214 protein-coding genes, 8 tRNA genes, 3 rRNA genes and 8 pseudogenes (2 of these 233 cut by a window edge) are annotated in these 227,679 nt (G+C 56.7%); 107 read left to right on the top strand and 126 right to left on the bottom strand.

Annotated features, from left to right (window positions below; translation table 11 throughout):
- Positions 1-445: the 5' end (the start) of a uracil-xanthine permease family protein gene (locus CRN80_RS05010; RefSeq protein WP_098949657.1), read on the bottom strand. Its footprint begins 950 nt before the window's first position; only the first 445 of its 1,395 coding nucleotides appear in the window; the start codon lies at positions 443-445; its stop codon lies off the left edge, out of view.
- Between the two features lie 88 nt (positions 446-533).
- Positions 534-1,454 (bottom strand): LysR family transcriptional regulator, encoded by a 921-nt coding sequence (locus CRN80_RS05005; RefSeq protein ID WP_003188270.1) that lies wholly within the window; start codon positions 1,452-1,454, stop codon positions 534-536.
- 126 nt (positions 1,455-1,580) lie between these two features.
- On the opposite strand from CRN80_RS05005, the gene CRN80_RS05000 reads away from it, so the two are divergent.
- The 10 genes from CRN80_RS05000 (at position 1,581) to CRN80_RS04950 (ending at position 14,014) form a co-directional block, all read left to right on the top strand.
- Positions 1,581-2,930, top strand: coding sequence for an aspartate aminotransferase family protein (locus tag CRN80_RS05000; protein WP_003188272.1), 1,350 nt, complete (start codon positions 1,581-1,583; stop codon positions 2,928-2,930).
- A 39-nt stretch (positions 2,931-2,969) separates the two neighbouring features.
- A complete protein-coding gene (locus CRN80_RS04995; RefSeq protein WP_098949656.1) occupies positions 2,970-4,463 on the top strand; it encodes a CoA-acylating methylmalonate-semialdehyde dehydrogenase in 1,494 nt (497 codons plus the stop codon).
- A gap of 571 nt (positions 4,464-5,034) precedes the next feature.
- Positions 5,035-6,571 (top strand): 16S ribosomal RNA (locus CRN80_RS04985).
- 124 nt (positions 6,572-6,695) lie between these two features.
- Positions 6,696-6,772 (top strand) — tRNA-Ile (locus CRN80_RS04980).
- A 10-nt stretch (positions 6,773-6,782) separates the two neighbouring features.
- Positions 6,783-6,858: transfer RNA gene (locus tag CRN80_RS04975), tRNA-Ala, on the top strand.
- 237 nt (positions 6,859-7,095) lie between these two features.
- Positions 7,096-9,986: ribosomal RNA gene (locus tag CRN80_RS04970) — 23S ribosomal RNA — on the top strand.
- 157 nt (positions 9,987-10,143) lie between these two features.
- Positions 10,144-10,259: ribosomal RNA gene (gene rrf / locus CRN80_RS04965) — 5S ribosomal RNA — on the top strand.
- Together the 16S, 23S and 5S rRNA genes with 2 tRNA genes alongside form the textbook arrangement of a ribosomal RNA operon.
- Before the next feature lie 189 nt (positions 10,260-10,448).
- Positions 10,449-11,108 carry a paraquat-inducible protein A gene (locus tag CRN80_RS04960; RefSeq protein ID WP_003188275.1) on the top strand — a complete coding sequence of 220 codons (660 nt, stop codon included), beginning with the start codon at positions 10,449-10,451 and terminating at the stop codon, positions 11,106-11,108.
- A complete protein-coding gene (locus CRN80_RS04955; RefSeq protein WP_032893717.1) occupies positions 11,095-11,718 on the top strand; it encodes a paraquat-inducible protein A in 624 nt (207 codons plus the stop codon). The genes CRN80_RS04960 and CRN80_RS04955 overlap by 14 nt, the downstream gene beginning before the upstream one ends.
- Positions 11,711-14,014: a PqiB family protein gene (locus CRN80_RS04950; protein ID WP_098949655.1), complete on the top strand. Its 2,304-nt coding sequence runs from the start codon at positions 11,711-11,713 to the stop codon at positions 14,012-14,014. The genes CRN80_RS04955 and CRN80_RS04950 overlap by 8 nt, the downstream gene beginning before the upstream one ends.
- 186 nt (positions 14,015-14,200) lie before the next feature.
- On the opposite strand, the gene mksF is transcribed toward CRN80_RS04950, so the two are convergent.
- Genes mksF through mksB form a run of 3 tightly spaced genes read right to left on the bottom strand, consistent with a single transcriptional unit; the run spans position 14,201 to position 19,012 of the window.
- Positions 14,201-17,041, bottom strand: coding sequence for an Mks condensin complex protein MksF (gene mksF, locus CRN80_RS04945; RefSeq protein ID WP_032893715.1), 2,841 nt, complete (start codon positions 17,039-17,041; stop codon positions 14,201-14,203).
- Positions 17,038-17,745: an Mks condensin complex protein MksE gene (gene mksE / locus CRN80_RS04940; RefSeq protein ID WP_003188281.1), complete on the bottom strand. Its 708-nt coding sequence runs from the start codon at positions 17,743-17,745 to the stop codon at positions 17,038-17,040. The genes mksF and mksE overlap by 4 nt, the downstream gene beginning before the upstream one ends.
- Positions 17,735-19,012 carry an Mks condensin complex protein MksB gene (mksB, locus tag CRN80_RS04935; RefSeq protein WP_032893713.1) on the bottom strand — a complete coding sequence of 426 codons (1,278 nt, stop codon included), beginning with the start codon at positions 19,010-19,012 and terminating at the stop codon, positions 17,735-17,737. The genes mksE and mksB overlap by 11 nt, the downstream gene beginning before the upstream one ends.
- A 187-nt stretch (positions 19,013-19,199) precedes the next feature.
- Here mksB and CRN80_RS04930 point away from each other — a divergent pair, with 187 nt between their 5' ends.
- Both CRN80_RS04930 and rimI read left to right on the top strand, forming a co-directional pair.
- Positions 19,200-19,946 (top strand): energy transducer TonB, encoded by a 747-nt coding sequence (locus CRN80_RS04930; protein WP_098949654.1) that lies wholly within the window; start codon positions 19,200-19,202, stop codon positions 19,944-19,946.
- Positions 19,939-20,391, top strand: coding sequence for a ribosomal protein S18-alanine N-acetyltransferase (gene rimI, locus CRN80_RS04925; RefSeq protein ID WP_003188286.1), 453 nt, complete (start codon positions 19,939-19,941; stop codon positions 20,389-20,391). The genes CRN80_RS04930 and rimI overlap by 8 nt, the downstream gene beginning before the upstream one ends.
- A 133-nt stretch (positions 20,392-20,524) precedes the next feature.
- Here the strand turns inward: rimI and CRN80_RS04920 are convergent, their stop codons facing one another.
- Positions 20,525-20,929 (bottom strand): hypothetical protein, encoded by a 405-nt coding sequence (locus tag CRN80_RS04920; RefSeq protein WP_047712514.1) that lies wholly within the window; start codon positions 20,927-20,929, stop codon positions 20,525-20,527.
- 138 nt (positions 20,930-21,067) lie between these two features.
- On the opposite strand from CRN80_RS04920, the gene can reads away from it, so the two are divergent.
- Complete coding sequence (gene can / locus CRN80_RS04915) at positions 21,068-21,712, top strand: carbonate dehydratase (RefSeq protein ID WP_003188288.1); 645 nt, start codon at positions 21,068-21,070, stop codon at positions 21,710-21,712.
- Here the strand turns inward: can and CRN80_RS04910 are convergent.
- The 3 genes from CRN80_RS04910 to acpA form a co-directional block, all read right to left on the bottom strand.
- Positions 21,709-22,233 carry an SET domain-containing protein-lysine N-methyltransferase gene (locus tag CRN80_RS04910; RefSeq protein WP_098949653.1) on the bottom strand — a complete coding sequence of 175 codons (525 nt, stop codon included), beginning with the start codon at positions 22,231-22,233 and terminating at the stop codon, positions 21,709-21,711. The genes can and CRN80_RS04910 overlap by 4 nt on opposite strands.
- 134 nt (positions 22,234-22,367) lie before the next feature.
- Complete coding sequence (locus CRN80_RS04905) at positions 22,368-23,537, bottom strand: hypothetical protein (protein WP_098949652.1); 1,170 nt, start codon at positions 23,535-23,537, stop codon at positions 22,368-22,370.
- 120 nt (positions 23,538-23,657) lie between these two features.
- Positions 23,658-25,358 (bottom strand): acid phosphatase, encoded by a 1,701-nt coding sequence (acpA, locus tag CRN80_RS04900; protein WP_098949651.1) that lies wholly within the window; start codon positions 25,356-25,358, stop codon positions 23,658-23,660.
- A 156-nt stretch (positions 25,359-25,514) separates the two neighbouring features.
- Here acpA and CRN80_RS04895 point away from each other — a divergent pair, with 156 nt between their 5' ends.
- Together CRN80_RS04895 and CRN80_RS04890 are read left to right on the top strand one after the other, a co-directional pair.
- Positions 25,515-25,805 carry a nucleotidyltransferase family protein gene (locus tag CRN80_RS04895; RefSeq protein ID WP_032893707.1) on the top strand — a complete coding sequence of 97 codons (291 nt, stop codon included), beginning with the start codon at positions 25,515-25,517 and terminating at the stop codon, positions 25,803-25,805.
- A complete protein-coding gene (locus CRN80_RS04890) occupies positions 25,802-26,143 on the top strand; it encodes a DUF86 domain-containing protein (RefSeq protein ID WP_032893706.1) in 342 nt (113 codons plus the stop codon). The genes CRN80_RS04895 and CRN80_RS04890 overlap by 4 nt, the downstream gene beginning before the upstream one ends.
- A 38-nt stretch (positions 26,144-26,181) precedes the next feature.
- Here CRN80_RS04890 and CRN80_RS04885 read toward each other — a convergent pair.
- A pseudogene (locus CRN80_RS04885) lies at positions 26,182-27,600 on the bottom strand (short-chain fatty acid transporter).
- A gap of 186 nt (positions 27,601-27,786) precedes the next feature.
- Between CRN80_RS04885 and CRN80_RS04880 the strand changes: the two are divergent.
- Genes CRN80_RS04880 through CRN80_RS04870 form a run of 3 tightly spaced genes read left to right on the top strand, consistent with a single transcriptional unit; the run spans position 27,787 to position 30,791 of the window.
- A complete protein-coding gene (locus CRN80_RS04880) occupies positions 27,787-29,100 on the top strand; it encodes an MFS transporter (RefSeq protein ID WP_044271261.1) in 1,314 nt (437 codons plus the stop codon).
- Positions 29,101-29,160: 60 nt separating this feature from the next.
- Positions 29,161-30,297 carry an XRE family transcriptional regulator gene (locus CRN80_RS04875; RefSeq protein WP_098949650.1) on the top strand — a complete coding sequence of 379 codons (1,137 nt, stop codon included), beginning with the start codon at positions 29,161-29,163 and terminating at the stop codon, positions 30,295-30,297.
- Positions 30,294-30,791 carry a DUF4411 family protein gene (locus CRN80_RS04870; protein ID WP_098949649.1) on the top strand — a complete coding sequence of 166 codons (498 nt, stop codon included), beginning with the start codon at positions 30,294-30,296 and terminating at the stop codon, positions 30,789-30,791. The genes CRN80_RS04875 and CRN80_RS04870 overlap by 4 nt, the downstream gene beginning before the upstream one ends.
- A 37-nt stretch (positions 30,792-30,828) precedes the next feature.
- On the opposite strand, the gene CRN80_RS04865 is transcribed toward CRN80_RS04870, so the two are convergent.
- Positions 30,829-31,308, bottom strand: a complete 480-nt coding sequence (locus CRN80_RS04865) for a hypothetical protein (protein ID WP_098949648.1) — start codon at positions 31,306-31,308, stop codon at positions 30,829-30,831.
- A 217-nt stretch (positions 31,309-31,525) separates the two neighbouring features.
- Here CRN80_RS04865 and CRN80_RS04860 point away from each other — a divergent pair, with 217 nt between their 5' ends.
- From CRN80_RS04860 to CRN80_RS04845, 4 genes are all read left to right on the top strand, one after another.
- The gene (locus CRN80_RS04860; protein WP_098949647.1) at positions 31,526-32,431 is read left to right on the top strand and encodes a cation diffusion facilitator family transporter; all 906 of its coding nucleotides are present in this window, start codon (positions 31,526-31,528) and stop codon (positions 32,429-32,431) included.
- A 109-nt stretch (positions 32,432-32,540) separates the two neighbouring features.
- Positions 32,541-33,767: a TolC family protein gene (locus tag CRN80_RS04855; RefSeq protein WP_098949646.1), complete on the top strand. Its 1,227-nt coding sequence runs from the start codon at positions 32,541-32,543 to the stop codon at positions 33,765-33,767.
- 19 nt (positions 33,768-33,786) lie between these two features.
- Positions 33,787-34,893, top strand: coding sequence for an efflux RND transporter periplasmic adaptor subunit (locus tag CRN80_RS04850; RefSeq protein ID WP_098949645.1), 1,107 nt, complete (start codon positions 33,787-33,789; stop codon positions 34,891-34,893).
- Positions 34,894-34,911: 18 nt separating this feature from the next.
- Positions 34,912-38,055, top strand: coding sequence for a CusA/CzcA family heavy metal efflux RND transporter (locus CRN80_RS04845; protein ID WP_098949644.1), 3,144 nt, complete (start codon positions 34,912-34,914; stop codon positions 38,053-38,055).
- Between the two features lie 136 nt (positions 38,056-38,191).
- Here the strand turns inward: CRN80_RS04845 and CRN80_RS04840 are convergent, their stop codons facing one another.
- The 3 genes from CRN80_RS04840 to CRN80_RS04830 all read right to left on the bottom strand — a co-directional run bounded on the left by CRN80_RS04840 (position 38,192) and on the right by CRN80_RS04830 (position 41,917).
- Positions 38,192-39,589 (bottom strand): heavy metal sensor histidine kinase, encoded by a 1,398-nt coding sequence (locus CRN80_RS04840; protein ID WP_032893696.1) that lies wholly within the window; start codon positions 39,587-39,589, stop codon positions 38,192-38,194.
- The gene (locus tag CRN80_RS04835) at positions 39,586-40,260 is read right to left on the bottom strand and encodes a heavy metal response regulator transcription factor (protein WP_032893695.1); all 675 of its coding nucleotides are present in this window, start codon (positions 40,258-40,260) and stop codon (positions 39,586-39,588) included. Before CRN80_RS04835 ends, CRN80_RS04840 begins: the two co-directional genes overlap by 4 nt.
- Before the next feature lie 337 nt (positions 40,261-40,597).
- Positions 40,598-41,917 (bottom strand): OprD family porin, encoded by a 1,320-nt coding sequence (locus CRN80_RS04830; RefSeq protein ID WP_098949643.1) that lies wholly within the window; start codon positions 41,915-41,917, stop codon positions 40,598-40,600.
- A gap of 226 nt (positions 41,918-42,143) precedes the next feature.
- Here CRN80_RS04830 and CRN80_RS04825 point away from each other — a divergent pair, with 226 nt between their 5' ends.
- The 4 genes and pseudogenes from CRN80_RS04825 (at position 42,144) to CRN80_RS04815 (ending at position 44,525) form a co-directional block, all read left to right on the top strand.
- Positions 42,144-42,476 carry a DUF2790 domain-containing protein gene (locus tag CRN80_RS04825; RefSeq protein ID WP_098949642.1) on the top strand — a complete coding sequence of 111 codons (333 nt, stop codon included), beginning with the start codon at positions 42,144-42,146 and terminating at the stop codon, positions 42,474-42,476.
- Positions 42,477-42,572: 96 nt separating this feature from the next.
- Positions 42,573-43,301 (top strand): annotated as a pseudogene (locus CRN80_RS32060) (PAS domain-containing protein); the annotation flags it as partial.
- A gap of 156 nt (positions 43,302-43,457) precedes the next feature.
- Positions 43,458-43,889 carry a methyl-accepting chemotaxis protein gene (locus CRN80_RS32055; RefSeq protein WP_370712620.1) on the top strand — a complete coding sequence of 144 codons (432 nt, stop codon included), beginning with the start codon at positions 43,458-43,460 and terminating at the stop codon, positions 43,887-43,889.
- Between the two features lie 60 nt (positions 43,890-43,949).
- A complete protein-coding gene (locus CRN80_RS04815; protein WP_032893691.1) occupies positions 43,950-44,525 on the top strand; it encodes a flavin reductase family protein in 576 nt (191 codons plus the stop codon).
- Between the two features lie 533 nt (positions 44,526-45,058).
- Here the strand turns inward: CRN80_RS04815 and CRN80_RS04810 are convergent.
- Together CRN80_RS04810 and CRN80_RS04805 are read right to left on the bottom strand one after the other, a co-directional pair.
- Positions 45,059-45,295, bottom strand: coding sequence for a hypothetical protein (locus tag CRN80_RS04810; RefSeq protein WP_098949640.1), 237 nt, complete (start codon positions 45,293-45,295; stop codon positions 45,059-45,061).
- Positions 45,296-45,742: 447 nt separating this feature from the next.
- Positions 45,743-46,552, bottom strand: coding sequence for an AraC family transcriptional regulator (locus CRN80_RS04805; RefSeq protein ID WP_098949639.1), 810 nt, complete (start codon positions 46,550-46,552; stop codon positions 45,743-45,745).
- Between the two features lie 161 nt (positions 46,553-46,713).
- Between CRN80_RS04805 and ddlA the strand changes: the two genes are divergently transcribed.
- Positions 46,714-47,811 (top strand): D-alanine--D-alanine ligase, encoded by a 1,098-nt coding sequence (gene ddlA, locus CRN80_RS04800; RefSeq protein ID WP_098949638.1) that lies wholly within the window; start codon positions 46,714-46,716, stop codon positions 47,809-47,811.
- 22 nt (positions 47,812-47,833) lie between these two features.
- On the opposite strand, the gene CRN80_RS04795 is transcribed toward ddlA, so the two are convergent.
- From CRN80_RS04795 to CRN80_RS04770, 6 genes are all read right to left on the bottom strand, one after another.
- The gene (locus CRN80_RS04795; RefSeq protein ID WP_019817027.1) at positions 47,834-48,148 is read right to left on the bottom strand and encodes a DNA-binding transcriptional regulator; all 315 of its coding nucleotides are present in this window, start codon (positions 48,146-48,148) and stop codon (positions 47,834-47,836) included.
- A complete protein-coding gene (locus tag CRN80_RS04790; RefSeq protein ID WP_222933213.1) occupies positions 48,135-48,377 on the bottom strand; it encodes a hypothetical protein in 243 nt (80 codons plus the stop codon). The genes CRN80_RS04795 and CRN80_RS04790 overlap by 14 nt, the downstream gene beginning before the upstream one ends.
- A gap of 272 nt (positions 48,378-48,649) precedes the next feature.
- Positions 48,650-50,479: a gamma-glutamyltransferase gene (gene ggt / locus CRN80_RS04785; RefSeq protein WP_098949636.1), complete on the bottom strand. Its 1,830-nt coding sequence runs from the start codon at positions 50,477-50,479 to the stop codon at positions 48,650-48,652.
- Positions 50,480-50,515: 36 nt separating this feature from the next.
- Positions 50,516-51,295, bottom strand: coding sequence for a PhzF family phenazine biosynthesis protein (locus CRN80_RS04780; protein WP_098949635.1), 780 nt, complete (start codon positions 51,293-51,295; stop codon positions 50,516-50,518).
- Between the two features lie 128 nt (positions 51,296-51,423).
- A tRNA-Met gene (locus CRN80_RS04775) sits at positions 51,424-51,500 on the bottom strand.
- Between the two features lie 236 nt (positions 51,501-51,736).
- On the bottom strand, positions 51,737-52,288 hold the full coding sequence (locus CRN80_RS04770) for an RNA polymerase sigma factor (protein ID WP_032893686.1): 552 nt from the start codon (positions 52,286-52,288) through the stop codon (positions 51,737-51,739).
- Between the two features lie 263 nt (positions 52,289-52,551).
- Here CRN80_RS04770 and CRN80_RS04765 point away from each other — a divergent pair, with 263 nt between their 5' ends.
- The 11 genes from CRN80_RS04765 to sctU are packed head-to-tail and all read left to right on the top strand — an operon-like array spanning position 52,552 to position 62,695.
- Positions 52,552-53,607, top strand: a complete 1,056-nt coding sequence (locus CRN80_RS04765; protein ID WP_032893685.1) for a TyeA family type III secretion system gatekeeper subunit — start codon at positions 52,552-52,554, stop codon at positions 53,605-53,607.
- Complete coding sequence (sctV, locus tag CRN80_RS04760; RefSeq protein ID WP_032893684.1) at positions 53,604-55,697, top strand: type III secretion system export apparatus subunit SctV; 2,094 nt, start codon at positions 53,604-53,606, stop codon at positions 55,695-55,697. The genes CRN80_RS04765 and sctV overlap by 4 nt, the downstream gene beginning before the upstream one ends.
- Before the next feature lie 37 nt (positions 55,698-55,734).
- Positions 55,735-56,640, top strand: a complete 906-nt coding sequence (locus CRN80_RS04755) for an FHA domain-containing protein (protein WP_032893683.1) — start codon at positions 55,735-55,737, stop codon at positions 56,638-56,640.
- Complete coding sequence (locus tag CRN80_RS04750; RefSeq protein ID WP_032893682.1) at positions 56,637-57,995, top strand: FliI/YscN family ATPase; 1,359 nt, start codon at positions 56,637-56,639, stop codon at positions 57,993-57,995. Before CRN80_RS04755 ends, CRN80_RS04750 begins: the two co-directional genes overlap by 4 nt.
- Entirely contained in the window at positions 57,982-58,410 is a 429-nt protein-coding gene (locus CRN80_RS04745) for a type III secretion protein (RefSeq protein WP_098949634.1), read from the top strand. The genes CRN80_RS04750 and CRN80_RS04745 overlap by 14 nt, the downstream gene beginning before the upstream one ends.
- A complete protein-coding gene (locus CRN80_RS04740) occupies positions 58,407-58,868 on the top strand; it encodes a type III secretion system HrpP C-terminal domain-containing protein (RefSeq protein ID WP_032893680.1) in 462 nt (153 codons plus the stop codon). The genes CRN80_RS04745 and CRN80_RS04740 overlap by 4 nt, the downstream gene beginning before the upstream one ends.
- Positions 58,865-59,878: a FliM/FliN family flagellar motor switch protein gene (locus CRN80_RS04735; RefSeq protein ID WP_098949633.1), complete on the top strand. Its 1,014-nt coding sequence runs from the start codon at positions 58,865-58,867 to the stop codon at positions 59,876-59,878. The genes CRN80_RS04740 and CRN80_RS04735 overlap by 4 nt, the downstream gene beginning before the upstream one ends.
- Positions 59,875-60,531: a type III secretion system export apparatus subunit SctR gene (sctR, locus tag CRN80_RS04730; RefSeq protein WP_098949632.1), complete on the top strand. Its 657-nt coding sequence runs from the start codon at positions 59,875-59,877 to the stop codon at positions 60,529-60,531. The genes CRN80_RS04735 and sctR overlap by 4 nt, the downstream gene beginning before the upstream one ends.
- Before the next feature lie 7 nt (positions 60,532-60,538).
- The gene (gene sctS / locus CRN80_RS04725; protein ID WP_003188329.1) at positions 60,539-60,802 is read left to right on the top strand and encodes a type III secretion system export apparatus subunit SctS; all 264 of its coding nucleotides are present in this window, start codon (positions 60,539-60,541) and stop codon (positions 60,800-60,802) included.
- Between the two features lie 10 nt (positions 60,803-60,812).
- Positions 60,813-61,601 carry a type III secretion system export apparatus subunit SctT gene (gene sctT / locus CRN80_RS04720; RefSeq protein ID WP_098949631.1) on the top strand — a complete coding sequence of 263 codons (789 nt, stop codon included), beginning with the start codon at positions 60,813-60,815 and terminating at the stop codon, positions 61,599-61,601.
- A complete protein-coding gene (gene sctU, locus CRN80_RS04715) occupies positions 61,598-62,695 on the top strand; it encodes a type III secretion system export apparatus subunit SctU (protein ID WP_098949630.1) in 1,098 nt (365 codons plus the stop codon). The genes sctT and sctU overlap by 4 nt, the downstream gene beginning before the upstream one ends.
- Here the strand turns inward: sctU and CRN80_RS04710 are convergent, their stop codons facing one another.
- The 19 genes from CRN80_RS04710 to CRN80_RS04620 form a co-directional block, all read right to left on the bottom strand.
- Entirely contained in the window at positions 62,696-63,061 is a 366-nt protein-coding gene (locus CRN80_RS04710) for a hypothetical protein (RefSeq protein WP_032893675.1), read from the bottom strand.
- A complete protein-coding gene (hrpT, locus tag CRN80_RS04705; RefSeq protein WP_032893674.1) occupies positions 63,058-63,261 on the bottom strand; it encodes an HrpT family type III secretion system protein in 204 nt (67 codons plus the stop codon). Before hrpT ends, CRN80_RS04710 begins: the two co-directional genes overlap by 4 nt.
- Positions 63,258-65,402 carry a type III secretion system outer membrane ring subunit SctC gene (gene sctC, locus CRN80_RS04700; protein ID WP_098949629.1) on the bottom strand — a complete coding sequence of 715 codons (2,145 nt, stop codon included), beginning with the start codon at positions 65,400-65,402 and terminating at the stop codon, positions 63,258-63,260. Before sctC ends, hrpT begins: the two co-directional genes overlap by 4 nt.
- 14 nt (positions 65,403-65,416) lie before the next feature.
- A complete protein-coding gene (locus tag CRN80_RS04695) occupies positions 65,417-65,806 on the bottom strand; it encodes a type III secretion system chaperone (RefSeq protein ID WP_098949628.1) in 390 nt (129 codons plus the stop codon).
- 1 nt (position 65,807) lies between these two features.
- Entirely contained in the window at positions 65,808-66,026 is a 219-nt protein-coding gene (locus tag CRN80_RS04690) for a hypothetical protein (RefSeq protein WP_032893671.1), read from the bottom strand.
- A gap of 103 nt (positions 66,027-66,129) precedes the next feature.
- Positions 66,130-66,702, bottom strand: a complete 573-nt coding sequence (sctL, locus tag CRN80_RS04685; protein ID WP_098949627.1) for a type III secretion system stator protein SctL — start codon at positions 66,700-66,702, stop codon at positions 66,130-66,132.
- A 24-nt stretch (positions 66,703-66,726) separates the two neighbouring features.
- Positions 66,727-67,269: a hypothetical protein gene (locus CRN80_RS04680; protein WP_084570972.1), complete on the bottom strand. Its 543-nt coding sequence runs from the start codon at positions 67,267-67,269 to the stop codon at positions 66,727-66,729.
- Entirely contained in the window at positions 67,266-68,051 is a 786-nt protein-coding gene (gene sctJ / locus CRN80_RS04675) for a type III secretion system inner membrane ring lipoprotein SctJ (RefSeq protein WP_032893668.1), read from the bottom strand. The genes CRN80_RS04680 and sctJ overlap by 4 nt, the downstream gene beginning before the upstream one ends.
- 6 nt (positions 68,052-68,057) lie before the next feature.
- Positions 68,058-68,420: a hypothetical protein gene (locus tag CRN80_RS31490; protein WP_032893667.1), complete on the bottom strand. Its 363-nt coding sequence runs from the start codon at positions 68,418-68,420 to the stop codon at positions 68,058-68,060.
- Between the two features lie 51 nt (positions 68,421-68,471).
- A complete protein-coding gene (locus tag CRN80_RS04665) occupies positions 68,472-68,648 on the bottom strand; it encodes a hypothetical protein (protein WP_032893666.1) in 177 nt (58 codons plus the stop codon).
- 185 nt (positions 68,649-68,833) lie between these two features.
- On the bottom strand, positions 68,834-69,751 hold the full coding sequence (locus tag CRN80_RS04660) for a sigma 54-interacting transcriptional regulator (protein WP_032893665.1): 918 nt from the start codon (positions 69,749-69,751) through the stop codon (positions 68,834-68,836).
- A gap of 370 nt (positions 69,752-70,121) precedes the next feature.
- Positions 70,122-71,222, bottom strand: coding sequence for a redox-regulated ATPase YchF (ychF, locus tag CRN80_RS04655; protein ID WP_032893664.1), 1,101 nt, complete (start codon positions 71,220-71,222; stop codon positions 70,122-70,124).
- Between the two features lie 21 nt (positions 71,223-71,243).
- The gene (gene pth, locus CRN80_RS04650) at positions 71,244-71,828 is read right to left on the bottom strand and encodes an aminoacyl-tRNA hydrolase (RefSeq protein WP_003188350.1); all 585 of its coding nucleotides are present in this window, start codon (positions 71,826-71,828) and stop codon (positions 71,244-71,246) included.
- A gap of 167 nt (positions 71,829-71,995) precedes the next feature.
- Positions 71,996-72,595, bottom strand: a complete 600-nt coding sequence (locus CRN80_RS04645) for a 50S ribosomal protein L25/general stress protein Ctc (RefSeq protein ID WP_003188351.1) — start codon at positions 72,593-72,595, stop codon at positions 71,996-71,998.
- Between the two features lie 137 nt (positions 72,596-72,732).
- Positions 72,733-73,674, bottom strand: a complete 942-nt coding sequence (locus CRN80_RS04640) for a ribose-phosphate pyrophosphokinase (protein WP_003171603.1) — start codon at positions 73,672-73,674, stop codon at positions 72,733-72,735.
- Between the two features lie 46 nt (positions 73,675-73,720).
- Positions 73,721-73,795, bottom strand: a tRNA-Gln gene (locus CRN80_RS04635).
- Positions 73,796-73,832: 37 nt separating this feature from the next.
- Positions 73,833-74,636: a 4-(cytidine 5'-diphospho)-2-C-methyl-D-erythritol kinase gene (gene ispE, locus CRN80_RS04630; RefSeq protein WP_178110635.1), complete on the bottom strand. Its 804-nt coding sequence runs from the start codon at positions 74,634-74,636 to the stop codon at positions 73,833-73,835.
- Between the two features lie 49 nt (positions 74,637-74,685).
- Positions 74,686-75,303, bottom strand: a complete 618-nt coding sequence (lolB, locus tag CRN80_RS04625; RefSeq protein ID WP_032893661.1) for a lipoprotein insertase outer membrane protein LolB — start codon at positions 75,301-75,303, stop codon at positions 74,686-74,688.
- Between the two features lie 4 nt (positions 75,304-75,307).
- Positions 75,308-77,032, bottom strand: coding sequence for a tetratricopeptide repeat protein (locus tag CRN80_RS04620; protein ID WP_003188355.1), 1,725 nt, complete (start codon positions 77,030-77,032; stop codon positions 75,308-75,310).
- A 317-nt stretch (positions 77,033-77,349) separates the two neighbouring features.
- Between CRN80_RS04620 and hemA the strand changes: the two genes are divergently transcribed.
- The 6 genes from hemA to CRN80_RS04590 all read left to right on the top strand — a co-directional run bounded on the left by hemA (position 77,350) and on the right by CRN80_RS04590 (position 82,715).
- The gene (hemA, locus tag CRN80_RS04615; protein ID WP_003188356.1) at positions 77,350-78,639 is read left to right on the top strand and encodes a glutamyl-tRNA reductase; all 1,290 of its coding nucleotides are present in this window, start codon (positions 77,350-77,352) and stop codon (positions 78,637-78,639) included.
- Positions 78,636-79,718, top strand: a complete 1,083-nt coding sequence (gene prfA, locus CRN80_RS04610) for a peptide chain release factor 1 (RefSeq protein ID WP_044271404.1) — start codon at positions 78,636-78,638, stop codon at positions 79,716-79,718. Before hemA ends, prfA begins: the two co-directional genes overlap by 4 nt.
- Complete coding sequence (prmC, locus tag CRN80_RS04605; RefSeq protein ID WP_003188360.1) at positions 79,719-80,549, top strand: peptide chain release factor N(5)-glutamine methyltransferase; 831 nt, start codon at positions 79,719-79,721, stop codon at positions 80,547-80,549.
- Positions 80,543-81,298, top strand: coding sequence for a molybdopterin-synthase adenylyltransferase MoeB (locus CRN80_RS04600; RefSeq protein WP_098949625.1), 756 nt, complete (start codon positions 80,543-80,545; stop codon positions 81,296-81,298). Before prmC ends, CRN80_RS04600 begins: the two co-directional genes overlap by 7 nt.
- Positions 81,291-82,085, top strand: coding sequence for a glutamate racemase (gene murI / locus CRN80_RS04595; protein ID WP_098949624.1), 795 nt, complete (start codon positions 81,291-81,293; stop codon positions 82,083-82,085). The genes CRN80_RS04600 and murI overlap by 8 nt, the downstream gene beginning before the upstream one ends.
- 111 nt (positions 82,086-82,196) lie before the next feature.
- Positions 82,197-82,715 (top strand): acyloxyacyl hydrolase, encoded by a 519-nt coding sequence (locus tag CRN80_RS04590; protein ID WP_014716838.1) that lies wholly within the window; start codon positions 82,197-82,199, stop codon positions 82,713-82,715.
- 108 nt (positions 82,716-82,823) lie between these two features.
- On the opposite strand, the gene CRN80_RS04585 is transcribed toward CRN80_RS04590, so the two are convergent.
- The 12 genes from CRN80_RS04585 to CRN80_RS04530 all read right to left on the bottom strand — a co-directional run bounded on the left by CRN80_RS04585 (position 82,824) and on the right by CRN80_RS04530 (position 92,813).
- The gene (locus CRN80_RS04585; RefSeq protein ID WP_003188364.1) at positions 82,824-83,126 is read right to left on the bottom strand and encodes a YkgJ family cysteine cluster protein; all 303 of its coding nucleotides are present in this window, start codon (positions 83,124-83,126) and stop codon (positions 82,824-82,826) included.
- A 54-nt stretch (positions 83,127-83,180) separates the two neighbouring features.
- Complete coding sequence (locus CRN80_RS04580; RefSeq protein ID WP_098949623.1) at positions 83,181-83,672, bottom strand: DUF2878 domain-containing protein; 492 nt, start codon at positions 83,670-83,672, stop codon at positions 83,181-83,183.
- Complete coding sequence (locus CRN80_RS04575) at positions 83,665-84,936, bottom strand: cyclopropane-fatty-acyl-phospholipid synthase family protein (RefSeq protein ID WP_020302482.1); 1,272 nt, start codon at positions 84,934-84,936, stop codon at positions 83,665-83,667. Before CRN80_RS04575 ends, CRN80_RS04580 begins: the two co-directional genes overlap by 8 nt.
- On the bottom strand, positions 84,923-85,732 hold the full coding sequence (locus tag CRN80_RS04570) for a DUF1365 domain-containing protein (protein WP_098949622.1): 810 nt from the start codon (positions 85,730-85,732) through the stop codon (positions 84,923-84,925). The genes CRN80_RS04575 and CRN80_RS04570 overlap by 14 nt, the downstream gene beginning before the upstream one ends.
- Positions 85,729-86,976 carry an NAD(P)/FAD-dependent oxidoreductase gene (locus CRN80_RS04565; protein ID WP_032893652.1) on the bottom strand — a complete coding sequence of 416 codons (1,248 nt, stop codon included), beginning with the start codon at positions 86,974-86,976 and terminating at the stop codon, positions 85,729-85,731. Before CRN80_RS04565 ends, CRN80_RS04570 begins: the two co-directional genes overlap by 4 nt.
- Positions 86,973-87,755, bottom strand: coding sequence for an SDR family oxidoreductase (locus CRN80_RS04560; RefSeq protein WP_032893651.1), 783 nt, complete (start codon positions 87,753-87,755; stop codon positions 86,973-86,975). The genes CRN80_RS04565 and CRN80_RS04560 overlap by 4 nt, the downstream gene beginning before the upstream one ends.
- Positions 87,752-88,174 (bottom strand): nuclear transport factor 2 family protein, encoded by a 423-nt coding sequence (locus CRN80_RS04555; RefSeq protein ID WP_098949621.1) that lies wholly within the window; start codon positions 88,172-88,174, stop codon positions 87,752-87,754. The genes CRN80_RS04560 and CRN80_RS04555 overlap by 4 nt, the downstream gene beginning before the upstream one ends.
- A complete protein-coding gene (phrB, locus tag CRN80_RS04550; protein WP_098949620.1) occupies positions 88,167-89,609 on the bottom strand; it encodes a deoxyribodipyrimidine photo-lyase in 1,443 nt (480 codons plus the stop codon). Before phrB ends, CRN80_RS04555 begins: the two co-directional genes overlap by 8 nt.
- On the bottom strand, positions 89,610-90,539 hold the full coding sequence (locus tag CRN80_RS04545) for a MerR family transcriptional regulator (RefSeq protein ID WP_098949619.1): 930 nt from the start codon (positions 90,537-90,539) through the stop codon (positions 89,610-89,612).
- 3 nt (positions 90,540-90,542) lie between these two features.
- Positions 90,543-91,502, bottom strand: a complete 960-nt coding sequence (locus CRN80_RS04540; protein ID WP_098949618.1) for a DUF523 and DUF1722 domain-containing protein — start codon at positions 91,500-91,502, stop codon at positions 90,543-90,545.
- A 112-nt stretch (positions 91,503-91,614) separates the two neighbouring features.
- A complete protein-coding gene (locus tag CRN80_RS04535) occupies positions 91,615-91,830 on the bottom strand; it encodes a TIGR02450 family Trp-rich protein (protein WP_044271430.1) in 216 nt (71 codons plus the stop codon).
- Positions 91,827-92,813 carry an NAD(P)/FAD-dependent oxidoreductase gene (locus CRN80_RS04530; RefSeq protein ID WP_014716849.1) on the bottom strand — a complete coding sequence of 329 codons (987 nt, stop codon included), beginning with the start codon at positions 92,811-92,813 and terminating at the stop codon, positions 91,827-91,829. Before CRN80_RS04530 ends, CRN80_RS04535 begins: the two co-directional genes overlap by 4 nt.
- Positions 92,814-93,025: 212 nt before the next feature.
- On the opposite strand from CRN80_RS04530, the gene CRN80_RS04525 reads away from it, so the two are divergent.
- Complete coding sequence (locus CRN80_RS04525) at positions 93,026-93,925, top strand: TIGR01777 family oxidoreductase (protein WP_032893645.1); 900 nt, start codon at positions 93,026-93,028, stop codon at positions 93,923-93,925.
- 14 nt (positions 93,926-93,939) lie between these two features.
- Complete coding sequence (gene hemH, locus CRN80_RS04520) at positions 93,940-94,965, top strand: ferrochelatase (protein ID WP_032893644.1); 1,026 nt, start codon at positions 93,940-93,942, stop codon at positions 94,963-94,965.
- Positions 94,966-95,574: 609 nt separating this feature from the next.
- Here hemH and CRN80_RS04510 read toward each other — a convergent pair.
- Positions 95,575-97,668 (bottom strand): TonB-dependent siderophore receptor, encoded by a 2,094-nt coding sequence (locus CRN80_RS04510; protein WP_098949617.1) that lies wholly within the window; start codon positions 97,666-97,668, stop codon positions 95,575-95,577.
- A 112-nt stretch (positions 97,669-97,780) separates the two neighbouring features.
- Positions 97,781-98,941 carry a Do family serine endopeptidase AlgW gene (gene algW / locus CRN80_RS04505; protein WP_003188388.1) on the bottom strand — a complete coding sequence of 387 codons (1,161 nt, stop codon included), beginning with the start codon at positions 98,939-98,941 and terminating at the stop codon, positions 97,781-97,783.
- A 101-nt stretch (positions 98,942-99,042) separates the two neighbouring features.
- Here algW and CRN80_RS04500 point away from each other — a divergent pair, with 101 nt between their 5' ends.
- The 3 genes from CRN80_RS04500 to cysN all read left to right on the top strand — a co-directional run bounded on the left by CRN80_RS04500 (position 99,043) and on the right by cysN (position 103,330).
- Complete coding sequence (locus CRN80_RS04500) at positions 99,043-99,801, top strand: Nif3-like dinuclear metal center hexameric protein (protein WP_032893642.1); 759 nt, start codon at positions 99,043-99,045, stop codon at positions 99,799-99,801.
- 703 nt (positions 99,802-100,504) lie between these two features.
- Complete coding sequence (gene cysD / locus CRN80_RS04485; RefSeq protein ID WP_016971196.1) at positions 100,505-101,422, top strand: sulfate adenylyltransferase subunit CysD; 918 nt, start codon at positions 100,505-100,507, stop codon at positions 101,420-101,422.
- A 9-nt stretch (positions 101,423-101,431) separates the two neighbouring features.
- Positions 101,432-103,330, top strand: coding sequence for a sulfate adenylyltransferase subunit CysN (cysN, locus tag CRN80_RS04480; RefSeq protein WP_003188392.1), 1,899 nt, complete (start codon positions 101,432-101,434; stop codon positions 103,328-103,330).
- Between the two features lie 214 nt (positions 103,331-103,544).
- On the opposite strand, the gene CRN80_RS04475 is transcribed toward cysN, so the two are convergent.
- The 3 genes from CRN80_RS04475 to CRN80_RS04465 all read right to left on the bottom strand — a co-directional run bounded on the left by CRN80_RS04475 (position 103,545) and on the right by CRN80_RS04465 (position 106,911).
- Entirely contained in the window at positions 103,545-104,444 is a 900-nt protein-coding gene (locus CRN80_RS04475) for an acyltransferase (RefSeq protein ID WP_098949615.1), read from the bottom strand.
- Entirely contained in the window at positions 104,445-106,544 is a 2,100-nt protein-coding gene (gene pta, locus CRN80_RS04470; RefSeq protein WP_098949614.1) for a phosphate acetyltransferase, read from the bottom strand.
- A gap of 79 nt (positions 106,545-106,623) precedes the next feature.
- A complete protein-coding gene (locus CRN80_RS04465; RefSeq protein WP_102666761.1) occupies positions 106,624-106,911 on the bottom strand; it encodes a DUF3565 domain-containing protein in 288 nt (95 codons plus the stop codon).
- Here CRN80_RS04465 and CRN80_RS04460 point away from each other — a divergent pair.
- Positions 106,910-107,395, top strand: a complete 486-nt coding sequence (locus CRN80_RS04460) for a peptidylprolyl isomerase (RefSeq protein WP_003188398.1) — start codon at positions 106,910-106,912, stop codon at positions 107,393-107,395. The two genes, CRN80_RS04465 and CRN80_RS04460, sit on opposite strands and share 2 nt — an antisense overlap.
- 290 nt (positions 107,396-107,685) lie before the next feature.
- Here the strand turns inward: CRN80_RS04460 and rpsT are convergent, their stop codons facing one another.
- A complete protein-coding gene (gene rpsT / locus CRN80_RS04455) occupies positions 107,686-107,964 on the bottom strand; it encodes a 30S ribosomal protein S20 (protein ID WP_003188401.1) in 279 nt (92 codons plus the stop codon).
- A gap of 253 nt (positions 107,965-108,217) precedes the next feature.
- On the opposite strand from rpsT, the gene murJ reads away from it, so the two are divergent.
- The 6 genes from murJ (at position 108,218) to ispH (ending at position 115,737) form a co-directional block, all read left to right on the top strand.
- Complete coding sequence (murJ, locus tag CRN80_RS04445) at positions 108,218-109,756, top strand: murein biosynthesis integral membrane protein MurJ (protein ID WP_032893640.1); 1,539 nt, start codon at positions 108,218-108,220, stop codon at positions 109,754-109,756.
- 119 nt (positions 109,757-109,875) lie between these two features.
- The gene (ribF, locus tag CRN80_RS04440) at positions 109,876-110,814 is read left to right on the top strand and encodes a bifunctional riboflavin kinase/FAD synthetase (RefSeq protein ID WP_003188404.1); all 939 of its coding nucleotides are present in this window, start codon (positions 109,876-109,878) and stop codon (positions 110,812-110,814) included.
- 14 nt (positions 110,815-110,828) lie between these two features.
- The gene (ileS, locus tag CRN80_RS04435; RefSeq protein WP_032893639.1) at positions 110,829-113,660 is read left to right on the top strand and encodes an isoleucine--tRNA ligase; all 2,832 of its coding nucleotides are present in this window, start codon (positions 110,829-110,831) and stop codon (positions 113,658-113,660) included.
- Positions 113,653-114,165 carry a signal peptidase II gene (lspA, locus tag CRN80_RS04430; protein WP_044270796.1) on the top strand — a complete coding sequence of 171 codons (513 nt, stop codon included), beginning with the start codon at positions 113,653-113,655 and terminating at the stop codon, positions 114,163-114,165. Before ileS ends, lspA begins: the two co-directional genes overlap by 8 nt.
- A 7-nt stretch (positions 114,166-114,172) precedes the next feature.
- Positions 114,173-114,610 (top strand): peptidylprolyl isomerase, encoded by a 438-nt coding sequence (locus CRN80_RS04425; protein ID WP_169918591.1) that lies wholly within the window; start codon positions 114,173-114,175, stop codon positions 114,608-114,610.
- Between the two features lie 179 nt (positions 114,611-114,789).
- Entirely contained in the window at positions 114,790-115,737 is a 948-nt protein-coding gene (ispH, locus tag CRN80_RS04420) for a 4-hydroxy-3-methylbut-2-enyl diphosphate reductase (RefSeq protein ID WP_032893637.1), read from the top strand.
- On the opposite strand, the gene CRN80_RS04415 is transcribed toward ispH, so the two are convergent.
- Positions 115,691-116,272 (bottom strand): GspH/FimT family pseudopilin, encoded by a 582-nt coding sequence (locus CRN80_RS04415; protein WP_098949612.1) that lies wholly within the window; start codon positions 116,270-116,272, stop codon positions 115,691-115,693. The genes ispH and CRN80_RS04415 overlap by 47 nt on opposite strands.
- A gap of 196 nt (positions 116,273-116,468) precedes the next feature.
- On the opposite strand from CRN80_RS04415, the gene pilV (CRN80_RS04410) reads away from it, so the two are divergent.
- The 5 genes from pilV (CRN80_RS04410) to thiO are packed head-to-tail and all read left to right on the top strand — an operon-like array spanning position 116,469 to position 119,779.
- Positions 116,469-116,954: a type IV pilus modification protein PilV gene (gene pilV / locus CRN80_RS04410; protein ID WP_098949611.1), complete on the top strand. Its 486-nt coding sequence runs from the start codon at positions 116,469-116,471 to the stop codon at positions 116,952-116,954.
- A complete protein-coding gene (locus CRN80_RS04405; RefSeq protein WP_098949610.1) occupies positions 116,951-117,658 on the top strand; it encodes a PilW family protein in 708 nt (235 codons plus the stop codon). The genes pilV (CRN80_RS04410) and CRN80_RS04405 overlap by 4 nt, the downstream gene beginning before the upstream one ends.
- A 5-nt stretch (positions 117,659-117,663) precedes the next feature.
- Positions 117,664-118,194 (top strand): PilX N-terminal domain-containing pilus assembly protein, encoded by a 531-nt coding sequence (locus CRN80_RS04400; protein ID WP_098949609.1) that lies wholly within the window; start codon positions 117,664-117,666, stop codon positions 118,192-118,194.
- 11 nt (positions 118,195-118,205) lie between these two features.
- Positions 118,206-118,610 (top strand): type IV pilin protein, encoded by a 405-nt coding sequence (locus tag CRN80_RS04395; protein ID WP_098949608.1) that lies wholly within the window; start codon positions 118,206-118,208, stop codon positions 118,608-118,610.
- A 59-nt stretch (positions 118,611-118,669) separates the two neighbouring features.
- A complete protein-coding gene (thiO, locus tag CRN80_RS04390; protein ID WP_098949607.1) occupies positions 118,670-119,779 on the top strand; it encodes a glycine oxidase ThiO in 1,110 nt (369 codons plus the stop codon).
- Here thiO and CRN80_RS04385 read toward each other — a convergent pair.
- Together CRN80_RS04385 and CRN80_RS04380 are read right to left on the bottom strand one after the other, a co-directional pair.
- Positions 119,766-119,999 carry a PP0621 family protein gene (locus CRN80_RS04385; protein WP_032897621.1) on the bottom strand — a complete coding sequence of 78 codons (234 nt, stop codon included), beginning with the start codon at positions 119,997-119,999 and terminating at the stop codon, positions 119,766-119,768. The two genes, thiO and CRN80_RS04385, sit on opposite strands and share 14 nt — an antisense overlap.
- 127 nt (positions 120,000-120,126) lie before the next feature.
- Positions 120,127-121,152: an outer membrane protein assembly factor BamD gene (locus CRN80_RS04380; RefSeq protein WP_032893630.1), complete on the bottom strand. Its 1,026-nt coding sequence runs from the start codon at positions 121,150-121,152 to the stop codon at positions 120,127-120,129.
- Between the two features lie 149 nt (positions 121,153-121,301).
- Here CRN80_RS04380 and rluD point away from each other — a divergent pair, with 149 nt between their 5' ends.
- From rluD to CRN80_RS04345, 7 genes are all read left to right on the top strand, one after another.
- Entirely contained in the window at positions 121,302-122,264 is a 963-nt protein-coding gene (rluD, locus tag CRN80_RS04375) for a 23S rRNA pseudouridine(1911/1915/1917) synthase RluD (protein WP_003188422.1), read from the top strand.
- Positions 122,261-122,986: a peptidoglycan editing factor PgeF gene (pgeF, locus tag CRN80_RS04370; RefSeq protein WP_098949606.1), complete on the top strand. Its 726-nt coding sequence runs from the start codon at positions 122,261-122,263 to the stop codon at positions 122,984-122,986. The genes rluD and pgeF overlap by 4 nt, the downstream gene beginning before the upstream one ends.
- A 135-nt stretch (positions 122,987-123,121) precedes the next feature.
- Complete coding sequence (clpB, locus tag CRN80_RS04365; protein WP_003188426.1) at positions 123,122-125,686, top strand: ATP-dependent chaperone ClpB; 2,565 nt, start codon at positions 123,122-123,124, stop codon at positions 125,684-125,686.
- Positions 125,687-125,981: 295 nt separating this feature from the next.
- Positions 125,982-126,057, top strand: a tRNA-Asn gene (locus CRN80_RS04360).
- A gap of 9 nt (positions 126,058-126,066) precedes the next feature.
- Positions 126,067-126,143 (top strand) — tRNA-Pro (locus CRN80_RS04355).
- Positions 126,144-126,148: 5 nt separating this feature from the next.
- Positions 126,149-126,224, top strand: a tRNA-Lys gene (locus tag CRN80_RS04350).
- Positions 126,225-126,412: 188 nt separating this feature from the next.
- Positions 126,413-126,489 (top strand) — tRNA-Pro (locus CRN80_RS04345).
- A 169-nt stretch (positions 126,490-126,658) separates the two neighbouring features.
- Here CRN80_RS04345 and xerC read toward each other — a convergent pair.
- A complete protein-coding gene (gene xerC, locus CRN80_RS04340) occupies positions 126,659-127,978 on the bottom strand; it encodes a tyrosine recombinase XerC (RefSeq protein WP_008432853.1) in 1,320 nt (439 codons plus the stop codon).
- Complete coding sequence (gene mobH, locus CRN80_RS04335; protein WP_098949605.1) at positions 127,975-129,861, bottom strand: MobH family relaxase; 1,887 nt, start codon at positions 129,859-129,861, stop codon at positions 127,975-127,977. Before mobH ends, xerC begins: the two co-directional genes overlap by 4 nt.
- A 205-nt stretch (positions 129,862-130,066) precedes the next feature.
- Between mobH and CRN80_RS04330 the strand changes: the two genes are divergently transcribed.
- Together CRN80_RS04330 and CRN80_RS04325 are read left to right on the top strand one after the other, a co-directional pair.
- Positions 130,067-130,555 carry a hypothetical protein gene (locus tag CRN80_RS04330; protein ID WP_019821334.1) on the top strand — a complete coding sequence of 163 codons (489 nt, stop codon included), beginning with the start codon at positions 130,067-130,069 and terminating at the stop codon, positions 130,553-130,555.
- Between the two features lie 235 nt (positions 130,556-130,790).
- Positions 130,791-131,114 (top strand): hypothetical protein, encoded by a 324-nt coding sequence (locus tag CRN80_RS04325; protein ID WP_008432855.1) that lies wholly within the window; start codon positions 130,791-130,793, stop codon positions 131,112-131,114.
- A gap of 32 nt (positions 131,115-131,146) precedes the next feature.
- Here CRN80_RS04325 and CRN80_RS04320 read toward each other — a convergent pair whose 3' ends face one another.
- From CRN80_RS04320 to CRN80_RS04300, 5 genes are read right to left on the bottom strand one after another with little or no spacing between them, the layout of a single operon-like run.
- A complete protein-coding gene (locus CRN80_RS04320; RefSeq protein WP_008432856.1) occupies positions 131,147-132,661 on the bottom strand; it encodes a conjugal transfer protein TraG N-terminal domain-containing protein in 1,515 nt (504 codons plus the stop codon).
- Positions 132,658-133,038, bottom strand: coding sequence for a hypothetical protein (locus tag CRN80_RS04315; protein WP_008432858.1), 381 nt, complete (start codon positions 133,036-133,038; stop codon positions 132,658-132,660). Before CRN80_RS04315 ends, CRN80_RS04320 begins: the two co-directional genes overlap by 4 nt.
- A gap of 8 nt (positions 133,039-133,046) precedes the next feature.
- Positions 133,047-134,408 (bottom strand): integrating conjugative element protein, encoded by a 1,362-nt coding sequence (locus CRN80_RS04310; RefSeq protein WP_024073345.1) that lies wholly within the window; start codon positions 134,406-134,408, stop codon positions 133,047-133,049.
- Positions 134,409-134,428: 20 nt separating this feature from the next.
- Entirely contained in the window at positions 134,429-135,370 is a 942-nt protein-coding gene (locus CRN80_RS04305) for a TIGR03756 family integrating conjugative element protein (RefSeq protein WP_008432863.1), read from the bottom strand.
- A complete protein-coding gene (locus tag CRN80_RS04300; protein ID WP_008432865.1) occupies positions 135,367-135,795 on the bottom strand; it encodes a TIGR03757 family integrating conjugative element protein in 429 nt (142 codons plus the stop codon). The genes CRN80_RS04305 and CRN80_RS04300 overlap by 4 nt, the downstream gene beginning before the upstream one ends.
- A gap of 948 nt (positions 135,796-136,743) precedes the next feature.
- On the opposite strand from CRN80_RS04300, the gene CRN80_RS04290 reads away from it, so the two are divergent.
- From CRN80_RS04290 to CRN80_RS04270, 5 genes are all read left to right on the top strand, one after another.
- The gene (locus CRN80_RS04290) at positions 136,744-137,076 is read left to right on the top strand and encodes a DUF2790 domain-containing protein (protein WP_008432869.1); all 333 of its coding nucleotides are present in this window, start codon (positions 136,744-136,746) and stop codon (positions 137,074-137,076) included.
- Between the two features lie 217 nt (positions 137,077-137,293).
- Entirely contained in the window at positions 137,294-138,619 is a 1,326-nt protein-coding gene (locus tag CRN80_RS04285; RefSeq protein ID WP_008432871.1) for an OprD family porin, read from the top strand.
- Positions 138,620-138,838: 219 nt separating this feature from the next.
- The gene (locus CRN80_RS04280; protein WP_024073346.1) at positions 138,839-139,114 is read left to right on the top strand and encodes a metal/formaldehyde-sensitive transcriptional repressor; all 276 of its coding nucleotides are present in this window, start codon (positions 138,839-138,841) and stop codon (positions 139,112-139,114) included.
- Positions 139,115-139,125: 11 nt separating this feature from the next.
- Positions 139,126-140,091: a CDF family Co(II)/Ni(II) efflux transporter DmeF gene (dmeF, locus tag CRN80_RS04275; protein WP_008437453.1), complete on the top strand. Its 966-nt coding sequence runs from the start codon at positions 139,126-139,128 to the stop codon at positions 140,089-140,091.
- Between the two features lie 43 nt (positions 140,092-140,134).
- Positions 140,135-140,332, top strand: a complete 198-nt coding sequence (locus CRN80_RS04270; RefSeq protein ID WP_008437450.1) for a DUF1289 domain-containing protein — start codon at positions 140,135-140,137, stop codon at positions 140,330-140,332.
- A gap of 303 nt (positions 140,333-140,635) precedes the next feature.
- Here the strand turns inward: CRN80_RS04270 and CRN80_RS04265 are convergent, their stop codons facing one another.
- From CRN80_RS04265 to CRN80_RS04250, 5 genes are all read right to left on the bottom strand, one after another.
- A complete protein-coding gene (locus CRN80_RS04265) occupies positions 140,636-141,103 on the bottom strand; it encodes a DUF411 domain-containing protein (protein WP_008437448.1) in 468 nt (155 codons plus the stop codon).
- Positions 141,104-141,265: 162 nt separating this feature from the next.
- A complete protein-coding gene (locus CRN80_RS04260; protein ID WP_008437443.1) occupies positions 141,266-142,318 on the bottom strand; it encodes a copper resistance protein B in 1,053 nt (350 codons plus the stop codon).
- Positions 142,290-142,535, bottom strand: coding sequence for a hypothetical protein (locus CRN80_RS30420; RefSeq protein ID WP_024073347.1), 246 nt, complete (start codon positions 142,533-142,535; stop codon positions 142,290-142,292). Before CRN80_RS30420 ends, CRN80_RS04260 begins: the two co-directional genes overlap by 29 nt.
- Positions 142,536-142,547: 12 nt before the next feature.
- Complete coding sequence (locus CRN80_RS04255; protein WP_008437439.1) at positions 142,548-144,452, bottom strand: copper resistance system multicopper oxidase; 1,905 nt, start codon at positions 144,450-144,452, stop codon at positions 142,548-142,550.
- Between the two features lie 177 nt (positions 144,453-144,629).
- Positions 144,630-144,836, bottom strand: coding sequence for a co-regulatory protein PtrA N-terminal domain-containing protein (locus CRN80_RS04250; protein WP_019821302.1), 207 nt, complete (start codon positions 144,834-144,836; stop codon positions 144,630-144,632).
- A gap of 386 nt (positions 144,837-145,222) precedes the next feature.
- Here CRN80_RS04250 and flgB point away from each other — a divergent pair, with 386 nt between their 5' ends.
- A complete protein-coding gene (gene flgB, locus CRN80_RS04245) occupies positions 145,223-145,636 on the top strand; it encodes a flagellar basal body rod protein FlgB (RefSeq protein WP_008437437.1) in 414 nt (137 codons plus the stop codon).
- A gap of 30 nt (positions 145,637-145,666) precedes the next feature.
- Here the strand turns inward: flgB and CRN80_RS04240 are convergent, their stop codons facing one another.
- From CRN80_RS04240 to CRN80_RS04220, 5 genes are all read right to left on the bottom strand, one after another.
- On the bottom strand, positions 145,667-145,867 hold the full coding sequence (locus CRN80_RS04240; RefSeq protein WP_008437435.1) for a heavy-metal-associated domain-containing protein: 201 nt from the start codon (positions 145,865-145,867) through the stop codon (positions 145,667-145,669).
- A 111-nt stretch (positions 145,868-145,978) separates the two neighbouring features.
- A complete protein-coding gene (locus tag CRN80_RS04235; RefSeq protein ID WP_024073349.1) occupies positions 145,979-148,336 on the bottom strand; it encodes a heavy metal translocating P-type ATPase in 2,358 nt (785 codons plus the stop codon).
- A gap of 2 nt (positions 148,337-148,338) precedes the next feature.
- Positions 148,339-148,584, bottom strand: coding sequence for a DUF2933 domain-containing protein (locus tag CRN80_RS04230; protein ID WP_032899631.1), 246 nt, complete (start codon positions 148,582-148,584; stop codon positions 148,339-148,341).
- A 94-nt stretch (positions 148,585-148,678) separates the two neighbouring features.
- On the bottom strand, positions 148,679-149,215 hold the full coding sequence (locus CRN80_RS04225) for a plastocyanin/azurin family copper-binding protein (RefSeq protein WP_008437431.1): 537 nt from the start codon (positions 149,213-149,215) through the stop codon (positions 148,679-148,681).
- A gap of 165 nt (positions 149,216-149,380) precedes the next feature.
- A complete protein-coding gene (locus tag CRN80_RS04220) occupies positions 149,381-149,734 on the bottom strand; it encodes a co-regulatory protein PtrA N-terminal domain-containing protein (protein ID WP_008437430.1) in 354 nt (117 codons plus the stop codon).
- Positions 149,735-149,939: 205 nt separating this feature from the next.
- On the opposite strand from CRN80_RS04220, the gene CRN80_RS04215 reads away from it, so the two are divergent.
- The 8 genes from CRN80_RS04215 to CRN80_RS04180 all read left to right on the top strand — a co-directional run bounded on the left by CRN80_RS04215 (position 149,940) and on the right by CRN80_RS04180 (position 160,113).
- Positions 149,940-150,635 (top strand): heavy metal response regulator transcription factor, encoded by a 696-nt coding sequence (locus CRN80_RS04215; protein ID WP_008437429.1) that lies wholly within the window; start codon positions 149,940-149,942, stop codon positions 150,633-150,635.
- Positions 150,632-152,020 carry a copper resistance membrane spanning protein CopS gene (copS, locus tag CRN80_RS04210; protein ID WP_008437425.1) on the top strand — a complete coding sequence of 463 codons (1,389 nt, stop codon included), beginning with the start codon at positions 150,632-150,634 and terminating at the stop codon, positions 152,018-152,020. Before CRN80_RS04215 ends, copS begins: the two co-directional genes overlap by 4 nt.
- Before the next feature lie 359 nt (positions 152,021-152,379).
- Positions 152,380-152,763 carry a copper homeostasis periplasmic binding protein CopC gene (gene copC, locus CRN80_RS04205; protein WP_008437424.1) on the top strand — a complete coding sequence of 128 codons (384 nt, stop codon included), beginning with the start codon at positions 152,380-152,382 and terminating at the stop codon, positions 152,761-152,763.
- A 3-nt stretch (positions 152,764-152,766) separates the two neighbouring features.
- The gene (gene copD / locus CRN80_RS04200; protein ID WP_008437423.1) at positions 152,767-153,705 is read left to right on the top strand and encodes a copper homeostasis membrane protein CopD; all 939 of its coding nucleotides are present in this window, start codon (positions 152,767-152,769) and stop codon (positions 153,703-153,705) included.
- 74 nt (positions 153,706-153,779) lie between these two features.
- Positions 153,780-154,121, top strand: coding sequence for a hypothetical protein (locus tag CRN80_RS31475; protein WP_073844967.1), 342 nt, complete (start codon positions 153,780-153,782; stop codon positions 154,119-154,121).
- A 99-nt stretch (positions 154,122-154,220) separates the two neighbouring features.
- Positions 154,221-155,477, top strand: coding sequence for a TolC family protein (locus CRN80_RS04190; protein ID WP_008437421.1), 1,257 nt, complete (start codon positions 154,221-154,223; stop codon positions 155,475-155,477).
- Positions 155,474-156,958 (top strand): efflux RND transporter periplasmic adaptor subunit, encoded by a 1,485-nt coding sequence (locus CRN80_RS04185; protein WP_008437420.1) that lies wholly within the window; start codon positions 155,474-155,476, stop codon positions 156,956-156,958. Before CRN80_RS04190 ends, CRN80_RS04185 begins: the two co-directional genes overlap by 4 nt.
- Complete coding sequence (locus CRN80_RS04180) at positions 156,955-160,113, top strand: efflux RND transporter permease subunit (protein ID WP_008437418.1); 3,159 nt, start codon at positions 156,955-156,957, stop codon at positions 160,111-160,113. Before CRN80_RS04185 ends, CRN80_RS04180 begins: the two co-directional genes overlap by 4 nt.
- Positions 160,114-160,218: 105 nt before the next feature.
- Here the strand turns inward: CRN80_RS04180 and CRN80_RS04175 are convergent, their stop codons facing one another.
- The 22 genes and pseudogenes from CRN80_RS04175 to CRN80_RS32050 all read right to left on the bottom strand — a co-directional run.
- Positions 160,219-160,902: a DsbA family protein gene (locus CRN80_RS04175; RefSeq protein WP_008437415.1), complete on the bottom strand. Its 684-nt coding sequence runs from the start codon at positions 160,900-160,902 to the stop codon at positions 160,219-160,221.
- Positions 160,899-161,195, bottom strand: a complete 297-nt coding sequence (locus CRN80_RS04170) for a hypothetical protein (RefSeq protein ID WP_008437414.1) — start codon at positions 161,193-161,195, stop codon at positions 160,899-160,901. Before CRN80_RS04170 ends, CRN80_RS04175 begins: the two co-directional genes overlap by 4 nt.
- Positions 161,192-164,155 (bottom strand): conjugative transfer ATPase, encoded by a 2,964-nt coding sequence (locus CRN80_RS04165; protein WP_024073351.1) that lies wholly within the window; start codon positions 164,153-164,155, stop codon positions 161,192-161,194. Before CRN80_RS04165 ends, CRN80_RS04170 begins: the two co-directional genes overlap by 4 nt.
- On the bottom strand, positions 164,155-164,583 hold the full coding sequence (locus CRN80_RS04160) for a TIGR03751 family conjugal transfer lipoprotein (protein WP_008437412.1): 429 nt from the start codon (positions 164,581-164,583) through the stop codon (positions 164,155-164,157). The genes CRN80_RS04165 and CRN80_RS04160 overlap by 1 nt, the downstream gene beginning before the upstream one ends.
- The gene (locus tag CRN80_RS04155) at positions 164,561-166,051 is read right to left on the bottom strand and encodes a TIGR03752 family integrating conjugative element protein (RefSeq protein WP_024073352.1); all 1,491 of its coding nucleotides are present in this window, start codon (positions 166,049-166,051) and stop codon (positions 164,561-164,563) included. Before CRN80_RS04155 ends, CRN80_RS04160 begins: the two co-directional genes overlap by 23 nt.
- Positions 166,041-166,943, bottom strand: coding sequence for a TIGR03749 family integrating conjugative element protein (locus tag CRN80_RS04150; RefSeq protein ID WP_008437410.1), 903 nt, complete (start codon positions 166,941-166,943; stop codon positions 166,041-166,043). Before CRN80_RS04150 ends, CRN80_RS04155 begins: the two co-directional genes overlap by 11 nt.
- Entirely contained in the window at positions 166,943-167,596 is a 654-nt protein-coding gene (locus tag CRN80_RS04145; protein WP_020302977.1) for a PFL_4703 family integrating conjugative element protein, read from the bottom strand. The genes CRN80_RS04150 and CRN80_RS04145 overlap by 1 nt, the downstream gene beginning before the upstream one ends.
- Entirely contained in the window at positions 167,593-167,973 is a 381-nt protein-coding gene (locus CRN80_RS04140; protein WP_008437403.1) for a TIGR03750 family conjugal transfer protein, read from the bottom strand. Before CRN80_RS04140 ends, CRN80_RS04145 begins: the two co-directional genes overlap by 4 nt.
- Before the next feature lie 13 nt (positions 167,974-167,986).
- Complete coding sequence (locus CRN80_RS04135; RefSeq protein WP_008437401.1) at positions 167,987-168,325, bottom strand: TIGR03745 family integrating conjugative element membrane protein; 339 nt, start codon at positions 168,323-168,325, stop codon at positions 167,987-167,989.
- A gap of 18 nt (positions 168,326-168,343) precedes the next feature.
- A complete protein-coding gene (locus CRN80_RS04130) occupies positions 168,344-168,583 on the bottom strand; it encodes a TIGR03758 family integrating conjugative element protein (protein WP_008437400.1) in 240 nt (79 codons plus the stop codon).
- On the bottom strand, positions 168,580-168,888 hold the full coding sequence (locus CRN80_RS04125) for an RAQPRD family integrative conjugative element protein (protein WP_178110642.1): 309 nt from the start codon (positions 168,886-168,888) through the stop codon (positions 168,580-168,582). The genes CRN80_RS04130 and CRN80_RS04125 overlap by 4 nt, the downstream gene beginning before the upstream one ends.
- Positions 168,889-169,045: 157 nt before the next feature.
- Positions 169,046-169,357, bottom strand: a complete 312-nt coding sequence (locus CRN80_RS04120; RefSeq protein WP_008437393.1) for a hypothetical protein — start codon at positions 169,355-169,357, stop codon at positions 169,046-169,048.
- Between the two features lie 75 nt (positions 169,358-169,432).
- Positions 169,433-170,911 (bottom strand): UvrD-helicase domain-containing protein, encoded by a 1,479-nt coding sequence (locus tag CRN80_RS04115; RefSeq protein WP_008437391.1) that lies wholly within the window; start codon positions 170,909-170,911, stop codon positions 169,433-169,435.
- 9 nt (positions 170,912-170,920) lie between these two features.
- Complete coding sequence (locus tag CRN80_RS04110) at positions 170,921-171,676, bottom strand: TIGR03747 family integrating conjugative element membrane protein (RefSeq protein ID WP_008437388.1); 756 nt, start codon at positions 171,674-171,676, stop codon at positions 170,921-170,923.
- Positions 171,677-171,694: 18 nt separating this feature from the next.
- Positions 171,695-173,911, bottom strand: a complete 2,217-nt coding sequence (traD, locus tag CRN80_RS04105; protein WP_098949604.1) for a type IV conjugative transfer system coupling protein TraD — start codon at positions 173,909-173,911, stop codon at positions 171,695-171,697.
- A gap of 3 nt (positions 173,912-173,914) precedes the next feature.
- Complete coding sequence (locus CRN80_RS04100) at positions 173,915-174,325, bottom strand: hypothetical protein (RefSeq protein WP_008437384.1); 411 nt, start codon at positions 174,323-174,325, stop codon at positions 173,915-173,917.
- On the bottom strand, positions 174,285-174,569 hold the full coding sequence (locus CRN80_RS30410) for a hypothetical protein (RefSeq protein ID WP_024073354.1): 285 nt from the start codon (positions 174,567-174,569) through the stop codon (positions 174,285-174,287). The genes CRN80_RS04100 and CRN80_RS30410 overlap by 41 nt, the downstream gene beginning before the upstream one ends.
- 7 nt (positions 174,570-174,576) lie before the next feature.
- Positions 174,577-175,080, bottom strand: coding sequence for an integrating conjugative element protein (locus CRN80_RS04095; protein ID WP_008437383.1), 504 nt, complete (start codon positions 175,078-175,080; stop codon positions 174,577-174,579).
- A complete protein-coding gene (locus CRN80_RS04090) occupies positions 175,077-175,634 on the bottom strand; it encodes a lytic transglycosylase (RefSeq protein ID WP_008437382.1) in 558 nt (185 codons plus the stop codon). The genes CRN80_RS04095 and CRN80_RS04090 overlap by 4 nt, the downstream gene beginning before the upstream one ends.
- Positions 175,619-176,371 (bottom strand): TIGR03759 family integrating conjugative element protein, encoded by a 753-nt coding sequence (locus CRN80_RS04085; protein ID WP_024073355.1) that lies wholly within the window; start codon positions 176,369-176,371, stop codon positions 175,619-175,621. Before CRN80_RS04085 ends, CRN80_RS04090 begins: the two co-directional genes overlap by 16 nt.
- A 40-nt stretch (positions 176,372-176,411) precedes the next feature.
- Positions 176,412-177,128 carry a hypothetical protein gene (locus tag CRN80_RS04080; RefSeq protein WP_024073356.1) on the bottom strand — a complete coding sequence of 239 codons (717 nt, stop codon included), beginning with the start codon at positions 177,126-177,128 and terminating at the stop codon, positions 176,412-176,414.
- Between the two features lie 159 nt (positions 177,129-177,287).
- Positions 177,288-177,519: pseudogene (locus CRN80_RS32050) on the bottom strand (DEAD/DEAH box helicase); the annotation flags it as partial.
- Positions 177,520-177,710: 191 nt separating this feature from the next.
- Between CRN80_RS32050 and CRN80_RS04070 the strand changes: the two are divergent.
- The 5 genes and pseudogenes from CRN80_RS04070 to CRN80_RS04050 form a co-directional block, all read left to right on the top strand.
- The gene (locus CRN80_RS04070; RefSeq protein ID WP_093235877.1) at positions 177,711-178,016 is read left to right on the top strand and encodes a transposase; all 306 of its coding nucleotides are present in this window, start codon (positions 177,711-177,713) and stop codon (positions 178,014-178,016) included.
- Positions 178,013-178,348 carry an IS66 family insertion sequence element accessory protein TnpB gene (tnpB, locus tag CRN80_RS04065; protein ID WP_024073357.1) on the top strand — a complete coding sequence of 112 codons (336 nt, stop codon included), beginning with the start codon at positions 178,013-178,015 and terminating at the stop codon, positions 178,346-178,348. Before CRN80_RS04070 ends, tnpB begins: the two co-directional genes overlap by 4 nt.
- Positions 178,349-178,409: 61 nt before the next feature.
- Positions 178,410-179,717: pseudogene (locus CRN80_RS04060) on the top strand (IS66 family transposase); the annotation flags it as partial.
- A gap of 578 nt (positions 179,718-180,295) precedes the next feature.
- Positions 180,296-181,957, top strand: a complete 1,662-nt coding sequence (gene ltrA, locus CRN80_RS04055; RefSeq protein WP_024073359.1) for a group II intron reverse transcriptase/maturase — start codon at positions 180,296-180,298, stop codon at positions 181,955-181,957.
- Positions 181,958-182,061: 104 nt separating this feature from the next.
- Positions 182,062-182,283, top strand: a pseudogene (locus CRN80_RS04050) (transposase domain-containing protein); the annotation flags it as partial.
- A 38-nt stretch (positions 182,284-182,321) separates the two neighbouring features.
- Here the strand turns inward: CRN80_RS04050 and CRN80_RS04045 are convergent.
- Positions 182,322-183,284: an arsenic resistance protein gene (locus tag CRN80_RS04045; RefSeq protein ID WP_098949603.1), complete on the bottom strand. Its 963-nt coding sequence runs from the start codon at positions 183,282-183,284 to the stop codon at positions 182,322-182,324.
- 93 nt (positions 183,285-183,377) lie between these two features.
- Between CRN80_RS04045 and CRN80_RS04040 the strand changes: the two genes are divergently transcribed.
- From CRN80_RS04040 to CRN80_RS04025, 4 genes are all read left to right on the top strand, one after another.
- Positions 183,378-183,812 (top strand): helix-turn-helix domain-containing protein, encoded by a 435-nt coding sequence (locus CRN80_RS04040; protein WP_024073361.1) that lies wholly within the window; start codon positions 183,378-183,380, stop codon positions 183,810-183,812.
- 265 nt (positions 183,813-184,077) lie between these two features.
- Positions 184,078-184,209 (top strand): hypothetical protein, encoded by a 132-nt coding sequence (locus CRN80_RS31470; RefSeq protein ID WP_024073362.1) that lies wholly within the window; start codon positions 184,078-184,080, stop codon positions 184,207-184,209.
- Positions 184,210-184,723: 514 nt separating this feature from the next.
- Positions 184,724-187,183: a heavy metal translocating P-type ATPase gene (locus tag CRN80_RS04030; RefSeq protein WP_024073364.1), complete on the top strand. Its 2,460-nt coding sequence runs from the start codon at positions 184,724-184,726 to the stop codon at positions 187,181-187,183.
- Between the two features lie 46 nt (positions 187,184-187,229).
- Positions 187,230-187,628 (top strand): zf-TFIIB domain-containing protein, encoded by a 399-nt coding sequence (locus CRN80_RS04025; RefSeq protein WP_073844972.1) that lies wholly within the window; start codon positions 187,230-187,232, stop codon positions 187,626-187,628.
- A 124-nt stretch (positions 187,629-187,752) separates the two neighbouring features.
- On the opposite strand, the gene CRN80_RS04020 is transcribed toward CRN80_RS04025, so the two are convergent.
- A complete protein-coding gene (locus CRN80_RS04020; RefSeq protein WP_181125140.1) occupies positions 187,753-188,034 on the bottom strand; it encodes a DUF411 domain-containing protein in 282 nt (93 codons plus the stop codon).
- 233 nt (positions 188,035-188,267) lie between these two features.
- Between CRN80_RS04020 and CRN80_RS04015 the strand changes: the two are divergent.
- Positions 188,268-189,112, top strand: a pseudogene (locus CRN80_RS04015) (IS66 family transposase); the annotation flags it as partial.
- A 761-nt stretch (positions 189,113-189,873) separates the two neighbouring features.
- On the opposite strand, the gene CRN80_RS04010 reads toward CRN80_RS04015, so the two are convergent.
- Both CRN80_RS04010 and CRN80_RS04005 read right to left on the bottom strand, forming a co-directional pair.
- Positions 189,874-190,548 (bottom strand): heavy metal response regulator transcription factor, encoded by a 675-nt coding sequence (locus CRN80_RS04010; RefSeq protein ID WP_019818115.1) that lies wholly within the window; start codon positions 190,546-190,548, stop codon positions 189,874-189,876.
- 495 nt (positions 190,549-191,043) lie between these two features.
- The gene (locus CRN80_RS04005) at positions 191,044-192,387 is read right to left on the bottom strand and encodes an OprD family porin (protein ID WP_098949602.1); all 1,344 of its coding nucleotides are present in this window, start codon (positions 192,385-192,387) and stop codon (positions 191,044-191,046) included.
- A gap of 392 nt (positions 192,388-192,779) precedes the next feature.
- Here CRN80_RS04005 and CRN80_RS04000 point away from each other — a divergent pair, with 392 nt between their 5' ends.
- The 7 genes from CRN80_RS04000 to CRN80_RS03970 all read left to right on the top strand — a co-directional run bounded on the left by CRN80_RS04000 (position 192,780) and on the right by CRN80_RS03970 (position 202,607).
- Positions 192,780-194,051: a TolC family protein gene (locus CRN80_RS04000; RefSeq protein WP_131672237.1), complete on the top strand. Its 1,272-nt coding sequence runs from the start codon at positions 192,780-192,782 to the stop codon at positions 194,049-194,051.
- Positions 194,052-194,118: 67 nt separating this feature from the next.
- Entirely contained in the window at positions 194,119-195,363 is a 1,245-nt protein-coding gene (locus tag CRN80_RS03995; protein ID WP_024073370.1) for an efflux RND transporter periplasmic adaptor subunit, read from the top strand.
- 24 nt (positions 195,364-195,387) lie between these two features.
- Complete coding sequence (locus CRN80_RS03990) at positions 195,388-198,540, top strand: CusA/CzcA family heavy metal efflux RND transporter (RefSeq protein ID WP_024073371.1); 3,153 nt, start codon at positions 195,388-195,390, stop codon at positions 198,538-198,540.
- Positions 198,541-198,689: 149 nt separating this feature from the next.
- Positions 198,690-199,016, top strand: a complete 327-nt coding sequence (locus CRN80_RS03985; protein WP_019818112.1) for a DUF2790 domain-containing protein — start codon at positions 198,690-198,692, stop codon at positions 199,014-199,016.
- Between the two features lie 789 nt (positions 199,017-199,805).
- A complete protein-coding gene (locus CRN80_RS03980) occupies positions 199,806-200,225 on the top strand; it encodes a GtrA family protein (RefSeq protein ID WP_024073372.1) in 420 nt (139 codons plus the stop codon).
- Positions 200,191-201,174: a glycosyltransferase family 2 protein gene (locus CRN80_RS03975; protein WP_024073373.1), complete on the top strand. Its 984-nt coding sequence runs from the start codon at positions 200,191-200,193 to the stop codon at positions 201,172-201,174. Before CRN80_RS03980 ends, CRN80_RS03975 begins: the two co-directional genes overlap by 35 nt.
- Positions 201,168-202,607, top strand: coding sequence for a glycosyltransferase family 39 protein (locus CRN80_RS03970; protein ID WP_019818109.1), 1,440 nt, complete (start codon positions 201,168-201,170; stop codon positions 202,605-202,607). Before CRN80_RS03975 ends, CRN80_RS03970 begins: the two co-directional genes overlap by 7 nt.
- Before the next feature lie 187 nt (positions 202,608-202,794).
- Here the strand turns inward: CRN80_RS03970 and CRN80_RS03965 are convergent, their stop codons facing one another.
- From CRN80_RS03965 to CRN80_RS03950, 4 genes and pseudogenes are all read right to left on the bottom strand, one after another.
- Positions 202,795-203,025, bottom strand: a complete 231-nt coding sequence (locus CRN80_RS03965; RefSeq protein WP_019818108.1) for a hypothetical protein — start codon at positions 203,023-203,025, stop codon at positions 202,795-202,797.
- Positions 203,026-203,630: 605 nt separating this feature from the next.
- Positions 203,631-205,046 carry a heavy metal sensor histidine kinase gene (locus tag CRN80_RS03960; RefSeq protein WP_019818107.1) on the bottom strand — a complete coding sequence of 472 codons (1,416 nt, stop codon included), beginning with the start codon at positions 205,044-205,046 and terminating at the stop codon, positions 203,631-203,633.
- Complete coding sequence (locus CRN80_RS03955) at positions 205,043-205,717, bottom strand: heavy metal response regulator transcription factor (protein WP_019818106.1); 675 nt, start codon at positions 205,715-205,717, stop codon at positions 205,043-205,045. The genes CRN80_RS03960 and CRN80_RS03955 overlap by 4 nt, the downstream gene beginning before the upstream one ends.
- A 486-nt stretch (positions 205,718-206,203) precedes the next feature.
- Positions 206,204-207,110, bottom strand: a pseudogene (locus CRN80_RS03950) (cation diffusion facilitator family transporter).
- A gap of 854 nt (positions 207,111-207,964) precedes the next feature.
- Between CRN80_RS03950 and CRN80_RS03945 the strand changes: the two are divergent.
- On the top strand, positions 207,965-208,699 hold the full coding sequence (locus CRN80_RS03945; protein WP_032873293.1) for an NADPH-dependent F420 reductase: 735 nt from the start codon (positions 207,965-207,967) through the stop codon (positions 208,697-208,699).
- A gap of 485 nt (positions 208,700-209,184) precedes the next feature.
- Here CRN80_RS03945 and CRN80_RS03940 read toward each other — a convergent pair whose 3' ends face one another.
- From CRN80_RS03940 to CRN80_RS03890, 12 genes and pseudogenes are all read right to left on the bottom strand, one after another.
- On the bottom strand, positions 209,185-209,409 hold the full coding sequence (locus CRN80_RS03940) for a hypothetical protein (protein ID WP_019818103.1): 225 nt from the start codon (positions 209,407-209,409) through the stop codon (positions 209,185-209,187).
- A gap of 83 nt (positions 209,410-209,492) precedes the next feature.
- Complete coding sequence (locus tag CRN80_RS03935) at positions 209,493-210,098, bottom strand: DUF3275 family protein (protein WP_019818102.1); 606 nt, start codon at positions 210,096-210,098, stop codon at positions 209,493-209,495.
- A gap of 77 nt (positions 210,099-210,175) precedes the next feature.
- Positions 210,176-210,511: a hypothetical protein gene (locus CRN80_RS03930; RefSeq protein ID WP_019818101.1), complete on the bottom strand. Its 336-nt coding sequence runs from the start codon at positions 210,509-210,511 to the stop codon at positions 210,176-210,178.
- A gap of 74 nt (positions 210,512-210,585) precedes the next feature.
- The gene (locus tag CRN80_RS32045) at positions 210,586-211,083 is read right to left on the bottom strand and encodes a hypothetical protein (RefSeq protein WP_019818100.1); all 498 of its coding nucleotides are present in this window, start codon (positions 211,081-211,083) and stop codon (positions 210,586-210,588) included.
- 108 nt (positions 211,084-211,191) lie between these two features.
- Positions 211,192-211,728: an STY4534 family ICE replication protein gene (locus CRN80_RS03920; protein WP_019818099.1), complete on the bottom strand. Its 537-nt coding sequence runs from the start codon at positions 211,726-211,728 to the stop codon at positions 211,192-211,194.
- Between the two features lie 95 nt (positions 211,729-211,823).
- Positions 211,824-212,075, bottom strand: a complete 252-nt coding sequence (locus CRN80_RS03915; protein ID WP_008437363.1) for a hypothetical protein — start codon at positions 212,073-212,075, stop codon at positions 211,824-211,826.
- Between the two features lie 304 nt (positions 212,076-212,379).
- Positions 212,380-212,679 carry a hypothetical protein gene (locus tag CRN80_RS03910; RefSeq protein WP_073451708.1) on the bottom strand — a complete coding sequence of 100 codons (300 nt, stop codon included), beginning with the start codon at positions 212,677-212,679 and terminating at the stop codon, positions 212,380-212,382.
- A gap of 931 nt (positions 212,680-213,610) precedes the next feature.
- Complete coding sequence (pilM, locus tag CRN80_RS03905; protein WP_019818097.1) at positions 213,611-214,051, bottom strand: type IV pilus biogenesis protein PilM; 441 nt, start codon at positions 214,049-214,051, stop codon at positions 213,611-213,613.
- A gap of 57 nt (positions 214,052-214,108) precedes the next feature.
- Positions 214,109-214,546, bottom strand: a complete 438-nt coding sequence (locus CRN80_RS30405) for a hypothetical protein (RefSeq protein ID WP_124356003.1) — start codon at positions 214,544-214,546, stop codon at positions 214,109-214,111.
- Positions 214,479-215,795, bottom strand: a complete 1,317-nt coding sequence (gene pilV / locus CRN80_RS03900) for a shufflon system plasmid conjugative transfer pilus tip adhesin PilV (protein ID WP_098949601.1) — start codon at positions 215,793-215,795, stop codon at positions 214,479-214,481. Before pilV (CRN80_RS03900) ends, CRN80_RS30405 begins: the two co-directional genes overlap by 68 nt.
- Entirely contained in the window at positions 215,785-216,507 is a 723-nt protein-coding gene (locus CRN80_RS03895) for an ATPase, T2SS/T4P/T4SS family (RefSeq protein ID WP_256588670.1), read from the bottom strand. Before CRN80_RS03895 ends, pilV (CRN80_RS03900) begins: the two co-directional genes overlap by 11 nt.
- A gap of 86 nt (positions 216,508-216,593) precedes the next feature.
- A pseudogene (locus tag CRN80_RS03890) lies at positions 216,594-217,088 on the bottom strand (PilL N-terminal domain-containing protein); the annotation flags it as partial.
- A gap of 456 nt (positions 217,089-217,544) precedes the next feature.
- On the opposite strand from CRN80_RS03890, the gene CRN80_RS03885 reads away from it, so the two are divergent.
- From CRN80_RS03885 to CRN80_RS03865, 5 genes are read left to right on the top strand one after another with little or no spacing between them, the layout of a single operon-like run.
- Positions 217,545-217,895, top strand: a complete 351-nt coding sequence (locus tag CRN80_RS03885) for a metalloregulator ArsR/SmtB family transcription factor (protein WP_008437351.1) — start codon at positions 217,545-217,547, stop codon at positions 217,893-217,895.
- Positions 217,896-217,917: 22 nt separating this feature from the next.
- Positions 217,918-219,207, top strand: a complete 1,290-nt coding sequence (locus CRN80_RS03880; RefSeq protein ID WP_008437350.1) for an arsenic transporter — start codon at positions 217,918-217,920, stop codon at positions 219,205-219,207.
- Positions 219,208-219,216: 9 nt separating this feature from the next.
- Complete coding sequence (locus CRN80_RS03875) at positions 219,217-219,687, top strand: arsenate reductase ArsC (protein WP_008437349.1); 471 nt, start codon at positions 219,217-219,219, stop codon at positions 219,685-219,687.
- Complete coding sequence (gene arsH, locus CRN80_RS03870) at positions 219,687-220,421, top strand: arsenical resistance protein ArsH (RefSeq protein WP_008437348.1); 735 nt, start codon at positions 219,687-219,689, stop codon at positions 220,419-220,421. Before CRN80_RS03875 ends, arsH begins: the two co-directional genes overlap by 1 nt.
- A gap of 19 nt (positions 220,422-220,440) precedes the next feature.
- On the top strand, positions 220,441-220,989 hold the full coding sequence (locus tag CRN80_RS03865) for an arsinothricin resistance N-acetyltransferase ArsN1 family B (protein ID WP_008437347.1): 549 nt from the start codon (positions 220,441-220,443) through the stop codon (positions 220,987-220,989).
- A gap of 255 nt (positions 220,990-221,244) precedes the next feature.
- Here the strand turns inward: CRN80_RS03865 and CRN80_RS03860 are convergent, their stop codons facing one another.
- The 5 genes from CRN80_RS03860 to CRN80_RS03840 all read right to left on the bottom strand — a co-directional run.
- Positions 221,245-223,200, bottom strand: coding sequence for a DEAD/DEAH box helicase (locus tag CRN80_RS03860; RefSeq protein ID WP_024073377.1), 1,956 nt, complete (start codon positions 223,198-223,200; stop codon positions 221,245-221,247).
- Positions 223,197-225,077: a hypothetical protein gene (locus CRN80_RS03855; RefSeq protein ID WP_019818088.1), complete on the bottom strand. Its 1,881-nt coding sequence runs from the start codon at positions 225,075-225,077 to the stop codon at positions 223,197-223,199. The genes CRN80_RS03860 and CRN80_RS03855 overlap by 4 nt, the downstream gene beginning before the upstream one ends.
- A 110-nt stretch (positions 225,078-225,187) precedes the next feature.
- Positions 225,188-227,092: a type I DNA topoisomerase gene (gene topA, locus CRN80_RS03850; protein ID WP_008437341.1), complete on the bottom strand. Its 1,905-nt coding sequence runs from the start codon at positions 227,090-227,092 to the stop codon at positions 225,188-225,190.
- Positions 227,093-227,191: 99 nt separating this feature from the next.
- Positions 227,192-227,389, bottom strand: coding sequence for a CrpP family ICE-associated protein (locus CRN80_RS03845; RefSeq protein ID WP_073845721.1), 198 nt, complete (start codon positions 227,387-227,389; stop codon positions 227,192-227,194).
- Positions 227,390-227,567: 178 nt separating this feature from the next.
- Positions 227,568-227,679: the end of a hypothetical protein gene (locus CRN80_RS03840; RefSeq protein WP_008437339.1), read on the bottom strand. It continues 314 nt past the right edge of the window; 112 of the gene's 426 nt are visible here — the last part of the coding sequence; its start codon lies beyond the right edge, outside the window; it ends in the stop codon at positions 227,568-227,570.

Here is a 227,679-nt window from a genome sequence, read left to right as displayed (position 1 = left end):
CCAGTGGTGTGATCACGCGGCGCAGTTGGCCGATAAAGCGGCTCAATACAATCTGCACCGCCGCACCGAAGAAGCACACGCCGAAAATCATCGCCAGAATGTCTTCCGGGCTGCCACCGCGTTGTTTCACCAGAAAGCCTGCCGACAAGACTGCGCCGAGAAACGCAAAGCTGGTGCCTTGCAGGCAGATCATGCCGGCACCGATGCCAAACGGCCTGCGTGCCTGGATGAAGGTGCCTACACCGGAAACCATCAACGCCATGCTGATCAGGTAGGGCAAGTGAGCGGTGAGGCCGAGGGTGGAGCCAATGATCAGCGGCGGCGTGATGATGCCGACGAACGCCGCCAATACATGTTGCAAGGCCGCGAGTAGAGCAGGCAGTGGTTTCGGGCGGTCATTGAGGCCGTAGATCAGGTCGCTGGGGCTGGAGGATTCTGGGGGCATGGCGGGTTAACTCAAGGCGAACGGTTCAAGGTCCTTGAGCTCTTGCAAAAAGCTGTCCAGGTGCTCAGCTTTTTGTGTAACGCCCGATTTAGCGGGTGGCGGCCAGGCTTTCGAGGAAACTTTCCAGCACCAAATGAGGGCGACGGCCCTTGCGCGTGACCGATGCCAGGCTCAAATCGTAAAAACGTGTAGCCGGTTTCAGCGCACGCAGTCGGCCTTGTTGTACCCACAGGCTGGCGTAATGATCGGGCAAGTAGCCGATATAGCGTCCGGTGAGAATCAGGAACGCCATGCCCTCACGGTCTGAGGCACTGGCGGTGCAGTTGAGCGCCTGGTAATGGGCCTGGATCTCCGCGGGCAAGCGGAAGGTGGGGGCGATGGCGTCCTGGCTGTCGATGCGTTCGTCGTCCAGTTGCTTGTTGTCGGCGTAAAACAGCGGGTGGCCGACCGCGCAATAGAGCAAGGAGCGTTCGCTGTACAACGGCTGGTATTCCAGGCCCGACAATGCGCTGGCCTGGGGCACCACACCGACGTGCAGGCGACCGTCGAGTACGCCTTGCTCCACTTCATTGGGGGCGATCATGCGGATCTGGATCTGCACGTCCGGGCCGCGTTCCTTCAACTGCGCCAATGCGTGGGTGATACGCATATGGGGCAGAGTGACGAGGTTGTCGGTGAGGCCAATGATCAGTTCGCCGCGCAAATGTTGGTGCAGGCCGTTGACCTCGGTACGAAAACTTTCCAGGGCACTCAGCAGTTGCAGGGCAGACTGATAAACCTCACGGCCTTCTTCCGTCAGAGAGAACCCGGCGCGGCCGCGTTGGCACAGCCTTAGCCCGAGCCGTTGCTCAAGATCGCTCATCTGCTGGCTGATGGCCGAGCGCCCGATGCCAAGGACGGTTTCCGCTGCCGAGAAGCCGCCGCACTCCACCACGCTGCGAAAGATGCGCAGCAGGCGAATATCGAAGTCACTGACTTGCGCCAAAGGGTCGGGACGACGGCTGCTCATAGTTTAGTGAAGTCCTGACTGAAGGTTAGAAGAGTTGGATTTCACCGACTTTATCCCCGTGGCAATTTAGCTGCAACAACGCTTTTTCAATCCCGACGCTGCCTTTTGCCCTGCGAGGTTTTGCTGATGAACATGCCCGAAAACGCCCCATCGTCCCTGGCCAGCCAATTGAAGCTGGATGCGCACTGGATGCCTTACACCGCCAACCGTAACTTCCAGCGCGATCCACGCCTGATCGTGGCCGCCGAAGGTAGTTGGTTGACCGATGACAAGGGGCGCAAGGTCTATGATTCGTTGTCGGGCCTGTGGACCTGTGGCGCCGGGCATACGCGCAAGGAAATCCAGGAAGCGGTCGCCAAGCAATTGGGCACCTTGGACTACTCCCCAGGCTTTCAGTACGGTCATCCGTTGTCGTTCCAGTTGGCGGAAAAGATCACCGACCTGACCCCAGGCAACCTCAATCATGTGTTCTTTACCGACTCGGGCTCTGAATGCGCCGATACAGCGGTGAAAATGGTGCGGGCCTACTGGCGCCTAAAAGGCCAGGCCACCAAGACCAAGATGATTGGTCGCGCCCGGGGTTACCACGGCGTAAACATCGCCGGTACCAGCCTGGGCGGTGTGAACGGTAACCGTAAGCTGTTTGGCCAGGCGATGATGGATGTTGACCATCTGCCTCACACCTTGCTGGCCAGCAACGCCTTCTCCCGGGGCATGCCGGAGCAGGGCGGTATTGCCTTGGCCGATGAGTTGCTCAAGCTGATCGAGCTGCATGACGCGTCGAACATCGCAGCCGTGTTTGTCGAGCCGATGGCCGGTTCCGCTGGCGTATTGGTGCCACCGCAGGGTTATCTCAAGCGCCTGCGCGAAATTTGCGACCAGCACAATATCCTGTTGGTGTTCGACGAAGTGATCACAGGCTTTGGCCGCACCGGCTCGATGTTCGGTGCTGACAGCTTCGGCGTGACCCCGGACCTGATGTGCATCGCCAAGCAAGTCACCAACGGCGCTATCCCGATGGGCGCGGTGATTGCCAGCAGCGAGATCTACCAGACCTTCATGAACCAGGCGACGCCGGAATACGCCGTGGAATTCCCCCACGGCTACACCTACTCGGCGCACCCGGTGGCTTGCGCGGCGGGCCTGGCGGCATTGGACCTGTTGCAGAAAGAAAACCTGGTGCAGAGCGTAGCCGAAGTCGCACCGCACTTTGAGAATGCGCTGCACGGTTTGAAGGGCAGCAAGAATGTGATCGACATTCGCAACTACGGCCTGGCCGGTGCTATCCAGATTGCCCCGCGTGATGGGGATGCCATCGTGCGCCCATTCGAAGCCGGCATGGCGCTGTGGAAAGCCGGTTTCTATGTGCGTTTTGGCGGCGATACCCTGCAGTTCGGGCCAACCTTCAACAGCAAGCCGCAGGACCTGGACCGTCTGTTTGACGCGGTCGGCGAAGTGCTGAACAAGATCGACTGATTTCTCCTTCTATATAGAACAATTTTTCAGGAGCCCTGCATGAGCCTTATCCAGCATTTGATCAACGGTGAGCTGGTCAACGACAGCGGTCGTAGTGCCGACGTCTATAACCCGTCCACTGGCCAGGTGATTCACCAGGTGCCGTTGGCCAGTCGTGAAACCATTCAACAGGCGATTGATTCGGCCAAGGCTGCGTTTCCGGCCTGGCGCAATACGCCGCCAGCCAAGCGTGCCCAAGTGATGTTCCGTTTCAAGCATTTGCTGGAGCAGAACGAAGCACGGATCTCGCAGTTGATCAGCGAAGAACATGGCAAGACCTTGGAAGACGCAGCGGGTGAGCTCAAGCGTGGGATCGAGAACGTGGAGTACGCGTGCTCGGCGCCGGAGATTCTCAAGGGTGAATACAGCCGCAACGTAGGGCCGAACATCGATGCGTGGTCGGACTTCCAGCCGTTGGGCGTGGTGGCGGGTATCACCCCGTTCAACTTCCCGGCGATGGTGCCACTGTGGATGTACCCGTTGGCGATTGTCTGCGGTAACTGTTTCATCCTTAAACCGTCAGAGCGCGACCCGAGTTCGACGCTGTTGATCGCGCAGCTGTTGCAGGAAGCCGGGCTGCCTAAAGGCGTGCTCAGCGTGGTACATGGCGACAAGGGCGCGGTGGATGCGCTGATCGAAGCGCCGGAAGTCAAAGCCTTGAGTTTTGTAGGCTCGACGCCGATTGCCGAGTACATCTACTCCGAAGCGACCAAACGCGGCAAGCGTGTGCAGGCACTGGGCGGGGCGAAGAACCACGCGGTGCTGATGCCGGATGCCGATCTGGATAACGCGGTGAGTGCCCTGATGGGCGCAGCTTATGGTTCCTGCGGTGAGCGTTGCATGGCGATCTCGGTGGCGGTGTGCGTGGGCGACCAGGTAGCGGATGCGTTGATCGCCAAGCTGGTGCCGCAGGTCAAGGCGTTGAAGATTGGTGCGGGCACTTCTTGCGGCCTGGACATGGGCCCGCTGGTGACGGGACAGGCGCGGGATAAAGTCAGTGGCTATATAGAAGACGGTGTGTCGGCGGGTGCAGAACTGGTCGTTGATGGCCGTGGCTTGAGTGTTGCCGGGCATGAGCAAGGTTTTTTCCTCGGCGGTAGCCTGTTTGACCGCGTCACGCCTGAGATGCGTATCTATAAAGAAGAGATCTTTGGGCCGGTACTGTGCGTAGTGCGGGTGGATAGCCTGGAAGCGGCGATGCAGTTGATCAACGATCATGAATACGGCAACGGTACGTGCATCTTCACCCGTGACGGTGAAGCGGCGCGCCTGTTCTGTGATGAGATTGAAGTCGGCATGGTGGGGGTTAACGTGCCGCTGCCAGTGCCGGTTGCGTATCACAGCTTTGGCGGCTGGAAACGTTCGCTGTTTGGCGACTTGCATGCCTATGGGCCGGACGGGGTGCGGTTCTATACCCGTCGCAAGGCAATCACCCAGCGTTGGCCGCAACGGGCCAGCCATGAAGCGTCGCAATTCGCCTTCCCTAGCCTGTAAGGCTGCGTAGGTAGAAGGCCGGCCCCTTGGGGCCGACCTTTGCGTTATTGGGGCTTTTTGACTTATATGACAGAAATGTGAAAAAGAAGGTTGACGGCAGATTCTGGAAGCCTATAATTCGCCCCACTTCCGGCGCAGTCGAAACGGAAAACTCCTTGGTAAACAATGAGTTACGCAGTTATCGACAGCAAGTTGCTTCAGTTCATCGAAGCCAAAAGGAAGTTGAAAAAGAGGTGTTGACAGCAGCGTGTAACGCTGTAGAATTCGCCTCCCGCTTACGAGAGATCGCAAGCGCAAGTGGTTGAAGTTGTTGAAGAAATCTTCGAAAACTTCTGAAAATAACCACTTGACAGCAAATGAGGCTGCTGTAGAATGCGCGCCTCGGTTGAGACGAAAGATCTTAACCAACCGCTCTTTAACAACTGAATCAAGCAATTCGTGTGGGTGCTTGTGGAGTAAGACTGATAGTCAACAAGATTATCAGCATCACAAGTTGCTCCGCGAGAAATCAAAGATGTAACCAACGATTGCTGAGCCAAGTTTAGGGTTTCTTAAAAACCCAAAGATGTTTGAACTGAAGAGTTTGATCATGGCTCAGATTGAACGCTGGCGGCAGGCCTAACACATGCAAGTCGAGCGGTAGAGAGAAGCTTGCTTCTCTTGAGAGCGGCGGACGGGTGAGTAATGCCTAGGAATCTGCCTGGTAGTGGGGGATAACGTTCGGAAACGGACGCTAATACCGCATACGTCCTACGGGAGAAAGCAGGGGACCTTCGGGCCTTGCGCTATCAGATGAGCCTAGGTCGGATTAGCTAGTTGGTGAGGTAATGGCTCACCAAGGCGACGATCCGTAACTGGTCTGAGAGGATGATCAGTCACACTGGAACTGAGACACGGTCCAGACTCCTACGGGAGGCAGCAGTGGGGAATATTGGACAATGGGCGAAAGCCTGATCCAGCCATGCCGCGTGTGTGAAGAAGGTCTTCGGATTGTAAAGCACTTTAAGTTGGGAGGAAGGGTTGTAGATTAATACTCTGCAATTTTGACGTTACCGACAGAATAAGCACCGGCTAACTCTGTGCCAGCAGCCGCGGTAATACAGAGGGTGCAAGCGTTAATCGGAATTACTGGGCGTAAAGCGCGCGTAGGTGGTTTGTTAAGTTGGATGTGAAATCCCCGGGCTCAACCTGGGAACTGCATTCAAAACTGACTGACTAGAGTATGGTAGAGGGTGGTGGAATTTCCTGTGTAGCGGTGAAATGCGTAGATATAGGAAGGAACACCAGTGGCGAAGGCGACCACCTGGACTAATACTGACACTGAGGTGCGAAAGCGTGGGGAGCAAACAGGATTAGATACCCTGGTAGTCCACGCCGTAAACGATGTCAACTAGCCGTTGGAAGCCTTGAGCTTTTAGTGGCGCAGCTAACGCATTAAGTTGACCGCCTGGGGAGTACGGCCGCAAGGTTAAAACTCAAATGAATTGACGGGGGCCCGCACAAGCGGTGGAGCATGTGGTTTAATTCGAAGCAACGCGAAGAACCTTACCAGGCCTTGACATCCAATGAACTTTCTAGAGATAGATTGGTGCCTTCGGGAACATTGAGACAGGTGCTGCATGGCTGTCGTCAGCTCGTGTCGTGAGATGTTGGGTTAAGTCCCGTAACGAGCGCAACCCTTGTCCTTAGTTACCAGCACGTAATGGTGGGCACTCTAAGGAGACTGCCGGTGACAAACCGGAGGAAGGTGGGGATGACGTCAAGTCATCATGGCCCTTACGGCCTGGGCTACACACGTGCTACAATGGTCGGTACAGAGGGTTGCCAAGCCGCGAGGTGGAGCTAATCCCATAAAACCGATCGTAGTCCGGATCGCAGTCTGCAACTCGACTGCGTGAAGTCGGAATCGCTAGTAATCGCGAATCAGAATGTCGCGGTGAATACGTTCCCGGGCCTTGTACACACCGCCCGTCACACCATGGGAGTGGGTTGCACCAGAAGTAGCTAGTCTAACCTTCGGGAGGACGGTTACCACGGTGTGATTCATGACTGGGGTGAAGTCGTAACAAGGTAGCCGTAGGGGAACCTGCGGCTGGATCACCTCCTTAATCGACGACATCAGCTGCTCCATAAGTTCCCACACGAATTGCTTGATTCATTGAAGAAGACGATAGAAGCAGCTTTAAGCTCCAAGCTGATAGCTCTTAGCTAATCAGTTACGCGCTCGAAATTGGGTCTGTAGCTCAGTTGGTTAGAGCGCACCCCTGATAAGGGTGAGGTCGGCAGTTCGAATCTGCCCAGACCCACCAATTTTGTTATGGGGCCATAGCTCAGCTGGGAGAGCGCCTGCCTTGCACGCAGGAGGTCAACGGTTCGATCCCGTTTGGCTCCACCATTAACTGCTTCTGCTGTTAGAGTTTAGAAATGAATATTCTGAAGTGAATATTGATTTCTAGTCTTTGATTAGATCGTTCTTTAAAAATTTGGGTATGTGATAGAAAGATAGACTGAACGTTACTTTCACTGGTAACGGATCAGGCTAAGGTAAAATTTGTGAGTTCTCTTAACTGAGAAATTCGAATTTTCGGCGAATGTCGTCTTCACAGTATAACCAGATTGCTTGGGGTTATATGGTCAAGTGAAGAAGCGCATACGGTGGATGCCTTGGCAGTCAGAGGCGATGAAAGACGTGGTAGCCTGCGAAAAGCTTCGGGGAGTCGGCAAACAGACTTTGATCCGGAGATGTCTGAATGGGGGAACCCAGCCATCATAAGATGGTTATCTTGTACTGAATACATAGGTGCAAGAAGCGAACCAGGGGAACTGAAACATCTAAGTACCCTGAGGAAAAGAAATCAACCGAGATTCCCTTAGTAGTGGCGAGCGAACGGGGACTAGCCCTTAAGTGGCTTTGAGATTAGCGGAACGCTCTGGAAAGTGCGGCCATAGTGGGTGATAGCCCTGTACGCGAAAATCTCTTAGTCATGAAATCGAGTAGGACGGAGCACGAGAAACTTTGTCTGAATATGGGGGGACCATCCTCCAAGGCTAAATACTACTGACTGACCGATAGTGAACTAGTACCGTGAGGGAAAGGCGAAAAGAACCCCGGAGAGGGGAGTGAAATAGATCCTGAAACCGTATGCGTACAAGCAGTGGGAGCCCACTTTGTTGGGTGACTGCGTACCTTTTGTATAATGGGTCAGCGACTTATTTTCAGTGGCGAGCTTAACCGAATAGGGGAGGCGTAGCGAAAGCGAGTCTTAATAGGGCGTCTAGTCGCTGGGAATAGACCCGAAACCGGGCGATCTATCCATGGGCAGGTTGAAGGTTGGGTAACACTAACTGGAGGACCGAACCGACTACCGTTGAAAAGTTAGCGGATGACCTGTGGATCGGAGTGAAAGGCTAATCAAGCTCGGAGATAGCTGGTTCTCCTCGAAAGCTATTTAGGTAGCGCCTCATGTATCACTGTAGGGGGTAGAGCACTGTTTCGGCTAGGGGTCATCCCGACTTACCAAACCGATGCAAACTCCGAATACCTACAAGTGCCGAGCATGGGAGACACACGGCGGGTGCTAACGTCCGTCGTGAAAAGGGAAACAACCCAGACCGTCAGCTAAGGTCCCAAAGTTATGGTTAAGTGGGAAACGATGTGGGAAGGCTTAGACAGCTAGGAGGTTGGCTTAGAAGCAGCCACCCTTTAAAGAAAGCGTAATAGCTCACTAGTCGAGTCGGCCTGCGCGGAAGATGTAACGGGGCTCAAACCATACACCGAAGCTACGGGTATCACGTAAGTGATGCGGTAGAGGAGCGTTCTGTAAGCCTGTGAAGGTGAGTTGAGAAGCTTGCTGGAGGTATCAGAAGTGCGAATGCTGACATGAGTAACGATAATGGGTGTGAAAAACACCCACGCCGAAAGACCAAGGTTTCCTGCGCAACGTTAATCGACGCAGGGTTAGTCGGTCCCTAAGGCGAGGCTGAAAAGCGTAGTCGATGGAAAACAGGTTAATATTCCTGTACTTCTGGTTATTGCGATGGAGGGACGGAGAAGGCTAGGCCAGCTTGGCGTTGGTTGTCCAAGTTTAAGGTGGTAGGCTGGAATCTTAGGTAAATCCGGGATTCTAAGGCCGAGAGCTGATGACGAGTTAACTTTTAGTTAACGAAGTGGTTGATGCCATGCTTCCAAGAAAAGCTTCTAAGCTTCAGGTAACCAGGAACCGTACCCCAAACCGACACAGGTGGTTGGGTAGAGAATACCAAGGCGCTTGAGAGAACTCGGGTGAAGGAACTAGGCAAAATGGCACCGTAACTTCGGGAGAAGGTGCGCCGGTGAGGGTGAAGGACTTGCTCCGTAAGCTCATGCCGGTCGAAGATACCAGGCCGCTGCGACTGTTTATTAAAAACACAGCACTCTGCAAACACGAAAGTGGACGTATAGGGTGTGACGCCTGCCCGGTGCCGGAAGGTTAATTGATGGGGTTAGCTAACGCGAAGCTCTTGATCGAAGCCCCGGTAAACGGCGGCCGTAACTATAACGGTCCTAAGGTAGCGAAATTCCTTGTCGGGTAAGTTCCGACCTGCACGAATGGCGTAACGATGGCGGCGCTGTCTCCACCCGAGACTCAGTGAAATTGAAATCGCTGTGAAGATGCAGTGTATCCGCGGCTAGACGGAAAGACCCCGTGAACCTTTACTATAGCTTTGCACTGGACTTTGAATTTGCTTGTGTAGGATAGGTGGGAGGCTTTGAAGCGTGGACGCCAGTCTGCGTGGAGCCATCCTTGAAATACCACCCTGGCAACTTTGAGGTTCTAACTCAGGTCCGTTATCCGGATCGAGGACAGTGTATGGTGGGTAGTTTGACTGGGGCGGTCTCCTCCTAAAGAGTAACGGAGGAGTACGAAGGTGCGCTCAGACCGGTCGGAAATCGGTCGTAGAGTATAAAGGCAAAAGCGCGCTTGACTGCGAGACAGACACGTCGAGCAGGTACGAAAGTAGGTCTTAGTGATCCGGTGGTTCTGTATGGAAGGGCCATCGCTCAACGGATAAAAGGTACTCCGGGGATAACAGGCTGATACCGCCCAAGAGTTCATATCGACGGCGGTGTTTGGCACCTCGATGTCGGCTCATCACATCCTGGGGCTGAAGCCGGTCCCAAGGGTATGGCTGTTCGCCATTTAAAGTGGTACGCGAGCTGGGTTTAGAACGTCGTGAGACAGTTCGGTCCCTATCTGCCGTGGACGTTTGAGATTTGAGAGGGGCTGCTCCTAGTACGAGAGGACCGGAGTGGACGAACCTCTGGTGTTCCGGTTGTCACGCCAGTGGCATTGCCGGGTAGCTATGTTCGGAATAGATAACCGCTGAAAGCATCTAAGCGGGAAACTAGCCTCAAGATGAGATCTCACTGGAACCTTGAGTTCCCTGAAGGGCCGTCGAAGACTACGACGTTGATAGGTTGGGTGTGTAAGCGCTGTGAGGCGTTGAGCTAACCAATACTAATTGCCCGTGAGGCTTGACCATATAACACCCAAGCAATTTGCGAACTCGAGAGAGACCAGATTGCGGTGTGTGAAGACGAAAATGAACCGAAAGTTCGACGCTCACAAAACACCGAGATCTATCACCTACCCAATTTGCTGAAGCGAGGCCAGCTGGCCACGACTCAGTACCAGAATTTCTTGACGACCATAGAGCATTGGAACCACCTGATCCCATCCCGAACTCAGCAGTGAAACGATGCATCGCCGATGGTAGTGTGGGGTTTCCCCATGTGAGAGTAGGTCATCGTCAAGATTAAATTCCGAAACCCCAATTGCGAAAGCAGTTGGGGTTTTGTTTTGGGCGCTCGAAAAGTGTCCACCTTGTCCCCGTACACTTGTTCCCCCAACCCCAACCTGACTACCCCGACAAATTTGCACAGTTATTTCTGAGCGACACCACTAGAATAGCCACCTAACCATTTTTAGAGTCAGAGCCCTATCTATGCCCGATCCGGTTGACGCCCGCGAGGTGTCGGATTTACCGCTGGACGATCTGGTGGCATGCCATGAGTGCGACTTGCTGATGCGCAAACCAACCCTCGCCCTCGGCGAAAAAGCCCAATGCCCACGCTGTGGCTACGAGCTATACGCTCACCGGCACAATGTGGTCGAGCGCAGCCTCGCCTTGGTACTGGCAGCCCTGCTGCTTTACATCCCCGCGAACTTTTTGCCCATCATGCAGCTCAATCTACTCGGGCAGTCCTCGGAGGACACCGTGTGGAGCGGCGTCGTCGGCCTGTTCGATACCGGCATGCAAGGCGTTGCCGCCGTGGTGTTCCTGTGCAGTATGGGCATCCCCTTGCTAAAGCTCCTGTGCCAATTGGCCGTGTTGCTCAGTATTCGCTGGAACATCGGTCGCAACTACGGGCTGCTGCTATACCGCATCTACCACCACATGAAGGACTGGGGGATGTTGGAGGTCTACTTGATGGGTGTGCTGGTGGCGATCGTAAAGCTCGCCGACATGGCCTCCATCACCATTGGCCTGGGTCTGGTCTGCTTCGTCAGTTTATTAATGGTCCAAGTTCTGCTTGAGGTGGTGATGTCGCCCCATCAGATCTGGCAAGCGCTGTCAGGAGAGGATGACCATGCGGGCGATTGATGCAGGCATTCTGATTTGTACCGAATGCCATGAGTTGAACAAGCAGGACGCGGATACCGATGAGCAACTCTGCACCCGTTGCGGCGCGTTGATCCATGCCCGTCGCCCCAATAGCCTCACACGCACCTGGGCGCTGTTGATCACCGCGGCGATCCTGTATATCCCCGCTAACCTGTTACCCATCATGACGGTCAACTCCCTCGGCCAAGGTGACCCCAGCACCATCATGTCGGGTGTCATCCAACTGGTGCAGCACGGGATGTTCCCGATCGCCGCCGTGGTGTTCATCGCCAGTATCCTGGTACCGACCTTCAAGTTGGTCGGCATTGGCCTGCTGCTGTTCTCGGTGCAGCGTCACCAACCGCTGTCCGCGCAACAACGCATTGTGATGTACCGCTTTATCGAGTTCATTGGGCGTTGGTCCATGCTGGATATCTTCGTGATCGCCATCCTGGTGGCGGTCGTTAACTTTGGGCGACTCGCCAGTGTCGAGGCCAACCTCGGCGCTGCGGCGTTCGCCAGTGTGGTGATCTTGACGATGCTTGCCGCAGTAACTTTCGATCCCCGACTGATTTGGGATAACACGGAGTCGGACGACGACCATGAGTGATTTGCCTAAAGCTAAAACCCGCCCAGCTTCTAACTGGTCGGCCATTTGGGTGTTGCCCCTGATTGCCCTGATCATTGGTGGCTGGCTGGGGTGGCGTGCCTATTCCCAGCAAGGTATCGAGATTCAAGTTCGCTTTGAAAGCGGCGAAGGTATTCAGGTCAACAAGACCGAAGTGGTCTACAAAGGTATGACCGTGGGTAAGGTGAAAACCCTGGCCCTGGATGACGAGGGCAGCAATCGCGGGGTGATCGCCACCATCGAGATGAACAAGGACGTTGAGCAGTACCTCAAGACCAACACCCGCTTCTGGTTGGTCAAGCCCAGCGTCAGCCTTGCCGGTATCACCGGCCTGGAAACCCTGGTCTCAGGTAATTACATTGCCGCCAGCCCGGGTGATGGCGAGCCCACGCGCAAGTTCAAGGCGCTCTCCGAAGAGCCGCCGTTATCCGACGCCAAGCCCGGCTTGCACCTGACCCTCAAGGCCGATCGCCTGGGCTCGTTGAACCGTGGCAGTCCGGTGTTCTACAAGCAGATTCAGGTCGGCCAGGTCAAAAGCTACCTGCTGTCTGAAGACCAGAGCACCGTCGAGATCAAGGTCTATATCGAACCGACTTACGCCAACCTGGTGCGCAAACACACGCGTTTCTGGAACGCCAGCGGCATCAGTATCGACGCCAACCTTTCCGGTTTGAAAGTGCGCAGCGAATCCCTCTCCAGCATTGTCGCCGGTGGTATCGCCTTCGCCACGCCGGAAAACCGCAAAGACAGCCCGCCCACCGACCCGAGCCTGCCTTTCCGCCTATACGAAGATTTCGATGCCGCCGCAGCGGGGATCAAGGTCAAGGTCAAACTCACCGACTTTGAAGGCCTGCAGGCCGGGCGTACCCCGGTCATGTACAAAGGCATCCAGGTCGGCAGCCTGAAAACCCTGAAGATCGACCCGGACCTGTCCAGCGCCAGCGCCGAGCTGACCCTCGACCCATTGGCCGAGGACTACCTGGTCGAGGACACGCAGTTCTGGGTGGTCAAACCGTCCATCTCCCTGGCAGGCATCACCGGCCTGGAGGCCTTGGTCAAGGGCAACTACATCGCGATTCGCCCAGGCGATAAAGGCACCCCGCCACAACGCGAATATGTAGCCCGTGCCAAGGCGCCGCCGTTGGACCTGCGTTCCCCGGGCCTGCACATGGTGTTGCTCACCGACAGCCTGGGCTCGCTGGATGTCGGCAGCCCGATTCTGTACAAGCAGGTCAAAGTCGGTTCGGTGCAGAGCTACCAGTTTTCGCGCAAGAAAAAACAACTGGTGATCGGCGTTCATATCGAGAAGGAATACGAAAGCCTGGTCAACGGCTCGACGCGCTTCTGGAATGCCAGCGGCGTCACCCTCACGGGCGGGCTCACCGGCGGTATCCAGGTCAAAAGCGAATCCCTGGCCAGCCTGATGGCCGGTGGTATCGCCTTCGAAACGCCGGAGCCGAACGTGCCATTGAAACATCGCATCCCGCGCTTCCGCCTGTATGCCGACCGTGATGCCGCCAACCAGCACGGCACGCTGGTGACCATCAAAGTCGAGCGCGCCGACGGCCTGAGCGCCGGCACACCGGTGCGCTTCAAGGGGCTGGATGTGGGCAAGATCGAGAGTGTCGACCTCAGTGCCGACATGCAGTCGGTGCTGCTCAAGGCGCGTATCACTCAGGTCGCGGACCGCATTGCGCGCACCGGCAGTCAGTTCTGGGTGGTCAAGCCGGAACTGGGGCTGATGAAGACAGCTAACCTGGAGACCCTGGTCACCGGCCAATACATCGAAGTGCAGCTGGCCGCAAAAAACGCCGGCCCGCAAAAGAGTTTTGTCGCCCTGCCCCAGCCGCCCGAAGCGGTGCATCAGGAGGCTGGCCTGAGCCTCACACTCAGCGCCGCCCGCCGTGGTTCCTTGAAGGAAGGCGTGCCGGTCACCTACCGTGAAGTGACGGTCGGCAAAGTCACCGGCTATGAGCTGGGCCAGACCGCTGACCGCGTGCTGGTGCACATCCTGATCGAGCCCAAGTACGCGCCGCTGGTACGCAGTGGTAGCCGCTTCTGGAACACCAGCGGCTTTGGCCTCGACTTCGGCTTGTTCAAGGGCGCGACCGTGCGTACCGAATCCCTGGAGACGTTGGTGGCCGGCGGGATCGCCTTTGCCACGCCGGACGGCGAGCGCATGGGCAACCCGGCACGGCCGCAGCAGACGTTCCCGTTGTTCGACAAGTTTGAGGATGAGTGGCTGACCTGGGCGCCCAAGATTCCACTCGGTAAATAAACCGAGGCGCGGCTATCGCGGGCAAGCCCGGCTCCCACAGGGGAATGTATTGTCAGCAAGAATGCATTCCAATTGTGGGAGCCGGGCTTGCCCGCGATGAGGCCCACAAAAACACCACAAAACCCAAGCCGAAAAAAAGGCCGCGATCCAAAAGATCGCGGCCTTTTTGCCTTTCAATACAACCCGTCAGACTTCATCCAGCTCCGGCTCGTCCGCCTGCACATTCATCGTCGCCTTCACCACATCATGGCGACGGATGTACTTCCAGTCCGCCTCATCAATGTAGATCCCGTTCGGCCCGCTGCCGCCTTCCAGGTCGATCGCCACCTGGGCGGACACCTGCGGCTTCACACTGGCCAGGATCGGCACAAAGCCCAGTTGCAGGCTGGTTTCCAACAGCGCTGCCTGGTTCTTCTCATCGATGTCTGCCGCTTCATCCAGGTAGTACGGCAAGCGCACGCGACCGGCCTGGTCGCGGTCCATCAGGTGCAGCAACAAGTACATGTTGGTCAGCGCCTTGATGGTCATGGTGGTGCCGTTGGACGCAGCGCCGTCGATGTCGGTATGGATCACCGGCTGGCCGTGAACCTTGGTGATTTCGAACGCCAACTCGAACAAGTCCTTGAGGCCCAACTGGTTATGGTTGGCGGCCACCAGGCGAGCCAGGTATTCCTTGGCTTCTTCGTTCTTGTTGTCCTGTTCGGCGCTCTGGCTGAGGTCGAACACCGAGAGGGTCTCGCCTTCTTCATACTGACCGGCACTGTGAATGATCTGGTCGATATGCTTGAGCGCTTCCTTGTTCGGTGCCAGCACAATGCGGAAGCTTTGCAGGTTGGAGACCTGGCGCTTGTTGATCTCGCGGTTGAACAGCGCCAGCTGGTGTTCCAGGCTGTCGTAGTCGCTGCGGATATTGCGCAGGGTACGGGCGATATCGGTGACCGCTGCACGGCGCGCCTTGCCGAGGGTCAGCGCTTCGTCGGTACGGTGCGCATAGGCGTTGATCAGCAGTTGCAGGCGACGCTCGACATCATCCTCACTGTCGAACTTGGCCACGCCCTTGAGGCGCACTTGGGCGTACAGCGCTTCGATCTGGCCATCGGCGCGCAGCAAGCCCTGCCAGCTGTCCTGATAGTCATTGAGCAGCGGCAACAGGTTGTCCATGGAGTCGTCGACCGGGTCCATGAACGGCGTGCCGAACGGCAGGTCCGCCGGCAACAGCTGACGACGGCGCAACGCGTCATCCAGCGTGCGCTGCTTGGCTTCCATGTCGCCGATCTGGCGACCGACCAATTGCAGCTTGGCCGACAGTTGCTGGACGCGTTCGGTAAAGGCATCGCTGGAACGCTTCAACTCGTCCTGGGCCGCTTCCATCTGCGCCAGGTTTTCCAGTTTCTCGCCTTCTTCGGCGCTCAGGGTCTGGGTGCGGCGGAAGTCTTCCAGGGCCTTCTGGGCATCCAGTACCTGCTGGTACAGCGCTTCGGTCTGGGTCTTGCTTGCGGCGCGGTCAGAGGCCACGGCCTGCTGGGTTTTCAGTTGCTTGAGTTCTTTTTCCAGGCGCTCTTTCTGGTCACGCAACGCGGCGCGGTCCGCCAGGGCTTGCAGGGCCGGCGGCTCGATGTGCGAGATGTCGATGGACAGCCCCGGCACTTCAAAGCGCTCGCCCTTGAAGCCATCGAGGATCTGCTCCAGGGATTTGACCCACTGGCCGTCTTCGTCCAGCGTGATGCCATGTTCGCCCAGTGGCAGGCTGAACAACGAGCTATTGAACAGGCGCATCAGGCGCTCGACATCCTGTTGCGAGAACTCTTCACGCAGCTTGGCGTAGCTGTTGTTGTCCGCGTGATCGAGCTGTTGCTTGACCGACTTCAAGCGCTTTTCCAGGTCGCGCAGACGCTCTTCCAAGTCTTCGGCGCTGAACTGTCGCGACTGCGCCAAGGCGCCCGCCAGTTCATCGTGGGCGTCTTTGGCGGCGAGCAGTTGTTGCTCCAGCATCTTGACGTCATCCACCAGGGCAAAGCGGTGCTTGAGCACCGACAATTCGCCCAACCAACGCTGGATGCCGCTGATTTCCCGCTCCAGGCGCATCAGCTCCTGGGTGCCGCCGCGCTGGTCGTTCTGCAGCGCGTCCTGCTCGTTGCGGTAGTGTTCGGCCTGGATGGTCAGCTCTTCCTTGCGCGCACTGGCGTAGTCCGACCAGGTGCCCAGCAACGAGTCCAGCAGTGGCGACAGGCGATGCAGTTTGCCGCGCAGGGCGTCGCGCTGTTTCACGCCATTGGCCAAGGCTTCAACCAAGGGGCCGGCTGCCACCAGCGAGTTGTAGTCCTGCTCCATGCGTCGCACATCGCGGAAGGCTTCTTCACAGGCCGCGATGTAATCGACACTGCCCGAACGCAGGCTGTGTTCGAAGGCATCGAGGAACAGTTGCTTGAGCTTGGCCGCGGTGATTTCGCGCATGTGCAGCAGGTTGATAAACAGCGCGCGGAACGTCTTCAAGCTCTGCTCGCTGGTGGAACGCAGCGGAATCAGGGTCAGGTCCAGGGGGATCGACGTATGCCCGCCCACCAGCAAGCGCCGCAGCTCATCGGGCTTGAGTTCGTAGGCTTTCAGGCCCTCGCGCTCAAGGTTGGTGAACAGCTCTTTCTGGCGCAGGCAGGTGTCGTTTTTCTGGTAGTGGGCCAGGTCCAGCTTGCCGGCATAGGCAAAGAACTGGTGACCAAAGCCACCGCCCGGGCCGCGACCGACCACGCCGATGACGTGGGGGCCGTGGGGCAGAGAGACTTCTACCAGGATGTAGCTGGTGTCGGTGGCAAAGTAAAAGCGCCGCGATTGCTCCAGGGTGTACTTGCCGAAGCTCATGTCCGACATGCGTGCCAGGATCGGGAACTGCAAGGCGTTGATCGAGGCGGATTTACCCAGGTTGTTGGCGCCGTACACCGACAGCGGTTCTTCCAGCGGGAACAAACCCAGGCTGTAACCGGCGGTGTTCAATAGGGCGAAGCGGCGGATGCCGTAGCGTTCCTTACTCATGCGTCGGTCTCCTGTTCTTCGGCAATGGCACGGGCCAGGGCATCTTCTTCGCTTTCTTCAGTGAAGGCGCTCAGATCTAGCGGGTCGTCGGTCTTCAGCAGTTTTTCATCGCTGTCTTCGTCGATGATCACCGGCGCCGGCAGCGGTAATACGCTGTGCACGCTGGCGGCCAGGTCGCGGTCTTGCTGCACCGACAGGCACACATCCAGGAAGCGGTGCATCGGCGGCAGGAAGCGGTAGATACCGTTGTCTTCACTGGCAAAACCCAGTTGGGTCATGCGGCGCATGATTTTTTCTTCGAGTTCTTCCTGGGTTTGCACCTCGGCCTGGATAAACAGGTCGCGGTATTTCTCCAGCAGCGAAGGCAATTCATCGCGGCCCAGGCTGCCGCCGTCGAGCACGGCAATCGGGTCGCGACCCTGGTCGGCCAGGTGTTCGACGATGATGAAGGTGAACAGTGCCAGGCGCTGGGCGGTCTTGTTCACCTGTGCGGCGGCCACGGCAGTGTCCGGCACGAAGTAATAGAAGCCGCGGGTATCGCACACCAGCTCAAAACCCAGGGCCTTGAACAGCGTGCGGTACTGGTCCTGGAAGTTCGACAACTGCGCGTACAGCTCCGGGTCGCGACGACTGACGTGGTAACCCTTGAACAGCTCGCGAAAGATCGGCGCCAGCTGGGACAGTTCGGATAGATCAAGATGCATAAGGCGTGCTCGCAGAATTCTCGGTGGCATCGACGCCGGCCGGGAGCAGGGCGAAGGAGCGCAGGCTGACCTGGTGCTCGTGGGTGTGGTAATCGCGACGTTCCAGGCGCTCGCGCTTGAAGCGTTTTTCCCGGGACAGGCGCGAGAACCAGTACAGCAATTCATCGGTGGCGCCGTCCGGTTCCTGCTCCAGCAGCCAGGTCATCAGGTCGGGCATCGGCAGCGCGTCTTCGCAGCGCTCGAGCATTTCCTTGACCGTACGCGGTGCGCGCTGGGCTTCGCCTTTGTGGGACTTGTGCGCCTTGGGGAAACGCGCAGGTTTGGGTTCGAAATTGGCCAGGGCATACACATAGGCTTCGACCTGGCTGGCACTGCCCAGGAAGGTGCTTTGCGGCCGGGTGAACATCGGCATCGCCGCTTGCGGCACCGCATCCAGGCCTTTGCGGCGAATCGCCGACAGGGCCAGCGCCGCGCCGCGAGTCACGGCGTTATGCCGGCGTGCTTCTTCACGCAGCGGCAGCAGCAACTCCCGCGCATGGCGCAAGGTCAGCTGGGCGCTGGTTTGCATTTCGAGGATGCGCGCGTGGGTGCGCAGCAGCATGTCGTCATCCACCAGGTGGCCAAGACGCTGTTGCTCGGTGAGCATGCGCAGCAGCACGTTTTCCACCTTGCGTACGCCTTGCTCGAAGGCGCCGTCGGCGTTCACCAGCTGGATCATCGGCTCGACGTATTCGTCCCAGGTCGCCAATACTTCGGCGTAACGCTGGCGCAACGGGATCTGCCGGTCGCTGGTCTTGGCGCGGTCGGCCACGGCGGCGAGGGCTTGTTCATCGTTGGCGAGCTTTTTGAGCACATCGCGCACGCGCATATCCAACAGGCGCAGTTGCCGGGCCAGGTCGTGGCCGTCGCGGATGTCGAAGGCGTCCTGGATGTAACCGGCCAGGCGCTCTAGGTGGCGCAGGTAGGCTTCGATTTCCAGGCACAGGCCAAGCCGGTGCTCCTTGCGAAGATAGGCGAGGAAGTCGTGGATCTGCGCGTTGAGCTCGAAACGGTTCGGGCTCTTGGCGACAGGCACCAGGATATCCAGGCGAATCCATACGTCCAGCAGGCTGGTGATGTCCTGGGGCGTGCTGTCCAGTTGTTGGGCGGCCAACTGCGCGCGCAGCTCGGCCAGGCTCAGGGTGCCTTGGTCGAAGTGTTCGCACAGAGGCTCAAGTAAGGCCCAGTGTTCGGCGAGGGCGCGCAGGACGCGCTTGGGTTCGATCATGGGAATGGCCGGCTGGTTGGCGATTAAAAGTCGCGATTGTACTGCATCACGCGCGGGATTTATCCACAGCCGGTCAGTGCGCAGTGGGCGATTGTGGCTGAACAGCGGTAGAATCCCCGCTCTTTACTTATCCACAAGTGGCCGAGCTGTGCTTATCGAGTCCCGACGTCGCGCTTACTTGACCGCCATGCAGGTGGTCAACTGGCTGCCCCGCACCGAACTGCCGTTTGCCGCGCCGTCGCGGCCCGAGTTGTTGCAGGCGCTTGAGCCCTATGAGGCGTTCGAGTCGTCGGGAGAAGAGGCGGCCGCGCCTGTGGCGGTAGTCAAGCCTACCCCAGAGACGCGCCCGGCGGTCGAGCGGGCCAAGATCGAAGTGCCGCGCCCTGCGCCGGTGACCAAGGCTGCCAAGGTGATGGAGGAGGCTGCTCCCGTGGCCAAGGCGCCGGTGGTGCCGCCGCCACGCTTTGCCCTGCAATTGCTGCGGGCCGGACGTTGCCTGGTGCTGGTGGAACTGCCGACCGGCGAACTTTTCCAGTCCCGTGACCCGGCCTACCTGTTGCTCAAGGATATGCTGCGCGCCGCCGGCCTGCCCGACAGCCCGCAAATTGTCGGTGAGCCGGTGCGCTGGCCGCTGCTGGTGCGCGGTACCATGGACCAGGGGCCCGAGGCCGCGCGAGATTTCGTCCAAGGGTTTGTCTCGGCGCGCCTGGAAGACGAGCCCTGCGTGTGCCTGTGGCTGATCGGCCTGCCCGCCGTGCGCTTTGCCGGTGAAGCCAACGCCGAGGCCTGGTACCGCGAGCTGCAGGTTGAAGGCCTGGGTTCGGTGTGGGCCCTGCCGGGCCTGGAATTATTAATGGAAGAGCCACAGCGTAAGGCTGATGTCTGGCAAGCCATGCGCCGGCTGATGGCGCGCTGGAAAACAACTGATGAGTGAGGCTTTATCCTTCCGCCCGATGACCGAGGCCGACCTCGACGCCGTGCTGAAAATCGAATACGCAGCGTTCAGCCACCCCTGGACCCGCGGGATTTTCCTCGACGGGCTGGGCAAGTACCAGATCTGGCTGATGTTCGAAGGCGAGCAGCAAGTGGGGCATGGGGTGGTGCAGATCATCCTCGATGAAGCGCACTTGCTGAACATTACCGTGAAGCCGGAAAACCAGGGCCGGGGCCTGGGCCTGGCGCTGCTGGAACACTTGATGTCCCGTGCCTATGCGGCCAATGCCCGGGAATGTTTCCTGGAAGTGCGTGACAGCAATACCGGTGCGTTTCGGTTGTACGAGCGCTATGGCTTCAACGAAATTGGCCGTCGCCGGGATTACTACCCGGCAGTCGGTGGCCGCGAAGACGCGGTCGTGATGGCCTGCACCCTCGTCGACTGAACAACCGTGAGCTGTAGGAGCGAGCTTGCTCGCGAAAAACGTCAACGCTAACGCGTGCTTCCTGGATGAACGCGGCGCCTGTGGTTTTTTCGCGAGCAAGCTCGCGCCTACACCTACATAGGGTGATGATCGATCAGCGCTTGCGGTTCAGCGGGTCCAGATCAGCCAGTTCCGCCTCATCCAACCCATTCCCGCCACCAATGTCATTTTCTCCCACGACGCTCAAGTCGTAGTCGGCGGCATTGTCTTCGCCTTGCTCCTGCGCATCCCGCGCGCCATCCTCACGGATCAGCGTTTCCGGGCTCATATCGTCATCGGTAGCTTCATGATCATCCGTCGAAGCCCCGGTCAGCCCGGCCTCGCGCACCCGTTCGTCGGGCATCAAGTGGTCGCGTTCACGGCGCGGCAGCTCGTCGCCGATTTCTGCGGTCTGGTCGGGCTCGTCAAAATCCAGCTCGCGCATCTCACCCATGCGGTCTTCGTTGTCATCGATCGGTTCGGGCTGTGTTGCGCCGTAGGGACGTCGTGATTCAGTCATGGCCAATCCTCATACTGTGGGGCTTATAGTGTGTGGACAGGCATGGCCGCCAAAAAATTCAAGCTAATTAGCGCCTGGCGTGACCCGGACGAGGGCTTGTCAGTCACAAAACTGCGCATCATTCCTGAGGCTTCCCTGATGAACGAACTACAAGACCTGCTTGATAACAACGAACGCTGGGCGGACGCGATCAAACAGGAAGATCCTGAATTCTTCGCCAAGCTCGCCCGCCAGCAAACCCCGGAATACCTGTGGATCGGCTGTTCCGACGCCCGTGTACCGGCCAACGAGATCGTCGGCATGTTGCCCGGTGATCTGTTCGTGCACCGCAACGTCGCCAACGTGGTGCTGCACACCGACCTCAATTGCCTGTCGGTGATCCAGTACGCTGTGGATGTGCTCAAGGTCAAACACATCCTCGTCACCGGCCACTACGGCTGTGGTGGCGTGCGTGCGTCGATGCAGGACCGCCAGTTCGGCTTGATCGATGGCTGGCTGCGCACCATTCGCGACCTTTACTACGAAAACCGCGATGTGCTGGCCCAGTTGCCGACCGAAGAAGAGCGCGTGGACCGCATGTGCGAGCTCAACGTGATCCAGCAGGTGGCCAACGTCGGCCACACCAGCATTGTGCAAAATGCCTGGCACCGTGGGCAGAGCCTGTCGATCCATGGCTGCATCTATGGCATCAAGGACGGCCGCTGGAAGAGTTTGAACACCACCATCAGTGGTTTTGAGCAACTGCCGCCGCAGTACCGCCTGCGTCCGTTGGGCGAAGCCTAAGGTCGCTTGTGCTCGCGCCACCAGGCCATAAAGGCCTGGCCCTCGGCGTTCAGCGGCTCCTTGTTGCCGGTGATCCAGCCCCGGCAGTTCAGCTCGCCGCAATGGCAAGCGAACTGCCGGGCCAGCGTGTCTTCGGTGGTGGCGTAATCCAGGGTCAGCAGGCTGCCGGCGTGGATGGGTTGCACCGTCCATAGCTCCAGGTACGTGGTGTCCAGAAACACGTTCGGGTTGCAGGAGTGCTGTAACAGGCCGCAGAACCAGCAATCGTACAAGTGGATGCGGGGTGACAGTTGCAGTGTGTGCGGGCGACGTTCACTCACGGCATAACCGGAAACCTGGGCAATGCGCATGCGACTCTCGAAGGCCACGCGCGCCATGACCCTGGCTGCAACCCCTTCAGCCTCTTGCTTGACCTCAAAGTGCTCGGTCGAGGGGTAACCCTGTTCCACGAGCAGCGTCTTGAAGGGATAGAGGCAGTCATTCACAGCCGTTTTAGCCTTATCCATGGCTCGAGTTTTCATCACTCTCCTGAGCGGGGCTGCATGGACCTGCGGGTGTGACGGCCAGTCTTGCAGCAAATGGGCGCGGCCCCAGATTCGCCGAAGTGGGATCCTATTTCTACTGTCAAAGTTGACAGTAGAAACGGTTTTTCGCCTTAAAGCGCGGGGGCTGTGACCGTGGGCGCGGGGGCGGCATTTCTCAGCTGTTTCAACTGTGCCTTGATGGGCGCTGTGGCGCACTTGGCGTTGGCCTGCTCGGGCGTCAGCTGGCGCACCGAGGTGTAGAACAGCTCACACGTCTGCTCCTTGCGCGTGACCTGCCACGTATTCAGGCAGGCCTTGAGCAATACATTGGCATCGCTGGCGGGTTTCTGGCCCATACCGGCTTGCCAGCAGGCGGCGCTCAAGTCTTGGCCCATCACTTTCAAGCCGGCGTCGTCGGCCTTTTGTTCGTCACCGTCATAACTGTCGGGGCTGGCCGCGTACCAAATGTAGCTTGGGTGGTTGGCGCCCAATACCGCGACGGTTTTGCCGGGCTCCGGGCTGATCTGCGCCAGGTTCAGCACGCCCACGGTTTGCCCGTATTGTTGCTTGATCCAGTTACGCACCGGTGCGCCGAAGGCTACCATCGGCAATGCGCCGCCAGGGCGCAGGCTCAGTTCCTTGACCATGCGGGTCTGGTAGTCGGTGAAATACCCATAGACGGTTTCCAGATCTTTGCCGGCATTGGACGGCGCAGCGATGGGCGCGATATCGATGATGGTCTGGTACGCCGGCGTTTCCGTGGCCGGTACGCCGTTTTCGCTTAACAAGGTGGCCCAGCGGTCGGTGGTGGCCGATTCCAGGTAATCCTGGGCCTGGGTCAGCGAGTAATCTGGAGGGAAGTGCAACAGCTCGATGCTTTTGCGGTTTTCCAGGGCCATGCCCAGCGGCAGGAACAGGTACCAGTTGTAGGCCCATTTGCCGTCACTGTTGAGCTGGCGGGCACCTTGGTAAGCGAGATCGGCGGTATTGAGCAGCGTGGTCAGCGGCTGGCCGTAGCCCTCTGGCACGCCGCTGAAGTTCGCCGTGACCTGACCGTCGTGGGTCTTCACACTGACCTTGGCCCGGCTGTAACCGTCGCGTTGCAGGCTCTGGTTCAAATAGTGTTCGGCGGTCTGCTCCAGTGACCATGGCCGAAAGCAGATCACATTGCAGTTGTTGGGGTACGCGAACAACTGGGTGACGCGCTGCGTGCTGCCCAGTGGCACCTCGATGTCGGCCTGTACGACCGCACTCACCAGCAGTGCGACGAGGGTGAAGGACAGCCTGGTCGGTTTAAACATAAGTCGATTCCTTGTCAGCGAAACCCGTCTGCGCGGGATGAAAGCCCACCTGCACACAGTAGCGGCTGACCAGGAAACTCGCGTGTTAAATCGCCCGGCGTGTCGTTATTGGATAAGCCTCTACAGGCTGAACTGCAAGGCATTGCTCAGATCGCCCATGGGCTTCTGGCCGCGCGCGATCATCGCGTCATCGCGCTGCTTGAGGCCGTCCAGAGTCTCCAACTGGAACACTCGGGTGATCAAACGCAGGATCGATGCCGTGTCGTACACCGTATGGTCCACCGTGCCTTTGCGTGCAAACGGCGACACCACCAGCGCCGGCACCCGCGAGCCCGGGCCCCAGCGGTCACCCTGGGGCGGTGCCACGTGGTCCCACCAGCCGCCGTTTTCATCCACGGTCACCACCACCACCATGTTTTTCCACTGCGGGCTTTCTTGCAGCACCTTCAAGGCGCGGGCGATATGGCGGTCGCCCGAGGCCACATCGGCATAGCCGGCGTGCATGTTCAGGTTGCCCTGGGGTTTGTAGAAACTCACGGCAGGCAGCTTGCCGGCCTGGGCGTCGGCGAAGAACCGGTTGGTGCTCGACTCATCGCCCAAACCGCCGTCGCGCAGGCGCTTGGCACGTTCTGCAGGGTTTTGCGGCCCTTGCTGCTTGAAGTAATTGAACGGCTGGTGGTGGTACTGGAAATTCGGAATCTTGGGGATGCCGCCGGAGTCCTTGAACTGCTCCAGGGTGGCTTGCCACGCACCGGCGTACCAGGCCCAGTCGATGTTCTTTTTCGACAGCTTGTCGCCAATATGCTCGTGGGTTTGCGGCACCAGCACATTGGGCAGGTCGGGCTTGGAATAATCCGGGTTTTGCGGGTCGCGGATCCAGGTGGGCCAGTAGGGTGGGGCCAGGGTGTTTACGCCGTAACCATCGGGAGTCAGCGCGCTGGGGCCAAATTGTGGCGGGCCGGTCATGGCGCTGGCCGGGGAGGTGTCCAAGGGTTTGAGGCGCGTGTCGCTGGGGTCATCGCTTTGCAGCGTGGCGATCTGCGCTTTGGCCACCGACTGCGCGGCATTGGGATAAAACGGCGCGGTGGCGCTGATCAGGTACTGGTGGTTAAGGAACGAGCCACCAAACGCGCCCTGGAAGAAGTTATCGCACAGCACAAACTCCTTGGCCACGTCCCACAGGCGCAGGGCATAACGGCTCTGGGCGTAATGGCCCATCACCAGCCCACCGGAATCGCCCCAGGCGACAAAACCATCATTCTTGCCGCCGTTGATCTGCATCTGGTTCTGGTAGAACACGTGCCACAGGTCGCGAGTCACCAGGCTCAATGGCAGGTCTTCGCCCTGCGGGCCTTTGAGGGCGAAGGGTGCGTTGGGCAGGTTTTGCTGGAATTGCACTTCGCTGGGGTAAGTCACTCCGTCCACCGTTTGCGGGCCGACCTGCAACACACCGCCCCAGCTCGGTGGCAGGGCAGACAATACGCTGCCATCGCGGTCGCGCTGCTGGAAGTCCTTGGCGGTTAACGCCGATAGCGGTTTTTCCACTCCGGGGAAATCTGCGAACAGGTTGTTGAAGCTGCGGTTCTCGGCGTAAATCACCACCACGGTCTTCACCTGCTCGCGCAGCGCTTTGTCTAGTTCCTGGGGCGTGAGCGGCCGGGTCACGGGTGGGCTCGGTGCTTCGCTGGTATTGCCGCAGGCACTCAACGTCGCACCCACCCCCAACACCGCCGCACCACCGAGGAAGCGCCGACGGCTGGTGTCTACCGGCGTTTTGGGGGCGCTGTCGTGGGTAGGGTGGTCGTTGTGCTGGTCACTCATTGCGGGGGAGTCCTTAGCGAGATGTTGCAAGATATTTCGCAGGACGGTAGCAATGGAATGTGACGGAACAAAGACAGGCGGGTGATGGGCGGGGCGTGTCTACACGGCTCAAGCGCTGCTAGACTGCCCTTCTAATGCACATCACTGAGGTGAATCGTGAGACCTTCAACTGCACTTGATCTGCAACGAACGGCTGTACGAGAAGTGGTCGGGCGTTTCCGTATTTCCAATCCCAGAGTATTTGGGTCGGTACTGATGGGGACTGACCAAGAAGGCAGTGATCTTGATTTGCTGGTAGACGCGCCGCCGGGCACAACGCTCTTTGATCTCGGTGGGTTGCAGGTCGAGCTTGAGGACTTGCTCGGCGTTAATGTCGACCTGCTTACGCCTGGTGACTTGCCTTTGAAATTCCGCGATAAAGTGCTAGCGGAGGCCCGGCCAGTATGACGGAAAGTCGGCTAGGGGATTATCTGGAGCACATAAGGCAAGCTGCCACTGACGCGATCACTTTTGTAGAGGGCTTGAACAAAGAAGAGTTTTTGGAGGACCGGCGTACACAACAAGCTGTGGTCATGAGCCTGATTATCATTGGTGAAGCGTCGACGAAAATCATGGATCAGCATCCGGACTTCGCGGCACGCCATTCACATATTCCTTGGCGCAATATGCGAGCGATGCGCAACCGAATCGCTCATGGTTACTTCGATATCAACTTGGATGTTGTTTGGGACACGATACAGAGCGCATTACCTGATCTATTGGCACGCCTTCCTGTAAATCCTTGACCGCAGCTGTTCTACCAACAGTTGCGGTCAGCCGTTATTCAGGGCATCACAGGCGGCAAATACTTCAACGTCGTCCCCAACGCCCACAGCAAAAACAACACCAGCGGCGTGTGCACCAGCAACTGCACAAACGAAAACCCGATCAAATCCCGCGCCTTCAGCCCCAGCACACCCAGCAACGGCAACATATAAAACGGGTTGATCAAGTTCGGCAGCGCCTCGGCGGCGTTGTAGATCTGCACCGCCCAGCCCAGGTGGTATTGCAGGTCATTGGCCACTTGCATCACGTACGGCGCTTCGATGATCCACTTGCCGCCACCCGAGGGGATGAAGAAACCCAGCACCGCCGAATACACACCCATCAGCAGGGCGTAGGTGTCGTGGGAGGCGATGGAGGTGAAGAACGTCGAGATATGGTGCGCCAAGGTCTGGCCGTCGCCGCCCTTGACCACCGTCATCAGTGCGGCGATCGAACCGTACAGCGGAAATTGGATCAGCACGCCGGTGGTGGTCGGCACCGCACGGGCCACGGCATCGAGGAAGCTGCGCGGGCGCCAGTGCAGCAGCGCGCCAACCATGATGAACAGGAAGTTATAGGTGTTGAGCCCCGAGATGGCGCTGATCGCCGGCTTGGTCGAGAATTCATGGAGCAGCCAGCCGGCCGCCAGCAGCGCCAGCAGAATGGTCAGCAATGGGCTGTGTTCCAGCCATTCACCCGGGCGCGTCGGCGCTTGCGGCTTGGGCAGGTTGAAGGCCGGGTCAATGCCGCAGGCCTTGGCATCCCGGGCGCTGTTGGGGCCAGGTGCGGTGGCGTAGGCGATGATCAGCGACACCACGATCAGCGCCAGCAACAGCACACCGGATTGCCACAGGAAAATGGTCTCGGTAAACGGGATCATCCCGGTGATCGACAGGATCGACGGCGGCAAGCTGGCCGGGTTGGCCTGCAACTGCGCGGCCGACGACGACAGCCCCAGCGCCCAAACGGCCCCAAGGCCCAGGTACGCAGCAGCACCAGCGGCGCGGTAGTCCATACGCAAGTCCGTGCGCCGTGCCAATGCCCTTACCAGCAAACCGCCGAATACCAGGGACAGGCCCCAGTTAAGCAACGACGCCACCATGGAAATCAACGCCACCCAGGCCACGGCCGAACGGCCATTCTAGGGAATGCGCGCCAGGCGGTCGATCAACTTCACCGCGGGCGGTGAGCTGGCGACCACGTAACCGCCGATCACCACAAAGGCCATCTGCATGGTGAACGGGATCAGGCTCCAGAACCCATCGCCAAATGCCTTGGCCGCTTCGGCCGGTGCGGCGCCCATGCCCAGGGTCGCCACGGCGACGATGATCACGGCAAGGGCGGCAAACACCCAGGAGTCAGGAAACCAGCGCTCGGCGAAGTTGGAGCAACGCAGGGCAAATCGGGCATAGCGGCTGTCTTCGATAGCATCGGCCACGAGTCTTTCCTCTTGTAGTTATTATGGGGTTTGGCAGTTTTACGGCATGTTCCTCTAAGCCCATTGATTTGGGAATGTAGTTATCTTCAACGATCAATGAGTAAAACAAATATATCCGTCGCGATTGCCATCGATGGGCTCAGCTCATAACCTGCACGCCATTTTGTTTGTCTGCCGAGCCTGCACATGACTGCCACCTTTTCCCCACGGGCGCAGCGTTTTTCCCGCTCCGACTACAAAACCCTGGGCCTGGCCGCCCTCGGCGGCGCCCTGGAAATCTACGACTTCATTATCTTCGTGTTCTTTGCGCTGACCCTCAGCCAACTGTTCTTCCCCCCAGAAATGCCCGAGTGGCTGCGCCTGCTGCAAAGCTTCGGCATCTTCGTCACCGGCTACCTCGCCCGCCCACTGGGCGGCATCCTGATGGCGCATTTCGCCGACCACCTGGGGCGCAAGCGCGTCTTCAGCCTGAGCATCCTGATGATGGCCTTGCCCTGCCTGCTGATCGGCATCATGCCGACCTACGCGCAAATCGGCTATTTCGCCCCGCTGATCCTGCTGGCGCTGCGCGTGCTGCAAGGCGCAGCGGTGGGCGGCGAAGTGCCCAGCGCCTGGACCTTCGTCGCCGAGCACGCACCGCGTCATCATCGTGGCTACGCCTTGGGCTTTTTGCAGGCCGGCCTGACCTTCGGTTACCTGCTGGGGGCGCTGACCGCCACCTTGCTCGCGCAAGTCTTCACCCCGGCCGAAATCCTCGACTACGCCTGGCGCTTCCCCTTCCTGCTCGGCGGCGTATTCGGTGTGATCGGCGTATGGCTGCGCCGCTGGCTCAGCGAAACCCCGGTGTTCCTGGAAATGCAGGCGCGCCGCCAAGCCGCCGCCGAAATGCCCTTGCGCACCGTGCTGCGCGACCATCGCGCCGTGCTGCTGCCGGCGATGATCCTCACCTGTGTGCTGACGTCTGCCGTGGTAGTGCTGGTGGTCATCACCCCGACCATGATGCAGAAAACCTTCGGCATGAGCCCCAGCCACACCTTCGCCCTGAGCGCTTTGGGCATCGTCTTCCTGAATATCGGCTGCGTCCTCGCCGGCCTGCTGGTGGACCGCATCGGCGCATGGCGCGCGGTATTGGTCTACAGCCTGTTGCTGCCGGTGGGCATTGCCCTGCTGTACGCCAGCCTGATCGCCGGCGGCGTGTGGCTCGGCGCGGCGTACGCCGTGGCGGGCCTGAGCTGCGGCGTGGTGGGGGCGGTGCCGTCGGTGATGGTCGGGCTGTTTCCGGCGCAGGTACGGGTATCAGGCATTTCCTTCACCTACAACATTGCCTATGCGTTGTGGGCGAGCACCACTCCGTTGCTGCTGATCGCGCTGATGCCAACCAGCCCTTGGATCTGTGTAGGGTATTGCGTAGTGATGGGGGCGGTGGGGGTGGCGAGTGTGGCGCTGTTTGGCAAGCGCCACGCTATAGACGCTGTTACAAATGGCACCTGGGGCCATTAATTGACGGGTAGGTAGGTCGCTCCTATAGTCACGTCCATTCTTGACGAACACATTTACCCTATGTCCCAGACTGCCTATATCAACTCTGCAATCCTGTCCTGGTCTCGCCAGCGGGCGGGGCTGTCTCAAGAGCAGGTTGCTAAAGGCCTGATGGTCAAATTGGAAAAGCTGAAGGAGTGGGAGGATGGTCAGAGCCTTCCCTCTTTCAACCAGGCGCAAAAGTGGGCTGCACTTGTGCATGTGCCTTTTGGCTATCTCTTTCTCAGTACGCCCCCACCCGAGCAACTTCCTCTTCCCGACCTGCGGACCGTGGGTGGGGTTTTTCCAGACAAGCCAAGTTTGAACCTGATGGACACCGTAAGGGACGTGCTCCGTAAACAGGACTGGTACTTGGAATACCTGCAGGATCATGAGCGTTCTGCTCTGTCCTTCGTAGGAAGTTTCAGTATCCGTTCGCCAATAAAAGAAGTGGTTGCAGATATTCGGCGCGTACTTGGCGTGACGGATTCTTTTGCCCGAATGAGTTATGAAGACTATGTGAGGGCGCTGGTCAGCGGCGCGGAAGAGGCCGGGATTCTTGTAATGCGCAGTGGTGTTGCCTTAGGCAATACCCATCGGAAACTCGACGTCAGTGAATTCCGGGGATTTGCGATCAGCCATCCTATGGCTCCCGTGGTTTTCATCAATAGCGCGGACGCACCCACGGCACGTCTTTTTACATTGATGCATGAACTGGCGCATATCTGGATTGGTAGCACGGGGGTATCTGACGGCAGCAGCCAAGGCGCTCGTCAGGAAGAGGCCTTTTGTAATGCGGTGGCAGGGGAGTTTCTTGCGCCGGAGGATGATTTTCGGGCGCACTGGAATTCGGCTCTTCATTGGGAAGAAAACCTGGCGCCGTTGGCCGGACGCTTCCGTGTCAGCACATTGGTAATAGCCCGTCGTGCCCGTGATCTTGGCCACATCAGTAGTGAACAATACGGCGCTTACTACCGTCGGGTCCTGCAAGAGTATCGAGATAAAGGCGGCAGTGGCGGGGATTACTACCGCGTAGCGGCTATCAGGAACAGCACCCGGTTGAGCAAGGCTGTTCTTGCAGAAGCGCAGAGCGGGCGGATTTTGTTGCGAGATGCTGGGAAACTGCTGGGTGTGCAGCCGGCCAAGTTGAAGACTTACGGGATGAAGCTATCGGCATGAAGCATCTATTGGATTCGAATACGTTGATCGAGGCCAAAAATCGCTATTACGGTATGACGATTTGCCCAGGTTATTGGGCATGGATACTTCAGCAGCATCAAGCTTTGGAAATTGCCAGTATTGTCCCCGTCAGGGACGAGTTGGCTAAAGGCAATGACGAGTTGACCCAATGGGTGAAAGGTAATGCCAGCCTGTTTGAAGATTCGAATGATCAACGGACTCAAGCGGCCTATGGGAATATTGTCTCAAGAATTGCCCAGCAGGTACCGGTGATGAAAGTCGGTGCTTTAGAAGAGTTTCTTGAGGGCGCAGATGCTTGGTTGATAGCCAAGGCAATGGCTACAGGCGCCGTGGTTGTCACGCATGAAGTTTATAACCCTGACATCAAGCGTAAATTCACCATTCCCAATGTGTGCTCATTGTTTGACGTGCCTTTCATGAATACTTTTGAATTGCTCGGTAAACTCGACGCGCGCTTCGTCTTGCATCACTGATAATTGAGGGGAGGAAAGTCTCCCCTCGATATGACACTCAAGTCAAAAAGTGCCAAAGCACCAGGGTACCCACCAACCCCACCACCGAAACAATCGTCTGCAACACCGACCACACCCAAATCGTCTGTTTCAACTGCAAGCCAAAGTACTCACGCACCATCCAGAACCCGGCGTCGTTGACGTGGCAGAAGAACACCGAGCCGGCGCCGATGGCCAGGGCGACCAATGAGCTTTGCGTTGCCGCCAACCCGGCCATTAGCGCGCCGAGCATCGCACCCAGGGCAATGATGATCCCGGCTTCCCCCAGAATCGCCCCGGCGCCTTTGCTGAACGCCTTTGCCACTTCTTCCGGCGGCAGGCCGGCGCCGACCCCGGCGATAAAAGTGCCGATCAGAATCGACAGAAAGGGCGGCAGTTTGGTCGCGCTGATCAGCACAATGATGCTGGCGATGGCCAACAATACGCAGAGCATGAGGCGGGTGTCGTGAACCATCCACGCGGCAGTCGATAACTCCAAGACGGAACTCCTTATCGAGCAGGTTGGCTAATATGTTTCTTTTTGTTTCAGCCTGAAAAGCATACCTGATACAACGCCCCCAACGCGTGCATGGGCGATTTTGGTGCGCTTGAAGGTAACGACGCTCTGGCGCGCAGATGACAATTTTGCAAACCATGCCCGTGGATCTGCCCTATAGCTCTATGATCCGTCCCATCCCAACCCACGAGGACACTTCATGAGCGCAGGACACAGCCACGCCCAAGTACGCGCCGGCCACGAACGCAAGTTATGGATCGCCCTGGGGCTCACCGGCAGCTTCATGCTCGCCGAAGTGATCGGCGCCTTTGTCACCGGCAGCCTGGCGCTGTTGTCCGATGCGGCGCACATGATGACCGACGCCCTGGCCCTGGCAATTTCCCTGGTGGCGATTCAGGTCGCCAAGCGCCCGGCGGATCGCAAGCGCACCTTCGGTTATGCGCGGTTCGAGATCCTCGCAGCCGCCTTTAACGCATTACTGCTGTTCGCCGTGGCGTTCTACATCTTGTACGAGGCTTACCAACGGCTGCAGGCGCCCGCCGAGATCCAGTCCACCGGCATGCTGGTGATTGCGCTGCTGGGGCTGGTGGTCAACCTGATCTCCATGCGTCTGCTCAGCGCCGCCAGCGGCGAGAGCCTTAACGTCAAGGGCGCCTACCTGGAGGTCTGGAGCGACATGCTGGGCTCCGTCGGCGTGATCATTGCCGCGCTGGTGATCATGTTCACCGGTTGGGGTTGGGTCGATTCCGTGGTCGCGGCCGCCATTGGTTTTTGGGTGTTACCGCGCACTTGGACGTTGCTCAAGGCGAGCATGAATATCCTGCTGCAAGGTGTGCCGGAGGGTGTGAACATCGAGCAGGTGGAGCAGGGCATTCGCAGCGTGCCGGGGGTCAAGGACGTGCACGACCTGCACATCTGGGCCCTCACCAGTGGCAAGAACGTGCTGAGTACGCATCTGGTCGCGGATGCGTCCCAAGGCAGCGAGCAACAGATCCTCAGCCGCGTGACGGAGTTACTGCACGAACAATTCGATATTTTCCACGCCACGATCCAAGTGGAGGGCGAGGGATTCACGCACGACGAGCATGACGAGGTGCATGCCTGAGCCTGGCTAACGGATTTGTAATCTTTCGCCCACGGCCCTGATAAGTACCGAAAGCTACATTGCCCCCGCTGGGAAACCTCAGCGACTTCATGGGCGTGGAACTCTCGTTATGGCAATTTTTGTTAGAACACTGTTGGGGGCGGCGGCATTGGCCTTGTGGATATCCGCAAACGCCGCCCAGGCACAACCCCTCACCCTCGATGCAGCCTTGCAAACCGCCTTCGCCAACAACCCGGACCTGGCGGCCGCACAATGGGAAATCGACATCGCCCAGGGCGGTCGCCAACAGGCCGGCCTGATCCCCAACCCGGTGGCCTCCTGGGACGCCGAAGACACCCGCCGCAACAGCCGCACCACCAGCATCAAGCTCAGCCAGACCCTGGAACTGGGCGGCAAGCGCGGTGCACGTATCGAAGTGGCCAGCCGCGCCCAGGATGCCGCCGCGCTGACCCTGGAGCAGCGTCGCAACCAGTTGCGTGCCGAGGTCATCGACAGCTACTACGGCGCCTTGCGCGCCCAGGAACGCCTCGACCTGGCGCAACGCTCCATGACCCTTGCCGAACGCGGCCTGGTGGTCGCCAACGGGCGCGTCACCGCCGGGAAGTCATCACCCGTGGAGGCCACTCGCGCCCAGTTGCAGGTGTCGGAAATTCGCCTGGAATTGAACCGCGCCCAGATCGGCCTCACTGACGCCTACCGTCGCCTGGCCACCAGCACCGGCAGCGCCGCCACCGACTTCCAGGCCGTCGCTGCGCCAAGCACCTTGGTACCGGCGTTACCCGCCGCCGCGCCATTGCTGGCTCGTCTTGAACAGACTGCGGAACTGCGTCTGGCCGAACTCAATATTGTGCAGAACGAAGCCAGCGTGGGCCTGGAAAAAGCCCAGCGCATTCCGGACCTGGATGTGTCTATCGGCAGCCAATACGACGCCAGCGTGCGCGAACGGGTGAACCTGGTGGGCGTGTCGATGCCGATCCCGTTGTTCAACCGCAACCAGGGCAACATCCTCGCCGCTACTCGACGCGCCGACCAGGCCCGCGACCTGCGCAACGCCGCCGAGCTGCGCCTGCGCACCGAAACCCGCCAGGCCCTGGACCTGTGGCAAACGGCGAACACCGAAGTGCGCGCGTTCAACCAGCAGATCCTGCCCGCCGCACAAAGTGCGGTAGACAGCGCCACCCGTGGCTTCGAGATGGGCAAGTTCAACTTCCTCGACGTGCTCGACGCCCAGCGCACCTTGATCGCGGCCCGCACCCAATACCTTGCTGCCACCGCCCAGGCCACCGAGGCCTGGGTACGCATCGAACGCATTTACGGCGACCTCGCCCGCTTTTGATTTTTCCTGGAGTCTCCTGATGAACAAAAAACATGGCATGGCGCTCGCCGTCGCCCTGGGCCTGATGCTATCGGGCTTCGCCCACGCCGAGGAAGAAGAAGGCAAGCTCGAACTCACCGAGCAGCAGATTCAAGCCGCCGGCATCCAGTTGGCCCAGGCGCAACCGCGCGCCATCAGCACCGTGCTGACGCTGCCGGGCGAGGTGCGTTTTGATGAAGACCGTACCTCTCACATCGTGCCCCGTGCGGCGGGCGTGGTGGAGGCGGTGAAGGTCAACCTGGGCCAGTCGGTGAAGAAGGGCGAACTGTTGGCGGTGATCGCCAGCCAGCAGATTTCCGACCAGCGCAGCGAACTGGCCGCCAGCGAGCGCCGGGTCGAACTGGCGCGCACCACCTTCCAGCGCGAGCGTCAGTTGTGGCAGGACAAAATCTCTGCCGAACAGGATTACCTGCTGGCGCGCCAAACCCTGCAAGAAGCCGAAATCGCCCTGAACAATGCGCGGCAAAAGATGACCGCCCTCAGCGGCAGCGCGGTGCTGGCCGGCGGCAATCGTTATGAACTGCGTGCCCCGTTCGCCGGTGTGGTGGTGGAAAAACACCTGGGGGTGGGCGAGGTGGTCAGTGAAACCAGCAATGCGTTCACCCTCTCGGACCTGTCCCAGGTGTGGGTCACCTTCGGCGTATTTCCCAAGGACTTGAACAAGGTGCGCGTGGGCAAGCCGGTGAAAGTCAGCTCGACGGAAATGGGCACCGAAGTACTGGGCACCGTGGCCTATGTGGGCAACTTGCTCGGTGAGCAAACGCGCACCGCTACCGTGCGCGTGACGGTGCCCAACCCCGACGACGCCTGGCGCCCGGGCTTGTTCGTGGCCGTGCAAGTGGCCACCGATACCTACCAGGCCAAGGTGACCGTGCCGCAAACCGCGATCCAGACCGTCGAGGACAAACCCTCGGTGTTTGTGCGCACCGCGGACGGTTTTATCACCCGCCATCTTGAACTGGGCGTCAGTGAAAACGGCTACGTCGAAGTGCGCAAAGGCCTGGAGGCCGGCGCGCAGGTGGCGACGGCTGGCAGCTTCATCCTCAAGTCCGAACTGGGCAAAGGCTCGGCCGAACACGCCCATTGATCCTGCGAGTGATTCCCCATGTTTGAGCGCCTTATCCAATTCGCCATCGAGCAACGCATTGTCGTGCTGCTGGCGGTGCTGTTGATGGCCGGTGTCGGCATCGCCAGCTATCAGAAACTGCCCATCGACGCAGTGCCGGACATCACCAACGTGCAGGTGCAGATCAACTCGGCGGCGGCCGGTTTTTCGCCGCTGGAAACCGAGCAGCGCATCACCTTTCCCATCGAAACCGCCATGGCCGGCCTGCCGGGCCTGCAGCAGACGCGTTCGCTGTCGCGTTCCGGTTTGTCCCAGGTCACGGTGATTTTCAAGGACGGCACCGATCTGTTCTTTGCCCGCCAATTGGTCAACGAGCGCCTGCAAGTGGCCCGTGAGCAATTGCCCGACGGCATCGAAACCGCGATGGGGCCGATTTCCACCGGCCTTGGGGAAATTTTCCTGTGGACCGTCGAAGCCGAGGACGGTGTGCTCAAAGAGGACGGCACGCCCTACACCCCCACCGACTTGCGGGTGATCCAGGACTGGATCATTAAACCGCAATTGCGCAACGTGCCCGGCGTGGCCGAGATCAATACCATCGGCGGCTTCGCCAAGGAATACCAGATTGCGCCAGACCCCAAGCGCCTGGCCGCTTACAACCTGACGCTCAACGATCTGGTCACGGCGCTGGAGCGTAACAACGCCAACGTCGGCGCCGGCTATATCGAGCGCAGCGGCGAACAGTTGTTGATCCGCGCACCGGGCCAGGTGGCGTCTATCGACGACATCGCCAACATTGTCATCACCACCTCGGACGGCACGCCGATCCGCGTGCGCAATGTGGCCCAGGTCGACATTGGCCGCGAGCTGCGCACTGGCGCGGCCACCGAAAATGGCCGTGAAGTGGTGCTGGGCACGGTGTTCATGTTGATCGGTGAGAACAGCCGCAGCGTGTCCCAGGCGGTGGCGAAAAAGCTTGAGGAGATCAACCGCTCGCTGCCCGACGGTGTGGTGGCGGTCACTGTTTACGACCGCACCAACCTGGTGGAAAAAGCCATCGCCACCGTGAAGAAAAACCTCTTCGAAGGTGCGTTGCTGGTGGTGGCGGTGTTGTTCCTGTTTTTGGGCAACATCCGTGCGGCGCTGATCACGGCGATGGTGATTCCGCTGGCGATGCTGTTCACCTTCACCGGCATGTTCACCAACAAAGTCAGCGCCAACCTGATGAGCCTCGGTGCGCTGGACTTCGGCATTATCGTTGATGGCGCGGTGGTGATCGTCGAGAACGCCATCCGCCGGCTGGCCCATGCGCAGCACCGCCATGGTCGGTTGCTAACGCGCAGTGAGCGCCTGCACGAAGTGTTTGCCGCGGCCAAAGAGGCGCGACGCGCGTTGATCTTCGGGCAGTTGATCATCATGGTGGTGTACCTGCCGATCTTCGCCCTCACGGGTGTGGCCGGGAAGATGTTCCACCCCATGGCATTCACCGTGGTGATTGCCTTGCTCGGCGCGATGATTCTGTCGGTGACCTTCGTACCGGCGGCGATTGCGTTGTTCGTCACCGGCAAGGTCAAGGAAGAAGAAAACTTCGTCATGCGCAGTGCGCGCCGGGTGTATGACCCGGTGCTCAACTGGGTGATGGTGCGTCGGCCCCTGGTGTTCGGCCTGGCCGCACTGACTATCGTCGTCTCGGGCCTGGTTGCCAGCCGCATGGGCAGTGAATTTATCCCCAGCCTCAGCGAGGGCGACTTTGCCCAACAGGCGCTGCGTGTGCCCGGTACCAGCCTGACCCAATCGGTGCAGATGCAGCAGCAACTGGAAAAAACCTTGCTGGCCCAAGTGCCGGAAATCGAGCGGGTGTTTGCGCGCACCGGTACGGCGGAAATTGCCTCCGACCCGATGCCGCCGAATATTTCCGACAGCTACGTGATGCTCAAACCCAAGGACCAATGGCCAGACCCGAAGAAGTCCCGCGAGGCAATCATCGCCGATATCCAACGGGCCAGCGCGATTGTGCCGGGCAGCGTGTATGAGCTGTCGCAGCCGATCCAGTTGCGCTTCAACGAACTGATTTCCGGGGTGCGCAGCGACGTGGCGGTGAAGGTGTTCGGCGATGATATGGCGGTGCTCAACCAGACTGCCGGGGAAATCGCCGAGACCTTGCAGAAGCTCAACGGCGCCTCGGAAGTAAAGGTGGAACAGACCTCCGGCCTGCCGGTGCTGACCATCAATATCGACCGCGACAAGGCCGCTCGCTTTGGCCTGAATGTGGGCGATGTGCAGGACACCATCGCCGTCGCGGTCGGTGGGCGCCAGGCGGGTACGTTGTACGAGGGCGATCGGCGTTTTGACATGGTGGTGCGCTTGTCCGACACGTTGCGCACCGATATCGACGGATTGTCACGCCTGTTGATTCCGGTGCCGGCGCTGGCGAGTAGTACCTCGGGGCAGTTGGGCTTTATCGCCTTGTCCCAGGTTGCCAGCCTTGACCTGGTGCTGGGCCCCAATCAGATCAGCCGCGAGAACGGCAAACGCCTGGTGATCGTCAGCGCCAACGTGCGGGGGCGCGATATCGGCTCGTTTGTCGAAGAGGCCGAGGCCGCCATCGCCACCCAGGTGAAAGTCCCCGCCGGTTACTGGACCACTTGGGGCGGTCAGTTCGAACAGTTGAAGGAGGCTTCTGACCGCTTGCGCATCGTGGTGCCGGTGGCGTTGCTGCTGGTGTTCGGGTTGCTGTTCATGATGTTCAACAACCTCAAGGATGGGCTGCTGGTGTTTACCGGCATCCCCTTCGCGCTCACCGGCGGGATCATGGCGCTGTGGCTGCGCGATATCCCGTTGTCGATTTCGGCGGGGGTGGGCTTTATCGCCTTGTCAGGTGTGGCGGTGCTCAACGGCCTGGTGATGATTGCCTTCATCCGAAACCTGCGCGAGGAAGGCCGCTCGTTATCGGTGGCGATCCACGAAGGCGCGTTGACGCGCCTGCGCCCGGTGTTGATGACTGCGCTGGTGGCGTCCCTAGGGTTTATCCCCATGGCACTCGCCACCGGCACCGGCGCTGAAGTACAACGCCCGTTGGCGACGGTGGTGATTGGCGGGATTATTTCCTCGACCTTGCTGACATTACTGGTGCTGCCGGCGTTGTACCAATGGGCTCATCGCCGCGATGAAGAGGCCGCCTGATACTTTGAGAACGCCGCAAAATAAAGGCTTGCCCTAATACCTGTAGGAGCGAGCTTGCTCGCGAAAAACTCATAGGCGCCGCGTTTATTCAGGAAACACGCGTTATCGTTGACGTTTTTCGCGAGCAAGCTCGCTCCTACAGAGCGCAAGCCCCTTGGGGAAACACCAGGCTGAACCGCGTAAAACGCCCAGGCTGGCTGGTGACATGAGCATGCCCCTGATGCAAATGCATGATCGACTTCACAATGGCCAAGCCCAACCCGGTGCCGCCCTCGGCGCGGGTACGACTGCTATCGGCGCGGTAGAAACGTTCGAACAGGTGCGGCAGGTGGTGCGCTTCAATACCTCGCCCAGGGTTGCCCACCGACAGCGATACGCTCTGCTCGTAGGTCTCCACCAACAGCAACACGGTGGAGGCCTCGGGTGTGTGGCGAATGGCATTGGAGAGCAAATTGGAAATCGCCCGCTGAATCATCAGCCGGTCTCCCGTCACCCAGGCATCGCCGCGCAGGCTCAGGGTCACGTGTTTGTCTTCGGCACTCAGGGCGAACAACTCCATCACGCGCTGGGCTTCCTGCGCCAGGGACACCTCGGTGAATGAGGCCCGCGCCGCCGGGTGGCTGACCTGCGCCAGAAACAGCATGTCGCTGACAATCCGCGCCAGGCGTTCGAGCTCTTCGGTGTTGGATTCCAGCACTGCCTTGTATTCCTGCGGCGGGCGCTGGCGCGACAGGGTCAACTGGGCCTTGCCCATCAGGTTGGTCAAGGGCGCACGCAGTTCGTGGGCCAGGTCATCGGAGAATTGCGAGAGTTGCTGCACCCCGGCATCCAGGCGGTCGAGCATCACGTTGATGCCGTGGGCCAGTTCACCCAGTTCGTGGGGCAGGTTGTCTACGGATAAGCGATGGGTGAGGTCTTGGGTGGTGACTTTCGCCGCCACCTGGCTGAACTGCTTCAACGGTGCCAGGCCGCGTTGCACCAGCCACCAGGCGCCCATGCCAATCAGTATCAACAGCAGCGGCAGCGCAATCAACGTGGCGCGCAGGTAGGCACTGAGCAGCGCCTGGTCGTCCATCCGGTCCAGGGACAGCAGCACCCGCACACGTTCACCGTTGGCCAGGCGCATCAAGCTGGAGGCACTGAGTATCTGGTTGCCGTAGCTGTCGACCCAGTTGAGGTAGCCCAGGGTTTCCCGTGGTTTGAAGTCGGTGAGCAGTGGTTCCTGGGGCTTGCTGCCGACGTTGAGCAGCACGCTGTTATCGGGTGCGGTGCCGACGATGGTCAGGTGGAAGTTGTCGTGGCCCATCACTAGGTCCATCAGCGAGTGCGGGCGGGCGCGAATACCATGGGCGTCCAGGCCCAGCGCCAGGCTGTGCTGAATCTGCTCCATCTTGCTTTCCAGGTTCTTGCGCGCGAGTTTTTCCAGCTCATGGGTGAGGGCCAGGTAGGCCAGGGTCGCCAGCAGCAACACCAGGCCCGCGCCCATCAGGCTGACCGTGAGGCCCAGGCGCATCGACAGACTGCCGGTCTTCATGGGCGCGCCTCAAGCACATAGCCCACGCCACGAATGGTGTGGATCAGCTTGACCTCGCTCTGGTCATCCACCTTGGCGCGCAGGCGGCTGATGGAGACTTCCACCACATTGGTGTCGCAGTCGAAATTCATGTCCCACACCAGGGAAATAATCTGCGTGCGGGTCAGCACTTCGCCGGCCTGGCGCATCAGTACTTGCAGCAGGGCGAACTCCTTGGTGGTCAGGTCGATGCGCCGGGTGCCGCGATAAGCGCGGTGGCGGCGCGGGTCCAGTTCCAGGTCCGAGACGCGGAACACTTCCGGCTGTGGAATGTGCTCGCTGCGGCGCATCAGGGTGCGCACGCGGGCGAGCAGTTCGGGAAACTCGAACGGCTTGACCAGGTAATCGTCGGCGCCCATGTCCAGGCCCTTGATCTTGTCAGCCAGCCGGCCACGGGCGGTGAGCATCATCACGCGCTGGGTACCATTGCGGCGCAATTCTTCCAGCACTTGCCAGCCATCCTTGCCCGGCAGGTTGACGTCCAGAATCACCAGTTCATAGGCGTGTTGCCCGGCCAGGTGCAGGCCGTCGATGCCATTGGCGGCGCAGTCGACCACGTAGCCACTTTCATTCAGGCCCTGTTGCAGGTAGTCGGCGGTTTTCTGCTCGTCTTCAACCACAAGAATACGCATGGGGGGTTACCTCTTGAATTAGGGGAGAGAAGGCGCCCATTTCCCTATGGCGGCGGTTTCGGAAGTGGGAAAAGTCTGAAGGCTGAAGTAACTCTAGGGTCAACTGCGACCGTCGGTCGCATGCGCCGCAGGCAAAAAAAACGCCCCAAGCGGGGCGTTAAAAATTCATCTCTTTCCAAAGGAGCTACACAAAAGCTTCAGAGATGAATGTGCTCGGGTGAATAAGTTGAAGCGAGTATAGAAAGCTCAACTTAACGGGAAGCTGAGGCCAATATTACAATTTTGATAACCGGCTATTTGTGAACAGATGTTAGTTAATCGCGAGCGAATGTAAGGGCTACAGCACGGCCAATGGGTATTCGGCAATAAAACGAACTTCTTCCAGGTCTGATTCGAACGCACTGGAGCGCACCGTGGCTTGGCGCAAGCGCAGGGACAAGTCCTTCAAACGCCCACTTTGCACCACGTACTTGGCTTCGATATCCCGTTCCCAGCGGCGTTGATCGGTCAAGGGGTTGCCCGCTGCATCGCGGCGCATATACACGGCATTGGCGTTGCTGTAGTCGGCGCCGGTGCCTTTGCCGTAGCGGGTCATGAACGACAGGCCGGGAATGCCGAACGCCTGCATGTCCAGGTCGTAGCGCACCATCCATGAGCGCTCCTTGGGGGCGTTGAAATCGCTGTACTGGATCGAGTTATTGAGGAAGATCGAGTCTGATTGGCGCAGGTAGTCGAAATCATCGTCGCCGTTGTTACGCTGGTGCGATACGGCCACGCTGTGGGCACCGACCTTGACCCCGAGCCTGGCGCTCCAGATGTTGTTGTCGAACTCACCGAGCCGTTTCTGGCCTTCGTCCACGGCCTTGTAATAGTTGAAGTCGCCGAACAGCGACACGTCGTCGGTCAACGCGTAATTGGCATTGCTGCCCAAGTAGTACTGGTCCCAGGCGTCCTTCAAACGGCTGCTGTAAAGGCTGAAACCCAGGTGGCTGTTGAGTTGGTAGTCACCGCCGAAGTAGGCGATCCAAGGCGAGTCGACCTTGCCGGCATAGAAGGTGGCAAAGCCTTTGTTCATGCCGCTTTCACTGGGCTGGCTCATGCCGCTCAGGCGTCCGCCTTGCAGGCTCAAGCCTTCCACGCTGGTGTTTTGCAGGGTGACGCCGCGAAAGCTCTCGGGCAACAAGCGAGAGTCGCCGTAGGCCACCACGGGGGTGAGTGGGAACACGTCGCCGGCTTTGATCACCGTGTCCAGCACGCGCACTTTTGCCGCGCCGCCGACTTTGCTGTAGCTGTTTTCCGGCTGGTTGTCGCTGTTTACCGGCAGCACGCCGAACGAGCCTTTGCCGCCGCTGCGGCCGCTGCCCGAGTCAAGCGTCAGGCCGTACATGGCGAACGCGTCCAGGCCAAAACCCACGGTGCCCTGGGTAAAACCGGATTCGAATTTACCGATAAAGCCCTGGGCCCAGGCTTCGGAATAACCATTGCCGGTGGGGCTGGACTGGCCTTTGCGGTCATCGCGGTTGAAGTAGAAATTGCGTGCCAGCACGTTGATGCGGCTGCCCTCGATAAAACCCTCGGGCTTGCCCTCTACCGCCATGGCGGCCATGGGCAGTGCAGCCATCAGTGAAAAGGGAAGGGTGTAATGACGAATGCTCATGATGCGCTCCTCGGTGATGGCAGTTATCGGCTTCTTATAGAGGCGGGCGTTTTTATTGATCTGGCCCTGGTTGATAGTTGCAAATGGCGGATAACAACTGCATGGCTTGCACATTACAATTTTGGAAACTAACGGCCATCTAACAAATAAGTAATGTTCTGGTGAACCTGGCGTCAGGGTTCACTGGTTACTCTCGACACTGAACTTTCCAGTCGAGGAACCTGTGATGAACTTTTATAAATTAGGCTTGGGTGTGTTAACCGCAGTCTTGTCATTTGGCGCACTGGCCGAAGGCGGCGGGGATCGCACCTTTGCCCTGATGATGGAGCGCAATGAGAAAGCCATGGCCGCCTACGCCATCCAAAAAGGCAAGCCGGTGCCCGAGGTGCAGGCCTACCGCTATGGCATGGACCTGGACATTGCGAAGGTCGTCAACGTGACGCCGCCGATCCGTTCGTGCAACGCCGTGCCGTCGCGCATGACCTACGAAGACTCCAGCGGCAAGCTCAATACCCTGGAATATCAGGTCATGGGCGTATGCCGTAACAATGGCGGTTGAAAATATAGTTGGGCCCAGGGCTCAAGCGCTCTTCAGAAAACCCCGGCAGCGCCGATGCAGGTTAGAACACCCACCTCACTTGCCTAACGGTGCCCCATGTTCAACACCCGCCTGAAGCAAGAGCTGACCGCTCTGCGCGAAGAATTGTCGAGCTTGCTCCAGGTGAAAGAGAGCCTGGAAAGCGAAATGCTCTGCCTGACCCTGGACCCTGAAGGCCGCGTGGAGTGGGCCAATGCCAACTTCCTGCAGGAACTGGCTTATTCACTCGGCGAGATTGTCGGGCGCGCAATCGAAGACCTGGTGCCGGCCCATGTGCGCCAGGACGAGTTCCAACTGCGCTTCAAGCAGGCGCTGGCCCGCGGCGAACACTTTGCCGGCGCCGTGCGCCTGATGCGCGGCAATGGCAAGGAAGCCTGGTTGCGCTCAATCGTGCAGCCGGTGCGCAGTTCGGAGGGGCGCATCAAGCAGTTTTCGATGTTCTCCAGCGACCTTACCCGCACCATCGAGAGCTCGCGTGAACATGAAAACCTCATCACTGCGTTGATGCGTTCTACCGCGTTGATCGAGTTCGACCTGGAAGGGCATGTGCTCACCGCCAATGACCGCTTCCTCGGCGCCATGGGTTACAGCCTGGCGCAGATCGAAGGCAAGCATCACCGTATGTTCTGTGAACCGCAGGAATACAACAGTGCCGAATACCAACAGTTCTGGAAGCGCCTGAACGCTGGTGAGTTCGTCGCCGCGCGTTTCAAACGTGTGGACAGCCACGGCCGCCTGGTGTGGTTGGAGGCCACCTACAACCCGGTGGTGGATGCCAATGAGCGGCTGTACAAAGTGGTCAAGTTCGCCACGGTCATTACCGAGCAGGTCAACCGCGAGCAGGCGGTGGCCGAGGCCGCCAATATCGCCTACAGCACCTCTTTGCAAACCGACGACAGCGCCCAGCGCGGCACCACCGTGGTCACCCAGGCCGTGGACGTGATGCGCGACCTGGCCCAGCACATGCAGCAAGCCGGCGAAGGCATCGAGGCGTTGAATGCCCAGTCCCAAGTGATCGGTAGCATCGTCAAGACCATCAGCGGCATTGCCGAGCAAACCAACCTGCTGGCGCTCAACGCCGCCATCGAAGCGGCGCGTGCCGGGGAGCAGGGGCGTGGCTTTGCGGTGGTGGCCGACGAAGTGCGGCAACTGGCGTCACGCACCAGCAAAGCCACCGAGGAAATCGTCGGTGTGGTGCGCCAGAACCAGGACATGGCCCGCGACGCGGTGGCCTTGATGGCCGACGGTCGTGCGCAAGCCGAGCAGGGCCTGGCCCTGGCGGCCGAGGCGGGCACAGTGATCGTCGAGATTCAAGACGGTGCGCAAAAAGTGGTGAGTGCGGTCGGGCAGTTTGCCAATCAGCTGTCGAGCTGACCTGTCGGGCTTGTGCTTGAGGTATCGTAGGTCTTTTCTCGCTTGCAGAGCTGATCGACCATGAGCCCTACGTTCCGTCGCCCCGTCCCACTGTCCAAGGCTTACCGTTTGCTCAACCACGGGCCGACCGTGTTGGTGAGCGCAGCCCACAACGGCCAGCGCAATATCATGGCCGCTGCCTGGGCCATGCCGCTGGATTTCGAACCGCCGAAAGTCGCGGTGGTGCTCGACAAGGCCACCTGGACTCGCCAGCTACTGGAAGGCGCTGGTACCTTTGTGTTGCAGGTGCCTTGTGTTGCGCAGGCTGATCTGGTGCAGACGGTGGGCAATACCCGCGGTGTTGAAGCCGATAAATTCGCGGCCTACGGCTTGCACAGCTTCAGCGGTGAGCACACCGAGGCGCCGATGCTGGAAGGCTGTGTGGCCTGGTTGGAGTGCCGCCTGCTGCCCGAGCCGCATAATCAGCAGGCCTATGACCTGTTCCTGGGCGAAGTGGTCGCGGCCTATGCTGATGAGCGGGTATTCAGTGAGGGCCACTGGCATTTTGAAGGGCATGATGAACTGCGCACGTTGCACCATGTGGCGGGTGGGAATTTTCTGGCCATTGGCCAACCTGTTGTCGGGCGTCAGCTCTGACTGAGGCGGCATGTCCGAGTTAAGCGAACGCATGTTCAAAGCAACGAAGATCAAATGTGGGAGCTGGCTTGCCTGCGATGACGGCCTGGCAGCCGACACTGATGTACCTGACACACCACCATCCAAATGTGGGAGCTGGCTTGCCTGCGAAGACGGCCTAACAGTCAACACAGTTGGACCGTGTACATGTCCGTTATTTAGGTAACGGCCACCTAGGGTTCCGCTCTGACAGCGGCTCACTTTCGAAAAGCGCGAAAGTAAGCAAAGCGCTCTTGCCCCACCACTCGGCACCTCGCCTGGGCTCGGTGTGCCCGTAATCCGCCAGTGATTTGGGGGGCCGCCGCCACGCGCCATCCATGGCGCGGGGCGGCTAAACCGGCATCCCTGCCGGTTTACCCCCCAAATCACTGTCGAATTCCGGCCAGCGTGGTTTGACGGGGCGCCTAAGATCAAAAGCAGATCAAGATCAAGAGCGGCTCGCTTCGCATCGTGGTTACAGGCGAGCCAGCTCCCACATAGGGTTTGTGGGGTTTTCAGGTTCGCGGCATGCACTCGATGGTGCGGTTTATCACGGTTTTGGCCATCTCCAGCAAGTGCCATGCGGCATGGATTCGGGCGCGGTCGTGGGGTTGCAGGTGATCGCAACAGTCCCACACCGTGGCCGATGCGCTGTTGATCAGATGGGAAATATAGAGTTGAGCGTCTTCGAAGCTGAGCTCTTCGTTGACGACTAGGCAATCCATGGGTGGATCGGGAAGTGCTTTGGTCATGGTGTAACTCCTATTGTGCAAGGGAGCGACCACTCACGCTGCTAAACGCAAGGTGGCAGCTGTACGCGGGTTAGCAGACCGGTCAATAGGAAAACCGGCGCACCCGAAAGTGCCCCGCGCACAGCCACCATAAACGTATAGGTGAACCTGTGCCTATTGAGTTCGGGCTGCTAAACCCGATCACTGAAAAAGCAGTGACGGACCGAAGACTAGCCATCGATTCCAACAGGCACAAGGCGGCGGGGATTGTCTCGGAAACGTCCTGCAATTTAAAGGGACACGGCTTGCTGGCCTTTTACAAACCATGACCAAATGCCAGCAACTGGGCAGCTTTTGTAGGAGCGAGCTTGCTCGCGAAAAACTCACCGGCGCCGCGTTCATTCAGGAAGCCCGCGTTATCGTTGACGCTTTTCGCGAGCAAGCTCGCTCCTACAGTCCCCACGCATTTCAGCGTCCGAGCATTTTCACCCAACGCGATGGCGGCATGCCGTAGGTACTGCGAAATTGGCGGGTCATGTGGCTTTGGTCGGTGAAGCCTGCGGTCATGGCCGCATCCACCAACGATTGGCCCTGGGCCAATAAATGGCGCACCAGGTCCAGCCGGCGCATGGTCAGGTAGCGGTAGGGGCTGGTGCCGAACAACAGACGAAAGTCCCGCGATAACGCCCAGCGGTCGCGGCCGGCGTGGTCGGCAATTTCATCCAGGGTGATGCTGCGGCCCAGGGCGCTGTGGATGAATTCACGGGCGCGTTCGGCTGCGATGTAGTCGAAGGATTTACGGTGGATGATGGCCCCGGACGCAGCGCTCAGTGCGTGAGCCAGGTCGAACATTGCGTCTTGCTCTTGCATCGGGTCTATCGGGCAATCCAGGCTTTGCAGCAACACTTCGCTGGCGCGGTGCAGCCGTGGGTCGGTGGACAAGCCGCCGGGGATAAATGGCAATGGCTGCCCACCGAGGATCTGCTGGATCAGCGCCGGCTCCACGTAAATCATCCGGTACTTGAAACCTTCGTCGCTGCCGGCACGGCCGTCATGGGTTTCATCCGGGTGGATCACCATGGTGGTGCCAGGCAGGCTGTGGGTGGTGCCGCCGCGATAATGAAAGCTCTGCACGCCGAACAACGTGCGCCCGATGGCGTAGGTGTCATGGCGATGGGGATCGAAAGCGAAGCCGGCAAAGTACGCCTCGATACGGTCCAAGCCACTGGCGTGGGGCGCGCGGTGCAGCCAGTCGAGGGAGTGGGTGGGGTTGCCCATGGTGACTTGTCACAAAAGGAGGTGGAAACACGTTAACTGAGTCTGCACCGGTTGTCTGCCGGGGTCTTGTACGATTGTGCAGGTGCTGGGCAATGCACATCGGGTAGCGAATCGCTGACCACCCATGGTAAGAAGCCTTACTTTCAACAGTGAGGCCGGTTATGAGCAAGGTGCGGGTAGGGATTATTTTTGGTGGGCGTTCGGCGGAGCATGAGGTCTCGCTGCAATCGGCGCGCAACGTTGTCGATGCCCTTGATCGCTCACGCTTCGAGCCGGTTTTGATCGGTATCGACAAGGCCGGTCACTGGCACCTCAATGACACCTCGAACTTCCTCATCAACCAGGAAAACCCGGCGCTGATCGCCCTCAACCAATCCAACCGTGAATTGGCGGTGGTGCCCGGCAAGGCCAGCCAGCAAGTGGTGGAAACCTCCGGCCAGGGCTTGCTGGAACACATCGATGTGATCTTCCCGATTGTCCACGGCACCCTCGGCGAAGACGGCTGCCTGCAAGGCTTGCTGCGTATGGCCGACTTGCCCTTCGTCGGCTCCGACGTGCTCGGCTCGGCGGTGTGCATGGACAAAGACATCAGCAAGCGCCTGCTGCGTGACGCGGGTATTGCGGTCACGCCGTTCATCACCCTCACGCGCGGTAACGCGGCGCGCACCTCGTTCGAAACCGCCGCGAACAAGCTCGGTGTGCCGATGTTCGTCAAGCCCGCTAACCAGGGTTCGTCGGTGGGCGTGAGCAAAGTCAGTGACGAAACCGAATACCGCGCAGCGGTTGAACTGGCGTTGGGGTTTGATGAAAAAGTGCTGGTGGAGTCCGCCGTGCAGGGCCGCGAAATCGAATGCGCCGTGCTGGGTAATGACCAGCCCATCGCCAGCGGTTGTGGCGAGATCGTGGTGAGCAGTGGTTTCTATTCCTACGACAGCAAATACATCGACGGCCAGGCCGCCCAAGTGGTGGTGCCGGCGGCGATCAGTCATGAAGCCAGCGAGCGGATCCGCAGCCTGGCCATTGAGGCGTTTGAAGTGCTGGGCTGCGCCGGGTTGGCGCGGGTGGATGTGTTCCTGACGCAGGACGGCGAAGTGCTGGTCAACGAGATCAACTCACTGCCCGGTTTCACCCGCATCAGCATGTACCCCAAGCTGTGGCAGGCGGCGGGCATGAGCTACAGCGAGCTGGTCAGCCGGTTGATCGAGCTGGCGCTGGAGCGGCATGCGGGGCGTAAGGGGTTGAAGATCAGCCGCCAGTGATTGGCCCGAAGCAGTAACGCAATCAGGCGTTACTGAGCACTTCGCGAAAAACGTCCGGCCTTATGGCCGCAATATGCAGTAGCGAACGTGCTGCTCCGGAAGGTGCGCGACGCCCTTGCTCCCATTCTTGAAGGGTTCTTACTGACACGCCCAGAAGCTCGGCAAATTTGGGTTGTGAGAGCCCTGTCTTGCTTCTTGCTTCGGCAGCCTGAGTGACCTCAACGTGCTGCACGGCACCGTAACGTCCCGCTTTGACATCCTGAATGGCTGTGAGTAGTTCTTCGCCTATATTGCGTTTGGCGTCACGTTCCTTCAGTTCTTTATCAGTGAGTGGCATGGTTCATTTCCTTTGCGATTTTGAACAGGACATGTGCCGGAATATTCTCCGTGGCGCTCTTGCCGTAAATCAGTAGCGCGACGACTGCTCCGCACTCCAGTTGTGTGGTGTAGATAACCCGCACTGATCCACTTTTACCCCGGCCCTCCATGCTCCAGCGTATCTTTCGGCAACCTCCCGAGCGCGGAATGACATTTCCAGCATCAGGATGGCTGGCGAGAAACGCCATGAAGATACCTTTTTCATCTTCAGTCCAATAGTCAGGCCATTGCCTGCTGAAGAGAGGGGATTCTATGAGAGTGAGCACGCGAAATTCTACGTCTTTGACGTAGCCTCTGGCAAGAAAGGGCGGGCCAGAAAATCGCAGGTGAGAAGGGGCTGCTCAAGAAGGTTTTTATCGCAAAAAATGACATGGCACTTTGAGTTCTGGCACTCCGCGTAGGATTTAAGACGTAAGGTTGCAGGTCTTTTTTTATAAGCCTGTACGGATAGGTCAACACCTTAATCACCCAACGCCTCACCTTCACGCCGAGGATCAGCACCGCCACTGAGCGACACCTTGCCCTGGGCATCCCGTGTGCGCACGATGGCTTGCACGCCGCTGGTCATCTCGATCTCGCTCAGGGCGTGGCCCTTGTCCTTGAGCGCCTGTTTCAGCGCTGGGCTGAACAGTCCAACTTCCAACTCGGTAGCACCATTGCGGCTGCCGAAGTTGGGCAGGCTGATGGCTGCCTGCGGGTCGAGCTTCCAGTCGAGCATGGCGACCAGGGATTTACTCACGTACTCGATAATTTGCGAGCCGCCGGGGGAGCCGACGGTAGCCAGCAGTTCGCCCGTGTTGCGGTCGAACACCAAGGTCGGCGCCATGGCCGAGCGTGGGCGTTTGCCCGGTTGTACGCGGTTGGCCACAGGCTGGCCGTTTTCTTCGGGAATGAACGAGAAGTCGGTCATCTGGTTGTTGAGCAAAAAGCCCTGGACCATCACATGGGAGCCGAATGCCGCTTCCACTGTGGTGGTCATCGACACGGCGCCGCCCTGGTCGTCCACCGCCACCACCTGGGAGGTAGAGATGCGCAGCGGCGAGCGGTCTGGTGCGTACGCCACCTGAATACCGGCGGGTTGGCCGGGCTTGGCGACGCCCATGCTGCGCTCGCCGATCAGCGTGGCGCGTTGTGCCAGGTAACCTGGCGCGACAAGACCGGCAACCGGGACGGGGGTGAAGTCTGCGTCGGCCACGTACAGCGCGCGGTCGGCAAAGGCCAGGCGCCCGGCTTCGGCGAGCAGGTGCACGGCCTCGGGTGTCGGTTCGAACCCGGCCGGCGAAGCGCTCTTGACCGGTGTCATCGGGGCGATGGCCAGGCGCGGGTCGCGGGTTTCCAGGGCCTGCAGTGTCCCGAGGATCTGCGCCACGGCTATCCCCCCCGAGGACGGCGGTGGCATGCCGCAGACCTTCCATTGTTTGTAGTCGGTACACAGTGGTGCGCGTTGCTTGGCGGCGTAGCCCTTGAGGTCGGCCTGGGACAAGCTGCCGGCATTGCTATGGCCCTGCACTTTGCGTGCGATCTCCTCGGCAATCGGGCCTTGGTACAGCGCGTCCGGCCCTTCCTTGGCGATGCGCTTGAACACGGCGGCCAGTGCCGGGTTTTTCAGCAGCGTGCCGGTGGCTTTTGGCGAGCCATCGGCATTCAGGAAGTACGCCGCCATGTCGGGTGATTGCGCGATAAAGCGGTCAGCGGCGATCAAGCTGTGCAAGCGCGGGGAAATGGCGAAGCCTTGCTCCGACAGGCGAATCGCCGGCTCGAACAGCTTGGCCCATGGCAAGTGGCCGCTCTTTTTGTGCGCCATCTCCAGGGCGCGCAATACCCCTGGCGTGCCCACCGAGCGCCCGCCAATCTGCGCATCCGTGAACGCCATCGGCGTACCGTCGGCCTTCAGGAACAGACGCTCTGTCGCCCGGGCCGGTGCTGTTTCGCGGCCATCGTAAGCCTGCACGTTGTGCCCATCCCACAGCATGATGAACGCACCGCCGCCGATGCCGGACGACTGCGGTTCCACCAGGGTCAATACCGCTTGCATGGCAATCGCCGCATCAATGGCCGAACCGCCTTGGCGCAGCATTTCACGCCCGGCTTCGGCGGCCAGAGGGTTGGCGGCGGCAGCCATATGGCGCTCGGCGTGGCGGGTGCTCAGGTCGGTGCGATAGCCCGAGCCCAACTCCGGGGCCGGTGGCTGTTCATTGACCGGCGTGTGGCAGGCGGCGAGGGCCAGGGCGGCGGCGATGACTGTCAGGCTGCGGCGGGAAATCAAAAACACGCGCTGAACTCCGTTCATGGTGAGAAGGGGCTGTTGTCCTTGGGGTACTGCGTTTTACAGGTAAATCGTGCCTTGCATGTACAGCACGGCCTTGCCGGAAATAATCACCCGGTCGCCCTGGAGTTCACAGCGCAACTGGCCCTTACGCTGGCCGCCTTGCTCGGCGTTCAGTTGCGATTTGCCCAGGCGCTCGGCCCAGAACGGTGCCAGCGAGGTGTGCGCCGAGCCGGTAACCGGGTCTTCGTTGACGCCCACATTCGGGCCGAACCAGCGCGAGACGAAATCAAACCGCGTGCTTTTGGCGGTTACCGCAATCCCGCGTTTAGGCAGGCCCTTGAGCCGTGCGAAATCCGGTGTGAGGGCCGCTACCTGGGCTTCATCTTCCACCAGCACGATGTAGTCGTCGGTGCCAAACACCTCGGCGGTTTCAAGCCCCAGGGCGCTCAACATGCCGTGGGGCGGCTCGCAGCGTTCGGGTTTCTTGGCCGGAAAATCCATCGCCAGCTCATCGCCGTTGCGCGTTACCCGCAACTCGCCGCTACGGGTGGCAAAGCGCAACACCTGCGGGGCGTCCGCCAACTTGTGGATCAATACCCACGCGGCTGCCAACGTGGCATGGCCGCACAGGTCCACCTCCACTTGCGGGGTGAGCCAGCGCAACTCATAGACGTCGCCACGGGGTACAAAGAACGCAGTTTCCGAAAGATTATTTTCGGCCGCAATCTGCTGCAGTTGCTCATCAGGCAGCCACTCAGTGAGTGGGCACACTGCTGCCGGGTTGCCGCCGAAGGGATGGTGGCTGAAAGCGTCGACTTGGTAGATGTCCAGTTGCATCGTGGCACTCCGTGTTGAGGGGAGGCTGGACACTAACAGTGGGGGTGGGGGGCGTCAAAATACAGTTGGGGAGTTTTTTTGCGCGCATAAAAAAACGGCCTACCTTTCGGTAAGCCGTTTTTAGTACTTGGTGGCTACACAGGGACTTGAACCCCGGACCCCAGCATTATGAATGCTATGCTCTAACCAACTGAGCTATGTAGCCAAGTGGCGCGCATTATTCGCTTGGAACGGCAATGCGTCAAGCGTTTTTGTTGAAAATTTTTCTACGCTTTCAACTGTTTAAGCCAAAGCGCTGATTTTGGCGACGGGCGGTGGCGAATGCACCGTGGATGAGGGGAGCAGAAGAAGCTCGGTGTCTTTGAAGGTTTACTCGCGGGCCAAGTCCGACAGTGTTGGGCAGATATCCCTGTCGCCCAACGCTTGACCGGCTAATTCAACTTACGGGTGCAGTGGGGTGTGGGTGACGCGCTTGAGCTGTTCGCGTGCCCGTGACAGGCGCGAGCGCACGGTGCCGATAGGAATGTCCAGTACGTCGGCGGTGTCCTGGTAGCTGCCGTCGGTTTCCAGCGAGGCATACAACGTCCTACGCATTTCTGTGGGCAAATGATCAATCGCGCTCAGGGTATTTTCCAGTCTCCGGTTGACCTCGAATTCCCAGTCCAGGCTGTGGCTTTCTTCCTGTCCGTGCCACAGCGACTCATCGAATTCGCAATGTGCAGGCTTGGCATACAGGCGTCGAAAGTGGTTGCGGATCAGGTTTTGCGCGATACCGCACATCCAGGTACTCAGCGTCGCGGTACCACTGAAACGCTCGCGATTGCGCCAGGCTTCCAAGTATGTCAGTTGCAAAAGATCATCCGCGTCTTCCGGGTTGAGAACCCGTTTGTGAATGAAACGTCGGAGTTTTTTCTGTTGGTCGTCTGTCAGATGGAGCATGAATTGAGGCGAACTGCCACCAAGGTGAACTAAGGCTTCAATAGGGATATTCATGATTTTTCCTTAAGGTAGACGCAGTCGAAATAGTTTCGGCGTTTACCTCTTTTGCACTGCCTGTGCCAAAGGAGAATCTGCACATAACCCAATGATTTATATATATAAATACTTTAATTTCGTGGCGCTTTTGTGCAGTAATTTGCAAAAGGCACCAGGGGCTTGTGCGGGTTTTTTCACCTTGTTGGAAGAGCGAGTTTCAATGGAACCATCTGGACGGGCCTAACCACACATTGGCACTCTCTTCCTGTACTGGCCTGCCCATGAAAGTCGAATCTACCTCCGAAGTGCCAATCACCCCGCGTGTGGAGCTCCCCACCGTTAGCCCGGCCGCCAAGCCTGAGCCAGGCCAAGGTATCGATGATCTTTTCCTGCACTTCAGTCAGGAGGTTGAATCCAGCAGCCGTACGTTGGACAAACGCAAAATTGGCGTACGTGTGCCTCCTGTCCAGGCGCTCGCGCAGCTCTATGAGCAGTTGGGGCATCCGGCCCAGGAAAGCTTTGCTGCGGTAGCGCGTCGAATCAGGCTGCAATTGCTGATGCAACCCAGCATCGATAAGTTGCTGGAGGCCACTGGCGGTGATCCGGCGCGCACCTTCGTGGTACTCAAGGCGGTGTGCGAGCAGGCCGAGGCCGACGTGCGCAGCTCCGAAGCCGACCTGGCGCGGGATGCTATTGCCAAGCTGGAGGTCCGTTTCAAAGGGCAGATCCAGGCGGGCCTGAATATCGCCATGGCCTTGCAGACGGCGGGTGGCGATCCACAAGAGCGCCAGGCGCTGCGCGCGCTGTACTACGCCAGTGTGGTGACACGGCAATCCCTGGCCACCATGATGCAGGCGCTGCTGGGCGTCTACGGTGACGACCGTTTTGCACATGGCTTGAATGTGATGTCCAGCGCCCTGACGGCCGACATCGCCGCCCATGTGTCCTCCGTGCCTACGGCAATGTTGCGCACCTTGCTGGTAGGGCTGCGCAGCTGCGGTGCATTGAGCGGGGTGTTGTGCAGCTGTCGTGAGCTGGTCCAGAACCTTGCAACCGAACTGCATGCGGTAAGCCTGCTGCAACGCCTGCTGGGTTATACAAGTACCGGCATCGTGACAAATGAAGTCATGCGCCTGGCCGAAGATATGGGGGCCGGCACGTCAACACTCGTGGCGCTCAATGCGCTTTATCCGCTGTTTCTGAAATTGCCTCTGGCTTTGTGGCCGGATAGCCAGTCACGCCAAGAGGCGCTGCACAACTTTCTACTGGTGATGGACCAGCTTGCCCGCCTCGAAGGCATAAGCCCAGGCTTTCCTAATTCGAGTGTCCTGGCGTGAGCGTGCTGTCCACCGTCAACGGCGTACTGCTCAAGGTAGCTCAGCGCGCCGAGGTCTTGGGCGCCGTGGTGATCATGGCCATTGTGTTCATCTTCATCGTGCCGCTGCCTACCTGGCTGGTGGACATTCTGATTGCGCTGAATATCTGTATTTCCTGCCTGTTGATCATGCTGGCGCTGTACTTGCCCGGGCCATTGGCGTTCTCTTCCTTCCCGTCGATTTTGTTGCTGACCACCATGTTTCGCCTGGCATTGTCGATCGCTACGACGCGCTTGATTCTGCTCGAACAGGACGCCGGCGATATCGTTGAGGCCTTCGGCAACTTCGTAGTGGGCGGCAACCTGGCTGTTGGGATGGTGATCTTCCTGATCCTCACCCTGGTCAACTTTCTGGTGATCACCAAGGGCTCTGAGCGGGTTGCCGAAGTGGCGGCGCGCTTCAGCCTGGACGCAATGCCGGGCAAGCAGATGTCCATCGACAGTGACTTGCGTGCCGGTTTGATTGACGGTGTGCAAGCGCGCGACAAGCGTGAACAGTTGTCCCGCGAGAGCCAGCTGTTCGGCGCCATGGATGGCGCGATGAAGTTCGTCAAAGGCGATGCCATCGCTGGCTTGATCATTGTGGTGGTCAACCTGCTGGGTGGGTTTTCCACGGGGATGTTCCAGCACGGTTTGAGCGCTGCCGATTCGATGGCGCTGTATTCTGTGCTGACCATCGGTGATGGCCTGATTGCGCAGATTCCCGCGCTGCTGATTTCCCTGACCGCCGGTATGATCATTACCCGCGTGGCACCGGAAGGGCGCAAGGGCATCACGAACATGGGCGCCGAGATCGCACGCCAGATGACCAGTGAGCCCAAGAGCTGGATGATCGCCTCGGTGGCCATGCTGGTGTTTGCGATCGTGCCTGGCATGCCGACCCTGGTGTTTATCCTGCTGGCGATGATGACCGGCGCCTTGGGTTATTACCTCGACCGTCGGCGCCGACGTGAAGCGCAGCCAGAAGCTGAAGCCGTCGAAGCCATGCGGCCTGAAGAAAATGGCAAAGAAGACCTGCGCGGGTTTGATCCGTCCCGGCCTTATCTGTTGCAGTTTCCCTCGGCCCTGCGCGGCACGCCTGAGGTGACCGATCTTATTCACGGCATCCGCCAGGTTCGAAATTCCCTGGTTGCCAATATCGGCCTGACATTGCCGCCGTTTGAGGTCGAGATCGATGACTCGCTGGCCGATGATGAAATGCGCTTCTGCGTTCATGAAGTGCCAATGGTCAAGGCGTCGGTGGTCCAGCGCGTTGCCGTAGAGCGCAGCGCCCTGACGGTTGAGCCTGAGCATGGCATACCGGGATTGGCCGAGCGTAACGAGCAGGATTGGCTCTGGCTGCCACCTGACGACCCACTGCTCAATGACGCGCAGTTGGAGCGCTTCAATGCGACGAGCCTGATCGTCGAGCGCATGAAGAAGGCGATGATGCTCAGCGGGCCACAGTTCCTGGGGATTCAGGAGAGCAAGGCGATCCTCAGTTGGCTGGAGAACAATCAACCCGAACTGGTGCAGGAGCTGCAGCGCATCATGCCGATCTCGCGCTTTTCGGCGGTGCTGCAACGCCTGGCCAGCGAAGGGGTTCCGCTGCGCGCCGTGAGGTTGATTGTCGAATCGCTGATCGAATACGGCCAGCACGAACGTGAGCCCGAAGCACTGGCTGACTATGCGCGCATTGCCCTCAAGTCGCAGATCTACCACCAGTACAGCGAGGCCGATGGGCTGCATGCCTGGCTGTTGTCACCGCAGACCGAAAACGTGTTGCGCGAGGCACTGCGTCAGACCCAGACCGGGGTGTTCTTTGCACTCGACGGCGACAATAGCGCTGCGCTGATCAACCTGCTCAACCAGGCCTTCAGTGCACGCGCAAAAATTAAAAGCGTGTTGTTGGTGGCGCAGGATTTGCGCAGCCCCTTGCGAACCTTGTTGCTTGAGGAGTTCAACCATGTACCGGTGTTGTCTTTCGCCGAGCTGGGGAGCAATTCCAAGGTCAAGGTGCTGGGGCGTTTTGACCTTGGCCAGGATGAGTTGATGCACGGGACATTGGCATGAACACATCGCTACTTGCAGAGTACGGGGGGACGTACTGATGTTCGAACTCCGAGTGTTGGATGGTTCGCATCAAGGGGCCGCGCTGCCTCTGTTTGGCGAGCAATGGAGCCTTGGCGCCAACGCGGGCGCCGACCTCTTGCTGGATGACCCTGGTGTCGCCGAGCACCACGCACGCCTGTTATTGCTTGAAGGGCGCTGGTCAGTGCAGGCTGAAGCGGGGTTGCTGAAAAACAGCGATGGGCAAATGTTGGCGCAGATCGGCGATCTGGCACTCAACACGCCGTTTGTGATTGGCTCTGTCAGCTTGTGTGTCAGCCCTGCCGATCATCCTTGGCGCCAGGCATCGGTGCTCAAGCCGCCCCAGCCGGCAACGGCACCCTTGCCCCCGGCGCCATTGCCGCTGACGCTGTCTTCCATTTCCGCGTTGCAGCAAAAACGCCTGGTCAGCCTGGTGCTGCTATGCGCCGTGATCATCGCTGCGGTTGGCATTATCTTCAGCGGTGAGCGCGAAGCCCAGGCATCGCTGATGCCTGCGGTCATTCAGAAACCTGGGTTGGACTCACCCATTGAGGTGCGCCAGCAACTCATGAGGATGCTCAACGAGCGCGAATTGCTCCAGCGTGTCAGCTTGCAGATCGTCAATGGTCAGATTGCCCTCAATGGTGTTGTTTCCCAGGATGAAGTGGAACTGATTGCGCGCATGCTCGACCGTTTTGCCGAGCAATTCGACACGGTGGTGCCGGTAATCAGTCGCGTACGGGTACGCGATGGCAGGTTACCGTTCAAGATCTTGCAGATAGTGGGCGGTCCGAATGGCCACGTGGTGCTGGAAGAAGGAACCCGCTTATTCGTGGGTGATGAAGTGGATGGTCTGCGCCTGGTTTTGATCGATAACAGCAAAGTGGTTTTCGACGGCGAGCAACGTTATGAGGTGGGCTGGTGAAGGGTTCGCTGCAGGAGCGTCTGGAGGCCTGGCAACTGAACCAGTCACAGGCGTTGAGCAGCTTCGCACCGGTGACGATGCTCGGTCGTATTCAACGCGTGAACGGCATGCTGTTGCAATGCCGATTGCCGCAGGCCCGTATTGGCGACCTGTGCCAAGTCGAAAAAGCACCGGGCGACTACATGCTCGCCGAGATCATCGGGTTCGATCAGCGCGATGCGGTGCTCAGTGCCCTGGGCAATCTGGAAGGCGTGCGTGTAGGGGCCAGCGTTGCGCGGTTGGGGGTTCCGCATCAGGTTCGGGTCGGTGATGAGCTGTTGGGACAGGTGCTGGATGGTTTTGGTCGCCCGATTGCGGGCGATGGTGTGGGCGCGTTCGTGGAAGCGGAAATACCTGGGGCGACCACCGTGTTATGTGAGGCGCCTCTTCCTACCGAACGGCCGCGGATCAACCGTGCACTGGCCACGGGTGTGCGCTCGATTGATGGCCTGATGACCCTGGGGGAGGGGCAGCGTGTGGGGCTGTTTGCCGGTGCCGGTTGTGGCAAGACCACCTTGTTGGCCGAGATCGCCCGTAACGTGGAGTGCGATGTGATCGTATTCGGTCTCATCGGGGAGCGGGGCCGGGAGTTGCGCGAGTTTCTTGATCACGAACTGGACGAGCAGTTGCGTGCCAAGGCCGTGTTGGTGTGCGCAACCTCCGACCGCTCAAGCATGGAGCGCGCGCGTGCCGCGTTCACGGCAACCGCGCTGGCCGAAGGTTTCCGGCGTAAGGGTCAGCGTGTGCTGTTGCTGATCGACTCTCTGACCCGTTTTGCCAGGGCCCAGCGTGAAATCGGCCTGGCTGCCGGTGAACCCTTGGGGCGCGGTGGTCTGCCGCCGTCGGTCTACAGTTTGCTGCCACGCTTGGTGGAGCGTGCCGGCTTGACCCGTGAAGGCGTGATCACGGCCATCTATACAGTGCTGATCGAACAGGACTCCATGAACGATCCGGTGGCGGATGAGGTGCGCTCTCTGCTCGACGGTCATATCGTCCTGTCGCGCAAGCTGGCCGAGCGCGGCCACTACCCGGCGGTCGATGTACTGGCCAGCCTTTCGCGGATTCTGAGCAATGTCGCCGAGCCCGTGCATATCCGTGCCGGTACGGCGTTACGACGCTTGCTGTCGGCTTACCAGCAGATCGAGCTGATGCTCAAGCTAGGGGAATATCAGCCCGGCAACGATGCGCTCACCGACCTGGCAGTTGATAGTCGGCAGGCGGTGGATGGCTTTCTGCGCCAGGACTTGCGCGAACCTTCGCCGCTTGCCGCCACCATGGATCAATTGGCTGAGCTGACCGCCCATGTCCCATTCTGAAGTGTTACCGGGTGAAATCGACACTCTGCGACGTTTGCGTCGACACCACGCTGACCGCGCCGAGCGTGCGCTGCGTGAGGCAAAACGGGCGCAGCAAGCGCTGGTCGCGCACATCCTGGAGGCGCAAGAAGTCCTCGAACAAACCCGCCTGGAAGAGGCCCGGCAATGCGCCGAGTTGTTGAGTCTGCACCAGGGGCAGGTGGTGACGTTCAAGGCGCTGAAAAACTGGAATGCCACGGAGCGGCAATTATCGGCGGGTACCCGGCGTGAAGAAGGCCAGTTGTTGCAACTCAAAGAGCGGCAGCAAGAGCAGGCTGCACAGGTCGACCACGCGCAGAAACACGTCACCTTGTGCTTGCGCCAGGTGGAAAAAATCCAAGAGTTATCTAAGTTACTGACGCAGGAGCCGATATGAAACAGGTTTCAGTTAGTCCGCCTGAACGTCCGCGTCTGCGTGAGTCTCGTGATGACCGTGCGCCTGAATTCGGCGCCCTGGTGCCTTGGGAGCAAGGACGATTCTTCGCCCGGTTGTTTAACGATGGGGGCCAGGACGGCGGGGGATATGGAACGTCTCTGAACGCAATCAAAGCCTCGGGCGATGTGGCCATGATCGAGGCGTTGACCGAGCAGTTGGCGCCGCGAATGCTCGTCGGTTCGCAATGGCCGATGATGGCGGTTTTTCACCTGGGCCGCCTGGGACGGGTCAACGCCAGTATCCGCCGGGAGCAGGGGAGCTGGAATGTCGAGCTGGAGGCGGAGCAAGACAACACGGCGCGCTGGCTCAGTGGCGTACGCCAACAATGTGAGCAACGGCTGGCGGCGAGCCTGCGCCAGCCCGTCAATGTGTATCTGGCAAAATCGGCGCAGGCATGATGCTGCCACCTCTGATATTTCCCACATTCAAAGCCGATATTGCGGTTGCCCGGCAGCGGTTGGGGCAAGGGTTGTGTATGCCGTTCGAGGTCGCCGGTTCGAGAGGCGAGTTGAGAATGGAGCCTGGTACTGCTCCGGTGGGCATCCAGCCGCTTTGCTTCGAAACCGCCTGTGGGGTAGTGGCCTTCAGTGAGCCAGGACCGCAGTTTAGCCTGATGGGTGAATGCCCGGTGACGTTCGCGCAGGCCGGCAACGATCCCGACGCCTGGTTCTGGGAGTTGTTTCAGCATCATCTGAGCCCTCAGGTGCAAGCGCTGTTTGGTTACCTGCGTTTGCTGCCCGGCCCCCGCCCCTTGAACTTTGGTTGTCGACTCTGCGTGACGCTCGGCGCCTCTCGCGTCACGGGCTATCTGTGGCTGTCTGTCGAGAGCTTTCTGGCGCTATGCAAGGCGGGGCCGTGGCGGCTCAAGGCTGAGCCAATGCCGGCGCAGTTTCAGCTGGCGGTGGACGTAACGCTCGGGCGCCTGCGGTTGTCCATGCACCAGCTGCGCAGCTTGCGTGCCGGTGACGTGCTGGTGCTTGAACGAGCCTTTTTCAGTGCGTCGGGAACCGGCCACGTACAGGTTGGCAAACAGCGTCTGGTGGGCTGGATCGACGCTGGATCCGGGCCGACGCGTCTTACCCTTACTTCTATCGAGGATATGTTTGTGGACGAGGATTTTGCAACACAACCCTACTCAGGGCATGAGGATGAAACCGCGGTGATGGATGTGTTCGGGCATGAACCCTTCGACGAGCTGAGCATGGCGCTCAATGTACGGTGCGGTACGCTGAACCTGACCCTCGGCGAGTTGCGCAACCTTGCGCCCGGCGCGGTGCTGGGAGTCGCCGGCTATGCCCCTGGCACTGCGGGGCTCTACTACGGCGACCGCCCCCTCGGCCAGGGCCAGTTGGTTGAAGTGGACGGGCGGCTGGGGCTGCAGATGACTCGCGTGATCTTTTCTCGATGAGTAGTTTCCAGGGAATAGATCCGGTCGTCCTGGCAATATTTCTGGGGGCATTGTCGTTGATGCCCATGCTGTTGGTCGTCTGCACGGCGTTCCTGAAGATCGTGATTGTGCTGATGATCACCCGTAATGCCATCGGTGTGCAGCAGGTGCCTCCGGGCATGGCCATCAATGGTATTGCCCTGGCGGCCACCCTGTTCATCATGGCGCCTGTAGGCTATGAGATGGCCGAGATCGTCAAGGTGTCGCCCCTGGACCTGACCAGCGTGGGCACACTTCAGCAGACGGGAATGGAGGCGATCAAACCATTGCGCACCTTCATGCTGCGCAACAGTGACCCGGATATCCTTACCCACCTGTTGGAAAATGCCATGCGCATGTGGCCGGCACAGATGGCACAGGATGTCCAACGTGAGGATCTGATCCTGCTGGCGCCGGCCTTTGTGCTGTCACAGTTGCAGGCGGGGTTCGAAATCGGCTTCCTGATCTATATCCCTTTCATCGTGATTGACCTGATTGTCTCCAATCTCTTGTTGGCGCTGGGGATGCAAATGGTCTCGCCCATGACCATTTCCCTGCCGCTCAAATTGCTCTTGTTCGTGATGGTCTCCGGGTGGTCGCGGTTGCTCGACAGCCTGTTCCTTTCCTATCTCTGAGTGGCCTATGGAACCCATCGTATTATTCAAGCAGGGCATGTTGCTGGTAGTGATGCTGACGGCGCCGCCGCTGATTGTGGCGGTGGTGGTGGGGGTCATGACCTCCCTGGTGCAGGCGCTGATGCAGGTACAGGACCAGACGTTACCCTTTGGTATCAAGCTGGTGGCAGTGGGGATCACCCTGATCATGACCGGCCGCTGGATCGGTGTGGAGTTGATCCAGTTGATGAACGTGACCTTTGACATGATCGGTCGCTCGGCCCTGCACTGAGGTCTTGCCTGTGCTGCTATATCTTGAGTATTTGCCCAGCCTGCTGGTCGCCATGGCGCGTATCTACCCCTGTGCCTTCCTCGTGGCGGCATTCTGTTTTCAACATATACGCGGCATGCTGCGGCACACCATTGTGATGGTCATGGCACTGCTGCCTGCACCTGCCATTCACGTCATGCTGGCGGGCCAGGAATACTCGGCGCTGATGCTCGGTGGGCTGGTCTTCAAAGAGTTGGCCCTGGGATTATTGCTGGGCGTGTTGCTGTCCATGCCGTTCTGGCTGTTCGAGTCGGTTGGGGCGTTGCTGGACAACCAGCGGGGCGCTTTGGCCGGTGGGCAGCTCAACCCCTCGCTTGGGCCAGACGCGACGCCAGTCGGGCACTTGTTCAAGCAATTGGCGATTTTTCTGCTGATGACCAGCATGGGCCTTGGGGCGTTGACGCAGGTGATCTGGGACAGCTATCTGCTCTGGCCACCGACGGTGTGGTTCCCGCTGCCCGCTGCCGATGGCTTCGATGTATTTGTCGGCCTGCTGGGCGATACCTTCACGCACATGATGCTCTACGCCGCGCCCTTTATTGCAGTGCTGCTGTTGCTGGAGTTCGGCATTGCCCTGCTGGGGGTCTACAGTCAGCAATTGCAAGTGAGTACGTTGGCGCCGCCCCTCAAGAGCCTGGCGGGTATCGGAGTGCTGTTGTTGTATTTTGCGTTGCTGCAGGACCTGATCGTCGGACGCATGGGCTTGCTTAAAGACCTCAAGCATTCCCTGGGCGTGTTTTTCGAGGTCTCGCTGTCATGAGTGATTCGGGGGAAAAGAAGCACCCCGCGTCAGCCAAGAAGCTGCGCGATCAGCGTAAGAAAGGCCAAGTCGCCCAAAGCCAGGATGTGGGTAAGCTACTGGTGCTGACAGCCATCAGCGAAATCGCCTTGTTCACCGCCGAGAGCAGCTTGCAACGTTTCCAGCAGTTGATGCTGCTGCCGATCTCGCGCCTGTCCTTGCCTTTCCCGCAGGCGCTGGAAGAAGTGATGGTCGAAGGCTTGATGGTGTTTTTCTCCTTCGCCCTGCTGATGGCCGCGGTGGCGATTATCACCAAGCTGGTCAGCAGTTGGATGCAGTTCGGGATTCTGTTCGCACCGGACTCCTTGAAGCTGGACTTCAATCGTCTGAACCCGCTCAGCCAACTCAAGCAAATGTTCTCTGTCCAGTCGGTAATGAACCTGTTGATGAGCATCGTCAAGGCAACACTGCTGGGCCTGATCCTGTACGTGGTGATCTGGCCTTCCCTGGGGGTGTTGATCAATATGGCCAGCAGCGATCTGCAAAGCTACATCCTGGGATTGATCGCCCTGTTCCGCTATCTGCTGCATGCCTGTCTTGGGTTATTGCTGGTGCTGGCGCTTATCGACCTGGCGATGCAGAAGTACTTCTTTGCCAAGCGCATGCGCATGACCCAGGTCGAGGTCGTGAAAGAGTACAAGGACATGGAGGGCGATCCCCACGTGAAGGGCCAGCGCCGCGCCCTGGCACAGCAATTGGCCCAGGAGGAGCCGAAGGTCAAGCTGCCCAAGCTGGAGGAGTCCGATATGCTGGTGGTCAACCCGACGCACTATGCCGTGGCCTTGTATTACCGCCCCGGTGAAACGCCGCTGCCCCTGCTGGTGAGCAAAGGGACTGATGATGACGCCCGTGCGTTGATCGCTCGCGCCAAAGCGGCCGATGTACCGGTGATCCAGTGCGTGTGGTTGGCCCGTACGCTGTACCCGAACAAGCTGGGGGCGACCATTCCTCGTGAAACCCTGCAGGCCGTGGCATTGATCTACCGCACCCTGCGCGAGCTTGATGATGAGGCCAAGCGTGAAACCCTGGAATTGCCGGAGCTTGATCTGCGTTGATCAGCGCCGGGTACGCGCATCCAGGGTTTCAAGGTTGGCCAACGACAACATTCGGCTGAGGAGCCTGTTGAGCAGGTTGCGCTGTGGGGGCAGTGCATGCCAGATCACCAGAGCGTCCTGTGCATCAACGTAGATAAAGCAGCCATCGAATGCCACGGCTTGCTCGAAACGCCGCTCCAGCACGTTCTGCAATTGTGAAGCTTGCAGTGCCTCGCGAGCCACGTGCAGGGCCAGGCCCTGACGGGGTCCGGCTTGCAGGCTGCTGGCCGTTACCCCCGGGCCAAGTGTCAGGTGAGCGGCAGAGCCGCCCACCAGGCTGTCGAGGAATACCTGGCGTTCATCGGCCGGGGTTCCTTGGGCGCTCATCGTTCCAGCGACACTGTCTGATAGTCCGCGCGCTCCCCGGCAGGGCCGGGTTCGACGCGCATTTGTGGAGGCCACCAGATCACCAGCTTGTCCTGGGTCGATTGCGGACGTGAGCAGGAGTCGCCCTTGCAGGTGGGCGTACAGCCGGCGACAAGCAGCGCCGCGCCGATCAGGGTGACGTACAGCAAGCGATGTTTCATGGCTTGGCCTTTTGGGTTGGAGTGATCAGGGAGGGACGGGGCACGCTGACGTGTTCATCCTTGACCACCGGACGCATGGCGATAAACACTTCTGCTTCCTCGCCAGGCTTGAGCCAGGCGCGCGGCCAGACACTCACGGCCAGGGTTTGCGACGTACTGCATTCCTTTTCGTCGATACGCACATTGCGGTTGAACTGATTGCGCAGCACCACCACGGCTACGTTGTACTGCGGGCCGGCGTACCATTGGCTGCGCTCGGTGTTCAGCGCCAGCAAGTTGCGGGTGCTGCACAAGGTGTTCAACCCCAGGGGCATCGGCGCTACCTTGAACGCTTTGGGCACTTGCCCTGCGACCAGATGCGCCAGGGTACTGATAATGTCACTGCGCTTGATCTCCGGCTGGTGAGGGTCATAGCGCCTGACCAGGGGGGTGAGAGCGGCCTGCAATTGGGCCTGGTCTGCCTGGGGCAGGTAACGTGACGGGTCGGCCTGGTCGCCGATGACGCGTGGCGTGAGGATAAACAGACGTTCGCGCCGATTGTTCTGTCGTTCAGTCGAGGAAAACAACGCCTTGCCCAATAGAGGAATATCACCCAGCAGGGGCACCTTGCTGTGCTTGTCGATGCTTTCGGTGACGTGGAAACCGCCGATCACGAGCGAGCGTTTTTCGGACATGATGGCCTGGGTGCTGACTTTGCCTCGGCGTACATCGAAGCTGCCGGGAGTAGGGTTGGCATCTTCGAAGTTACCGTCCTCGATATCTACCAACAGCTGGATCTGATGACCGCCACGGCTCGTGATGACGCGCGGCACGACCTGGAAGCCGGTGCCCACGGTGATCGGCAGAATCGTAGCGTTTTGCCGACCGCTGGTCAGGTATTGGGTTCGGTTGAAATCAATCACCGCCGGCTGGTTTTCCAGTGTCAGCACTGACGGATTGGATACCATGGTTGCCAGGCCCTTGGCTTCCAGCGCGCGTATCTCCGCGTCGAAACGACCACGGTTTTCAATTGTCAGTTGAGCGTTGCCGGAAATCAGGTTGGATGCGCCACTGAAGCGACTGTTCTGAAAGCCCCATCTCACCCCGAATTCGCGCAGTTGCGTGCGCTCGATGTCGAGGATGATTGCATCGATTTCCACCAGTTTGCGTGCCACGTCGAGTTGAGTGATCAGTTCGCGATACATCGCCTGCCGTTCCGGCACGTCATAAATCAGGATGGCGTTATTGCGCAAGTCGGCTTCGACGCGGATACGGGCTGGGCTGACCGGGGCACGTGGGGTGATTGACATGCCTGTATCGGTAGAGCCGTTCAGCCCGGTTGTCGCGGTGGAGCCGAGCATTTGCCCCAGCAACGGGTTGCTCAAGCGTGGAACCACGGGCGTAATGAACGCGGGCTGGGTGATGGAGCGTTGAGCCTGTGCCGAAGAGGTCGAGGTTGAGGTTGAGCGCGGTTCCAGAAGCCCTCGTAGCATGGTGGCTACACCGGGGATGGTGATTTTTTCGTTGCGGTATTCCATTTGGCGGTCCGCCGCGCTGGCGAATTTCAGTGGGTAGCTCAACACGCTCTGTTTTTCATCCGCGGAACGGCGCTGGCTGCTGAAACGCTTGATTTGTTCGATATAAACTTTCGGGCCGGAGACCAGCACAACACCGTCTTCCGGCAACTCGCCCCAGCCGAAACGACTGTCGAGCAAGCCTATATCGGTCAGCGCTTGCTTGAGGTCTGCGATGGTCTCGGAAGAGACTTCCAGGCGTGCGGATTCTTGCTGGTCCAGGGTGCTGATATAAAGGGTGTTGTTGTACATGTACCATTGGAAACGGTGTTCGACCCCCAACCGGTCGAGCAATGACTGTGGCGTATTAGCGCGTATCTTGCCGTTGACGTTACCTTCGAGCAGCCCTTCGACCTGAAGCTGAGTACCAAATGTCTGGGCAAAATCTTCCAGCACTTCGCGCACCGGTTTGTGCTGGGCTTCATAAGCGTAGGCCGTGTTTTTCCATTCGGGAGGGATTGCGGCCAGCGCGCTATCCAGTGGCAGCAGCCACCCAGGCAGCATGATGAGCCAACACCAGGCGGCGCGGTGGGTCGAAGCAGGTACGTGAGGGCGCAAGCGTTTGTGCTTGTCGTTTTTGTCAGGCATGGGAAAGTCTCTGATTAGTGCGATATCGAGCGCAGCGACGTGGGTATGAATGTGCGTACAGGCCGCGCCTGGCGCGCGACAATGGCGCGCCAGGTGTCGCGTTGGTTGAGAAGGGATTCGAGACACTTCGCCAGATGCTCGCCGTGCCCCCTCTCCACACATTGAATAAGCCAAAGCGCACCGGTGGTCGGCGCCAATGCCACTGCGCCGTGAAAATAGCTCAGGCTGGGGCCTCCCAGACGCATCCAGGTGCGCAGCTGGGCTTTGTCTTCGTCCGCTTTGGTTAACTGGACCTTTACCAGCAGTCTGTTCGAAACGCGTTGAAAGATGATTTCGTCGTCGTTCTCAAACAAAGTCAGCTGCCCTTCGTGGCTATTCAGCCAACCGGCAAGGAGTGCTTGCAACTTATTGCACGCCGTCCAGCGCTGTTTTGAGCAGCGTATGCCTGGAGCGCGTGTGTTCGTTGAACGCGATAAGAGAGAGCTTCTGTTGTTTCACAAGGTCGCTGAAATATTCGATATCTGCATCGAGCGCAACCGGATCTTTATAGGCTGTGTTCACTCGCTTGATATCAGCCTGAACTTGCTTCAATAGATGGTTTTTCAGGTTTCCGTGAAAGTCCATGATTTTTACTCCAGATGTGTCTGAACTGTGTGGCGGGTTGTTTGCCACCAGTTCCATCGGCAGACATTTTTTTAAAGATATCGCCTGCCTCTACCGCTATGTCCTACTCGCCTGTAAACAATATTTCTCGCATCGAGGCCCAGTCGATACGAAAATCGCCTTCATCTGTTTCCAGTAGCAGTGATTGAGGTTTGATCTGGTCATCGGGGCGAAGCTTCCAGGGTGTAGAGCCCAACCGGGCCAAGGCTTGGGCTATCTGCTCATGCTCGCGCGGGTGGCAAACCAAGGTTGCCTTGATAGGTGGAATTTGCGTCGCTACCAACTGTTTGACCAATGCCGAAAGACGCTTTGGGGGAGGCACTTCTTCCAACAGGCAGTGGAAGGCTCGGTTGGCAATGGATGTTGCGTAGTGTTCGAGGCTGTCACACATCGTCTGGCGTTGGCGCTCCCACGCGCTGAGTTGCGCGTGGGCACGTGACCAGAAGTCGAGGCGGGCCTGCTCGAGCATTTCTTCGCGATGCTCAGCCGCCTGGCGCAGCAACTCTTCAGCTTGGGTCTGTGCGCTACCCAGCAACTGCGCGGACTGAACGCAATCGGCGAGCATCTCCCGGGTAATCAATACTTTTGGCTGCCCGCAAGCGCCGTTGTGCAATTCGATTTTGCGTAGGGTCAACATAGACAATGCTCTGGCGTGTTGCAGTTAACGACGATTTGTTTCGCTGCCCGTTGCTTCGATACGCCAGACAATCGCCTGCCACAGCGTATTGAGCCGGCCATGCGCGTCGTCGAGTGGCAGGTGAGTGGTTTCAAGCGCCTGCACCCGGTCAGGGGGCAAGCGCAGCCGAAGACGTTGCCAGACAGCAGGCTCAACCCACGCCCTCAGCAATTGCAGTGGATCATTCTCCGGCTGCAACAGGGCGTCAGGGTGCAGGGCCTTTGCAAGGCGCTCACACCACTTGCGGTGTTCATCGTACAAGGGGCTGTCGACGTTGGGATGGCACGTAAGCTCCAGTAGCGCTATCGCCAGATCGAACTGCTCTCGTGAAGCCAGGGCCAAACCAAGCACCGTTGCACAGGGAGGGGGAGGTAGGCACGGTTCGATGCCCAACGCTGCACACGCCAGTGCGGGTTGGCTGCGACACAGGGCGGGTAATGCGTGGTAGGCCTGGGCGCTGGTCGCATCCGGGTGCGAAAACCGCCACGGACTGGCCCACCATTGGGCCCAGGCCAGATGATCACTCATTCGGTAGATGCGCTGGGGCTGACAGGATCCTGCCTTGATCGTTGGCCTCGTATGCGCCAGAACAGCGCAGCGACGAGCGTCAGTATCGCGCCGATAACCAACAAGCTGACAGTGGTACGCCAAAAACCGATGTCTTCCTCGGGAACCAGGAACGGACCGAAATAGCTCAGGCGCTGTTGCTCTTGGTAAGCCGCTGCCGGCACAAAAACCACCGTGAGCTTCTGCGCGTTATCCAATGCAGTGGTCATGCCGGGAATACTACTGGATACCATCCTGCGTACGCGCGCCCGGATGCTGTCGGGCTCCAGTCGCGGGTCATGCTTGATGAACACCGAGGCGGAGGCGGGTTGGACGGGCTCACCGGGAGCCACGCGTTCGGGCAACACCACGTGCACGCGAGCGACGATGACGCCATCGATGTTTGACAGTGTCGCCTCCAACTCCTGGGACAGTGCATAGATATACCGGGCACGCTCTTCCAGTGGGGTAGAGATGACGCCCTCCTTGCGGAAGGTGTCACCCAGTGTGGCACGGGCGACCTTCGGCAATCCGACCGCTTCCAGTGTGCGAACGGCGCGGCTGATATCGGCTGCATTGACACGCACCACGACGCCGTCCTTGGCAGGCACTTTTTGTGCGCGTATGTGTTTGTCAGCCAGTTCTGCGATGACCTCATTGGCATCCTGCTCGGAGAGTTGGCGATGCAGTTCGACACTTTCGCCGCAGCCGCCCAGTATCAGCGTCAGCGAGAAAACTAATCCGATGGATAGAAAACGAATCATTTTTTCCTACTGCAGGTTGCTGACTTTTTCTAGGCATTGCGCGCCCTTGCCGACGCACTTCACCAGGGTTTGGGTCAGCAGTACGGAGTCTGAAAGATGGGAGGCATAGTTAAGCCGATTTTTCTCTTTGAACTCATTGTTGAAGTCTTTCAGGCCCCGACTCATGCCACTTCTCGCCTTGTCCAGATGCTGCAAAGCGTCGGTCAGGGCATTCGAGGGTGACGTGGCGGTAGCCCGATGCATCGACGGTTCCAATAACGAGCTGAAAAAGCTCACGTCTTCGCCGTGGTGTGTAGGTTGGGTAGGGGGCCTGCGAGCTGTGAGCCCGTTTTGATATTCGCGTAATACATCGACTTCTTTTATCTGCATATAGACCTCCTGGGGAAACCGCCCTTTGGTGACAAAGGGCGGTAATGCTATTTAGCGCATCGCGTCGATGTTCTTTTTCTTCTCAGAGATCTTGAAGGCTTCAATACTTTCCTTCAGGGATTCGCGAACCGCTGCTTTCCTTTCTGCTTTAAGGTCTTCGTTTTCGCCGCCGCCGGAGCTTTGGACAGGGACTTGATAGGTTTGCGGGTTAATGCCAGAAACACTCATAGTGATACTCCAATATCTAAGAAATGGTGTTTGAGTCTTGATATGTAGTTGCAATATTGTTGCTTCCAATAGGCACTAAATATATCAGGCTCATCCTTGTGTGGTTCTGGGGCGAATATGGTTCCAGCTTTTACTTGAAGGGTGTATCTGGGGATTTCTTCGGTGCCTGTGGCCTGCGCAGCGGGTTACTGTATGTCTAGTTGTTTCATTCGATAGTAAAGCGTTCTCTTCGCCATCCCCAACTCTACAGCCACCTCGTCCACACAGTAGGTATGACGACGCAACGACTCTTCAATCAGAGCTTTCTCGATTTGTTGCAGGCGTTCTTTCAGGTTGATTGGCTCGTTTGTAACGTTCGAGGGGGAGCTTGATAACGGCGCCAGACCCAGCACGAAACGTTTGGCAGTGGAGCGCAGCTCACGCACATTCCCCAGCCATGGGTGGCACAGCAACTGTTGCACCAACTCGCTGCACAGGTTTGGGGCGAGACACTTATAGTGCTCGGCTTCCTCTTGAATCATATTCAGGAACAACGGGACGATTCGGTCACGGCGATTGCGCAGCGGAGGCAGATTGATATTTACGACGTTAAGGCGGAAATACAGGTCGCGCCTGAACCTTCCCTGCTCGACCATCTCATGCAGGGATTGCTGCGCAGAGGCGATGACTCGCATGTCTACCGGGATAAACCGGGTTGAGCCCAGCCGTTCCACACCCCTTGATTCCAGTACCCGTAGCAGTTTGGCTTGCATGGAGAGCGGCATACTGTCGATTTCATCCAGATACAAGGTACCCAGGTGAGCGGCTTCGATAAAACCCGCACGTGATTGCACTGCTCCGGTATAGGCGCCGCTGTTGACGCCGAACAGTTGGCTCTCTGCGAGGCTTTCCGGGATGGCGGCGCAGTTCACGGCGACAAAATGACCTCGTCGCCCCGACAAACGATGGATCCGTTGGGCCAAGGTATCCTTGCCCGTCCCCGTCTCTCCTAATAATAGAATGTCGATATCGAGCGCCGCAGTACTCTTGAGCGTACGCTCGATGTCCAAGGCTTCAACAGAGGGGAGGTATGTCTCATTTGTTATTTTGTAAGAGGCTGACATAGTCCGGGTACTCCACTATCGCTATCACTTCACTGTTGATAGAACGCTGTTGGCGTACGGCCAGTAGAACGCAAATAATCAAAAAAGTCATCGTGGCTGTGAGTATGAAAATGCTGCAGGAGAATGTGTGAAATATTAACTATGTCAGTGCGCTGTATTATTCAAGTGCTTTAGTGTTGGTTATTGAGCGTTTAGTGTAGGAGAAGACTTAAGAGTTGAGGGATTCATCGTTCAAATGGATCGCCGGATCTGGATGATTAAGGTTTCTATGTAGAGGGCCTTTAGTTGAGCGGTAGATAGAAATAGGAGGCAACAAAAAACCGACGCAATGCGTCGGTTTCTTGTATCGGGCAGGGTGTTCAGCTAACGCTTATACGTTGAAGCGGAAGTGCATCACATCGCCGTCTTTAACAATGTAGTCCTTGCCTTCCAGGCGCCATTTACCGGCTTCCTTGGCACCCGCTTCACCCTTGAACTGGATGAAGTCGTTGTAGGCGATCACTTCGGCGCGGATGAAGCCTTTTTCGAAGTCGGTGTGGATCACGCCGGCGGCCTGTGGCGCAGTGGCACCAACCTTGACGGTCCAGGCGCGGACTTCTTCGACACCGGCGGTGAAGTAGGTCTGCAGGTTGAGCATTTCGTAGCCGGCGCGGATCACGCGGTTCAGGCCAGGCTCTTCCAGGCCCAGGGCCTCGAGGAACATGTCCTTTTCTTCGCCGTCATCGAGTTCGGCGATTTCCGCTTCGATCTTATTGCACACCGGAACAACGATGGCGCCTTCTTCGTCGGCAATGGCCTTGACCACGTCGAGCAGCGGGTTGTTCTCGAAGCCGTCTTCGGCAACGTTGGCGATGTACATCACAGGCTTGGTGGTCAGCAGGTGGAAGCCCTTGATCACGGCCTTCTCGTCTGCGCCCATGTTCTTCATCAGGCTGCGCGCTGGCTTGCCTTCGGTGAAGTGCGCGATCAGTTGCTCCAGCAAGCCCTTTTGGACCACTGCATCCTTGTCGCCGCCCTTGGCGTTACGCGCGACTTTCTGCAGTTGCTTCTCGCAGCTGTCGAGGTCGGCGAAGATCAGTTCCAGGTCGATGATCTCGATGTCGCGTTTCGGGTCGACGCTGTTGGAGACGTGAATCACGTTCTCGTCTTCAAAGCAACGGACCACGTGGGCGATGGCATCGGTTTCGCGGATGTTGGCCAGGAACTTGTTGCCCAGGCCTTCACCTTTCGAGGCGCCGGCGACGAGGCCCGCGATGTCGACGAACTCCATGGTGGTCGGCAGGATGCGCTTGGGATTGACGATGGCCGACAGTGCGTCAAGACGCGGGTCCGGCATCGGCACAATGCCGCTGTTGGGTTCGATGGTGCAGAAGGGGAAGTTCTCCGCCGCAATACCGGACTTGGTCAGGGCGTTGAACAGGGTGGATTTGCCGACGTTGGGCAGGCCGACGATGCCGCAATTGAATCCCATGGTGTTTCCCCTCGGTAAGAGTCAGGCCTTCTGGCTGTGCAGGTTTTTCATCGCACGGTTCCATTCACCGGCGAAGATATCCGGCAGCACGCCGAGGGCAAAATCGATGCTGGCATCGAGTTTTTCCTGTTCGGCGCGTGGCGCACGACCCAGGACGAAATTTGAAACCATACTGGCAACGCCTGGGTGGCCAATGCCGAGCCGCAGACGGTAAAAATTATTCTGATTGCCCAACTGCGCGATGATGTCGCGCAGGCCATTGTGCCCACCATGCCCGCCGCCGAGCTTGAGCTTGGCTACGCCGGGTGGCAGGTCCAGTTCGTCATGGGCCACCAGGATTTCTTCGGGTTTGATCCGGAAGAAGCCCGCAAGCGCCGCGACAGCCTGGCCGCTGCGGTTCATGTAGGTGGTGGGAATCAGTAGACGAACATCCTGACCCTGGTGCGAGAAGCGCCCGGTCAGGCCAAAATATTTGCGATCGGCCACCAGATTGATGCCTTGGGCGTGGGCGATACGCTCAACAAAAAGGGCCCCCGCGTTATGCCGGGTCTGTTCGTATTCGGCGCCTGGATTTCCCAGGCCAACGATCAGTTTAATGGCAGTCACGACAGGGGCCCTTCCTTTGGAGTTGTGGATAACATCGCCGTACCCGTGTGCGGCGAAAGTGGACGACACTACATCATTTACTCAAGAGTAAACGCCGCGTTATCGCCCGCTTTCTCGCTACGTTTCGGTCCGCGATGTTTCCTCAAGCTCCGGCAATACAGAGTGAATTACTCTGCAGCGCCTTCTTCAGCTTCTTCTGGAGCAACGCGTGGAGCGTGAACGTTGGCAACAGCTTTGTCATCACCGTGAGCCAGTGCAACAAACTCAACGCCTTTAGGAGCCTTGAGGTCGGACAGGTGAACGATGGCGCCGATTTCCAGAGCCGACAGGTCGACTTCGATGAACTCAGGCAGGTCTTTCGGCAGGCAGGTCACTTCGATTTCGTTCAGGACGTGAGAGATCTCGCCGCCTTTCTTGACCGGAGCTTCTTCACCCACAAAGTGCACAGGCACGATGGCGGTCAGTTTCTGGCCAGCTACAACGCGAACGAAGTCAGCGTGCATGATGAACTGCTTGGAAGGGTGACGCTGCATCGCTTTAACGATGACGTTCTGCTTGGCGCCGTCGACATTCAGCTCGATAACGTGGCTGTAGGCAGCTTCGTTTTCGAACAGCTTGGCGATTTCCTTGGCCAGGATGGTCACGGATTCAGCAGGCTTGTTACCACCGTAGACAACGGCTGGGATGTTGGCGGCGTGACGCAGGCGGCGGCTCGCACCTTTCCCCAGGTCAGTACGCGCTTGGGCGTTCAGAGTAAATTCGTTCATGTTGTATCTCCAAAATAGCCATCATCGAGGGGCGTTTGCGACCAGCGCCGAACTCGATATGGGCAAAAAAGCCCCGCCCCAGCGGAATGCTGGGGCGGGGCGCTTTTCGTCAGTGAGGTGATCCGTTGGTTTGACCCTTAACGGAACATCGCGCTGATCGATTCTTCATTGCTGATGCGGCGAACCGCTTCGGCAACGACCGGTGCAATATCCAGTTGGCGGATACGTGCACAGGCTTGAGCTGCGGCGGACAACGGGATGGTGTTGGTCACCACCAGTTCGTCCAGCACGGAGTTCTCGATGTTCTCGATCGCTCGGCCCGACAGCACAGGGTGTGTGCAGTAGGCGAAGACTTTTGCTGCACCGTGCTCTTTCAAGGCTTTCGCCGCGTGGCACAGGGTGCCGGCGGTGTCGACCATGTCATCAACCAGAATACAGGTACGCCCTTCGACATCACCGATGATATGCATCACTTCAGAGTGATTGGCTTTCTCACGGCGTTTGTCGATGATCCCGAGGTCCACGCCCAGGGATTTGGCAACAGCCCGTGCACGCACGACGCCACCAATGTCCGGGGACACGATCATCAGGTTTTCAAAGCGCTGGTCTTCGATGTCATCCACCAGAACGGGGGAGCCGTAGATGTTATCTACCGGAATATCGAAGAACCCCTGGATTTGGTCAGCGTGCAGGTCAACCGTGAGCACACGGTCGATACCTACCACGGTCAGCATGTCAGCAACGACTTTCGCGCTGATAGCTACACGTGCGGAGCGCGGACGGCGATCCTGACGGGCATAACCAAAGTAAGGGATTACAGCTGTGATTCGAGTCGCTGAGGAGCGGCGGAAGGCATCAGCCATCACGACGAGTTCCATCAGGTTATCGTTGGTCGGAGCGCAGGTCGGCTGAATAATGAAGACGTCTTTACCGCGGACATTTTCATTGATCTCGGCTGTAATTTCGCCGTCGGAGAATTTACCGACAGAGATGTCACCGAGAGGGATATGCAGCTGACGTACGACACGCCGAGCCAGATCGGGGTTGGCATTCCCCGTAAAGACCATCATCTTGGACACGCGCAGTACCTAGAGGCTGAGGGTAACCTGGATGAGTATTAGAAAATGGCAGGGGCGGCTGGATTCGAACCAACGCATGGCAGGATCAAAACCTGCTGCCTTACCGCTTGGCGACGCCCCTGTATCTGTTGCAACGAGTGCCTAACACTCGGTTCCTTTTAGAGCAGACTTTGCAGCTTGCGATGCAACATCGAAACGTTGCTTCCCTTTGCTACAAACCCTGTAAGGGTCTCTGTAAGAAGGGCCGAGACTTTATCAGCTTCAGCTTTGCTTGGGAAGCCCCCAAACACACAACTTCCAGTTCCGGTTAATTTTGCTTCGGTAAATTTACCTAACAAATTCAAAGCGTTACGTACCTCTGGATAACGCCTTGCTACAACCGGTAAGCAGTCATTTCGACTGTTTCCCTTGGGAACGGGGCGCACTTTAATGGGAGAAGAGTTACGTGTCAACAACGGATCTGAAAAAATTTCTGCTGTACTTACAGATACTTGCGGCACCAGCACGACATACCAAGGTTCTTCGGGCTCTACAGGGGTGAGTTTCTCCCCAACGCCTTCAGCAAATGCGGCGTGCCCCCGCACGAAAACCGGTACGTCGGCGCCCAGCGTAAGGCCCAGCGCAGCAAGGCGGTCGTGGTCCCAGCCCAGTTGCCATAAGTGATTGAGGCCTAACAAAGTAGTCGCGGCATTTGAGCTGCCGCCACCGATACCCCCGCCCATGGGCAGGATTTTGTCGATCCAGATATCGATGCCGAGTGTGCAGCCAGAGTGTTCCTGAATTTTTTTTGCCGCCCGCACAATCAGATTGCTGTCGTGGGGCACACCGTCGAATTCGGTGTGCAACTGGATCACGCCATCGTCACGTACGGCAAAGGTCAGCTCATCGCCGTAGTCGAGAAATTGAAACAGCGTCTGCAACTCGTGGTAGCCATCTTCACGACGACCAAGGATATGCAGCATCAGGTTGAGCTTGGCCGGGGAGGGCAGGGTCAATTTTTGTGCGGACACGTTATTGCCCCAGTTTGCGCGGTTGCCAGTCCTTGATCACCAGCGTGACATCAAGGTCGGTGCCATGCAGCTTGATGCGTTCTGGAAGCCAGTAGCCGCTTTGTTCCACATAGCTCAAATATTCGACCTGCCAGCCATCCTGCTCCAGGGTGGCGAGGCGGCTGTCGCCATTGAGGCTCAGACGGCTCTTGCTGTCAGGCGCCGGCAAGCCGCGCACCCACCAGACCAAATGCGAGACGGGCAGCTTCCAGCCAATCTGCTGCTCCAGCAGTTCTTCCGGGGAGGTTGCCTCGTAGCGGCCCTGGTTGGCCACTTCCAGGCTCACTTGCCCCGGCCGGCCAGTCAGGCGGGCTGCGCCACGGCCCAGGGGGCCCGAGAGGCGAATGTCGTAGTAGTCCTGGCGCTGCAGCCAGAACAGGGTGCCGCTGCCAGAGTCTTTCGGCGCACGTACCCCGACCTTGCCCTCGATCTGCCAGCCATCGATGCTGCTGAGCTGGTCCTTGTGTTGTTTCCATTGGGCCGGGTTGCCCTGGCCTTCAACGGATTCACGGCTGCCGATACCCGCGCAACCGGCGAGCAGGGCGATGAAGCTGAAAACAATAACGTGGCGCAAGAACATAAATTTAAAGGGTCTCGGATCCGGTCAGGCGCTTGATGGTGCTGCGCAGGATGGGGCTGTCGGGTTGTTCCTTGAGGAATTTTTCCCAGATTTGTCGGGCTTCGCGTTGCTTGCCATTGGCCCAGAGCACTTCGCCCAGATGCGCGGCGACTTCCTGGTCCGGGAAACGCTCCAGTGCCTGGCGCAGCAAGCGTTCGGCCTCGTCGAGGTTGCCCAGGCGGTAATTCACCCAGCCCAGGCTGTCGAGCACGGCCGGGTCTTCCGGGTTGAGCGCATGAGCCTGTTCGATCAGCACCTTGGCTTCGGCGTAGCGCGTGGTGCGGTCGGACAAGGTATAGCCCAAAGCGTTAAGGGCCATGGCGTTGTCCGGGTCACGCTTGATGATCAGGCGCAGGTCTTTTTCCAGCTGTGCCAGGTCATTGCGTTTTTCCGCCTGCATGGCGCGGGTGTACAGCAGGTTCAAATCGTCGGGGTATTGCAGCAACGCTTGTTGCAGCAGTTTCCACGCGCGTTCGCCCTGCTTGTTGGCCGATAAGGTCTCGGCCTGGATCAGGTACAGCTGGATGGCGTAGTCCGGCTCAGCATCGCGGGCCGCGGCGAGGCGTTTTTCCGCTTCGTCGGTGCGGCCATTGCTCATCAGGATATCGGCCTGGCGCAACTGCGCGGGCAGATAGTCATTGCCGGGGCCTACTTGCGCATATTCGAGCAGGGCCGCCTGCGGGTCGTTGCGCTCTTCAGCGATGCGGCCCAGGTTCAGGTGCGCCGAGTCCACGTGGCTGTCACGTTCGATCAGCTCTTGCAGGTAGCCCTTGGCCTCGTCCCAGGCCTTGGCTTCCAGGCACACCAATGCCAGTGAGTAACGCAGTTCGTCGTCGTCCGGGTATTGCTGGACCAGGTTGGCAAACTGCACTTTGGCGTCTTCCATACGGTCCTGTTCAACCAGCATGCGTGCATAGGTCAGGAGCAGGCGCTTGTCGCCGGGGTATTTCTTGATGCTTTTTTCCAGCAGCGGAATCGCTTCCTTGCCGCGGTTAAGGCTTTGCAGCAGGCGTGCACGCAACAGGATCGGCGCGATTTCGCCTTCTTCCGGCGGGTTCTGTTCCAGCAGCTTGAGCGCGGCGTCGGCTTCATCGTCCTGTTGCAGCAGCAGGGCCTTGCCGAAAATCAACTGACTGTTCTTCGGGTGCTTTTGCAGCAGGCGATCGAAACTCTTCATCAGCCCGTTGCGCGTGTCCTGGTCGGTGTCGGCGGCCGATAGCGCAAGAAAGTCAAAATGCGTGTCGCCCTTGCCCTGCAAAACCTTCTCCATATAGACCATGGAGTCGTCGTAGCGCCCGGCACGTGCCAGTTGCACGGCTGCGGCGCGCTGGGCTTCCAGGTCATCCGGGGCGTTTTTGGCCCAGATCAGCGAGGTGTCCAGCGCTGCCTGGTCGGCGCCCAGGTATTCGGCGATGCGAAACGCTCGCTCGGAAATCCCCGGGTCCTGGGTGTTGATGGCCTGGGTCACGTAATTATCCAGCGCAATATCGAAGCGATTGCGCTGGCCTGCCAGTTCAGCGGTCAGCAGGCTGTAGATCGTTTCTTCACTGAACGAGGAATAAACCTTGGGCTTTTCAGGGGCGGGTGTGCTGTCTTCCACCGGCGACGTAGCGTCCGGCGACACGGGGGCCATGGCCTGGCAGCCGCTGAGGAAGACAAAAGCGAGGAGCAACGCGGAAGATCTATTCATATAGGAAGAGGACGACTAACCTGCGGTCGGATCATCATGACACAAGCCTTCGGCCAAACATAACCGGGGCACTCGGAATACGACTATTGCTGCCTTTTGCCTTTCCTTTTGTAGGAGCGAGCTTGCTCGCGAAAATCGTCAACGATAACGCGGGACGCCTGGCGCTCAGCGGCGCTCTCAGGTTTTTCGCGAGCAAGCTCGCTCCTACAAAAGCGCATTGATAGGCATAAGGTATAGGGACAATAGACGACGGTGGTTGTTCTGGATCTTTCGAAGTAGGACAATTGTCGGCTTCCCGACATCATCAGCGATATTGAATGGCCTTCCTCGCACTCGGTATTAACCACAAGACTGCCTCCGTAGACGTGCGCGAGCGCGTGGCGTTTACGCCAGAGCAGTTGGTTGAGGCCCTGCAGCAGCTCTGCCGGCTCACCGACAGCCGCGAAGCTGCGATCCTTTCGACCTGCAATCGCAGCGAGCTCTATATAGAGCAGGAACATCTTTCAGCCGATGTCGTGCTGCGCTGGCTGGCCGATTATCACCATTTGAGCCTCGATGACCTGCGCGCCAGCGCTTATGTGCATGAAGAGGATGCGGCAGTTCGTCACATGATGCGCGTGGCGGCCGGTCTCGACTCGCTGGTATTGGGCGAACCGCAGATCCTCGGCCAGATGAAGTCCGCTTACGCCGTGGCCCGTGAGGCCGGCACCGTCGGCCCGTTGCTGGGCCGCCTGTTCCAGGCCACCTTCAATTCCGCCAAGCAAGTGCGCACCGACACGGCCATCGGCGAAAACCCGGTGTCCGTGGCCTTTGCCGCCGTGAGCCTGGCCAAGCAGATCTTCAGCGACTTGCAGCGCAGCCAAGCCCTGCTGATCGGTGCCGGGGAAACCATCACCCTGGTGGCCCGTCACCTGCACGACCTTGGCGTGAAGCGTATTGTGGTCGCCAACCGCACCCTGGAGCGCGCCAGCATTCTGGCCGAGCAGTTCGGCGCCCATGCGGTGCTGCTGTCGGACATTCCCGCTGAACTGGTACGCAGTGATATCGTCATCAGTTCCACCGCCAGCCAGTTGCCGATTCTTGGCAAGGGCGCGGTCGAAAGCGCATTGAAGCTGCGCAAGCACAAGCCGATCTTCATGGTAGATATCGCCGTTCCGCGGGATATCGAGCCCGAAGTCGGCGAGTTGGACGACGTTTACCTCTATAGCGTCGATGATCTGCACGAAGTCGTCGCCGAAAACCTCAAGAGCCGTCAGGGCGCCGCCCAGGCCGCCGAGGAAATGGTCAGCACCGGCGCTGAAGATTTCATGGTGCGCCTGCGTGAACTGGCGGCAGTGGATGTGCTCAAGGCGTATCGTCAGCAGGGCGAACGCCTGCGTGATGAAGAGTTGCTCAAGGCCCAGCGCATGCTGGCCAACGGCAGCGGCGCCGAAGAGGTGCTGATGCAATTGGCCCGTGGCCTGACCAACAAACTGCTTCACGCCCCTAGCGTCCAGTTGAAAAAGCTTACCGCCGAAGGCCGCCTCGATGCGCTGGCCATGGCCCAGGAACTCTTTGCCCTCGGTGAGGGCGCGTCAGACAGCTCTTCGGATAAAAAACCGCAATGAAAGCGTCACTGCTCAATAAACTGGACGTGCTCCAGGACCGTTTCGAAGAACTGACCGCCTTGCTCGGCGATGGCGAGGTCATTTCCGATCAAACCAAGTTCCGCGCTTATTCCAAGGAATACGCCGAAGTTGAGCCCATTGTGGCCACCTATAAAAACCTGCTGAAAGTTCAGGCCGATCTTGAAGGCGCCCAGGCCCTGCTCAAGGACAACGACCCGGACATGCGCGAAATGGCCGTGGAAGAAGTCCGCGAAGCCAAGGAAAAGCTCGCTGAGCTTGAGGGTGACTTGCAACGCATGTTGCTGCCCAAGGACCCTAACGACGGGCGCAACGTGTTCCTCGAAATCCGCGCCGGCACCGGTGGCGACGAGGCGGCGATTTTCTCCGGCGACCTGTTCCGCATGTATTCGCGTTATGCCGAGCGTCGTGGCTGGCGCGTGGAAATTCTCTCTGAGAACGAGGGCGAGCACGGCGGCTATAAAGAAGTCATCGCCCGGGTTGAGGGCGACAACGTCTACGGCAAGCTGAAGTTCGAATCCGGTGCGCACCGCGTGCAGCGGGTGCCGGCGACAGAATCCCAAGGCCGTATCCACACCTCGGCGTGCACCGTGGCCGTGTTGCCTGAGCCGGACGAACAGGAAGCCATCGAGATCAACCCGGCGGATTTGCGCGTCGACACCTACCGCTCATCCGGTGCGGGTGGCCAGCACGTTAACAAGACCGACTCGGCGATCCGTATCACTCACTTGCCGTCGGGCATTGTGGTGGAGTGCCAGGAAGAACGTTCCCAGCACAAGAACCGTGCGCGGGCCATGTCCTGGTTATCGGCCAAGTTGAACGACCAGCAGACCAGCGCCGCGGCCAACGCGATTGCCAGCGAACGCAAGCTGCTGGTGGGCTCCGGCGACCGCTCCGAGCGTATCCGCACCTACAATTTTGCCCAGGGCCGGGTTACCGACCATCGGGTCAACCTCACCCTGTACTCCCTCGACGAAATCCTTGCCGGTGGCGTGGATGCGGTGATCGAGCCGTTGCTGGCCGAATACCAGGCCGATCAACTGGCGGCGATAGGTGACTAAATGACCATCATTGCCAGCCTGCTGCGCGCCGCTGACCTGCCCGACTCGCCGACAGCGCGCCTGGACGTGGAGTTGCTGCTGGCCGCTGCCCTGGGCAAATCGCGCAGTTACCTGCATACCTGGCCGGAAAAAATCGTCAGCAGCGAAGATGCCCTGACCTTTGCCAGCTACCTGCAGCGCCGCCGCAGCGGCGAGCCGGTGGCGTATATCCTCGGCCAGCAAGGTTTCTGGAAACTCGACCTGGAAGTGGCACCGCACACGCTGATCCCGCGCCCGGAAACCGAGCTGCTGGTGGAGGCCGCCCTGGAATTGCTGCCCGCCACGCCCGCCCAGGTCCTGGACCTGGGCACCGGCAGCGGCGCCATCGCCCTGGCCTTGGCCAGCGAACGCCCGGCCTGGCAGGTCACGGCGGTCGACCGCGTGCTGGAGGCCGTGGCCCTGGCCGAGCGCAATCGCCAACGCCTGCACCTTCATAACGCCACGGTGCTGAGCAGCCATTGGTTCAGCGCCCTGCAAGGCCACCGCTTCGACCTGATCATCAGCAACCCGCCCTACATTGCCGACAATGACCCGCACCTGGTGGCCGGTGATGTGCGCTTCGAGCCGGCCAGTGCGCTGGTGGCGGGGCACGATGGCCTGGACGATTTGCGCCTGATCATTGCAGAGTCTCCTGCTCACCTGAACGACGGCGGCTGGCTGTTGCTCGAACACGGTTACGACCAGGCCCAGGCCGTGCGCGACTTGTTGCTGAACCAGGGCTTTGAAGGCGTACACAGCCGCATCGACCTCGGCGGTCACGAACGCATCACCTTGGGGCGCCGCCCGTGCTGACCGACCAGGAGCTGTTGCGCTATAGCCGGCAGATTCTGTTGCAGCATGTGGACATCGACGGCCAATTACGCCTGAAGCAGAGCCGCGCGTTGATCGTCGGCCTGGGTGGCCTGGGCGCTCCGGTGGCGCTCTACCTGGCCGCTGCTGGGGTGGGCGAATTGCACTTGGCGGATTTCGATACGGTCGATTTGACCAACCTGCAACGCCAGATCATCCATGACACTAACAGCGTGGGGCAGACCAAGGTCGAGTCGGCCATGGGGCGCCTGAAGGCGATCAACCCTGAAGTCACCCTGGTCGCCCATCGTGCTGCGCTGGATGCCGACTCGCTGGCCGCTGCGGTCAACGCAGTGGACCTGGTGCTCGATTGCAGCGACAACTTCTCTACCCGCGAGGCGGTCAACGCGGCCTGCGTAACCGCTGGCAAACCGTTGATCAGTGGCGCGGCCATTCGCCTTGAGGGGCAATTGTCGGTATTCGACCCCCGTCGCGCCGACAGCCCCTGTTACCACTGTTTGTATGGGCACGGCAGCGACACGGAACTGACCTGCAGCGAAGCCGGCGTCGTCGGGCCGTTGGTGGGGGTGGTTGGCAGCCTGCAAGCGCTGGAAGCGTTGAAACTGCTGGCCGGTTTTGGTGAGCCGTTGGTGGGGCGCTTGTTGTTGATCGATGCGCTGACTACGCGTTTTCGCGAGTTGCGCGTCAAGCGCGACCCAGGCTGCAGCGTCTGCGGGACACAACATGGTTAAGGGCGCGCCTATTGGTGTGTTCGATTCCGGCATCGGCGGCCTGACGGTGCTGGAAGAAATCCAGCAGTTGTTGCCCCACGAGTCGCTGCTGTACGTGGCGGACTGCGGGCACATCCCCTATGGCGAGAAAACCCCGGCGTTCATTCTTGAGCGTTCTCGCTCTGTCGCTGAGTTTTTCCGCGAGCGGGGCGCCAAGGCGTTCGTGATTGCCTGTAACACGGCAACCGTCGCCGCCGTCGCCGATTTGCGCCAGGACTACCCCGACTGGCCGTTGGTCGGCATGGAGCCTGCGGTCAAACCTGCTGCTGCTGCCACGCGCAGCGGCGTGGTGGGTGTGCTTGCCACCACCGGCACCCTGCAAAGCGCCAAGTTCGCCGCCTTGCTCGATCGCTTCGCCACCGATGTGCGCGTGATTACCCAGCCGTGCCCAGGCCTGGTGGAGTTGATTGAAGCCGGCGACCTGAATAGCCCCGCCTTGAGCGCCCTGCTGCAAGGCTATATCGAGCCGCTGCTCAGCGCCGGTTGCGACACCATCATCCTGGGTTGCACCCATTATCCCTTCCTCAAGCCACTCCTGGCGCAGATGCTGCCCCCCAGCATCATCCTCATTGATACCGGCGCCGCCGTGGCGCGTCAGCTCAAGCGCTTGCTCGGTGAGCGCGACCTGCTGGCCGCTGGCGAACCTGAACCTGCACAGTTCTGGACCAGCGGCGACCCGTATCACCTAAGAAATATCCTACCGACACTTTGGAAGCATCCTGGAGTTGTGCGAAGCTTTGGCTCGTGAAAATTTCGTGAAATAACACTGAAAAAAGCTGAACTTCCGGCTATGCGTCGGCTTCTATAGCCCGTTAGCCTGTACACAACCCAATTATTCCGTTTGCAAAGGATGTTTCACATGAAGCGCTTGTTCTGTTTGGCTGCGATTGCGGCCGCTATGTTGGGACACTCTGTTTCAGCCCAGGCCGCTGGCCTGGAGTTCGGCTTGGGGAGCACCAGCGATTCGACGCTGACCTACCGCCTGGGCCTGACCTCCGATTGGGACAAAAGCTGGATGCAGAGCAATGTCGGCCGACTGACCGGCTACTGGAGCGGCGCCTATACCTATTGGGAAGGGGATGACCGTGCAGGCGCCAGCAGCCTGTCGTTCTCGCCGGTATTTGTGTATGAGTTTGCCGGCGAGTCGGTCAAGCCCTACATCGAAGCCGGTATCGGCGTGGCGTTGTTCTCCCGCACTCGGCTGGAAGACAACAACATTGGCCAGTCTTTCCAGTTCGAAGACCGCCTGGGTTTCGGCCTGCGGTTCAACGGCGGGCATGAAGTGGGCATCCGTGCCACGCACTATTCCAACGCCGGCATCAGCAGCAATAACGATGGGGTAGAGAGCTACTCGCTGCACTACACCATGCCGTTGTAATGCACTGTAGGAGCGAGCTTGCTCGCGAAGAACTTCAACGATAACGCAGCGAATCGGGTTTAACGCGGCGCTCTCAGGTTTTTCGCGAGCAAGCTTGCTCCTACAACATCAGCGGTAGGCCGTGGTAATCCCTTCGCGTTCTTCAAGGCATTCCGGCGCCCCCATCTCGAACTCCCGGCAAATCAACGGCCGCAACTCATAGATCGTGCACATCATCGTGTCGCGGTCCAACGCTGCGCACCAGCCGTCGTCCAGGCGCAGCATCACTTCACCCCCCCAATCGTCGGTATCGATAAAACGTTGCGGCACGCCAGTGTCGGTGATCAGCATGACTTCCAGCTGGCAGCAACAGGCCGCGCACGTCGAGCAGGTGACGGGTTCGGTGATTTGAATGTGAGGGATGTTGGTCATAGGCGCGCAGTGTAAGGCAAGTGCGCTAGACGTGTATGAATGCTCGGACGGGCGTCAATGCTCCAGCCTCTGCGCAATCCTGTGCAACAGCGGAAAGAGCATGGCCCATAACAGCGCCAGGCCGATCAGTGTTGGGAGGGGGGCGTACCCAAAACTCACACCCGCCAATTGGCTGCCGGCGTAATAAGACAACGGCCCGCCCACTGCGCCCAGCAGGCTGGCCAGCCACCAGGGCTGTGCGCTCCAGGCCAGGCAATGGCGCAAGGTGGTGGACAGCAAGGCCCATAACAGTATCAGCCACAGCGGAATCAGCGGCCCCGGTGTATTGAACTCAAACACGCCAAGCCCACGCAATGCCGTATCGACCAGTGTGCCCAGCACCGTCACGGCCAGAATCACTTGCCCCTCCCTGGCCCAGGAACTTATCCACAGCAGCTGCGCGCCCAGCGCCGCGATGCCGATCAGCAGCCAACCGCTATCGCCACCGAGCACGCAGGCAAACCAGCCGCACTGAAACAGCACGGCGTTGGCCAGGGATTTAAGCACTGAAACGCCCGAGCAGCGGTGGATTGATGGCCGCCGGTTTGGCCAGCAGCAATTGCGCGGTGCCGATGGTGCGCTCCATAAAGCCGCCTTCGCAGTAGCACAGGTAAAACTCCCACAGGCGCAGGAAGTATTCGTCATAACCCAGCTCCGCAAGACGGCCATGGGCGCGGCGAAAGTTTTCATGCCACAGGCGTAGGGTGCGGGCGTAGTGCAGGCCGAAGTCTTCCATGTGCAGCAGGTTCATGTCGGTGTCGCGGCTGACGATCTGCAGCATGTTTTGTACACAGGGCAGCGCGCCGCCGGGGAAGATGTAGCGCTGGATAAAGTCGACGCTACGCTTGGCCTGTTCAAAGCGCTGTTCACGAATGGTGATGGCTTGCAGCAGCATCAAGCCGTCGGGCTTGAGCAACTGGGCACATTGTTTGAAATAGGTGGGCAGGAAACGATGGCCCACCGCTTCAATCATTTCGATCGACACCAGTTTGTCGTACTCACCGGTGAGGTCGCGATAATCGCTCAGCAGCACCGTCACTTGGTCTTGCAGGCCCAGCGCCTCAATACGCTGCGCGGTGTAGGCGAACTGTTCCTTGGACAAGGTCGTAGTGGTGACCCGGCAACCGTAGTGCTGCGCGGCATACAACGCCATGCTGCCCCAGCCGGTGCCGATCTCCAGCAGATGGTCGCTGGGCTTGAGCGCCAGTTTCTGGCAGATGCGCGCCAACTTGTTCAGTTGGGCTTGCTCAAGGGTGTCATCAGGCGTGAGGAACTGCGCCGCCGAGTACATCATGGTGGGGTCGAGAAATTCTTCGAACAGGTCGTTGCCCAGGTCGTAATGGGCGGCGATATTTTTTTGCGAGCCTTTGCGCGTGTTGCGGTTGAGCCAGTGCAGGCCCTGGGTGAACGGCCGGGCCAAGCGAGCGAGGCCACCCTCCATGGCGTCGAGCACCTCCAGATTGCTGACCATCACCCGCACCACGGCGGTGAGGTCGGGGCTGGTCCAATAACCATGGATAAACGCTTCGCCAGCGCCGATCGAGCCATTGGCGGCCACCAGGCCCCAAACCGCCGCGTCGAGAATCTGGATCTCGCCCAGCAGGTGCGCTTCCCGTGCGCCGAAGACTTGCCGCTCGCCATCCTCGATGATCACCAACTGGCCATGGCGCAATTGGCTGAGCTGGCGCAACACGCCTTTGCGCAACAGCGCAGCGGTCATGCCGTTGACGTTCAGGCGGTTAGCCTTGACCGATAAGCTAGGGGATTTCATGGTGGCGATCCTTGGTATACCCGACTGCGGTGCGAGAGGCGCCATCGGCGCCCTGATGGGAAAAAATCGGTGTGCGTTTGAGCAGCAGGCGCAAGGCTTGCCAGTAGATCGCAAGGCCGGTCTTGGCGGTCATCCAGGGAAAGCGCCATAAATAGCGATGCAGGCTGGCGCGGCTCAGTGCCTGTTTTTCCAGGCTCAAGGTGGCGTCGAAGACTTTTTGCGTGCCCTGCCAATCGGCCATGTGCACGCCGAGCCGGGCGGCGGGCGGGCTGAAACTCATGCGGTATTCCAGGTCGCGAGGCAAAAATGGCGACACATGGAAGGCCTTGGCCACGGCGAAGTGCTGGTGCTCGTCGGCGCCCAGTGCCTGGGCGGGCAGCACGTAGTGATAGCGCTCGCGCCATGGGGTGTTGGTCACTTCACACAGGATCGCGGCCAGTTGCCCGTCAGCCTCGAAGCAGTAGAAGAAACTCACCGGGTTAAAAGCCAGGCCCCAACTGCGGGCCTGGGTCAGCAGGCAGATAGCGCCCTGGGGTGTTTGCCCCAGGGCCTTGCCGACTGCGTGGCGCACGGCATCGCTCAGGCTCATGCCGTGGCGCGTGAATTCACGCAGGTAATCCTGCTGGCGGAAACCGAAGGGCGCCAGGCGCCCCGTGCCGGCCAGCGGCGAGAGCCCCAGTACTTCATCCTCTTCGCTGAGGTCCAGGTACAACAGGCCGATGCGGTAGCGAAAGGCGTGGGCCCTGGGCATAAACCGCCGATGGGCGATCCAGCCGCTGTACAGGGCGCTGTTCACAGGGTTTCCCCAAAAGCCTGGGCCACACGCAGGGCACTGACCACGCCATCTTCGTGAAAGCCGTTGGCCCAGTAGGCCCCGCAGTAAAAGGTATTGCGCACGCCGTGCAATTCTTCCCAGCGTGCCTGCGCCGCCACTGCGGCCAGGCTGTATTGCGGATGGGCGTAGGTGTAGCGCGCCAGGATCTTCAGCGGGTTGATCATCGGCGTCTGGTTGAGGCTGACGCAAAAGGTGGTGGCGCTGTCGATGCCTTGCAGGATGTTCATGTCATAGGTGACGGCGGCCTGTTGTTGCGTGTTGCCTGCCAGCCGGTAGTTCCAACTGGCCCAGGCCAGTTTGCGGTCGGGCAGCAGGCGCGTGTCGGTGTGCAGCACCACGTCGTTGGCGGCGTAGGGCAGGGCACCGAGGATCTGCTGTTCGGCCTGGCTGGGGTCATCGAGCAAGGCCAGGGCCTGATCGCTGTGGCAGGCGAATATCACGCGATCAAAGGTTTCGCTGCCGGCCGGGCTGTGGATAACCACACCCTCGTCGGTGCGTTGCACCTTATGCACAGGGCAATTGAGCCGTATCTGTTCGCGAAAGCTGCGGGTCAGCGGCTCGATATAACGGCTGGAGCCGCCTTCGATCACGCACCATTGCGGACGGTTGCTCACCGAGAGCAAGCCGTGGTTCTTGAAGAAACGCACAAAAAATTGCAGGGGGAACTTGAGCATATCGGCCAGGGACATCGACCAGATGGCCGCGCCCATCGGCACGATGTAATGCCGGATAAACCTGGGGCCATAGCCGCCAGCGGTGAGGTAATCGCCCAGGGTCATGTCGGCGCTGATGCGCTGCTCCTGCAAGTCCAGCGGCGCCTGGCGATTGAAGCGCAGGATATCGCGCAGCATGCCCCAGAACCCCGGCGACAGAATATTGCGGCGCTGGGCAAACAGGCTGTTGAGGTTGTTGCCGTTGTACTCAAAGCCGGTGCTTTGGTCGCACACCGAAAAGCTCATCTCGGTGGGTTTGAACTTGACCCCGATTTGCTCCAGCAGGCGGATGAAGTTCGGGTAGGTCCAGTCGTTGAACACAATGAAACCCGTGTCCACCGCATAGCTTTTGCCGTCGACCGTCACGTTGGCCGTATGGGTATGCCCGCCAATGCAGTCACTGGCCTCGAACAGCGTAATGTCGTGGCGACGGCTGAGCAGGTAGGCGCTGGTCAGCCCGGCGATGCCGCTGCCGATAATGGCGATCTTCACAGGTCGTCCTTCTTCGGTGGCGGGCTGCGCAGCATGCGTTTGCCGATGATCAGTTGCGCGCGGTTGGGCAGCTTCGACAGCGGCCACAAGGTGGCAATGAACATGGCCGGAAAGGCGATTTCCAGCGGGCGTTTTTCCAGCTTGGCGAAGATGTGTTTCGCCGCTTTGTCGGCCGGCCAGCTCAAGGGCATGGGGAAATCATTGCGTTCGGTCAGCGGCGTGTCGACAAAGCCCGGGCTGATCACGGTGACGTCGATGTTTTCCGGCGACAGGCCGATACGCAGGGATTCGAACAAGTAACGCAGGCCGGCCTTGGACGCGCCGTAGGCTTCGGCGCGGGGCATGGGCAGGTAGGTCACGGCGCTGGCCACGCCCACCAGATGCGGGGTACGCCCGGCGCGCAACAGCGGCAGCGCGGCCTCGATGCAATAACTGCTGGCCAGCAGGTTGGTGCGCACCACGTGCTCGATGATCGAGGCGTCAAATTGCCGGGCGTCCACGTATTCGCAAGTGCCGGCGTTGAGGATCACGGTGTCCAGTGAACCCCAGACCTCGCTGATACGCTCACCGATCTCGCGCACGGTCTGGCTGTTGGTCAGGTCGCCGGCCACCACCAGCACCTGGCCTGGATAACGAAGGGCTAGGGCATCCAGTGGGCCTTGGGTGCGGGAACTGAGGGCCACGTGGGCGCCGCTGTCGAGCAACTCCACGGCCAGCGCGGCACCGATACCACTGCTGGCGCCGGTCAGCCAGTAACGACGGGGCGGTGTAAGGCTCATCCCATTCTCCTTTTCAGCCAACGAATAACGCGACCCAGTAGGGGGACATGTTCATAGAGCAGGGCGCCGGCATCGAAATAGTCGCGATGGCGGTAAACCGTGTCGTGCCACATCAAATGGGAACAGCCTGGCACCTCGATCACCTGGCCGCCGGCCAGGCGTGGGTGACGAAAACGCATAGTCCAGCGCAGGTAGCCTTCGCCTTCGGCCACTGCATCGAAGCCGTGGAAGTCAAAATCCAGCTGGCTGACGTTGCTGTACAAGTCGGCAAAGTAGCGCCGCAATGCGGGCAGGCCCTGGACTTCATGCAGGGGATCGGCAAAGGCGATGTCCTCGCTGTACAGGCTGCCAAGCAGGTGCAGGTTGTGCTTGTCCAGTGTGGCGAAGGTGTGGGCGAACTGGCGCAGGAAGTCACTCATGTTCGGCCATCTCCTGTCGCGAAGGCAGCCGGCGAAAAGCGGCCAAGGCGCGCTCGCGGGACTGTTTCAAATCGACGATGGCACGCGGGTAATCTGCCACGCCGAGCAGGCCGCCAGCCGCTTCGGGGTTGTGCACTTGTTTTTTATTCAGTGCGGCCAGCTCCGGGAGCCAGCGTTTGATGAACACGCCGTCGCCGTCGAATTTTTCCGATTGGCTCAGTGGGCTGAATATCCGGAAATACGGCGCCGAGTCGGTGCCGGTGGACGAGCTCCACTGCCAGCCGCCGTTGTTGGCTGCCAGGTCGCCGTCGATCAGGTGGCGCATAAAGAAGCGCTCACCTTCGCGCCAGTCGATCAGCAGGTTCTTTGTCAGGAACATCGCCACCACCATGCGCAGGCGGTTATGCATCCAGCCGGTTTCCAGCAGTTGGCGCATGGCCGCGTCGATGATCGGCAAACCGGTGCGCGCCTGTTGCCAGGCGGCCAGGTCCTCGGGCGCCTTGCGCCAGGCCAGCGCTTCGGTTTCGGGGCGAAACGCGCGGTGGCGGGAAACCCGAGGGTAGCCCACCAGAATGTGTTTATAGAACTCGCGCCACAGCAGCTCGTTGATCCAGGTGATGGCGCCGATGTCGCCGCTTTCGAACTCGCCCTGGTTGGTTTGCAGCGCGGCGTGCAAGCACTGGCGCGGCGAAACCACACCGGCGGCCAGGTAGGCAGAAAGCTGACTGGTGCCGGGCTTGGCCGGGAAGTCGCGTTCATCCTTGTAATAGCTGATCTGCTGATCGGCGAAGGCATCGAGGCGACGGCGCGCTTCGTCTTCACCCGCTGGCCAGAGGGCACGCAAGGTTTCGCTGGGTGTCGGGAACCCTTCGACTGCTGTCGGCACAGGGTCGCTCTTCACGCCAAGTTCGGCCTGGGCTTTTGGCGTCGGCACCACGCGGGGCAGGGCGCTGTGCAGGCGGCTGTAGCAGACCTTGCGGAACTGGCTGAACACCTGGAAGTAGGTGCCGGTCTTGGTCAGCACGCTGCCCGGCTGGAAAAACAGTTGGTCCAGGTAGCTGTGGAAGGTCACACCGTCCGCTTCCAGGGCCTGGGCCACGGCGCTGTCGCGGCGGCTCTCGTGAATGCCGTATTCCTCGTTGACGTGTACCGACTCCACCGACAGCTCGCGGCACAGTTGACTCAGCACCGTCGGCGCCTGGTCCCAGGTCGCAGCGTGGCGGATTAACAGCGGGATGTTGAGGTTGCCCAGCGCCTGGCTCAGGTGCTGCAAGTTGCGCAGCCAGAAGTCGACTTTGCACGGCGCGTCATCATGCGCCTGCCATTGCTCGGGCGTGATCAGGTAAACAGCCGCGACGGGGCCGCGCTGGCACGCGGCAGCCAGGGCAGTGTTGTCGTGCAGGCGCAAGTCGGTGCGCAGCCAGATCAGATGCATTTAGACAATTCCACGCTGGATCAATAATTGATGGGCTGACAACAGGTCCTCGGCCACGGACAACTCAGGGATGTCCTGGGTTAATACGCCCAACTCGGCGTGGTGGATGCACACCGTTGGTCCGGCAATCACGGTTGGGCAACTAATGCCGCCCAACAGTTTGCTGAGTGCCGGCACCTGCAGGGCCTTGCTCGAATACAGCAGCACCGCACGCGGTTGCAGGTGTTCCACCGCCAGGGCGAGTTCGCCGACCGGCAGCGGCCAATCGAACACTTCCACCGGGCAATCGGCACTGCTGGCCAGCCAGGCGCTGAGCCACAGGTGCGGTTCCAGGGGCAGGTCGGAATGATTGACCAGCAACAGCGGCGCGCCGTGGAGTTGACGATTGTTGTGATAGATCCGTGCGCCGAACTTGCTGCGCAACCAGGACAGGAAAAACACCCGCTCCATCTGCGCGCCGAACTGGCCCTGCCAGCGCTGTTCCAGCTCGTTGAGCAGCGGCAGCATCAATTGCTCGCACAAGGTGCGCGGCGGGTAGAGCGCCATGGCCTGGTTGAACGCGTCATCGACCCGGCGCTCGGCCAGTTCACTGATGGCACTCACCAAGTGCTGGCGCAGGCTCTGCCACTCGTTTTCCATCGGCTCCGGGTTGCCTTGGGCGGAGTCGATCAGCCCCTTGACCTGGCTGACCGGCACGCCGCGATTGAGCCAGGTGAGGATGGCCTGGATGCGTTGCACATGTTCGGCGCTGAACAACCGATGCCCTTTGGGTGTGCGCTGGGGCACGATGAGGCCATAGCGGCGCTCCCATGCACGCAGCGTCACCGCGTTCACGCCGGTCTGGCGCGCCACTTCGCGGATCGGCAACCAGCCGTTTTCCAGGGCCAGGGCGAGGTCTTCGCCGGGTTCGTCGAGCAGGGCAGGTTTCATGGGTTAGATCGCATTACGCAGGCTGAGGTTTTCCGGGTGCGGTTGCAGGTAGGCCTGCTGCGCGATGTAGCGGTCCGGGTGTTGGCGAAAGTGGTGCTTGAGCAGGGTCAGCGGCACCACCAGCGGCACGATGCCGTGGCGGTATTGGCCGATAACGGTCTGCATTTCCTGTTTGTCATCGGCACTGATGGCCTGCTTGAGGTAGCCACTGATGTGTTGCAGCACATTGGTATGGGTGCCGCGCGTCGCGCATTTTTTCAGGCCCGCCATCAGTTCGCTGAAATAGCCGTCGGCCAACGCTTGCAGGTCAATGCCCTTGCCCATGCTGCCGAGCAAGTGGCCCAGGCTTTTGTAATGTGCCGGGCTGTGGGCCATCAGCAGGTACTTGTAGCGCGAGTGAAACGTCAGCAAGCGGTGACGGGTGAGGCCGTCGGCCAGCAGTTGCTGCCAACTGGCGTACACGAATACGCGGGTAAGGAAGTTTTCCCGCAGCACCGGGTCGTTCAGGCGACCGTCTTCTTCCACCGGCAGGTTGGGGTGGCGAGCACAAAACGCCTGGGCGTAAATGCCGCGCCCGCCACCGTCAACGGGCGTGCCGTTGTCGCGGTACACCTTGACCCGCTCCAGGCCGCAGGACGGTGACTTCTGCATGAAGATGTAGCCGCACAGGTCGGTGTGTTCCCGGGCCATTTGCTGGCCGTAATCGTCCAGTGGCTGCGTGACATTGAGCGCAGGGTTTACGCTGCCCACGGCCTGCGGATGGTCAGGGTCCCCGACCAGGCGGATCGCTTGCCGAGGAATGCCCAGGCCGATGGCAACTTCAGGGCACAGTGGGACAAAATCGAAATATTCACTGAGGGTCTGGCTGCACAGCAGGGACTGCTTATGCCCGCCGTTGAAGCGCACGTTCTCACCCAGAAGGCAGGCGCTGATGGCGATCTTCGGTTTCACGTGGCTGGACATAAGCAAACCTCTGCAAGAATCCTGTACAAGCCACAAAGCTTGTACAACTAAATCTCATCATAGGCTCGATGTTGTACAAGTCAAATAATTTGTACAGGTTTGTGCGGGTGCGTTATTTCCAGCCGATTTTCCAGTCTTCAGCGTTTTTCAACGTCTCCCAGGGCAGGCGTTCGGCGCGCCGGGTGAGGACGGCTTGCAGTTCGATGTCCAGCACCGTGCCCTCGTCGTCACGGAACAACTCGGTGACCAGGAAGTGTTTTTCCTTGTGGCGCGGATGGGCTGCCGTCCATTTTGACAGCAGCAGTTTGGCGGGGTTGATGCGGTTCATTGCAGGTGCTCGATCAAGCGTCGCGCGGCTTCCTGGCCACTGAGCCAGGCACCTTCCACCCGACCGGACAGGCACCAGTCGCCGCAGACGAACAAGCCCAGGTCGGCGTCGGCCAGCACACCGAACTCATGGCTGCTGGAGGGGCGTGCGTAGAGCCAGCGATGCGCCAGGCTGAACGACGGCGCGGGCATGGCGCTGTGCAGCAATTCGGCAAAGGCGCCGTGCAGGTGTTCGATCACTGCTTCCTTGGGCAGGTCCAGGTGGGCCTTGCTCCAGGCGCTGGTGGCGTGCAGTACCCAGGTGTCGAGGGTGGTGTCGCGCCCGGGTTTACTGCGGTTGCGCGCCAGCCAGTCGAGGGGGCTGTCTTGCACGAAGCAGCCCTCCATCGGCGTATCCAGGGGCTTGTCGAACGCCAGGGCGATGGCCCAGGTCGGGTCCATTTTCACCCCGGCGGCGGCGCTCGCCAGCTTGGGCGCAGCGGCCAGCAGGGCGGTGGCTTGCGGAGCCGGCGTGGCAATGATCACGTGACTGAAGGGGCCGTGATTGCCGCCGTCCGCGTCCAGCAGGTTCCAGTGCTGCGTACCCTGGAAGACTTCGGTGATGCGGCAACCGAACTCCACTGGCAAGTCGTCGAGCAGTGCGCGGGTGATGGCGCTCATGCGCGGCGTGCCCACCCAGCGGATCTGCTCATCGGGGGAGGGCGTCAGTTGCCCGGACTTGAAGTTATACAACTGCGGCTTCCATTGCTCAGCCCAGCCGTTGCTCTGCCAGCGCTGCACTTCGTTGACGAAGCGCCGGTCGCGGGCGGTGAAGTATTGGGCGCCCATGTCCAGCGCGCCGGCGTCGCTGCGCTTGCTGGACATGCGGCCACCGCTGCCGCGGCTTTTATCGAAAAGTTGTACTGCGTGCCCGGCGTCTTGTAACGCTCGGGCGGCGGAGAGACCGGCGATGCCGGTACCAATGATCGCGATGGGGACAGTCATGGGAGGCCTCGTTTTACCGTTGGGTACAGACTACGCCGACACCAATAGCTGTACAATATTGTTTTTTGGTATAAGTTTTGGCGTGCCTGATTGTGTGGCGTGACCTATGGTTAAGCTAAGGCTTAAACCCCCGTCACGCTCAAATATCAAATTGATCCCTGCTTATAAAATAGACCAGTGAGCGGCGGCGAACGTTACATGAGGAGAGTCCCATGCATATTTTGCTGACCGGCGGTACTGGCTTGATCGGTCGCCAACTCTGCAAGCACTGGCTCGCACAAGGGCATCGCCTGACCGTATGGAGCCGGCAACCGGAAACGGTCGCCCAGCTGTGTGGTGCACAGGTGCTCGGGGTGGCGCGTTTGCAAGAGGTGATTGGCGCGGTGGACGCGGTAGTCAACCTGGCAGGCGCGCCTATCGCCGACCGGCCTTGGACCCACAAGCGCAAGGCATTGCTGTGGAACAGTCGCATTCACCTCACCGAAACCTTGCTGGCCTGGATGGAAAGCCTGGAGCAAAAACCGGCGGTGCTGATCTCCGGTTCTGCGGTGGGCTGGTACGGCGACGGCGGCGAGCGCGAACTGACCGAAGCCAGCGGCCCGGTGCAGGATGATTTCCCCAGCCAGTTGTGTATCGCCTGGGAGGAAACTGCCCAGCGTGCCGAAGCCTTGGGCATTCGTGTGGTGCTGGTGCGTACGGGGTTGGTGCTGTCTGCCGAGGGCGGCTTTTTGTCGCGCCTGCTGCTGCCGTTCAAACTGGCGCTGGGCGGGCCGATTGGCAACGGGCGGCAGTGGATGCCCTGGGTGCATATCAAGGATCAAATCGCCCTGATTGATTTTCTTCTGCACAAGCAAGACGCCAACGGTCCTTATAATGCCTGCGCGCCACACCCGGTGCGCAACCGCGAATTTGCCAAGACCCTGGGCCAGGTGCTGCACCGCCCGGCGTTCATGCCGATGCCGGCATTTGCGTTGAAGGTTGGCCTGGGTGAGTTGTCCGGCTTGTTGCTGGGCGGGCAAAAGGCTTTGCCTGAACGGCTGCAGGCCGCAGGTTTCACTTTCCAGTTCACTGAGTTGCGTGCGGCTCTGGACGACTTGTCCAGCCGCCTCTAAAGATAGGATGTTGCATGACCGATCACGCGTTGTTACTGGTCAACCTGGGTTCGCCAAAGTCCACTTCAGTGGCCGATGTGCGCAGCTACCTCAATCAGTTCCTGATGGACCCTTATGTGATCGACCTGCCGTGGCCGGTGCGGCGCTTGCTGGTGTCGCTGATCCTGATCAAGCGCCCCGAGCAATCGGCCCATGCCTATGCATCGATTTGGTGGGACGAGGGTTCGCCGCTGGTAGTTTTAAGCCGCCGCCTGCAACAGCAAATGACCGCGCAGTGGACCCAGGGCCCGGTGGAACTGGCGATGCGTTACGGCGAGCCGTCCCTGGAAACGGCCCTGACACGCCTGGCCGCCCAGGGTATTCAAAAAATCACATTGGCGCCGTTGTACCCGCAGTTTGCCGACAGCACCGTGACCACGGTGATAGAGGAAGCCAAGCGAGTGGTGCGCGACAAACGACTGAATGTGCAGTTTTCGATCCTGCAACCGTTCTACGATCAGCCTGAGTACCTGGATGCGCTGGCGGCGAGTGTGCGCGCTTATGTGGAGCAGGATTACGATCACTTGCTGCTCAGTTTCCATGGTTTGCCTGAGCGTCACCTGACCAAGCTCGACCCCACGGGCCAGCACTGCTTCAAGGACGCCGATTGCTGCAAGAATGCATCCCCCGAGGTGCTTGCCACTTGTTATCGCGCGCAGTGCTTCAGCGTGGCGCGGGACGTGGCCGCGCGGTTGGGTTTGCCGGAGGGTAAGTGGTCGGTGGCGTTCCAGTCTCGCCTGGGTCGGGCCAAGTGGATCGAACCCTACACCGAGGCGCGCCTTGAGGCATTGGCCCAGCAAGGCGTGAAGAAGCTGTTGGTGATGTGCCCGGCGTTTGTCGCCGATTGCATTGAGACGTTGGAGGAAATTGGTGATCGCGGTCGTGAGCAATTTCGTGAAGCGGGGGGCGAGGAGTTGGTGTTGGTGCCTTGCCTGAATGATGAGCCGCAGTGGGCGGCGGCGCTTAATACCCTGTGCGAACGGGCGCCGGTTGCCTTGTAATCGAGGCCTGGGGTGAGCCAACTGTGGGAGCTGGCTTGCCTGCGATGGCGGCCTGCCAGCCGACGCCCATCTACCTGGCACCCCAACGATCCAACCGTGGGAGCTGGCTTGCCTGCGATGGCGGCCTGACAGCCGACGCCCAGCTACCTGACACCCCAACGATCCTACTGTGGGAGCGGGCTTGCTCGCGAAGGCGGCCTGGCAGTCAACACAGTTGGATTGTGTACATATCCATTGCTGCGGTAACGGCTGCTTAGGGTTCCGCTCTGACAGCGGGTCACTTTTGGAAGGACCCAAAAGTAACCAAAAGGTCCTCGCCCCACCACTCGGCACCTCGCCTAGGCTCGGTGTGCCCGAACGCAGGCTTGAATCCGTGGGCCGCCGCCACGCGCCATCCATGGCGCGGGGCGGCTAACCCGGCGTCCTGCCGGGTTACCCACGAATTCAAGCCTGCGTTCGGCCAGCGTGGTTTGACGGGGCGCCTGAGATCAAAAGCAGATCAAGATCAAGAGCGGCTCGCTTCGCATCGTGGTTACCGTTGATTGCGACAGCGTTGTGTCGATATCTATGGTCATCGCAGGCAAGCCAGCTCCCACCATTTGACTGTATTTACAGATTAAGGGTCAGGCTAACCGTGAAGTTGCGCGGCTCGCCGGGGTTGACCCAATAGTTGCTATAAGACCGCTCGTAATACTTTTCATTGAACAGGTTGTTGAGGTTCAGCCCCACCGTCACGTTCTGCGTGGCCTTGTAATGGGCCAGCAAATCCACGGTGTGGTAGGCGGGCAGTTCGAAGCCTGTGCCGGCTTCGCCTGAGCGGTCACCCACATAGGTGAACGCTGCGCCCAGGTCTGAGCCACGCAGTGCGCCGTCCTGGAATTCATACACGCCCAACACACTGCCGCTGCGCTTGGCCACGCCGAGGATGCGGCTGCCCGTAGGAATGGTTTTGTCGCCCTTGGTCACTTCGGCGTCGATGTAGGCCAAGGCGCCGATCACGCGTACGGCATCGGTCACTTGCCCGGTTACTTGCAGGTCGAACCCCTGGCTACGGGCCTTGCCCATGGCGCGGTTGAGGTTGGTCGCCGGGTCGAGGGTCAGCACGTTTTCCTTTTCGATATGAAAGGCCGCAAGCGTGGCGCTGAGGCGGTCGTCAAACAGCTCGCTTTTGATTCCCACCTCGTAACCCACGCCTTCTTCGGGCTTGAAGGACTTGCCGCCAGCATCCAGGCCGCTATTGGGCTTGAACGAGGTGGAGGCGTTGGCAAATACGCCGACTTCTGGCGTGAGCTGGTAGAGCAGGCCGGCGCGCTGGGTGAAGGCGTCGTGGGTTTGGCGGCTCTTGGCGTGGTTGCGGGTGAAGTCGTCGGTGCTTTGTTCGAAATGCTCGAAGCGCGCACCGATCATGCCGCGCAGGCGGTCGGTGAAGATGATCTGGTCCTGCAGGTTCAATGCGTGGCTTTTGGTCTGTTCGAAGACGTCGGTGCCGGAGCGTGTGCCGTTGGGTTTGGGCTGGCCGTACACCGGCTTGTAGATGTCGATGGGGTAGTCGCCAGCGATCGCCGTCACGCGCTCTTTCTTGCGGTAATCCTCGTATTCGGTACCAATCAACAGTTCGTGTTGCCAACTGCCGATATCGAACACCCCGCGCAGTTCCAGCTGGGTGATGCTGTCGTGCCAACCGGTGGAGCGTTCACGGTAGCGGCGGTTGACGCTGTGGCCGTCTGGGTTCAGCGCACGGCTTTCCGACGCATCGCCCCACAGGCTGCCTTGCTTGTAATGGCTGGCCAGGCGCAGTTTCCAGGCGTCGTTGAGGTGGTGTTCCAATGCCGCCTGGATGCGGTTGTTGTGGTTGCGGATATTGCCGTCGTTGGGCTCGCCGAGGAAGGTGGAATGGGACATGCCGGTATTGGCGACGATGCCTCGGTCGAAGGTGGAACTGTGGCGCACGAACTCGCTTTCCACCAGCAGGGTGGTGTCCGGGTCTAACTGCCAACTGAAAGAGGGCGCGACGAACACGCGCTTGGCGTCGACGTGATCGCGAAAGCTGTGGTTGTCTTCAACGGCCAGATTCACTCGCGTCAGCACGCGCCCCTCGCTGTCCAGCGGCGTATTCACATCCAGCGCGGTGCGGTAGCGGTCCCAACTGCCGGCACTGGTCTGCAGCGTGGTGAAGGCCTCGGGCTGGGGTTTCTTGGTGACGATATTCACCGTGCCGCCGGGATCGCCACGCCCATAGAGGCTGGCGGCGGGGCCCTTGAGCACTTCGATGCGCTCGATATTCGCTGCGTCCGGGGTGCTGGGGTAACCACGGTTGGCGCTGAAACCATCCTGGTAGAACTCGGACGTGGTGAAGCCGCGCACGCTGTATTCGTAGAGGGTCAGGCCGCCGAAGTTGTTTTGCTTGGACACACCGCCGGCAAATTCCAGGGCGCGCTCCACGCTGGTACTGCCCAAGTCCTTGAGCACCGTGGCCGGAATCACGCTGATGGATTGTGGGATGTCGCGCAAAGCCGTGTCGGTCTTGGTCGCACTGGCAGAGCGGGTGGCACGGTAGCCGTCGACTGGGCCGGTGGCGGATTCATAGGCGTCGGAGGTGACGCTGATGGTGTCCAGTTCCAGGGTGTTTTCTTCGGCGTAGGCAGGGTCGAGCAGCAAACCCAGGGCCAGGCCGGCCAAGGGCACAAACTTTCGAGACGACATGATAGAGCGTTCCAATAGCGATATTGAAACAATATAACATGACTAATGAGAATGAATCGCTAAGAAATATGGCCTTACAAGCGCCCGCGAACGGGCGCTTGGGTCGCGACGGTTATTGCTCTTCTTTCACCGGCGCGGTCGCCGGTGGTGGGCGCAGACCGATTTCTGCCGACAGTTTGATCTCCTTGCCGTTGCGCATCACCAGGATCGCCACCTTGTCGGTTGGCTTGATCCGCGCCACCTGGTTCATCGACTTGCGCCCATCACCCGCTGGCGCGCCGTCGATGCTGAGGATCACATCGCCCAGCTGCAGGCCGGCTTTCTGCGCCGGGCCGTCGCGGAAAATCCCCGCTACCACGATGCCTGGACGTCCGGTCAGGCCAAATGACTCTGCCAGTTCCTTGGTCAAGGGCTGTACTTCAATGCCCAGCCAGCCACGAATCACCTGGCCGTGTTCGATGATCGACTTCATCACTTCCATCGCCAGCTTCACCGGGATCGCAAAACCAATGCCCTGTGAACCGCCGGACTTGGAAAAAATCGCGGTGTTGATGCCGGTCAGGTTGCCATTGGCGTCCACCAGCGCACCGCCGGAGTTGCCAGGGTTGATCGCCGCGTCGGTCTGGATGAAATCTTCGTAGCTGTTAAGGCCCAGCTGGTTGCGCCCGGTGGCGCTGATGATGCCCATGGTCACCGTCTGGCCCACCCCGAACGGGTTGCCGATGGCCAGCGCCACATCGCCCACGCGCAAACCGTCGGAGCGGCCGAGGGTGATGGCCGGCAGGTTCTTCAGATCAATCTTGAGTACCGCCAGATCCGTTTCCGGGTCGCTACCCACCACGCGGGCCAGTGTTTCGCGGCCGTCACGCAGGGCCACCACGATCTGGTCAGCGCCAGTGGTCACGTGGTTATTGGTGAGGATGTAGCCTTCAGGGCTCATGATCACACCGGAGCCGAGGCTGGATTCCATACGGCGCTGCTTGGGGCCGTTGTCACCGAAATAGCGGCGAAATTGCGGGTCTTCAAACAACGGATGCGCGGGTTTGTTGATGACCTTGGTGGTGTACAGGTTGACCACCGCCGGAGCGGCGATGACCACAGCATCGGCATAGGTCACCGGACCCTGCACCACCGTGTTGGTCTGCGGTGCCTGTTGCAGGTTCACATCCAGTGTGGGCAGGCCCACCCACTGGGGATAACGCTGGATAATCAGCATCGCGATCAGCACGCCAGCCAACAATGGCCATCCAAAAAAACGCAGTGCCTTGAGCATCAAGTAAGTCCTGACAGGTTGCAGGGGGCGGGAGAGCGCCCATAATGTCGCGCATTATACGAGGCTGTGACGCCTGCGAACGGGATATTTAGGAGTCTTTTATGGCCGTGCCCCTTACTACCCTCGTCGAGGAAGCCGACCGCTACCTCGGCAGCGCCAAAATTGCCGATTACTGCCCCAACGGCCTGCAGGTCGAGGGCCGGCCCCAAGTGATGCGCATCGTCAGTGGCGTGACCGCCAGCCAAGCCCTGCTGGACGCCGCCGTCGAAGCCAAGGCCGACCTGGTGCTGGTGCACCACGGTTACTTCTGGAAGGGCGAAAACCCCTGCATCACCGGCATGAAGCAACGCCGCCTCAAAACCCTGCTCAAGCATGACATCAGCCTGCTGGCCTACCACTTGCCCTTGGACCTGCACGCCGATGTCGGCAACAACGTGCAACTGGCTCGCCACCTGGACATCACCGTCGAAGGCCCGCTGGACCCCGGCAACCCCAAAGTCGTCGGCCTGGTCGGCTCCCTGGCCGAGCCCCTGTCACCCCGCGACTTCGCCCGCCGCGTGCAGGACGTGATGGGCCGCGAACCGCTGCTGATCGAAGGCAGCGAAATGATTCGCCGCGTCGGCTGGTGTACCGGTGGCGGCCAGGGCTACATCGACCAGGCGATTGCCGCCGGTGTCGATTTGTACCTGAGCGGTGAAGCGTCCGAACAGACCTTCCACAGCGCCCGGGAAAACAACATCAGCTTCATCGCCGCCGGCCATCACGCCACCGAACGTTATGGCGTGCAGGCGTTAGGCGACTACCTGGCGCGGCGCTTTGCCCTGGAGCACCTGTTCATCGACTGCCCCAACCCGATCTAAAGCACAGCGCTGAACACGGTGGGGTGTGGCTTGCCTGCGAGAATCGTAGGTCTCCACACAACTCGATCAACGGTAACCACGATGCGAAGCGAGCCGCTCTTGATCTTGATCTGCTTTTGATCTTGATCTCAGGCGCCCCGTTAAACCACGCTGGCCGAACGCAGGCTTGAATTCGTGGGTAACCCGGCAGGACGCCGGGTTAGCCGCCCCGCGCCATGGATGGCGCGTGGCGGCGGCCCACGGATTCAAGCCTGTGTTCGGGCACACCGAGCCTAAGCGAGGTGCCGAGTGGTGGGGCAAGAGCCCTTTTGGTTACTTTTGGGGCTCTTTTCCAAAAGTGACCCGCCGTCAGGGCGGAACCCTAGGTGGCCGTTACCTAAATAACGGATATGTACCCGGTCCAACTGTGTTGACTGCCAGGCCGCCATCGCAGGCAAGCCAGCTCCCACATTTGGATCGCGGTGCGTCAGCTAGACCAGCGTCGGTTATCAGTCCGTCACGGGAGCAAGCGCCCTCGCCACAGTATGGCTTTCGCAGGCAAGCCAGCTCCCACACTGCCCAGATTGAAGCCCAAACCGGCCGGCATATTCATATATCGTTTCGGTCTAGCTGGCGCCCTAAATAGAAGAAGTTGCTGTGCTAGCATGCCTCGCTCGAACACGGCCCGCTGGCCGTCCATAAGATCGTTTTTCCGTGAGTAACCATGGTCGACAAACTGACGCATCTGAAACAGCTGGAGGCGGAAAGCATCCACATCATCCGCGAGGTCGCCGCCGAGTTCGATAACCCGGTGATGCTCTACTCGATCGGTAAAGACTCCGCCGTGATGCTGCACCTGGCACGCAAGGCCTTCTTCCCAGGCAAGCTGCCGTTCCCGGTGATGCACGTCGACACCCGCTGGAAATTCCAGGAAATGTACAAGTTCCGCGACAAGATGGTCGAGGAGCTGGGCCTGGACCTCATCACCCACATCAACCCCGATGGCGTGGCGCAGAACATCAACCCGTTTACCCACGGCAGCGCCAAGCACACCGACATCATGAAGACCGAGGGCCTCAAGCAGGCGCTGGACAAGCATGGTTTCGACGCCGCATTCGGCGGTGCCCGTCGCGATGAAGAGAAATCCCGTGCCAAAGAGCGCGTGTACTCGTTCCGCGACAGCAAACACCGCTGGGATCCAAAAAACCAACGCCCCGAGCTGTGGAACGTCTACAACGGCAACGTCAACAAGGGCGAGTCGATCCGCGTGTTCCCGCTGTCCAACTGGACCGAGCTGGACATCTGGCAGTACATCTACCTGGAAGGCATCCCGATCGTGCCGCTGTATTTCGCCGCCGAGCGTGAGGTGATCGAGAAGAACGGCACGTTGATCATGATCGACGACGACCGCATCCTCGAGCACCTGTCCGACGAAGACAAAGCCCGCATTGTCAAAAAGAAAGTACGTTTCCGCACCCTTGGCTGCTACCCGTTGACGGGTGCGGTGGAGTCCGAAGCCGAGACGCTGACGGACATCATTCAGGAAATGCTCCTGACGCGAACTTCCGAGCGCCAGGGCCGTGTCATCGACCACGATGGTGCAGGCTCGATGGAAGATAAAAAACGTCAAGGCTATTTCTAAGGGGCTGTCATGTCGCATCAATCTGATTTGATCAGCGAGGACATCCTCGCCTACCTGGGCCAGCACGAGCGCAAAGAAATGTTGCGCTTCCTGACCTGCGGCAACGTCGACGACGGCAAGAGCACCCTGATCGGGCGCCTGCTGCACGACTCCAAGATGATCTACGAGGATCACCTGGAAGCCATTACCCGCGACTCGAAAAAGTCCGGCACCACCGGTGACGATATCGACCTGGCGTTGCTGGTCGATGGCCTGCAGGCCGAGCGTGAGCAGGGCATCACCATCGATGTCGCCTACCGCTATTTCTCCACCGCCAAGCGCAAATTCATCATCGCCGACACCCCCGGCCATGAGCAGTACACCCGCAACATGGCCACCGGTGCGTCCACCTGTGACCTGGCGATCATCCTGATCGACGCCCGCTACGGCGTGCAGACCCAGACCCGTCGCCACAGCTACATCGCCTCGTTGCTGGGCATCAAACACATCGTGGTGGCCATCAACAAGATGGACATCAACGGCTTTGACCAAAGCGTATTCGAGTCGATCAAGGCCGATTACCTGAAGTTCGCCGAAGGTATCGCGTTCAAGCCGAGCACCCTGGCCTTCGTGCCGATGTCGGCGCTCAAGGGCGACAACGTGGTGAACAAGAGCGAGCGTTCGCCCTGGTACACCGGCCAGTCGCTGATGGAGATCTTGGAGACTGTCGAGATCGCCAACGACCGCAACTACACCGACCTGCGTTTCCCGGTGCAATACGTCAACCGCCCGAACCTGAACTTCCGTGGGTTTGCCGGCACCTTGGCGAGCGGCATCGTGCACAAGGGCGACGAAGTGGTGGTGTTGCCGTCGGGCAAGAGCAGCCGCGTCAAATCCATCGTCACCTTTGAAGGCGAGCTGGAACACGCAGGCCCAGGCCAGGCCGTGACCTTGACCATGGAAGACGAGATCGACATCTCCCGTGGCGACCTGCTGGTGCATGCCGACAACGTGCCGCAAGTGACCGACGCCTTCGACGCCATGCTGGTGTGGATGGCCGAAGAACCGATGCTGCCGGGCAAGAAATACGACATCAAACGCGCCACCAGCTACGTGCCGGGTTCCATCACCAGCATCGTGCACCGCGTGGATGTGAACACCCTGGCCGAAGGCCCGGCGAGTTCGCTGCAGCTCAACGAGATTGGCCGGGTCAAGGTCAGCCTGGACGCCGCCATCGCCCTGGACGGTTACGACAGCAACCGCACCACCGGCGCGTTTATCGTGATCGACCGCTTGACCAACGGTACAGTGGCCGCGGGTATGATCATCGCACCGCCAGTGGGTCATGGCGGCGCAGCGCAGCACGGCAGCCTGGCGCATGTCGCCACCGAAGAGCGCGCCCTGCGTTTCGGCCAGCAGCCGGCCACGGTGTTGTTCAGCGGCTTGTCGGGCGCTGGCAAGAGCACCCTGGCCTATGCGGTTGAGCGCAAGCTGTTCGACATGGGCCGTGCGGTGTTCGTACTGGACGGCCAGAACCTGCGCCACGACCTGAACAAAGGGTTGCCGCAGGACCGTGCCGGGCGTACCGAGAACTGGCGCCGTGCCGCTCATGTGGCGCGCCAGTTCAACGAAGCCGGCCTGCTGACCCTGGCGGCCTTCGTTGCCCCGGATGCCGAAGGCCGTGAACAGGCCAAGGCGCTGATCGGTGCCGACCGCCTGCTGACCGTCTACGTACAGGCATCGCCGTTGGTGTGCGCCGAGCGTGACCCGCAAGGTTTGTACGCGGCCGGTGGGGATAACATTCCTGGCGAATCTTTCCCGTATGACGTGCCGTTGAATGCCGACCTGGTGATCGACACTCAGGCATTGTCGTTGGAAGACAGCGTCAAGCAAGTGCTGGAGCTGTTGCGTCAGCGCGGCGCGATCTAAACTTCGCGGCCATAAAAAAGCCCGCCATCGATCACTCGGTGGCGGGCTTTTACATGCTTGAGGCCTGGCTATTGCTTTCTGTAGGAGCGAGCTTGCTCGCGAAAAACGTCAACGATTACGTGTGCTTCCTGGATAAACGCGGCGCCTATGAGTTTTTCGCGAGCAAGCTCGCTCCTACAGAGTGATATTAAGGCAAGCCTGCTCCCCATGTTGATCAGCGGCTGGCCGGAAAGTCTTTGTGCAGTTGCTCCAGCAACGCATCCTTGTCTTGCCACAACCGGTTGATCCAGCCCTGGAACGCCAATCGATAGTCCCCATCCTGCTCATAATTCTTGCCGATGAACTCAGCCGGGATCTGTACTTCTTCAAAGTGCACCACCACGTCCTTCACATTGCCGCACAGCAGATCCCAATAACCTGGGCGCCCGCCGGGGTAGTGGATGGTCACATTCACCAGTGATTTGAGCTGCTCACCCATGGCGTCCAGCACAAACGCAATACCGCCCGCCTTGGGTTTAAGCAGGTAGCGAAACGGTGACTGCTGCTGCGCATGCTTGCCCGGGGTAAAGCGGGTGCCTTCGGCAAAGTTAAAAATCCCCACGGGGTTATCGCGAAACTTCGCGCAGGTCTTGCGCGTGGTTTCCAGGTCTTTGCCTTTCTTCTCCGGGTGCTTCTCCAAATAAGCCTTGCTGTAGCGCTTCATGAAGGGAAAGCCCAGTGCCCACCACGCCAGGCCAATCACCGGTACCCAGATCAGCTCTTGCTTGAGGAAGAACTTCAGCGGGCGAATGCGCCGATTGAGCACGTACTGCAACACCATGATGTCGACCCAGCTCTGATGGTTACTGGTCACCAGGTACGAGTACTGGTAGTCCAGGCCCTCAAGGCCAGTCAGGTGCCAGCGCGTACGCCGCACCAGGTTCATCCAGCCCTTGTTGTTGGTGACCCAGGCTTCGTGGGTGTGGTTCATCAGCCATTCGCTCAGGCGCTTGGCAAACGGCAGCGCCTTGAACAGCGCCACGATGAACAGGAACGAACACAGCAGGATCGTGTTCAGCGCCAGCAACAGCGAAGCGATCACCCCGCGCACGGCGGCAGGTAGAAAATCCAGCATTTAGATATCCATGGGTCGGTTGGCGGCTTGGATCGCCGTGAGGGCGATGGTGTACACGATGTCGTCCACCTGGGCGCCACGTGGCAGGTCATTGACCGGTTTGCGCAGGCCCTGGAGCATCGGCCCCAGGCTCACGCAATCGGCGCTGCGTTGTACGGCTTTGTGGGTGGTGTTGCCGGTGTTCAGGTCTGGGAATACAAACACGGTGGCCTTGCCTGCCACCTGGCTGTTGGGCGCCAGTTGCCGGGCGACGTTTTCGTTGGCGGCGGCGTCGTATTGCAACGGGCCGTCGATCAGCAGCGAGCTTTGTTGTTCGTGGGCGAGCAGGGTGGCTTCGCGGACTTTTTCCACTTCCTCGCCGCTGGCCGAGTCGCCGCTGGAATAGCTGATCATCGCCACCCGTGGCGTGATGCCGAACGCGGCTGCCGAGTCGGCGCTTTGCAGGGCGATCTCTGCCAGTTCTGCAGCGCTTGGGTGCGGGTTCATCACGCAGTCGCCGTACACCAGCACCTGCTCGGGGAACAGCATGAAGAATACCGACGACACCAGGGTGCAGCCTGGTGCGGTTTTAATCAGCTGCAGCGCCGGGCGAATGGTATTGGCGGTGGAGTGAATAACGCCGGAGACCAGGCCATCCACTTCGTCGAGGGCGAGCATCATGGTGGCGATCACCACGGTGTCTTCCAGCTGTTGCTCGGCCATGGGCGCGTTGAGGCTTTTGCTCTTGCGCAGGGCGACCATCGGCTCCACGTAGCGTTGGCGAATCAGGTCGGGGTCGAGAATCTCCAGGCCTTCGGGCAGGTCGATGCCCTGGGCACGGGCAACGGCTTCCACATCCGCAGGCTTGGCCAGCAGCACGCAACGGGCAATGCCGCGGGCCTGGCAGGTCGCGGCGGCCTGTACGGTCAGCGGCTCACTGCCTTCGGGCAGCACGATACGTTTGTTGGCGGCCTGGGCGCGTTGGATCAGTTGGTAACGGAACACCGCCGGCGACAGGCGCATCTCCCGTGGCGTGCCGCAACGCTGGTGCAGCCAGCGTGCATCGAGGTGGCTGGCGACGAAATCGGTGATGATTTCCGCGCGCTCGCGGTCATCGATAGGGATTTCCTTGTTGAGGCTATTGAGCTGGTTGGCGGTGTCATAGGAGCCGGTGCTCACCGACAACACCGGCAACCCGGCCTGGAAGGCGCCTCGGCACAGATCCATTATGCGCGGGTCGGGCAGGGTGTCGCTGGTCAGCAGCAGCCCGGCCAGCGGCACGCCGTTGATGGCGGCCAGGCTGACGGCGAGGATGATGTCGTCGCGATCGCCCGGGGTCACCACCAACACGCCGGGTTTGAGCAGTTCGACGGTGTTACGCATGGTGCGCGCGCAAATGATGATCTTGGTCATGCGCCGGCTTTCGTAGTCGCCGGCGTTGAGGATCTGCGCGCCCATCAAGTCCGCCACATCGCGGGTGCGCGGGGCATTCAGCTCGGGTTGGTAGGGGATGCAGCCGAGCAGCCGGAAATCACCGCTGCGCAACAGCGGCGAATGCTCTTTGAGGCGCGCCGAGAAGGCTTCCATGCTTTCGTCGGTGCGCACCTTGTTGAGGATCACGCCCAGCACTTTCGGATCTTTCGGGCCACCAAACAGTTGGGCCTGCAATTCCACACGGCCGGAAAGCTCGGTGAGCACTTCGTTTTCCGGGGCCGAGACCAGGATCACTTCCGCGTCCAGGCTCTTGGCCAGGTGCAAGTTGACCCGTGCCGCATAGCTAGCGCTGCGGGTAGGCACCATGCCTTCGACGATCAGCACGTCCTTGCCTACGGCTGCCTGTTGGTAAAGGGTGATGATCTCTTCGAGCAGCTCATCGAGCTGGCCGTCGCCGAGCATGCGCTCTACGTGAGCCAGGCCAAGCGGTTGCGGCGGTTTCAGGCCGTGGGTGCGCGCCACCAGCTCGGTGGAGCGTTCCGGCCCGGTATCGCCCGGGTGTGGCTGAGCGATGGGTTTGAAAAAGCCGACTTTCAGGCCGGCCCGTTCCAGGGTACGCACCAGCCCAAGGCTGATGGAGGTCAGACCCACACCAAAATCGGTGGGCGCGATAAAAAAAGTCTGCATGCGAATTCTCTGGAGGTGCATGGCTTGGGTGGCGCTCTATGGGTGAGTGCCTACCGCGAATCAGGCGCCAAGGTTATCGTTATTCGTGCCCTTGCGCACACCAGCCGCACGCAAAGGCCTGGCCTATTTTTTCAAGGCGTTGCGCGGGGTCGAGCACCCAGGCGCGTGACTGCCAGGGCGGCTGGTGGCGCAGGTGCTGGGTGTGGCCGCAAGACAGCTCGGCCACCCAGTGCCCATCGTCGTCTTGATGAAAACCTGTGATCGTGACCGTTGATCGGCCCCGTCCGTCCGGGTTCCGTTCGCTTTCGGGCAAATCCTTGTTTAGACTTGTCCGTTCTTCATTCTTATGCAAAAGGTCTCGCCCCATGACGATCGCCGCTAACAAGGCTGTCTCCATCGACTATACCCTGACCAACGACGCTGGTGAGGTCATCGACAGCTCCGCCGGCGGCGCGCCGCTGGTTTACCTGCAAGGCGCAGGCAACATCATCCCGGGCCTGGAAAAGGCTCTGGAAGGCAAGAACGTCGGTGACGAACTGACCGTCGCCGTAGAACCTGAAGATGCCTACGGCGAATACTCTGCCGAACTGGTCAGCACCCTGAGCCGCAGCATGTTCGAAGGTGTTGATGAGCTGGAAGTGGGCATGCAGTTCCACGCTTCGGCGCCGGACGGCCAAATGCAGATCGTCACCATCCGCGACCTGGACGGCGACGACGTCACCGTTGACGGCAACCACCCTCTGGCTGGCCAGCGCCTGAACTTCCAAGTGAAGATCGTGGCCATCCGCGACGCTTCCCAGGAAGAAGTGGCTCACGGCCACGTCCACGGTGAAGGCGGTCATCACCATTGATTGTGGTTTGATCAATAGGTAGCAAAAACGCCCCGACTGGTTCGGGGCGTTTTTTTTGCCCTGAGAATATCCCCGGTCAACACTCTGTAGGAGCGAGCTTGCTCGCGAAAAACCTGAGAGCCCCGCTGGGCGCCAGGCTTCCCGTGTCATCGTTAACGATTTTCGCGAGCAAGCTCGCTCCTACAGTTGTTGGGCGTGTTTTTCGGCGCACACAAAAATGCCCCGGACCTTTCGGTGCGGGGCATTTCTTAACTGTTACACAGCCTGAGCTGCGTTGCAGTTGTTACCACTTAGGCTGCAGCAGGAACGCTCAGAGCCTTGATGTGGCCATTCAGGCGGCTCTTATGGCGAGCTGCCTTGTTCTTGTGGATGATGCCTTTATCGGCCATACGGTCGATAACAGGCACAGCCAGAACGTAAGCTGCTTGAGCTTTTTCAGCGTCTTTGGTGTCGATGGCTTTGACTACATTCTTGATGTAGGTGCGAACCATGGAACGCAGGCTGGCGTTGTGGCTGCGACGCTTCTCAGCCTGTTTTGCACGTTTTTTGGCGGAAGGTGTGTTGGCCACCGTCGAGCTCCTCGAAAGACTTTTTAGGAAATAGCAAACAAAATAGGCCGCGAATCATGCCGATGACTTGACGGGTTGTCAAGGGCGGCTGATGCGAACTGCTGAGTGGTCGATCTGAAGAGGCGGGTGATTTATTTCCGGCGCTTGACCTGTAAACTCGCGAGCTTTGGCTCTGTGCTGTTGCAGGCGCGCAGTATCGCATAAGTGGGCGCGTAGTTCGCCTGCTCTTTATCTATAGGCGCAAACTCTTTCAATGAATCTGCTCAAATCGTTGGCTGCCGTCAGCTCTATCACGATGATTTCCCGGGTTTTGGGGTTCGTGCGTGACACCCTGCTGGCCCGCATCTTTGGCGCCAGCATGGCCACGGATGCGTTCTTTATTGCCTTTAAACTGCCCAACCTGTTGCGGCGGATCTTCGCCGAAGGCGCATTTTCCCAGGCGTTCGTGCCGATCCTGGCCGAATACAAGACCCAGCATGGCGAGGAGGCGACTCGTACGTTCATCGCCTACGTCTCGGGTTTGCTGACCCTGGTGCTGATGCTGGTAACCATCGTGGGAATGCTCGCCGCGCCCTGGGTGATCTGGGCCACGGCGCCTGGTTTTGCCAATACGCCGGAAAAGTTCGCGCTCACCACTGATCTGCTGCGCGTGACCTTTCCTTATATATTGCTGATCTCCCTGTCGTCCCTGGCCGGCGCGATCCTCAATACCTGGAACCGGTTCTCGGTGCCGGCCTTCGTGCCGACCTTGCTGAACGTCAGCATGATTATTTTTGCGCTGTTCCTCACACCGTACTTCGACCCGCCCGTCATGGCCCTGGGCTGGGCGGTGCTGGCCGGCGGCCTGGCACAGTTGCTGTACCAACTGCCCCACCTGAAAAAAATCGGCATGCTCGTACTGCCGCGCCTGAACCTCAAGGACACTGGCGTGTGGCGCGTCATGCGCAACATGCTACCGGCGATTCTCGGGGTGTCGGTCAGCCAGATCTCCCTGATCATCAACACCGCGTTCGCCTCGTTGCTGGTATCCGGCTCGGTGTCGTGGATGTACTACGCCGACCGCCTGATGGAATTGCCATCCGGTGTGCTGGGTGTGGCGTTGGGCACTATCCTGCTGCCGACCCTGGCGCGTACCTACGCCAGCAAGGATCGCCAGGAATATTCGCGCATCCTCGATTGGGGCCTGCGCCTGTGCTTTTTGCTCGTGCTGCCGTGTGCGCTGGCGCTGGGGATCCTCGCCGAACCGTTGACGGTCTCGCTGTTTCAGTACGGGCAGTTCGACGCCCATGACGCCTTGATGACCCAGCATGCGCTGGTCGCCTACTCTGTCGGCCTGCTCGGCATTATCGTGATCAAGGTGCTGGCGCCGGGCTTCTACGCCCAGCAAAACATCCGCACCCCGGTGAAAATCGCGATTTTTACCCTGGTCGTGACGCAATTGCTCAACCTGGTGTTTATCGGCCCGCTGGCCCACGCCGGCCTGGCCTTGGCGATCAGCGCAGGTGCATGCATAAACGCAGGCCTGCTGTTTTACCAATTGCGTAAACAACAGATGTATCAACCACAGCCAGGCTGGGGCGTGTTTGCGCTCAAGCTGCTGGTGGCGGTCGCCGCGATGTCAGTTGTGCTGTTTGGCCTGATGCACATCATGCCGGCCTGGGGCCAAGGCAATATGCTGGAGCGCTTCATGCGCCTGGGTGTATTGGTCGTGGCGGGCGTGGTGGTGTACTTCGGGATGTTGCTGTTGCAGGGTTTTCGCCTGCGCGATTTCAATCGCAAGTCGTTGGGATAGCGAGTTTGCCGCGATAAAACGATTGTTTTATCGATTCGACCCATTTGGCCTGCGCTGTTGCCTGTCGTCCGGGGCTGGGTGTGGTTATAATCGACCACTTTATGAGCAAGAAGCGCGTTATGCAGCTGGTTCGAGGTCTCCACAACCTGCGCCCCGAGCATCGGGGCTGCGTCGCCACTATTGGCAACTTTGACGGTGTTCACCGTGGCCACCAGGCTATCCTGGCTCGGCTGCGCGAGCGTGCGGTCGAGTTGGGCGTGCCCAGCTGCGTGGTGATTTTTGAGCCGCAACCGCGGGAGTTCTTTACCCCGGAAACGGCGCCGGCCCGCTTGGCGCGCTTGCGGGACAAGTTGCAGCTGTTGGCGGAAGAGGGCGTGGACCGTGTCCTCTGCCTGGCTTTCAACCAGCGTTTGCGCAGCCTCAGCGCCGCCGAGTTCGTCGACCGCATCCTGGTGGACGGCCTGGGCGTGCAGCACCTGGAGGTCGGCGACGACTTCCATTTCGGTTGCGACCGGGTCGGGGATTTCGATTTCCTGCAGCATGCCGGTGTCAATCAGGGTTTCACTGTCGAAGCCGCGCAAACCGTCGAACTGGACGGCCTGCGCGTGAGCAGCACCCAGGTGCGTAACGCCCTGGCCGCCGCCGACTTCGACCTGGCCGAGCGTTTGCTCGGTCGCCCGTTCCGCATTGCCGGGCGGGTACTGCACGGCCAGAAGCTGGCGCGCCAACTGGGCACGCCAACCGCCAACGTGCAACTCAAGCGCCGTCGTGTGCCGCTGACCGGGGTTTACCTGGTGAGCGTCGACATCGACGGCCAATCGTGGCCGGGAGTCGCCAATATAGGCGTCAGGCCCACGGTTGCAGGTGATGGCAAGGCCCACCTGGAAGTTCACCTTTTGGATTTTGCCGGTGATTTATACGACCGGCGTTTGACGGTGGTTTTCCACCAGAAGCTGCGTGAAGAGCAGCGTTTCGCCTCCCTTGAGGCGTTGAAAACGGCGATCAATGCGGATGTCGCCGCCGCCCGTGCACTAGCCGCACCTAGCGCCCATCGCTAACCGAAGAGCCTTAAATGACCGACTATAAAGCCACGCTAAACCTTCCGGACACCGCCTTCCCAATGAAGGCCGGCCTGCCACAGCGCGAACCGCAGATCCTGCAGCGCTGGGACAGTATTGGCCTGTACGGAAAGTTGCGCGAAATTGGCAAGGATCGTCCGAAATTCGTCCTGCACGACGGCCCTCCTTATGCCAACGGCACGATTCACATCGGTCATGCGCTGAACAAGATTCTCAAGGACATGATCCTGCGCTCCAAGACCCTGTCGGGCTTTGACGCGCCGTATGTCCCGGGTTGGGACTGCCACGGCCTGCCGATCGAACACAAAGTCGAAGTGACCTACGGCAAGAACCTGGGCGCGGACAAGACCCGCGAACTGTGCCGTGCCTACGCCGCCGAACAGATCGAAGGGCAGAAGTCCGAGTTCATCCGCCTGGGTGTGCTGGGCGAGTGGGACAACCCCTACAAAACCATGAGTTTCAAGAACGAGGCCGGTGAAATCCGCGCCTTGGCCGAAATCGTCAAGGGCGGTTTCGTGTTCAAGGGCCTCAAGCCCGTGAACTGGTGCTTCGACTGCGGTTCGGCCCTGGCCGAAGCGGAAGTGGAGTACGAAGACAAGAAGTCCTCGACCATCGACGTGGCCTTCCCGATCGCCGACGACGCCAAGCTGGCCGAGGCGTTCGGCCTGGCAAGCCTGGCCAAGCCAGCCGCCATCGTGATCTGGACCACCACCCCCTGGACCATCCCGGCCAACCAGGCGCTGAACGTGCACCCGGAATTCACCTACGCCCTGGTGGATGTTGGTGATCGCCTGCTGGTGCTGGCCGAGGAAATGGTCGAGTCGTGCCTGGCGCGTTACGAGCTGCAAGGTTCGGTAATCGCCACCACCACCGGTTCTGCGCTGGAGCTGATCAACTTCCGTCACCCGTTCTATGACCGTCTGTCGCCGGTGTACCTGGCTGACTACGTCGAGCTGGGTTCGGGTACTGGCATTGTTCACTGCTCGCCTGCCTATGGTGTGGACGACTTCGTGATCTGCAAGAAGTACGGCATGGTCAACGATGACATCATCAACCCGGTGCAGAGCAACGGCGTATACGTGCCTTCGCTCGAGTTCTTCGGTGGCCAGTTCATCTTCAAGGCCGATCAACCGATCATCGAAAAGCTGCGTGAAGTCGGTGCGTTGATGCAAACCGCCGCCATCCAGCACAGCTACATGCATTGCTGGCGTCATAAGACCCCGCTGATCTACCGCGCTACGGCGCAGTGGTTTATCGGCATGGACAAAGAGCCGACCAGCGGCGACACCCTGCGCGTACGTTCGCTCAAGGCCATCGAAGACACCACGTTCGTTCCGGCCTGGGGCCAGGCGCGCCTGCACTCGATGATCGCCAACCGTCCTGACTGGTGCATCTCCCGCCAGCGTAACTGGGGCGTGCCGATCCCGTTCTTCCTGAACAAGGAAAGCGGCGAGCTGCACCCACGCACCGTCGAGTTGATGGAAGTCGTGGCCCAGCGCGTTGAGCAAGAAGGCATCGAAGCCTGGTTCAAGCTGGACGCCGCCGAGCTGCTGGGCGACGAAGCGCCGCTGTACGACAAGATCAGCGACACCCTGGATGTGTGGTTCGATTCGGGCACCACTCACTGGCACGTGCTGCGTGGCTCGCACCCGATGGGTCACGAGACCGGCCCGCGCGCCGACCTGTACCTGGAAGGTTCGGACCAACACCGTGGCTGGTTCCACTCGTCATTGCTGACCGGTTGCGCCATCGACAATCACGCGCCGTACCGCGAGCTGCTGACTCACGGCTTCACCGTCGACGAGACGGGCCGCAAGATGTCCAAGTCGCTGAAGAACGTGATCGAACCGAAAAAGATCAACGACACCTTGGGCGCCGACATCATGCGCCTATGGGTGGCCTCCACCGATTACTCGGGTGAAATCGCCGTGTCGGACCAGATCCTGGCCCGCAGCGCCGACGCCTACCGTCGTATCCGCAATACCGCGCGCTTCCTGCTGTCGAACCTGACCGGTTTCAACCCGGCCACCGACCTGCTGCCGGCCGAAGACATGCTCGCCCTGGACCGTTGGGCCGTGGACCGTACCCTGTTGCTGCAGCGCGAGCTGCAAGAGCACTACGGCGAATACCGCTTCTGGAACGTCTACTCCAAGATCCACAACTTCTGCGTGCAGGAGCTGGGCGGTTTCTACCTCGACATCATCAAGGACCGTCAGTACACCACCGGCGCCAACAGCAAGGCGCGCCGTTCGGCGCAGACCGCGCTGTACCACATCAGCGAAGCGCTGGTGCGCTGGATCGCACCGATCTTGGCGTTCACCGCCGACGAGCTGTGGGAATACCTGCCGGGCGAGCGTAACGAGTCCGTCATGCTCAACACCTGGTACGAAGGCTTGACCGAACTGCCGGCCGACTTCGAACTGGGCCGCGAGTACTGGGCAGGCGTCATGGCCGTCAAGGTTGCAGTGAACAAGGAGCTGGAAGTCCAACGTGCGGCCAAGGCCGTGGGTGGCAACCTGCAAGCCGAAGTCACCCTGTTTGCCGAAGATGGCCTGACCGCCGACCTGGCCAAGCTGAGCAACGAACTGCGCTTCGTACTGATCACCTCCACCGCGAGCCTGGCACCTTTCGCCCAGGCCCCGGCAGATGCCGTGGTCACCGAGGTGCCGGGCCTGAAGCTCAAAGTGGTGAAGTCGGCCTTCCCTAAGTGCGCCCGTTGCTGGCACTGCCGTGAAGATGTCGGTGTGAACCCTGAGCACCCGGAAATCTGCGGTCGTTGTGTCGACAACATCAGCGGTGAAGGCGAGGTTCGCCACTATGCCTAATGCAGCCAGTCGTTTCGGACGTCTGGGCTGGCTCGTACTGAGCCTGCTGGTGCTGGTCATTGACCAGGTCAGCAAGGCTCACTTCGAGGGCTCCCTGGAAATGTTCCAGCAAATCGTGGTGATCCCGGATTACTTCAGCTGGACCCTGGCCTACAACACTGGCGCCGCCTTCAGCTTTCTGGCTGACGGCGGTGGCTGGCAGCGCTGGCTGTTCGCTGTGATCGCCGTGGTGGTCAGTGCCGTGCTGGTGGTGTGGCTAAAGCGCCTGGGCCGCGACGACACCTGGCTGGCCATCGCGCTGGCTCTGGTGTTGGGCGGCGCGCTGGGTAACCTGTATGACCGCATCGCCCTGGGCCATGTGATCGACTTCATCCTGGTGCATTGGCAGAACCGCTACTACTTCCCGGCGTTCAACTTTGCCGACAGCGCCATCACCGTTGGTGCAATCATGCTGGCGCTGGATATGTTCAAGAGCAAGAAAACCGGAGAAACCGTCAATGACTGATCAGGTATTGGCTGAGCAACGCATCGGCCAGAACACGGAAGTCACTTTGCATTTCGCATTGCGCCTGGAGAATGGCGACACGGTAGACAGCACCTTCGACAAAACCCCGGCGACCTTCAAGGTGGGCGACGGTAACCTGCTGCCTGGTTTTGAAGCAGCATTGTTCGGGTTCAAGGCGGGCGACAAGCGCAACCTGCAGATCCTGCCGGAAAACGCCTTCGGCCAACCCAACCCGCAAAACGTGCAGATCATCCCGCGTTCGCAGTTCGAAGGCATGGACCTGTCGGAAGGTTTGCTGGTGATCTTCAATGATGCGGCCAATACCGAATTGCCCGGAGTGGTTAAAGCCTTCGATGATGCGCAAGTGACCATCGACTTTAACCATCCGTTGGCTGGCAAGACGCTGACCTTTGACGTCGAGATTATCGGCGTCAAAGCGCTGTAACTGACCGTACACGGTCTAAAATGTGGGAGCGGGCTTGCTCGCGAATGCGCAGTGTCAGCCACCGAGTTATTAGGCTGACCCACCGCATTCGCGAGCAAGCCCGCTCCCACCTTTGATCCCATTGCTCATACGGTCGGCGTCGAACCTGACCCCAGTGGCTGCAAGGCACGAGGCACAGCATGCAAATCAAACTCGCCAACCCCCGTGGCTTCTGCGCTGGCGTGGACCGGGCGATCGAAATCGTCAACCGCGCCCTGGAAGTCTTCGGGCCGCCGATTTATGTGCGCCACGAAGTCGTGCATAACAAGTTCGTGGTCGAAGACCTGCGCGCACGCGGTGCGATCTTTGTCGAAGAACTCGACCAGGTCCCCGACGACGTTATCGTCATCTTCAGTGCCCATGGTGTGTCCCAGGCTGTGCGTACCGAAGCGGCCGGCCGTGGCCTAAAAGTGTTCGATGCCACCTGCCCGCTGGTGACCAAGGTGCACATCGAGGTCGCGCGTTATAGCCGCGACGGCCGCGAATGCATCCTGATCGGCCATGCCGGTCACCCGGAAGTCGAAGGCACCATGGGCCAGTACGATGCCAGCAACGGCGGCGCCATCTACCTGGTGGAAGACGAAAAAGACGTTGCCAACCTGCAGGTGCACAACCCTGATCGCCTGGCTTTCGTCACCCAGACCACCTTGTCCATGGACGATACCAGTCGCGTCATCGACGCCCTGCGCACGCGTTTCCCGGCCATTGGCGGCCCCCGCAAGGATGACATCTGCTACGCCACACAAAACCGCCAGGATGCGGTCAAGCAACTGGCGAATGAATGCGATGTGGTACTGGTAGTCGGCAGCCCTAACAGTTCCAACTCCAACCGCTTGCGCGAGCTGGCCGAACGCATGGCCACACCGGCGTACCTGATCGACGGCGCCGAAGACATGCAGCGCAGCTGGTTCGACGGTGTCGAGCGTATCGGCATCACGGCGGGTGCCTCCGCTCCGGAAGTGCTGGTGCGCGGCGTGATCCAACAGTTGCAGGCCTGGGGTGCCACCGGCGCCGATGAGCTGGCGGGTCGTGAAGAAAACATCACGTTCTCGATGCCCAAAGAGCTGCGGGTCCGCTCGCTGCTCTGACGGCCAGGGTGCTGGAATAACCTCGGCATAGTGCCTGTTCGGTCTTGTCGCTGCGCAGGCTGATGCGCCCGCTGGGGGCCAGCACGATCTGATACAGGCTCTGTGCATGGGCCTTGTCACACACGTGCACGGTGCCGGCACGAAATCCCCCGCCGGCGAACACCGGCTCCCCCAGGCCGCTGAAGCGCACTTGGCTCGTCACCGGGCCATTACCGGCGACCGGCACGCGCCCACTGCCCTCACGCTCCAGCAATACTGGATTGTCGTCATCCAGGTGGCCGCGCCCACTCACATCCAGTATCACGCGCCATCCCAGGCTCCAGTCCTCGTCCTTTGCATGAATCACCACCGCCCGGTTGCGCGCGATGGCCTCGGTGCGTGCGTAGCGCAGCCCGGAGGCAAGTGATTGGGCAACGTTTTGTCGTTGCTGCGATTCAAGCAAACCCTTGAAACCAGGTACGGCCAGTTGTGCGAGAAAACTGGTGACGATCAGCCCCAGCAGCATTTCAATCAGGGTGAATCCTCGTTGTTTCATGTGCGTTTCCTCCTTGGGCACGAGTGGGTTTTCTAGGTATAGCGCTTGGTCCTTGGCCCTGGATGATGGCCTTTATGTCCAAAGTATTTCCCTTTGTTCCGGGGGCAGCGCCGCTCGAAAACCGACGCTAGTCTTGGGTCGCACAGCAGGCTTTGCCTGCTTTTTCCACCGGCCTTCGACATGGATGACGACGCAAATGCCAGCCTGCCCGAACCGATTTTTCCTGCGCGTTGCGCGCTCGCGCCAATCCGGCATGACGCTGGTCGAAGTGCTGGTAGCGCTGTTGATTTTGGCGATCGGCCTGATGGGCGCTGCGGTGCTGCAACTCAACGCGCTCAAGTACACCAACAGCGCGAGGATGACCAGCCAAGCGAGCTTTATTGCCTACGACATGCTCGACCGTATTCGCACCAATGCTGGCGCGGATTACACATGGGGCAGGGCAGAGCTGGCACCACCCAACACTGCCACCGCCAGCGTGCGTGACCTGGACCTGCACGATTTCGAAGCCAATATCATGGGTTTTGCCGGCGAGGATGCCAAAGGTTCAGTGGTGGTGGACGGGCACGAGGTCACCATCAGCATCAGTTGGGCAGATGCCCGGGCAGCAAACCGTCCAGGGGCGCGGGAAACCTTCACCCTGACCAGTCGCATCAGCAATGAACAAGGGGTGTCGCAATGAAGCGTCTTGCGCGAGGTTTCAGCCTGGTGGAAGTGCTGCTGGCGCTCGCCATCGGGTTGGTCTTGATACTGGGGGCGAGTCAGATACTGATCAGTTCGCGGTTGACCCATGCCAGCCAGCAGGCTGCCATGGTGCTACAGGATGATGCGCGGTTTGTGCTGAGCAAAATCACCCAGGATATTCGCCAGGCAGGCATGTTGGGGTGTTTGGCCGTGGCCATTATCGACAATGCTCCGGCTGCCTTTGATCGGCCGATAAGCTGGGAAGCGGCGGGGAGTGCGAAGTCACTGACGCTGGTGACCGCGAATGTCGGCGATGGCGTCGGCAAGCCCGACTGGACGGTGCTCTCCGACTGCAAGGCGGTGGCCCGGGCTTATGCCGGCACACCACCCGTTGTCGAACCCGGCCAGCTTCGCTTTGGCATACGTCAACTTACCTACACCTACGAATCGGGTCAGTTGAAGATCAGTACTCCGGCAGCACCGGCCAGAGCGGTATTGATGGATAACGTGCGGGCATTCGACGTCAGCTTCGGCATGGCGGCCACCTCGGCATCAACGGGTGTGGTGCGCTACGACAGCCATCCGGCCGATGAGTCGCTGATACGTAGCGTGCGCATCCTCATGACCCTTCAAGACCCCGCTGGGCGGGTGAAGGACCAGACCTACAGTGTCGTGGCGGCACTGCGGAACCGGCTGGGATAGGGGCAATGACCATGCAGGGTGGTATTCGTGTACGGCAGGCTGGGATGGTGCTGCTGATCAGTCTGGTGTTTCTGTTGGTGCTGTCGCAGGTGGGGCTGTCTTCGATACAGGCTGCGGTCTCCCAGCAAAAAGTCGCGAGCAGCCTGTGGCATCGCAATCAATCGTTTCAAACTGCCGAAAGCGGCCTGAGGTTGGGGGAGTTGGCCGTGCAAAAGGTTGGCCAGGCGATGCCTGTCTGCCACTCGATCACCCGCTGTGCGCCGCCTGCTGAGGCTTTTTCCTTGACGGCGGCCGGGACGAACCCTGCCTCGGCAGTCACCTGGCTTGCCTTGAAGGATGGTTTTTATGGCATTCAATCCCTCGGGGAGGGTAAAAGGCTGGCTCATTTGCCGCCCCGTTCCCCGGCCTCGCTTTTTCGTGTCACCTCGGTCGGGCTCGCGGGGCAATCGCGCACGGTGCTGGAGACGGTCTATGCACGGGTAGAGGAGGGCGGCCGCGTCAGGTTTCGACGGGTCTTATGGCGGCAACTTCAATAAGGAGCAATCGGATGGGCAAGGAGAGCCAGGGTTTTACCCTGATGGAGTTACTGATCGTCGTGGCGATCATCGCGTTGCTGGCCGGGATTGCGTATCCCGGGTACCTCGGGCAGGTAAAAAAGGTGTACCGGGCGCAGATCGTCGCGTTGTTGAGCGAACAAGCCCAGCATCTGGAGCGTTCTTACACGAGGAATGGCACTTTTATTGATGCGGGCGACGTCAGCGCGGGCAATGATCACTATAGAATCAGTGTCGTCCTGAACCCCCAGGATTTTGACCTGCTTGCCACACCTGCTACGGACTCGGTCATGGCGAACGACGCGTGCGCAGCCTTCAGCTTGACCAGCACTGGTATGCGCAGCAACCCGGGAGCGGAGCCTGAAATGTCGCCTAAGGTCTGCTGGGGGCAAGGATGAGCGTACTTGAAACCTGGGCGCCGGGTGTGCCTTTCCCTGTTTATCGGCTGGATCAAATGATGGCTAAGCAACAGCAAGTGGTGATTGTCGGCGGCGGAGTAATCGGGCTGTTGACGGCGTACAACCTCGCCAGTGAGGGCCAGGCGGTCACGCTGCTGGAGCGCGGTGGGCTTGGGCAGGAGTCTTCCTGGGCGGGCGGTGGGATTGTCTCGCCGTTATATCCGTGGCGCTATAGCCAGGCGGTCACGGCCTTGGCCCATTGGTCCCAGGATTTTTACCCGCAACTGGCGCAACGGCTGTTTGCAGCCACAGGCGTCGACCCAGAGGTACATACCACCGGTTTGTATTGGCTCGACCTGGATGACGAAGCGGATGCACTGGCCTGGGCTGCCCGTGAAGGGCGGCCGTTGAGCAAAGTGGACGTGTCGGCGGCCCATGACGCGGTGCCGGTGCTGGGGGGCGGCTACGCCCAGGCGATCTACATGGCCGACGTGGCCAACGTTCGCAACCCGCGCCTGGTCAAATCACTGAAGGCGGCGCTGCTGGCGTTGCCGAACGTGACGATTTACGAGCAATGCGATGTGTCGGGCTTTGTGCTCGGCGACGACAGGGTGGTGGGTGTGAATACCGCTACCGGCCAGGTTTTGGGAGATCAGGTGGTGCTTGCGGCCGGGGCCTGGAGCGGGCAGTTGCTGGGTACGCTGGGCTTGGGGCTGCCCGTGGAGCCGGTCAAGGGCCAAATGATCCTGTACAAATGCGCGTCCGACTTTTTATCCAGTATGGTCCTGGCCAAGGGGCGCTATGCGATCCCGCGGCGGGATGGGCACATCCTGATCGGCAGCACGTTGGAGCATGAAGGATTCGACAAGACGCCAACCGACATCGCGCTGGAAAGCCTCAAGGCGTCTGCGGTGGAACTGATTCCCGCCTTGGCGGACGCCGAGGTAGTCGGGCATTGGGCCGGTTTGCGGCCTGGCTCACCCGAAGGTATACCGTTTATCGGTGAGGTCCCTGGCTTCAAGGGGTTGTGGCTCAATTGCGGGCATTACCGCAATGGCCTGGTACTCGCACCAGCCTCTTGCCAGTTGTTCGCCGACTTGCTGCTGGCGCGGGCTCCGATCATCGATCCAGCGCCTTACGCCCCCGCAGGTCGCCTCAACGCTGGATAGACTTTGGCCCTTGTTCCAGGTGCGCCTGGGTGCAGTACCATTGCTGGCGTGAGCTCAGTGCGCGGTCCTGCGGCAGGTGCACGCCGCAGTGGGCGCAACGCACCATCAGGGCCGCATCTGGCTCGGCGGGCCGTTGCTGACGGGCGGCAGGGTTTTTGAATTTGCGCCAGAACCATACCGCGGCGGCAATGACGGCAATCCAGAACAGTAGACGAAGCATGATGGGCATTTCTCGACAAGGAATGCGCCAGTTTAGCCAAGGTGATCACGGCCGCACAGGGCAATAAATACTCGCTCATAAAAAAGGGAGCTCCTTGAGAGCTCCCTTTTTGCGTTGCGTCGAACAATCAGTCGAACACACCGAAGGTCATGTAGCTGAACCACGAACGGTCCTGGTTATCGCCCAGGGCTTGCGGCTCTTCTTCTTCGATCACATCGCCGTTCTCGTCGTGCGGCTTGAGCTCCGAAGGAATGGCGTCCTTGGCGTCCTGGTACATCTTGATCACGTCCTGGTTGGCGCGGGTTTCACCCGGCGGCAGCGGTGGACGGGACTCGATCAGGCCCAGGGTGTACTTGCTCAGCCACGAACGGTTGTCCGCTTCGGCAACCTGAGGCACGAACTGGCCGTCTTTCAGGCTCGGGTGGTCAGGGTAGTTGAGCTTCAGGGTTTCCAGGCTGGTGGTCGCCAGGGTGTCCAGGTGCAGGCGCTGGTAAGCCTCGGTCATCACGGCCAGGCCGTCGCCCACAGATGGGGTTTCCTGGAAGTTTTCCACCACGTAGCGGCCACGGTTGGCGGCTGCCACATAAGCCTGACGGGTCAGGTAGTAGTGGGCCACGTGGATCTCGTACGAAGCCAGCAGGTTGCGCAGGTAGATCATGCGCTGCTTGGCGTCCGGCGCGTAGCGGCTGTTGGGGTAGCGGCTGGTCAGCTGGGCGAACTCGTTATAGGAGTCGCGGGCAGCACCCGGGTCGCGCTTGGTCATGTCCAGCGGCAGGAAGCGCGCCAGCAGGCCAACATCCTGGTCGAACGAGGTCAGGCCCTTCATGTAGTAGGCGTAGTCCACGTTCGGGTGCTGCGGGTGCAGGCGGATGAAACGCTCGGCAGCGGACTTGGCAGCTTCCGGCTCGGCGTTCTTGTAGTTGGCGTAGATCAGCTCAAGCTGGGCCTGGTCGGCATAGCGGCCGAACGGGTAACGCGACTCCAATGCCTTCAGCTTCGCTGTGGCGCTGGTGAAGCTATTATTGTCCAAGTCTGTCTGAGCTTGCTGGTACAGCTCGACTTCGCTCAGGTTTTCGTCGACGACGTCCTTTGTTGACGAGCAAGCAGCAGTCATGGCGAGGATGGCGATCAGCAGCAGGTGTTTCACTTGCATGGCGGCTTGCGTCCCTATGACGGCCGCTGTCTTGGGCGGGGCCGTCCTGTTATGATGAGCGCCCCGTTGAAAGCCTCGGGGCAAAAGACGCCGTATTTAACCACAAGCGCGCAGCCGAAACCAAAGGCTACGCCACGCCTAGTCTGAGCATGTCCGATAAAATTGAACTTCGCGCAGAGGTGCCGTCCGAATTGGGCGGCCAACGCCTCGATCAAGTCGCCGCACAATTATTCGCTGAGCACTCGCGCTCGCGCCTTTCCGCCTGGATCAAAGACGGCCGCCTGACTGTGGATGGAGCGGTTATCCGCCCGCGAGACATAGTCCATGGCGGTGCGATTCTTGAGCTGACTGCCGAGCAGGAAGCCCAGGGAGAATGGGTCGCCCAGGACATCGAGCTGGATATCGTCTATGAAGACGACGACATCCTGGTCATCAACAAACCCGCAGGCCTGGTGGTTCACCCGGCCGCCGGGCACGCTGATGGCACCTTGCTCAATGCCCTGTTGCACCACGTGCCGGACATCATCAATGTGCCGCGCTGCGGCATCGTGCACCGTCTGGACAAGGACACCACCGGCCTTATGGTGGTAGCCAAGACCATTCAGGCGCAGACGCAACTGGTTACGCAATTGCAGAGCCGTAGCGTCAGCCGCATCTATGAGTGCATTGTGATCGGCGTTGTTGTGGCCGGTGGCAAGATCAACGCACCCATTGGTCGTCACGGCCAGCAGCGCCAGCGTATGGCGGTGATGGAGGGCGGCAAGCAAGCCGTCAGCCACTACCGTGTGCTGGAGCGTTTCCGCTCCCACACCCATGTGCGGGTCAAGCTGGAAACCGGGCGTACCCACCAGATTCGTGTGCACATGGCGCACATCAACTTCCCGTTGGTCGGCGATCCGGCCTACGGTGGTCGCTTCCGTATTCCGCCAGCGGCCAGCCAGACCATGGTTGAGTCGCTCAAGACGTTCCCGCGCCAGGCACTGCATGCACGCTTCCTGGAGCTGGATCATCCGACGAGCGGTAAGCGCATGAGCTGGGAATCGCCACTGCCAGACGATCTGGTGTGGCTGTTGTCGCTGCTCAAGCAGGATCGCGAGGCGTTTGTCGGATGAGTGACTGGCTGATACCTGACTGGCCCGCGCCGGCTCGGGTAAAAGCCTGCGTCACCACCCGTGCGGGCGGCGTCAGCCTGGCGCCGTTCGACAGCCTCAACCTGGGCGATCATGTCGAGGACAGCCTTGAGGCCGTCCTTGAAAATCGCCGTCGCCTGAGTGACGCCTTCGATATCCAGCCTGCCTGGTTGCGCCAAGTCCACGGTACTCGCGTGGTTGAGGCCGATCCGGGCCTTACTGTCGAGGCTGACGGCAGTTGGTCCAGCACCCCTGGCATCGCCTGCACATCCATGACCGCCGATTGCCTGCCGGCGCTGTTCTGTAATCGGGCGGGCACTCGGGTTGCCGCAGCCCATGCCGGTTGGCGTGGCTTGGCGGCTGGTGTGCTGGAGGCCGCGTTCGAAAGCCTGGATACCGCCCCTGAAGAGGTTCTGGTCTGGCTCGGCCCTGCCATTGGCCCACAAGCCTTTGAGGTCGGCCCGGAAGTGCGTGAAGCGTTCCTGCAGCAACTGCCGGCCACCGCCCAAGCCTTTGTTCCCAGCCACAACCCTGGCAAGTTCATGGCCGACATCTACCAGCTGGCGCGCCTGCGCCTGGCAGCGCGTGGTGTCACCGCTGTGTATGGTGGCGGTTTGTGCACTGTGACCGACCCGCGTTTCTTTTCTTATCGCCGCAGCCCGCGTACGGGCCGATTCGCCTCCCTTATCTGGCTTGAACGCTAGACTGTCCTGATCTGTATCAACCGTCCGCCGCTTGAAACGCCCAGAATCCACCCCATCTATAAGGGTATCTGGCAGGTTTCTTCATTCAGGATGTGTTTGTTCATAGCTCCGGCCTGCTCAAAAGGAAGGTGACTAATGCGTATTGATCGTTTAACCAGCAAATTGCAGTTGGCCTTGTCTGACTCTCAATCCTTGGCGGTGGGCCTCGACCACCCGGCCATTGAGCCTGCGCACTTGATGCAGGCGCTCCTGGAACAGCAAGGTGGCTCTATCAAACCCTTGCTGATGCAGGTGGGCTTTGACGTTAACAGCCTGCGCAAGGAGTTGAGCAAAGAGCTCGACCAACTGCCGAAAATCCAGAACCCCACCGGCGACGTGAATATGTCCCAGGATCTGGCGCGCCTGCTCAACCAGGCCGACCGCCTGGCCCAGCAGAAAGGTGACCAGTTCATCTCCAGCGAACTGGTGCTGCTCGCCGCCATGGACGACAACAGCAAACTCGGCAAATTGTTGCTGGGGCAGGGCGTGAGCAAGAAAGCCCTAGAAAACGCCATCAACAACCTGCGTGGCGGCGAAGCGGTCAACGACCCCAACCACGAGGAGTCGCGCCAGGCCCTGGACAAATACACCGTCGACCTGACCAAGCGTGCCGAAGAAGGCAAGCTGGACCCGGTGATCGGTCGTGACGATGAAATTCGTCGCACCATCCAGGTGTTGCAACGTCGCACCAAGAACAACCCGGTGCTGATCGGTGAACCTGGCGTGGGTAAAACCGCGATTGCCGAGGGCTTGGCCCAGCGCATCATTAATGGCGAGGTACCAGACGGCCTAAAAGGCAAGCGCCTGCTGTCTCTGGACATGGGCTCGCTGATTGCCGGTGCCAAGTTCCGGGGTGAGTTCGAAGAGCGCCTCAAATCCCTGCTTAACGAATTGTCGAAGCAGGAAGGGCAGATCATTCTGTTTATCGACGAACTGCACACCATGGTCGGCGCCGGTAAAGGCGAAGGCTCCATGGATGCCGGCAATATGCTCAAACCCGCCTTGGCGCGGGGGGAATTGCACTGCGTCGGTGCTACCACGCTCAACGAATACCGTCAGTACATCGAAAAGGACGCAGCCCTTGAGCGTCGCTTCCAGAAAGTCCTGGTGGAAGAGCCGAGCGAAGAAGACACCATCGCGATCCTGCGTGGCCTGAAAGAGCGCTATGAGGTTCACCATAAGGTGGCGATCACCGACGGTGCGATCATTGCGGCGGCCAAGTTGAGCCACCGCTATATCACTGATCGTCAGTTGCCGGACAAGGCTATCGACCTGATCGACGAAGCGGCCAGCCGCATCCGCATGGAGATCGACTCCAAGCCGGAAGTGCTGGATCGTTTGGATCGACGCCTGATTCAACTGAAAGTCGAATCCCAGGCGCTGAAGAAAGAAGAAGACGAAGCGGCCAAGAAACGCCTGGAAAAACTCCAGGAAGAAATTGTCCGCCTGGAACGTGAGTATTCGGACCTCGAAGAAATCTGGACCTCGGAAAAAGCCGAAGTACAGGGTTCGGCGCAGATCCAGCAAAAAATCGAGCAGTCCCGCCAGGAACTGGAAGCCGCGCGCCGTAAAGGCGACCTGAACCGCATGGCCGAGTTGCAGTACGGGGTGATCCCGGACCTGGAGCGCAGCCTGCAGATGGTCGACCAGCACGGCAAGCCTGAAAACCAGTTGCTGCGCAGCAAGGTGACCGAGGAAGAAATTGCCGAAGTGGTCTCCAAGTGGACCGGTATTCCGGTGTCGAAGATGCTCGAAGGCGAGCGCGACAAGTTGCTGAAGATGGAAAGCCTGTTGCATCAGCGCGTCATCGGCCAGGAAGAGGCGGTGGTGGCGGTGTCCAACGCGGTACGGCGTTCCCGGGCAGGCTTGTCCGACCCGAACCGTCCAAGTGGCTCGTTCATGTTCCTGGGCCCGACCGGTGTGGGTAAGACCGAGTTGTGCAAGGCTTTGGCCGAGTTCCTCTTTGATACGGAAGAGGCCATGGTGCGGATCGATATGTCCGAATTCATGGAGAAACACTCGGTGGCTCGCCTGATCGGTGCACCACCAGGCTATGTAGGCTACGAAGAGGGCGGTTATCTGACCGAAGCCGTGCGGCGCAAGCCTTACTCGGTGATCCTGCTGGATGAGGTCGAGAAGGCGCACCCGGATGTGTTCAACATCTTGCTGCAGGTGCTCGAAGATGGTCGCTTGACGGACAGCCACGGGCGTACGGTGGACTTCCGTAATACGGTGATCGTGATGACCTCCAACCTGGGCTCGGCGCAGATCCAGGAATTGGTGGGTGATCGTGAAGCCCAGCGTGCGGCGGTGATGGACGCGTTGACCACGCACTTCCGTCCGGAATTCATCAACCGGGTCGACGAAGTGGTGATCTTCGAGCCTCTGGCGCGGGATCAGATCGCGGGCATCACCGAGATCCAGTTGGGCCGCCTGCGTAGCCGCCTGGCTGAGCGCGAGCTGGACCTGGAGCTGAGCGGCGAAGCGTTGGATAAGCTGATCGCGGTCGGTTACGACCCAGTGTATGGCGCACGGCCACTTAAACGTGCGATCCAGCGCTGGATCGAGAACCCACTGGCGCAGTTGATCCTGTCGGGCAGCTTTATGCCTGGCACTCGCGTCACGGCGACGGTGAAAGACGACGAAATCGTCTTCCATTAAGCCCAGCGCTTGGCGTAAACAGAGAAGGCCCCGCATCGCGGGGCCTTTTTTTTCGATAGGGCGTTGAACTGTAAGGCAAAGGCTTGTAAAGTGCGCCCCGCAGCAACGTCAGCCCACGGGTTTCTTCTCCCCAAGAAGAAATCAGAAAGAAGCGCAAATCATTGTCTTAAAAGCAATTTAAAGGGTTGACAGGGGTTTTTAAGATTGTAGAATAGCGCGCCTCAGAGACGCTAACGTAGCGATACGGACAGGGTCGAAGAGGAAGCAACACAGCAGTAACTTTGAAATATGTAGTTCCGTGATAGCTCAGTCGGTAGAGCAAATGACTGTTAATCATTGGGTCCCAGGTTCGAGTCCTGGTCACGGAGCCAATTTCAAACCGGGGTATAGCGCAGTCCGGTAGCGCGCCTGCTTTGGGAGCAGGATGTCGGGAGTTCGAATCCCCCTACCCCGACCATATTTGGGTCGTTAGCTCAGTTGGTAGAGCAGTTGGCTTTTAACCAATTGGTCGTAGGTTCGAATCCCACACGACCCACCATTTTTGAGACCAGTTGACGCTGGAATCAAATCTTAGAATCAGAGGTTCTAGCTCTGATAGAGGCGGTTTTACGGTTTTGGAAAGTGTTACAGCACTTAGATATCGCCGTAGACATGCAGCCGTCTGAGGCGAACAGTAGTTTCGGTTCGTCATGATGTCAATGTGCATAGGCTTTGCGATGCGCATTCCGGGGTATAGCGCAGTCCGGTAGCGCGCCTGCTTTGGGAGCAGGATGTCGGGAGTTCGAATCCCCCTACCCCGACCATATTTAATGAAAAAGGCGTCTTTATGACGCCTTTTTTTGTGCCTTGAGCAAAGTCGTACCGTTCGTCTGGAAAAAATCCGGATTTCGACCTGGTTCTTTATTCCGGGCATGCGAAAGCCTCTGGCCAACCAGAATTCCCTATAGCCAGTGCGCTTTGATTATGAGCGTACTAGGGCGATGCTCTGGAAAATGATGAGCTTCGCATTGAATGCTCAGTTGAGGTGCGTTTCCTGAATGTGCCGACACCAAGCCCGCTCGCCATTAGCGTCAATAGTAGACTCTGCTCTACTTGATCTACTGGTGGGTCCATAGAGCATGTCATTGACTCGCGATGCAGTTGCGCAGATGCGAGCTCGAGAGCCTTCTGTAGCGCGCTTCGGCCAGTCGACTTGGTCCGCCGATCAATACTGACCTCTGTGCTGCTAGATTGTTGTGGAGCTGGCAGCTTCTTGGGCTCTGGTTGAGCGGTTTCCTGTGAATGCACACCTATTTTGGCGGGTAAGGGGGCAGAGGGTTTGCCACTTGGATCAACCCGTGTCACTCGGCTCAGAGCGCCCTGAGCCCGACTCCGCTCATGTAGAACAGCACGCATATGGTCGTAGTCCGCCTCTATGTAATTCATCGTTGTCGCTAGATTCGAATGATTCAGCAGGCTTTTCGTGAGATGAATGTTTCGCTCAGGCTGCTTCATCAAGTCTGTTGCTAATGTGTGCCTGAAGCGGTGAGGGGTCATGCGCACGCCGATCTTATCGGTGAGCTTGCCGTACATTGACTCCACCTGGTCGATGTTCATTTCCTTGCCATGGAAGTGACGAGAGAATCTGTTGACGTTGAACAGCTGATCGTCTGGTGAAAAACCGATTTTCTCGGCCTCCCCCAAGATCCTGGATAAGTGTGGAGCGAGTCCTTCCATAATGGGGAGGAAAAACTCCCGATGGGTCTTCTCTGTTTCACCGCGGACCAAGATCATCTGGCTGTCCCAGTCGATATCTTTGTAACGCAGGCACAGCAGGGCATTCAGACGTATGCCTGTGTAATAAAACATCTCGAAGACGCTGAGCCAGAACCAGGCAGGTGTGATCTGGCTACGTTCATGCGTACAACGTTCTTGGCCTACAAGGGATATGAGCCAGTTGCGTGCTCGTTGGATGGCGTCTCCATTGATTGTCTTGCTGGCTCGCTTTGGTGGGATAACGCTGGTTTTCTTGAATGGGTTGATCGTGGTATGGGTCATCAGGCCGTGTTCTATGGCGTAGCCCCAAACAGTTCGAAGGTGATTTGAATAGGTGTTCCAGCTGCGTTTGGATAATCCGTTCTCAAGGACTTTTTTTCGCCATGTCAGAACCGCACGATGATCGATCTCCTCAACTGAGGCCGTTCGGAAATGCTTGAGTAGTGCTTTGGTCGAGGCGCGATAGATCTTTGCACTGGCAGGCCGCAGATCATGGGCAAAGATGTATTCCTCCGTCAGATTCGAGGGCGTCGTCATTGTGGCGGCTCCGTTGCTTCTGACTTCAAGGACAGGCTGATATTGTCGAAAGGGACCTCAGAGAAGATTGTTCGCGGGTCTAGTAGTAAGTACCCCTTGAGCTGCTTGGATTTTCGAGGTCCAACAACGTCACAGGTCCAAATATTCAAACTCTTATGCGTTTTTCGATGAAGTTTCTGTTTCTCGAAACTACGTTGAACCAGCTGCCAGGCGCTGACTTGCTGTACTTTGGCTTGCTGTTCGATATGGGGGAATTCAAGGACGTAGCGTTTGAAAATTCCAGGCGTTACCAGCATAGCGGTCCCTGCTACGGTATGAACCAGCGCTTTGGTATCGTTGATAATGATGGTCCGGGATGCGATGCCTTTCTTAAGCCATTCAACAAATCCCTGACCGATCTCGGTGTTATTGCTAGGCATCGGAGTGACTTCTTCGATTATTGCTAAAGGCGCACCTCCTTGATTGGAGGTTTGGGAAGGCTGGATTTCATCCAGTTTCGGAGGCGCGGTATGTGCCGCTGAGACCGCTTTGTTTTTGGTGTCTTCTGATGGCTCATTGATGTTACCAAGGAGCGCCAGTAGCTCGTCAAATTCATCTGTACTGCTCGAGGAATGCTGAGGTAGTTCGAACGGTGATGGCTGTGCCGGTGCTAAAGGCGCCGGCACAGGGCTGGATTGAATTTCCGAAGGCAACTTTTTGGCCGGTGTGGCGACGGTATTTTCAGCTGCAGAGTCTTCTACCGGGTTGCCAGCTTCTACCTCAAGAGTCCCAGCGTAAGCTGTGGGCCGATCACTTGGATCATTCCAGATCAGTGCCGGTGAGAGCTTCAGCAGGGTGAAGGTGTTTCGCCAGCCACGACCATTGTCTATCGTGGCTTTCCAGATTGCCTTGTCTTGGGCATTGGTTTGGATTACCCCCTGATCTTGCAGCATGTTGAAGAAAGGCGCATTCGTACTGGGTACACCTTCAACGCCTTTGGTCAGCAAATAGGCTCGCAATTGATCAGCAATAGGCTTGCTAACCAGCCAAAGAGCATCCTGTGTCAGCCATCCATCTGACGGTCCATCGGGTTGATTCAGTTTGAATGTATCTCGGACCAGGTGACGCAACCCATCTGCTAATTGACGCTGCAAAGACTGTTTGGGCGCGGACAGCGCGCGGGCTGGATTTCCACCGAGCTCCTGTGCGACGGACGCCTGATCGGCCTTGACCACGATCTCTCCCAAAATGCCGGCATGTTCGTACTGACCAGCCAAAATGAAGATTAACTGCGACCACACTTCGGGGAAATTACTGAGCCAATCTAAGATTTCTGAGGAGAGGATCTGCGCGTAGATCAGTGCGGCAGCGGCTCCGTGAAGTTGGTAGTTGCGTCCTTTCACGTAACGGAATCGATAGGGACGATCGATTGGGCCGTGCCACGGGTGCCAGGTTTTACCTCCTGCCAGCTCGACGTGCACGTCGACGGCGATCTTGCCGAGGTCGTGTATCAGAGCGCCGTAAGCCGCGGCGGCAGTCCAGGCCTCAGCCTGTGCTGATTGAGACTCCGGCGGTGCGCCTATAGGAAGCAGGTAGCTCTGTCGAATTTTCAAGGCATAGGCGACGATTTCAAGCCCGTGATCCAGCATGCCGCCAGGGTGTGCATGATGGTGGTTTTGCGAAACAGGGAGCTGCTGGACCAACTCCGCGTAGCGCTCAAGTGGACGCCTATAGAGCTCGACAAACTGTGAGCGAGATAACGATGCGCGCTGCCAAATGTTCTCCAGTAGTTTCTGACGGCGCGGCGATGCCAGTAGTGCTTGGCTAGAGGCCGGCTGTATAAAACCGTTAGGGGAGGGGCTTTGGGCGGGTAGCGCTTTATTGCGGCGGAAAATAGAGAACATCGCCTGCTCCGTAAATGATTCATGGGGCAGGCTTTTCTCCTATCAAAGGGGGGGCGAGCAAGGGGAAAGGATCACTGGTTGCCTCGGGTATTTCTTTTGGCGAAGAGCCATCTTTCTATGGTGGTGACGGAGAAAGGAATGCAGAATTATCGTCGTTTCGGTCTAAGGGCACGGGGCCGCAGATCGACTATGTGAGGAAAAAATGATGGTTTCACTTCGCTACGCTACGAAATCAACCTCAGATAATGTTTGGGCACTTTGTGATTTGATACGTGACAATAAGTGTGATGAGATCATTCTTTTTGCTAGTGTAGGGAATGATCTTGATGATGAGGAAGCAAGGTGGGACAACAACCTTCCTCTGGTTGTCGCCTTAGCTAAATATATTATTCCTCACGTTGATAGCGTCTTGGTCATTTTTGATGGAGTGTTTCTAACCGCTGCGCGTTCCGCTCGTTATGGTGAAGTACGTGAACTGCTGGATGTAGCTATTGCGTCTGACAAGGTTTATTACTCTGGGCAGAGAGCCCCACTTACTAGCGAAATGACTCCTGACGAGGCTGTTTCAACTCTTATTAATTTAGGTTCTATCCAACCGTTGACGGTTGAGTCCAGAGCTGAATACTTTTCTTTGCTTAGTAATTTTACAGAAGACGAGTTAGTTGAAGTTTATTCGACTCGCGAGATGCGTTGATGAGATTGGACCTTTTTCCCGCTGAAAGCGGCCCTTTCGGGTAAGGCTTTTACCCTTGTGAACCATTCCATTCGCTTCTACAAAACCTTTTACCTTTTGGGCCATTTTTGTTGTGAAAGGGGGGCATCTGGTGCTGAAGGCAAAGGCCGTTTGTCTCATGATCTTGCAGCATAGAAAAATCGGTATTATAAGTAATGTCAAATCGCCCCTAGACCGGGTAAGAAGGAGACGCACCATGACCGCACAGACCTCTCAGGGAGTAGCAAGTCGCTTAGGCTATGGCCTGGGTCAGGCTGCGCGCCTCGTTTGGTGCAGTCAGAACCGTACCCTGCGTTGGGTCAAGCGTCTGGTTGTGGCTGCCGTACTCCTATATTTTTCTGCAGACATTTTCAGCGGGATTATCAGCGTTGCAGTATTTACCTTGGTTTTGGGTGGAGGGCTCTGGGCGTTGAATCACAGACCTACGCCTCGCAGAAACCAGATAGAGTATGGTCAATGCTATGGCCCCGATGGCTATGGGTACTATGTTGCTGGTCAACGTGTAGACGACGATGATTAAGGGTCTCATATCAATGATATGAGACCCTTACGTTACATAACGCTACGTTTGACAGTATTCACCCCTTCCTGACCTGCCTTTTGAACATCTTTTGTTCCGCTGGTAAGGCCTTCCAATGCTTTTCCTGCGCTCACCCCTGCCCATCCCAGCGCGCCCATCCAAAACACTGGCAGGATGATGAACATCGAGCCCATCACGAAGTTTAAGATTGCGTCCTGGGTGGCAGTGTTCAAACCCATCACAGGATCAAATGATAAATGCGGAGAACCGGCTCCATATAAAGCGTCCAATATCGTGGTATCGACCCATCTAGCCAGTTGAAACCAAAAGTCCACGAATATCAGAGCGAAAAAAACAACGGACATAGTCATGGCCACTTTTAGTTGGTAAGCCCCGACGATTAGCACCAAGGGAATGCAAATCACCATCGCCATTTTCAAGAACGCCATGACCATCGGTAGCGCCTGGCGAACCATGTCCATCGCTGGAAAATAGGCCATAGATCCTAATGCAACCCCGAGAGTCCCCGCTGCCCGGGCTGCACCATTCCACACAGTTCCGTCGATTTGTCCCCCGTAGTCCGTATAAACATCCCCTTTCACCTGGTTCGACGGCGAGACCAGTTGCCGGACAAGCGAGTCAGTGACTTCGTCCGGGGACAACCACTTTGCCCAGCCGAGCATTTTGGTCATGAGGTCCGGCGACACTTGAGCCTTGATACGGTCCCGCAGTCCCACTCCGCTATCTGACCACCATTGTTTGCAAGTTGGATAGCCCCCACCTCCACCCACTTGTGGTAAACCCACATCACGAGATGCGTTATAGGGCCATGATGCCCTTGGAGTTTTGGAGTAGTCCGTGTCGTAATAACCCGAGGTGTTCAATAAATAGTGCGAACCAATCCAGCTGAGTTCCTGCGCAAAACGAGGGTCATTCCCTTGCGCTCCCAATTCGGGTTGGCGCATGAATAATCTGGCACGGGAGGGTCCATAGCAATCGTGCGTAAAGTCGCCAATTTCCTGAGCCAATAGCGGGTTGTTGATCTTGGTGTTGCTAACTTCCATGCGTACTTGCCGTAAATCAGTCCCGCAGGGAATTGCTGCTACAGCGCCATTGGTTAATCCCTTTGATAATGCATGCATTAATGCCCACCACATGGGCATCTGGGCACTCTTTCCTGCCAGTGAGCTGAATGTTGTGTTCCAGCCTGTGTCTGTGGGTTTAGGTAAGTTGTATTGACATTGCTGAGCTCTACTCTGGTCAAATGCCAAGGTATCAAAACTCACATTGACGGCTGGTACAGCGAAGAATGCGACTACGATGTAGCCAACGTAGATATTTGTTTCGATACGTGCCAGTGAGAGAACGCCTTTGTTGCCCTCATCGGCCCCCTCACCACGGACTTTCAGCCACTCTCGAATAACGATGATGCAGAAGGGGAGGGCGAATAGACCGGTATCTGAAATCATCGCCCAGATACCATTGTTGATGATCCAACCGACCAACGTCAGGTAGTACTCTAAATAGTCATTGGTGTAGAGCGTCACAGAACACCCCCTGCCTGATACAGCACCTTGCTCAGTTCAACCATCAGAAATAATAAGATCACCATTATCTCGATCTTCAACAGGCCTTTGCGCCGTTTCGAGCGTTCTGAGTTCGATAACCGTACCTTGAATTTGAACCAGGCAACGGTCAGTGCGATATAAAGCATTAGGCGCCAGGTAAAGAGCGGCCAATAGTGGTCGGTGCGCCAGGCTTGCCATTGCTCGGCGCTGTCGAACATGTTCATCAGGACAGCGCTGAGTAGGACTACGAGGGCGGCAGTCGCGAGCAAAACACCCAGAACAAGCAGAATGCTCCTCCCGGTTCGTCGAACCAGCGAACGGTTGGGAGCGGCGACAGGCTCCTGTATTTCGGTCATGGCCTTTCTCACTGTTTGTTCTGGGCGGGTGACTGCAACTGGTCCAATCGATTCGTTTCTGGGGCTCCCGGGGACACGCCACGAGAGTCTTCTGCCCGTGCTTTGCTGCGTTCAATGATGGTCAGAGGCGAGTTCTTCGCGAGCTGCTGACGCATGTCCAGTTCCATTTTGAGGTTGCCGATCTCCTGTTGCAGCGAGGAGCTCTGCTGGCCGACTGCCTGGACGGCGAGGTCATTAGCCGCGACGTTCGGTTCCCGACTGCCTGCCATCAAGGTGCGCTGTAGGGTCAGAGCTTTCTCCAACACATCGGACAACGCGACTTCGGAGGCAAGCCGGCGAGCGAGTACGTCCTGGTCGCGCTCATCCTTGAGTGCTGCTACAACGCCTCGGGTGATGGGTAACGAGTTGCTGCTCGCTGCTTCCAGGTTTTCTAGCGACAGCGTTTTGCTTCCGCTCAGCAGTTCCTGCAGGGCCTTCAGCTTGGTGTCGTACGTTTCCTGGATCAGCGGCGTGAGGCCGACGCCTGCGGCTGTCACCGTTTTAGGGCAACTGTCACAGGTCTGCTGTTGTTGTTCACCCAGGACACGATTGGCAAAGGTGGTGGCTTCCTGGGGCGATGACCAGACATTGCACACCATGCCGTTGTTGCAGTTCGCTTTACTGATGGATGCGGTGTCGCCGGCCGCGCGCTTGTTCAGAAGGTTGTAGCCCGCCTTGGTGACGTCGCCTACGATACGAATTGGCTTCTGACCGGAACCACCTGCTCTATCACCACCAACCCAAGTGACGCCATCGTTTCCACCTTTCTTTTCGACTTGTTCCACCGCCGACACTGCGTCTGTGTTGGATGTTAGCGCCTGACTCATAGCCTGACCTTCAGCAAGCTTGCCCCAGCCCATTTGGTTACCGGCGATATCCGCCATCTTTTCGCCAATGGCGCGGCAGGTGCCTTTGGAGCGGTCGAAGTCCAGGCGGGCCTGCAAAATGCCGTTGGTGATGAGGTTGTATAGCGCCGGGTTCGCACGTTGAAGAATCAGTGCCGGCAGCGAAGCCACGGCGCTGGTGGCGCTCTGTACCACCGAGCTCATGATGTTTTTGAAGCCGGAAGTGGCACCATTCAATTGGTTTTCAAGGGTTGTGCTCAGGCTCATGTTTCCGCAGATTAGATTGGTATTCCAACCGCCTCCCACAGAAATACTATCCATGTTGCCTGCGCTCCCCATGGTGACTGCGTTGCCGCCGCCAATGCTATACAGCACGTTGTCCCCAATGACGCTTCCGGAGGAGGAGACGTTGATTGGATCAGCAGAGAGCGCTATTGCACTGCTGAGGCTGCAGGCGAGCCCTATCGCCAAGGTAGTGAGTTTCATGCTTTGCTCCGATCGCTGTTTCATTGGAAGTCCGTACTGCCGAGGAAGGTCTGTCCTCGACGCTGGCAACACGAATAAGGGCGCCAGAGTGCCCAGGCGTAGCCGCCATCCTGCGCATCGATGTTCGGATCGATGGTGGGAAAGGTTGCGCAAGTCGGGTTGAGGACTGGGGTGAGCTCTTGCCACTTACCAGTGGAGGCGTCACCTTCGCGTAGCGGCCCTGCGGGCCAGTAACCGGGGTAGGGAAGGGCGAGCATCGGCAAGTAGACATGGACCTGGCCTGGGCGGGTAACCACGTCGCCGGCACGCTGCGCAATAACTGCGCCCGTTTTGTAGTCGTCAGTCTGGTTAAGGAAGCCGCTACGCGGGTAGACGTTCCCCCAGCTGCTTGCTGAGAGCAGGCTACCGACTTCGCGCATGCCCGGAATGAGTGCTTCGGGGTATACGGATTCCGGGACGCCGTATCGCCAAGCAATGGGGTCAAGGGTGCTCAGAAAGTAAGGCACAAGCGGTAAGGTTGCGCCTTTGCATACATAGCCCGAGGCGCTGGCAAACTGACTCAACGCCGCACCACCTGGATGGCCGATGACATCGGCTTCCTTAAATTTGATGATGTTGTTCTCTGCAACGTGATTGGTAGTGCCGTCGTTGCCCGCTTGGGCCATCGGATTCGGGGTGCCAAGAGGTGACATCTCTATCCAAGGGTTCATCCCGGTATTCGCATATGCAGACACCACAGCGTCCGGTACGTAGTGACGAACCTTGGTCGAGGTTTTGACTTTGCATCCGAATGGCGTGCAGAGCAGCCAATAGCAGATGCCGACCACTTTGTACTCCAGGCAGGTTGGTGACAGGGTCGAGGCAATAATCGCTGCCGAGTTGATCGCAGCCGATGCACTGAATGACAGGCTGAAAGTGATAGCCAGCGACAAAGGCCGGATCGCAAAACGTGAGCGTCTCATCGTGACAGGCTCCGTGCTCGTTCAATCAACGCGACGGCTTTAGCTGCGTCAGGCTCGCCGTACACGACGTAGCGACGATCTACGACCACGGCTGGGAGTTTTTCGACTCGCAGGCTCCAGGCGTCTATGACGCCCTGCTGGGCTTGGGCCAACTCGTTTTGCAGATGCTTCCCTGCAGGGCTGACAAGGTAGCGTTGAATGGCCGCTTCTGCCTGGCGTGGATCGGCGGGTAGTTGGTTGGAAAGTTGTTCTTCAAGGCGCTGCTGATCATCCAGGAAGATGACGCGAGCGCCAGAAGGTGCGGATACTGGATGTGCTCGGTTTGTAATGACCCACGTCTCCGCGTGGGACGCAGTTGACAAGAACAGTAGCAGTGAAAACAGCCAGCGCCGCGTTTCGCTAATGTGGGTAAGGATCTGGAGCATGGCACCGTACCTGATATGGATTCAGGTACAGAAGACCGGATGGCTGTCTTGAGCGCAGTAAGAAATAGGAATTTGGAAGCTTTGGGTATTTGAGAGCGACGAATTCGTGTGGGTTGGATTAGAGATGGCACTTGGTCGGCTCAAATTGACGACGCAGTGAGTACGCAGTTAACTGGCTATCCACACAGCAAGAGTTCAAGCCAAGTTTATGAGGCGACCCTTCTTGGCCCCATCGCCGCCGATGGTCCACAGTACGCCAGTCGGACGAGTCTCGCCACCGCCCCACGACATAACGAAAAATCACTTCTATTGAAGCTTCGGGCGACATCAACGGCAAAATGCTCGCCCTGCCGATATCGTCAGCGGGTTTGGTCGTGCTGGAGAAAACAACCTCAAGATTCGAAGGCTTTATCTTTATCCTTGGGCAGGCAGTAGTTTGTGCTGTCCTGCTTGAGATCCTTCACGATCAAATGTTGCAAACGGAGCGCCTGCTGCACAGCTTCAATGTCATCTTCGATGACGTTAAGGATAAGATAAAAACCTATCCTCCGAGACCGTATTGCTGTTAAAGACCATCCTGCCGATTGCGTTTTCGGTGCTCTACGTAGTGCCTAATTTCCGCAGCCCATGAGGCTTTTGTGACACGTTCGTAGTCTCATTTAGCTACGCCCAAACGATTCATCCGCCTGTAGCGGTCAAAGCCGCTTTTCATAATAGGAAGATATGCATTTTTATAAAAAATCTCTAGATGCTCCAGGTGGGATACGAGTTGATTTCTGATGGTCGTATGATGCATTCAGCGTGCTCTGCCAATAAAGCTAAACTTTAAATAGTTGAACTCACGAGCTCTACGAGAGGCCTTACAGATATGTAATATTCGCGGCAGCTTCCTGAAAGGCATCACTGGTTATCCTCTAGTCAGAAGTAAGTGAGCACTAGGAGAAAATCATGAAATTATTAAAAGTTGTTTTTGCCGCTTCCATCTTGACCATGTCTTCTTTGGCCATGGCTGAAGGAGGTGGTGACCGTGTTTATGGTCGAATGATGCAAGAGAACCAGAAGGCGATGGAGCAGTACGCCTTAGAAAACGGAAAGGCGACACCTGAAGTTGTTCATTATGAATACGGAATGAACCTCGATGTCCAGAAGGTAATCAGTACCACTCAAGCCAATAAAACCTGTGGCGTAGCCCCTTCGCGCATGACCTATGAAGATTCGGCGGGCAAGCTCAACACCTTGGAATACAAGGTTATGGGTACTAACTGCCCTCACGGAAGTTAATTAGCGTTAGCCCTGACTGCGCAAGGTTGTTCGGTATGTTTTGAGCCTGCTTGCTGTTCGCTGACACAGAAGTAATTTTCAGGTCACGCTGGAGTTATCTATTGTATGAAATTATGTCTGCCGGCACGTAGGAGAAATCCTCACGTGCTGGTGGCTTTTATAATTATAAAAAATATTTCATAAAGAAACTCTGCCAAGCTAAAGCCTGGAGTGTTAAATGAACAATAAAAGCATTTATGGTCTTTCTCTCATTTCCCTTGGCATGAGCATGGGGCAAGTTGCAGTAGCTGTGGAGCAAAAGCCTGAAGGGTTCATTGAGGGGAGCACCTTTAGTATTCTCAATCGGAATCTCTATCTCAATCGTGATTATCGAAAGGGTCAATCAAGCCCCACGGGCAATGGTTACTCAGCCGAATGGGCTCATGGCATCATTGGCCGATTCGAATCAGGCTTTACTCAAGGTACCGTAGGCTTCGGCATTGATGCGTTTGCAATGGAAGGCCTCAAGCTCGATTCAGGTGATGGTCGCTCGGGAGCCCGTAGCTCAGTCGATGTCTTGCCGCACAATAGCAAAGGCCAACCTGAAGACTCCTACTCAAAAGTAGGCGGGGCCGCAAAAGTGCGTTTCCTGGATACAGTCGTCAAGGTAGGCGACGTATTTCCATCGACGCCTGTCGTTGCCTATGGGGATTCCCGACTTCTCCCGGAGAGTTTCCGGGGTGCAACGTTCACTAATACCAGCATCAAAGGCCTGACCCTTCAGGGGGGCCGGCTGCATGCGATGAGCCAACCCAATTCCAGTAGCATGCGTGACGGCTTTTCAACTTTTTACGCCGGTGTAGTAGATGCTCCATGGATCGCTTATCTAGGGGGCGATTACACGGTCAATGAACACGTAGGTGTGAGTCTTTACACCAGCCAATTCAAGGATGTGTGGAACCAATACTACGCGGGCACCACATTGAGCTATCCACTCTCAGAAAGCGTATCGCTAATTGGCGGCTTTAATTACTACCGAGCGGTTGATGAGGGTGAAAAACTTCTGGGAAGCTTCGATAACAAGATCTGGAGCGGCAAGACCGGGGTCAAATTCGGAGCGCACGCCGTGACCGTTGGTTACCAGCGCAATAATGGTAACGACGACTTTGACTACCTTCGCCAGTCCGACTCAATTTTTTTGGATAACTCCATTCAGTACAGCGATTTCAACTCACCGAAAGAGCAATCCTTGCAGCTGCGCTACGATCTAGATATGCAGGCTTTCGGCATCCCCGGTCTGAGCTTCATGACCCGCTACGCTAAGGGTTGGGATGCGGACTATTCCAACGCAAACAGCGTGTACATGCGTCGCGGAGCGGACGGTGCCCCATTGCAGGACCAAAAGCGTTGGGAGCGAGACATCGAGGCTAAGTATGTCATCCAGTCAGGCTCACTGAAGGACATGTCTTTACGTGTCCGCCAAGCAACGACACGAGCTACCGATTTCGAATCTGATTTGGACGAGGTCAGACTGATTGTTGAATATCCACTGCAACTCCTTTAACGGGCATTAGCCATCGGCATCAACTGTCCGGTATCCCCGATACACCCCGTCTCCTTGTTTCTCCTTTGGTTTGGAGACGGCTTAGGCGCCCTAGTGGCGCCTTTTTTTGTGGATTGAAGAAACTGTTGGTATATCCATCCCGGCGGCAAGCGTCCCTGGGGTTGTATGGCTGATTGGAACGTGTGAACATACTCTCAATATAGGTAGGGGGGGTATGGTATGGGTCATATGAGATCAAGCAAAGACAATCTTCTTAAGCGTGTAAAGCGAATCGCTGGGCAAGTCCAGGCGATTGAGCGAGCACTCGACTCTGATGATGACTGCTCGAAAACCCTGCTTTTGGTCGCTTCTGCCCGTGGCGCTATCAATGGGCTGATGGATGAAATTATCGAAGACCACGCTCGTGAACACGTTGCGAATCCGACACTCAGCAACGAAGAAAGAGCGAAAGGCGTCGATGAGCTTCTCGAAGCCATTCGCCGCTATTCCAAATAGGATTTGCCCAGATGAGTAATTCGTACACCGACTATTCCCACGACCATATGTTCCTGGGGAAATCACATGAAGAAAACGCCAAGCGAACCTTGTGGGTAGTGGCTCTGACCGTCGTAATGATGGTTGCTGAAATCACCGCAGGTTATCTCACTGGCTCAATGGCGTTGCTTGCTGATGGATTTCACATGGCAACACACGCTGGAGCACTTGGCATAGCCGCAGCTGCTTACGGTTACGCAAAAAGACATGCCTCAAATGCTCGCTACAGTTTTGGAACTGGCAAGGTTGGAGACTTGGGTGGCTTCGCATCTGCTCTGATTTTGGGACTGGTCTCTTTGGGAATTGCCGGAGAGTCGCTATTTCGTCTCTTTCAACCGACTCAAGTGCAATTCGGGACAGCGACTCTTATCGCAATTGTCGGATTAGCAGTGAATGTGGTGAGCGCGCTTTTGCTGTCTGGCGGTCATAATCATCACCATGGGCATGACCACGGCCAAGATGAATCTCACCATGCACATGGTCATGACAATAATCTGCGCTCTGCTTATATTCACGTCATTGCAGATGCACTGACTTCGGTTCTGGCCATCGCAGCACTGCTTGCTGGTCGTTACCTTGGTTGGGTCTGGCTCGACCCTGCAATGGGGATTGTGGGTGCAGTTGTCATCGCACGCTGGGCTTGGTCGTTGATGCGGGTGACTGCGAGTGTATTGCTAGACCAGACAGATGATCATGTCGCTGAAGAGATTCGTGAACTGGTTGAGCGACAGGGAGATGCTTCGATCATAGATCTTCATGTCTGGCAGGTAGGGCCGCAAGCCCGCGCCGCTATTGTGAGTGTTCTAGGCAGCCCAGCAGTGAATGCACAAAACATACGAGAACGGCTTGCGACAGTTCATGAGATCACTCATCTGACAGTTGAGTACCGCACGAAGCCGGGCGCTGTTTCACCCGATCAGGTCGCCGTTCAGGCTTAGCAATGAGCCCGTAGTTCGCATAAGTTCGCCGAGGAATTGACCAATGGCCAAGGACATCGAGAATCCGTGTACTTCTGTCTGCCAGTTGAACAGCGAACTGTGCGTCAGCTGCGGTCGCACCAAGGAAGACATCAGAAAATGGAAACGAATGAAGCGTCCAGAAAAAATGGCCGCTGTACAACGCGCGACCCTGCGTCTGAAAAGCCTGCAAAAAAAGAACTCTCAAACCACTGTAATTTAACTTTTCTACGCTTTCAGCCGAGACAGATGTCCAGATTCGGAAAGGCAAGCTGAGTGGCAACGCCACCCGAACTTAGCACTATCGTGGTCAGATGCGCAGTGCTTGTCAGCAGACGGAGCATGGCGTCATCTCAAATTGTTATTGAGGACAGCGGTACGGGGTTATCCGATTCGGCGCAGGCGCGCCTTTACAGCTTGTTGCTGATCGTCCTTTGCGTATTGCTTGAGAATGAAATCAACATAGCATGTCCCGCTGCATGGCCATGAGCTGGGACCATGCTGTGGCCGAATGGATGAGGTGGGATTAGTTTGCGGGGTATTCAGCAATGACCTGATCTACGCCGGCTTTGGTCAGGCCGATTATTTGGTAGGTCTCATGTACTCCGTCGACTTCCATTCCTGGAGAACCTGCTGGCATTCCAGGAGCAGCGATCCCGAGAAGGTCGTCACGCTTACTCATCGCAATTATTTGCTCAACTGGCACATGACCTTCAACAAACTTCCCGTTGATCATCGCAGTGTGACAAGACGAGAGTCGTGGAGCGACACCTAGATCTTGTTTGACAGCACTCATGTTGGTTTCTACATGATCAATGACGGTGAAGCCATTGGCCTCAAGATGCTGAATCCATTTTTTGCAGCATCCGCAGTTTGCATCTCGATGCACATCGATGGTCAGGGCCTGCGCCGCTTGAGCCGTTGAGCCGATGAACAGCGCAGCGAATGTTGCAATACGCAGAAATCGACTTGAAAGTCGGAAGCTACCTGTCATGAATATTTCCTTTTCCCTTGGAGACGGCGAGATGTTCTACGAAGCAATAGAACCCCACTCAAGCGTTCATGCCGCTGCAAAGGTTACATTGAAGGATCTACTTTAGAGTCGGGGAGCCAACTCCCCGATCATTTGAATTCGTAGGGCTAGTGCTCAAATCGCTCAGAACCACATCCGAATACCAGCTACAAACCGGGCCTCGTTTGTCTTTTCCCCTTCATCGCTGGCTAGGTCAGCCGTCTTACCATATGAGCGATTCCAGCTAACACCAATGTAGGGTGCGAATTGACGAGTAATTTCGTAGCGCAACCGCAGGCCTAGTTCGGTGTTGGCCAATCCAGATCCTATGCCGCGCTGAGGATCATTTTTCCCGTACAAGTTTACTTCGGCGGTCGGCTGCAAGATCAGGCGATTGGTCAACAGGATGTCGTAATCGCCTTCAAACCGAGCTGCGGTTTGACCGTTCTCACCAATATAAGCAGTCGCTTCAGCTTCAAAGTTATAGAGGGCCATGCCCTGAATACCGAGCGCTCCCCATGTTTGAGGTGACCCAGGTTTGAAGTCTTGTCGAATGCCGGTGACGACATCCCACCAAGGACCGATGGCGTGTCCCCACAGAGCCTGAAGTTCAGCGTTCTCGGTTACGCCATTGGTACGTTCGCCTTCCGAACGCAACCATAGGCGATCGACGTCACCGCCGATCCACCCTTTTGCATCCCAAGCCAGCGCACTACCGTTGTCAGCGTCTTGGTACTCAAATTTATCCAGGAGGATGAACGAGTTAATTTTTTTATCGTGCACACCATGGCCTGGTAAGTCTGGAAAAGCGGCGGCCCGGTCAGCGTCGGTAAGTACGGGGATTGGGGTTCGGCTTGTGGTAGTCGCCCCTCCATCCATGCTTTCCATACCGTCCATTTGCCCGTTATCGCTGTGATCCATAGCCCCCATCTTGCTATGGTCCATGGCTCCCATTGAGCCGTGGTCCATCTTGGAGTGATCCATCGCGGCATCTTTCGGTTTGGCGGGTTTGGATTTTTGTGCAGTTGAAGACTTTGCGTCCGCACTTGATGGCATCGCCATCGACGGATCCATCTCTTCAGCGGCTTGAGCCATGAAAAAGAATGCTGGACCGGTAGAGACTGCAAGTGCCATCAGCGTTGGGCGTAAAAACTTACTGGTCATGATCTCAATCTGCCTTTTTGGTTTTTTGGTCATGATCCATCGACTCATGGCTCATCTGGCTATGGTCCATCGCCCCGTGATCTAGCTTCGAATCGTTTGCCGTTGCTGGCTTGTCCGTTGCTGTAACAGGAACAGTGGTTGAATGGTCGCTGCCATTTTCCTCTGCCAGCACCGTGGACGAGAGTCCACCCAGCAGGACAGCGGCAAAGAGGCAACCCACGAGGGAATTACGATTTCGGTATGTGCTCACAGATCGTCTCCTTTACTCATCAACCCGTACTTCACGGAACATGCCCATTTCCATATGGAAAAGCAGGTGACAGTGATATGCCCAACGGCCTAAGGCATCAGCGGTGACTCGATAGCTGCGTTTGGTACCTGGTGGCATATCGATCGTGTGCTTGCGCACCATGAACTTGCCGTTCTCGTCCTCAAGGTCACTCCACATGCCGTGAAGGTGGATGGGGTGTGTCATCATGGTGTCGTTCACCAAGGTGATGCGCAGACGCTCGCCATACTTCAGGCGCAGCGGTTCGGCGTCAGAGAATTTGATGCCGTTGAACGACCACGAAAACTTCTCCATGTGACCGGTCAAATGAAGCTCGATGGTACGATTTGGCTCGCGGCCGTCAGGGTCTTGGAAAGTGCTTTTCAAGTCGGAGTAAGTGAGCACTCGACGACCATTGTTCCGCAAGCCTATGCCCGGATCACTTAGCTTTGGCGTTGGATTCATGGCTTGCATATCAACCAGGGGATTGTTGGTTTCAGAGGCAGGGTGTGTCTGCATTTCTCCACCCATACCACCCATGCCAGCCATCCCTGACATATCACCATTGCCCATCCCAGCCATCTTGCTGTGATCCATGCCCGCCATGTTAGTCATGTCACCGCTGTCCATGCCGGTCATCCCGGTCATGTCACTTTGGTCCATACCGGTCATCTTGCTGTGGTCCATGCCCGCCATGCCCGCCATGCCGGACATGTCACCTGGTGTCTTCTCTGCGCCGCCCATACCAGCCATGCTGCCATGGTCCATACCAGCCATACCGCCCATCCCCATGTCATCCATAGTGACGATTGGACGTGGATCTATAGCAGGTACCTGAGCAACTAGCCCTTCACGAAGAGCGAGGGTTCCGCGTGCATAACCCGTCCGATCCATAGACTGGGCGAAGATGGTGTAAGCCTCTTCACTGGCAGGCTCTACGATCACGTCATACGTTTCAGCTACGGCGATGCGGAATTCGTCAACACTCACTGGGTTGACGTGTTGGCCGTCGGCGGCCACAACGGTCATTTTCAAACCAGGAATGCGGACGTCGAAATAGCTCATCGCCGAGCCGTTGATAAAGCGTAGTCGTAGCTTCTCACCCGGCTTGAAAATACCGGTCCAGTTACCGTTTGGCGCCTGGCCATTCATGAGATAGGTGTAAGTATCTGCGCTGACGTCTCCAAGGTCGGTTGGGCTCATGTTCATTTCAGCCCACATCTTCCTGTCAGCTACTGTAGCTGACCAACCTTGCTTACTGACATCGTCGATAAAATCACCAACGGTGCGTTTATGGTGGTTGTAGTAGCCCGACTGTTTCTTAAGCTTGGCCATGACGCGACTAGGATCTTCATCGGTCCAATCAGTCAACATCACCACATAGTCGCGGTTGTATTGAAAAGGTTCAGGCTCTTTCGAGTCGATAACGATTGGCCCGTAAACCCCTGCCTGCTCCTGTAAGCCCGAGTGGCTGTGGTACCAGTACGTACCATTCTGATGAACCTTGAACTTGTACTCGTACATGCCGTCGGGTGCGATGCCATGGAAACTCAAGCCAGGTACACCGTCCATATTGGCCGGCAGAATGATCCCGTGCCAATGGATTGAGGTGTCTTGGTCCAGGCGGTTTTTTACACGCAGGGTGACTGTCTCTCCTTCGCGCCAACGCAGCAAAGGTCCTGGCAATGATCCATTGATGGTCATGGCTGTTCGCGGCGAGCCGGTAATGTTTACAGGTGTTTCACCAATAAACAGATCAAATTCATTGCCGGTGAGTACGCTCGGCAGACCTGGACTTGTCACCGCCCATACTGGAGTGCGCCAAAGGCCAAAGCCGCCGAGAATGCCACCAGCGGCCAAGCCTTTTACGAATGTCCGTCTAGAGGTTTTGGAATGCATGCCGTTTATTTCCAATCAGTCAAAAGGGAAGCCGTGCGAAACAACCGATCATGAGTTGCCCGGATCAGCTTTGCCCACCGTCACAAAAGACAAACTCTTACGGCAAGCGAGCTCAGAAATTGCCACATTTAAACCACCGCAGTGATTACATTTCTGTCAGCTTGGAGGGCTAGCTATTTAGCAATTCTTGTGATCCATCGCCTTGGCTTTGCTTTCAGCGACGGGATGTTGGGCATTTTGCGTTTGAGCTACTCGGTACGATTCCATCGAATTATTCCTGGCCACTTCCATGCGTGCGAAAGTCCGGTCACCACCCCCTTCAGCCATAGCCAAAGAAGAGACGGTCAGAGCCGCGATGACGAACAAGGTTTTGATAGGGTTCATTTGGGGGGCCTCGGATGATTATTGGTGACCCCTGAATCCACATCAGTCGTTGACTCTAGGGGGTGAGCTTGAGGCTCAATAGGACTATAAGACTCATCCCCTGTCAGGAAGCTTAGGCCAATATTACAGTTGTGTCAGGTTGCGATATTTCTCTTGAGATGCAGAGTGATTAGTCCGTAAGGTCTAAGCTATCCAACGACACATAACCTCCATCCACCATCTAAAATTTACCTGTGCGGCGTTGTAAGTTTCCGGTCACTGCACGATGGCGTGGCGTTTTTTGAGTTTTTCGCTGAAATCATACATCGGCTCGGACGCACTACGTTAAGCACTTGAGTGTTCGATAGGTGGGAATTAAATGGCAGCGTAACTAAAGGTGGCCACCGGTGAGTATTAATTTTGACAAAGCGCTTGGCTCCGCAGAAAGAGCATTACGTTTTCGCAGCCAACGAGCTGAGGTACTTAGCAATAATATCGCTAATGCCGACACTCCTAACTTTAAGGCCAGGGACTTGGACTTTTCTGCTGTACTGGCTAGCCAAACAAAAGGAGGTTTGGCTACTCCGTTCTCTTTAAAAACAACAAACCCAAAACATATTGCCGTAAACGAATTAGTAAGTGATATTCACGGCGGTGCTTTGCTTTACAGTACGCCGAACCAACCTTCCATTGATCAAAATACTGTGGATCAACAGGTCGAGGTCGCAAAGTATACGGAAAATGAAATTCATTTCGAAACCGCCTTTACTAGATTAAATGGAGCATTTAAGGGGCTACTTAAAGCTCTGCGAGGTGAATAATAAACTTTACCCAGCGAGGGAATCAGCGCCTCAGGCGCTGATTTGGGAAGGGAAACCGAGTGCTTCGACAGTTTTACGGACTTGCTCTGGGTTTTCACTGCTTTCAACGCTTACCTTACCTGCTGCGCGATCCACGGAAATCATAGCCTCGCTGTCCAGTGACTGAATTGCTTTGGTGATTTTGCTGACGCAGCTACCGCAACCAATGCCTGATACGTTTAAGACGAACATGGTTATTCCTCTTGTGCTGAGCAGTCTATTTTCACCGCAACAACAAGATCAACGTTGACACCACGGTAAGGTCAAGAGTTATGTATAGCGGGCTGTGAGCATCGGTTACGCTCATTCAATTCGGGTATTCCTCAGCCTCAAAGCATTGAAAACTACAGACGCAGAACTGACGCTCATGGCTAACGCAGCAATCATTGGAGACAGAAGGTGCCCCGTCAGTGGATAGAGCAGGCCTGCGGCGAGGGGAATACCCATTGAGTTGTAAAGGAAGGCGAACCCCAAGTTTTGCCGCATGTTTTTTACCGTTGCAACCGAAAGTGCCCGTGCCCGTAAAATCCCCATCAGGTCGCCTTTTACCAGCGTGAGCTGCGCGCTATTCATCGCGACGTCAGTCCCTGTACCCATGGCAATGCCCACATCTGCTCGCGCCAAGGCCGGTGCGTCGTTGATACCGTCGCCGGCCATGGCAACCTTTCGACCGGATTGCTGGAGGTCCGCCACCAGGCGCTCCTTGTCCTGAGGTTTCACTTCACCATGAACCTCTTCAATACCCATCTCCTTGGCGACAGCACGTGCGGTGGTGAGCCCGTCTCCCGTGGCCATGATGATTTTTACGTTATCAGCCTTAAGCTTGGTGACTGCTTCTTTAGAGGTCGGTTTTATCGGGTCTGAGACCGCTAGTAATCCTGCCAAGACCCCGTCAACTGCTAGATAGATGATGCTGATGCCTTCAAGGCGCAACAACTCTGCACGTTCTTGTAAGACCTTTGTGCTCACGCCGGCAGCTTCCATCAGTGCAGTGTTGCCCAGCTGTACTTTCTTGCCATCAACGAGACCACTCACCCCAATCCCTGAGCCGGACTCAAACGATTCAGGCTTGGTGAGCGCAATATTTTCAGTTCGGGCGTGATCGACGATGGCGTGTGCCAAAGGATGTTCGCTGCCTTGATCAAGGCTAGCGGCCAGTTGAAGCACATCGCGTGGGTTGAAATCTGGTGTGGCCTCCACACTGTGAAATACCGGCCGTCCCTCTGTCAGGGTTCCCGTTTTATCGACAATCAGTGTGTCGATCTTGCAAAGGTTTTCGATGGCACTGGCATCTCTGAACAGCACACCCATACTGGCGGCTTTACCCGTCGAAACCATGATCGACATGGGCGTTGCCAGACCCAGAGCACAGGGACAAGCGATGATAAGCACGGCGACAGCGTTGATCAGGCCGAAGACCCAGCTGGGTTCCGGGCCGAACAGTCCCCAACCTATGAGGGTCAGCAACGCAATCGCGATAACCGCCATCACAAAGTAGCCGGCGATCGAGTCGGCCATTCGTTGCATGGGCGCTTTGGAGCGTTGGGCTAGTGCGACCATTTGTACTATCTGCGACAGCATGGTGTCAGCGCCGACCTTTCGCGCCTCCATCACCAAGCTTCCATGAGTATTAAGCGTGGCACCGATCAGACTATCCCCTGCTCTTTTCATGACCGGCACAGGTTCACCAGTGAGCATGGATTCATCCACCGCACTTTCTCCCTCGAGTACAGAGCCATCAACTGGCACTTTTTCACCAGGTCTGACCCGCAAATGGTCTCCCAAGTGAACATGGGTAAGAGGAATGTCTTCCTCCTGACCATCGGCGTTGATCCTGCGTGCAGTCTTGGGAGATAGGCCAAGAAGGGACTTAATGGCGGCGGAGGTTTGTGACCGTGCTTTGAGCTCAAGAATCTGCCCAAGCAAGGTGAGCGAGATGATGACCGCAGCGGCTTCGAAGTAGACGCCGATGCGTCCATCTTGCATGAAGGTGGTGGGAAAACTTTGGGGAAATAGGGTTGCCGCGACGCTGTAAAGATAGGCTGCGGCAGTACCTAAACCAATCAGAGTCCACATGTTTGGACTGCGATTTCTAACGGATGCTATGCCTCTTACAAAAAAGGGCCAACCTGCCCATAAGGTGACCGGAGTGGCAAGAGCGAACTCGATCCAGTTTTGAACCGAACCATGGAAGATTTGTAATGAGTGACCCGCCATGGCTAGAAGGGCCACCATTACGGTTAAAGGCAGCGACCACCAAAAGCGGCGGGTGAAATCCAGGAGCTCGGGTTTGTCATCGTCATCAAGCGCGGGCATGACGGGCTCTAATGTCATGCCACATTTAGGGCAATTGCCGGGCCCTGGCTGTCTTATTTCCGGGTGCATAGGACAGGTAAACTCAGTGGCTACCTGTAGCGTGGGCTCTATAGCGGCGCTGCTGGGTTCAGCGCTGGGATGATTACCAATGTAGCGTTCTGGATCTGCCCGAAATTTCTCTTGGCATTTCTGGCTACAAAATTGATACGTCTGTCCTTGGTAAGACTCGCCAAATTTACTTGGAGGTATAACCGCCATACCGCACACCGGGTCGCGTAGACCACCGTCATTGGGTGAGGCAGCGTGGGCGGGACCGTGATCGTGGTGGCTCGGTGGAGTGGGCATAGCTATTTCTCTTCCTTGTTGGTTCCTGCCTGATCGCCATGGTCATGTCCGCCATGTCCATGTCCAAAAAAATGCATCAATGGACAGATCAACAGGATGAGGTAGGGCAAATACGGATAAACGTGGGTGAAATGTTCCCGCACCCCGTAAAAGGCACCGATCGCAATGAGCATGATCAGTACAACGCCTGTTTTGCGCCTCCAAAATGGTGGGGAGGTGCTTCCAGCCGGATGCTGATGCTTATCCATGATCTAGACCCCGTGTGTGAGCGTGTTGCTCTGATCTCTGCCTCAGAGCATAGCGAACTCTTGCGTCGACGCGGTTTTAGCGGTCGGTTCAGGCTTACTTCAAGTCAAATTGACCGACCATCCCCGACTGGTAATGACCTGGCACGTTGCAGGCAAATTGAAGTCCAGTTGTGTTGTTGAAGGTCCAGATCAACTCCTTGGTTGCCCCTGGCTCGATCAGCACGCTATTCGGGTCGTTGTGTTCCATTCCAACCATCTTCATGCCTCCCATGCTATGGCCCATGTTGCCCCACATTTTTCCAGTTCCGGTGGGTGTAAGCGTTCCATTCTGGAACATGCTCGCCATTTCTTTTTGGTGCGCCGCGTGAGCAGCGGCTTGGCCGATATTGAACTCGTGCAGCAACGCCCCTTTGTTGTGAAGTACAAAGCGAACCGTTTCACCGGGCTTTACGTCGATGCTTTTAGTTTTGAAGAAAATATCACCCATCTCTACATCAACCGTGCGAGTGACCTCTGAGGCGACTCCAGGCTGACCGATATCCTCTTTCCCATGACCTACGCTGGCCATCGCCGTAGCGCCGAGGAGTAGGGTGATTGCCGCAATAACTGGAGTAATGAGCTTAGTTTTCATGGTGACCTCGAGAGCCAGTGGAAAATACTAGCTATGCTAAAGGGATAGAGCTGAGCGTTAACTGACTTGAACACTACATTTCTGTCAGTTTTCCTGAGAAAACACGGCGCCCAGATGACGCCGTGTCTAGTGGGCGGTTCAGAGAGCCCCGTAGGAGTTATTCGGTTACTGATGGTTCTCAGAAAGCATCAGTTTGTGCTCGCGCTGCATTTGGTTCAAAACGTCATCAACCATGGCGTCGTGTTTTTCCATCCAGGCGAGATGTTCCTGAGGTGACATTGATGCTTTTGGATGATCTAGATGAAGCTGGCCCATGATCTCGCCCAGTATTTTCATATGCTCGGCCATGTGAACATGGCGCTGCCCTTCAGGAGCTTTTTCAGCTTGTACCAAGGTCGCTTCGGCTTTATCGCGCAGGCTTTCCATGCGCTCCATAATCCGATCTGCACCACCTTCAGCCAACGCAGATGCTGAGATGAGTATCGAACTAGCAAAGAATAGGACTTTTAAACGGTTCATGAGGAAGCTCCTTTTTGATTTGTTTTCCGGCTCCTCTAGCTTTCATGGTTAAGAGTCGGTCGAGCACCAGAAAGTACTCATGCTCGAACCCTAGACAGCACTCGCTGACATCTACCTGAAGCCAATATTACTTTTCTGTCAGTTGCTGGTTGGCAGAGGCATTTCATTGCAGACTCAGCCTCACAATTATTCGAGAGCCATCCCCATGAGACTTCTGGTTGCGGAAGACGAACCCAAAATAGGTATTTATTTGCAGCAAGGACTCACCGAGGCGGGGTTCAATGTTGATCGTTTTACCAATGGCAAAGACGCGCTTCAGCACGCCTTGAGCGAGGCGTATGACCTGCTGATTCTCGATGTGATGATGCCTGGGCTGGATGGCTGGGAAGTACTTCAGAAAGTGAGAGCATCCGGAAAAAATGTCCCTGTGCTTTTCCTCACGGCGCGAGACCGAGTTGAGGATCGGGTAAAAGGACTTGAGCTGGGGGCTGACGATTACCTGATCAAACCCTTCGCATTTTCTGAATTGCTGGCTCGCGTCAGAACGCTGCTGCGTAGAGGTACCACTGCCCCCTCCCAAACCCATATGAAATTGGCTGATTTGGAGGTGGACCTCCTCAAACGCAGGGTTATCCGCGCAGGCAAACGTATAGATCTAACGGCCAAAGAGTTTGCGTTGCTCGAATTGCTGCTCCGTCGTCGAGGTGAGGTTCTGCCCAAGTCGCTTATTGCTTCCCAGGTCTGGGACATGAACTTTGACAGCGATACTAACGTCATCGAGGTTGCTGTCAGGAGGCTCAGAGCAAAGATTGATGATGATTTTGAGGTCAAGCTTATCCACACCTCTCGAGGCATGGGGTACATGCTGGATGCGCCGGATTCGGGGACGGGGTCGGAATGAAGCGAATGTCCCTGACTACGCGCATGAGCCTGATGTTCATGCTAGCTGTAACGGCTGTGCTCACCGTCGCTGGACTCAGTTTTAACAACCTCAGCCGGCATCATTTCAAGATGCTGGATCAGCAGGCGCTGAACGAAAAGCTTCACTCGACGCAAAGAATTTTGACTGGGTTGAACAGCATTGATCAATTCAGTGATGTTAAGCCTGAGCTGGAGGCACTGCTTGGTGCTCATCGTGATTTGACAGCTCTTATCATCGATGGTGACGGTAAGCTCCTGTTTGCTGACCCAGGTCCGATCGTAGTTCCTGAAGACTTCCGAACGGTCACAAACAGCAATGTCTGGGAGTGGCGAGACCAGGAGCAGATATTTCGAGGCGTGACGGCGCAAGCCATAGTGACGGGGCAGGACAAGCCATTGACAGTGATGTTGATCTTTGATGTTACTCAACATATGGCCTTCTTCGAGACGCTTGAACGATGGTTTTGGATAGGACTGGTGATAAGCGCGCTGGTCAGTGCTGCACTGGGCTGGATGGTAGCGCGTAGTGGACTACGACCTATTCGCCTAGTCACTCAGGTAGCAGCTTCGATGTCAGCTAAATCGCTCAAAGAGCGTATTCCATTAGGTCCCGTTCCCCAAGAGCTCCAGCAGATGGTGCTCTCGTTCAACGCAATGTTATCTAGACTGGACGATGCGTTTGTTCGTTTATCGAACTTCTCTGCGGACATTGCTCACGAATTACGGACACCCGTTAGCAATTTGATGACTCACACTGAAGTGATTTTATCTAGAAAAAGAAATATTGAGGACTACGAGGACAATCTGTACTCAAATCTTGATGACTTGAAACGTATGGGACGTATGATTGATGACATGCTTTTTCTAGCGAAATCAGATAACGGTCTAATTACACATGAAAACAAACCGATTGACCTGGTAGCAGTAGTAGAGAAATTACTCGAGTACTACCGTTTGCTGGCTGATGAGCGAGGGATCGACCTGAAGGTCACAGGCAGGGGTAGCGTCCGAGGTGACGTACTCATGCTCGACAGGGCCATCTCTAATCTGCTCTCAAATGCGCTCCGGTACACCCCCGAAGGAAAGTGTATTACTGTCGATATTCGGCAGAAAGGAACTTCAATATCAGTCTCTGTGGAGAACCCGGGAGAGCCCATTGCGTCCGAGCATCTTGAAAAGCTGTTTGATCGATTTTATCGCGTGGACCCAGCTCGCAGAGAAGGAAGTCCAAGTAATGCAGGGCTAGGTTTATCGATTACTCGATCTATCATTGAAGCGCATGACGGAAAAATATGGTGTACGTCGTTAAACGGAATAACAGCCTTTCATATTGAACTCCCATGTGCTGATGCAAGAAAGGTCTAAGACACCTTGTTCATATGTATGCAGGCAACATGTGGTTAGCTCAATAGGATCGTTTTTGGATGAGAGAAAACTCTTGGAGCGTTCCAAAGAAAGTCGCGTATTTGGCGCCGTATCCGGGCAGATCAGTGCCAAAAACCCGCCCCAAGCTGACTGAAATGTAATCGAACAGTTTGCGTTCATGTGGCATCGTGTACTCGCACTGTGACGTTGGAAATCTTGTGATTCCTCCCTGTCCAGCCGGCCCTAGAACACGGAATTTGCTAGGTATTCGTCAGTGGTTTTAACGAGCGTCAAAAAGTAAAAAACTAGATATTCCCTAAAAACCTAGAACCAACAGCTTTTGCTGTCAGGAGTCTTGCATGTCATTCCTTAAAACTACCACCGTAGCTGTTGCGCTGACTGCGGGTTTGCTTCTGAGTGCAGTTGCTCAGGCGCATCCAAAGCTGGTTTCTTCTACTCCCGCTGAAGGATCGGATGCGGCGGCTCCGTCTAAAATCGAACTGCACTTTTCTGAGAATCTAACGACTCAGTTCTCTGGTGCAAAGCTGATTATGACCGATATGCCTGGTATGCCGAATTCACCTATGGGCGTAAAAGCTAACGTGGCAGGTGGCGGTGATCCGAAGACGATGGTTATTACACCCGCATCGCCATTGACCACGGGTACTTACAAAGTCGAATGGCGTGCCGTTTCCTCGGACACTCACCCGATTACCGGCAACTTTTCTTTCAAAGTGAAATGATTCATGAGCGACTCATTAAATATCGTTGTTCGCTTTGCTCTTTATTTCGACCTGATGCTGTTATTTGGACTGGCAATTTTTGGTCTTTATAGCCTCAGGGGAAAAGAAAGAATATCGGGAACAGTTTTGAATTTTGAGTCGCTTCTTTACAGTACTTCTGCTGTAGGTGTAGCTCTGTCCCTTGCCGCCATGTTGTTACTTGCGAAAGCAATGAGTGGCGTGTCGGGTTTCATGGAGCTACATCACCATATCTTTCAAATGGTTCTCATGGGGACTGACGTCGGTTTGACCTGGATGGTCCGAATAGGGGCGTTGGTGACGGCCATTATTGGCGTTTCCCTGAACAAGCGCTTTCCAACACTGAGTCTTTGGATTGTCACTGTCTGTGGCGCGATTGCGCTAGCGACGCTGGCATGGACAGGGCACGGAGCAATGGACGAGGGGAGCCGTCGCTACTGGCACTTTATTAGCGATATCTTCCATCTTTTGGCCGCAGGCGGTTGGTTGGGTGCGCTAGCGGCATTTGCCCTGCTGCTGCGTTTGAAATCACTGAAAGGTGAGCGAGAAGCACGAATTCTTGCTCGGGTACTGACAGGGTTTGAATCGGCCGGCGCGGTGATTGTAGTGATCATCAGCATTACGGGAGTGGCGAACTACCTATTTATCGTTGGGCCAAATCTCGATGAGGTGATGCTCAGCACTTATGGCGAGTTGCTATTTTTGAAGGTCCTGCTCTTTGCCGGGATGATCGTATTAGCGACGCTCAACCGTTTTCACCTAAGCCCGCTCTTGGAACGTTCTGTTCGAAATGGAGACTATGCTGTCGCGGTCAATGCCTTGCGCCGTAGCATGAAGCTCGAATTTTCAATGGCAGTCATCATTATTTGTCTAGTCGCATGGTTAGGTACTTTAAGCCCGGTCATGGAAATGAGCGCGGCATAGCGGTTGGTGATGGCCGACTAAGGAGTCTCAAGGGTGAATTGTAAGGGCCATTTGCACCGTCTACACTCCAGCTCATGAAACGCTACCTGCGGTTTTGCCTAATTTTCCTGATTAGCTTGGCGCTTCCCCTCAGCGGGATGGCGGGTGTTCAGACATCGATTGAACCATGCCCGATGAAAACCATGGGCATGGCGATGATGGATGGTATGGGGCAAGACTGCTGCCACGACATGAAAAGTCCCACCGAGCATGGCAAACCTTGTAAGCCCGGTCAGGAATGCAAAACTGGCGGCATGTTGCAAGTATCGATCATCAAGCCTCCTATCACCCTGTCCAGTCCTCTCATTCTATCATTCTCCAGCCATTTCCCGCTCGTACAAACCTCTTCAGGGGTATGGCGACCCCCACGTACTTGATTCCTGTACCACACTGAGCCTCATTCCGCGTTAGCGGGATGGCATATCTGCGCGCATGTCTTATGAAGCGCGCGGTGGATCATCACAGGAATCGTGAACATGAACTCCAAGTGCTGTTGCACAGGTTGGTCCTTCCTGGCCGGCCTGGCGGCAAGCGTACTTGCATTGCCGAGCTTCGCTAGCGCATTGACATTCGATGAAGCGCTGCGTCTGGCCGAAAACAATGCACCATCGTTGACCGCACAAGACGCCAAAATTCAAGCAGCCACTAGCGCGGCCATTCCCGCCGGCGAACTACCCGATCCCAAGCTACTGCTGGGCGTGCAGAACTACCCCATTGGTGGACCCGACAGATGGAGCATCGACCAGGACTTCATGACCATGCAAGTGGTCGGGATTAGGCAGGAGATGCCCAACAGCGACAAGCGCAAAGCACGTATCGAGGTCGCGGATGCGGCTGTTGATCGAGCGTCAGCCGAGCGTCGAGTGGCGCGTCTGAACGTCCGACAGTCCACGGCATTAGCCTGGATCAGAAGCTACTCGGTTGAGCGTAAAGATGCGTTGTTCCAGGACTTCTACAAAGAAAACCGTCTTCTGACCGATACCGTCAGAGCTCAGATTGCGGGTGGCCGAGCCCAACCCGCCGATGCGGTGACACCTAAACAGGAAGCTGCTCAACTGGCTGAGCAGCAGGATGATTTAGTTCGTCAACGTGCACAGGCCCGGGCCGCCCTCAAGCGCTGGATTGGCCCTGCCGCCGATGACAAACCGGTAGGCGGTTTGCCTGATTGGCCTATTGAGACCTCAGGTTACTCCCATAAGCTGCAACATCACCCCGAATTAGCGGCTTTTGTGCCGATGACCCGTGAAGCACAAGCCAAGATCCGTGAAGCTGAGGCGGAAAAGCAGTCTGACTGGAGCTGGGAATTCGATTATCAGCACCGAGGCCAACAATTCGGTGACATGGTCAGCGTGCAGTTTTCATGGGATCTCCCGCTGTTCCCTAACTCTCGGCAAAACCCCAAGATTGCGGCCAAGCACGCCGAACTAAACCAGCTTGAGGCTGAGCGCGAAGCCCTGTCACGCGAGCATACCCAGCAACTGGAGGATGAGTTGGCTGACTACGAGCGCCTCAATCGTGCAGTCAGCCGTAATCAGGAAAGCTTGTTGCCGTTGGCTAAAGAAAAGGTCGAACTCACGATGGCCAGCTACCGCTCCGGCAAGGGTGATTTGAACTCGGTTGTTGCCGCCCGACGCGAACTCATCGAAGCCCGTCTCAAGCAGGTTGACGTTGAAGAGCAACGTGCCCTGACCAGCGCTCGCCTGTATTTCTCTTACGGGGAGTCCGCTCAATGATTTTTAAATTATGGAAAGGGACTTTAATCATCGGCATCTCGATTGCCTTGGGTGTTGCCGGGGGTTACTGGTTAGCCCAACCGCGAATGAGCGGAGTAGCTGGTGTCGTACCGGATCATGAACCCAAAGCCTCTGCCGATCGAAAAGTTCTGTATTGGTATGATCCCATGTACCCACAACAGAAATTCGATAAACCGGGTAAGTCACCCTTCATGGACATGCAGATGATCCCTCAATACGCAGATACCAAGGGGGACAGCGCTGCCATTCGAATTGATCCAAGCCTGACTCAGAACCTTGGTGTGCGACTGGCTAGTGTCAGTCGAGGCGTATTTGCCTCGACACTGAACGTGGTAGGTGTGCTGGCCTTCAACGAACGGGACGTTGCAGTCATTCAGGCCCGTACAGCGGGTTTTGTCGAGCGTGTGTATGCCCACGCACCTGGTGATGTGCTGAAAGCGAATGCCGCCTTGGCAGATATCTTGGTGCCGGAGTGGGCAGCTGCTCAGGAGGAATTTCTCGCCCTCAAGCGTAGTGGCGATGCTGGCTTGCTGACAGCGGCCCGGCAGCGACTGCGGCTAACCGGAATGCCACTTACGTTAATTGCTCAAGTTGAGCGCACTGGCAAAGTTCAATCGAACCTGACGCTGACCAGCCCTATTGGTGGTGTGCTTCAAGAGCTGAGTGTGCGTGAAGGTATGACGGTGGCCGCAGGCGAGACGTTGGCTCGTGTTAATGGTTTGAGCAGTGTCTGGCTGGCCGTGGCTGTACCAGAGGCGGAAGCTGGGTCAATCGTAGTAGGGCAAGCAGCTGAAGCGCGTTTATCCGCATTCCCTGGAGTTGTGCTCAAGGGCGTCGTCAGTGCGATTCTTCCGGAAACCAGTTCGGACAGTCGCACACTTCGCGTTCGAGTTGAGTTACCCAATCCAGATGGCCGACTCAGACCAGGTTTGACCGCACAGGTAAGCCTCAATCGTTCAACGGAGCAAAGTGTTCTGTGGGTGCCGAGCGAGGCCGTCATTCGTACCGGTCGACGTGCGTTGGTCATGCTCTCTGAAGACGCTGGTCGATATCGCCCGGTGGAGGTGCAGCTAGGCCAGGATAACGATGGCAAGACGGCGATATTGAAAGGCTTGGAAGAGGGGCAGAAAGTGGTGACCTCTGGCCAGTTCCTGCTCGACTCGGAGGCCAGTCTCAAGGGCGTTGTCGCAAGCTCATTGGACGTTTCGCCATCTACTATGCCCGTTGGCGCTTTGCATGAGGCCGATGGTCAGATCGTTGAGATCAACGACAAAGAAGTCACGCTCGCCCACGGTCCCTTCAAGACATTGGGTATGCCAGGCATGACGATGACTTTCCCTCTCGCCACTCCTGCTCTGATGAAGGGCCTAAAAACGGGCGACAAGGTTCGGATCGCTGTTAGCCAGACGGACGATGGTCTGCGTGTTGAACGTCTGGAACGCTCTGGGGGCCAGCCATGATTGCGGCCCTTATTCGCTGGTCGGTGGCCAACCGCTTTCTTGTGTTGCTGGCGACGCTGTTCGTCACGGCATGGGGGATCTGGGCGGTTCAAAGTACGCCCATCGATGCATTGCCAGACCTGTCGGATGTTCAGGTAATTATCCGTACACCTTACCCAGGCCAAGCCCCACAGATCGTCGAAAACCAGGTGACCTATCCACTGGCAACCACCATGCTCTCGGTACCTGGGGCCAAGACTGTGCGCGGTTACTCCTTCTTTGGCGACAGCTTCGTTTATGTGCTGTTCGAAGACGGAACTGACTTGTACTGGGCCCGCTCGCGGGTGTTGGAATACCTGAGCCAGATACAAAGCCGCCTACCAGCCAGTGCTAAGCCAGCCTTAGGACCTGATGCCACTGGCGTTGGCTGGATTTTCCAGTACGCGTTGGTTGATCGCAGCGGTGGGCACGATCTGGCGCAACTGCGAGCCCTACAGGACTGGTTTCTCAAATTCGAGCTCAAGACGCTGCCGAACGTTGCGGAAGTTGCCACCGTAGGTGGCATGGTCAAACAGTATCAGGTCCAGCTCGATCCGCTAAAGTTGGCGAACTTGGGTATCACGCAGTCTGAGGTGACCGAGGCGATCGGCAAAGCCAATCAGGAAACCGGTGGAGCCGTGCTGGAAATGGCGGAGACAGAGTTCATCGTACGAGCTTCCGGCTACCTAAAGACGCTCAATGACTTTCGCGCCATCCCGCTCAAACTGGGCGCGGGCAGTGTGCCGGTCACGTTGGGCGATGTTGCCACGATTCAGTTAGGGCCTGAGATGCGTCGAGGCATTACCGAACTCGACGGTGAAGGTGAGACCGTCGGCGGCGTGGTGATTCTGCGCAGCGGGAAGAATGCTCGTGAAACCATTGCGGCGGTCAAAACCAAACTCGACGAGCTGAAAAGCAGTCTGCCGGCGGGGGTTGAAATCGTCACCACCTACGACCGCAGCAAGTTGATTGATCGTGCCGTGGAAAACCTCAGCCACAAGCTGATCGAAGAGTTCATCGTCGTCGCGTTGGTCTGCGGAATCTTTCTCTGGCACCTGCGTTCATCTCTGGTGGCAATCATTTCCCTGCCGGTTGGGGTGCTGATCGCCTTCATCGTGATGCGCTATCAGGGTATCAACGCCAACATCATGTCCCTTGGCGGGATTGCCATCGCCATCGGCGCTATGGTCGACGCTGCCGTGGTGATGATTGAAAATGCCCACAAGAAGGTCGAGGCTTGGCACGTGGCCAATCCTGGGGAGGAACTGAAAGGTGAACGTCATTGGCACGTGATGACTGAAGCGGCTGCCGAGGTAGGACCTGCATTGTTCTTCTGTCTGCTGATCATCACCCTGTCGTTCATTCCGGTGTTCACGCTGGAGGCTCAGGAAGGACGTCTATTCGGTCCATTGGCGTTCACCAAAACCTACGCTATGGCCGCAGCGGCTGGACTGTCGGTAACTCTCGTACCGGTGTTGATGGGGTATTGGATTCGTGGACGAATTCCCAATGAGCAGCAGAATCCGCTAAATCGCTGGTTGATCCGGATCTACGAACCCGCTCTGGACGCCGTATTACATCGACCTAAAATAACGCTGCTGGTTGCGTTGCTAGTCTTTGTCAGCGCGTTGTGGCCGATCTCTCGTCTGGGTGGTGAGTTTCTTCCCCCGCTGGACGAAGGGGACCTGCTCTATATGCCATCAGCTCTGCCTGGATTATCGGCGCAGAAGGCCGCGCAACTGCTTCAACAGACTGACCGTCTGATAAAGACAGTTCCAGAGGTCGAACACGTTTTCGGCAAAGCCGGCCGCGCTGAAACCGCGACTGACCCAGCACCTTTGGAAATGTTCGAAACCACCATCCAATTCAAACCACACGAACAGTGGCGCCCAGGCATGACCCAGGAAAAGCTCGTTGAGGAGCTAGACCAAGCGGTGCGTGTCCCAGGATTGACCAACATCTGGATACCGCCGATTCGTAACCGCATCGACATGCTGGCCACTGGCATAAAAAGCCCTATTGGTGTGAAGGTTGCCGGTACCAACCTGACGGAGATCGATGCCGTCACCCAAGCCATCGAACGTGTTGCCAAGGATGTCTCAGGTGTGAGTTCAGCGTTGGCCGAACGACTGACCGGTGGCCGCTATATTGATGTGGATATCGATCGTAAAGCTGCGGCCCGCTATGGGTTAAATATTGCCGATGTGCAATCGATCGTGGCCGGCGCAATCGGCGGTGAAAACGTCGGGGAGACGATTGAAGGGTTGGCTCGTTTCCCAATTAACGTACGTTACCCTCGTGAGTGGCGGGATTCACTCGGCGCTCTGGAGCAGTTACCTATCTATACCCCTCTAGGCAGCCAGATCACTCTTGGCACCGTTGCGAAGATCAAGGTCAGCGATGGTCCGCCGATGCTTAAGAGTGAGAACGCCCGACCTTCAGGCTGGGTGTATATCGACGTGCGGGGACGGGATATTGCTTCGGTAGTCGCCGATCTACGACGGGTCGTCAGCGAGCAGGTTAAGTTGCAGCCTGGTATGAGCCTGAGCTACGCAGGACAGTTCGAATTTCTCGAAAGGGCCAACGCACGACTCAAGCTGGTGGTGCCTGCCACGCTGTTGATCATCTTCGTGCTGCTTTATTTAACCTTTGCTCGCTTCGATGAGGCCTTGCTGATCATGGCCACTCTGCCATTCGCACTGACTGGTGGGGTATGGTTTCTCTATCTATTGGGATTCAACCTGTCGGTCGCCACTGGTGTCGGCTTTATCGCTTTGGCCGGTGTTTCTGCCGAATTTGGCGTAATTATGCTGCTTTATCTGAAGAACGCCTGGGCTGAGCGTGAAGACCTCGGCGATAGGACCGAGCACGGGCTGATGGCCGCGATTCGTGAAGGCGCTGTCCAGCGCGTTCGGCCCAAAGCCATGACTGTGGCTGTCATCATTGCTGGCTTGTTACCCATTTTGCTGGGCAGCGGGACCGGCAGCGAGGTGATGAGCCGAATTGCGGCACCCATGGTTGGAGGCATGATTACCGCGCCCTTGCTGTCGCTGTTTGTCATTCCGGCAGCCTATCGACTGATGCGTCGCCGGCACCTCTCAGTTGAGCCCATCAATCCTCAAGAAAAAGTCGTATGAAACTGACCCTGATTGCAGTTGCAAACACCGTATTTGCGCTGTCTCTTTCGGCCCACGCGTAGGACATGCCGGGCATGAAAATGTATGAATGGAATGCAAGCTCATTTAATGACAATGGCTAAGTGATTTAACGTTCGACTTTTGCAGAGCGTCGCAGCTCTTTTTTTGAGCCAGCCAATCACGAGCTGATAATAACAATACCCCGTCAGCTGGTCCCTCAAGCTTTACGGAGCTGCCAGTCGTGTTGTCTTTAATTATCACAGTAGGAGTTGCCGTAATGCCCGCTTTGAGGGCCTCCTCGACCTGTTGGCCAACATGCCGGGCGATCACTTTGTCGGTAGCTGCACAGGACAATAAGTCCTGGTAAGTAACATCAACGACGTTCAGATGCCCATTGAAACCCTCACCGTTGCTACGGGTCCGGTCAAAAATCTGGTCAATGGCTTGCCAGAAGGCAGGTGCGCCACCAAGCGCCCCCGCACATTCAGCGAGCTTGGCTTCGTGTAATGCGGTCGGACCGTGCACATCCAGTGGCAGATGATGCCACTGCAGGTTTACATCCTTCTGCTGCTGTATCCAGGTTTTCAACGCAGGTGTGTACGTCTTGCAGTAGGGGCACTCCAGATCCGCGAACTCAGTCACAGTCCAGCGTGCTTTGGAAGGACCAAACAACCACGGGCCTGTGTTGTGCGGGGATGGTATCTCACTTCGAGTGAGGGCTAAGCAGGCCATCGATGTGCCTGCCAAAACGCACCCCAGCATCAACCAATATTTGCGAAGGCCTATCATGCCCGAGCCTCTGCTGGCTTCGATGAAAGCAGCGCTTGTTTACGAAGGGCCTCAAGAAGAGCGTTCTCAGCATTCTCGGGTTGTGGGTGCTGTAGCAGCCAATTGGCTAACACCGCGTGAAGTTGGGACTCGATGTCACGACGATCCACCGCACGAACCAAAACCTGTTGCAGTTGCTCTATCAAAACGGGGGCACACACCTCAAGGGTTTGAAGGGCGTCTTCACCCGGTTGTTCAAGCAGCTGGGTCAGACTTTCTATAAGGTTCTGGGTCAGGGAATTCAATGCTCTCATGCTTGGCGCTCCAAGGCCGTGACTTGCTCGGGGAAAGTAATGATGTGAGGTTCGATACCGCGATAGCGGTCAAGCGTTGCAGCAACTTCAATGGCCGCATCCAGCTCGCTGCAGCCTTTGGCTTGCATGATGTCGAAGCGTTGCTTTTTCTCTTCCGGCTCGGTCATGGCCAGGGCCAGATACAAACTCGGTGGTACCGCCCGGAATAACATTTCCATGCTTTTGGACAACACGACGCCCTCGGTGAATTTGCCGCTTTCTTTACGCGCTGACAGCATCATCGACTTCTGTGCAGGAGTCAGTTCACGAAACCGCGCGATCTTCTCCACCTCATCAGGCGGCATGTTTAAGCACATCCACCACTCGATCATGTTGAGCAGGGCTGAGGCCTCTGGCGGCACGTCGTCAACGTTCTGGGTGGCCATCCAGAACCAGGCGCCGAGCTTTCGCCACATTTTGGTAATCTTGACGGAGTAGGGGGATAGGAGTGGGACCTTCAACTGGATGTGGCCTTCGTCGGTGAAGCAGATCAGCGGACGGCCTTTAAACTGGTCACGCTCGGCAATGTTGTTGACCGTGTTGAGCAGGGAAATATAAGCGATGGCCATCTGTGCGCTATAGCCTTCTCGCGCATAGGTGGCAAGGTCGACAATGGTAATGTCCGCTTCTGGCCATGGGGTGCCAGGACGGTTGAACATGTCGCCTTCGGTGCCCATACAGAACATGGACAAGGCTTCCGCCATCTCCAAGAATCGTGAGCTTCGGGCGTCTGGAATACCGGGCTCGAGTCCCATTTCTCGCAGCGCTTCACGGATATCTTCCGGCAGAACGATACGTTGCTCCGTCACGCATTTTTTCGCTGCATTCAGTATGCATTGGCGGATGGCGCTACGGTCGGCACGAGTAAGACGGGCATCCTCTTTTTCTTCACCACCGGTGATCATCAGCCTGGCCGCAATTTCCATCTCGCCCAGGATGTCGCGTTGTTCATCCTCGGTCTGGCTAGTCAGATGTTCGTCCGACGCCTCAAGATCATCAGCTTGGATAATCTTCACGTTTTGGCTGGGTTCGATGAGCTTCACGGCATCAGCGAATGGCGCGAGGCTGACACCCGATCCAGGTGCAAGTCGAACCCGGTTTACCGTCAAACCCAACTTTTTGGCGAAATCACCGAGTAAGCCGAAGCTGTTGCCAGCCTCCACAATGAATAGACGTGGCCGATAGATGGCGATGATTTGGCTAAGGATGTTTGTCGCGCTGGCCGATTTACCTGAACCCGTAGGCCCGAAAATGAACAAATGCGCGTTCATCTGCCGGTCCAGCTTGTTCAGCGGGTCGAAGGTTATCGGCGCTCCCCCACGGTTAAACAGGGTAATACCCGGGTGCCCGGTTCCGGTCGACCTACCCCAGACGGGGGCCAGGTTCGCAATGTGTTGGGCGAACATCAGTTGTGCGTACCACTCCAGTGCTTTGCGCGCATTGGGGTCGAAGTTGCCGGGTAGCCATCTAAGGTAGGAGTTCAGCGGTGCCACTTCATCCCGAGGTTCCACCGGCTCCATGCCCGCACCCAGCAATGCGCTGCTGAGTTGCAAACTGCGTTCGTGCAGCTGGGCATCATCTTTACCCCGCAGGTAAAACGCTACGCTACCTCTGTACAGCTTGTGCTTGCGCCCGAGCAACTGACGGGCGGTGGCGACGTCTTCGCGTGTCAGGATCGAGGCCTGAGTGTCTCCAACTGCCTTGCGTGAAAGCTGTTCCAGATGCCCTTCGAGAATGTCCTGCGGGGTGATCACGAGAGTGATACAGAGAATGGTGTCCTCTGGCATTTTGTCGAACAGTGCGTTGAGCGCATCACCGCCCTTTCGGGTTTCACCGGTTAAGTGCCCGGTCTTGGGAGCATCCCTCAAGCGGTCAAGCATCACCACCTGATGGGGAAGGCCGTCGAAATACCACAGACCTTTCTCTATATCTGACAGTGGTTCGCGATAAAACAGGTTTTGCGAGAAGTCAGTGCCGCTGGCGAGCGGCAGCTCGCCCTCTGCAGCACCAGGTGCTTGCTTGCACACCAATTCGTAGAAGCGGCGAATATCTGCATCGGCAGGGCCAAGATGATCGGGACGTGGATTGAACCAATGAATCAGCCAATGGCGAATGGCGTGGCCATCCATGCGATGGGTTTTAATGCCGGCGTTCGCCAAGCCGCCCACCAAGCGATCGCAGATGATTTTCAGGTAAGGACCTGGTGCCTGGCCTCGCACATCCGCTTGCGCGCCTTGGGTACGGCGGTAGACAACAACACGGACGCGGCGCTGTTGGCCCCTCCAGGGCAGTTGGCTGACCTTGGTGTCTTCAAACAGCCCGCCTGGTTTGGAGATGGATTCCAGGTGTTGCTTCATCAGCTTCAAATAAAGCTCGGTGAATGCACTGCCTTGTGCGCGTGGTTGAACGTAGTCATGCAGTTGCTGAAGGTAATCGTCCCAGCTGGTTTCGTCCTGGGCATAGAGCTGAACCACCCAGGGTGAGGTTTCAAGCTCGTCGAAGGAGTCCTGGAGGGCGTTTTCCAGGGCGTCGCGGGCCTTGCGTAACCATTCGGGATCCCGACCTTCAGTACCAATCGGTGTCAGCTCAAAAAAGGCAGCACGAGACACGCCGTCTTCCAATAGCATGGCTTTTTCTGCAGGCAGGTAATCTACCCACGGCAGTAGGTCTACGAAGGAGGGGTTGACGTGGTATAGACGGTCAGCATCAGCGGTTGTGGCTGGCTTTTTCTTTGGGTTACGCCAATCGCTCGGCGAGGGAATACCCATGGCAGCAAGGCGTTCGTAGTAACGCTCTGTAGCAGCCTCAAACGTCTCGGTTGCTGGTCCCTGCACATCGTCAGATAACGGCGAACCTGGTGTTACGCCAGGTTCCACACGCTCTGTCGCCCGTCGCGTTTTGAATCGTTCAAAAAAACCCATCAATATGCCTCCGTGCGTTCGCCAGGCATGGCGTATTGCACCCGCTGATACAGCGGAAACACCGTGGTGTAGCCTGGGATCGGTGCCGGGTCTGAACCCGCTAAATGAGGAAAGACGTACATCACCAGGTCGGGATTGGGTAGGCGTTTAAATTGGCTGTAGATCTCGTTTTGTGCGGTACGTGTGAACATGGTGTTGTCTGTTTCCCTCGTCTCCAGAGGCCGACGAAGATCTTGGCGTGCATCGAGCAATTGGCGGCTGCTCGAGCTGCTTGAGCCGCTGGAGCCTTGATCCCAAACGTCCATCATTGTGCGGTCCCCATGGGGGAGCAATTCGTCTTTGTTGGTGGAACAGGCCGAGGCGAGTAGGGCGATGGCCAGGTATGCACCTAGTTTTAAGCCATGATTAGTCAAGCGCAGTCGAAACATGACGGGCTCCTGAGCGATAGTTGACCTTGCGGCCATTGAGTTCGTAATCGATGGTCAGTTGCTGGTCCAGGTGCACAGCTATCTTTGCCCCGGGTTGTACATACACCGCTGCGAAGGCTTGCCCGTAGAGTTTGTTGACCCAGCTGGAGACGTCATTGACGCCCTGGCCAATAATTTTGCCCATGGCTTCACTGCCCGAGCCGCCGACAGAACCGATGGTCCCGGACTGAGGGTTTATAAAAGAGCCGCTGTTTCCATCTGACTTGATGAGGGAGGCAGCACCTGCGCCGGCGGCGGTAATCAGTACCTGCGAGCCAATGTATTGCGAGGCGTTGCTTTTGCGGTCGCCACTGATACAAGGAATGCCATAGGCATCGCTTATCCAGCCCAGGCCACCCTGAATGGTGGTTTGGTTGCCATTGTTCTGATTGTTACTATTTTGACTGCTATTCGTTTCTTCCTGAGGTTGTGGCAGCGTGCGCACAGTGCCGTCATTGAAGACGAACGTCAGGCTTTTGATCTGACCGCGTACGCAAGACAGGGTCCAATCGCCGGAAGCCGTTCCGCTGGCCACCGCGCCGGCGACGTCGGGCAAGTCGATGCCGTTGGCCGTGAGATTGTCCGGCCCGATCAATACCTTGAACGGGTAGGGGTCGTTGACAGTGCCGTCAATGGGCACCCGGCCGATCAGCGCGGACATGGCCACCGAACCCATCAATGTCGAGTTCTGCGGCAAGGTGTAGACCTTGCGCACCTGTTTGCGGGCCTCCTGTGGCGAGATTTCATTCGCAACACTTTGAGCGCCCGTGCGCAGTGCATTTTGTCCTCGGTCCACGGACTCGCCAAAAGAGGTCGGGAAGTTGAAGCCGCTTGCCGTTTGATTTGTCCCTGCAGCGATGGGCTTGCCGTTGACATCGACCGGCGTTGCGTCCTGCGGCTCTATCCAAACAACGTCCGCGCCAGGTCCGCCTTTGAAGCCTTGACCGTCACCTGGCTGAACGCCGAAGCCGATCGGCAAATCAGATCCAGACTCATTGCCACTGCCCGATTTGCTGCTCAGGGTATTGTACTGCTGCTGCAGTGTGTCCAAGAGGGTTTGGCTCTGTTGTTGCGCCTCCTGCTTCATCGTTTGCTGAACGTTCTGCAGTTTGTTATCGACGTTGAGGTCGATGTTCTGCAGGCGTTTTTGCAGCTCGATGTTCTGTTGCTTTAGTTCGTCATTGTTCTTCAAAGCATTGGAGACTTGGTCCTTGAGTTGTCTGCTTTCCACGACAATGGTGCGCAATGTGTCGCTGGGTGTATCTCCGTCAACCCCAAGCTTTTTAGCCTCCTTCGTACTAAGTACAACCGTTTCCGGCGCATGAACCTGTTGGTCGGCACTTTCGCGATTGAATAATTTGACCACTACGTATATCGCCAGGATCGCGAACGGTATGACCAGGTATTTAACAAGTGGATTACTCTTCACGACGGCCTCCCTTCGGATCGATCTGGCTGATGGCGGCCGGCAATAACGATTCGGCTAGACCATGACCACGGGTCACCAAGTAGACCGTCGAGGTGTCGCTGGAATCACCTTTGGCGCCAAGGTAGGGATGCTGAAAAGTCGCGGTGACAAAGTCACCCATCAGGTCACGCGGATCCAATGTGAGGTTTTGGGCGCTTGTGTTACGTAGCTTCACCGCCGTGACCCAATACTCGTCTAACCGCCACGACCCCAACGCAGAGGCTTCGACCGGCAATATCGGCATTAGGGTGGTGAGGTCCAAACCGCGCTTCAGATTGATCTGAGCAATCCCCTCCACGGGCTCAACGGTGCGTAGGGGCGCGTAAAGCATCTGTGCGGCATAGCGCGTCATGACCACCGGAAGAGGGGTCTCACGACGCGGTTTCGGCGCGTCCTCATCCTCCTCGGCTTGAGCGCTGGCTTGGGCCGTGGAAGAAGTTGAATGGTTGCTTGTAGGTTTGGCGTTGACTTGGCCGTAACGCGGGGCGGGACTGTCCCCGGCTACAATTTTAGCCGGCTCGGATGCGACCTGATTTGGTTTCCCTACCGTTGCGATGATATCCACGAGCATGATCTCACCGGAGTTCATGTTCTGCAGCTGTAAGCGAGTCGGTTCAATCGGCTCTTTCGCCAACAGGTAGAGGGCACCACCGGTGCTCTGCACGCGCAGTTTGTCGACGAGGTTACGAGGCAGACCCACCCGTACGTTTTGGTCCACAAAGACAATACGCTCCTGACCCACGATCAAGGGCAGTGCTATAGGGATACGATCCCAGCGCAGGATTTCGACGGCGTTGGCCAACCCGCAGAAGTGAAGGGCTACGAGCCCGATGATCAGTAGGCGGCGTGTCATCATTTGCCTCCTGCTCTGGTCGTTTCTGCGGAGACTTCGATGCGTTGTGGATTACTGCTATAACAGTCCCAGGCCAAGCCGAATGGGTTTTTTTCGGGATCGACGTCGAATCGGATAATTCTTAACGGATAGCGAGCAAATGCCCGCTTTACGCGCTCCCCGCCGTAGTGCTCGTCAGCGGTGATGTCCAGGTTGACGGTCCAGTCATTGATGCTGTGCTGTTCAATATGTTGCTCAGACTTATCGTCGATGCCTCTGCCTGGAATTTCAAATACACCCCGCTCACGTTTGCGCAGTTCCCCGCTATTGCGGCGTAGCTCGAAATCTTTCTGCAAGTAGGCTTTGCAGCTGGGAGTCAGGTAGCTTTCCAAGCGGGTAATGTTGTCCTCGTAGTCGGTTTCACCGTCAACGGGCCAACGGTTCATCTGCTGAAAAATGTACAGACCGAAGGCGTATACCGACTCCGGTGGAATATCCCACCACTTACGGGTGCTACCTGAACGTAGATCTGGAGGTACATGAACAGTTAGGTCACGCGGTGCGCTCTGCCAGCCATAAGCCATGTACAGACCCAGGGCAATGAGAAAACCAATGACCATGCGCAGGCTGTTAATGTGGGCCAGTTGGGCGTCTACTTTTTTACGGTAAGTCATTGAACCTCCGTTCGATGACAGGTCCACGCACCTGTACGAGTAATCAGCAGGGCTTTATTCCAGGTAGGAAAGAACCGCGCGATGTTCAATTGCATCTGGCGGTATAGCCATGTATCAGGTCGGCCGCGTTTCCACCGACGCAAGAAACGACTGGCAAGAAACAGCCCTAGGACAGCACAGAGCATGGCGGCGCCGATGATAAGTGCCCAAATCTGGGTCAATATCGCGGCCGGAATACCGATAACCAGCCCTGCGCCGGTGCTCAACGCCAAGGTGGCCCACATTTCGTCAGCGGTAAGGCCGCCCATGATGACTGGCTGATTGTTCAATCGCACAGGGAGGAAAATCAGGGTCCCATCGTCTGAGAGTTCTGTCATGGCCACGGCTCTTTTAAAGAATATTTGAAGCCTTGGTGACCAGAAAAATGGCGACACCGAGGATGGCGACGCCAACGGCGGCTGTCGCCCCCAGATCTCCCCATTTTTTCTTGCCAAGTTGAATTTCGTGGTAGGTGCCGAAGGCATGCCAAGCAACGCCACTGAAAATGACTGCGCAGATGATGAGGCCAAGCAAAGTAAAACCGTCAAAGGCGTAGTTCTGCATGGTTTGCATCAGGTTAGAGCCTTCCCCCCGGGTAGGAGGCTGAGACTGCGGAAGAGCCGCCATGGCCAGTTGGGGGAGAGCAAGCAACCCGATCAGCATGCGGCCCGGTTTTAAGAATGAAGTCATGGTGTATCTCCCATAGGGTCAACTAAGAACAAATGTGGTGAGGATCATGCAAAGCAGTAGGATGCGGACGAGCGAGGTCGAGGCAATCGTTCGATCAAGGTTGCCAGTGGCCCATCCTCGGTAGCAGCTCCAGATAGCCCAGGCGCCCCACATAAAGATGATGGCTACAGCGACGCCGACGAAAAACAGGTAGCTCGTCGAGGCAGGAAATCCTCCTGCCGCTTGAAACGCAGCAGCCTGAGCGCCGCTCATGCTCATGGCTTGCGTCCTTCGGTCGTGTATTGGCCTGACAGCTCAACAGGATCACGAGGCTGGGCTCGGGTTGGGGTTAGATAGCCCTCCAACCCATGACGAATTCGAGCGATATCACCTGCTAGACGCTGGTAATCGAAGAAGTAACGCTTGCCAGGTTCGTCGGCCACTTGAGCGCTACGACGTGCGGTGTCCTCTAAGGCATTCAACTGGCGGATCATCACGTCCAGGTTGGCCTGTTCGGAGGCTGAAGCAGCGGTCGCATGAGAGACAGGCAGGCCGCATCCAAAAAGTGCGATGAGGCCTGGCAAGGCAAGTCGGCAAGTGAGTGCAGTGAGACGCGGGTACTGGATCACGGCTGGGCTCTAGTCATTCCTGATGCCGTCAGCTTGCCGTGATCAAGCTATGGTCGCCGCAAGAAAACCATATTCAGGACTGTAAGGATTTCTTCTGACGGTACTGACACCATCAATCACAGTGGATAGGGCGTTTGAAGAACAGCAGATACCCGATGGGCAAGGCGAATCCGTAAGCCCAGCCTTGGGCGTTTTGATTGCCAACCTTGACTTCTCCTTTGACCACGGGCTGCACGCTGACCAGCTCCCAGCCTTCGCTGCCTAATTGAGCAAGGCGGTTTTGACGTTCAGAATCTTCCAGAAAACCCTGGGTGTCGGGTTCAGTGGTGGGCTCTTCGGACTTGAACATGAAGAGCTTTTTGGTTCTGACAACGTACTGAAAGGGAGAGAACTCAGTGTGGTATTCAAATTTCTGACGGCCCATGGCGACGTCCTCAATGTGCAGAGCTACCAGGGTTTCAATAATAAGCGCGTGCCAGCAATCTGAAATAGTTTGTTGCTAAGCGCGTGATTTCTGAGGTTGGAGTGCAGAGGTCCGAGCATCGACATAGCGCTGCATGATAGAAAGCACCATTGAGTTCAACGCTAGGATCTTCATCCCTCGCGTCACCGCCACGTACAGCAAATTCAACTCGTCATCTTTACGACCTTGATCGATATCGGGTGAAAGCGGATCAGCGCTAAAGTCGTCATACAGGCTGACAAAGTCCCACTCCAGCCCCTTGGCCTTGTGCCCAGTCGTGAGTGTCACGGTGGCGTCGAGCTCGTTATCTACAGAGCGGGAACGTAGGGTTTGGATCCGCTGGGGCAGGTCCGGATAGGCTGTAATGATCTTGATCGATCGCAACATCTCCGTATCCTGGCTTACCTCGGCTATTTCCACGTACTGTGAAAAGTCCCGGTAATCTCTCAACAGCCTGCGGTTCTGCACCTCATGGTTACGGTTGCGGCTGAATAGGTATAAATCTTCCAGATCGCGTAGCGAGTAGCTGTCGATACCGCCGACCCAGAAAATCTTGGGGTTGCTTGCGACCAGCTGCAGGGCGTTCTCGATGACGCCGGTCACGGTACGATGGATAAACGTGCGATGCGGTAGCTCTTCAGGCAGAGCCCGTTTAACCAGGGTATTGCAACCTAACCCCTGCAGCTTTCGTGTCTCACCCTTGTAAAAAAGAATGATGTTGGCCACATGCGCGACGGCAGGGCCGAAGCGAAAGCTTTGGGTCAGGTAGTGACGTTCGGCGTCGGCCATCCAGTCGCTGTTGAGCGCATCTTCTGCGCCGCGGAAGCGATAGATCTGCTGGTGGGGATCGCCGACTGCCACCTTGCGGACCCGTTGTATTTTTACTATGTCGGCAATAACTGGGTTCACGTCTTGACCTTCGTCGAGCAGAATGGCGTTAAATCGTTCGCTCAGGTCGGGCTTGCTTAGCTGATACAGCTTCAAGTAAGCGTCATGGGTGATCGACATTGCTGTGTCCTGCAGATCGATCATCCGGTTCCAGATGGTTTTAGCCACGTTTAAAGCATTGTTCAGGAAACGTTCCTGGGCACTTGTGAGCATTCGTTGCCCCTGGAATCTGGGAAAATGCACACGGCCCAACTCGTCATCGGCGCTGGCCATGAAGTTGTTAAGCGTGCTGAGGACATCCCGCACGAGCTCCCAGTCCTGGGTGTTGATGGCCCTTGCGATGTCCGTCAGGCGTAAGTTATTGGTCTGCTTGGTGGCGTACTGACTGCCATAGACTGCATATGCGAGGCCATGCGCCGTCTTACACACCACGTTTCTGCGTGGAAAGCGGCCCCTGGCAGCGAGCTCGACGGATTTGTTGTAGCAGAGGTAGAGCATTTTCACCGAGGCGTGTTGTGTGGCGTAGCCCACCAGTGTGGTGGTTTTGCCGGTACCGGCAAAAGCCTGAACCAGTAGCTTGTCAGCCGTGGAATGGATGATGGGCTGCTGTTCTTGTGTCCACTGCATGGGCAGCTCCTAAAGGTATTTTTTGAAGCTTGAAACGGTGATGTAAACGGACACACCCAACAGCACGGCGCAGGGCAACAGAATCAAAAGGGGGCTGATGCTGATGGGGATGGCCAGGTAGACCGTCCAGGGCACGATGGTCAGCGGAATGATCGTCCCCCGGGCTTTGTGATACAGGTAACTTGACTCGCGGCCGGAGCCGAATTTTCGTAGATCACGCCGCACCAGGCCATCGACCAAGCCAGTGAACGCCGCCAGTGCGAACAGCGGAATCGTCAACGTCAGAATGACCATTCGCACACAGAAGGTCAGGACTGTGTATAACGCGGCTAAGCCATAGTCCTGGAATTTGATCATCGCCCGACCGAGTTCGTAGCGAAGGTTCAAGGTTCCCGTTTGTTGTGGTGATGTTGAGCGAGCGTACTGTGTCAGTGCATTTATATTGTCCTGCATGCCGGTTTTCACCATCAGCCAGTCATAGACCGTTTGTGCCAGCCAGGTTGCCGTACGCCCCGGTTCTTTGATGACAACGCTGTGCAGCAGATCCTGGGACAGCCAGCCCAGTTCATGTTGGAACATCTGCTGAGCATGTTTCCAGCCGGCATCCGGCCAGAACGTGTACATGCAAAGCCATTCAACGACGATGGCGCCGAGCAAGGAGCCGAACATCACCCCCAAGAAATGAAAAGGGGTAGAGAACAGCATGCCCAGGAAGTTTTTTTGACCTTCCTGCTGTTGCTGGGCTTTTTCCGCGATATCGGCCATGGCTCTGTTCCTTCAAGCCTATGCGGCTTTTCCGTTATTGGCCATCTGGCGGAAGTCGTCTACCAAGTCATCAGGAAGCGACTCACTTAGTGCGTCATATCCCGGTGCTTGCCACCAGTCGCTGCTGGTTCCGGATCCTTTACGCATGCCCTCAACCAAGGCCTGAAGATCCTTGGGCATCACTTCATCGGGATCGCTTGCCGGCAACGGCATACGAATCTTCCACAAATTCCCGCCCTCTATCAGGGCAAAGCATTGCCCCTTGGGTAGGGCAACCACATGCGCCGGTTCGATCATCGGTACGCTGACACTTTGGATCTGATCGTGAGTGTTAGAGGTGAAAGCGGTGTTGCCGTTAATAGCGTCGTTTGCACTGCTTGCTGGTGTACTGGTAAACACCTGGACCTTTGGCAACTGGTTGCTCAGCAGCTCGGCGGTTGCAGTCTCACGTACACGTAACATGAACAGGTTGTTGAAGTTACCGATGACTTGGCCAGCTTTAGCCCGGTTACCGATTTTTGCCTCAATATCGCTCATGGTTTGGGTATAGGCCGTGACCTGCATGCCGGCACCACCGCCTTTGTTGATCATCGGTATGAATTCATCGCCCATCAGTTCGTTGAATTCGTCCGCATGTACGTTAATTGCTACCTTGCCGCCGGTGGCCCCGGGCAAGCCATCATCGATGCCAAACTTATAGATGTGACCCGCAACTGACACCAGGTCGCTGAACATCGAGTTGCCCACCGCTGCAGCTACCTCTGTATCAGATAAAGCGTCCAGGCCGACATAGACCACTGCCCGTTTGCGGATGATCTGCATCCAGTCAAAGATTGGTCGTGGGTCCTCAAGATCCATGTAGTCGGGAGATAGCAGCTCTGCAATCCGGCCTGTGGTCAGTTTTTCCAGCAATGGCAGAAGGCTGGCCACGATCTTGTCGAAATAGGTTTTGTCATAGCGTACGGCTGATCGCAGACCCTCCATCACTGGGTCGGAGATGCGTTGCTGAGTGAGGTACATGTCCAGGGCCACCACGCGTAGCGGTCGATCCTTCATGGCGAAACTGAGGTTCTTACGATCGATCTTTCCTTCCAGCTCAACGATGGTTTGCCAGGCTTTGGGATCATTTTCAGCAAAGTGCTTCTGCGCATACTCAATAAACAGCGCGTCAATGTTTGTCACATGCTTGAGGATCTGTTCATAGTCCGGCCGACGTCCCAGTGCCACGAGGGCGCGCGCGATGATGTTGACGAAACGCCAGGCGAATTCCCGGAATGCCGCGGAATTGCCTTCCCCCGAAAGTTGGCCGGCAATGCGGGTGGCAACCTCCGAGATCCGACCAAACCGGCCGACGGCGTTGTAGCGAGCGGAGTGATCGGGCCAGCCTAGGTGGAACACGTAGAATTCCTCCAGTCGGTTTGCGCGCTTGCATTCGATGTACATGCGCTTCAGGAGGTCTGCGTCGCCTTTAGGATCGAAGACAATCACCACTTCGCGGTCCAGGTCCATTTCTACATTGCGCTGGCTTCGATGAACGGGTTGCACGCGGCGCCCCATATGAACGCGGCGCCGGGGGCTACGGCGGGTACGCCTGATGTCTTGGGTGATAAACAACTCTGCCAAGCGGGTTTTTCCAACACGAGTAGTCCCCAATACAAGGGAGTGTCCAACCCGCTCACCCAGTGGCAGGCTGACATCCGCTTCGTTCGGCTCTATACCGTGTAAGCGCGGTAGCCCCCCGACTGGAGGAAGTGGACGCGCCGGGTTAAATGGCACATCCCACGAGGTAGCCTTTGACAGCAATTTGAGTGGAAAGGGTGCGAACTCCAGACGCTCCTCAATTCTGCGAGCAAAGGTATAGATAGACGTGGGCTCGACATACTCGGCGTACTTTGGGAGGTAAGTCTCCATCAACCGCTGAGTATGTTTTTGGGTCCAGCGAAAGCCTTTACCGATGAATAGCCGCTCATTGCTGACCGGCATGTCTTTGCTGGTCATGGTGTAGTGGGGTAGGCGCCGAATATTGCGCCGGTAACGCAGCACTACCAACGCTTGTTTGAGGCGGACGAACCCTAGACCCAGAAAGCCTGTACCGGCAACCATGCCGAATAAAGGCGTCAGAGCAACCGCCCAGGGCGCGAAAATACAGAGCAACGCCGCAGCGGCACATACGCAAACTGTGTACAGCTCAACAGCAGGGCGTAGTAACGACTCAATGGTGTAGGAGGTGGTCATGGATCACTTCCTATGAGTGAAAGGGGACAATGGCCCCACTGTTTCGAAATGGAAAACGACTGGCTTGCCTGTCTCAGCGATCAGCCCATAGGACTTGGCCAGGCGGTATATGGGGTGGTAGCTGTTAAGGGAGTTGACGTGTCCAGCAATGCGCTCTCGCCAGACTTCTAGTGGCATCGCTGCCTTGCTCAAATTACACGGCACGCACGCGGGCATCATGTTGCTGATGGCGTGGTTCTCTGGCCGCCCCAAAATGATGGCACCGGAGTACTTGCCGTCCACCCTCTCTGGTTCTCGCCATACTGCTTCCATGTGGTCCGCATGCCACCGGTCACCCAACAGCACACCGCAGTATGCGCAATGGCCCGCGAATTTAGCGTGAAGCTCGCAGCGTTGCTTCTTGGTCAGCTTCATGGGGCCGGGATCCTCCTTTCATGCGTGATGATGAATTGGCCAACTCTTGCCTCGCTTGCTCAACTGCCTCGGGCAGTCGTTCTTTTAGCCGCTGACATAGCTCCACCTCGTCACCAGGTACGCGGGCGATGACGGTGCCGCCATAGAGCTTGGCGACATAGGTGACCTGTTCAAAAAGCAGTTGGCCTGCTCGTGGGTCATCTGGTTGCTTGATGACCAAGGTGATGTGCGTAAGAGAGGCCATACCCTGGTTACTGCTGGATCGTTGTGGCAGTGATCAACAGCGGGTAATGCTGGACTCCCAAGCGCTGTGCCAGATCATTTGATGGAGCCGGGACCAACTGTAGATTTCCTGCCCATCGTTGGATTTCGGCAAACCGCTCGGCGCTGGCCACGTTAACCACAAGGCCCACTGCCTGCAGTTGCTGTAACTGATCGCGGCGCTGTGATAACCACTTTCTGGAGCTTTCATCGTCGCCTACAAGAAACAATGGTTGCAGGCCAGGTGCATTGATTACCCGGCCCTGTACCTGCCCGGGTGTCAGTTGGTCAGAGCGCACTGGAAACGAGCCTTGCCCACGCACACCAATATTCTCTGACTGTGCTGACTGCTCAGTAGGTTCTGGAGCCAAGTACTGGTAGTAGGGCAGAGCGGAAACACCCCCTCGGTCTTCAACAACAATCAGCGAGGTGGCATGCACTGCCATGGGGGAGGCCAAAGACAGCAAAACAGGCAGATGCAGCAATCTATTCATGGATTATTCGCCATCAGGTTGATACCGGTGACCCGGCTGAGGTGTTTGGCAAAAGCTCGTCGGTATCGGGCAGCGGGTTCGCCTCCGGCAGGGCGGTGGTACCGACCAGCAGCGGTGATCCAGTCGCCTCCTTTGGCTTTTTGCTCAGCCAGGATCTGGGCCGTAACCGAGAGGTTTTTGTACGGATCCAGCCCTTCGCAGGGATAGCTATAACGGTGGCCGTTGGCACCGATGTTGGTTTGTCCAAGCCCGACGTCGACTCTATTTGGGCCTGCGGTCTGAAGGGCGATCATCAACGCTCTGCAAGCATCGCTGCGTGTCGCAAAGCGATATCCGGCGCCGGCGACATTCAACGTCCAGGGCCAGGGGACGATCTGGCCGCGAAGTCGGGTGCCACTCTCTTGCAGTGCAACGGAGTACAGCACCTCGGACGGAACGCCGGCAGGCAGGGCAATCAACTGATAGGCCGGTGGCGGAACCTCGGCACCGTTAGCAAATGCCGCGGTGAGCAGTAGCCCCCCCGTTAAAGCCGCGCGAATTACAGACGCTGCCATTGTCCATTCACCTCGCGTACCACGGCCGGCAGCTCACCGCCGAGTCCAAGGCCAAGCCATCGACCGGCATCGTGATTCAATGTGATCTGTCGGCTTCTCACGCTGGCCGGTTCGACTCCAGCCAAGATGGCCCAGCGGCGAATTATTTCGTCATCACCTTGACTACCAACGAAGTACAGATCAAAGGACTGTTTCTGGTTTTGTAAGTCTTTGACGCGGTCAATACATGCGTTGCAACTGTCTTGAACAAAAACGGCTAGTCGTCCAGTGCCTTTCACAGCAGTTAACGCTCCCGAGCCAGGAGCAGATGCAGGGTTGGACGATAGTTGGATGACTTTTTCATTGGGGTAAAGACGTGCGAAGGCTTGGTCATAGGCCCTTTGGTACGCCAGTTCCTTATCGATACGCTGTCGCTCGGCTCGCACCTGCAGCTCTGCATAGCGTCGCCGCTCCTCCTCCGACTTCGCTTCGATGCCAAGTGCTGTCAGAGGATCCAGGCCTGGCGAATAGATTCCGCGAGGACCCTCCATCACAGTTTGAAAACGGGACCATTCTTGGGGGGTCAATCCCCACTCGCGGGCGAGTTCTGTCTGACTTGCTCCTTGAGAAGAGTTGTGAACTTCACTGTTCTGAGTGTTCGAGATCGACGTTGATTGCCCCGAAGCCGCATGACAGCCGTATGCAAACGCGAAGGTGGCCAAGCCTGCAATGAAACCCAAAATGTTCCTGGGCTTCATTGTTTTCGAGGAAGTGGTAGGGGAGTGCATAAAGGAGGTCCTATTGCGCGACGGTTACGGTTTGAGGTGTTCCGGCCACGTCAAAGCGTGCGGATCTTCCGTCCAGCGCGTTGAGTCGCCAGGCGGTGCCCGCCACAGCGTCACCAGGTCGGATAAGGTAAATTTGATTCAACTGCGTGCTGCCAGGCGGTGCTACGGACAAAAAGCGTTCACCGCCGCGATACTCGATACCGACAACGGTAAAAGGGGGTGTTTGCGGTGTGACAGTGGCGGTAGCGGGCGGTTTTGGCCGCTTTGGTTGGCGGGCAACGGGCTTAGGCTTGGGCTTGAGGGGCACAGCAGTGGTTTGTTTGATGCGTGACTGACTGAGTTCTTGAAGACGGCTATCGAGTGTTTCGACGCTGGCTTTGAGGACTAGCAATTCACCAGCAGACGCAGCATTTTGAGAGATTTCTTGCGCTGACTCCGTCGCTTGCTTTGCATACGCTTGTGCGGCATCAATTCGATTCGATAAAGCCTGCTGCCCGGCTCGGAAGTCCTCGTTGGTCACCAGGTGGTTGCCGGCTACCGTGCCCAGTCGCTCATCGACTTTGCCAAGCCGCGTCAACAACGCATCGAGCGACTCTTTGTCTGCAGTCGCAGCCAAGCTGGTGCGGAGTTGGGAGAGTTGATGATGCTCATAACACAGAATGCCTGCCAATAATGCAAGGCACAGACTGAGTATCGCTGTGGTTCGAGTAGGGCGTGGTAGGTTCATGGGCGTCCTCGCGCAAAAGCGAATACACCCTCTCAAACCAGTCTCTTAGGTGCATCAGGAAATAGGTTTTCCAGGACGCATGGTTTTTGAAGTGTCGAGTTGGCCGCTGGTAAATTGGGATCGTTATAAAAAAATGGCCACCCGAAGGTGGCCGTCAAACTATGAAGCAATGAGCTGCCTTGCAAGTGTCATTTCAACTGAATCACCATCTTGGTTCAGCGAGTCGAGACCAGAATCTGGCACATCTCCCGACGTGCTTTGAATCACGGCGATTTTCTTGGCCATCAACTGCAGGCAAGTAATCTGAGAGCTGCCGGCATAGCCAAAAAAACACCCTCACTGGCTGCTTTTGCCCAATCCGCCATCACCGTCGAAATGCCTGTTGCAAGGTGTTGGGTAAAGCCATATACCGTAGCCCCACTGCGCGGAGTAAAGTCTTAAAAACCCGTGATAATGATCTGCGGAGTCAGAATAAAGTGGGTAACCGTCCGGCCAGGTCATCTACCCAGCTCTGCAAAGCGAAGACATGGTGTGCATTTAAATTAAGTGGACACCAATTCTAGCCTTTCAAGCGGGTATTTCATGCAGCCAACACGCCGTTCCTATTCCAAATCCTTCAAAGCCCAGATCATTCAAGAGTGCGCCCAACCAGGCGCTTCGATTGCCAGCGTCGCGCTCGGCCATAGCCTCAACGCAAACCTCGTCCACAAATGGATTCGGCTGCAAACGCAGAAAATTCCGGCACACCCACCTGCGGGGGCGAACTCCCATCCAGCATCATCGAATATCTGCGTTGAAATACAGCACCCGCGCGCCATCATCAAAGTGGACTGGCCCACTGAAAGTGCTGCCGCCTGCGCGACTTTTCTTCGAGATATTCTGCGATGATTCACATCGACTCCATCTGGCTCGCCACCGAACCGATGGCCATGCGCGCAGGCACCGAAACGGCGCTAGCCAAGGTGATCGCGGTGTTCGGTGCGGCGCAGCCGCACTGCGCTTATCTGTTCGCCAACCGCCGCGCCAATCGCATGAAAGTGCTGGTGCATGACGGCTTCGGAATATGGCTGGCGGCGCGCCGGTTAAACCAAGGCAAGTTCCACTGGCCTGGCATCCGCCATGGTCCTGAGATGGAACTGGATGCCGAGCAACTTCAAACGTTGTTGCTGGGGCTGCCATGGCAACGCGCAGGTTCTGGAGGCTCGATCACACTGCTTTAACGGCAGCCATTAGCCTATCGGTCTATCGTCGCGAAACGCCCGCTCTGGCAAAGTCCGGCGTATGACTTCTTCGCCCAATCTCGACCAACTGTCTCCCAATCAACTGCGCGTCCTCGCAGCGCAGTTGCTCTCGCAAGTCGACACTATGGGCAAGAAAATCAACCGTGATCAAACAGTCATTGAGAAACAGACCCACGAGATCGCCCAGCTCAAGCGTTTGAAGTTTGCCAAGCGCAGCGAGCAGATGAATCCTGAACAGGCCAGCCTGCTAGATGACCTGATCGATACTGATATCGCGGCGATTGAGGCCGAGCTTCAGGCGTTGCAAATAGCACCAGAGGCGACCGAGGAAAAGCTAAGGCCCAAGCGCACGGCATTGCCGGCAGAATTTCCGCGAACGTTGATCCATCACGAACCGGACAACACTCACCGCCCATGCGGCTGCGCCCTGAAGCGCATCGGTGAGGACGTTAGCGAGAAGCTGGACTACACGCCCGGCGTGTTCACCGTCGAACGCCATGTCCGTGGCAAGTGGGTCTGCGATAACTGCGAAACGCTGATCCAGGCACCGGTTCCGCCGCAGGTCATTGATAAGGGCATCCCGACTTCGGGCCTGCTCGCACACGTCATGATCGCCAAGTTTGCTGACCATCTGCCGCTTTACCGTCAGGAATCGATCTTAGGTCGAGCGGGCTTGGCGATTCCACGTTCAACCTTGGCTCAATGGGTTGGCGTGACCGGAGTTCAGTTGCAGCCGCTGGTCGATGCGCTGCGCGAAGTAGTGCTTGGGCAACAAATCATCCACGCAGATGAAACACCGGTGCAGATGCTCATGCCGGGAACAAAGAAAACCCACCGCTCCTATGTGTGGTCCTACGCTACCAGCCAGTTCTCGGATGTGGCAGCGGTGGTTTATGACTTCAGCCCCAGTCGCGCCGGAGAGCATGCTCGCGACTTCCTTCAGGACTGGAATGGCAAGTTGGTCTGCGACGATTTTGGCGGCTACAAGGCCAGCTTTGAACTCGGCGTGACCGAGATCGGCTGCATGGCCCATGCACGGCGCAAGTTCTTTGAACTGCACGCTACGAATAAAAGCACGCTCGCCGAGCAAGCCCTGCGCTATATCCAGTTGTTGTACGAAATCGAAAGAGAAGTCAGAGACCTGGAGCCGGATTTACGGCGCCGAATACGGCAAGAAAAAGCCGTACCGGTGAAGGATAGGCTGCATGCCTGGATGAACGCGCAGCGTGATCTTGTGCCCGAAGGTTCGGCCATCAGCAGAGCGCTCGATTACAGCCTTAAACGCTGGGCAGCGCTGTCGCGCTACCTCGATGACGGGGCGGTTCCCATTGATAATAATTGGGCGGAGGTGCGACACGAAGTCGCTTAATGAAGTTGTTCCCCCTTGGTGGGAACCACCCGTGTCACCGGGTGAATCTAGAAGGCTGAATCAAGAGCGCCTTCGACAATGTTACGAGGCGCCGCAAGGTGCGGGGTACCAATCGTGAGAGGCGTACCCTTCTGGCAGCCATGGCCGGACAAGTGCTAGATAGTTGGTATGGTGAACACACGTGAATCTGCGCAACGATCGTTAAATTAAGCGAGCGGAAATGGCTTACACGCTCGAACCAAAATGGTAATGGAGGTGGGAACTGCGTCTTTCTACTACGCATTCGTGACCCACATGCCTCCCGGTCGATAGCAGGCACCTAACCCGACGCACTTCAGTAAGCGGAACGTGGAAATCCCGTATCGCTCCCGTCAGGGAAAGCCGTTTGTAAAAATTGCCCATGGCGGTGCGGGCGAAGGAACGAGGAAAAAGCGAACGCCGTCCTGTAATGGGTTGGATAGAGGTTGAAACATCACTTCACGCGAAAGCGGGCAGACGTCCTCATGGTCTCTCTTCACACGAGAGTAGGTAGAACCCTTTCAACGGAAGGAGAGCAAATGAACGCAGCAGCATTGGCGTGTGCACCTTCCGGCACGTCGTGGGACAGCATCGATTGGATCGCCGTACAACGTCGTGTCAGAGGGCTGCAAGCGCGTATTGTGAAGGCTGTACAAGATGGCAGACATAACAAGGTGAAAGCCCTGCAATGGCTGCTGACTCACTCGTTCAGTGGCAAGGCATTTGCTGTGAAACGGGTGTCTGAAAACAAAGGCAAAAATACCCCCGGCGTGGACAAGGTTACTTGGAATACGCCTAGGGCCAAGCTCGGCGCGATAGAGTCGTTGACGCGGCGAGGTTACTCGCCGCTCCCGCTTCGGAGAGTGCTTATTCCGAAGAAAAACGGCAAAACGAGACCTCTTGGAATTCCCGCGATGAAATGCCGGGCCATGCAGGCGCTTCATCTGCTGGCTCTGGAACCGATAGCGGAAACTACCGGCGACCCGAACTCTTATGGGTTCAGGCCGGAACGCTCAACTGCGGATGCCGTCGCACAGTGCTTTGGTGTGCTGTCACGAAAAGCAAACGCGGAATGGGTGTTAGAGGGCGACATTCAAGGCTGTTTCGACAATATCAGCCATGACTGGTTGATCGCCAACATTCCCATGGACAAGGCGATTTTGCAGAAATGGCTCCGGGCTGGTTATGTCTACCAAAAGCAGCTATTCCCCAGCCACGCCGGAACCCCGCAGGGAGGCATCATATCCCCGGGGTTGGCGAACATGACGCTGGATGGGTTGGAAGCGATGCTGGCGAAGAGATTTCCCAACGCGAAGTGGACAGCCCGAAAAATGCGCGTGGTGCGTTATGCAGATGATTTCATCATCACTGGTTGTTCGAAAGAATGGCTGGAGAATGAAGTCAGGCCCGCCGTGGTTGAATTTCTGGCAGAGCGTGGACTTGTCCTCTCTCCGGAAAAAACCAAGATAACGCACATAGGGGACGGGTTCGACTTCCTCGGATGGAACCTGCGCAAGTACAACGGCAAGCTCCTGATCAAGCCGTCCAAGGCGAACATCGGGGCTCTACTTGCCAAGCTGCGAGAGTTGATCAAGACCAACAAAACGATACGACAGGCTAACTTGATAGGTTTGCTCAACCCGGTTCTACGGGGCTGGGCGAACTATCACAGTCATGTCGTCGCCAAGAAGGTCTTCAACCAGGTGGACAGCGCAGTGTGGGAAATGCTCTGGCGATGGGCGGTACGTCGCCACCCTCGCAAGACACGCCGATGGGTGAAGGATCGGTATTTCAAAGTACAAGGGGCGCGCCGTTGGGTGTTCTCGTGTACTGAAAAATCCGCCGATGGTCGGAAGCGTCAGTACACGCTAGTAGACGCCTCAGACACACCGATTGTGCGACATATCAAGATTAAGGCTGCTGCCAACCCTCACGACCCTGCATGGGATGAGTACTTCGAGTCCCGCTGGGGCAAGAAGATGCTCACTTCCGTTAAAGGTCGAGCCAAGCTGTATCGGGTATGGGTGCAACAGGGCGGCAGGTGCTGCGCCTGCTTCAAGCCGGTGACCAAAGACACACCGTGGCACAGTCGCCATATTGTGAAGCTAGGTCATGGCGGGACGGACGCTGCGGCTAATCTTGAGATTTACCACCTGCGTTGCCCACGAGATGTGCAATTTGCCAATGTCGACGATGTATAACCGGGTGCCCAATGGCGCCTTAGCAGAGGCTTGAGCCGTGTGCTGGGAAACTCGCATGCACGGTTCTTAGGGGGTTGGACGCGGGCAACCGCGTCTGACTACCCGACAACCAGATCCGGCCATGGGCTCTTGGGCGCAAGAACTGGCTCTTCGCCGGGTCGCTACGCAGCGGAAAACGGGCTGCGGCGATCATGAGCTTGATCCAGTCAGCGCGGCTGAATGGCCATGATCCGTACGCCTATCTAAAGGATGTTCTCACGCGCCTGCCGACGCGGCGCGCGAGTGAGATTAACAAGCTGCTGCCGCACAGGTGGGCACCTGTTTAATCGCGCAGGGTGTTTTGTGCTTATGTCTTCCCTGGCATCTACATTTTGCGCCACACCAAAGCAGGAATTGCTCGGATGTAAATTAGTTCGCTGACCAACTCAATCAGCGTTTGAGTAATCACTGCTGCCGCAGCGAGCCCTCTGATTTCCTCGGGCAAGGCCAATGCCAATGGTAGAACTACCAATGAGTTTCGTGTCGAACTGCTGAAAGCGACAGATCTTGCCGTGCTAGCCGGTAACTTAAACGCCCGAGACACCAGCGCACCCACCACGGGTGCCAAGAGCATGAAACCAATGTAGACGGGAATAACAGGCAGCAGCTTGTCCATGTCTCTGACCACCGTTGAAATCTGAGAGCCGATCACTACGACCAATACAGCCGCCATAGCTGGCACAGGCATCCAAGCCCATACATTGTTCCAGCCCTCAACGATGCGTGACCCCTTTGCCCCGGCAGCTGTTGCTACTGCCAAGACCAAGGGTAAAGCGATCAGCACTACGAAGGCCTCAACAAATGGGCCGACCGATATAACCACCGCCGAGTCATCACTCACCATGAAGGCTAGATAGAGGGGTAGTAGCACAAGCTGAAGCACGAGTAGTAATGGTGTTGCCGCCAGAGTCAGTTTGGAGTCGCCCTTACCGATATGGGTAAACACAACAACATAATCGATACAAGGCGTCAGCAAGACCAATAGTGCGCCCACCAAAATCGCCGGGTGGTCGGCTAGGCCCATCGTCAACGCCCAAACCAACAGGGGGATGGCGACGAAATTGGCGGTCAGCAGCGCGGTCATGAAACGCTTGTTTGCAAGCCCTTTGCGAAGATCCAAGAATGGGATCTGCAGAAACATGGCGTACATCAGCACAGCGATGGCTGGTGTCACCAACGCACCTAACGCTTGAGAGGCATCAGGTGCGAGCAGGCCCCCGATAGCCGCGACAATGACCGCGACGAAGTAAACGGGAATCTGGTTCTTCTCTAGCTGTTCTCTGTCCACGGAATGCCCTTAAAACGCGTGAAATCATTTTTCGATTGAGCAGGTTAATATCTGTAGCTACTACAGGTTCAAGAAAATGCTTGGGGAGTTTGGATGTCAGGAATCGGAGCGCTGTCGAAATCAACGGGTTGCCACATTGAAACGATTCGCTACTACGAGAAAATAGGCCTTCTCCCTCCGGCCCTACGGTCGACAGGGCGGCATCGAATCTATACCGAAAAGCATCGGTCACGACTCATCTTCATCAGGCAGAATCGTGAACTGGGCTTTCCACTCGACGATATCCGCGAACTCATTGCGCTCGCGGCAGATGCTGATCGTCCGTGTGCTGATGCGTTGTCGGTGGTCAAGAAGCACTTGGCAGAAGTGGAATCTAAGGTAGCTAAGCTCCTGCAGATCCGGATAGAGCTGCTCTCAATGGCAGGCACGTGTGAGTCAAGATGCCTAGGCTCGAACACTCCAGACTGTACGATTATTGAGTCACTGTTCGAACCCGCTGCTGGGGCTCGCTCTGGTTGCTGCTCCTAGACGAGTCAAGAGCATAGGGGAGCAAGCTGCCATTGAAACCGAATAGCGCGATAGTCTCGACAGGGTCTTTCGAGCGTCCGTCTACACCAAACGGGCTGGTGCAAGATGTGTTCGGCAGACGCTTACTAAAGTGGTGCGCCACTGCTGGCATAAAAATATCAAGCTATAGTGTTTGGGGCCCTCAATCTCGTGACCGTACTGAGCGAACGCTTACACGGCAGACGTTTGCCAGGGCATATACCTATCAACTGAAGGAGCAAGTTCTATGGCCATCAAACCTGGGCCCAAGCCAATTGCCGAATCAACCGGCAAGACAGACCAGCGTCGCCGTGTAACCCCCGAGAACAAGCCTAAGCATCCCGACCTGGACGTGCATAAGCACAAGAAGGGTGATTGATGAGACCCCGCCAGACATGGCGGGGTTTTATTCTCGGTTAGCAGGTGTCACCGGATTTCCAGTGGGCATCTCCTAATTAATGCCGAAAAGCTTGTAGTAGGGTTGTTGAGGAGGACATGCTGGTGCGACTGTGTCGAGGAGCTTTCTGGATATTTCTACCCTTAACCCTGTCGGCTACCGATGGTAATGAGCGCTTAGAGAGGTCTACAGCCGACACATGCCAATGGCGTCGAAAACCATCATGGCGGATTTCTCCAAACGTTTACTCGTAGGCTTCACAACGCGATTGACGACTTGCTCGATATGCATGACTCCCAGGGTGAAAGCTGAGTGGGCATTTGAGGTGCTGACCAACCTGGCTGATGCATCGCAGCATGCAGCTATCAGGCGCTCGCACTGAGGGACGTAGACTCGAGCGGCGCCCTCGGCCCAGTCGAAATTTCAAACTCATTGCTTGACACTGTAGCTACTACAGGCTGTTCAATGACGCCATATCCTTATTGGTAGATGCGTCATGAGCCAGGAAAACCCGTCGAAAGCCAAATTGCACCTCGTGCCGAAGTCGGACGATTGCTGTTCTGCTGACCCCCGCGAGACCTTCGCCAAACAGGTTCATTCTCGTGCACATCATGTTGAGCATGGGCCTGATCACGCCGAGAGCTTGGGCAGAACGGGATCGCATGCGTGCGGTTCGAAGGATTCTCAGCCTTGTGGAGCCAAGTCCACCGACCATAATCAAGACCATAGCGCACACGATCATGGCACTTCAGCTCAAGCCCATTCCGATGCCGACCATTGCTGTTTGAGCAAAGTGGATTCCGCAGGGGCGGTGACTTCACATTCGGCCATGGCTGAGCCAGAAGGCACGACCCTGGTTCGGTATCGCATTGATAAGATGGATTGCCCTACCGAAGAGCGGCTAATTCGTAATCGCTTAGAGCCGATGCCTGGCATCGCACGACTTGATTTCAATCTGTTGGATCGTGAGCTGACAGTGCATCATCGCTTGGATGATCCGAAGGCGATAGTCATCGCTTTGACCGCGCTGGATATGGGGCCCAATCTCATCGAGGCCGGCGCAACCCCGAATGCCATTTCACCTGCTCTGACGACGCGCTTGAAAGGGCTGCTGGCGGTCAGCGGTCTAGCTGCCATCGCCGCTGAAGTGATCGCTTGGACGACCGGACAGGAGGGTTCTTTGCCTGTAATGTCCTTGGCTGCGCTGTCCATTCTTACTGCTGGTCTACCAACTCTGAAGAAGGGGTGGATCGCTGTAAAGAACTTCACATTGAACATCTACTTCTTGATGTCTTTGGCTGTCTTGGGTGCCATGGTGATTGGCAAGTGGCCGGAAGCCGCGATGGTGGTTTTCCTTTTCGCTATTGCCGAAGCCATCGAAGCACTCTCACTTGAGCGAGCGCGTAACGCGATTAAATCGCTGACTGCATTAGCTCCTGAGACTGCGGAAGTCATGACCGAAGCTGGCTGGAAAGAACACCCGGTTGAGAATGTCGTTCTCGGCAGCCGTATTCGTGTTCGCACAGGGTCGCGGGTACCGCTGGATGCGAGGGTGGAATCTGGTCGTGCTGCTCTCGACCAAGCCCCTATCACTGGTGAAAGCTTGCCAGTAGATAAGGCAGAGGGGGATCCGCTATATGCTGGCAGTATCGTGACAGACGGCGTCGTGGAGGCGACTGTCACGGCAGTCGCTGGCGAAAGTACGCTCGCTCGTATTGCTGCCGCGATTCAGGATGCGCAGTCTCAGCGGGCGCCGACGCAGAGGTTCGTTGACCAGTTCGCACGGTATTACACCCCAGCCGTAGTGGCGGTGGCATTTCTTGTTGCCGTTTTAGGCCCAGTGCTGCTTGGTGGTACGTGGGGTGAATGGTTGTATGAGGCCCTGGTGTTGTTGGTCATCGCGTGTCCTTGTGCCTTGGTCGTCTCAACGCCTGTCACTGTTGTGAGTGGTCTTGCCGCAGCCGCACGGCATGGAATCTTGATCAAGGGTGGTGCCTACCTGGAAAGCGGGCGCCTGCTGAAGGTGGTTGCTCTGGATAAAACAGGCACGTTGACTCAGGGCAAGCCAGTTCTGACTGACTCAGATATATTCAGTGACTTGTCTATCGAGAAGGCAACTTTGATTGCTGCGAGTCTTGATGAGCAAAGTACCCACCCAGTAGCGAAAGCATTGGTCAATGGGTGGAAATCGCAGCAGCCTGGCGCTGTGGCTCTGCCTGTCAGTGACTTCAGTGTGCTAAATGGCCGAGGCGTGAAAGGCACGATCGACGGTCATCTTTGGCATCTAGGCAACCATCGTTTGGTTGAGGAGTTGGGCGTGTGTTCTTCGGAGCTGGAGGCCAGACTTTCACGGCTTGAGGAAACTGGCAAAACGGTGATCGTGCTATGCGGCAATAGCGGCCCCGCCGCGATATTCGCGGTCGCAGACACAGTCCGACCGGAGAGTGTTGAAGCTGTGGCTGCTTTGAAGGCTTTGAACGTGGTTCCAGTAATGCTGACTGGGGATAATCCTGCGACGGCGAGGTCGATCGCTGAGCAATTGGGCATCGAGGATGCCCGTGGAAATCTGATGCCAGAGGACAAGCAGACTGCAGTCGCTGAACTCAAACGCAGATATGGCGCCGTTGGGATGGTTGGTGACGGCGTTAATGACGCCCCCGCCTTAGCGCAATCCGATATAGGTTTCGCAATGGGAGCCGCAGGGACAGCGACAGCTCTCGAAACAGCTGACGTTGCGATCATGGACGACGACCCTCGAAAAATCGCGTACTTTATCAGCCTGAGTCGCCGATCCGCCTCGGTTCTAAAGCAAAACATCATTTTGGCTCTGGGCATAAAAGTTGTCTTCTTGGCGTTGGCTCTCTCTGGTTTCGCGACATTGTGGATGGCCGTTTTCGCCGACATGGGGGCGAGCTTGCTCGTCGTATTCAATGGCTTGCGGCTGCTGCGTCGGTGAAATGGCTGCTGCGTTTTATATAGCTCATTCGCTGGAGGAGAGAACCATGCACTGCCCAGTTTGCAAAGAAGTACTGTTGGTAATGTCGGAACGTCAAAACGTTGAAATCGACTATTGCCCGCAATGTCGAGGTGTTTGGCTTGACCGGGGAGAACTCGACAAGATCATCGAGCGTAGCCAGCAGGAAGAACAAGAAGCTCGTTTTCTTCCACAGAGCGTATCTCAGTCGCTGCAAGGTACACCTCCGTCTGAACCTGTGTATGCCCAGCCGTCTTCTGGCCACCATGACAACAAACGCGGCACTAAGCACGGCCACTCCGCGCCGCAGCCTGGTCACGGTGGTGGTTGGCGGGACGGATATCAGAACGGCCATCAGAATCAGTCGAGGCATCAGGAAGAGCAGGTTTATCATAAGAAATCGTTTTTACGGGAAATTTTCGACTAATATTTGCTTGGATACAGCGATCCGCTAATCAGACTCCAGCCGGAAGATTTGATCAGCCGGCTGTAGCTTTTTCGAAACCCGGTATCCGGTATTCAACCAGTTTAGTAGAGCGGTTCCTCAGCCACTAGCGGGCCCGAAAATCCTGTAAAACCGTCTCTCCCCTTGACTTGCTCATCCCAATTACCGGGTAGGCGCTGCGTCGGTCACCTGACTCCATTCCGAGCGATCCCACGGGCATACCGAAGGCAGCTATTCCGTCCAGATTGGCTCGTCGACTTAGTTCAGCAATTTGTGTGACCGGAACATGGCCTTCGACGAATTTCCCACTTACAACTCCCGTGTGGCACGACGCCAGATTTACGGGTACGCCGAGCTTCTCGTTCATATCGCTAATGTTGTTTTCCATATAGTCGACCACTCCTTCAGATAAGCGATCCACCTGGTCCAGCAGCCACAGTTAGGGGCTTTGTAGACGGCAATTGATTACGCTGCCTGTAACAATGAGGCTGCATTTAGCGTTGCAACGAGTGCAATGACTTGAACGGTCTTTTTGAATGAATTCATGGCTGATGCTACTTAACGAAGAGAAAGAGAGGAGGAGTTAGCGTGCATAGCCTCACCGACGGTGGCCAGATGGCCGTGACTGGGGTTCAGTTCCAGCCGCTGGTTGATGCGCTGCGCGACGTGGTTCTCGGGCAGCAGATTATTCAAGCCGATGAGACACCTGTGCAAATGCTCATGCCGGGAACTAAGAAAACCCACAGTTCTTATATTTGGTCCTATGCCACCAGCCAGTTCTCGGACGCGGCAGCGGTGGTTCACGACTTCAGCCCTAGCCGCGCCGGAGAACACGCTCGCAACTTCCTGAATGACTGGAAGGACAAGCTGGTCTGCGATGATTGTGTCGGTTACAAAGCCAGCTTCGAACTAGACGTGACCGAGATCGGGTGAATGGCTCATGCGCAACGTAATTTCTTTGAGCTGCACGCTAAGAATAAAAGCACGCTTGCGGAGCAAGCTCTGCGTTATATCCAGTTGTTGTACGAAATTGAAAGCGAAGTCGCGATCTGGGGCCGGATTTACGACTCCGAATACGGCAAGAAAAAGCTGTACGGGTGATGAATATGCTGCACGCCAGGTTGATTGCCTAGCGTGACCTCGTGCCTGAAGTCTCAGCCATCAGCAGAGCACTCGATTACAGTCTCGAACGCTGGGCAGCGCTGTCGCGCTACCTCGATGACGGGGCTGTACCCATAGACAATAACTGGGCAGAGAACCAGATCCGATCATAGGGCCTTGGGCGCAAGAACTGGCTCTTTGCAGGGGCCTTACGCAGCGGAAAACGTGCGGCAGCGATCATGAGTCTGATCCAGTCTGCGCGCCTGAATGGTCATGATCCGTATGCATATCTGAAGGATGCTCTCACGCGGCTGCCGACGCAGCGGGCGAGTGAAATCGATCAGTTGCTGCCGCAATCTTTTTAATCACGCAAGGCGTGATGCCCGGACGCTTATGGCGATACTCAAGCTAATGCAAAAGTTCTGACGATTGAGCAAGTGTGACGGCTTAACCCGACGGCAAGGGGAGGTGTCGAATATCGTCAACCATCAACGCAAAACGCCGTAATCGTTTCAATATGTAGCTTTCACTGTAGAGTTTAAAAGCGTTATGCAATGAGCTTGCAAGGTATCTAGAGAGCCGGAGTGATTCACTTGCTCGCCTTCAGAGATCATAGAGTATGCGACCTTTAAGTCACGACCGTATTGTCCACTCCATGGCATGCTTAGGCTTCATGCCCCGGTAGATTTATCATATCCACACGCAACTACATGGATATGTGCGCCGTGGCACCGTCACGTAGTTCGTCTCACCAGATTATGAGAGTATCAACTGATAAAAATCCACGTTCCTTGAACTACACTTTATCATCGGCAACTACGTTACTCACAAATACCTAAAGTGAAAGCGGGTCTGAACGCTTCCACATACATTGGACACTGAAATCCAGCTTGTGGATAAGCATTATCGAGCGCTGTTTCGGGGGGGTATGGTGTTTTTTCGCACCACGGTTTTGGACCGGTAGGCGAGTTGAAAGCTTCGATTAGCAAGTTTTTTGCGCGCCGAAATGTATATCCGACGCGGTAGGCCAGAAGCGCCAAGTGAAAGACAAACTTGGATGAAACCTGAAGTGCCCGTGAGTCGGCGAAATCACAGGAGCGTATGTGATTGCTTCAAGAACAGCACGCTAGCGTTTTTCTAGAACATATCCTACGCCTCTGAGTGTATGTATCAGTTTGTTTTCAAAAGGATCATCCATCTTGGCTCTTAATCTTCTAATTGAAACTTCTACAACATTTGTATCGCAGTCGAAATTCATGTCCCATACCTGAGATATGATCTGTGTACGACTCAGGACAATTCCCGTATTTCTCATTAAATAGTGCAGAAGTGCGAATTCCTTCGTTGTTAAGTCGATACGCTGACCGTCTCTAAACGCCCTATGACGGCTTTGATCCAGCTCCAGATCGGCTACGCGAATGATCTCAACAGATGCTGGATTATCAGACCTGCGCATCAGTGCGCGAACTCGAGCAAGCAGTTCCGGGAATTCAAAAGGCTTAATTAGGTAATCATCTGCACCATTCTCTAGTCCTCTGATTTTATCAACCAAGCGACTTCGAGCAGTAAGCATCATAATTCTACAAAGACAATTGTTTCTTCGCAACAATTCAAGTACCTGCCACCCATCCATCTCCGGCAGGTTGATATCTAGGATGATTAACTCGTACATATGTTGTTTGGCCAGAAAAAGCCCGTCGTATCCGGTATGTACGCAATCCACGATATAACCGCTCTCCGTAAGGCCTTGGCGCACATATTCGGCAGTTTTTACTTCGTCCTCAATTACCAGAATTCGCATTGGATTTTGTCTCGATATGACTGAGCTGTTTTAACTACGCGAATGCGCTGTCATCATTGGCAGGAATGATAATTCAAAACCACTTGGGTGGGGGCTAAATAACGTACTTGTAATCAGTGAGCAATACACTTGATAACATCGCGATATATTATATCGTGGCTCGGACCAACCAGTTGCGGGTTATTTCTCTACTGCTGAATTGACCTTATGAAATGTTGGGTTGTTTTTTTTATTATGGCCATTTTATTCCGTGCAGATGAGGGCGATTTTTCTCATGCTGAAGAAGGCGGTCACTGGTGCAGTCATGAACTCCATCGGGACGCGGTGCGCGTACTCGAAGATTTACTCGAATTTTAGGTAAAAAAAAGCGCCCCAGGGGGGCGCAAAATATTCACCTTTTACCAAAGGAGCATTTAAGCAACTCAAGGTGAATTCTTTAAGCTCGCTATTTTTGTTTTAGGCGAGTCACATGAATAAATCGATCTTGTTTAGGGCTCACAGTATCGAAAGTGGATATTCAACGATCAGGCGTACTTCATCCAAGTCCGATTCGAATGCAGTGGCACGAGTATTTGCTTGACGTAATCGCAAGGAAAGATCTTTCGCCGCACCTGTTTGTACGACGTATTTGACTTCAATATCACGCTCCCAACGTTTTTGATTCGTGAGCGGATCGCCGTTACCATCAGTGCGCATATAGAATTGATTGGCGTTCGAATAGTCTGCACCAGAACCTCTGGCATAACGAGTCATGAACGATAGCCCCGGAATACCGTGGCTGGTCATGTTCAAGTCGTAGCGCAGCATCCAAGAGCGTTCCTTCGGTGAGTTGAAGTCGCTGTACTGTATTGAGTTGTCAACGAAGATTGAGTCTGATTGACGAAGGTAGTCGAAGTCGTCATCGCCATTGTTTCGCTGATGAGACAGTGCAAGAGTATGCGCACCGTACCGGACGCCGAGCTTGGCGCTCCATATATTGTTGTCGAATTCGCCCAGGCGCTTCTTGCCTTCATCTACAGCTTTGTAGTAGTTGAATCCGCCGATAAGCGTCAAATCATCGCTGAGTGGGTAAGTGAGGCTGCTACCGGCATAGTATTGATTCCAAACATCCTTCAATTGGCTGGCGTAAAGGCTCACCGTGATGTTGTCGTTGACTTGGTAATCACCGCCGCCGTACCCAATCCAAGGCGAGTTGACCGGGCCGGCATAAAATGTGGCAAAGTTATCGTTCAAGTTGCTGGAACCAGGCTGGCTCATCGCATGCAGTCGACCACCCTGCAAGGTTAGGCCTTGAATGCTACTATTTTCGACCGTCACGCCGCGGAAACTTTCAGGGAGTAAGCGAGAATCTCCCGATGCCACGACGGGTGTTGCGGGGAAAACATCTCCAACCTTTACGACAGTATCAAACAGCCGAAACTTCGCTGCTCCACCCACCTTAGTGTATTCATCACGTGCTTCGCCGTCACCGTTAACAGGCAGCACGTCAAAGCTGCTACGGCCACCGTTGCGCCCGCCACCAGTATCAAGCTTGATGCCAATCATTGCAAACGCATCTATACCAAAGCCCACAGTGCCCTGCGTAAAACCAGAGTTGAATTTAGTGATTATCGCATGTGCCCAAGCTTCGGAATAACCGTTGGTATTGCCTTTGCCGCTGTTGAAAGTCGGCGCAGATGCATCACGATTATCACGATTGAAATAGAAGTTGCGGTTTAGAACAGTAAGGCTGCTACCTTCAATAAAACCTTCTGGTTTACCTTCCGCTTGTGCCGTGAGGGCATAGCTTCCAGAAAAAGCTGAAACCGCAGCCAAATACAAAGTTACTTTGTGTCTCATGCGATGCTCCTTTGATTACGGCAGTTTTTATTATGATTTACCTACGCGGGTATAGTCTGTTGTTTTGGCCCGGTGGAGCACTTAGAATAGCGCCTGGGTCATATTTGCAGATCAAAGATAACGAGTCGGTGACGGGGTGATTACAATTCTGTTATCAGGTATTTCCACCGTTGCAGGGCTTCCAGAATCTTTTTCACTAAATCCCTGCGTTTCGCCTGAAAGCTTTCTATTTCGACTATCCCCCCAGGGTTTCTAACGAAATTGTAATTTTATAGCCACCCCTCTGATAGTGATCGCTGATTAGAGTGCCATCACCTGATCCAGAGGAGCTTGGCAGCTGTTTAGGCGTTCTCGCCAAGCTTTATCAAAGTTTGTGCATGAGGACTATCAAAGTGCCCTGGTATAATCACATTGCTTTATCTAAAACCCCCATCTTTCCTTTGAAAGTCTTTGTGTTCTGTATGGTCTTGTCTGGATTGTGGGTGCCTGCCGCATTTGCCCAGAGTCTCAGTCTGGCTGAAGCGCTTTCGACGGCAATAGACGCTAACCCCGATCTTGCAGCAGCACGTCAAGAGATCGGAATCTCTGAAGGAGTGCGCAAGCAGGCTGGACTCATCCCCAATCCTGAAATTTCTTATCAAGTAGAAGACACCCGTCGTAATACCAGCACGACGACTGTCGCGCTTAGTCAGCCGTTAGAGTTGGGTGGCAAGCGACGTGCTCGTGTCGAGGTTGCAACCTACGGTCAAAGCGTCGCGCAGTTAGAGCTGGACCGTCGAGTCAATAGCCTTCGTGCAGATGTTGTTCAATCTTACTACGCTGCTTTGAGAGCTCAGACCGGCTTGAATCTGGCAAAACAATCATTGGAGCTCACCGAACGCGGTCTGCGCATCGTCGATGGACGGGTGCGTGCCGGTAAGTCCTCGCCGGTGGAAGCCACGCGCGCTCAGGTGCAACTGGCTGAAGCCAAGTTACAGGTAAGGCGCGCTGAAACCTTGAAGTCAACGGCTTACCAGCAATTGGCCCAGTTAATAGGCAGTTCGGTCACTGCATTTGATCGTCTTGACTCGCCAGACCTATCTCCCGGCAAGCCGCCGCAAGCTACAGAATTACTGGCGAAGCTCGATCAAACCGCAGATATGCGTCAAGCGCTTGCTCAAATAGATAAGAGCGATGCCTCACTAGGCGCGGAAAAGGCGCAGCGCATCCCGAATCTCACGGTGAGTGTTGGTAGCCAATACGACCGCTCTATTCGCGAGAGGGTCAATGTCGTGGGGCTGTCGATGCCTTTACCGCTGTTTGATCGCAATCAGGGCAACATTCTTTCCGCTTCTCGCCGCGCAGATCAGGCCCGAGACCAGCGAAACGCTGTTGAGCTCAGGCTACGTTCCGAAACTCAAACCGCAGTGAATCAGTGGGCTACCGCCATGCAGGAGGTCGAGTCCTATGACAAGACGATCCTGCCTTCAGCTCAACAGGCCGTGGATACCGCAACTCGTGGATTTGAGATGGGCAAATTCGGTTTCATCGAAGTGCTGGATGCTCAGCGCACCTTGATAGTTGCTCGTGGCCAGTACCTCGACTCTTTGGCGGCTGCGACCAATGCGCGTGCTCAAGTGGAAAGGGTGTATGGCGACGTCGGCTTGACTGCCAATACGCGCTGAACAGGCCAGGCATTTTCCTTGTATGCGTCTTTGAATAAGCCGGTACCTAAGATCAGCAGGAGTAGCAATGGATAACAAACGCAAGATCGCGCTCGCGGTAATCGCTGTGGCAGTCCTCGGATTTGGCAGTTTCGCCTGGAACTCCAGTTCCGAGCAGCCTCCAGTCAGTAAGGCCGAACATGGCACTGAAGATGGCCATGAGAGAACTGCTGTAGCACCTGCTAAAGACGGGGGGGATGAAGGTCACGGTGAGGAAGGCCACAGCGAAAATGCCAATGAGGAAGAGGGCAAGATGACGCTTAGCGCCGAGCAGATTGAGGCTGCGGGCGTCGTTCTGGAAGCAGCTGCTCCCCGTGAGATTAGCACTATTGTGACTTTTCCTGGCGAAATACGGTTTGATGAGGACCACACCGCACATGTGGTACCTCGCGTTCCTGGAGTTGTTGAAAGCGTTCAGGCGAACCTGGGCGAGTCGGTCAAGAAGGGCCAAGTCCTTGCGGTGATTGCCAGTCAACAGATCTCGGATATGCGCAGTGAGCAACAAGCTGCACAGCGACGTGTTGAGTTGGCACGCTTGACTTTTGACCGCGAGAAGCAGTTGTGGCAGGACAAAATCTCCGCCGAGCAAGATTACCTTCAGGCGCGACAAGCTTTGCAAGAAGCTGAAATATCACTGGCCAACGCTAAGCAAAAGGTCGGAGCAATCGGCGCTTCGGTCAATTCTGCAGGCGGTAACCGCTATGAACTGCGTGCGCCTTTCGACGCAGTTGTAGTGGAAAAGCACCTGACCGTCGGTGAGGTGGTCAGCGAGGCAACCAATGCTTTCATCCTGTCCGATCTTAATCAGGTGTGGGCAACTTTCGCGGTTCCTCCTGGCGATCTCGGAAAGGTCGTGACTGGCCGCTCGGTAAAGGTTTCTTCTCCTGACATGAAGGCTGAGGTCGAGGGCAAGGTGGGTTACGTAGGCAGCCTTTTGGGCGAGCAGAATCGTGCAGCGCCCGTCCGTGTCACTCTGACCAATCCCAATGGGGCCTGGCGACCGGGGCTGTTCGTGAGCATCGCAGTCACGTCACAAACTGATCAAGTTGCTGTAGCTGTTCCAGAGTCAGCGGTGCAGACCGTCGAGGAAAAAACTGCAGTTTTCGTGAGGACCACTGAGGGCTTCGACACTCGCAGGGTAACTCTAGGTCGCCGTGCCGGTGGCTATGTGGAAATAACCGAAGGCCTCCAATCGGGTGCCCAAGTGGCAACCAGTGGCAGCTTCACGCTCAAGTCTGAGCTTGGCAAAGCGTCTGCCGAGCATGGCCACTGATGCGAATTTACAGGATGATTTCTTATGTTTGAACGTATCATCAGATTCGCCATTGAGCAGCGCATCGTAGTAATGATCGCAGTTCTAATCATGGCCGGTATAGGTATCTACAGCTACCAAAAACTGCCCATTGATGCGGTGCCTGATATCACAAACGTCCAGGTGCAGATTAACACTGGCGCCCCTGGTTACTCGCCGTTGGAAACCGAACAGCGGATCACGTTTCCAGTTGAAACGGCCATGGCCGGTCTTCCGGGCCTTCAGCAAACCCGATCCCTATCTCGCTCCGGCTTGTCACAGGTCACCGTGATCTTCAAAGACGGTACTGACATCTTTTTTGCCCGCCAACTCATTAACGAGCGTTTGCAGGTTGCAAAGGAACAGTTGCCAGATGGGGTCGAGGCCGTCATGGGGCCTGTATCCACCGGGCTTGGTGAAATCTTCCTGTGGACCGTTGAAGCGGAAGATGGCGCACTCAAAGAAGATGGTACTCCTTACACTCCCACCGACCTGCGAGTGATCCAGGATTGGATTATCAAGCCGCAGCTGCGCAACGTCCCTGGTGTTGCCGAGATCAACACCATCGGTGGCTTCGCCAAGCAGTTTCTGATTGCGCCGGACCCGAAGCGGTTGGCTACCTACAAGCTGACACTTAATGACCTGGTAGTTGCATTGGAAAGCAACAACGCCAACGTGGGCGCCGGTTACATCGAGCGTAATGGTGAGCAGTTGCTCATTCGTGCGCCGGGTCAGGTAAGCAATATCGAAGATATTGCCAACATCGTAATTACCAGTGTAGATGGCACGCCGATTCGCATCAGCAACGTTGCTGAAGTCAGCATCGGTAAAGAACTGCGAACGGGGGCTGCTACTGAGAATGGTCGCGAAGTAGTACTCGGTACCGTATTTATGCTGATTGGTGAAAATAGTCGTACAGTGTCCCAAGCTGTGGCCACCAAATTGACCGACATCAACCGCACCCTGCCGAAGGGCGTGGTTGCTGTGACCGTTTATGACCGTACCAACTTGGTTGAAAAAGCCATTGCGACGGTGAAGAAGAACTTGGTGGAAGGCGCGATTCTGGTAATTGCTATTCTCTTCCTGTTCCTCGGCAACATCCGCGCAGCACTGATCACCGCAATGGTGATCCCGCTGTCCATGCTATTTACCTTCACAGGTATGTTCAACAACAAGGTTAGTGCAAACCTAATGAGTTTGGGAGCACTCGACTTTGGCATTATTGTAGATGGTGCCGTGGTTATAGTAGAAAACGCGATCCGCCGACTGGCTCATGCGCAACACAAGCATGGTCGCATACTCACCAAAGCAGAACGCTTCCATGAAGTCTTTGCCGCTGCAGGTGAAGCTCGCCGGCCACTGATATTTGGCCAGTTGATCATCATGGTAGTGTATCTGCCGATCTTCGCCCTAACCGGCGTCGAAGGAAAAATGTTCCACCCCATGGCATTCACTGTCGTAATGGCGCTGCTGGGGGCAATGATTCTTTCCGTAACCTTTGTTCCTGCTGCTATCGCCATGTTCATCACTGGCAAGGTCAAGGAAGAGGAGGGCGTGGTAATGCGCACCGCCCGACAGCGCTATGAGCCGATACTGCAATGGGTTCTTGGGCACCGGAACATTGCGTTCTCGGCTGCAGTAGCTCTGGTCGTACTTAGCGGTATACTTGCAAGTCGTATGGGTAGCGAGTTCATTCCCAGCCTTAGTGAGGGCGACTTTGCGATGCAGGCTATGCGAGTGCCCGGAACGAGCCTTACTCAGTCCGTCGAGATGCAACAGCGCCTGGAGAAAGCGGTAATAGCGCAGGTCCCAGAAGTAGAGCGGATGTTCGCACGCTCGGGTACTGCAGAAATCGCATCTGATCCAATGCCGCCTAACGCCTCTGACGCCTACATAATGCTTAAGCCTCAGGATCAGTGGCCAAATCCCAATAAGCCTCGTGATGAGCTGATCGCTGAGGTGCAGAAAGCCGCAGCAGGTGTCCCGGGAAGCAACTATGAGTTGTCCCAGCCGATCCAGTTGCGTTTCAACGAGCTGATTTCGGGCGTGCGTAGTGACGTTGCGGTGAAAGTTTTTGGCGATGACATGGACGCGCTCAACAGCACCGCCAACAAAATCGCGGCATCGCTTAAAGCGGTACCGGGCTCATCGGAGGTCAAGGTTGAGCAGACTTCCGGCCTTCCTGTGTTAACCATCAACATCGACCGCGAAAAAGCAGCACGCTACGGTTTGAACATCGCGGATGTGCAAAACTCAATTGCTATTGCTGTGGGTGGCCGCCAGGCAGGTACATTGTATGAGGGCGATCGTCGGTTCGATATGGTGGTGCGACTGCCTGAGACCGTGCGCACTGACGTAGCGGGTATGTCCAGCTTGCTGATTCCTGTGCCTGCTAATGTTGCTCAGGATGCTAATCAGATAGGGTTCATTCCTCTGTCCCAAGTCGCTAATCTTGACTTGCAGTTGGGCCCGAACCAGATCAGCCGCGAAAATGGGAAACGGCTGGTAGTAGTTAGTGCAAACGTTCGAGGCCGTGACCTAGGCTCGTTCGTTGAAGAAGCGACTAAGTCGCTGGCTACTGTGCAGATCCCAGCAGGCTACTGGACTACCTGGGGTGGCCAGTTTGAGCAGTTGCAATCAGCAGCCAAGCGTCTGCAGATCGTTGTTCCAGTCGCATTGCTTCTGGTCATGACACTGCTGTTCCTGATGTTCAACAACTTGAAGGATGGCATGCTGGTCTTCACCGGAATTCCATTCGCACTCACCGGCGGTGTAGTTGCACTGTGGTTGCGGGATATCCCGCTGTCTATCTCGGCGGGAGTTGGCTTCATTGCGCTGTCCGGTGTGGCAGTTCTAAACGGCCTGGTTATGATTTCTTTTATCCGCGGGCTGCGGGAGGAAGGACGTACCCTCCGGCAAGCGGTAGATGAAGGCGCGTTGACACGGTTAAGGCCCGTTCTGATGACAGCCCTAGTCGCATCCCTCGGATTTATCCCGATGGCTCTCGCAACAGGTACCGGTGCTGAAGTTCAGCGGCCACTGGCGACAGTGGTGATTGGCGGGATTCTTTCGTCTACCGTGCTTACTCTGTTGGTGCTTCCTGCTCTGTATCAATGGGCACACCGCAAAGATGATGATGGTGATGAAGCGGGTAGCTGATAGCCCATAACAGAAGCCCACAGCAACGTTGTGGGCTTTTCATTCTGGATATTGTTGTCACCTTTCAAAATTGTAAGTTTACCGTCATGCCGGTGATGCCTGTGAGTTGATAAGGTTACTCCCAATAAGATTGATATTGAGAGGACCTTATGAAAAAGCTTATCATTGCGGCAGCCCTAGCTGTTTTGCCTATAGTTTCACAAGCTACTACGTTTTCCGAAAAGAAGCAGTTGCAATATATTCAGGAACATCAGAACGCCGTGGCTAGCTATGCGGCGAAAAATAATAAGCCAATACCAGAGATTCAGGACTACAAGTATGGAATGAAGATTGATGTTGCAAAATTTGTGCGTCAGTCCCAGGATCCCCGTACTTGCGAGGTGTATCAACGGTTGATGACCTACGAAGACTCGCGGGGTGAGCTTAATACGATTCGTTATTCTTTGTTTTCCCAATGTGTCAACAACAAAAATTGAATGCATCGATAGGATTTTTAGAGGCCATAGAAAAACGCCAGGCGATGCCTGGCGTTTTCTATGGTCCTTGACATGTTTTAACCAAAGATTGTCAGTCCTTGCCCCCCTCCCCAAAAGTAAGTCAAGTCCAGCTAAAAAATTTAGGCCGGCGAATTTGCACTCAGAAGCAGCGAATTTTGAAAAAAACTGATTTCTGTGACATCCAGGCAAAGCATGAGCACTGACTCAGTCGAAGTGCGGCTTGATAAGGGTGTTTATTGGAAAGTTTATAATTGGCTCGGGGCTTAGGCTTACTTAAAGACTTAACTCCGGATAATTGCTTTAGGTGAGTCCTCAGGCTTTGAACGAAAAACGAAAGTCGATGGTGTGGCAGCAAGTTCTGGGTCGTACTAGCTTGCTACCCAACCAAAAATAAACACTGAATATATGGGCTTAGCTCGACGACACGTACGTTTAGCAGGTTGCTTCTTGTTTAAACTGATGGGCGCTCGTGAGAAAATGGATCACTGGTTGGTAAGTTGATACTTAATTGGTGTAATTATTGGTGTCGTTACTGGTTTTCATGTTTTGAGAAAGTGCTTAATTGTCCAAGATCTAAAGTGCCATCATGTATATGCTCTTATCAGAATTGTAATCTCTGGATCATGCTAGAGTTATTTGTTCAGTTTATTATTAGGGTTTTTTGGTGTTTGTTGGGTGGCACAGCTATTGTCGAGGTGCTGCATCATTTAGTTCTGAAATTACATGCAGTTCACTTTTTTTTCACTTCGGGTTGTTTAGTCTTTGTAGATGGAAAATACAAGCATGTCGATCATAGCTTTGCTTATTCGTTATCTAGGCATTGGATTCGTAGCAACCGGGGGGCACTATTTTGTATTTCTCCTGCTTATTGTAAATGGAGTTACTGATCCAGTGTTAGCCAGCGTTGGCGGAGGCGTGATAGGCGCTATTATTAGCTATATTGGTAATAGAAGGCTCAGTTTCGTGGCGACGGGAATTTATAAGCTTCAACCTATCAGGTTTGTACTTGTCTCGTTGGCAACTAATATCGGTAATGGTGTAGGTATGTGGGTTCTGATTAAATTCAATCTCTCACCGCTTGTCTCTCAGATTTTAGTGACTTTAACCCTAACTGCGCTCGGATTCACTGCGCATCGTTTCTGGACATTCAATCATGCGGACATCACATCGGCTTTCCGAACGCGCTGACCCCTTGTTAACAATAGTGGTTCCTTGCTTTCAAGAAGAGCAAACCATTCCGGAATTTCACAAGCGCATCACCAGAGTTGTAAAGCGCCTGCCTGTTTCGTGCGAGATTCTCTATGTCGACGATGGTAGTAGCGATCAAACTGCAGACCTACTTCGACACTATCAAGATGGATCAAATGTACGATGCCTGTTCCTAAGTCGGAACTTCGGAAAAGAGGCTGCGTTAAGTGCAGGGATCGACCATGCACGCGGTAGCGCATTGATCTTCATTGATGTCGACCTTCAGGATCCACCTGAACTCATCTCGAGTATGGTATATCATTGGCAGATGGGTTACGACGTTGTGAACATGCAACGCGACTTGCGAACTGGCGACTCCTGGCTAAAACGCACGAGTGCACGTAGCTATTACTGGATCATGCAGCGCCTGGTGGAGAAAGTTGATCTTCCGGTGGATGTCAGTGACTTCCGTCTGATTGGTCCTGCTCCATTGGCCGCCTTAAGAGCGCTGGACGAACGCTCCAGAATTCTTAAGGGTTTGATCGGCTGGGTAGGCTTTCGCACCATTGAGTTACCCTACAATCGCACTTCCCGTCATGCCGGCAATACCAAGTGGAACGCCGCTAGCCTGCTGGACCTAGCCATCGAAAGTATTCTCAGCTTCTCCCGCAAGCCGCTTCGTATATTCAGTCTCATTAGCTTCAGTTTCTTTGTCTCCAGCATCTGCTACCTGCTCGCAGTACTGGTAGCAGGCTCCTTTGACATCCATCACCTGCTTGTCGGAATTGCTTCATTCATGTGCGTGGGTGTTGCACTGGTGGGCGAGTACGTAGGCGTAACGCTCGCGGAGGTCAAACGCCGCCCCCTTTATTTTCTAAATAGTAATAATGAAGCGCGACCCATGACTATTCATCCTCCGGCTTCCTCACTCGAGGGTAAGAAATGCTGAATTTGAAAAGCGAGCGAACATTGTGGTTCATCCTGAGTTCGATTCTGCTTTTGCGTCTCCTGGGGCTGGGCGTATATCCCCTGATGGATACCTCTGAAGCACGCTACGCTGAAATGGCACGCAAGATGGTTGAACTGAGTGACTGGGTGACTCCGATGTTCGATTACGGAGTTCCATTTTGGGGCAAGCCACCGCTGTCTTTCTGGACCCAAGCGGCGAGCATGACGGTATTCGGCACCAATGAGTTTGCTGCTCGATTCCCAGCCTGGTTTCTCCACTTGGCAAGCTGCTTCATCATCATCAGGCTCGCGACACAGGAGGTATCGCGCAAGGCGGGCATTTGGGCAGCCATCATCTTTTCCGGCACGGCGCTGGGCTTGGTGTCCAGTGGTGTTGTGCTGACTGACCCCGTTTTATCGTTCTCGATCCTGTTGGCCAGCTATGGTTTCTGGCGTTGGATGAAGTGCGCAGGCAAAGGGGATGCCTACCTTATGTTCTTAGCTCTCGGCTTGGGCCTGCTTGCTAAAGGGCCACTGACCTTGGTACTGATGGGCGCGCCAGCATTTTTTTGGATCGTCATCTACAAGCAATGGAATCGGGTATTGAGGCTTCCTTGGGTAACGGGGATTGCTCTCATGTTAGGTATATCAGTGCCTTGGTACATTGCAGCCGAAATGAAGACGCCGGGTTTCCTTGAGTATTTTTTTGTCGGCGAGCACTGGAGCCGATATGTTGTAAGTGATTGGGCCGGGGATCTCTACGGGAGTGCTCACGCCAAGCCCTACGGCACCATATGGATTCAGCTTGGCTTAGCGTTGCTTCCTTGGACTTTCTTTCTACCCCTCGTTATTAGCAGGCGTGGGACGATGCAGCGCTTCGATGTATACCTTTGGCTTTGGGCATTGGCGACACCTGTTTTCTTTACTTTCTCTGGTAACATTCTCTGGACCTATCTTCTTCCTGCTCTGCCTGCATGGACGCTACTCCTTGCCGAATGTATCAGCGAAGTGGGCAGAAAGACTGCTTGGGCTGCTGCAGCGAGCGCTCTGATGCTGCCAGTCGCGGGCGCCGGTATTATCTATAACGGTGTGCTTGAGGATCGTCCTCAGAACCAGCGAGATTTAGTGCAGGCCTGGCTGGATGTGCAGTCGTCTCAATCGGGCCCCCTGATTTATCCTGGCCGCCGCTCGTATTCGTCGGAGTTTTATAGCCGGGGAATGTCCAAAAGCATCAAAGATCCTGACAAGTGGCCTCGCGACAGATCGTTCTACCTTTCCAGGCGTTTGCGCGACAGCGATTCTGATCTACCTGTAGACGTTGGTTGCAAAATAATCACTGAAACGAACGCGAGCCAACTGCTTCTATGCCGCTGGAAGGACACTGCACAGGATGGTGAAAATATTCTAGGAGATAGTGCTACTGGCTCCCGTTGAAAGTAAGAGCCCGGCGAAGAGAGTATTTAAATTTCTAGCTGCTTTTCAGTTTAAAGTGAATAATCCATCTCAGGATTTATCTTTGATGCTGAAAAATTATTTAATAAGTACAATTAGGGAGAGGTTGCTAAAAAGCCAGATATTAATCTGGCTTTTTGTCGATGGCTTTGATCGTGTTAATTGTTTTTTACTGTCTCTTAGTTGTCGACTTGCTGCTAATGCCCTTAGGTTCTTTCTGTTTTTCTTGAGCAATTTTCTGCTTACTTTTCTCCGATACATCAGGACCCCATAGACGAGCTTGCTCGGCTCGGAAGTTATCTTTGAAATTTTTGGTTCGCTCGAAACCGTCTTCAGCAAAAGCGGAACTCATAAATCCAGTCAGTACGATACCAATAGAGAGGAGTTTTATGAATTTCATTGTGCCCTCGATGTTTACTAGGTCTGCTTAACTAGCAGCCTTTGTGGTTTGATAGTTTAGGATTTTGAAGCTAACAGCAGGGTGAGGGAATCATTACAATTTCGTAATTTATGCGTTTGGTGAAACGGTATAAATTTTGTGTTTGTGAAAGCTCCGAAGCAGGCTATTTTTCTTTCATAACCTTTAATGTGATATCTAAGCCATTGATGTTTTTGGATTTTTTGCCACTAGTGGAAGCTAGCCATAAACGATCTAAAGACTGTGTAGCAGCGATTGGATATTTTTGTTTACGCATCGAAGCTAACGGCTAGATTAGCTGGCATCTCAAATGCGGCGCCGTTGGCGGTTAGTCAAACTGGCTGTCGAATTTTTTTGACTCCGTCTGTGGTTCACTCAGAGGGGCGTGAAAGAGTTTAAGGCGGGGGGGGGGGGGGCGTGCCGATAAGGTCGCGTTATATGTGGCTGCTCGCCATATTTTCGGGTAGGGCTGCCTTCCCCTCTAGACGTCGAGCTAAAGACCAAAACAATACGGCAGCCCTCAGGCATTAAAGCTTTCAAGTAAAAAAGAGAGCTCTTCTAAAATCGGCCCCCTCCATATACGGGACCTAGGCTGCGCCCATTTGCGTTTGCTTCATTTGGGTGTCGGGAAAGTTGAGGTGAAACCAGGTAAAATTCTGATCAGTCACTTCTACGCTCGCAGAACCCTGATGCAATCCCATAATTGACTGTACTATAGCTAGGCCCAGACCCGTACCACCTTCATTTCGTGCTCGGCTTTTGTCTACACGGTAGAACCGCTCGAACAAATGCACCTGGTGTTCCTTGGCGATTCCGCGCCCCGGGTTACCAACACTCAAGGTAGTTCCGTTAGCACCGCGTTGAACTTTCACGTAAACCGTCCGGCCTCTTGGGCAGTAGCGAATCGCGTTCGAGACAAGGTTCGAGATGGCTCGTTGAATCATTATCTGATTGCCACGCACCACGCCATTTCCTGTGAGCTGGAGTTGTATTTCGCCTTCTTCGGCCGTAATGCTGAAGAGGTCGCAGACCCGCTGAATTTCGTCGAGCAAACAGACATTTTCGAATTCTACCATTGACGCGGGGTGGCTGACCTGGGCTAGAAATAGCATGTCGGAAACCATTCGACTCATGCGGTCCAACTCTTCCGTGCACGACTCCAAGACTTCTCGGTACTCAGGAAGAGACCTTTCCCGGGTCAGCGCAACCTGAGCCTTACCCATGAGATTGGACAAAGGTGCACGCAGTTCGTGAGCAAGATCGTCCGAGAACTGCGATAGCTGCTGAACCCCATCATCTAGACGCATCAGCATGATATTGATTCCATCGCCGAGCTTCTTCAGTTCTGCCGGCATCCCCTTCGTTGGTAGGCGATGATCAAGGCTCTCGGTGGAAATTTTCGAGGCAATCCTCAAGAACTTGGTCAGAGGCAGTAGTCCTCTGCGCACAGTCCACCATCCAATGGCCAAGATCAGCAAGAGAATAAGAGGCGAGACCATCAGCGCCCAGGTTAGCAATGCATCGAGCAGGGCTTGGTTGGCTGACTGGTCCATGGTCATGAACACACTAACTTCGGTTCCATCGCCTAGATTCATTACTCGCGAAGCGCTAAGTAGCGGGCGACCCGTGGAGTCACGCCACTCGTGCTGTTTAACCTGCTCGGTTGGCTTGAACTTGTGCACTTCCAGGTTGACTGCCTTCGAACCTATTGAGAGCAGTGGAGTTTGCGTTTGTCCTGACTCAAAGATGCTGACGTACAGATTATTGTGCCCCATGACCAAGTCAACTAGCTGGTGCGCGTCTGGATTGACATCAGCGATACTAGTGATAGCGGATAGGTTGTGAGTCATACCCGCCATTTTCACTTCGAGGTCCATTCGGGAGTTTCTCTCGAGAGCTTGGCTCACCATCACATACCCAAAGGTGGCGAAAAGGAGGAGCAGCGCTGCGCTCATCAAACCGACTTTGAATCCCAGCTTCACAGCCAGACTGAACGGCCTCATGCGCGCTCCTCCAGAACGTACCCTATGCCTCGAAGTTTATGTATGAGCTTGGTCTCAAATGGATCATCGATCTTCGAGCGTAATCGCCGGATAGAGACGTCAATAACGTTATTATCGCAGTCAAAGTTCATGTCCCATATCAGCCAGATGCTCTGAGAGCGTGTAAGTGCTTTGCCAGCTCGACTAATGAGAAGGTGCAGGAGAGCAAATTTCTTGGTGTTGAGGTCTATGCGTGTAGATCCACGGAACACCCGATGGCGCACAGAGTCGAGCTCTACATCCGAAATTCTCAGCGCGTTTTTCTCAAAAAGCTCGTCGCCACGTCTTTGCAGCGAGCGCATGCGAGCAAGCAGCTCGGGAAACTCGAAGGGCTTGACGAGGTAGTCATCTGCGCCACCGTCCAAACCCTTGAGCTTGTCGTTGGTTCGTCCCCAGGCAGTCAGCATAATGACGCGGACCCGGCTGGTTTCTCTAATGACTTCCAAAAGGTCCAAGCCATTGATGTCAGGGAGGTTCACATCGAGAAGCAGAAACGAATAAATATTAGTATTGAATAAGTGAGCGGCATCAACACCATTGTTTGCTATATTTACGATGTACCCGCTTTCAGAAAGGCCCTGCTGAAGGTATTCTACGTTTTTGGTTTCGTCTTCCACAACTAGAACGCGCATAACTTATCTCAGGATGTGAGTAAAATAATAGTCCAATCGGCCGCCAGTGTGGTTATACGCTGATTGGTAGTACTGCTGTGTGCTTGGTGTTTAATTTCATTATTTATTTTCATGCGCATTACATTAACTCAATAATAACTGATCCTAGCGCGAATTGGCTAAATGCGCGTAAGCTTTGCAAATTTGTAATTTTTGCGCAATATTATTGATAGTTATGATAAATTGATTGTTTGGAATAATCGAGAATCTGTCAATGGTAAGGTTTTTAAGGCCAAAGCTGGCGGATGCCTTCAGTGCGCGTAGCAGGCGAATCTGCCTGAAGGCTCCTTTAATATTGGCCGCCGCTCAACTCGATTAGTCGTTAAATTTAGAGGTGGCAGTAATGCATATTTAAAAGCGCGTATAGTCTTGGGGAACGCATCTTAAGTCGATTTTTCTTAGGGCTTCTGCCTGCAAATACAACAATTAGCGTCATCAAAAAAACGACTAGTGTGAAGGCTTCGGAGCATTATCATGAAAGGCTGCTTGCTCCATTTGAATCGTGCAGTGATGAATTTCGAACGATTTACTCACCGCGTCAATGACTGATGCGAGAATAACATCTCGATTTAATGAATCTCGCACGACTACGTGCGACGTCAGGATATTGCGGCCACTACTTAGAGCCCAAACATGCAGATCATGGACCTCCATGACCCCATCTACTCCAAGTATCAGGGACTCTATTTCCGCAATATTGAGATTGTCGGGTACCCCTTCCATAAGTACCCCCCAAGCTTTCGCGCAACAACTGCCAAGTACGTGGAAACACCCATATACCGATTGCTACGGCGACAATCGTATCGACCCAGCTCCAACCTGTAAATCGGATGACAAGTGCCGCTATGATCACGCCCAATGAACCAAGCATGTCGCTCCAGACTTCAAGATAGGCTCCCTTGAGATTCAGACTTTCACTGCTGGCAGAGGAGAGCAGACGCATCGATATCAGGTTCACAAAAAGACCCCCAATTGCGATCCACATCATCTCACCGGTAGCAATCTCCGACGGTACTAGCAAGCGCTGATACGCCTCGTACAAAATGTAGGCAGCGACCATAAAGAGTAATAAGGCATTGAACGTTGAGGCTAGGATCTCTATGCGAGCATATCCAAAAGTCCGTTTCTGGTCCGCTGGCCGCTTGGCTATTTGGAGAGCAATCAGTGAAATTGCCAGAGCAGCAGTATCTGTGAGCATATGTGATGCATCAGACAGCAGGGCTAGGCTGCCGGTAACGCATGCTCCGATAACCTCCGCAATCATAAAAATACCAGTCAGGGCAAGCGCCATGAGTAGTTTTTTCTGGTGTCCTTCACGTAGAGCGGCACCGCCATGAGCGTGATTGGATCCCACATGCTTCTCCTTGCCTAATGTAGTGGTTGGCTTCAATCTAGATTCTCATCGCTACAAACAAAAACACAAATATGGATCCTACCTTTCAGAACGGCTAATAAAACTCATTTAAACTAATTGTAGTTTAGGATGAAAGTATGTTGTTGGTATGCGATTTTTTGCAGACCTGCGTCTCCTCTAGCCGGCGATACGGTGCTAGTCAACAGCCTACTTTGACACGGCTCAAAAAAAGAAGGTTCCGCTGGGATTGTGTCAGAATTGTAATTCTGCTGTAGCTATCTCGTTATCCGTCGTCAAAAATAATACGGCTAGCTAAAAATTTACGCTACGTAGCGGTGTCGCTAAGCACAGACACGAAATTACCTCAAACTCCTCGCAACGCTGCTGAGTAACATAATTACCTAGTTTTTTAACGCCGGCCGCGGTCAATATTTTCATCGCAAATTCTGATTCCTTAATCACTGAACTATCTCGTAAGGAAGAAACCGCGGGTTTTGAAATGATGCTCGGCGATACGGAGCTCGAGAGTGCCGTTCGATGTGAGGGGTTAGGTCGATGACACCGTTGAGATGCGGAACGGACTGAGGCTTAACCATTAACACCGATTGTCGAAAGTGGTCGTCGCTACCGACCCAAAAGGGGCGAATGGCGGTAATTTGGATGCCGCTAGACGCTGGCATCGTGTGCCGATTACCGACAGCGTAACCTTTCATTCTTGAAGAGTCGTATTTACCTGAGTCAAGCGACATGCGTGCTCACCCCAGATCGCAGCGGCTTTGCGACACGCTTGATTCATTCGCACACCTAGCCAGGTAGCAACTTGAATATTGGTTGTGGGTGAGGAGGTTATTGAAGTGAAAATCGGAGTTAGCGGCGCCGGCAATATTGGGGCTACCCTTGCCCGCAAGCTCGTCGCGTGCGGCCATGAAGTTAAGCTGGCAAATTCGAAAGGCCCCGAAAGCCTTCAAAACCTGGTCAGTGAAATCGGCGCACACGCTGTGACCAAGGAAGAGGCAGTGTCCGAGGTAGGCGTTGTGATCCTCTCGATACCCTTCCCAAAATATCCAGATCTCAAACAGACGTTAAAGAATGTCCCCGAGAAAGTCGTTGTCATTGACACGTCCAATTACTATCCGGGACGCGACGGGGCAATCATAGAAGTTGACGACGGCAAGCCCGTGAACGTTTGGGTAAGCGAGCAGTTTAGCCGCCCGGTCATTAAGGCTTGGAACGCCGTCCTTGCAGCGACTCTTGCCGACAATCGGCAACCAACTGGATCTTCGACACGCATTGGCTTACATGTAGCAGGGGATGACACTCATGCAGAGGCCGTCGCGCAGGATCTCGTTGAGGATACGGGCTTTATCGCGCTTGCCGCTGGTAGCCTTGAAGATTCGTGGCGTCAGCAACCAGGAACACCAGCCTACTGCACCGAGCTAACATTGCCGGAGCTGAAGATGGCGCTGGAGGCGGCAGACAAGGTACGGGCACCTCAAAACCGAGACGCACTTATCGCAAAATTTATGGTTCCCGGCAGTCAGTTTACAGATGAGCAAATTGTTGCCACAAATCGCGCTAGGACGGCCTGACTACCGGATTAGGCGGGATTCTTTGCTAGAATTTCGCCTAATTGATCTAGTCGCTAAACTCATCTCTTTACGTAAACAGGGCACTGCAGACGCGTGCCTAACTCAGCGTCTGGATGAGGCCGCGAATTTCCTAACCTGTCCTGTATCGCGGCCTAGGCCACGTCACGTTGTTCAAGCATCCGCTCAATCTCAGCGCCAGCTAAAGCGTCGCAAGCGTGCGGCGTGGTCTACTACCGATCTCAACTATTAAGGCGTTGGCGTCAGGAAGGCGTGTTTACCGGACGCTTACCTTCAAGGAATTCCGGGCAACACAGAAACAAGAACGCCGATTTGATTGATGATGTTCGTGCGAGCAAACACATCTAACAAACCGGCGTTCTTATGTGCGATATTATACTTTTCTTCCTTTTTGGGAGGGCTTTTCTGTCGTTAACACAAAGCCTGATGGTGATGCCCTCCAGATCGATCTGACTCCCCGCGCCAAACTAGACCGTCTCGTTTTGAAATAGTGGGCTGTGCCCAGTGAGAAAGATTTGCCCCAGGTATTTGGGGCGAAGGGCAACGGCGCCATCGGCTTGTTCTGCCGTCATTTCGAGCTCCTCTACGAAGAAGTCCCAAAGCTCCTCATTCGTCGATACCTCGTTATTGGCGAGCTGATCTTCGATGTTTTCAAGGATTTGTTGGGTCAGGTTATTGAAGATTAGATTCATGTGCTGCTCCTGTTGAGTCGAGGAGCGCCCAGGAGGGAGCCTCTCATGAATGTGCCGATTGGCTTGGCGTATCGCCGGCATCGTTAGGTATTGGAGATATTCCATACCTGCAGTTTGAAGTTGTGTAAATAGCCGAGCTCCGAGAGCCGACTGCACTGTTGGCGTAGTTGCTGACGATCAACAGTTGTGTCCAGCCTGACTGTATAGCTTAGAGGCCAGATTGTGCCGAACAACTCGGCATCTGCCTCGAGGTCGTTGGTTGCGCCGGTCGGGGTCATCCCGAACGGGGCATCCTCTTTTGATACCTGTTTATTGGTGGCCGGTAGGGCGGGCGGATTATTACGCTGCACAGGCTTGGAGAGGTTGGAAGAAGACTCTTCATCCATAGGGTCAGGCTCGTTTGGCGAGAGCCTGGCGGCGTCTTCTGGTGTCAGATTGTCGACGTCGTCGAGGCTCATGCTTTCCAGCCTTGCACGGATCTCAACGATCAGGCGGCCTGCTGTGGAGTAATACGAAGGACGGATCTCCGTTATCAGAAAGTCGCCTCGGTATTTGCCTTCATCGTACTGATCGAGGAGTGCGTCTTTGATCACGAACTCACCGATAGAGGTCGAAAGCCGTCCGACGTTGAATTCGCCATTACGGCCGCTGATGGTACGGATGGCCAGTTGGCCGGGGATGTTGATCATGGGCAGCTCCACACTGCTACGAATGAAAAAAGCCCGACAGGTGTCGGGCTTTGGGCAGTGCTGTGATTGTCGAAGGATTACGGGCAAGAAGTATGAGTTTCTTCCTTGAGTGAGATGTACAGATAGAAAACGCCTGGCGGTGATTCTATACGGTCAAGTTTTAGGTCCAGCCAGACTCGATCAGTGCTATTGCCGGCAGGCAATAAACGATAGAGGCCGAAATGGATCTGTGTGCTGTCAGGTTGCAAGTGCAGTTCTCGGTAGGCCTCCAGGACAACTTCGCCCAGTCGCTCACTGACAACACTTGCATCCTGAGGGTTTTCAATATGCACCGCTTCCTGCCAGGCCCGGGGTGTTAAAACGACCGGGAGCTTGAGCAGGTCAGACGACACGAGGTTAGTGGTGCTTTGCATGTTTATCTCCAGGTGTGAGAAACCACCCGGCCCGTCCGGGAAGTGGTTTCCCGGTTAGGTATGTTTTGGTTATGTCAGGACCAGCACACGTGGCGTTGTGTCCAGAGGTTGAGGTCAAAAGCTTGTTTCGCGGCATATTCGCTGCGGTAGTATTCTTCGGACTCCCTTGATACCGGTTCAAACTCATCAGCGGTACCAATGTAATAGCCCGCAGCGCTCTTCAGTATTTGGAGGGGGTACTCGATACCGCACTCGGCGAATGCAAGTTTCCCGTATGCAAAATCCGACACAATGTATGGTTCCGGTGTTATTAGCTGCTGCTGGTCTTCTTCAGTAAAGCGTGACCAACCGCCACCATTAATGGCCGCGTTCACTCCTTCGCCCCAAGCTCGACTGAGCGCAGGAACGGTTTTGAACAGCTCGGGTACGATCGGCTGGCCGGCGCGGTACGCGTCGGCACCCAGAATATGAGCCTCGATCTCAGCCTCATATTGGGTAATCTCGTCGCCATAGATTTCCGCTTTTGCATAAGCAACGCGTATATCGAGAGATTGCGTAAATAACGTGTTCATAAAGGTGAGTCTCCAACGGACGAGAATCACCGTGCCCGGAAGGGAGGTGTTCCCTGCGGACTTTGATAATAATGAAGGCACCCGAAGGGTGCCTTTCAACAAAGTGAATCAAGATGCCGTACGCTGCTGTTTAGCGGGCGTTGGCTTGGATTGTTCCTCTGCTACTGGCTCGGATGCTTCTTCGCTTGCGAGCTGTGCTTCAGGTTCCGCTTCGCCGTCTTCAACAACTGGTTCTACTTCACGAGGCTTTGCTTCATAGACGGTTTGGCCATCCACCTTGATCCAGCCGATAAACAACAGGCGTCCCTTGAGGCTTGCTCCAGGTTGACCTTTTTTATCGCCTTTCTCGTAGGTAAATGCGTCGGTCCAGATATCACCGATGCGGAAGCTCACAAGGACCTTCTTTCCGGCTTCAACGGCTGCTTGGCTGCGACGAATCAGCTTTTCAGCTTCAGCGCCGACCACGTTGCAGTCGATATAGGAATACTCGGCATCATCCATCGAGCCGCGCAGAGCCGCAACGGTAACTGCCATGAATGGCTTACCTTTGCCGCGAGGTTTCACTTCACGGATACGGTTGAGATAACCGATACCAGTGGTGTGAAGGTCGAAGAATTTTGCTTCGTTGGATTGATTAGTGCTCATGGTGATTCTCCAGTTTCGAAATAACAGAAAGCGGAGAAACACTTCGCCCTAGGGGGAAAGTATTCCCCGCGAGGGTGGGTGGAGCTTAAGGTTGTTTAATGCATCAGCTTCATTGCAGCAATCATTACACCGACAGCTGCAGACAACATGACGCCCATGCGAATGGTGAGCTTGACTTCAAGCTGTGAAATCTCAGATTTGAACTCTGCAGCAAGAGCAGTTAAATCTGCCTTGGTAGCCAAACGTGAAAGCATGTCGGTCTCCAAAGCTTCAATAACAGCATTTGCCTTCTGTTCCGGGACGTTAATCGAAATCAACGCCTGGTAGAGAGCCAGTTCAGTTTTCATCAGACCTCCAAAAGTGAGAGGCCTGCCCTGACGGGGTAGGCCCGTCATGGGTGGGAAAGGTGCTTCCATCGACTAAGTCGACTGATCGCGCTACCGGAAGCTATGGCGATCTTGGGAGTGGATCAATGCAGAAAACCGCATCGTAGTCTTGCGGATCCAGACTACTTGGGCATGTTGCTGACGACGTCAGCGATACATGTGCAGATCATGGAAATACGATTGTCGCTTGTCAAGCCCCTACCGTGAAAACTCTGAGGAAACCTTCCCTTTGGGAAGGCTCCCTACAGAGGCGAAGGACGCAGACTTAGCAAGTTGCTGGCACCAACGAGCGTGCAGCTGGCTTCTTACGCGGTTTCCGAGCTGGCTTTTCGACCACTCGAGTGTTAGCCGCGTACCAAAGGTTCAGGTCGACACCTTTACGAGTTATTGCCGGTACATGATCCATCTCACGTACGAGACGCTCAGGTACGCAGGGCGGTGGAAGCAACGGAGCTGCTTTGGTATGGATAGCTGTGGGCGCAGCGCTGGTTTTCTTTACCGCACGCAGAAACTGTCGCGTGATGGTGCCAAGCGCGAAACCGAAGCCATAAGCAAGTTTGGACATGGTGATTCTCCTGCAGGTTGAATGCGGAGAACCCACTGACCCCGTTGGGGAAGTGATTCCCCGCGAGGTGAGTTGCATAAGGTGCTTCCATCGACGATTGTCGACCGACCGCGCTACCAGAAGCTCAGCGGTCTTGGGCGGATCTGACACGAACATCGTGTCGCAGTCTTCAAGATCCTGACTGCCTGGGCATGATGCTGACGACGTCAGCAAAGCACGTCCATATCATCGAAGGGGGGATGGTGATGTGTCAAGCGGAGAGGGATATTTCGCGGAGGGCAAAGAAGGTTCAGGTCGACAGGAGAAGCTACCGAGAGTAGCTGGGTCAACAGTCACTCTCGGATGTAGTAAGTAGCGTCTTTCAGAAAAAAATACCACCTGTGCGGGATGAAGGCGTTGTTGATCCCTGGGCTGTGATCTGAACGTCTTACTTCCAACACCTGGCCGATTATCGTGGCTGAGGCCAGCTAGCATAAGGCACGCATCCGCGCACAAAGGGAGCCCTGCGTTTCGCCGGCGGGCCACCGGCAAGGAAAAGCAGCTACCAATAGGTAGCCTGATCATCCTTTGCAAGATGATCAGGCTACCTATTGTGTGAGCTTTAAAAAGTGTGGGCCACAACACCAGTGTGGCCCTTAGACTACGGTGCTTCGAACCTCAACAGAGCCCTATGTGCCTTTGAACTCGCAATTCACGAGTTAGACGGCTGCGTGTCTGGCTTGAACAGGGAGACACAGGGAGAGCTCTGAACCAGGTCCGCACGCCCTTCCCGGAGCTATGCGTGCTTTGGGGTTGGTGATGAGGCAAGCCGCATCACCGGGCGCTACTGATGACCGCCAGTAGCCAACGGGGTGGAAACGTTGTTGTGATCATTATGTTGATAGGCCGGAGCTTATGCAACCCGGCGCCTTTCAAAGTCGGTCGACTCAGACTAATTGACTGCGACGACCGCACCTTCGGGAACAGGGGACGGAATTGCTATACCGGTCGCCCCAGTTATCTGTGAAATCAGCATTCCTGAACGCTTTAAACCAACGGTAGTTGTCTTTGTCAGGTCTACCAGCACAGAAGGCAAGCCTGACGGTGCAACCCCATCAAAATAAGTATAGGCCGTTCCTGATGAGATGTAAGAACCTACGCCCACAGGTTTCACAAACCACCCAGGTAGGTTGAGCGCAGAATCGCTCGGTACTCCGCTGAAGCCCGGGTTGGCCTGGGCATATTCGGTAGCGGCAGATCGGTACACCAGAAAGCCGCGACCCAGTGAGTCGAGGGTAGCGTAGTCGGATGTACGTTGGTCCTGATGTTGGTTCTCCATGAAAATGCTGGAGGCAATGAGCACAATCATCAAAACGAGCCATTGCATTGTCATGATATGAGCTCCATCCACAAAATGGTGGTTGTTACCACCTACGCGTCAATAACAAAACTATTTCGTGAGGATAATCAATGTTAAGCAAATTCCTACTAGGCCAAGCGCAATGACAGTCCACTTTGCGGCTCGCTTGATGCTCATTGGTTTGCGTTGTGGATTGATTAATTCCATAGTGGCGATCTTTTTTACTAAATAACGACCAGAGGCCGTTGGTTGTAACTTGTAAGTGAACTCGCCGACCTCGAATGCCTCTTTTTCTTCTAGTGCGCGACGCCATAGCACAGTTGAGCATATCCTGCTTCGGGTGCTTAGCCAGGTCTGTAATTCTCCAGCACTATACTCAACGTTATTCTCAAGCGTCTGCACTGCAATAATCCCCATAAACATACTATAAAACGTTTTTGAAATTTTATAAATGGATGCTTTATTTGAAGCAGCTCCAATAGAAAAGACCTGGCCAGGAAAGTCGAGATGTGGAGAGAAACCATCCACTTGCATTTCTGAAGATGTACCCAGTCTCACTATCCCCGATGCCAAAAGCGCCAGTTAAAGAGCATGACTTCCATGTAGTGTCGCCAAGGGAGCAGGTCACACTTCCTCTGGCAGGCGCCTGGCAGGTGCCCTGGATCAGCTGGAATTCCCACCCACCTGGTCTTTTCCATAAGCCTTGTTCGCAGGACAACGTTATTCCCGCGGCGCTTTTTGCAAGAAGGGTTCGGTCACTGCACTGTTGCCCCTCGGTAGCTATGCCTCCCAGGGACAAATATTCATTTGTCTGAATGCGATCATAGGCCGTTATCTTGCCCGTCGAGGTTATCTTTCCACCCCATAGTTCACCTCCGGTTGAAAAGTTTTTGTCGTTATAAACTTGGACCCAGTTGGGGCTATTTTGATAAATCCCGCCTCCCCATTTTTCGCTGTACCAGCCTGTGTCACCACGTGTTCTGAACCAACCACCTGTGCTGGTATCACCGGTAATGGTTGCAGTAGCGGCATTAACATTGGCTGTGGCGATAACGTTTCGAGCTGTAATGTCGGCGTTAGCTGTTATGTTGCCTGGCGCTGTGATACTTCCTGCGTTGTTAATATTGTGGTTGCCCATCGTGATATCAGTATTCATCGTGTTGAATTCTGGATGATTGGGCACTGCGTTTCGATATAGATAGTCATTAGCCAACGCTCCATCCATAAGAAAAAGTGCGCTAGCTGTATGTCCTGGGCCAGGAGCTATAGCATAGTTACTTAGTGCTACCTGCCATCCACCCCGCACGCCCTGGACGATGTTCGGATTGGCAGAAGAGATGAACCCACCAGGTCCTCCGAGATTTTCAGCGATGGTTCGAATACCCATTTCAGGAATCGTCTGCCCACCTGTAGTAACCACAATCACTTCCAGTTGATTGGCGTTGGGTTTCCGGGCGAGGCCGACAATGGTCTGCCCAAAGGCGTTAGTGGGGCTATAACCTGCAGGAAGGTAGTTGGTGTTGACGAGCATCGGAACGGTTATTTGCACCGGTACGGTTGCTGCCGCGTTGGCCAGCACCACGCTGTAGTTATCCTTCAGATATTTGGCCAATGCCTCTGAAATGGTTCTCTGTTGATCAGCCGCAATTCGATAGTCCTGAGAATCCATCTGCTTGATTTGCCATGCGATCGCCAAAGTGACGACAACGGAGAAAACGGCCAATCCGATCGCCATGTCCAAGCTCAAGAACCCCCGCTGCTTGATCCTACTGGTCATTCCAGAGACTCCTTGATGATTGGTGAGCGATGTCGTGATCGAGCATCGTGATCTTTCCTGCATGGACTTTCTCTCGGATGCCCGGTCCGTCATCGCCTGTGAAAAGCAGGCTCTGCAGGGTTAATCGACGACTTCCTTCGTTGCCACTTGATAAGGACTGGTGAAGAACAGCCACCAACCCCTTGGAGAGCAGCTCTCGGGCGTTATTGAGTAACGGCTGAGCCAGGGCTGATATACGTTCAATGCCTTGAGTAACGCTGCCGGCATGACCTGTGCTGATAATGAGATGGCCATTGATCGAGGCTTGAATTACTTGTGCTGCTGTCGAGCTGTCGCGAATTTCTCCCACGAACAGGAAATCGGCTCTTGTGCGCAGCGCTAGGATCAAAGCTTCCTCGTATCCCCCCATCCGGCGAGAGACCGGAACTTGAATGCAGCGCCCACTCCCATGCCTGCCATTCAAAAATGGTTCTGGAGGATCCTCTACAGCCACACAAATGCCTCCCCAGGCCTCGAGACGTGCTTTCACCAGTGATGCAGCACTTGAGGTTTTCCCTGTGCCCATTTCCCCACAAATAAATATCAGGCCGCGTACCGTGTCGCTCATCAGCGCGTCCTGCAGATAGTCGGGCAGACCCAGCATGTCCAATGGACGGATCTGGACTGAGGATTTGCTTACGACAAACACAGGCTTGCCATTCAAATCCAGCAACTGGGTTACACGAAGGACGACGCCATCTTCAATTAGGGCGAACTCTGGATCCTGGGTTGCCTTGTGCTTTTCCTCGCACTGCGCCCGTAGCCAGGGCGCAGGACGTAGCACACCTGACGGTTGACCTCGTCGACCTTCACCTGCCAGGCCGGACCTGCGAGCACCTGCAGGGTGTTACGCAGGGTCATAGGGCCAAGTTTATATTGGGCTGCTGGGAGTGGTCGGGTGTAAAGGATGTTGACGTGGCCAGAGTCTGCCGAGCAAAGCGTATAACCTGAACGGTCCACCACGTACTGCATGGCCTCATGCACATTTGGGTGCATGTTGGCTGGAATGCTGATGTCGATAATCTGAGCCATCAGGTCACGTTGGCCAGAATCTGGCAGCGTGCTGACGAGGGTGTAGCGGCCATAGCGCACTACTGGTTCTTTTTCAGGAACGGCGCCGCCAGGATAGAGGTCTGGCGTCAACATGTCCGGATTGCGACTGCTGTCGAAAGCGGGCTTGGGTGTCTGCGCCGTTTGGGTCGTGCAACTGGCGATTAACGCTAGAAGCGAGAGCGTGGTGACGTGCCTGATCATGTGCCGAGAGGCCCCCTGTAATGATAGGGGAACGGTGACAGGCTGGTACCAGCTGCGCAGTAGGAAATAGAAAACTACGTCTATAGGTATTTATAGGCTATACAAAGATGACGCGACCGAGGTGGAAAATTACCTAGTATCTGATCACCCATTTCCATTCACGCTGAGCATTCATTTGCATTCACGCTGACCACTCAATTGCATTCGACCTGACCAGCTATCCTGCCATTACGCCTAGAGTAATGAATCCAAAATCGCGTTCAGCGAACATCCATTCGAACATCAAATCTCCGTCCGCGTGCTGAGGCGATTGTTAATCCCTCCTGGTCGTTACCCTGTGGTCGACCGGTGAGCATTGATCCCCATCGTTAACTCCCGCCACAGGCATTTGTGCAAGCAGGCTGAACGTGGTTAAATCTGCATATTCGATTATCCACATATGCAGAGCGATTGCTTATGAGCCTTACACCACACACATTCTTCAAGTGCTTGGGTGATGAAACTCGCGCCCGGATCATGCTCATGCTTTCGGCTGAGGGTGAGTTGTGCGTGTGCGAGTTAATCTGGGCACTGGACGATAACCAGTCGAAGGTCTCCAGGCATCTTGCCCAACTGCGTGCTTGCGGGTTACTCGCAGATCGGAGGCAGGGTCAGTGGGTTTACTACCGGCTGCATCCCGAGCTTGAACAGTGGGCACTGGATGTTCTGAACGTCACTACGCAGGCACACCAGTCCTGGGTTAACGACCATCAAGGACGGCTGGCTTCCATGGAAGACAGACCCGTGCGCCAAGCCTCCTGCTGCTGACATCCTGATCTGGAACATACTCATGCTCATCGCAGCATCGATTTTCGTAGTTACGCTCGTCTTTGTTATCTGGCAACCCAAGGGGTTAGGTGTCGGCTGGAGCGCGGCAGCGGGTGCCGTTCTGGCACTACTGACTGGCGCCGTAAGTCTAGGGGATGTGCCGGTTGTGTGGCACATCGTCTGGAACGCTACCGCGACCTTCATTGCTGTGATCATCATCAGTTTGTTGCTCGATGAAGCGGGATTCTTCAAATGGGCGGCGCTTCATGTCGCTCGCTGGGGTCGGGGCAAAGGCGGACGTCTGTTTGCGCTGATGATCCTGCTCGGTGCAGCCGTTTCGGCACTGTTCGCCAATGATGGAGCCGCACTGATTCTGACCCCAATCGTCATCGCGATGCTGACGGCGCTTCGCTTCAGCCCGGCATCCACCTTGGCATTCGTGATGGCCGCAGGCTTCATCGCTGATACCGCCAGTCTGCCGATGGTGGTGTCCAACCTGGTGAACATCGTTTCGGCAGACTTTTTTGGCGTGGGTTTCGGTGAATACGCTTCTGTCATGTGGCCAGTGAACCTAGTGGCCGTGGCCGCGACACTGTTCATGCTCTGGATGTTCTATCGCAAGGACATTCCCGCCCAGTACGACGCGGATCAGCTTGAGGCCCCGGAGTCGGTGATTCGAGATCGGGCGACCTTCATTGCTGGCTGGTGGGTACTTGGCCTGCTGCTGGTTGGTCTGTTCGCACTGGAGCCGTTAGGTATCCCCATCAGCGCTGTTGCTGCTGCGTGTGCAATGATCCTGCTGGTCATCGCAGGTAAAGGCCAAATCATCTCCACGAGAAGGGTCATCAAGGACGCGCCCTGGCAAATTGTCGTGTTTTCGCTGGGCATGTATCTGGTGGTCTATGGCCTGCGTAATGCTGGCCTAACCGACTCGCTCTCGGGGCTGCTGAACATATTTGCCGAGCATGGCCTATGGGCCGCTACCTTGGGCACCGGTATCACCGCTGCGCTGTTGTCCTCGATCATGAACAACATGCCGAGTGTGCTTATCGGCGCTCTGTCCATTCAGGGCAGCGACGCTACAGGACTGGTACGTGAGGCCATGATCTACGCCAACGTCATCGGTTGCGATCTTGGCCCCAAGATCACGCCCATCGGAAGCCTGGCCACGTTGCTGTGGCTGCATGTGCTAGCGCAGAAAAATATCCGCATCACCTGGGGTTACTACTTCAAAGTCGGCAGCATCCTCACCCTCCCTATCTTGCTGGTAACGCTGGTGGCACTGGCGTCGCGGCTGAGCATCCCTGTCTAGGAGAAACCCATGAAAGTGCTATTTATGTGTACGGCAAACAGCTGCCGGAGCGTTCTCTCGGAGGGGTTGTTCAACCACCTGGCCCCGAGCGGTTTTAACGCCGTCAGTTCGGGCAGCTTCCCAAGCGGACAACTGAATCCACGCGCCGTGAGTACGTTGCAAGCGCTTGGTATCGACACCACAGATCTCTACAGCAAAGGCTCAGAGGTGTTTTCGGACTCACCACCGGATGTGGTGATCACCGTGTGTGATAAGGCTGGAGGCGAACCCTGCCCGGTCTATTTCGGGCCTGCTGTCAAAAGCCACTGGGGCCTCGCCGACCCTTCCGATGTAGAAGGCACAGACAGCGACATCCAAGCCGCATTTGACGCGACCGTCGTCCAGATTAAAAAGCGTTTCGAGGCATTCTTCAGCTTGGATCATTCGGCGCTCACACCGCAGGAACTGAAGCGCGAGCTAGATCAAATAGGTGAACTGTAATGGACGAATTTTCCTCGGAAAGCAGCCTGGATCTACCTAATCTGGATCAGTCGCTAATCGACTTCGTCACACTGGATCGCCTGCAAGGCAACGAGCAACCGACTCACAAACCACGCATCTTGTTGCTGTATGGCTCAACCCGTGAGCGCTCTTTCAGCAGGCTGCTGACCCAAGAGGCCGCGCGCATCCTGACCCTAATGGGAGCCGAGACCGTCATCTTTGATCCCTCGGGTCTGCCTCTCCCTGATGACGCTCCGGAAGACCATCCAAAGGTTAAAGAGCTGCGGGATCTGGTTCTGTGGTCAGAGGGACAGGTGTGGTGTTCGCCAGAGCGTCACGGTGCAATGTCTGCTGTATTCAAAGCCCAAATAGACTGGATACCTCTCACGTTGGGCGCTGTCCGCCCCAGCCAGGGCAAGACGTTGGCCGTCATGCAGGTCTGCGGTGGATCACAGTCCTTCAACACGGTAAACCAGCTTAGGATCCTCGGGCGCTGGATGCGGATGATCACCATCCCAAACCAGTCGTCAGTACCCAAAGCCTTTCTGGAGTTCGACGACGCAGGGCGTATGAAGCCATCCGCCTACTACGACCGTGTTGTGGACGTGATGGAGGAACTGATGAAGTTCACGCTGATGGTTCGGGGCCGGGAAACGTATTTGGTAGACCGCTATTCGGAGCGCAAGGAAAGCGCCGAAGCACTCTCGAAACGAGTCAATCAAAGATCGATTTGAGCGACCAAGGGGATAGAGGATGAGCAACACCACAGTAAGGATTGCGCAGATTTCGGACGCTCAAGCCATCCAGGCAATTTACGCACCGATGGTTGAGCATACGGCGATTTCGTTTGAGCTTGAGCCGCCCACAGTCGAAGAGATGGCCAAGCGGATTGGGTCGACTTTGCCGACTTACCCGTATCTGGTAGCGGAGCGAGACGGCCAGCTCATCGGCTATGCATATGCCAGTCAGCACCGGGCTCGTGAGGCCTATCGCTGGTCGGTCGACGTCACCGTTTATATATCGCCAGAAGCGCACCGTAGCGGGGTCGGCCGGGCACTGTATGGCGTGTTGCTGCCGACATTGAAAAGGCAAGGGTTTCACGCAGCCTTTGCCGGGATCGCGCTGCCAAACGATGGCAGCGTGGGGCTGCATGAAGCACTAGGCTTCGCTCACATCGGTACGTATCCAGAAGTAGGATTCAAGCATGGCGCTTGGCATGATGTTGGATATTGGCGTATCGCGCTGGATTCAACGAGTCCGCCAAAACTGTCCGTGCCTTTCAGTGAGATCAGTCTCTTCTGAATGGGTCTCGACGGCCATTATGAGCGATGGGAAGATTCTAATACGTAACAAAGTCAATTATGTTCGACTCCTCGAAATGAATACGAGCAAAGTGGGTAAAATCGAAATAGATTTGCCACTTTCGGAAGTTTGCAGATATCGAACGAAACTATTGTTGCCGATGGGGAGGCCTATTAGATTCCAGAAAACAAAAGTAATGGTTCCAAGTACGTTTACAAGGTCTCAGCCACTAAGAAGCAGTGATATACCGCAGATCTACAAATTGGTCGCCAATGCTTGTCTCGCGTTGCCGGCCGCGTCGGGCTCAATGAGGTCACTTGCCAACTGACGCTTATCCTGCAGCATTTGCCAAAGCATCTGGTCGATTGTGTTTTCCACCAGCGGGATTTTCACCACGACCATGCGCAATTGCCCATTGCGGTAGGCCCTGTCCTCAGCCTGGTCCTGCAGTCCAGGCGTCCAGGGGAGGCCCAGGAACATCACATAGTTGGCCGCAGTGAGGTTGTTGCCGGTGCCGGCAGCGGAGGTAGTGGCGGCAAAGACGCGGGTTTCTGGATCACTTTGGAATTGATCGATCGCCTTCTGCCGTTTGCCTACAGAGTCACTGCCGACAACCGTGACGCACCCGTACTCAGCTTGCTTGCACCGAGTGCGAAGTGTTCCTACCGTATCCTTGAACTCACAGAACAAGATTACTTTGTCCTCCGCGTCCAGTTCGCACAGCAGATCCATTACGACACGAATCTTTACCTGCTCAAGCAACTGACGCAGTGATCCCAACCTGGCGAGGCTAGGCCTGTCTTCGAGCCGAATTTGATCGTATTGCTTGCGCTCTTCAGCAGTGAGTTCGATGGGTAAAGTTTGGCGCTGTTTGCCCTTGAGACCGGGCAAGACATCCTTGCGTCGACGGAGCATCCAATCGCCGATTGCGCCCCGCAGATTCATGCGGAAATCCTGACTGCCGGCGAACTGTTCGCAGAATTCTTTCAAGGGCAGTTTCCCAACGGGGTGGCCGGATAGCCGTAGCAGCGTGTGCAGCTCAGATTCTCGGTTGAGGACTGGCGTACCCGTCAGCAGGTAACGGTTGGGTATCTTGGCGGCAATGTCGAAGCCGTGACGTGTCCACGCGGCGGTCGGCTCTTTCAGGCGGTGCGCCTCGTCGATGATCATCACTTCAAAGTGTCCTGCATGCAGAACAAAATCGCCAAGGCGTTCGTAGTTGGTGATAATCCATTGCGAAGAGGGATCAAAGACCTGTTGGCCGATAGTGGCCTTGGGATACACCATCTGGATTTCGCGTTGCCAGTTGATGATCAACGTCGACAGGGTGATAACCAAGATGGGTCTATTAGCTGCTCGGATTGCAGCGGCAATGATTGCTTGGCGAGTTTTACCAAGCCCCATGTCATCCGCAAGCAAGGCGCTTGTGCGCTGTAGCAAGTGCCGGATGCCTGCCGGTTGATGGTCCAGTAAAGAATAACCAGCCAATGCCTGGTTAATCTGTTCGGTAGTGGACCCGGTGCGCTCGATTGAGGGCACCGCGGCTAAATACACATCGGTTGAGGTGCTATCGTCAGCCGCTTTTGCTGCGCGCTCTTGTGGCGGTCCACCAAGACTGATGCGGGTGATTTCATCAGCTGGAACAACGGATCCGTCGGTCAGCAGCTCTTGCACGGTGTCGAGGATTTCGAACTGATCCTCCGACAATCCAAGCTCCAGGATCAAGTTGCTTCGCACCACTTCCGCACCAGCGTCAATGCGCCAGGACTTGGAATGCCCGAGAAACACGCCGTGCATGCGCCTTGAAACGGCGACCGCGCCAGGATGGTAGTCACCTGACAGCAGGATCCCGCCCTGAACGAGTGGAGCTATCCGAAAGGTCAGCCCCCACGTGAATGCCTGCCGATCTGGGTCGTTTTGTGCGGCTGTGATTTTATGTGAAAACGTCTCCCAACTTTCATTGAAACGGTCCTCGGACAACTCCATCAAACGGTGGAAGAGCACATCCAGGTCATCCAGCAACTTGCCTTTTGGTAATCGCCAATAGCGATGTTGAGGATGCTCGGCACGCCGAATATAGAAACCATTACGTTCGAGAAACAGCCGGTTCGCACCCTCAACGTATTGCATTAAGACCCCGAAGTCATAGCCGTCAAAAATGACTTTTTCGACCAGGTCCTGCCGGCGGTTCATCAGACGTGGACGACTCATGTCCTGCTCAATCGTTGGTTGATCCATTCCGCACAGGCCTGGGCATGCATTTTTTTCCGGTTTCGATTTGTATAGCGCGACATGGATAGTGTTTGGTCGGGCCATTCCAGGTTAATGGCGAGCTCACCCGATTTGATCTTTGCCCAAAACCATTGATAGGCCCGGTCAACCCTGGAGCCCGACTTAGGTGTGCGATTGCGGAGCCCTCTCAGTTGTATCGTCACCAGGTGTTTGGGAGTCAATTTTGCTAACGTTTCGCCCCAGGCACTTTCATCCATTTGGATTTCTGCAGAGGCCAACGATTTCCCGTTTTCGCGAACCGAAAAAAGACGGCAGATGCCCCGATAAGCACTGTAGTCGTAACCATCAATGCAATGGCCCAGCGCTCGATGTTCCGCATCAAGATCGGCGGGGCACTTCAGTTCGATAATTTGCAGCCCATTTGGACTCACGAGGGGTGTGCTGGTTGAATAAAGCAGCGGCTTCCAGGGCGTTAAAGAGTCTGTTCTTGTTTGTGGATCTACTGCATCTAAAGCCTCACGGATGTCTATCAACGCGAGGTGAAAGCCATTCACCAAGCTGGCGATCTGGTGATAGGAAGCAGTAGCAATGAAGCTTTTGAGTTTCTGCAGTGCTTCACCAGAAGCTGGTCCGTCGCTCTCATCAACGTTGTTAAAGAGCTCGTTCAGGTCTCGAAAGTCGTCGGCGATTTTGGACCAATTGTCGTCCGACCAATCAGTTGGACACCCTGACAGCAGCCTGTTCCAGTCCTGCGTTTGATCCAGCAGTTGATACGGGATTTTATCCAGCAGCGCGAAGAGAGTGATCCAGTGCGCTTTTTTAAGAGGACGGCGATTGCCCAGTGAGGCTCCCAGCAGCAGTCGATGCCAGGGTCCTTGTGGCCCCTCGCGGCTGATACGGGTCAATGCACTGCCGGTATCGAATACCCGCTGTTGACCCAGGTAGCGCACTGCAGCGCGCGGCGCCTGTAGCAGCCAAGCCAGTGTGTCGGAAAGGGGGAGGCCCGCGTCGGCTATGCGACCTACCAGGCACTCTTCAGCGGAAATCAAATAACGGTCCTCACTCCAGTATGGGCGCCACGCCTGAAGTTCATCCCATGGGCAGTTCATGTATACCTGCTGCTGCCCATCCCACGGCCACGGCCATTGATCTGCTAGTACCAGAAGTGGAATCAGTACTGGCTGGGCTTTTAGGGCCTGAAGGCGGCGTTTTCGGTCACCTTGAGCCAGCCAGTTATAGAGCTTGGGTGAGGGACATTGCGCTGAACGAATGGCGAATAAAAGCTCTTGGTCCAGACACTGGCAAAACTGCTTCAGCGTGCTGCCAATCTGCTTCAGGTAAAATCGGGTGCGGGGATTGAAGTACCGATTGTTGCTCGCCGTCCAATCGAAGCCGCGGCGATTAAAGCTTCCTAGATCTTCAATCGAAAGGGCTTTCGCCCTCTCTCCAGCAGACTTGCAGAAGGAGGTCAGTAGGACGTCTGCATACCAGCGTTTTTCAAACCTGAGCAGTAGCTGCTGGGCCACCATTGCGGTGGGTTTTCTCTTATGCACGCGGTCCTTGCTGAAGATTTTGCAGGCCTTAACCTGATGACCATCGAAGTACTGGAGGTGATCGCCGATTCTGGCCAGGAGCCGCCGTGTTTGATCATCTGTAGAGGGCAGGGCTACGCACCAGCAACGAGTATGGACAGTGGAACTCAGATAGGTATCGATGAAGGAGGTCAGCTGGGAGGGCGGTACGTTAAATTGTAAAGCCCAGGTCTGGGCGACTTCAATTTGCCGGTCTGAGAACTTCTCCAGCTTCGGCGCTAAGATGCGCAGCCCCACCACCGATTGTCTCTTCTGTACGCTCACCCATGACCTCCTCTGCAATTTCGCAGAGGACTGTCAGGTATAGGAATGGTGGGCTTCTAGGGTTAATGCGTAACGGCGTTGTCGGTGATTTATATCGGCAATGGCAGAAGTCACACCCCTCTGGGTTTATTGAGATCTGGTTTGCCATTCAAGTTTGGAAAACTCACCTTGCATCCATTCGATTTGAAGCCTGTGCAACCCCAAAAGTCATAGCCACCGCCCCCTTTTTTTTGTCGCCTTGCGAGGGGTTGATTGCACTTGGGACAGTTGAAAGCGCCACCTGCTGTGGCTGGGCGTGGAGCGGACGCCATCGGCACACTCGGCATTCCACGTTGCTGAGACAGTTCCTCTTCCAGGCGTCTATGCAGACGCGCAACGACAGCTCCATAGGTGTCTTGGCCCTGGGCGACTTTGTCCAAATCCCGCTCCAGCTCCCTCGTAAAATCGAGCTCCACGAAACTGTAGAACCCTTCCAGCTTCGCGATTGTTTCCTCCCCCAGCGGCGCCGGTACCAGCTTGCGGCTTTTTTCCTCAATCATTCCTTTGCTGGTGATGTTCTTCAAGATCGAGGCGAACGTGCTGGGACGACCAATACCGCGGCGCTCCATTTCTTTGATTAGACTGGCCTTGGTGTAGCGGGATGGCGGCTGAGTTTTCTTCTTCAGCAGTTCTCCGTTGTGCACAGAGATGATCTGTTTTGGTGTGAGTGCAGGAACTGGGTTGCTCGCTGCTCCATCTTCCTCATCGTCTGTGTCATCGCCCTTGAGCAGTTTCCGCCACCCAGGATGAAAAAGGGTTTCACCAGTTGCATTGAATCGCAAAGCCTTACCATTTGGGCCAACCGCGAGCAGTTTTACAGCACGCACGTCGAATACCGCCGCTTCGATCTGGCTGGCCAGCGCCCGGACCCAAATCAACTTGTACAGGGCGAGTTCCTCGTCGTTCTCACCAGCTTTTGTATCAGCCCAATGCGTCGGGGTAATAGCGGGGTGGCCTTCCTGCGCGCCTTCGGCGGCCTTGAATGTACGTCGCTCGTCGACGGTCTTCAATCCGATAGATCTAGCTACGGTTCTAATATCCTCCATGGCCTCGTCTGGTACGTTGGGATTATCCGTCCTGTGGTAGGTGATCACGCCTTGTTCATACAATCGCTGGGCGACTTGCATGGTCTTGTCCGGGTCCCATTTCAAGGCGTTGCTGGCTGCTTGTTGAAGGGTGGAAGAGATGAAGGGCGCGGGTGGGTGGCGCTCGGCCTTGCGGTCTTCACAGGACTCGACGACGACATTACGTGTGCCGGCGACGAGTCGGGCCAGGTTGGCATCTTGAACGTAAGGAAAGTCTTTGCTCGCGAAATCCGGTACCGGTTGCCAGTCTGCATACCAGGTGGTGCCCTGATTCATATCCACAAAGTTCAGACGCACACCGAAGTGGTTGATTACCTGAAAGTTGCGGATCTCGCGCTCGCGCAAAACCACCAGGTATACGGCAGGCGATTGCACGCGGCCTGCAGAGGTGGGCTTGCCCATCAGTCGGCGTAGCTCCTGAGTCACCAGGTAACCCACCAAACGATCAAGTACACGCCGGCATTCTTGTGACGCGACTCTGTTCAAATCGATTTGGCGAGGATTGGCTAGAGCCTCTGCGACACGCTTCAGGGTGATTTCATTGAAGGTGATGCGTTTGTAGGATTTGACCGCCAGTACCTGCTGGATGTGCCAGCTGATGCTTTCACCTTCGCGATCCGGATCGGTTGCGAGGTAGATTTCATCGGCCTGTTTAGCTGCGGCCTTGATGGTCCGCACGGCCTTGGCGCTCTTATCCAGGATCTCGTACACCGGTGTGTAATTTTTGCGGACGCCTGTGGTGATCATGCTGTCGTCCTGCCCTCTGGCGGGCAAGTCACGTATGTGCCCACCACTGGCGACAACCAACCAGTGTTCGCCTGGGCGCAGTTTCTTCATCATTGGCTGAAGCTTTTTCAGCTTCCCAGGTGCCTCGATGATCAATAGCTTCACGGTGTGCCCCTTCTCAATTATGCAGAGCGGGACTGTCACGTCATGGCAGGTAAGGCTTCAATGGGAAATGGTCAATGCACAACGGGAGGCTTTTAGCGGCTAGAGGTCCAGCGTCAGCTGCTGTTCCTGGGCAAAGCCCTTTAGCCACGACGCGCGCATCGCAGGATGGTGGTAAGGGCAGTCATACACCCGTAGCCCTTTTCGGGCGGCGTCAGCACCGGCTATTTGAACGGCAGTATGGGGGTTATTGAATTGCCGCCTATCTGCTGGTTTCAAAGAAGTTCGAGATTGCGCCATTGGCTATCGGTCCCCGAAGAACAGATCTATCAGACAGTAACATCACGAATAGCGCATTTTTTTGCATCAAAAACGGAAGTTTTAAACTTCTGTGCTTGAGATAGCCGAATGGAAGTGTGACTCAACCTGAAAGTTAACGAATGGCGCGATTTTTTGCCAACCAATTGGCGGTTTGATGTCAATTCGAAGCTGGCTCGTCCGTCCAGTTCGCAACTCTGATCCACGCGATGAAGTCCTGAGTGGATTGTCCGCTTTGAACACGTAGTTGTTCCAGCTTGCCGTATAAGTGT

It is taken from the genome of Pseudomonas sp. FDAARGOS_380, from assembly GCF_002591235.1.
GTDB classification, from domain to species: Bacteria; Pseudomonadota; Gammaproteobacteria; order Pseudomonadales; family Pseudomonadaceae; genus Aquipseudomonas; species Aquipseudomonas salmasensis.
Note: the sequence above shows the minus strand (reverse complement) of the source record. Positions and strands in the feature narration are given on the sequence as shown.

Bases quoted from the DNA above. Each gene is read 5' to 3' on its own strand.
- CRN80_RS31475 (WP_073844967.1), top strand. From the start codon at position 153,780: ATGAAACGCTACCTGCGGTTTTGCCTAATTTTCCTGATTAGCTTGGCG.
- CRN80_RS04795 (WP_019817027.1), bottom strand. From the start codon at position 48,148: ATGCCACTCACTGATAAAGAACTGAAGGAACGTGACGCCAAACGCAAT.
- CRN80_RS04300 (WP_008432865.1), bottom strand. From the start codon at position 135,795: ATGCTCCAGATCCTTACCCACATTAGCGAAACGCGGCGCTGGCTGTTT.
- CRN80_RS04850 (WP_098949645.1), top strand. From the start codon at position 33,787: ATGAACAAAAAACATGGCATGGCGCTCGCCGTCGCCCTGGGCCTGATG.
- hrpT (WP_032893674.1), bottom strand. From the start codon at position 63,261: ATGAAACATCGCTTGCTGTACGTCACCCTGATCGGCGCGGCGCTGCTT.
- CRN80_RS03875 (WP_008437349.1), top strand. From the start codon at position 219,217: ATGAAAGTGCTATTTATGTGTACGGCAAACAGCTGCCGGAGCGTTCTC.
- CRN80_RS04385 (WP_032897621.1), bottom strand. From the start codon at position 119,999: ATGCTTCGTCTACTGTTCTGGATTGCCGTCATTGCCGCCGCGGTATGG.
- CRN80_RS04830 (WP_098949643.1), bottom strand. From the start codon at position 41,917: ATGAGCATTCGTCATTACACCCTTCCCTTTTCACTGATGGCTGCACTG.
- pta (WP_098949614.1), bottom strand. From the start codon at position 106,544: ATGCAGACTTTTTTTATCGCGCCCACCGATTTTGGTGTGGGTCTGACC.
- CRN80_RS04560 (WP_032893651.1), bottom strand. From the start codon at position 87,755: ATGAGCCTTACACCGCCCCGTCGTTACTGGCTGACCGGCGCCAGCAGT.
- ileS (WP_032893639.1), top strand. From the start codon at position 110,829: ATGACCGACTATAAAGCCACGCTAAACCTTCCGGACACCGCCTTCCCA.
- CRN80_RS03885 (WP_008437351.1), top strand. From the start codon at position 217,545: ATGAGCCTTACACCACACACATTCTTCAAGTGCTTGGGTGATGAAACT.
- CRN80_RS04540 (WP_098949618.1), bottom strand. From the start codon at position 91,502: ATGTCCAGCCACGTGAAACCGAAGATCGCCATCAGCGCCTGCCTTCTG.
- CRN80_RS04150 (WP_008437410.1), bottom strand. From the start codon at position 166,943: ATGACACGCCGCCTACTGATCATCGGGCTCGTAGCCCTTCACTTCTGC.
- CRN80_RS04090 (WP_008437382.1), bottom strand. From the start codon at position 175,634: ATGGCAGCGTCTGTAATTCGCGCGGCTTTAACGGGGGGGCTACTGCTC.
- CRN80_RS04530 (WP_014716849.1), bottom strand. From the start codon at position 92,813: ATGACTGTCCCCATCGCGATCATTGGTACCGGCATCGCCGGTCTCTCC.
- lspA (WP_044270796.1), top strand. From the start codon at position 113,653: ATGCCTAATGCAGCCAGTCGTTTCGGACGTCTGGGCTGGCTCGTACTG.
- CRN80_RS04110 (WP_008437388.1), bottom strand. From the start codon at position 171,676: ATGGCCGATATCGCGGAAAAAGCCCAGCAACAGCAGGAAGGTCAAAAA.
- CRN80_RS04025 (WP_073844972.1), top strand. From the start codon at position 187,230: ATGCACTGCCCAGTTTGCAAAGAAGTACTGTTGGTAATGTCGGAACGT.
- CRN80_RS03910 (WP_073451708.1), bottom strand. From the start codon at position 212,679: ATGTCCAAACTTGCTTATGGCTTCGGTTTCGCGCTTGGCACCATCACG.
- CRN80_RS04845 (WP_098949644.1), top strand. From the start codon at position 34,912: ATGTTTGAGCGCCTTATCCAATTCGCCATCGAGCAACGCATTGTCGTG.
- CRN80_RS04175 (WP_008437415.1), bottom strand. From the start codon at position 160,902: ATGATAGGCCTTCGCAAATATTGGTTGATGCTGGGGTGCGTTTTGGCA.
- prfA (WP_044271404.1), top strand. From the start codon at position 78,636: ATGAAAGCGTCACTGCTCAATAAACTGGACGTGCTCCAGGACCGTTTC.
- sctU (WP_098949630.1), top strand. From the start codon at position 61,598: ATGAGTGATTCGGGGGAAAAGAAGCACCCCGCGTCAGCCAAGAAGCTG.
- CRN80_RS03920 (WP_019818099.1), bottom strand. From the start codon at position 211,728: ATGAGCACTAATCAATCCAACGAAGCAAAATTCTTCGACCTTCACACC.
- CRN80_RS04805 (WP_098949639.1), bottom strand. From the start codon at position 46,552: ATGGGCAACCCCACCCACTCCCTCGACTGGCTGCACCGCGCGCCCCAC.
- CRN80_RS03860 (WP_024073377.1), bottom strand. From the start codon at position 223,200: ATGAGTCGTCCACGTCTGATGAACCGCCGGCAGGACCTGGTCGAAAAA.
- ggt (WP_098949636.1), bottom strand. From the start codon at position 50,479: ATGAACGGAGTTCAGCGCGTGTTTTTGATTTCCCGCCGCAGCCTGACA.
- CRN80_RS04135 (WP_008437401.1), bottom strand. From the start codon at position 168,325: ATGACTTCATTCTTAAAACCGGGCCGCATGCTGATCGGGTTGCTTGCT.
- CRN80_RS04325 (WP_008432855.1), top strand. From the start codon at position 130,791: ATGACCGCACAGACCTCTCAGGGAGTAGCAAGTCGCTTAGGCTATGGC.
- CRN80_RS04285 (WP_008432871.1), top strand. From the start codon at position 137,294: ATGAACAATAAAAGCATTTATGGTCTTTCTCTCATTTCCCTTGGCATG.
- CRN80_RS04510 (WP_098949617.1), bottom strand. From the start codon at position 97,668: ATGTCGTCTCGAAAGTTTGTGCCCTTGGCCGGCCTGGCCCTGGGTTTG.
- rluD (WP_003188422.1), top strand. From the start codon at position 121,302: ATGTCCGATAAAATTGAACTTCGCGCAGAGGTGCCGTCCGAATTGGGC.
- CRN80_RS04250 (WP_019821302.1), bottom strand. From the start codon at position 144,836: ATGAACCCTATCAAAACCTTGTTCGTCATCGCGGCTCTGACCGTCTCT.
- CRN80_RS04555 (WP_098949621.1), bottom strand. From the start codon at position 88,174: ATGAGTGACTTCCTGCGCCAGTTCGCCCACACCTTCGCCACACTGGAC.
- CRN80_RS30410 (WP_024073354.1), bottom strand. From the start codon at position 174,569: ATGGCCTCTCTTACGCACATCACCTTGGTCATCAAGCAACCAGATGAC.
- CRN80_RS03960 (WP_019818107.1), bottom strand. From the start codon at position 205,046: ATGAGGCCGTTCAGTCTGGCTGTGAAGCTGGGATTCAAAGTCGGTTTG.
- CRN80_RS04240 (WP_008437435.1), bottom strand. From the start codon at position 145,867: ATGTTCGTCTTAAACGTATCAGGCATTGGTTGCGGTAGCTGCGTCAGC.
- CRN80_RS03935 (WP_019818102.1), bottom strand. From the start codon at position 210,098: ATGATCAACATCCCCGGCCAACTGGCCATCCGTACCATCAGCGGCCGT.
- CRN80_RS04310 (WP_024073345.1), bottom strand. From the start codon at position 134,408: ATGAAACTCACTACCTTGGCGATAGGGCTCGCCTGCAGCCTCAGCAGT.
- CRN80_RS04120 (WP_008437393.1), bottom strand. From the start codon at position 169,357: ATGGGCCGTCAGAAATTTGAATACCACACTGAGTTCTCTCCCTTTCAG.
- CRN80_RS04270 (WP_008437450.1), top strand. From the start codon at position 140,135: ATGGCCAAGGACATCGAGAATCCGTGTACTTCTGTCTGCCAGTTGAAC.
- CRN80_RS04230 (WP_032899631.1), bottom strand. From the start codon at position 148,584: ATGGATAAGCATCAGCATCCGGCTGGAAGCACCTCCCCACCATTTTGG.
- arsH (WP_008437348.1), top strand. From the start codon at position 219,687: ATGGACGAATTTTCCTCGGAAAGCAGCCTGGATCTACCTAATCTGGAT.
- CRN80_RS04330 (WP_019821334.1), top strand. From the start codon at position 130,067: ATGGTTTCACTTCGCTACGCTACGAAATCAACCTCAGATAATGTTTGG.
- CRN80_RS03915 (WP_008437363.1), bottom strand. From the start codon at position 212,075: ATGAAAACTGAACTGGCTCTCTACCAGGCGTTGATTTCGATTAACGTC.
- CRN80_RS04585 (WP_003188364.1), bottom strand. From the start codon at position 83,126: ATGACCAACATCCCTCACATTCAAATCACCGAACCCGTCACCTGCTCG.
- CRN80_RS04030 (WP_024073364.1), top strand. From the start codon at position 184,724: ATGAGCCAGGAAAACCCGTCGAAAGCCAAATTGCACCTCGTGCCGAAG.
- CRN80_RS03880 (WP_008437350.1), top strand. From the start codon at position 217,918: ATGCTCATCGCAGCATCGATTTTCGTAGTTACGCTCGTCTTTGTTATC.
- prmC (WP_003188360.1), top strand. From the start codon at position 79,719: ATGACCATCATTGCCAGCCTGCTGCGCGCCGCTGACCTGCCCGACTCG.
- hemA (WP_003188356.1), top strand. From the start codon at position 77,350: ATGGCCTTCCTCGCACTCGGTATTAACCACAAGACTGCCTCCGTAGAC.
- CRN80_RS04040 (WP_024073361.1), top strand. From the start codon at position 183,378: ATGTCAGGAATCGGAGCGCTGTCGAAATCAACGGGTTGCCACATTGAA.
- CRN80_RS04710 (WP_032893675.1), bottom strand. From the start codon at position 63,061: ATGAGCGCCCAAGGAACCCCGGCCGATGAACGCCAGGTATTCCTCGAC.
- CRN80_RS04080 (WP_024073356.1), bottom strand. From the start codon at position 177,128: ATGAACCTACCACGCCCTACTCGAACCACAGCGATACTCAGTCTGTGC.
- CRN80_RS03990 (WP_024073371.1), top strand. From the start codon at position 195,388: ATGTTTGAACGTATCATCAGATTCGCCATTGAGCAGCGCATCGTAGTA.
- CRN80_RS04255 (WP_008437439.1), bottom strand. From the start codon at position 144,452: ATGCATTCCAAAACCTCTAGACGGACATTCGTAAAAGGCTTGGCCGCT.
- CRN80_RS04755 (WP_032893683.1), top strand. From the start codon at position 55,735: ATGTTCGAACTCCGAGTGTTGGATGGTTCGCATCAAGGGGCCGCGCTG.
- ychF (WP_032893664.1), bottom strand. From the start codon at position 71,222: ATGGGATTCAATTGCGGCATCGTCGGCCTGCCCAACGTCGGCAAATCC.
- CRN80_RS03965 (WP_019818108.1), bottom strand. From the start codon at position 203,025: ATGAAATTCATAAAACTCCTCTCTATTGGTATCGTACTGACTGGATTT.
- copD (WP_008437423.1), top strand. From the start codon at position 152,767: ATGAGCGACTCATTAAATATCGTTGTTCGCTTTGCTCTTTATTTCGAC.
- tnpB (WP_024073357.1), top strand. From the start codon at position 178,013: ATGATTCACATCGACTCCATCTGGCTCGCCACCGAACCGATGGCCATG.
- CRN80_RS04380 (WP_032893630.1), bottom strand. From the start codon at position 121,152: ATGCAAGTGAAACACCTGCTGCTGATCGCCATCCTCGCCATGACTGCT.
- ispE (WP_178110635.1), bottom strand. From the start codon at position 74,636: ATGCTGCATATCCTTGGTCGTCGTGAAGATGGCTACCACGAGTTGCAG.
- CRN80_RS04260 (WP_008437443.1), bottom strand. From the start codon at position 142,318: ATGACCAAAAAACCAAAAAGGCAGATTGAGATCATGACCAGTAAGTTT.
- CRN80_RS04070 (WP_093235877.1), top strand. From the start codon at position 177,711: ATGCAGCCAACACGCCGTTCCTATTCCAAATCCTTCAAAGCCCAGATC.
- CRN80_RS04500 (WP_032893642.1), top strand. From the start codon at position 99,043: ATGGCCGTGCCCCTTACTACCCTCGTCGAGGAAGCCGACCGCTACCTC.
- CRN80_RS04660 (WP_032893665.1), bottom strand. From the start codon at position 69,751: ATGTCAGCCTCTTACAAAATAACAAATGAGACATACCTCCCCTCTGTT.
- phrB (WP_098949620.1), bottom strand. From the start codon at position 89,609: ATGCATCTGATCTGGCTGCGCACCGACTTGCGCCTGCACGACAACACT.
- CRN80_RS32055 (WP_370712620.1), top strand. From the start codon at position 43,458: ATGCGCGACCTGGCCCAGCACATGCAGCAAGCCGGCGAAGGCATCGAG.
- CRN80_RS04395 (WP_098949608.1), top strand. From the start codon at position 118,206: ATGGGCAAGGAGAGCCAGGGTTTTACCCTGATGGAGTTACTGATCGTC.
- CRN80_RS03975 (WP_024073373.1), top strand. From the start codon at position 200,191: ATGCGGACATCACATCGGCTTTCCGAACGCGCTGACCCCTTGTTAACA.
- CRN80_RS04810 (WP_098949640.1), bottom strand. From the start codon at position 45,295: ATGACCAAAGCACTTCCCGATCCACCCATGGATTGCCTAGTCGTCAAC.
- CRN80_RS03845 (WP_073845721.1), bottom strand. From the start codon at position 227,389: ATGGCGCAATCTCGAACTTCTTTGAAACCAGCAGATAGGCGGCAATTC.
- CRN80_RS04910 (WP_098949653.1), bottom strand. From the start codon at position 22,233: ATGAAAACTCGAGCCATGGATAAGGCTAAAACGGCTGTGAATGACTGC.
- mksF (WP_032893715.1), bottom strand. From the start codon at position 17,041: ATGAGTAAGGAACGCTACGGCATCCGCCGCTTCGCCCTATTGAACACC.
- CRN80_RS04735 (WP_098949633.1), top strand. From the start codon at position 58,865: ATGATGCTGCCACCTCTGATATTTCCCACATTCAAAGCCGATATTGCG.
- CRN80_RS04020 (WP_181125140.1), bottom strand. From the start codon at position 188,034: ATGGAAAACAACATTAGCGATATGAACGAGAAGCTCGGCGTACCCGTA.
- CRN80_RS04855 (WP_098949646.1), top strand. From the start codon at position 32,541: ATGGCAATTTTTGTTAGAACACTGTTGGGGGCGGCGGCATTGGCCTTG.
- CRN80_RS04215 (WP_008437429.1), top strand. From the start codon at position 149,940: ATGAGACTTCTGGTTGCGGAAGACGAACCCAAAATAGGTATTTATTTG.
- xerC (WP_008432853.1), bottom strand. From the start codon at position 127,978: ATGACGACGCCCTCGAATCTGACGGAGGAATACATCTTTGCCCATGAT.
- CRN80_RS04005 (WP_098949602.1), bottom strand. From the start codon at position 192,387: ATGAGACACAAAGTAACTTTGTATTTGGCTGCGGTTTCAGCTTTTTCT.
- CRN80_RS04905 (WP_098949652.1), bottom strand. From the start codon at position 23,537: ATGTTTAAACCGACCAGGCTGTCCTTCACCCTCGTCGCACTGCTGGTG.
- CRN80_RS04575 (WP_020302482.1), bottom strand. From the start codon at position 84,936: ATGAAATCCCCTAGCTTATCGGTCAAGGCTAACCGCCTGAACGTCAAC.
- CRN80_RS03865 (WP_008437347.1), top strand. From the start codon at position 220,441: ATGAGCAACACCACAGTAAGGATTGCGCAGATTTCGGACGCTCAAGCC.
- murI (WP_098949624.1), top strand. From the start codon at position 81,291: ATGGTTAAGGGCGCGCCTATTGGTGTGTTCGATTCCGGCATCGGCGGC.
- CRN80_RS04185 (WP_008437420.1), top strand. From the start codon at position 155,474: ATGATTTTTAAATTATGGAAAGGGACTTTAATCATCGGCATCTCGATT.
- CRN80_RS04225 (WP_008437431.1), bottom strand. From the start codon at position 149,215: ATGAAAACTAAGCTCATTACTCCAGTTATTGCGGCAATCACCCTACTC.
- CRN80_RS03980 (WP_024073372.1), top strand. From the start codon at position 199,806: ATGGAAAATACAAGCATGTCGATCATAGCTTTGCTTATTCGTTATCTA.
- mksE (WP_003188281.1), bottom strand. From the start codon at position 17,745: ATGCATCTTGATCTATCCGAACTGTCCCAGCTGGCGCCGATCTTTCGC.
- CRN80_RS04690 (WP_032893671.1), bottom strand. From the start codon at position 66,026: ATGGACTTTCACGGAAACCTGAAAAACCATCTATTGAAGCAAGTTCAG.
- CRN80_RS03955 (WP_019818106.1), bottom strand. From the start codon at position 205,717: ATGCGCGTTCTAGTTGTGGAAGACGAAACCAAAAACGTAGAATACCTT.
- CRN80_RS04645 (WP_003188351.1), bottom strand. From the start codon at position 72,595: ATGAACGAATTTACTCTGAACGCCCAAGCGCGTACTGACCTGGGGAAA.
- copC (WP_008437424.1), top strand. From the start codon at position 152,380: ATGTCATTCCTTAAAACTACCACCGTAGCTGTTGCGCTGACTGCGGGT.
- CRN80_RS04890 (WP_032893706.1), top strand. From the start codon at position 25,802: ATGACGGAAAGTCGGCTAGGGGATTATCTGGAGCACATAAGGCAAGCT.
- sctC (WP_098949629.1), bottom strand. From the start codon at position 65,402: ATGCCTGACAAAAACGACAAGCACAAACGCTTGCGCCCTCACGTACCT.
- CRN80_RS04840 (WP_032893696.1), bottom strand. From the start codon at position 39,589: ATGAAGACCGGCAGTCTGTCGATGCGCCTGGGCCTCACGGTCAGCCTG.
- CRN80_RS03970 (WP_019818109.1), top strand. From the start codon at position 201,168: ATGCTGAATTTGAAAAGCGAGCGAACATTGTGGTTCATCCTGAGTTCG.
- CRN80_RS04745 (WP_098949634.1), top strand. From the start codon at position 57,982: ATGTCCCATTCTGAAGTGTTACCGGGTGAAATCGACACTCTGCGACGT.
- mobH (WP_098949605.1), bottom strand. From the start codon at position 129,861: ATGTTCTCTATTTTCCGCCGCAATAAAGCGCTACCCGCCCAAAGCCCC.
- CRN80_RS04140 (WP_008437403.1), bottom strand. From the start codon at position 167,973: ATGACAGAACTCTCAGACGATGGGACCCTGATTTTCCTCCCTGTGCGA.
- CRN80_RS04100 (WP_008437384.1), bottom strand. From the start codon at position 174,325: ATGAAGCTGACCAAGAAGCAACGCTGCGAGCTTCACGCTAAATTCGCG.
- cysD (WP_016971196.1), top strand. From the start codon at position 100,505: ATGGTCGACAAACTGACGCATCTGAAACAGCTGGAGGCGGAAAGCATC.
- CRN80_RS04290 (WP_008432869.1), top strand. From the start codon at position 136,744: ATGAAATTATTAAAAGTTGTTTTTGCCGCTTCCATCTTGACCATGTCT.
- CRN80_RS04590 (WP_014716838.1), top strand. From the start codon at position 82,197: ATGAAGCGCTTGTTCTGTTTGGCTGCGATTGCGGCCGCTATGTTGGGA.
- CRN80_RS04220 (WP_008437430.1), bottom strand. From the start codon at position 149,734: ATGAACCGTTTAAAAGTCCTATTCTTTGCTAGTTCGATACTCATCTCA.
- hemH (WP_032893644.1), top strand. From the start codon at position 93,940: ATGACCGATCACGCGTTGTTACTGGTCAACCTGGGTTCGCCAAAGTCC.
- CRN80_RS04545 (WP_098949619.1), bottom strand. From the start codon at position 90,539: ATGAAACCTGCCCTGCTCGACGAACCCGGCGAAGACCTCGCCCTGGCC.
- CRN80_RS04180 (WP_008437418.1), top strand. From the start codon at position 156,955: ATGATTGCGGCCCTTATTCGCTGGTCGGTGGCCAACCGCTTTCTTGTG.
- CRN80_RS04280 (WP_024073346.1), top strand. From the start codon at position 138,839: ATGGGTCATATGAGATCAAGCAAAGACAATCTTCTTAAGCGTGTAAAG.
- pilM (WP_019818097.1), bottom strand. From the start codon at position 214,051: ATGACAATGCAATGGCTCGTTTTGATGATTGTGCTCATTGCCTCCAGC.
- CRN80_RS04920 (WP_047712514.1), bottom strand. From the start codon at position 20,929: ATGACTGAATCACGACGTCCCTACGGCGCAACACAGCCCGAACCGATC.
- rimI (WP_003188286.1), top strand. From the start codon at position 19,939: ATGAGTGAGGCTTTATCCTTCCGCCCGATGACCGAGGCCGACCTCGAC.
- CRN80_RS05005 (WP_003188270.1), bottom strand. From the start codon at position 1,454: ATGAGCAGCCGTCGTCCCGACCCTTTGGCGCAAGTCAGTGACTTCGAT.
- CRN80_RS31470 (WP_024073362.1), top strand. From the start codon at position 184,078: ATGGCCATCAAACCTGGGCCCAAGCCAATTGCCGAATCAACCGGCAAG.
- CRN80_RS04950 (WP_098949655.1), top strand. From the start codon at position 11,711: ATGAGTGATTTGCCTAAAGCTAAAACCCGCCCAGCTTCTAACTGGTCG.
- CRN80_RS04305 (WP_008432863.1), bottom strand. From the start codon at position 135,370: ATGAGACGCTCACGTTTTGCGATCCGGCCTTTGTCGCTGGCTATCACT.
- ddlA (WP_098949638.1), top strand. From the start codon at position 46,714: ATGAGCAAGGTGCGGGTAGGGATTATTTTTGGTGGGCGTTCGGCGGAG.
- CRN80_RS03940 (WP_019818103.1), bottom strand. From the start codon at position 209,409: ATGAATCTAATCTTCAATAACCTGACCCAACAAATCCTTGAAAACATC.
- murJ (WP_032893640.1), top strand. From the start codon at position 108,218: ATGAATCTGCTCAAATCGTTGGCTGCCGTCAGCTCTATCACGATGATT.
- CRN80_RS04620 (WP_003188355.1), bottom strand. From the start codon at position 77,032: ATGAATAGATCTTCCGCGTTGCTCCTCGCTTTTGTCTTCCTCAGCGGC.
- pilV (WP_098949601.1), bottom strand. From the start codon at position 215,795: ATGACCAGTAGGATCAAGCAGCGGGGGTTCTTGAGCTTGGACATGGCG.
- sctL (WP_098949627.1), bottom strand. From the start codon at position 66,702: ATGTTGACCCTACGCAAAATCGAATTGCACAACGGCGCTTGCGGGCAG.
- CRN80_RS04665 (WP_032893666.1), bottom strand. From the start codon at position 68,648: ATGAGTGTTTCTGGCATTAACCCGCAAACCTATCAAGTCCCTGTCCAA.
- CRN80_RS04460 (WP_003188398.1), top strand. From the start codon at position 106,910: ATGACGATCGCCGCTAACAAGGCTGTCTCCATCGACTATACCCTGACC.
- CRN80_RS04190 (WP_008437421.1), top strand. From the start codon at position 154,221: ATGAACTCCAAGTGCTGTTGCACAGGTTGGTCCTTCCTGGCCGGCCTG.
- CRN80_RS03995 (WP_024073370.1), top strand. From the start codon at position 194,119: ATGGATAACAAACGCAAGATCGCGCTCGCGGTAATCGCTGTGGCAGTC.
- copS (WP_008437425.1), top strand. From the start codon at position 150,632: ATGAAGCGAATGTCCCTGACTACGCGCATGAGCCTGATGTTCATGCTA.
- CRN80_RS04535 (WP_044271430.1), bottom strand. From the start codon at position 91,830: ATGAACCGCATCAACCCCGCCAAACTGCTGCTGTCAAAATGGACGGCA.
- thiO (WP_098949607.1), top strand. From the start codon at position 118,670: ATGGCTAAGCAACAGCAAGTGGTGATTGTCGGCGGCGGAGTAATCGGG.
- CRN80_RS04525 (WP_032893645.1), top strand. From the start codon at position 93,026: ATGCATATTTTGCTGACCGGCGGTACTGGCTTGATCGGTCGCCAACTC.
- ispH (WP_032893637.1), top strand. From the start codon at position 114,790: ATGCAAATCAAACTCGCCAACCCCCGTGGCTTCTGCGCTGGCGTGGAC.
- CRN80_RS05000 (WP_003188272.1), top strand. From the start codon at position 1,581: ATGAACATGCCCGAAAACGCCCCATCGTCCCTGGCCAGCCAATTGAAG.
- CRN80_RS04465 (WP_102666761.1), bottom strand. From the start codon at position 106,911: ATGGGGCGAGACCTTTTGCATAAGAATGAAGAACGGACAAGTCTAAAC.
- CRN80_RS04825 (WP_098949642.1), top strand. From the start codon at position 42,144: ATGAACTTTTATAAATTAGGCTTGGGTGTGTTAACCGCAGTCTTGTCA.
- lolB (WP_032893661.1), bottom strand. From the start codon at position 75,303: ATGTTCTTGCGCCACGTTATTGTTTTCAGCTTCATCGCCCTGCTCGCC.
- CRN80_RS04880 (WP_044271261.1), top strand. From the start codon at position 27,787: ATGACTGCCACCTTTTCCCCACGGGCGCAGCGTTTTTCCCGCTCCGAC.
- CRN80_RS32045 (WP_019818100.1), bottom strand. From the start codon at position 211,083: ATGAACACGTTATTTACGCAATCTCTCGATATACGCGTTGCTTATGCA.
- traD (WP_098949604.1), bottom strand. From the start codon at position 173,911: ATGACCACCTCCTACACCATTGAGTCGTTACTACGCCCTGCTGTTGAG.
- CRN80_RS04680 (WP_084570972.1), bottom strand. From the start codon at position 67,269: ATGAGTGATCATCTGGCCTGGGCCCAATGGTGGGCCAGTCCGTGGCGG.
- CRN80_RS04400 (WP_098949609.1), top strand. From the start codon at position 117,664: ATGACCATGCAGGGTGGTATTCGTGTACGGCAGGCTGGGATGGTGCTG.
- pgeF (WP_098949606.1), top strand. From the start codon at position 122,261: ATGAGTGACTGGCTGATACCTGACTGGCCCGCGCCGGCTCGGGTAAAA.
- dmeF (WP_008437453.1), top strand. From the start codon at position 139,126: ATGAGTAATTCGTACACCGACTATTCCCACGACCATATGTTCCTGGGG.
- cysN (WP_003188392.1), top strand. From the start codon at position 101,432: ATGTCGCATCAATCTGATTTGATCAGCGAGGACATCCTCGCCTACCTG.
- clpB (WP_003188426.1), top strand. From the start codon at position 123,122: ATGCGTATTGATCGTTTAACCAGCAAATTGCAGTTGGCCTTGTCTGAC.
- sctR (WP_098949632.1), top strand. From the start codon at position 59,875: ATGAGTAGTTTCCAGGGAATAGATCCGGTCGTCCTGGCAATATTTCTG.
- CRN80_RS03930 (WP_019818101.1), bottom strand. From the start codon at position 210,511: ATGCAAAGCACCACTAACCTCGTGTCGTCTGACCTGCTCAAGCTCCCG.
- CRN80_RS04265 (WP_008437448.1), bottom strand. From the start codon at position 141,103: ATGACAGGTAGCTTCCGACTTTCAAGTCGATTTCTGCGTATTGCAACA.
- CRN80_RS04995 (WP_098949656.1), top strand. From the start codon at position 2,970: ATGAGCCTTATCCAGCATTTGATCAACGGTGAGCTGGTCAACGACAGC.
- CRN80_RS04315 (WP_008432858.1), bottom strand. From the start codon at position 133,038: ATGACCGAAATACAGGAGCCTGTCGCCGCTCCCAACCGTTCGCTGGTT.
- CRN80_RS04095 (WP_008437383.1), bottom strand. From the start codon at position 175,080: ATGAATAGATTGCTGCATCTGCCTGTTTTGCTGTCTTTGGCCTCCCCC.
- CRN80_RS03985 (WP_019818112.1), top strand. From the start codon at position 198,690: ATGAAAAAGCTTATCATTGCGGCAGCCCTAGCTGTTTTGCCTATAGTT.
- CRN80_RS04130 (WP_008437400.1), bottom strand. From the start codon at position 168,583: ATGAGCATGAGCGGCGCTCAGGCTGCTGCGTTTCAAGCGGCAGGAGGA.
- CRN80_RS04930 (WP_098949654.1), top strand. From the start codon at position 19,200: ATGCAGGTGGTCAACTGGCTGCCCCGCACCGAACTGCCGTTTGCCGCG.
- CRN80_RS04765 (WP_032893685.1), top strand. From the start codon at position 52,552: ATGAAAGTCGAATCTACCTCCGAAGTGCCAATCACCCCGCGTGTGGAG.
- CRN80_RS04415 (WP_098949612.1), bottom strand. From the start codon at position 116,272: ATGAAACAACGAGGATTCACCCTGATTGAAATGCTGCTGGGGCTGATC.
- CRN80_RS04870 (WP_098949649.1), top strand. From the start codon at position 30,294: ATGAAGCATCTATTGGATTCGAATACGTTGATCGAGGCCAAAAATCGC.
- sctJ (WP_032893668.1), bottom strand. From the start codon at position 68,051: ATGATTCGTTTTCTATCCATCGGATTAGTTTTCTCGCTGACGCTGATA.
- ltrA (WP_024073359.1), top strand. From the start codon at position 180,296: ATGAACGCAGCAGCATTGGCGTGTGCACCTTCCGGCACGTCGTGGGAC.
- pilV (WP_098949611.1), top strand. From the start codon at position 116,469: ATGCCAGCCTGCCCGAACCGATTTTTCCTGCGCGTTGCGCGCTCGCGC.
- acpA (WP_098949651.1), bottom strand. From the start codon at position 25,358: ATGAGTGACCAGCACAACGACCACCCTACCCACGACAGCGCCCCCAAA.
- CRN80_RS04780 (WP_098949635.1), bottom strand. From the start codon at position 51,295: ATGCAACTGGACATCTACCAAGTCGACGCTTTCAGCCACCATCCCTTC.
- CRN80_RS04235 (WP_024073349.1), bottom strand. From the start codon at position 148,336: ATGCCCACTCCACCGAGCCACCACGATCACGGTCCCGCCCACGCTGCC.
- CRN80_RS04115 (WP_008437391.1), bottom strand. From the start codon at position 170,911: ATGCAGTGGACACAAGAACAGCAGCCCATCATCCATTCCACGGCTGAC.
- CRN80_RS04160 (WP_008437412.1), bottom strand. From the start codon at position 164,583: ATGTTTCGACTGCGCTTGACTAATCATGGCTTAAAACTAGGTGCATAC.
- CRN80_RS04790 (WP_222933213.1), bottom strand. From the start codon at position 48,377: ATGGCGTTTCTCGCCAGCCATCCTGATGCTGGAAATGTCATTCCGCGC.
- CRN80_RS04085 (WP_024073355.1), bottom strand. From the start codon at position 176,371: ATGAAGCCCAGGAACATTTTGGGTTTCATTGCAGGCTTGGCCACCTTC.
- CRN80_RS04955 (WP_032893717.1), top strand. From the start codon at position 11,095: ATGCGGGCGATTGATGCAGGCATTCTGATTTGTACCGAATGCCATGAG.
- mksB (WP_032893713.1), bottom strand. From the start codon at position 19,012: ATGATCGAACCCAAGCGCGTCCTGCGCGCCCTCGCCGAACACTGGGCC.
- CRN80_RS04170 (WP_008437414.1), bottom strand. From the start codon at position 161,195: ATGAGAGCATTGAATTCCCTGACCCAGAACCTTATAGAAAGTCTGACC.
- CRN80_RS04815 (WP_032893691.1), top strand. From the start codon at position 43,950: ATGAGCCCTACGTTCCGTCGCCCCGTCCCACTGTCCAAGGCTTACCGT.
- sctS (WP_003188329.1), top strand. From the start codon at position 60,539: ATGGAACCCATCGTATTATTCAAGCAGGGCATGTTGCTGGTAGTGATG.
- CRN80_RS04740 (WP_032893680.1), top strand. From the start codon at position 58,407: ATGAAACAGGTTTCAGTTAGTCCGCCTGAACGTCCGCGTCTGCGTGAG.
- CRN80_RS04145 (WP_020302977.1), bottom strand. From the start codon at position 167,596: ATGACTTACCGTAAAAAAGTAGACGCCCAACTGGCCCACATTAACAGC.
- CRN80_RS04475 (WP_098949615.1), bottom strand. From the start codon at position 104,444: ATGCTGGATTTTCTACCTGCCGCCGTGCGCGGGGTGATCGCTTCGCTG.
- CRN80_RS04010 (WP_019818115.1), bottom strand. From the start codon at position 190,548: ATGCGAATTCTGGTAATTGAGGACGAAGTAAAAACTGCCGAATATGTG.
- CRN80_RS04835 (WP_032893695.1), bottom strand. From the start codon at position 40,260: ATGCGTATTCTTGTGGTTGAAGACGAGCAGAAAACCGCCGACTACCTG.
- CRN80_RS04875 (WP_098949650.1), top strand. From the start codon at position 29,161: ATGTCCCAGACTGCCTATATCAACTCTGCAATCCTGTCCTGGTCTCGC.
- CRN80_RS31490 (WP_032893667.1), bottom strand. From the start codon at position 68,420: ATGCAGATAAAAGAAGTCGATGTATTACGCGAATATCAAAACGGGCTC.
- CRN80_RS04860 (WP_098949647.1), top strand. From the start codon at position 31,526: ATGAGCGCAGGACACAGCCACGCCCAAGTACGCGCCGGCCACGAACGC.
- CRN80_RS04770 (WP_032893686.1), bottom strand. From the start codon at position 52,288: ATGAATATCCCTATTGAAGCCTTAGTTCACCTTGGTGGCAGTTCGCCT.
- CRN80_RS04165 (WP_024073351.1), bottom strand. From the start codon at position 164,155: ATGGGTTTTTTTGAACGATTCAAAACGCGACGGGCGACAGAGCGTGTG.
- CRN80_RS04405 (WP_098949610.1), top strand. From the start codon at position 116,951: ATGAAGCGTCTTGCGCGAGGTTTCAGCCTGGTGGAAGTGCTGCTGGCG.
- can (WP_003188288.1), top strand. From the start codon at position 21,068: ATGAACGAACTACAAGACCTGCTTGATAACAACGAACGCTGGGCGGAC.
- CRN80_RS04960 (WP_003188275.1), top strand. From the start codon at position 10,449: ATGCCCGATCCGGTTGACGCCCGCGAGGTGTCGGATTTACCGCTGGAC.
- ribF (WP_003188404.1), top strand. From the start codon at position 109,876: ATGCAGCTGGTTCGAGGTCTCCACAACCTGCGCCCCGAGCATCGGGGC.
- algW (WP_003188388.1), bottom strand. From the start codon at position 98,941: ATGCTCAAGGCACTGCGTTTTTTTGGATGGCCATTGTTGGCTGGCGTG.